The organism is Halomonas cupida, assembly GCF_900142755.1.
GTDB classification, from domain to species: domain Bacteria; phylum Pseudomonadota; class Gammaproteobacteria; order Pseudomonadales; family Halomonadaceae; genus Halomonas; species Halomonas cupida.
This window is the reverse complement of the sequence record NZ_FRCA01000002.1, coordinates 1-227,093: the sequence shown is the minus strand read 5'-3', so window position 1 is coordinate 227,093 and position 227,093 is coordinate 1. Positions and strand designations below refer to the sequence as shown.

Genomic DNA, 227,093 nt, shown 5'->3' with positions numbered 1-227,093 from the left:
GGCCAGTGTCGGAAGTTCTGTACCAGGGCTGCCATGCCGCAGGTATTGGCGGTGAGGTAGGGGGTGTCGATCTGGCCGACATTGCCCAGACACACGATCTTGGTATTGCGTCCGGCACGAGTGACCAGACTCTTCAGCTGTTTGGGTGTGAAGTTCTGTGCCTCGTCAATGATCAGGAAGGTGTCATTGAGGGTACGCCCCCGCATGAAGCCGGGAGCACGGATCTGCACTCTTGATCCCAGCAACTGACGAGTGGCGTCCTGGTTCCAGGTCGAGCTGCCGTCATGCTCGTCACGCAGCAGGTTGTCCATGTTGTCGTGGAAGGCGCCCATCCAGGGAGACATCTTCTCCTCTTCGGTGCCCGGCAGAAAACCGATATCCTCACTCATCGAGATGGGTGCCCGGGTGAACACGATCCGCTCGAAGCGCTTGCTGTCGAGGGTCTGCTGGAAAGCGGCGGCAAGGGTCATGAAGGTCTTGCCGGTACCCGCACTGCCGGCCACGGTGACCAGATCGATATCATCATCCATCAATAGGTTGAGGGTGAAGTTCTGGCGGCTGTCATGGGCATGTACGCCCCACACACTGGCGCCGTGACGGTAGTTGGTCAACAGTTCGAGAGTGGCCTGGTTCGGTGACATCTCGCGTACGATGGCCTCGAAACTGGCTTCCTGCGGATGGTCTGCGACCAGCATGCCCAGATGCCAGTCCTGCGGAATGTCGCCCTTGAGACGATAGATGACCCGGTCATCCTCGCGCTCGACCTTGACTTCCATGGCCAGCTCATCCCACAGGTCATGGCCGGCATCCGGGTAGACCTTGACACCATCGGTCATTACATCGGTGTCGTCGAAGGCTCGGTCGGTCAGGTAGTCCTCAACCGGAACGCCGAGAGCGGCCGCCTTGACCCTCAGGTTGATGTCCTTGGTGACCAGAATCACCGAGGCATCGGGGCGTTCGTCACGCAGGCGACAGGTTTCGCCGAGCAGACGGTTGTCGGGTGAGTCATCAAGGTTGTCGGGAGCCGCCAGATCGCTGTAGCACAGCAGGCGGAGACGTCCTTCGGGGCCAGCGGCACGCTGGATGGGGATGCCCTGACGAATCTGGGCGATGTCCACGTTGGCAGTGAGGTCAGAGAGGGTCCGGCTGACTTGCCGGGCGGTACGAGCGATTTCGCGAATTCCGTTCTTGTGCTTGTCGAGCTCCTCGAGCACGGTCATGGGGATGACCACTTCGTGCTCATCGAACTGATAGAGCGCAGCGGGGTCGTGGATCAGGACATTGGTGTCCAGCACGTACAGTCGGGTGGCCTTCTTGTCGATGCGTACCATCGGCACAGCTCTCCTGATTGTCACCTTGGGCGTCAACATGACGCCTCGATGTCGACACTGTCAGCGCAAGATGTCAGGGATGTGACAGCCTGCAGGTGTCGTCGTGCGTAAGAGAGGTTCTCCTTGTGTTGGTGGGAAGGGAATCAAGGGCATATCCCTTTGACTCTGTTTGGGGGAGTCAGTGCCCTTGTTTGTCTACAGCATGGACCATCATGCCGATGCTGCAAGGGCGAACTCAACAACTTTAGCGTTTCTGCATGTTTTTTCGTGTCGAGTATGGTGACCCATGATCCAGCCATGGGGCGAGAACGAACAGCATGAGGGGAGCCGTGGGCGCCGGCTCCCTCCGTCCTGCTAGACTGCGACCCTGACAGCGTTTCCATCGAAGGCCACCGGCCAGCTGCGCAGCATGACCCGCGGCTCTTCCAGACATTGTCCATCGGCCAGTCGGTAGTGTTGCTTGTAGAGGGGAGAGGCGACCACCGGCTCACCCTGGACATCGCCGACGATGCCGCGGGCAATGACATTGGCACCCGCCAGCGGATCATGGTGATCGATGGCATACAGTTCCGGCGAACGTCCGGGCAGGTAGAACAGCGCCACCTGGCAGGGGCCATCGGCGGTCTCCAGCCAGGCTGCGATGCCGGAATTGGCGACCAGATCATCGTGTTGACAGAGAAGCTGCCAGGTCTGGACGCTGGGGGCGGTAGAGGATGTGGTCATGGGAAGACTCCTGAAGTTGGGCCAACGTATTGTTGAGGTTGAGACGAGGTGTCATGCAGTTCCGGCGCATCATGCCGATGCTGAGCGATGCGCAGGTCTGGGCTGGCCACGCTCTTCGGTAACGATGATGTCCGGGTCGGGGCGTCGATCATTGACGAAGCTGCGGAAACGCTTGAGTTTCTCGGGATCAGAGAGCGCATTGGCCCACTCGCACTCGTAGTTGTCGATCACCGTCTGCATCTGGCGGTCGAGCTCCTCGCCGAGGCCGAGGCTGTCGTCGAGAATCACTTCCTTGAGGTAGTCGAGACCTCCCTCGAGGTTCTCGCGCCATACCGAGGTGCGTTGCAGACGGTCGGCGGTGCGGATGTAGAACATCAGTATCCGGTCGATGGTACGGATCAATGTCACATCGTCGAGATCGGTGGCAAACAGTTCGGCATGGCGTGGGCGCATGCCGCCGTTGCCGCAGACATAGAGGTTCCAACCGTGCTCGGTGGCGATCACTCCGATGTCCTTGCTCTGCGCCTCGGCGCACTCACGAGTGCACCCGGAGACCGCGAACTTGAGCTTGTGTGGTGAGCGTAAGCCCTTGTAGCGATTCTCCAGGCGAATCGCCATGCCGACACTGTCCTGGACACCGTAGCGGCACCAGGCGCTGCCGACGCAGGACTTCACGGTGCGTGTGGACTTGCCGTAGGCATGTCCGGTCTCGAAGCCGGCGGCGATCAACTCTCCCCAGATGGCGGGGAGGTCCTCCAGGCGTGCGCCGAACAGGTCGATGCGCTGGCCGCCGGTCACCTTGGTGTAGAGGTTGTACTTGCGACCCACCTCGCCCAGCGCGATGAGTTTGTCGGGAGTGATCTCGCCGCCGGGAATCCTTGGTACCACCGAATAGGTACCGTTCTTCTGCATATTGGCCATGAAGGTATCGTTGGTGTCCTGCAACGAAATATGCGTGGCATCGGTGATCGGTTCGTTGAAGCAGGAGGCCAGAATCGAGGCCACTGCGGGCTTGCAGATATCGCAGCCGAGACTGGGCATGCCATCGTCGAGATGTTTGCCGTGCTTTTCCATCAGTTCGCTGAAGGTCTTGATGCCTTCAACACGAACGATGTCGTACAACTCCTGGCGGGTATGCGTGAAGTGCTCGCAGAGCGCGGTATCGACTTCCATGCCACGCGCGGACAGCTCATGATCGAAGACATTCTTCAGCAGGGCGGCACATCCGCCACAGCCAGTGCTGGCTTTCGTCGTGCCCTTGAGCGTGCCGAGGTCAGTGCAGCCATTGTCGATGGCTGCACTGATCGCGCCCTTGGTGACATTGTGGCAGGAGCAGATGGTGGCGCTGTCCGGCAACGCATCCGGACCCAGAGCCGGGGCTCCCTCGCTGCTGGGCAGGATCAGCGCGGCGGGGTCATCGGGAAGCGTCAGGCCGTTGGCAAAATACTGCATCAGGGTGTCATAGCCGGCGTTGTCGCCGACCAGCATGGCACCGTGCAGTCTGCGACCATCGCTGGACACCACCAGTTTGCGATAGACCTGCTTGAGTTGGTCGAAATAGCGGAACTGCCTGGCGCCGGGAGTGCGGTCGCCGTGGGCATCGCCGATGGCGCCGACATCGACCCCCAGCAGCTTGAGTCTGGTGCTCATGTCGGCACCGGTGAAGGCACTGCCGCCGCCGGTCAGAGTGTCAGCGGCTACCTTGGCCATTTGATAGCCCGGCGCTACCAGCCCGAAGATGCTGTGGTTCCATAGTGCCACTTCGCCCACGGCAAGGATCGCCGGATCGCTGGTCAGACAGTGATCGTCGATCACCACACCACCGCGCTCACCGATTTCCAGACCACAATCCCGGGCCAGTTGGTCGCGAGGGCGGATGCCGGCCGAGAACACGATCAGGTCGGTCTCCAGCACCTTGTCGTCCTGGAACACCATGCGCAGGCGGCTGGTCTCACCGGGTTCGATGCGCTGGGTGGCACGCTCGGTGAGTACCTGGACGCCGAGTCCCTCGATCTTCTCGCGTAACAGCTCACCTCCCTGGGCGTCGACCTGCATCGGCATCAGCCGCGGTGCAAACTCCACCACGGCGGTATCCAGCTCGAGCCCACGTAGGGCATTGGCAGCCTCCAGTCCCAGCAGGCCACCGCCGACAACCACGCCGGTGGTGGCCTGGACAGCAGCCTCGCGGATGGCATCGAGGTCCTCCAGCGTGCGGTAGACCAGACAGCCATCGGCGTCGTTGCCGGGAATCGGTGGCACGAAAGGCCAGGAGCCGGTGGCCAGCACCAGACGGTCGAAGGCATGGCGTTCGTTGTCGGTGACGACCTCGCGAGTGCTGCGGTCGATGGCAGTCACCGCTTCATGAAGGTGCAACTCGATATCGTGCTCGGCGTAATACGACCTGGTCGACAGGGACAGTGACTCGGCATCGCGACCACTGAAGTACTCGGACAGATGCACGCGGTCATAGGCCAGGTGACGCTCCTCACCGAACACCAGAATGCGGTATTGCTGGTGGGCCTCGCGCTCGACCAGTTGTTCGACCAGATGGTGGCCAACCATGCCATTGCCGATCACGATCAGTGTCGGGCGCGCATTGTCATTATGATTGTCATTGTGAGGAATCGAGGGGGTAGGACTGGTCATCATGCGGCCTCCCTGGAGAGCTTCTGGTGGTCTGGAGAGTTGTCTGTCGCGGACTGTTCGGCCATCAATGCCTCGGTATCGGCCTGGCCAAGCAGTAGTGAATGACGCACGGATACCAGCGATAGGCGTTGCTGAGCGAGCTCGAAGAGCCATGGGCCCATTCGGGTGTCGCCGTACAGCACGGCGCCAACCAGACGGCCGTTGGTGAGCAGGAGGCGTCGATATTCCGCCTGTTCGCTGTCCCGGTAGGTCAATACTTCATGTTCGGGCCGGGCCTTGGTGGGTCCGAAGGCAAACAGCGAGATACCGGATATCTTCAGGCGAGTGGCGCAACTGGCTTCGTGGTAGGGATTGCCTGGTGTGCCACACAGGCGCAGAGCCAGCACCTCGACCTGGTGCCAGATCGGCTCGACCAGGCCATAGGTATGCTGCTCGAACTGGCAGCACTCGCCCAGGGCAGAGATATGTGGATCCGAAGTCAGTAGTTGGTCGTTGACCAGTAAGGCGCGATCGCAGGCGAGTCCAGCACTGCGTCCGGGTTCAACATTGGCAGTGATGCCGGTGGTGATCACCACAACCTGCGCAGGCAGGGGAGTCTGCTGGCCCTGAAGGTGTACGCCGCAGGCTTTGCCATGCTCATCGCCGATGATCTCGGCGATCTGTGCTCCGGTATGCAGGCGGATGCCGCGCCCCATCAGTTCCTCGGCAAGCATGCCTGCCGCGGTGTCATCCAGTTGTCGGTTCATCAAGCGCGGGCTGCGCTGCAACACGGTGACCTGCATGCCGCGCTTGCGAAGTCCCTCGGCGGCTTCCAGACCCAGCAGGCCGCCGCCGACCACAACCGCCTGACCGCCCTGATCGGCGTCGGTGGCTAGTGCCTCGGCATCTGCCAGGTCACGAAAGCCATAGACCCCTTTGAGATCAATACCGGGGACCTCGGGCATTGCCGGGCGTGAGCCTGTCGCCAATACCAGATGGTCGTAGTGGATGATCTCGCCGTTATCACATTCCAGCCATTGCTGCTGACGGTGGATGGCCACTACCGTCTGGCCACAGCGACGGATGAGCAGTGGACCGTCGCTGTGTTCGGCATGAGCCAGAGTGAGCCCGGCGGTGTCGATCTCGCCAGCAAGCCAGGGAGACAGCATGATGCGGTTGTAGGCTGCCTGGGGCTCCTCGCCGATCACGGTGATCCGCTGGGGAGCGCCGGGCATGCGGCGCAATGTCTCGATCAGCCGGTGAGCAGCCATGCCATAGCCGACGATGACCAGATGCGGGTGTGGTGATCGCTGATGTGGCGATCTCTGATGTGGTGCGTGTCGATGAGATATGTGCTTGGGATGGGTCACGGTCAGTCTCCATAAACGAAAAAGACGTCCGGCATGACGCTCCACCGCTGGAGGCATGCCAGGACGTCTTTGTCCGGGGAATTGCGATCGCCGTTGACCGCTCGGCTGTGATGGCCGTTACTGCTCAAGTACCAGTCAAGTTACGGGCCATAATTCATAAAGTTGATGAATATCATGATGTTGAATTCGTTCTGTAGGCGAGTCATGGAAGCGGAAAGAGCGTTTGGCACTTCATTGGTGCGTTGCGGCATCAAAGTGCACAGCGCTGTAGCACTGTTCCACTGTGGGCGAGTCGATCTGACGCCCTTGTTGTCCCAGCAGGTCCTGCATCTGACCGGCCAGTGTGGTGAAGTCAGGTAGATTCGGACGTAGCGCATCTCCCAGGCGCAGGTCGGCGATGTCACTGCTGAGCGTCTGCTGGTCGAGATGTTGGATGCTGTGGTCAAGGTATGGAGGCAATGCCAGCCACTCGAGGGTGCGTTGAGGGGCATCGACTTCGCAGTTGAGCCAGTTGGCTGCTGCCCGTAATGCACGGATCAGGGCCGCCAGTGTCGCCGGGTAGCGCCTTGCCCAGGAGGCCGTGACACCCAACACTTTCTCGGGGTGACCCGGCATCAGGTCGGCGCCACGCGCGACAATGCGACCGAGACCGCGGTGCTGGGCAAGACTCCCCCAGGGCTCTCCCACACAGAACCCATCGATTTGACCTTCGCGCAGGGCATCGACCATGCGTGGTGGTGGAAGTGCCACCAGTTCCACTCCGGACTGGGGATCGATATCGCCGAGTGTCAGCCATTGGCGTAGCAAAAGGTGCTGACAGCTCCAGGGATAGACCATGGCCAGGCGTGCCGGAACTCGTGCACCAGTCTGCCGACGCTGGTCGAGATACTGGCGCAATCGGTGGGCGTTGTCGGTGGGAGAAGTCTGGCCTGGTGAAGGCATGCCCTCAGCGTAGCGCTCGGAGAGTACCAGGGTGTTGCCATGACGGCTGAGTACGACTGGTGCCAGGGTTTCGCAGGGGGCACGTGCCAGACCCAGACTCATTGCCAGCGGCATGGGCGCCAGCATATGAGCGCCATCCAGCATTCCCGCTGCCACCTTGTCACGTAGTGTCGACCAGGCGTTTTCACGTGACAGACTGACATCGACACCCTCGGCCATGAAGAAACCCCCTTCGCGGGCAACCACCAGCAACGCAGCATCCAATAGCGGGATGAAGCCCAGACTCAGGGATGACAACTCCGGTATGGGGATTATCGGCGCAGCCGTTGCCATGGTGGACAGGTTGGTGTCGCTCATTTTCCTTTCTCCTGTTGGCCGGGGGACAGCTGCTCGAGGATATCGATGACATTGCCGGCGACTTCGCCGATACGCTGACCGCGATCCATGGCCAGCTTGCGCAGCATGCGGTAGGCCTGCTCTTCATCGCAGCTCTGGTGTTTCATCAACAGTCCCTTGGCGCGCTCGATGCGCTTGCGGTCGGCTAGCTGATTACGGGCGCGGTCGAGTTCGAGGCGCATGGACTGGAAGGATTCGAAACGGGCAATCGCCACATCCATCACCGACTTCACGCGGCTCGGTACCAGACCATCGACGACATAGGCGCTGACACCGGCCTTGACGGCGGATTGCAGTGCATCGGAATCATGCTGATCGGCGAAGAACACCACCGGGCGAGGGTTCTCGCGATGCAGTAACGCCATGCTGTCGAGGGTGTCACGGTCCGGGGATTCCATATCAATGATCACCACGTCGGGTTGGTGACGGGCGACCATGTCATTGAGGCTGGTCGGGTTGGCCAGTCGGCAGACCACTGCATGGCCTTCGCTGGCCAGTGCTTCCTCGACCATGGCGGCGCGCACGATCTCATCGTCGACCAGCAGAACTTTCAGGGGCTGGGGCATGGGGGTAGATCGCCTTGTTCGAACATATACCGCTTGCGTTGCAAGATATGTTCCAGGGTTGGATGAGCTACGAGCTACGAGCTACGAGCTACGAGCTACGAGCTACGAGCTACGAGTCAGGAGTCAGGAGTCAGGAGTCAGGAGCGGAAGGCCCCCTGTCTATAGGTGGAAAGTCGCACCCTTGTGGTGCGTCTGGATGATGAGATGCTGGCTGATGGTGCGGTGCAGCGAAGGCGCTATGGGGCCTGGAGGGCTGAAGTCTGCTGAGATGCTGCATTGACCATTACCTGGCACAAGGTTTGCTTCAACAATGTTGACCAGGTGAGGCCATTGTCGGCTTCCCTATCCGGCAACGACGCCCATCCTCGACAGACCGATACAGGCTCTGATGAGGGTGGGCGTCGTGTTTCCGGCTTCTGTTGGCAGTGATGGAGGTACCTATGGCACAGCCCCGGCAGCAACCCGATGACCACCTGAAGGAGCGGACCACTTGCCCGTACTGTGGCGTGGGGTGTGGCGTCAAGGCGCGCCTTGAGCAGGGCCGCATGGTGGATGTGGAAGGCGATAGTGATCACCCGGCCAACTTCGGGCGGTTGTGCGTCAAGGGCTCGGCTCTGGCGGAAACCCTGGGTGATCATGGCCGTCTGCTCGAGCCGAGGGTCGATGGTCGGCCTGTTGACTGGGAGGTTGCGCTGTCCGAGACGGCATCTCGTCTTCAGGCGATACGTGCTGAGCATGGTGATACGGCTGTGGCGGGATATCTCTCGGGCCAATTGTTGACCGAGGACTATTACGTTGCCAACAAGCTGTTCAAGGGCTTCCTGGGCACGCCGCATCTGGATACCAACTCAAGGCTGTGCATGGCGTCGGCGGTGGCGGCCTATAAACGCTCCTTCGGTACCGATGCGGTGCCGTGCAACTATGAGGATCTGGAAGAGGCCGAACTGGTCGTGTTGGTGGGCTCCAATCTGGCCTGGAACCATCCGGTTCTATTCCAGCGGTTACGTGTCGCCAAGGCTCGCAACCCGCTGATGCGAGTGGTAGTCATCGATCCCCGCGTGACTGACAGCTGCGAGTTGGCAGACCTGTATCTCGGTATTCGCCCCGGCTCCGATGCGCGTCTGTTCAATGGTTTGCTCACCTGGATGGCAGACAGAGGACGGCTTGACCCGGTCTATCTGCAACGCCATACCAATGGCTTCGATGAGACTCTGGCAGCGGCGCGGGAGGCGGTGTCGGATATCGAGTCGTTGGCGGCGGATTGTGATGTCGATGCCGAGCGCCTCGAAACCTTCTATTACTGGTTTTCCAGCCAGCTGCATGTGGTCACGCTGTACTCCCAGGGGATCAACCAGTCGACCAGCGGCACCGACAAGTGCCAGTCGATCATCAACTGCCATCTGGCCGGGGGCAAGATCGGGCTGCCCGGTGCCGGGCCCTTTTCGATCACCGGCCAGCCCAATGCCATGGGCGGTCGTGAAGTGGGGGGGCTGGCCAATCAACTGGCGGCCCACATGGATTACGATAGCCCCGGAGCCATCGATCGCGTGACTCGCTTCTGGTCGACGCCTGAACTGACGCCGACTCTGCCCGAAGCGCCTGGTTACAAGGCCGTTGAGCTGTTCGAAGCTATCGAGCGCGGTGAGATCAGAGCGTTGTGGATCATGGCCACCAACCCTCTGGTCAGCCTGCCGGATGCCAATCGTGTGCGCGCCGCCATTGAGCGCTGTCCATTGGTGATCGTCTCCGAGTGCATGACGGATACAGCCCTGGTCGAAATGGCCGATATCGTCCTGCCTGCCAGTGGGTGGTCGGAAAAGGACGGTACTGTCACCAACTCCGAACGGCGGATCTCGCGCCAGCGTGGAATGCTGCCACCTCCGGGGGAGGCGCGGCACGACTGGTGGATCATCAGCGAGGTCGCCAGGCGTCTCGGCTTTGGCGAGGCCTTCGATTACTCGCATCCGTATCAGATATTCACCGAGCATGCGCAGCTCTCGGGTTTCGAGAACGACGCAGAGCATCAGCGTCGGCTGTTCAACATCTCGGCGCTGGCGGAGCTGGACCGTGCTGCCTATGACGCCCTGAGCCCCATCCAGTGGCCGGTTACCGCGAAGGCGCCACTGGGGACCGCTCGATTGTTCGAGGATGGTCGTTTCATCACCGCGGACGGCCGCGCCCGCCTGTGGCCGGTGCAGCCCAGAGGGCCTGAACAGTCACTGTGCAATGACTACCCCTTGAGGCTCAATTCGGGACGGATCCGTGATCAGTGGCACACCATGACTCGTACCGGTCGGTCGGCGCGCTTGATGAACCATCGCACGGAGCCATTCGTCGAAGTACACGAGGAGGATGCGCGTGAGCATGGGCTGGTGGATCGGGGGCTGGCGCGTATTGTCTCGGCCACCGGCGAGATGCGGGCCCGGGTAAGAGTCTCGCCCGCCCAGCGGCGTGGAGAGTTGTTTGTCCCCATCCACTGGACGGATCGCTTCAGCGGTGCTGCGCTCAGCGGCAGCCTGTTTCGAGGGCTGACCGACCCCCTGTCCGGTCAGCCTGAGTCCAAGCACGGAGCCGTCAGAATCACCTCTCTACCGATCACCTGGGAGGCCAGTCTGGTACTGGATCACCAGTTGGATGCCCAACTCGGCGCGGCAGTACGTGATGACAGCAGCTACTGGACGCGTATTCCTCTCGAGCAAGGCGTGTGTTGGCAGATGGCCGGAGAACCCCGAGCCGAGCAGCGTGACTGGCGAGAGTGGTTGGCGAAGATGCTGCCGGTACCGGCAGGGCCACTGGCGGATGACCCCAGCGCCGAGCGTTTGCGTGCCGCGGGGATCGAGGAGGGGCGCCTGCGCTGGTGGCTGATGGTGGGTCCCGTCACGGAGCTTCCGGGCCTGGGCTGGATCGGCCAGCGTCTGGGTGACGCTATCTCCGGGCAACCATTGACCGATGAACAGCGCCGTCGAGTGCTGGCGGCCTGCAATGATGGGACTGCCCACCAGGGCCCGATAGTGTGCAGCTGCCACCAGATTGGCCGTGCCTCGATTGTCGGGGCCATTCGCCAGGGAGACGACAGTATCGAGGCGCTGGGCGCACGCCTGGCCTGCGGCACACAGTGCGGTAGTTGTATCCCTGAACTCAAATCACTGCTTGAAGAGGAAAAGAGCCATGCGAACGCTGCTATCGGTGATACAACGCAAGCCCTCGCCGTTTGAGCCTCAGGCGTCCGTAGAGCGCCCGCCGTGGTCTGGGGGAGTGTTCATGCAGCGTCGCCTGATGAAGCTGGCGGCCAGTGTCGCACGCCAGGCTCTGCGACTGGAGAAGCGCTTCGAGGGACATCTGCACCGGGGCTTGTCGGGCAGTACCAGCGGAGAGGCCGACGGTGCATCCAGGCCGGTGCAGGGCAGGGTGTACCTGGTCGGTGCCGGTAGTGGAGCAGGAGATCTACTTACCTTGAAAGCATGGCGTTGCCTGCAACGGGCCGATGCGGTGGTCTACGATCGACTGGTTGGCGACGAGGTACTGGCGATGATTCCGGCTCACGTCGAACGCCATTATGTGGGCAAGGCCCGCGGCCACCATAGCGTGGCCCAGGAGGAAATCGGCCAGCGTCTGGTCAGCCTGGCACGGCAGGGCAGGAGGGTGGTGCGTCTCAAGGGCGGTGACCCTGGGGTGTTCGGCCGAATGGGCGAGGAACTGGCGGCACTCGATGATGCCGGCGTGTCCAGTGAGATCGTACCTGGTATCACGGCAGCCTCGAGCGCCTGTGCAGCCATGGGGATACCGTTGACCGATCGCTCTCACGCCCAGACGTTGCGCTTGATTACGGCCCAGCAATGTCGGGAAGGTGGTGAGCCGGACTGGACGGCATTGGCACGTGAGGACGAGACGCTGGTGTTCTATATGGGGCTCAACAAACTGGAGGCGATCTGTCGAGGACTACGCGGTGCCGGGCTGGCTGACGAATGGCCGGTGATGCTGGTGGCCAACGCCAGCCTTGCCGAACAGCAGAGTCTGGTGGGGACGCTCGCCGATATGCCGGAGCAGTTGCGAGACAATCCCTTGCCATCACCTTGTCTGATCATCGTCGGCAGTATCGTCTCGATGGCACACCAGCGCCGCGCCATGGATCTCCGTGTGGTGGATATCGATACTGAGGATCATGATCTGTTCAAGGCGAAGAGCGCTTGAGAGTCGCCGTGGCAATGCCCATGACCACCAGAGCACTGCCACTGAAGCGGGACAGGGCTGCCATTACCGCTGGCCGGGCGATACGGCGACGCAGCTTGTCAGCGAGTAGCGCGTAGGCCAGGGCGTTGATGGCAGCCAGGCCGACAAAGGTACCGGTCAGTACCATGAACTGGGGCAACAGAGCATTCCCCGGCGTGATGAACTGGGGCACGAAGGCAATGAAGAAGGCAATGGACTTGGGATTCAGCGCGGTCACGATGGTGGCATGGGTAAACACCTTGCGTGCCGAAGCTCCGCTCGTCTGGGTCAGGTCGTTGGGGCTGGCTGTGGAAGCACTGCGAAACAGCTTGATACCCAGGTAGACCAGATAGACGGCGCCCAGCCATTTCAGTGCCGTGAATACGGTGGCTGATGTCATGACCACCGCCCCCAGCCCAGCAAGGGAGGCACACATCGCCAGCAGGTCTCCCAGCGATACTCCCGCCACAGTGGCCAGCGCCACGGTTCGACCCTGACTCAGGGCATAGCTCAACACCAGCAGCACCGTGGGGCCGGGAATCAACAACAAGGCGGTGGAGGCGGCGACAAACGCCAGCCAGAGTTGAACGTCCATGAAGTCACTCCCGAAAGGGCAAGGCTGAGGATGAAGATGAATATGGAGCTAGCCATATCCCGGTGACCAATGGAAGGGGCGAATGTATTCCATCGCCGGAGCTCCCGGCCATCGGTTGATGGCCGGGAGAAGAGTGGTTACTGATAAAGCTGGAACATCAGCCAGGCTCCGCTCAAGGCACAGGCCCATCCCAGCAGGCGCAGGATGTGACTTCCACTGGAGAGCTTGAGCAACAGCAGGGCGGTCATGGCCCCCACCACATGTAGGGTGACGGTGGTGGCGACGAAGCCGAGGGTATAGGTCAGCTTGTTGTCCATGACCGGCATTTCATAGCCGTGGGCGTATCCATGAAAAAGGCCGAAGATACCCACTGCCAGAGCGGCGATGACAACCGGAAAGGTTCTTTCCAGGCCGATGGCCAGGCCGAGCAGTACAACGGAAAGCGTTATTCCCAGTTCCACTCCGGGGAGATTGATCTGCTGGAACCCCAGCAGTCCGCCGAGAATCATACTGCCTACAAAGGCGCTGGGCACGATCCAGATGGCCCGTCCGCCCATCTGACAGCTCCACGCACCTATGGCAAGCATGGCCAGCAGGTGGTCGAGTCCCGAGAGCGGGTGTAGCCAGCCTCCACCCAGGCCGGTGTGAGCTTCGGCGTAACTGCTTATCAGCAGCAGAGCGAGCCACATCAGGGGCTGAAACATCGTAATGGAACGGAAAGGCGTCTTCATGGGGTGCGGGTTCCCAGGTTGGTCAAGGTAAATGAGTTGCTCAAGGTGAATCAGTTGGCCTGGTCAAATTGATCGGTCAGGTCGATGGTCAGAGAGCTCCACAGGCTCTCCCAGTCGGCGCTGTCGTCGCCGCTTGGTTCCATGTGCACGGCGTTGAACAGCCATAGCCCGGGCTCCATCAGATCAAATGACACCATGCCCTGAGCATTCGATCTGGCGGTCAGCTCGACGACAGGGTCTGCCTTGAGTTGGGCCTTGACCAGCGCGCCTGCCAGTGGCTGTCCGTGGAACAGCAGCTGCAGATCAAGAGGCACCTGTGTGCTGGCATGCAGCGGATCGGTGCGCGGGACAAGTTCCAGCGGAAGATCCATCTGTTGGTCGTAGCCCTGACTCTGCTCATCAACGAGGATGATGCTCTTGGCACAGCGCGAGAATATCTCGCGTCCCGGAGCGTCCATCAGTCCAAACTTCTCACGCAGTGCAAGGACGTTATTCAGGCCTTCTTCCTCGAGATATTGATTGAACTCGTCGCCAGGCAACTCGGTTGAGGCGGAGTTGGTGCGCATGGCGACCACCAGCGAACCGGGGGCTCGAGCGGTGATGTTGCCCACCGCGAGAGCGCCTTCTCGACCATCAACCTCGCGCGTACCCTCGACATCCCTGGCCTGAAACCAGCTGACAAGATCGGGGATACGGGGTGTCTGCACTCCAGGCCAGGTCGGGCCGATTCGCAGTTCGAAGACGACTCGCTTGCCCTCGTGGGTAATACCGTCGTGTGGTACCAGCCAGAATTCATGGGCATATGCCGCTGGAGCCAGAAGTAGGGCAACACAGCAGCCCGTCAGGCAGCCTGGTCGAATGGATGATGTGATGACGCGGGCCGTTGATGTGATGAAGCTCTGGCGCAACAGGCGAAAGGAAGGTGGGGAACGAAGGAGTGTTGGGAATGACGCGACTGAGAACAAGGCTGCTCCCTCGGGTAACAAGAAATCTGGAAGGGGCGGCAGTGGGGACCCCACCACCGCCAGATCATCATGACTCGCGTTGTGTCGCGATCATTCCACGGACACCGGTATCACATAGGGGAAGGACTCGGTGTACAGCTTCGGATTCTCGATCTTCTGGTCCGTTGGCGTGCCCAGCAGCATGGTCAGCACTTCGCTCATGGCATCATCATCCAGTGGGCGGCCGTTGCGCTCGGCGGCGCTGTATGTTGCAGGCGTTCCTGTTTCATAGGTCAGCACGTCCGGTACCAGCATATCGGCAACCTCATTGCCGTACTTGATGGGGTCTTCCTGTGAGTCGGCCAGAGTGGCGGCGCGAGAGACACGCGCTGCGACGATGGGCTTGATGGCATTCTGCATGTTCGGACGACTACGATCATGGCTCACTTTCAGAGCCTCGTTCTCGAACAGCATGATATGTGAGAACAGTGGGTTGGCTGAGTATTGCACCTGACGCCAGCCATCGCCCTGTGGGATCGACGTGGTCATGAAGGTGCGGGTGGTGGAGCCGAGCATTGAATTCGGCACATCGAGGACGATGGAACCGGCCTTGCGACCTACGAAGATACTGGTGCCTTCGGCCTGTGCCCAGATATCGGGGTTGTAGGGCTGGCCAGCATTGAGTTGAGCACGCAACAGGCCCAGGCTGGGAGAGTTCCCGTAGAAGGGGTCCTGGATGGCGCCGGCCCAGACCTTGATACCACCGGACAATTCGCTGGCTTCGCCGATAGTGCCTTCGCCGATTTCGTCACCGACAGTACCGACATCTCCGTTGGGAGTCTCTGACTGATAGACGGTGAACTGGTTATCTTCATTGAAGTCGAGGGTAAAGGTATGCCCTGTCTCGAAGGTCTCGTCACTGGAGACGTGGATGTTGTAGAGGGCGTCGGTTGAGAAGATGCCTCCCTCTCCAGCCTCGGGCGTTACGCTGACATCCATGACGAACACCGTGTGGTCGGGGCGTTCGGAAGCAAAGACGTAGTTGTCCGACTGATTCAAGGTCGGATTCTTCTGGACGAAGGTCGTTTCGAAGTGATGACTGGCGAGGGCCTGGCTGCTGACCAGACAGGCCCCGCTGATGATGGCTGCCGTGACAGCGATGACACCTTTGTTCTTGAAATGCATCTTCTTGAAATTCATCTTCTTGAAACTCATTGAGATCTCCAGAAACGCAAGAGCGCGTCGATCAGGTTGATACCACTGTCGAGCGTTGAGCTCCCTGCGTAAGCAGAGCTCATGGACAACTGGTGGCTCCCTGCTCTGAACAATCCCGCATCAACAGCGGGAAGTAGGCAGGCAAGGAGACACAGGCTGTGCGGACTATTCTTCCCGTTCGGCATACTTTTCGATGATGTCGGCTCTGGCAGGTGTCCAGCAGGTCAGAATCTCGCCTGTTGGTGTCAGGCACTCCAGATTGTGCGGGTCTTCCGAGTGCACCAGAACGGAGTCGCCAGCGGTCAGAAGGACCTTCTGGTCACCGTTGGTCGCTTCGAACTTTCCGGAGATGACAATGTTGGCTTCCTGATTGAAATGGTGATGTGTGCCCTCGAACCCCTTCCCGGTAAACCACAGTCTGGCGACCATCATTTCTTCGGTGTAGGACACCATCTGAAGGGTGACGTCATCGTTGAGCTTGTACTTCTTGAATGGTTTGGTCATTGCGGCGGTCCTTTTGTATTTCCTGCTCACTCGGAGAGTCCGTTCCGGTGGCTGGTGTTGTTGTGTAAAGATTGTTGACAGAAACCGTGCATGTAATTGATTGTGTTAAGTTTTCATGCAAGACATCTGTGTAATTTATTGTTTCTTTTGGCATGGCTAAAGCCTAGGGGGCTCCGGGATAGGTGTCCATGTCCCGGGCCTTATTCGGCTGTGGGAAAGGTCGTATGTGCACAGTGCTTTTAGTAGGGAGCCTGGATTCAGGCTCGTTGCCGATGAGATACCCGCAACTCCCTGGTTGGAGGCGAGCTGACTCGGTAATGATGTCGACAGGGAAGCAGCTGATTTGCGGAGAAGCGTCGGGTAGCCAGTAGCTCAGGTAGAGGGGGGGATGATTTCTCGAGTGGATCCAGTGGCGATCTCTTCCATGTCGGAAGCCGCACTGCGCAGCATTGCCAGCAGGGCGACAGCGGCAGAAGAAAGGGCTGCATGGCGCCGGGTGATGATACCGAGATGGCGAGGCAAGCGAGGCTCGACCAGTGGTCGATAATCAAGCCCGTCCAGAGATATCTGGCGGAAACTCAATGATGGCAACACGCTGATGCCGAGGCCCGCCGCGACCATACGCCCGACGGTGGCAATCTGGCTGGCGTCACAGAGGATATCCAGGCGACAGCCGATATCTTCCATCAACTGGTCGATCTGTTGGCGAGAGCTGGATTGGCGGTGGATACCGATGAAGGGGTAATCCGCCAGCAATCGCCAGGCCACTTCCCGGTGCTCCAGCAGCGGATGACCCTGTGCGCAGACCACGACGTTCTGGTCATCGATGATTGGAGTGAAATCGAGGTCCTCGGCATCTCGAGGGGGCACCGATAGTCCGAAGTCTGCACGCTCATCGCGCACCATGCCGGTGACTTCATCGGCGAGCACGTCGTGCAGGCTCAGATTGATGCGTGGGTAGTGGCGGTGAAACTCGGCGATGACACCGGGCACCAGGCCCGCAGCCAGGGTCGGCAGAGCGGCGATGGTGACCTTGCCGCGTTGTTTGGAGAACAGCGCACCGAGATCATCGAAGGCCTCTTGCCAATCCTGCAGCAGGCGCTGGGCAGTGGGGAGAAAGTCGCGTCCTTCCGGGGTCAGGCTGAGCTGCCGCCCGTCGCGGCTGAACAGCTTGCCGCCGACCTGTTCCTCGAGGTTCTTCAGCGCAATCGAGATGGCTGGCTGTGACAGGTGCAGTCGTTCGCTGGCTTGCGCCAGACTGCGAGAGCGAGAAACGATGACAAAGGCCTGAAGCTGCTTGATGCTGGGATTCATAAATTTATTAAAACGTTTTTTAAAAACTATTCAATAGTCAAAACGTAGTCTGCCGACCATGCTGGAGTCGTTCATCTTGTGGGAGGGCAGGACTCGAATCCCACGACTTCTCTTGTGGCACAACAACAAGCCCTCGAGGGCAGGAGTACGCCATGAAATTTCGTATTGCCACTGTAGCGGCAAGTATTGCCATGCTGGCCGGCGTGTCATCGGTCGAGGCGCAACAACGTCTGCTGATCGGCTCTACTTCCAGCTCTTCCAGTCATTACGGTTACTTTGTCGCTGTCAATCAGTTGATCAACGAGCACGTCGAGAGCGTTGATGCCTCCGTAGCGGAGACAGGGGCTACGGTCGACAATCTGCGCCGCCTGAGCCGTGATCAGATCGACATGGGGCTGGTGACCACCAATACCGGCTATCAAGCGTATGCCGGTGAGGGAGACTATGCCTCACGTCCAGTGGATACGCGCCTACTGTGGGTCTATACCGTAGCACCACAGAATGTAGTGCTGCGTCAGGATGCGGGTGTTTCCCGCCTGGCGGAGCTTGATGGCGTACGGCTCAACCCCGGGATCACCGGATCATCCACCGAGACAACCACCGAGGCGGTGCTGGAGACCCTGGGCATTACACCGGAATACGTGCGCGGTTCGACCACGGATGTGGTGGATTCGATCAAGGACGGTCGCATTGCCGGTTACGTCAAGTCTGGAGTTGGCAAGCGTCTTGATGGCTCGACCATGGATATCGCCACCTTCACTGATGTCGCGGTACTGTCACTGGATCAACAGCAGGCAGAAACATTGCGTAGCGAGATGCCGGACCTCGCGGTGGTCGATATCCCGGAAGGTGCTGCCGAAGGTATTCCTGCCTACACCACCTGGGCCTTTGGTGTGGCCATGCACGCCTCTCCCTCGCTGGATGAGGAAACCGCCTATCGGATCGTCAAGGCGGTGATGGAGCATCCTGAACCTCAGGTCAATGCCTTTGCGGCACTGGAAGGTGAGGACATGGCCGAAATGACACTGTCGGTCGGAAGCGTTCCTTTGCATCCCGGTGCGGCGCGCTACTTCGAGGAGCAGGGTTACGAGATTCCTGATGCCTTGATGCCGGTCGAACAGCCCTGAGTCTGGTGGAAGAACAGCCCTGAGCCCGGTTGAAACAGCCCTGAGCCCGGTTGAAACAGCCTTGAGCTCGGTTGATGACCAGCGTCACCGCATAGCGAGACATTTCCATGCTGACTCTGATATCCCGTTGCCTGGCGTTGCTGCTGGGCTCGATGATCCTCTATACCTCGGCATTCGGCTCCTTCGAGAGCCTGGTGCAGCGCAGCCTGTTCCTGAGCCTGGTGATTCTGCTGGGTCTGACGCTCTATCCGCTGGGGAAGAACAAGGTGTGGCGCCCCGTAGGGGGGGCTGTGGATCTGGTGCTGGCCGTGGGGAGTGTTGTTGCCTGCGGCTATGTTGCGACGCACCACCAACAGATCCTCACCGAACTGCCCTGGGCGAGCACGCGAGACCTGGCGCTGTGTGCGGTGCTGGTGGTGACTATTCTCGAGCTGTCGCGTCGCGCCATCGGCCTGATCTTTCCGCTGTTGGTGGTAGTGGGGCTGGCCTATGCCTGGCTGGGTGAATGGATTCCCGGTCCACTTGGCCACCGAGGTTTCGATATCTTCTACATCACCGAAACCCTGTATCTGGGAGACCTCGGCATCTGGGGCATGCTGGTCGGAGTGGCAGCGACCACCATTGCTGCCTTCGTGATGTTCGGAGGCATACTGCTGCACACCGGAGGCGGCAACACCTTCATGGATCTGGCGCTGCGCATCAGTGGCCGTTCACCAGGCGGTGCCGCCAAGGTTGCCACAGTGGCCTCGGGGCTGTTCGGCATGGTCAGTGGCAGCGCAGTGGCCAACGTGGCGACCACCGGCAACTTCACCATACCCATGATGAAGCGACTCGGTTATCCGGCCCCTTTCGCCGCGGGTGTTGAAGCAGTGGCCTCGACCGGTGGCCAGGTGGCGCCGCCCATACTGGGCGCGGCAGCCTTCATCATGGCGGAGATCCTCGGAGAGAGTTACGTCCGCATTGCGCTGGCGGCGTTGATTCCAGCAGTGTTGTTCTATCTCGGTGTCTTCCTCACCATCCATCTGGTGGCGCGTCGTCGCGGGCTGTGCGTGGTACCGGCGGAAGAGCTCCCGTCCTGGCAGACGATTCTCAAGGCGTCGCGGCTGGTACCGATTCTGGCGGCTCTGGGAGGGCTGTTTGCTGGAGTACTGAGCGGCAAGTCGATTCAGACCGCCGCCTTCTATGGCATCGCCCTGACGGCGATCAGCTATGTCCTGTTTGGACTGCGTGCAGGCACGTCGCTGCGTGAGTTGGTCGTGACGCTGCTCCAGGGATTGCAGGACGCCGGGCGCGGAATGGTCATCATCGGCGTGTTGCTGGCCGGCGCGCAGATTCTGGTGGCGATGATTGGCATGACAGGAATCGGCGTTACCCTGACCAGTCTGATCGTGGATGTTGGTCAGTCGACGCTGGTCGTAGCGGTGATCGTGGCGGCGGTCTGCCTGATTCTGGGGATGGGAATTCCGACCACGGCGGCCTATGTGCTGGTGGCTTCGGTGCTGGCACCTGCCTTGACCGGCATCGGTGTCGACCCACTGATCGCTCATCTGTTCGTGTTCTACTTCGCGACGCTGTCGGTGATCACGCCGCCGGTCTGTGTCGCTGTCTTCGTCGCAGCGGGTATTGCCGAGACCACCTGGCTGACTTCGGCCTTCGAGGCCGTGCGACTGGCGGCTGCCATCTATGTAATTCCGTTTCTGTTGTTGATCTATCCCGCTCTGGCTGGGTTCGGCAGTGGTATCGATATCGTGCTGGCGCTGTGTCAGGGCGTGGTGTTTGTCACGGCATTCGCAGCGTTGATGTCGCGCTGCGAATTCAGTGGCCGTGGTTGGCTGGATCTGCTGGCACTGATTGTCATCATTGCACTGGCGCTTACTCCGGGTTGGCTGACCACAGCAGCTGCTCTGGCGATGACGGTGTTGATCTTCATTCTTCGCCGACGTCGTCTGGCACGGTTGCCGGAGAGCGCTTCAGCGCGCCAGACAGTAGCGAGTCATTCCAGGAGGACTGGGGCATGAGTTTCCTGCTGGGTAGTGGTGCGGGCTTCTCCGGCGATCGCACCGATGCGGCGATTGCCGTGGTCGATGAGCTGATTCGACGTGGTGAACCCTGTGCGCTGATATTCGAGACCCTCGGCGAGCGTACCCTGGCGGCTGCGCATCGACGCATGCGCGAGGATCCGCAAGGCGGCTATGAGCCGCTGATCGACGAACTGATCGAGCCAATACTGGAAAAGTGTCTATCCCGAGGTATTCGCATTCTCGGCAACTTCGGTGCGGCAGACCCTGATGGTGCCTGCCGTCGGATCGAAGCATTGGCGAAGCGTCTCGGGTTGCCCGACGTTGCGCTGGTGGAAGTCTATGGCGATGACATTCGGCAGCGTTTAAGTCATCTGGACCTGGTGCCCTGGGAGGCCGAGGTCGGTGACTTGCCGGATGAGACAGCACTGGTGTCGGCGAACGTGTACCTGGGAGCACAGCCATTGGTGGAGGCTTTGCAGCTTGGTGCTGAGGTGGTGGTGGCCGGAAGAGTGGCGGATCCCGCGCTTTTTCTGGCGCCGTTGATCGATCACTTCGGCTGGGCCCGGGACGACTGGGATCGGCTGGCGGCGGGCATGATGGCGGGGCACCTGGGGGAGTGTGGCGCCCAGGTCAGCGGAGGCTATTTCGCCGATCCGGGGTTCAAGGATGTGCCGGGTATGGCGCACCTCGGGTACCCGATCATTGACGTCGAGGCAGACGGGGTACTGGTGGTGACCAAGCCCGCCGGGACCGGTGGGCTGGTCACCGAGCGCACCGTCAAGGAGCAACTACTTTATGAGGTCCATGACCCGGCCAATTATCTGACGCCGGATGTGATAGTGGATCTCACCGAGGTTGAAGTTCGTCAGCTCGCCACGGATCGGGTCGAGGTGCGTGGTATTCGCGGCAAGCCCGCGCCGGAGAGGCTCAAGACCACGATCTGCTACGACGCCGGCTGGCAGGGCGAGGCGGAGATCTCCTACGCCGGGCCCAACGCTCTGGCGCGGGCCCGGCTGGCGGCGGACGTGCTGCGTGAACGCCTCGGCTTCCGTACGCCCGTCGATCTGCGTGCGCGTTTCGACATCATCGGTCACCTCAGCGTATTCAATGATGATGATGGTGGAATGGCCAATCAGGGCGATGAGCAGCCGGACGGTGATTATCGGCTCAGGCTGGCTGTCGAGCACTCTGAGCGACGCTGGGTGGAGCGTGCTACTCAGGAGTTGATGGCCCTCTACTGTGCGGGCCCAGCAGGTGGTGGTGGCGTCCGACGTCACTTTCAACGACGCCTGTTGAGCGCCTCCTGGCTGGTCAGACGTGAAGATATCGTTGCTGGCGCCAGGTGGTACAGGGGCGATACCGACGCTCCGGAGTCATTGGGGGAAAAGAGGGCCGCATCATGACTATACCGCTCCAGACCCGTCGCGCGCGGTGTCTGCACGACATTGCCCATGCTCGCGCTGGTGACAAGGGAAATCGCCTCAACCTCGCCGTTTTCGTCTATGACCCTCACGACTTCCCATTGTTGATGGAAGTCGTCACCGAGGAGCGAGTGCTGGCGCTGTTTGCACATCGTGGAGCCTCTGAAGTGAAGCGTTATTCGATGCCTGGGCTGCATGGCATGAACCTCGTCATTGACGATGTGCTGCAGGGGGGAGTCAACGGCGCTCTGAATCTGGACGGGCATGGCAAGACACTCTCCTTCCTGTTGCTGTCGATGCCATTGAGTGCTGAGTGATCCGCAAGGTATTGGCGCAGGACTCCTGTGACCATTGCTGAGGCACTTCCGCAGAAAGCATGCGTCCACCAGCTCCGTAAAACAGGGTATTGGCCCAGCCTCGTTCATGGAGCGCGGGGCCTGCAGTGGCAGGATCCACGATAGGACTGGAGAGAAGACAGGTGCACAATACGTCAATGGACAAGTGATATACCTGAATTCGGAAATCGGCCCTTGAACAACGTGATTCGATTCGTTGCTGCTCGCTGCGTGCCGGTGACGGCCTTGATGCTGATGGGCGCACTGACGGCCTGCAGCACTCTGCCTCCCCCGGAAGGGCGCAGTGTGACCCATGCCATACCGGTAGAGCTGACTCGGGATACCTCGCTCGGTCGGCTCATCGCGCCAGCGATGGAGGCACATCCGGGCGAGAGCGGTATCTACCAGTTGCGCCAGCCACTGGATGCCTTTTCCGCCCGCTGGTTACTGGCGGCAGCGGCGGAGCATACGCTGGATATCCAGTACTACATCTGGAACGACGATGTGACCGGCACCATGCTCTACAAGGCGATGCTGGATGCGGCCGACCGTGACGTGCGAGTGCGTCTGCTGCTGGACGATATCAATACGGCCGGTCGTGATGAGAAGATTGCCGCGCTGGATGCCCATCCCTATATCGAAGTTCGGCTGTTCAACCCCTTTCTGGTGCGCTCACCGCGATTGGTGGGGTATATCACCGACTTCCACCGAGCCAACCGCCGCATGCACAACAAGTCGTTCACCGTGGATAATCAGGCCACCGTGATCGGAGGGCGTAACATCGCCGATGAATACTTCGGTGCCAGCGAGGCAGTGTCCTTTGCAGACCTTGATGTGGTGGCGGTGGGGCCTGTGGTGCAGGATGTTTCCGCTGATTTTGATCGCTACTGGGCCAGTGCCTCGTCCTGGCCGGCATCAAGGGTACTGGCCTCGGTTGGGCCGCAGGGGCTGGAACGTTTCCAGCAGGAGGTCAATGCGGCGGTCGACTCGCCCGAGACGCTGAAATATCGTCAGTCGATCACCGAAAGCCCGCTCGGTCAGGCGCTGGAGCAGAGTGAGGTCGACCTGATCTGGGCACCGACGACACTGGTCAGCGATGATCCGGCCAAGGGCCTGGGGCTTGCCAAGGATGACGGTCTGCTTACCGATGGTCTGCAGCGAGTGATTGGCTATCCACAGCAAAGCGTATACCTGGTCTCGCCGTACTTCGTGCCGGTGGAAAGGGGCACCCGGTTGTTCTCGGAGATGGAACAGCGAGGGGTCGAGGTGACGATTCTGACCAATGCGCTGGAGGCGACTGATGTGGCTGCGGTGCATGTCGGTTATGCCAAGCGACGTCGCGAACTACTCGAGGCCGGGGTGCAGCTGTTCGAACTCAAGCGTCGTGGTCCAGGGATGGAAGGTATCCGCGATGCGGCAGGCCCTCTGGGCAGTTCCGGCGTCAGTCTGCATGCCAAGACTTTCGCCGTGGACGGCGAAAAGCTGTTCGTGGGGTCTTTCAATTTCGACCCACGCTCCACAGAGCTCAATACCGAGCTGGGATTCGTGATCGATAGCCCGGAACTGGCCGAGATGCTGGCGGAAGTCTTCAATACCGACGTGATCGAGCATGCCTATGAGGTCAAGCTTGACGACAACGGCGATATGTACTGGCTCGAGCGCACCCCACAAGGGGTTCTGCGTTACGACCAGGAACCCAACTCAAGCCTGTTCAGGCGCGGTGCGGTGTCGTTCATCTCGCTGCTGCCGATAGAGTGGCTACTGTAAGGTCACCATGGGAAAGTACAGACGCCAGGGAATCGGCCGTGTCATGGTCGGTTCCGTGGGGTTGAGCCAGCGTTTTCGCTATTGACATGGCAATCAAATAGCTCATCCTGATCGATTTGATTGTCGTCCGCACCACACTGGCGCAGATGCGCGGATCTGCTGGTGTGGTGCGGTCTCGCGTCGGCCTGATGGCCGACGGCGGCACGTCCATGTGCCGCCATTAACCCAACATGAAAGCATGCCGGGTTAATAGTCTCCCTGACTGGCGTTGAAGGCTTCGAAGACTTGCTGTCCGGTGAGGTTCTGGGTCTCGTTGCCGAAGTGATACCAGCCCGGTTTCTCATCAATGAAGATCTGGCTGTCGAGCGTCCAGGCTTCACCGTGATCGACCAGCCCCACCGGCACGGCATAGTGCTTGTCGTCCTTCAGGCGATAGAACAGGTGTGTACCGCATTGGCTGCAGAAGGCACGTTCTGCCCAGTCGGATGACGAGAAGTAGCTCACCTGGTCCTCGCCGTCGACCTTGACCTGGCGTACTGACTCGAGTGCCAGCAGGGGACCTCCGCCCCAGGTACGGCACATATTGCAGTGGCAGGCACCGACATTCTGTTTCTCCAGTTCCACCGCGAGGTGGACGGCGCCACACAGGCAGGCGCCATTCAGCGTCATGGCTGGGGTCTTTTCCGGCTCATCCATCACAGTCATCTCCAGGCTGGTTGGTGGGGTGTCCGGCTGGCGGACATCAGAGCCCTTCCAGAGTATTAACCCGGCATGCTTTCATGTTGGGTTAATGGCGGCACAGGGACGTGCCGCCGTCGGCCATCAGGCCAACGCGAGACCGCATCACACCAGCAGATCCGAGTATCTGCGCCAGTGTGGTGCGGACGACAATCAAATCGATCAGGATGAGCTATTTGATTGCCATGTTAATAGTAGTCCAGAGTGAGATGGCCTACCTGCAGACTACAGACGAGACATTACGGTGTCGGCGCTGGAAGCCTCGATCACGCCACGCTCGGTGTCGACACCGAGATATTCGACGATGCCGTCATTGACGATCATCGCATAGCGAAGGCTGCGGACGCCCATGCCGCCAGCGCTGGCATCCTTGTCCATGCCGATGGCGCGGGTGAAATCAGCGTTGCCGTCGGCCAGCATGGTGATCGCCTCGGCGTTCTGATCCTTCTGCCAGGCGCCCATGACAAAGGCATCATTGACCGCCACACAGGCCACAGTATCGACCTTATCGAGCAGCTTGTCGGCGTTGACCACGAAACCGGGCATATGCGTATTGGAGCAGCCGGGAGTGAAGGCGCCAGGGACGGCAAACAGCACAACCTTGCGACCGGAGAAGATCTCGCTGGTGGTTACCGGGCCGGGACCATCGGCAGTGTTGGTGAACAGTGTGACATCAGGCAGGCGCTCGCCTGTGGTAATGGTCATCAGAGGACTCCTTGGACGAATGTTGTATGAGTGTCCTCTGCACTGTATCAGTTCTCGACATGAAAGGAGGGGGGGATCAGTATCCTGCTGACGTCGGCATGGAGGGGTTGGGCGAGGGCATGGGACACAGCGTTGGCGATATCCCGGTCCTGCAGAGTGCCATCCAGTGAGGCATCGAGAACGGAATCACCCGCCGCCCCCGGCTCGATCATGGTGACGCGCACGCCGCTGTGCTCGAGTTCTCTGCGCAGATTGTAGCCGATGCCGGTTATCGCCCAGCGGGTGATGTTGTACATCGAACCGGGGGCGACAGGGCATCCGGTGGCGAATCCGGTCAACAGGATATGGCCCTGGGTCTTGCGTAGAGAGGGGAGTGCGGCCTGGATGGCAATGCCGACACTGTAGACATGGGTCATCAGCATGTCTTGCCAGGTGTCGGTGTCGGCGCTGCCAAGGCCGCGGGCATCACTTTCCCTGATCGGGCTGGCGAAGATGGCGTCGATGTGGCCGAAATACTCCAGCGCCTGTTCGATCATGATCGCCTGATCCTGGACACTGGTGGCATCGACCTCCACCGCCACGACATTCTCCGGGCCGAGTTCCTGGGTGATGGCTTCCAGGCCGCTGCGGGAATCGGCGGCCAGAACCAGCCTGTAGCCTTCACGACTTGCCGCACGGGCGGTGGCCATGGCAACGCCAGTGGTGGCGTTTGTGATCAGCAATACCTTGTCTTGCATTGCACAGTCCTGTCCGACTCCATTTTCGTGACCCGCACATCTGCCGGGCTCTGCTCCAGAATGAATACTTCATGAACTTATCGCAATATTCATAAGAGGTAGCGTGGATCTGCATCAGGAAATAGGCGAGCCCGGCAGAGAGCCGGGCTCGGGGAGGACTGGGCTGTGGCGCCATGTGCTTTGGAGAAATGTCCTGTTGCGAAATGTACGGTTGCGAAATGTACTGTTGCCACCGGATGCAACCTGTCAGCGCAGTGACAGTGCGGAATCGCCATTATCTCCTGCGGCCTCACTATAGGCTTGAGCCTGTTGTTCCTCGACCTCGGGAGAGAAGCGCACCAGTAATGTGCAGAGTGAAGCCACCACCACGGCGATGCCGAGGTAGAACAGGCCCTGCTGCCAGGACAGGGCTTCGGAACGGAACAGAAAGCCAGCGGCCACTGCTCCGGCATTCCCACCGGCACCGACGATCCCGGCCACGGCACCGAGGGCTCGCTGATTGATGAAGGGGACCACACCGAAGGTGGCACCTTCGGCCATCTGCACGAACAGGCTGAAGACCAGCATGATACCGATGGCCAGTGCCAGCGCCTGCATCTGCGAGAAGAACATCAGTGCCACACCTTCGCAGAGTAGCGCGATGAACAGCCAACGCACCCGGCCCCTGAGTCCACTGCGGCGTGCAAAGAGGTCGGAAAGAACACCTCCCATGGTACGAGCAAAGATGTTCATCAAGCCGAACAGCCCGGCGATCAGTCCCGCCGTAGCCAGACTCAGGTCGAAGTTGTCGAAGAAGTAGATCGCCGCGATGTTGTTGATCGTCAGTTCCACTCCAAAGCAGGCGGCATAGACCACGAACAGTGCCCAGACCCGGATGTCGCGAGCGGCGGCACCGAAGGTACTGGACATGCTGTTGCTGCCGCTGGATGGCTCCAGTTCGCCGCGCTGACGCAGCTCGCTGAAATTGCCGTCCGGCGCATCCTGGGTAAAGAGGTAGTAGCAGATCCCTGTGATGAACAGCACGATCCCCGGGACCACCATGGCCAGTCGCCAGCCCAGCGTTTCACTGACCCCCAGCATCAACAGGCCAGAGAGGATCAGCGGCATCAGTATCTGCGTGGTGCCGCCCCCGAGATTACCCCAGCCTGCCGAGGTGGCATTGGCGGTGCCGACCACGTTGGGCGCAAACATGATCGAGGTGTGGTACTGAGTGATGACGAAGGACGCACCAATGGCACCGATGGCCAGGCGTGCGAGGAAGAATGACTCGAAACTGTCGGCAAGACCGATGCTCATGACCGGTAGCGAGCCGAGACACAGCAACCAGGTGTAGGCCAATCGAGGGCCGATGCGATCGCACAGTACACCGATTGCCAGGCGCACGATCACGGTAATGGCGACGGAGGCGATGATGGTGTTGCCGATCTGGGTTCGGGTCAGTCCCAGGTCATCGCGTACCACGGCCATCAATGGTGCGATTCCGAACCAGCCGAAAAAGCACAGATGAAAGGCGAGCCAGGAGAAGTGGAAAGCTCTCATCTGGGGAGTCTTGAAAGTCAACAGGCGAATCCTGTTGGCCTTGTGGCGAATCTGCATGGAGTAGCCCCTTGCCCTTGGTGGTGGACGAGTGAATGACGAACACACGATCTCTGCTGGCCTTCGCCGTTGAAGGTCGGGTTCGACGCACTCGTGCCTGGGGCCTGGTCCACGTCGATTCTCGGAGAAGAGTCTCCTCCGTCACACGCGCAGCTTAGCGCATACCAAACCTAAGCATGAGCGATGCCATTGTCGTGGTTTTTGAATTAATTCAATCGGATGGAATATGTTGAAGGGTGTTGGGTGCGCCAGACGTCGATAATGCGCTGCAACAGAGTGCATGCCATGCCGGCTGATGCATGTTTATGGTGCTGAGGGAGAGTGCTGCACTCTTGCAGGGCTCTTGTGGGAATGCAGGCGAGCATGCTGACGGGAAACATTCTGGTTCGGTCAATGCGGAGCGAGGCACCAGTCGGGGCGAGATTCTGCGACCTCCTCCCCGAGCCGTGGACCCGTTGAGTCAGTTCTGCATCGCCAGTTGATGTGCTGAAGTCGGACAGCGAAGGAAGGCAGAGCTGCGTAACCAGTTCTGGTCTGGATAATAGGTGAAGAGATACTGATTGTCCTTGATGCTGTTGATCAACGGAATGGCGACTTCAGAACGAACGGCAGGGCAGCCGTGACTGCGGCCAATACGTCCGGTCTTCTCGATGAACTCCTCGCTGACATAGTCGGCACCGTGGATCACGATGGCTCGGTCGAAGGCATTGTCATTGACGCCGGGCTCCAGGCCCTGAAGTCTCAGAGAATAACCGTTGCTGCCATCGTAGCTGTTCAGGGTACGAAACAGGCCGATGCTCGACTGGTGGCTCTCGGGAATGTTGGAGAAAGTGCTGGCAACTGCGTCGCCGGAACCGGCGCCATGGGATACCAGTTCGCGAAACAGCAGCTGTTGTTGCCGCAGGTCGAAGACCCACATGCGCGGTTGCGTTGAGGGCAGTGAATAGTCGATGACCGCCAATCGCTCGGCACCGGGGTCCGCGCAATGGATCGCCCGAGCCGCCAGGGTCAGAACGCCCGGGTTGGCTCGGGGAGCAAGACGGCTCAGAGTCTGGGCCAGTGGTGGCCAGGTGTCTGGTTGAGGAGTCAGTGCCTGTTGCATGAAATTCTGTGCACTGGCGGGCGCAGCCAGTGCAGCCATGAGCGATAATAATGAAACAGTCTTGAACGGCAGGAATAAAACAGCCCTGAGCGATTGAGATGAAACAGTCCTGAGCGATTGAGATGAAACAGTCCTGAACGGTTGAACTGAAACAGTCTTGAACGGTTGAGATGAAACGGCCCTGAACGGTAATGATGAAACAGCTTTGACCGATAATGATGAAAGAGAACGCAGACACTGGGACATATATGAAAAAGGCGTTTGACGTGACATCTCTCGGGCATCCTGTTGGTGATGTCGCAATGCGAACTGGATGTTTGTTGTTGGCCGGGTCCAGGTGGACCAGGTTGAAGCTCAACTGTCAGGCATTATAGCGCCATATCTCTGGGATCAATTATGACAATAAGGCGCAGGATGGCCAGTTTTCAATAGAACCAGCGTGGGGGAATTTATCATGTTCAGTACTTGTTCACTGGTCGAGCAGTGTCGAAGAGTATCGCATAAAGGGGCATTGTTGCTGTTGCTGACGACTTTACCGTGTTCGGCTTTGGCCGTCTCTACCGACGCTGCTACTGGCCCGCCGGCGGTGGGTATTGATGGGAGCATCAACGTAGAGCACAGCCTTGCCGACCAGCCTGCCACTGTCGGCGGCGTATCTGACTCGGCGCTGGGTAACCTCGACGAGCTGCAGCGCTTCTACGCGCTACGTGGCCAGCGCCCGGTATGGACCAACATGGCGCGCGTCGACGCCCTGGTGGCAGCACTGGAAAGTCTTTCGGGTGATGGTTTGATGCCCTCCGACTATCACCCTCGGCAACTGGCTATCGAAGGTCAGCAGGCGTTGGCGTCGAGGCAAGGGAGTACGGCCCTCCGCGCCTTCGAAAGCAAGGCTACCAGTACTCTTCTGACTGCCATGGCTCACCTGCAACGTGGCAAGGTCGACCCGCACCAGATCGATAATGGGTGGGAAGTGGATATCGCTCCTCCCTCCTTCGACCTGGTCACCATGTCGCTAGAGCTGGATGAGGGGGATGTCGAGGCGGTGATCGAGCTGGCACGTCCCGATTTCGAACCCTATCGTCAACTGCGGTCGGCGTTGGCCGAGTACCAGAGCATTGAACAGCAGGGCGGTTGGCCATTGCTGTCCGCGCGCGATGAGCCGCTGCGTCCCGGGGATCGCGATCACGATGTGGCCATGCTGCGACAGCGCCTTGGCATGGAGGGAGGTGATGGAGTCATCGCCGCCGATACCGGCTATTATCCACAGGTCTCACTGGATGCCCCGGACGCCGAAATCTACGATCCACAACTGGTTGAGGCCGTGCGGCGCTTCCAGCGCCATCACCTGCTGGCTGATGATGGCGTGGTGGGACCGGACACCCGTCTGGCGCTGAACGTGTCGGTGTCCCAGCGTATCGATCAGATTCGGGTCAACATGGAGCGCGTGCGCTGGTTGCTGCACGGGCTGCCGGACTCCTTTGTGCTGGTCGATATTGCCGGTTATCAGTTGACCTACTTCCGCCCTGATGGGCAGGTCTGGCGCAGCCGCATCGTTGTCGGCCAGCCTTATCGACGTACGCCGACACTGCGCTCGGAGATTACCTACCTGACCCTCAACCCGACCTGGACGGTACCACCGACCATCTATCGGGAAGATATCCTGCCGAAGGTCCGCAACAATCCAGGTTATCTGGCCAGTCGTGGCCTCTATCCGCTGACACCATCGGGTCAGCGTCTGGATCCGCATGCCGTGGACTGGTCCAATCCAGGAGGCGTGATGCTGCGACAGGGAGCCGGTCCCGGCAACCCTCTGGGGCGGCTGGTGATTCGCTTTCCCAATGATCATCTCGTGTATCTCCACGATACTCCGTCGAGGCATCTGTTCGATCGCGCCCAACGCGCCTTGAGTTCGGGCTGTATCCGTGTCGAGGGGGTCACGCAACTGGCGCAGATGCTGTTCGATGACTCGGGGACATCGGCGAGCGTCAGCCGTCTGCTGGCGGATGGCAAGACCCGCAATATCTCGCTGGAGCGCCATATTCCGGTGGTGCTCAATTACTGGACCGTTCAGCCGGAAACTGACGGCAGTCTGGCATTCCGTCCGGATATCTACCATCGCGACACCGATGTGGTGGCGGCGCTGGACCGCCCTCTGGTGCTCTGAGTAGAACCTCTGATGACGAAAGGAACAGCGATATGAAGAAGAACCAACAGGGACGGGCGTTACACGCGCGGGTTGCTCATTCAGGGGGGAGAGATAGCGTTTGGCGATGGCTGCAAGGCCTGCTTGCCGGGGCCGTGGCGTTGTGGTCAGGATCGGTAATGGCCGCCAGTTGCACCGGCACCGACCTGATGGCGGCCATGCCCGGTGACGAACAGACCAGGCTCGAAGCCGCTGTTGGCAAGGTGCCCTATCACCAGGGCGTACTGTGGCGAGCCACCAGAGGTGATGCAGAGATCACGCTGGTCGGCACCCTGCACCTCGACGACCCTCGTCACCACCAGACCCTGGATCGCCTATCCGAGACACTGGACAGTGCGGCGGCGTTGTATGTCGAGGCTGGGCCGGAAGAAATGGCGAAGTTGAATCAGGCTCTGGCGGAGGGGACGCTGTTGCTGGTCGATGAGGGCACCCCAGCATTATCGCAGCGGCTGAACCCGGATGAGTGGGAGGCCGTTTCCAGTGCCATGGCCGAACGCGGGATTCCCCCTCAGGCTACTGCAGTGCTTCGGCCCTGGTTCGTGATGCTGATGCTTGGAATGCCTCCCTGCCTGGTGCGATCAGCAGACGGCAGCGGGGAGCTCGAGGGATTGGACGGGCTGTTGATCGAAAGGGCGCAGCAGAGCGGGTTGCCGATTCATGCCCTGGAGCCGTGGGAGACACTCTTCACGATGTTCTCCGATCTGACGGCGGAACAGGAACTGGACATGATCCGTGCTTCCATCCTGGCGGGTACCTATGCCGATGACTATGCGGTCACCTTGACTGAAGCTTACTTTGCCGGTGATGTCTGGTCAGTATGGGAATTTATGCGTCTGGAAGAATACAGGAGTGCGCGGTTCACCCGAGATGAAGTGGATGAGCAGTTCGCACTGGCGCAGAGTTCGCTCATGGATCAGCGCAACCAGCAATGGCTTGGTCCCTTGACGGCTGGTGCCGAGGCAGCCGCAGCTGAAGAAAAGGGAATCGTGGCGGGATTTGGCGCCCTTCATCTACCGGGGGAGCAGGGCGTACTCAAGTTGCTTGAGCGGGATGGCTGGGCCATCGAGCGGCTGGATTGAGGCGCCTGTCCATGGATGACATCGCGTTCATGGAGCTGGCGGTGTTGCGATTCCCTCGTCCTGTAACGAGTCCAACAACCAGCGTTTGACGTGGCATGTCGCTGCTGTGATCGGTGCGCTACGGCGATGCACCAGGTATAGGTTACGTCGAGCGGCCATGTGTAGATTCAGTGGCTTGACCAGCCGTCCGGAGCTGAGAGCATCGCCTGCCATGACACGGTCGCTCAAGGCCAGTCCCAGCCCCTGTTCTGCAGCCTGTAGAGCCAACTGTGATTGATCACAGTGCAGGCCCATGGTGTTTTCAGCCGAAAGCGCTCCACAATGAATCAGTCGGTGCCAGTCCTGATGAAGGATATCGTGGATCAGCGTTACACCATCCAGGCGCCCGTTGGTCAGGGCGGCGTGGGTATCCAGGTAGTCGGGACTGCATACCGGAAACACATCGAGTTCATACAGTAGCGTGCAATCCAGTGCCGGGTCGGGATGGGGCAGATAGCGCACGGCCAGGTCGGCGCCACTATCCTCGACAGAATGCAGGACAGCGGAGGCCTGTATACGCAGCTCGATATGTGGGTGCTGCTGGCGCAACGCTGGTAGATGTCGGCCGATGCACATCATGGCAAAGGACGGAGGCATGCCGAGCCTCACCACCTGAGTTCGGTTCACCTGCTTGACTGAGCGGCTGATATTGATCAGATCACCCATCAGCGGCGCCATGCTCCGGTAATAGGCGTGTCCTGCGTCAGTCAATTCGATGGAGCGTGTTCGCCTGTGGAACAGCGCAAATCCCAGCCAGTTTTCCAATAGACGTACCTGCTGACTGACAGCACCCGAGGTGACGGCCAGGTCCTGTGCTGCCTGCTTGAAGCTGAGATGTTGGGCGGCAATGCAGAAACACTGTATGGCCTTCAATGGCGGCTGGCTCATGAGAGAGAATTTCTCCTTCATGGGAGAGAAAGAATTGATTTGTCTGTATGCCAGCACTTTCCTGATCATGAGGCAACTATCGATTGATGCAAGGAGTCTGCTTCATGCAGCCAGCCACCATGAAAAATCGAATTTCTCCTGCCAACCTACTGCTTATCGTCAGTGGTTGTGTGCTGCTGATGATGTCCTTCGGTCTGCGTTCCAGCTTCGGACTGTTTGTCTCTCCGATCAGCGAGGCCAACGGCTGGGGGAGGGATATCATCGGCCTCGCGTTGGCCATCCAGAATCTCGCCTGGGGAACCATTGCCATTCTCGCAGGAGGACTGGCAGACCGCTTCGGCAATGCCCGTGTGCTGGTCGTGGGCAGTGTGCTTTATGCGCTGGGAATGTGGATGACTGGGGGTGTCAGCGAAATATGGGCTCTGCACAGCGGTGCTGGTCTGCTGGTGGGAGCCGGAGTCGCTGGTACGGCGTTTGGCATCGTATTACCGGCCATGGCCAGAGCGGTAGCGCCCGAGCAACGTCAATTGGTGCTGGGCGTAGGAACCGCTGCGGGCTCCATGGGGCAGTTTCTGCTGGTACCGGTGGCCCAGCGCTTGATGGAGGCCTTTGGTTGGGCTGGTGCCTTGCATGTAATGGCCTTGATGGCCTTGCTCATGGCGTTACTGGCCATGCCTCTAGCGGCGCGCCAGATAGAGGCCGGGGCTGGCAAGGCTGGGGAACGTGGCTTCAGTGAGACTTTGACACTGGCTCGTGGGCATCTTTCCTATTGGCTGTTGACGCTGGGCTTCTTTGTCTGTGGCTACCATGTCGCTTTCATCACCGTGCACATGCCGGCTTTCCTTGGGGATGCGGGCTTCGACCCGGCGGTCGGAGCCTGGTCGATCAGCCTGATTGGGCTATGCAATGTGGTGGGCTCTCTGGCGTCAGGAGCAATTTCCGGTCGAGTTTCGATGCGCCTGGTGTTGATCATGATCTATGCCGGTCGCGCGGTAGCGATAGTTGCGTTCATGCTGTTACCCCTCAGTCTGGCTTCCGTGCTGGTATTCAGTTGCGTAATGGGGCTGTTGTGGCTGGCTACGGTGCCGCCAACTACTGGCCTGGTCGCTGCCATGTTTGGTACACGCTACATGGCAACGCTCTATGGCGTCGTGTTCTTCGGTCACCAGGTAGGCAGTTTCACCGGCGTATGGCTGGGCGGTTGGTTGTACGAAAACACGGGAAGCTATGCCGGGCTGTGGTGGAGCGGGGTGGCGATGAGTCTGGTAGCCATGGCGTTGCATTGGCCAATTCGGGAGACTGAAGCGACGCCACGTGCAGTAGCTGCATAGGCTTGCTCCGCGTCATCGAAGCAGGTGGATGGCGGTATCGAATTTCTTGCGGTCGCGGGAAATCAGCGTGCGGAACTTCCTGACATTGTCGTCGGCGTAGAGCAGTTCGTCGCAGAAACGATCATAGGCATCCATGTCGGGGACTTCGACGATCAGCACGAAGTCGATTTCCCCGGTGACCTGATAGCACTGCTTGACCTCCTGGATCGCCGTCGCCCGTTTCAGAAAGCGGGCATAGAGATCCTTGCGGTCCCTCTCCATGGTGACCTCAACCACCATATGCATACAGAGCCCCACCGCAGCGGGATTGACCAGCACCACCTGGCGCTCGATGATGCCGCTGCTCCACAGTCGCTTGACGCGCTTGAGACAGGCGGAAGGGGATAGTCCCACGGTATCTGCCAATGCCTGATTGGTGAGGCTGGCGTCCTGCTGCAATTGGGTCAGTAGGCGTTGGTCGATCGCATCCATGACGGCATCCTCAAGTGATGAGCTATGAGCTATGAGCTATGAGCTACGAGCTACGAGCTACGAGCTGGCCCATGTTCGTTCCCGACGAACATGGGCACTTCCCACGTCCATGTGGGTCGCGAGCTACGAGTGTTGCTCTGGTGTGCTCCTGGCTTCTGCTGGTATCTCAATGCCTGCTTTCGTCGCTGAAATCAATAATCTGCACTTTCATGGCATCACAACGATACAAGATATGTCGTAAATAAGGTATTTGACAGAAGATTTTGCAGCCTCATTGGTACCATTGGTTATCGTTGATTATTGGAGATCGGGGCGGTATGTCATCCAATGTTGTGGGTTCTGCACGCCGGTTCTTGATAGATGTATTGCGAGTCTATACCGCCTTGCTGAAGGTGCTGGTACCGGCGCTGATTGTGGTGAAGATTCTCGATGAGCTTGGGGCGACGGTCTGGTTGGGCCACCTGTTGGCGCCATTGATGCAACTGTTGGGATTGCCGCCGGAGTTGGGTATCGCCTGGGCCGCGACCTTGTTGACCAATATCTTCACCGGGCTGGTGGTGTTCTTCGAGATAGCGGGTGGCATGTCACTCAGCGTGGAACAGATCACCGTGTTCAGCGCACTACTGCTGATCGGACACTCGATACCGGTGGAAGGCGCTGTGGCCAGGCGGGCAGGGGTACCATGGTGGGCGACTATTGTCCTGCGTCTGGGAGGCGCGCTGCTGTTTGCCTTACTGCTGGGTGCTTGCTATCGCCTGGTGGGCGATGATCCACGGCCGACCGAACTGGTATGGCGACCAGAGCCGGCTGCCCCGGGGTTGGCTGGTTGGCTGGTCAATCAACTCGAGGCCCTGGTAATGATCTTCCTGATCATCCTCGCCTTGATGGCGTTGCTCGCCGTGCTCCGGCGGATGGGCGTCGAGCGTGTCATCCACATAGCGCTGTCCCCCTTGCTGAGAATGCTCGGTATCGGACGAGCGGCGGCCAATGTGACGGTGATCGGGGCAACTCTGGGGCTGACGTACGGCGCCGGACTACTGATCCGTGATGTGGATAGCGGGGTGATGGGCAAGCGCGACAGCGTCCTGGCGCTGTGCTTTCTAGGCCTCTGCCATAGTGTGATAGAGGATACCTTGCTGATATTACTGCTGGGCGCGGATCTGTGGGCGGTACTGTGGGGACGTCTGCTATTCGCGGTGGTGGTCATTGCCATCATGGCTCGCTGGCCGAGTCACTGGCTACCCACTCGTCTCGGCAATAGCAGCATCGGGTCCTGATCTCGGCCAGCAAACTCGGCCATCACCCTGATGGAGATGGCCGAGTTGCAGGGTTACTGAGTATTCTGTGCAGCGTTGGCTGCACGTGCCCGGAAACTCACCGCAAACAACACCAGTACCGCAATGGCGAAGATCGCCGGGAACTGCCAGATACCGGACCAGTCATGACCCTCCGCCGTGGCATAGTGATCGGTGATCATGCCGGCAATCCAGAAACCGATCAGCATACCGACGCCATAGGTAGCGAGCGTGATCATGCCCTGGGCGGAGCTCTTGAAACGCTCTCCGGCACGAGCATCGGTATAGATCTGTCCCGAGACGAAGAAGAAGTCGTAACAGACGCCATGCAGGGCAATACCAATCAGCAGTAGGGCAATCCCTGAGTCGGCATCACCGATGGCGAACAGCGCGTACCGAACGGCCCAGGCCAGCATCCCCACGATCAGCGTAATCTTGATACCGAAGCGGTGGATGAAGACCGGCAGCAGCAGCATGAACAGAACTTCCGAGATCTGCCCGAGGGTCATCTTGCCGGTGGGATTGGCAACGCCGATTTCCGCCAGGAAGGGGTTGGCGTTCTGGTAGTAGAACGCCAGCGGAATGCAGATCAGGATCGAGGCGACAAAGAAGATCGCATAGTTACGGTCCTTGAGCAGTGCCAACGCATCCAGTCCCAGCCACTCACGCCAGCCGGACTGCCCCGTATTGGCCTTCGGCGGTGTGGCCGGCAGGGTAAAACTGTAGAGCCCGAGCAGCAGGGACGCCAGTGAGCACATCAGGAAAGTGTTGCGTAGCGCACCGGCGGTAATCGCTTCGCCGCTGTCCCAGGCAAACAGATAGCTGATGGCCAGTCCGGCGACGATCCAGCCGATGGTGCCCCACACCCGTATGCGGGCGAACTCCCTGGACGGATCGTCCATCTGACGGAAGGACACCGAGTTCACCAATGCCAGGGTCGGCATGTAGAGGATCATGTAGGCCAGTACCAGCGGGTAGAAGGCGGTGAAGGACTCTGCCTGGTACAGGCAGAACATCAAGCCTGCACCGACCAGATGCAGGACACCGAGAATACGTTCCGCCCGAAAGTAGCGGTCGGCGATCAAGCCGATAATGAAGGGCGCGATGATCGCGCCCCAGGATTGTGTCGAGAACGCCATGCCGATCTGACCGCCAGTGGCACTCAGATTCTGGGCCAGAAAGGTTCCCAGGGTGACGAACCAGCCCCCCCAGATGAAGAACTCGAGAAACATCATCAAACCGAGCCGGGCGCGTATCATTGTTGGTGCCTCCTGATGGATCGATGTTCTGGTGGTTGAGATCAGGGCGTCAGGCCGAGGATGCGTCGATTGCGCTCAGGACTCGCGTCGACGGCGACAAAGTCGTCGAAGCTATGCGTGGCTCGTTCAATCAAGTGGTGCTCGATGAAGGGAGCGCCTTCTGCAGCCCCCTGGGCTGAGTCCTTGAGGCAGCACTCCCATTCGAGTACTGCCCAGCCATCGAAGCCATACTGGGTCAGCTTCGAGAAGATCGCGCTGAAGTCGACCTGACCGTCGCCCAGTGAGCGGAAGCGACCGGGACGATCCTGCCAGTCCTGGTAACCCCCGTAGACCCCGCTGCTGGCGGAGTATTGATACTCGGCATCCTTGACGTGGAACATCCGGATCCGCTCGTGATAGCGGTCGATGAAGCCCAGGTAGTCGAGCTGCTGCAGAATGAAATGACTGGGGTCATAGAGCAGATTGGCGCGGGGATGATGATCCACCGCCTCGAGGAAACGCTCGAAGCTGGCGCCATCGTGAAGGTCTTCACCCGCGTGTACCTCGAAGCACAGGTCGATGCCTTCTTCATCGAAGACCTCGAGTATTGGCTGCCAACGTCGGGCCAGTTCCTTGAAGCCTTCTTCGATCAGCCCCGCCGGACGCTGTGGCCAGGGATAGAAGTAGGGCCACATCAAGGCGCCGGAGAAAGTGGCGTGGGCATTGAGCCCAAGGCGGCGGCTGGCGCGTGCCGCAAGTTTCAGTTGCTCCACGGCCCAGGCCTGGCGCTGCTGTGGTTTGCCACGCAACTCGGGGGGGGCGAAGTCATCGAACAGGTCGTCAAAAGCCGGATGAACTGCCACCAACTGGCCCTGGAGGTGGGTGGACAGTTCGCTGATGGTCACGCCGGCCTGTTCGTAGCGAGCCTTGAGTTCGTCGCAGTAATCCTGGCTATTGGCGGCCCGTTCGAGATCAATGAAGCGGGCGTCCAGGGTCGGTAACTGAACGGCTCGATAGCCTTGAGATGCGGCCCACTGAGCGATGCTCTCGAGGTTGTTGAAAGGGGCCTCATCGCCGATGAACTGAGCAAGGAAGATGGCCGGTCCCTTGATCTGGCTGTTGTGCATGGAAGTGGTCATTGTGCGGGCTCCCGATCGACAAAGGTGGTCCATTTGCTGTCACTGGCATGGCTCTTGAGTACTGTCTCGATGAACGCCAGACCGCGCAGTCCGTCAGCCAGACCGGGGACACCAGTGGCGGCTCCGGCCTGCTCGGCGCGTATGGCACGAGCCATGTCTCGGTAGAGATTGGCCATGGCCTCGATATAACCCTCCGGATGTCCGCCGGGAATACGCAGGCGTTCCAGGGCCACCTCGTCGAGACCGGGCTGGTCGATACCGGCACGCAATGTCTGTGGGGGGCTGTTGAGCAAGGTAAGGTGCAGACGATTGGGGTCACGCTGCAGCCACTCCAGGGCACCATGCTCACCATACAGACGCAGCTTCAGGCCATTCTCTTCGCCGGTACAGACCTGGCTGGCAATCAGCGTGCCACTGGCGCCTTCGGCGGTCTGGAACAGGATGTCACCATCGTCGTCGAGCTGACGTCCCGGTGCATGGATCGACAGTGAAGCACAGAGGCGCTCGATATGGTGACCCGAGGTAAACTCGGCGAGTCCAAAGGCATGCGTGCCGATATCGCCCATGGCGCCGCTGCTGCCGGACAGTGCCGGATCAGTACGCCAGGCCGCCTGGCGGTGGCCATCGGCTTCCAGTTGGGTGCCGAGCCATCCCTGGGGATACTCGACATGGATCTTGCGTAGCGCACCGAGACGGCCCTGGCGAACCAGCTCTCGTGCTTGCCACACTAGAGGGTAGCCCAGGTAGGTATGGGCGAGACCGAAGACGCGGTGACTGGCAGAAAGAGCTGCCTGCAGACCGCTGGCTTCGTCGAGATCGCGGGCCAGCGGCTTCTCGCAGAAGACATGAAAGCCAGCTTCGAGTGCCGCCAGACTGACAGGAACATGGAGGTGGTTGGGGGTGACTACGGCGACCATTTCCATGCGCTGGTCGGCGGGCAGGGCAGATTCAGCTTCGAACATCTGCTGCCAACTGGCGTAGACTCGGCTATTGTCGATGGCACAACGAATGCCACTGCGGCTATTGTTGTCGGCATCACGACTGAAGCTGCCACAGACCAGCTCGAACTCACCATCCAGGGCTGCGGCCATGCGATGGACCTGGCCGATGAAGGCGCCTTCTCCGCCGCCGACCATTCCGTACCGGATGCGGCGAAAGGGAGCATCACTCATGGGACCTCCGGGTATGTACAAGAGTATTCAATTGACCATGGAAATTGGTCGATGTAACCGGTTACATTGGTTCGTGCCCAAATCATGTAACGGATACTGGTGCGGAACAATGCGACCTAAGTCGTGACCTGATGTCAGAGGATTGATTTCACGTCTCTTTCGGGCCGGCCATTCAGGCTTGAGGAGGAGAGGGCCTCCAACGGTTGGAGGTTGCCGTTATCTGAAGAGAAGGTTCAACGCATTGAAAACTGTTGCAAAGTCTGACTTGAATTAGACTGTATGTCTTGGGCAACCCAATATTCGAGCGCAAGTGAGGAAAAGAGACTGCGAGTATGACCAATATACGCAAGGTGGCGGAGATGGCTGGCGTGTCGGTCGCGACAGTCTCTCGAGCATTGAAGTCGCCGGATGTCGTGTCCCCCGAGACCCGGGAGCGTGTTCTGGCCGCTGTCGAGCGTAGTGGGTACCGTCCCAACATGACCGCTGTCCAGTTCCGCTCCCAGCGGACCCGTAATCTCGTCGTGCTGGTGCCAACGGTTGCCAATACCTTCTTTGCACGGGTGATCAGTGGCATTCAGGAAGCGGCCAGTCGGCAGGGGTATGCCGTGTTGTTGTGCAATACCATGGCCGATGAGCAGGCCGAGCGCGATTATGCCGCCATGGTCACCAACCGCCAGGCAGATGGCATCATCCAGCTGCGGGCCTTCTATCCGTTTGATGATCAGCAGAGCCTCGACCCCCTCCCCATGGTCAATGCCTGTGAGGTCATGGACGACGCGCTCTGCCCCCGCGTACACCTGGACAATCGCGCTGCAGCCCGCGTAATGACTGAGCACCTGGTTCAACTGGGGCATCGCCGTATCGGCATGATCAAGGGGCCGCGCCTGAGCCCCTTGACCCGTGACCGACTACGCGGCTATCAGGAAGCGTTGGAGGATGCAGGGATTCCGCCGGATGAGAAGCTGATCTGCCCCGGGGATTTCTCGTTGGCTTCCGGGTATCGCGCAGTAGCGTCGCTGCTGGAGCAGCGCCAACGCCCAACAGCGATCTTCTGTGAGAATGACGAAATGGCCATTGGCGCCATCAAGCGTCTCAAGGAGGCCGGCCTGCGTGTTCCCGAGGATATCTCGGTGGCGGGCTTCGATGACATCTCCTTTGCACGCTACAGCGACCCGCCAATTACCACCATTGCCCAGCCCGCCGAGGATTTTGGTCGTGAGGCCGTGTCCCTGTTGGTCAGTATGATCGAGGGCACTGACGTCAAGCGGGATGCTCGTCGCACCATGCCTTTCGAACTGGTGGTAAGAAATAGTACCGGACCGGCTCCTCTCTGAGCGGATCAGCGCTCGCTGACCGCCAGTCTTGCTCCCAGCAGGACAAAGACCCCGGCAAGGCTGCGCCGCATCCAGGCTTGTACCGACGGGCGGTCGACCACATGGCGACGAAGCCAGGCTGCGCCACAGCCGTAGCCGATGAATATCACCAGAGTCACCAGCATGAAGACCGCGCCCAGCATGAGCATTTCGATCACGGCGGCAGGCCCACTTGCGCTGACGAACTGTGGCAGAAAGGCGAGAAAGAACAGTGACAGCTTGGGGTTCAGGACGTTCAGCAGAGTACCTTTGGCAGCGGTGCGCATCATTGAATGGCGGGGTGACGCGGAAGTTTCAACGGCCAGGGGAGTGGTGTCACGCAGCGTTCTCCATGCCATGTACAACAGATACAGGACACCGAGGACCTTGATGATCTGAAAGGCCAGGGCACTGGTATGCAATATGGCAGCCAATCCCGTGACGGCGGCGATCAGCGAGGGCAGGATGCCCAGAGTACAACCTGCGGCTGCGGCAATACTGGCGCGAGCACCATCTGTCAGGCCAATGGAGAGGGTGTACAGCACACCGGCGCCGGGAGCGAGTACTACGACCAGCGTCGTCAGTAGATATTCGGGGGACATCGGCTAGTCCTGTTGGTGGGAGCACTCAACAGGTATAGCACAGCAATCACTCGCTGATAGAGTATGTTGGCGACAAACCGCACGCCACAGCGTTGAGGGAGTGATGAGTTGCAGGAATGGTGGGTCGTGAGTCCGGCGGTAGGATGGAGGTCACCGGTGGCCGACTGACCACCGGTGAGCGGGGGTCCGATCAATTCTGGTCGATGCGCTGCTTGGCGTCGCTGAAGCCCATCAGCGAGACGTTCAGGTTAACGCGTTGCCCATTCGGGTCGATCATGCTGACAGTGGCGGAGCTGCCACCTCGCAGTTGAGTGAGCAGTTCCGGCCGGATCGGCAGGTCGGCACGACAGCCCTGGGGTACGCACATCTGATAGGGCATACCGATAGGTTCATTGCTGCCAACCTGGAGCTGCAGCCCCGGAGCCAGGCGCACACCCAGTGGAGTCAGGAAGGTAATGGCGGAGCTGTCGAGCTGCGGTGGATTACCGACAACGACACGCAGCACCGGCTCGCCATTGGAACCGTCGACCAGTTGGGTCATGGAGCAGTCGCCATCGGCAGCGTTCACTGGGCAATTCACCTCCCAGTCCTGAAACTGCTCGGTGTCGACTGCCGGGCCTGAATCCTGAGCGAACGCCGCGGGCGACAGGGCCATCAAACCAAGCAGGCCTGCAGTGCGTAGGCGGGACGCTAGTTGATCAAACATGAAGAGACTTCTCCTTTCCTTTCCGTTGGAGAGACGTGATTCTGAACACGTGATTCCAAACACATGGTTCTAGATGCATGGTTCTATATACATGCTTCCAGGTACATGGCTTCAAGCACATGGTTCAACACAGAACGTCCCACCCAGGCGAATGCTTGTGGGCTGGTATCCTGCAAGCAAGGGTGCTGAGGCATGGAATACACAGTAATCCTGCCATGCAAGAATGCCGGAGCCGGTCAGGTGGATGCAAGCACCACCTCACCTGAATGCTGGCCTGGAACAAGGGATACGAGGCTTCTGCGTGACGAGAGGGCCGAATATGCCTGAAGGCCACCGGGGCTCGAGCCAGGGCTCTGAGTGTCTCCGGATGACGTCGTTGTGCCAGCCCGACGGAGCACAGAAGTATAGTCGCGCTGGATTACGTCACCGACGCAAGGCCGCTCGAGCTCAGGTCCTCGGACCAACGTCCAGGGGGCAATGTCCAGGGGGGGGGCAATATCAGAGTAAGACTGCATCGTCGCGATCCATCAGGGGGGAGCGTAAAGGTGCTTTATGGGTAGGGGAGGTATGGCTGGCCTCCTGATGGAGGCCAGCGGAGGGTCGTTAGCTGTTACTGTTCGGACTGAGTTTCCATCTGCTGCTTCTTGAGTTCTTCGACTTCGGCTTCCAGTGCGTCAATACGATCCTGCATCGCTTCCTGGGCCTCCATATAGCTCTCGTCCAGGGCTTCGCGAGACTCGTTGAGTGCTTCGGAGTCCATGGCGGATGCAGCACCGGCTACCAGCATGAGGGACAGCAGGGCACCACCAAGCATTGAGGTTTTCATGTGACTCTCCTTGAAAGAAGTCCTTGAAAGAAGTGTGTCTACAGCATTGAGGCTTGATATCAAGTGCAAGGGCCGGGGAAAAGCGCAAGGGTAGCTTCTTTATCTCTGCCTTATCTCCACCTCCGTTTTCCCTGCCATAACTAAGCCATCTCTTGATGAGCTTTTTGCACAAGTTCAGGTATATCTTGAAGCGAGCTATAGGGGTAGGGGGGATGCATGGTTTGGCATAGGCAACATGTCTTGGTGACGATTCGGCACAATGCTGGGTTTTCTTCAGCGCGTGGATTGTCACGAAAAATACTGGTCGATCATCGATGACGGAGCCACGTTGCAGACAGAGAAATCAGGGTCTGGAGGTTTTCTGATAGAGATGAAAGGCTCTTTTCATGGAAAACCATTTTTGCTGCTGCAAGAAGTTTCCCGAGAAATGCCATGAGGCGGCATGGCATGGATATGGGCCATGCACCTGAATCTCATCGTGTGGTTTGAGGAAAGCTCTGCTGGTCTCCACCGGAGAACCGGAGACCAGCAGAGAGCGGCCCGTTCTGTTATTTCTCGGACTGGGCTTCCATCAGCTGTTGCTTGAGTTCCTCGACTTCAGCTTCAAGCGTGTCAATACGATTCTCCATGGCTTCCTGGGTTTCCATGTAGCTCTGGTCCAGGGCTTCACGGGATTCATTTAGTGCTTCGGAATCCATGGCGGATGCGCCACCGGAAACCAGCATGAGGGACAACAGGGCACCGCCAATCATTGAGGCTTTCATGTAACTCTCCTTGAACAACACGCGCTCTTCAGCGACGTGCAGTTTAGCTGTTATGGGAAACCTGAGACGTGGAGGTCTTTTTCCGCACGTCCCACCATTAGGTCACCTCTGGACCGATTTCCTTACATCAGGGATACACGTTTTTCTGGATCCCTGAAGAAAGTCTACCCATCCTGAACAGGCGCGGGAGGAATGATGTGTGTAGGAAATTGCTTATTCTGGATGTATGGACAGTTTGCCTGGCTCATGTCCAACCATGAACTAGTGATGAGAGTGGACAATCTCTGAGCCACTTCGAGAAATGATCCAGAGTGATACGCCGAGAAGCACTACATCCTTGAGAAGAAACCCGCCGAATAGTGAGGGAAACGCTAGAGTGTTTCCACTGATACTGCTGGTGTGAAGAACACCTGGTGTGGTCAGCAGAAAGCTCATGGTTGCCAGAAAAATACAGGAGGCGATAGTCCCGCCAGCTACTGCGGCTTTCCGTGATACTGGGTAGAGCGCAAGAAGAATGCCGGCGATGATTTCCACTACACCTATCAATATGGACGCTTGGTTGATATCGAGAATGTAGTACAGCCACGACATCAGCGGTGATGCAAGAATGATGTCTGAGATGGCTTCTGCTTCGTCGGGGTGGAACTTGAAGGCTCCAATCCAGATAAGAATCAGGGATACGCCATATAGTGCAACGAAAAAACCGATTCTATCGACATTGATATAAGGAGTTCTTGCAGAATGCTTTTCACTGAGGTCGGTTTTTTCCATGGTTATTCTCGCCAGGTGTTGATGTCGCGCGTGAATGTCGTGTTGTCCTTGCTGTCATGAAGCCTGCACAGGCTCATTACATGTCATCCGTTAGCCCTCCTGTAGTCGAAGACATTTGCTCAGCCTTACAGGCTTCGGGCACATTTTCGTGAAACGGGCAGGCAGTGGCCTGCATGTGAGCAGCCAGTGGATTTTCCCGATATTGCACGTGCCGTGACCACTCGGGTGACCTCAGGATAGGCGGATCGTGGTCTGTGGCACCGGTGTCGGTGCCTCGATTGCCGCCAACAAGGCCAAGGGCATCGGTGCTCGAATCGTTGGCGCCTGGTTGACCAATGATCTGGTCAAGGCCTGGCTCGAGGCCGAATTCTCCACCGATGAGGATTTCCGTCGCCGTGTCGCCAAGTTGTATGCCATGGAATCCGGGCTGGCTGATGGCACCATCTGAGGTGAGAGGTTGACAGCACAGTCTCGGGCAGGGAACTTGAAGCATCTCGAAGATCACAAGGAAGACAAGCCATGAATCGAGTTTCACTGGGAGCCGGAAGCCTCGGGCTTCGCCGCCTGGGCTGGATTGCTGCAGGTCTACTTATCAGCGGTGTCGTCCTGGCGGCGGATCGGCAGGCCTCTGATGAGGCCCGGGAGACGGTGGATGGACTGCTTGGCCAGGTGGAGCAACGCCTGGCCGTTGCGCCTGATGTGGCCATGGCCAAATGGAACTCCGGAGCACCCATCAACGCGCCGGAGCGTGAGGCGCAGATTCTCGAGCGGGTGGTGGTAGAGGCGCAGCAGCAGGGGGTTGATCAGCAACTGGCTCGCGCCTTCTTCCAGGACCAGTTCGATGCCAGCAAGGCAGTCCAGCAGCAGCTGCATCAGCAGTGGCAGCAGGCATCGCAACCGCCTTTCGATAACCCGCCGGATCTGGCCAGTGATGTTCGGCCCCAACTGGATACCTTGACCCCTCAGTTGATCCAGTCGCTGCACGAATACCAGTCGCTCGAAGACGAACCGGCAGCACTGCAGTATTTCGAGGATAATGCGGCCAGAGCCGTGGCGGATCATGAGTATGCCGAGGCGCTGGAGATGGCGCTGTCGTCACTGCGCGAGGAGTGATCCTCGTCGATCTGGCGTCTCGGAGAATCGCCCCGCTGAAGCGGGGCGATCTCGTTGATGACGAGTCTTGGAGATCAAGAGGCTTCGAGCTGAAGAGGCTCAGACTTCCTTGAGCTCCAGATCCGGTACGTCCTGCTTGAACATGCGAGTCAGATAGAGCAGGTAGAGGAAGCCAGCAGCGACCCAGCTCAAGCCGACCTGGAAGGTATAGCCGGAGAGACTGGTCCACAGCCAGATGGTCAGCAGGAAGCCGATGCCGGGCATGACGCCATAACGCACCAGGTTCCGAGGCTGCAGTAGATGTTCATCCAGCAGGTAGTGCTTGATCACTGAAAGGTTGACGAAGGAGAAGGCCACCAGAGCGCCGAAGCTGATCATGGTCGCTGCCAGCTCGAGGCTGATGACCAGTGCCAGCAGCGAGATGGCACCGACAATCAATGTCGATCCCAGTGGTGTGCCATAGCGCTTGCTGACCTTGCCGAAGACCCCCGGCAGGACATGATCGCGACCCATGGCGTAGAGAATGCGGGCGACGCTGGCCTGGGAGGCCATGGCCGACGCGAAACATCCGGCTACGTAGGCGGCGGTGAAGAAGGTGACGAGGAAGGCGCCGCCGGTATGGCGCATCACGTCCACGGCTGCCGAGTCGACGCTACCGAACCGGCTGTAGTCAGGGAACACCATATGCCCCACCCAGGACGCAAGGATGAACAGCAGGCCTCCGACCAGGGTGCAGAGCATGATGGCGCGTGGGATATCACGCTTCGGATTGCGGGTCTCCTCGCTCAGGGTCGATACCGCGTCGAAGCCGAGAAACGACAGGCATAGAATCGCGGCGCCTCCGACAATCGAGGCCCATTGCAGGGATTCGCTATGGAAGGGCGCCAGAAGGGATGGGGCGCTACCGCTGGCCATGACGCTGAAGGCCATGGCGATGAAAACGGCAAGGAACACGAACTGGAAGGCGATGATGATCAGATTCATGCGTGCGACCAGCTTGATACCGAGCACGTTCAGTAGCGTGACGGCGGCAGTGGCGCCGAGTATCCATATGCCTTGATCAACGGCCGGAAAATACTCCTTCATGTAGATGCCGATCACCAGGTAGTTGATCATCGGCAGAAAGATGTAGTCGAGCAGTAGCGCCCAACCGACCATGAAGCCGATGCGCCCACCAAAGGCACGTCGGGTATAGGTGTAGGCGGAGCCGGCGACCGGATAATGCTCGACCATGCGCCCGTAGCTCCAGGCGGTGAAGAACATCGCCGCCAGAGTAATGATATAGGCCATGGGGACATGGCCATTGGTGGTTTCGGTGACCACGCCGTAGGTGGTGAAGACGGTCAAGGGCACCATATAGGCGAGGCCGAAGAACACCAGCGCCGGTAATCCGAGGATGCGTTTCAGGTCACTCCCCTGGCCGTCATGGGCTGGGGGCAGGGTCGAGGGCTTGTGCTGTGTCATTGTTCGGCACCTCCCGGTCTTGTTGTGGTTGTCGGTGACTGTCGCTATCGGTGACGGTTGCTATTGGTGGTTGTCGTCAGGTGATGCACTTCGTGGTTGAGTCCTGGGAGCGAGGTTGTTGGGGTGACCGGCGGATGTTCCACCGGTCGGTCTGCTGCGATCTGGCGTCATCTGTGGTGACTGAACCCCTTCAGTACATTGACGGCATTGATACCGATTTCCTCCACGGCATAGCCACCTTCCATGACAAACAGGGTTGGCAGGCCCAGCTCCGCAATGCGGCGTCCCATGTCCAGATAGTCTTCGCTCTTGAGCTTGAAGGAACTGATCGGATCGTTCTCGAAGGTATCCACACCCAGCGCGATGATCAGCAACTCGGGTTGGTACTCGCCGATGCGTGCCTTGGCCTGTTCGAGATGTTCGGTCCAGATGGCGTAATCGGTGCCGCTGGGAAGGGGGTAGTTGATGTTGAAGCCTTCCCCGGGGCCTTCGCCGGTTTCTTCGGCGAAGCCCAGATAGTAGGGGAATTCGTCCATGGGATTGCCGTGCAGCGACAGGGTCAGCACGTCATTGCGACGGTAGAAGATATCCTGGGTGCCGTTGCCGTGGTGGAAGTCGACATCCAGAATGGCGACACGCTCGCGCCCCTTGTCCCTGGCGCGTTGAGCGGCGACAGCGACATTATTGATGAAGCAGTAGCCACCGAACTGATCGACGGCAGCGTGGTGACCGGGGGGCCGACACAGAGCGAAGGCGCTGGTGCTGCTGTCCAGCACGTGATCCAGCGCCGTCAGCGCAATGTCCTTGCTGAGCAGGGCGGAAGCAAAGGAATCGGCAGTGAGTGATGTTTCGCCAGCGAGGGCATAGTAGCCCAGTCGGCCTTCAATATTGCGCGGTATGTGGCGACCCGGCATGCGGCGTGTCGGCCAGATGTTGGGAATGGCTTCACCGGGGTGACCGTCGGCTTGCCAGTCCTGCCATGCCGTACTCAGGAAGTCGATGTAGTCTCGATCGTGAATGGCCAGTACCGGCTCGAGGCCATAGTCCGAGGGTTCACGAATCTCACCCAACGGCGCTTTTCGGGCGCATTGGATGATGTAGTCCACGCGCTCGGGACACTCGAAGGGGCTGACCAGTTCACCGCCGGACAGTTCGGTCCGGGTGCGGCGTTGACGTGTCCTGTCGCTATGGATGATCAACATGTCGCTGTCTCCGTATGGGGTTGACGTTGTCTTTTCACGATATCGTTGTCAGCGCTACCACTCGATAACCGGGGCAAAGGCTACTCGATGACCGAGGCAAAGGCATTGTTCAGCCAGCCGAGGCCGGGACTGATCAATGGCAGGTGGCGTTCCTCACGCATCAGGGCTTCCTCGGCTGCATAGCTGGTCAGTATCGTCTGTGCCGCCAGCCAACGCAGCGGCTCCGGCTCCCAGCGCCTGACCACTTCCTCCAGCGACTTTCCCTGAACGGCCCAGGGGGCGCGAGTGCGGAGGCTATCCTCACCCAGAATCATCTCGGCCAGAGTTCGCCCCATCAGATGCGAAGCGGCAACTCCTTCTCCTGCATATCCTCCGGCGGTGGCAAGTCCTTGCTCACTGGCCAGCACGGCATGGGGGCGGAAGCTGCGCGACAGTCCGAGGGAGCCCCCCCAACCGTGAGAGACCTCGACATCCTCAAGAGCCGGAAACAGGTCAACCAGCAGGCGCTGGCGCATGGCAATATCGCTGTCACTGATCGACGCTGAATGGCGAGACCGTGCGCCCAGTCGATAGTTGCCGCGGGCACCGAACACCAGTCGGCCGTCGCGGGTGCGATGACCGTAGTTGATCAGTCGGCTGGCGTCGGCGAAGGTGGGGCGTGACGCCAGACCCACCGCGTCCCACGTGGCGTCGCTCAGTGGCTCGGTCGCGATCACCAGACTCTCGACAGGAATCACGTGGCGGCGAATGTTGGCGAGCTGCTCACTGTAACCTTCGGTGGCGATCACCACTGTTCGTGCTTCGATACTGCCCTCGTGAGTACTCACTATCCGCTCGGCTGTACTGATGACGCGGCTCTGCTCATGCAGATGTACACCAGCGGCGGCGAGCTTCCGGACCAGTCCATTGATCAACTTGCGCGGGTGCAGGGTCGCCACCTGGTGCTGGAACGCTGCGCCGAAGGGGCGGTGAAAGCGAGCCATGTCGGTCAGTTCATCAGCACTCAGCCACTGACAGTGCTGTTCGCTGAAACCCAGTTCATGCAGGTGCGCGAGATAGCGGCGCTGAATGGCCTCCTGGGCCGGGTAACGCGCGGCGACGTTGAGCGCACCGCCCTTGTGGAAATCGGCATCGATACCGGCTGCTGCCAGGGCGCTGCCGAGGTCATCCACGTTGTCGCCCAGCAGTCGACAGAGATCCTGTCGGGTGCCGATATCCAGGCCTTCGAGATGACGCTCGAGTCCGGCGATATTGCCGATTACCCATCCCCCGTTGCGGCCCGAGGCTCCATGGCCGAAGTGCTCGGCTTCGAGTACCCGAATGTCCTGGTGAGGGGCCAGCTGTTTGAGATACCAGGCGGTCCAGAGTCCGGTGAAACCACCACCGACGATGACCACATCGGCCTGTTGATGACCCTCCAGCGGAGCGCAGCATTGGGGCAAATCCTGCTGGCTGGCACTCCAGTACACGGGACTGTCGAATGCGTCGATTGCGGTGGTCATGAGGTCAACGAGTCCTCTAGAGAGTGAAACCGAGAATCAGGTAGAGCAGGGCTGCCACACTGCCGGCCAGCACGGCGTAGGGCAACTGCGTCAGAGCGTGCTGGAACGGCGTACAGCCGCTGGCCTGAGCGGTCAGTACGGTGGCATCCGAGTAGAAGCAGGCATGGCTGCCGAAGGTACTCGCCGAGAGTGTGGCACCGATCACCAGCGTCATGTCCGCGCCGAGGTTGTGCCCCAGAGTCGTGACAATCGGCAGGATGATCACGAACACGCCCCAGTTGGAACCCGTAGCGAAGGACACGAAGCCCATCAGCGAGAAGATGATGAATGGCAGGAACTCGGCGCTGATCAACGGTTGCACGGCATTGATGATGTATTCATTGAGGCCCAGTGCGGTGTTGACCTCATTGAACAGAAAGGCCGCGACCAATACTGCCAGGGCGTCGAGCATCGACTTGAAGCCTTCGAGAATGTTGTCGAAGGTTTCCATGGGAGTCAGCTTCTTCAGTGCGATGAAGCCCACAATCATGCCGGCGAGGGTAACGGATATCCCCATGAGGAAGTCGAGGTCGAACCACCAGGTGAAGAACGCCAGTGATGCCATCGGGATCAGGAAGGTCCAGATACTGCTGGTGGTGGTATCCGACGCCTGCAGGTGGGCGATCTCGTCGTCAATGTGTTCAGCGCCTGGCGGTACGCACTTGCCCTCGTTCTCGGCGCGTAGTTCGGCACGCTTCATGGGGCCGAACAGCGGGATCTTGCCATAGGCCACCAGCGGTACCAGAGCGACGGCCAGCCAGGGGTAGAACATGAATGGAATCGCCTGGATATAGGTCAGTACGCCTTCGCCGTCGGGGGCCAGACCGTTCTTCTCGATCAGCGCGCCGAAGAACACCGCCCAGGTGGAGATCGGAATCAGCACACTGATCGGTGCTGCCGTGGAGTCGATCACGTAGGCCAGCATTTCCCGTGAGGTCTTGAAGCGGTCCGTCACCTGACGCATGGAAGTGCCCACGGCCAGTGAGTTCAGGTAGTCATCGACAAACAGTACGATACCCATGAACCAGCAGCCGAGCAGGGCCCGGGGCTTGCTGGTGATGAATCGCAGCAGGCTTACGGCGAAAGCACGGGAGGCGCCGGACTTGAGCAGCAGAGCAATGATACTGCCCATCAGGCCACAGACCATGATGACCCAGGCAACGTCCTCGTCGGTCATTACCGTCATCAGGCTGTCCGACAGTGTCGAAAGGGCATTGCCGGGGTCGATCATCAGGGTACCGACAAAGGCACCTGCCACCAGTGGCTCAAGGGCGCGCCTTGTCCACAGGGCCAGTATGAGTACCACTGCCGTGGGAACCAGAACCAGTGGGCCGCTCAGCGGGAATATGTCTTCCATGTAATCTCTCCAAAGGTTGTTGTTGTGGAAGGAGATGGTTGGACATCGTTGATGGGAAAGCGAAGGTTGGATGGCGTTGTTGTCAGAGTTGTCAGAGCACGATATTTCGGGTCAGCGGAGCTTCTCGCGTAGCTGGTAGTACCACATGCCGGCGGACAGCAGTGCATTGCCCAGTTGGTCACCCAGCGGCAGCCGCCAGTGGCGCATACCGGCAAAGAGGTCGAATTCCTCGAGCTGACCACTGACGGCGTTGGCCATGATTTCACTGACGATATGTGAAGTGGCAATACCGTGGCCGGAGTAGCCCTGGGCATAGAACACGCCGGGCGACAGCTGGCCAAGCTGGGGAATCCGGTTGATGACGATGCCTGCCATGCCCTGCCACTGATAACCGAGGCGGACGCCCTTGAGCTGGGGAAAGGTATGCTCCAGTCGCGGTCGCAGTTCGCCGCCGACATCAGCGGTGGCCTTGCCGGAATAGTTGGCACCGCCACCAAACAGCAGGCGCCCATCGGCGGTCAGCCGGTAGTAGTCGAGGACGAAACGGGTGTCATAGACGGCAAGGTCGTCCGGGTTGATGGCCTTGCGTTGTTCAAGGCTCAGCGGTTCGGTGGTCACGATACCCAGTGATGCCGGGAACAGCTTGCCGCTCAGTGTCCTGCGCTCGAGTCGGTGATAGGCGTTGCCTGCCAGTACCACCGCATTGGCGATCAGCCGCCCCTTGTCGGTTTCGACACAGGGCTTGTCGCCATGCACGATGTTGCGCACCGGGGAGTGCTCGAACAGCTTTACGCCCAGCGATGCTGCCGCACGGGCCTCGCCGAGGCACAGGTTCAAGGGGTGCAGGTGCATGTTGTAGTTGTTGCGGATGGCACCGTGATACTGCCTGGTGCCGATCACCTCCGCAGTGGCTTCAGCATCCAGCCACTCCAGATGTTGAGCGATGGCATGGCCCTGGGAAGCCTCGTAATCGCGCTTCAGCTCATTGATATGACTGGGCTGCCAGGCGGCCTGCAGATGACCGTACTTGAGGTCACAGGGAATGCCGTACCTGTCGACGCGTTCGCGGATGATACGGTGGCCACGCCAGCGCAGATTCCATACGAAGTCCTCGGCATCATCGCCCAGCGGCCCCCGCAACTGCTTGAGCATGGCATCCTGGCCCGAGAGGCTGCCGGTGACCTGACCACCATTGCGCCCGCTGGCTCCCCATCCCACCTTGTTGGCCTCGACCAGGCCCACGGAATACCCACGCTCAGCCAGCTCCAGCGCCGTGTTGATGCCGGTGAAGCCGCCACCAATCACGGCCACGTCGACATGGTGGTCGCCTTCCAGCGCCGGGTATTCCGACTCCTGGTGGACAGTAGCGGAGTAATAGGATGCGCAGCGCGGTTCGGTCATGGGCTCTCCTCGTGGGGGGATCGGCTCTCGGGTGTTATGGTGTGATCACATGTTGTGATCACACTAGCAAGAGCCTATCGTGGTCACAAGGGTTTCCAGCCATCGGTTCCCAACTCGGCCGTTCCGCAACAGTCCGTGCGACAGTTGAGTGAAGACCTGTCCAGAGGTATACAGGACTGGCTCAAGCGGCCATCGACCATTGATCGAGGAGCATCATGACGCAACAAGGCATGGATTCATTCGCGGCGGCGCTGCCGCCCACTTCCAAGGCCAGGGTTGAGGGGGGGGGCGAGGCACCCTATATGCCGGATACCGCCTCGACGCGGTTGCATCGTTCGCTGAAGCTGCGTCTCTGCGAAGGTGACTTTGCCCCTGGAGAGGTGATCTCGATTCGTTCGATGGCGGCGCAGTACGGCACCAGTGCCATGCCGGCGCGGGAAGCGTTGCGCTGGCTAGTCACCGAAGGGGCACTGGTGTTCTCGGACAGCCGCAGGATCATCGTGCCGCGACTCTCGCGTGAGCGTTTCCATGAAGTGCTGTTTGCACGCCGCAATCTGGAGACGGAAGTCTCTCGTCAGGCATTTGATGCCCTCGACGAGCGCGATGTACAGATTCTTGAAACCTTCGATGAACGCATCAACACCGCGATTGCCGAAGAGGATCTCCCCAGCTACATGCGCGGTAATCACCGTTTTCACTTCCATATCTACCGACGCAGTGGCTCCACGGTGCTGTTGCCGTTGATCGAGATCCTGTGGCTGCAGTACGGACCGAGCATGCGCCAGATCTGCACCCGCTGGGGGGCATCCAGTATTGCCGACGACTATCACCGTCAGATCACCCAGGCATTGCGCAAGGGTGACCGAGAAGCCTTCTGTCGTGCCATCGAAGCCGATATTGAACAGGGCATGATGCTGCTGGATTGAGATGTCATTGCTCAATGGGTAGTGATCGGAAATGCCGTCAGTTTGCAGGATTTTCGGTGTTCTCGGCTCGACTTTTTTGATGGTTTTTTTCCTTCATGATTCTGTTTTAAAAAGATATTTAATGGTCTTCTGCGGGTGGTGGCCAAGTGTTTTTCTTGAAATTACCGATAATAATTGCAGCGTTTGACAGTTATTGAAAGCAGCTACCATAGTGAGTAGGCCGCTAACACAAGAACAAGACTCACTGGAAAAGGCGAGATGATCATGAAAGGCATGACAACGAGACTGCTTTGCTCCGCAACCCTTGCTGCTGCGACCCTTGCCGGGACTGGCCTTGCCACTTCCGCCCATGCGCAGGACCCCTACACCGTCGGCGTTGAGGCGTCCTTCCCACCCTGGGCCTATGTCGAGAGTGGCGAGTTCAAGGGCATTGCCATCGATGCCATGACTGCTATTGCCGAAGAGATGGGCGTCGAGATCGAGTTCCAGGATATGCCGTTTCCTTCATTGATTCCGGCCCTGGCTGCGGAGAAGATCGATATCCTGGCGACTGGGCTGACGGTCACCGAAGAGCGCAGCCAGGCCATCGATTTCACCATTCCCTGGTGGGAAACCAATGATGTCGTGTTGGTACCCGAGGACTCCGATGCCAATGTGTTCACCGCAGTCTGCTGCGGGGCGCGTATCGGTGTGCAGGGCGGTTCTTCTCAGCAGGCATGGATGCAGGAGAACGTCGTCGACAATGACATCGATGTCGAGCTCGCCAGGTACGACAGCTATGTCACTGCGGTGGACGACATGGCCATCGGGCGGATCTCGTCGGTGATCGTGGACGATACTTCTGCACAGGAATACATCAACGCCGGTAAGCCGGTGAGAATGGCCGGCAAGATCTATATTCGCGCGCCCCTGGCGCTGGCGGTATCCAAGGGGGACCCTCAGGAGATTCTGGGGTCGTTGAACCAGGGCATCATGGCGATCCATGAATCCGGCCAATGGCAGCAGATTGTCGACCAGTACATTCCCGGCGTTGTCCCGCCGCCCATCCCGGGCCACATGCCGGACTTCGTTGATACCTATGACAAGCCGGTTGCCGGTATTCCCACGCTTGGCAACGAATGACGTGATGTGATGAAGAGTGCCTTCTCCGCTGGGGAGGAGGCACTCCTTGTGTCGGGAGCCTGATTTGGATATCTACGACGTATTACTGCGCGACTTTCCTTTCCTGCTGAAAGGGTTGGGAGTGGCAGTGGTGTTGCTGGTGGCACTGTTGCTCATCGGCTTTGTATTGGGAATGGCGATTTGCCTGCTGCAGCTCTACGGCCCGCGAACGCTTCTGGTCCAGTGGCCGCTCAAGGTGTACGAGCGGGTGTTCCGGGGAGTGCCGATCATCATCATGTTGTTCATCTTCTACTACGGCGTATCGGGGATATACGACATTTCCGCCTTTGCGGCGGCGGTGCTTGCCATGGGGCTGCGTTCGGCTGCCTATCAGTCACAGATATTCCGCAGTGCCTTCCAGTCCGTACCCGCCGGCCAGATGATGGCCGCCAGGGCGATGGGGATGTCGAAGATCAAGGCGATTCGCCACATTGTATTTCCTCAGTCTGCCCGCCATGCCATCGGTCCCTGGACCAATGAATTCTCCTCGGAGATCAAGGAAACCTCGCTGGCCTATGTGATCGGTGTGGTGGAGCTGACCCGCCAGGCGCATTACATCATCACCAGCACTCAGGGCAATGTACTGATGGTCTTTGCGGTGGTGGCACTGCTCTATTTCGTACTGAATCGAGCAGGCAACAGTCTGCTCTACGCCTTCGAGCGCAAGCTCGCGGTCCCGGGTTTTGAAAAGTGACTGGTTTGAAAAGTTACGGGGCTTGAAAATTGATGTCCATGAGGGTGCTGCTCAATGACTGACGACCTTGTGCTGGATGTGCGAGACGTAAAGAAGAGCTACGAGGGGCTGGAAGTGCTCAAGGGGATCGGCTTTGGTCTGCGTAGGGGCGAGACCAAGGTGCTGGTAGGCCCCTCTGGCTCCGGCAAGAGCACTCTGCTCCGTTGCATCAATCATCTGACGCCACCCGACGAGGGGCGCATCTTTCTTTCCGGAGAAGAAGTGCTCGAGAAGAATATCGATGCCATGCGTGCGCGAATCGGTTTCGTGTTTCAGGACTTCAATCTGTTCTCTCATCTGACCGTGCTCGACAATGTTCGAATCTGTCAGGTCAAGGTCAAGGGGGTCGCTGCCGATGTTGCCACCGAGCGTGCGCAACAGGAGCTCGAGCGGGTCGGGCTGGGCGACAAGGCCAGCGCTTATCCAGCCGAATTGTCGGGTGGACAGCAGCAGCGCGTGTCCATTGCACGAGCTCTGGCCATGGACCCGGACGTGTTGCTGTTTGACGAGCCGACATCGGCGCTGGATCCCGAGCTGACCGGGGAGGTGGTGCGGGTGATGCAGAAGCTGGCCAGTGATGGCATGACAATGGTGGTCGTCACTCATGAAATGAGCTTTGCCAGGCAGGCTGCCGATGAGCTGATCTTCATGGAGAATGGTTACATCATCGAGCAGGGGCCCCCACAACAGTTGTTCAGCTCGGCCGCCAACGATCGTACCCGGGCCTTTCTCAACGTCATTGCCGAGCACGGGTGAACGCCATGCTGGATTTCCTGCGTTTCGGTATTGAATGGCTTCCCGCGCTGCTCAAGGGTGTGCCTCTGACGCTGGCACTATGGGTGATTGCGATTACGCTGGGCTGTCTCCTCGGCCTGATCCTGTGCTGGGCCAGGGTTTATGGAAACCGCCTGTGCTATTGGATCAGCACGGTCTATATCGAGCTGTTTCGCGGCACTCCGATGCTGGTTCAGATGTTCTTCATCTATCTTGGCTTGCCCCATGTGGGGATCGTGTTCGATGCCTTCACCGCAGCAGTCATTGCCATCACGCTCAATAGTGCGGCTTACCAGGCCGAGTATTTCCGCGGTTCGGTGCTGTCGGTCCCCCGGGGCCAGATGGTGGCGGCCCGGGCCTGTGGCATGAGCAAGTGGCAGGCCATTCGCCATATCATGCTGCCTCAGGCGCTGAGGCGTGTGATTCCCCAGTGGTCCAATGAGGCCATCATTGAGCTCAAGTTTACCTCCATCGCCTATACCATCGGGGTTGTCGAGATCACGGCGATTGCCCAGGACATCGGCTCGCGCACCCTGGATTTCTTTCAGGTGTTCCTGTGGGCAGGATTGATCTACCTGGTGCTGACATCAACGGTGGCCAGCCTGTTGAGCTGGGTCGAGCGCCGGACCCATGTGCCGGGCGTGACCACGAACTGATCCCCCTGTGGGGAGGCCATACCTCTCTGCGTTCCAGGCCCTGTTGCCTACCAACGGCAGAAAATTTTCTCGCCGCTGTCGATTCATTGATTCTCCCTTCGTCTTCCCTGTGTAGCTGGATGAACTACACCCGTGAAGGAGGAAATGAATCATGAAGTACCTGTGTCTGGTCTATGGTGATGAAACGCTGATGCACTCGCTGCCGGAAAGCCCGGTGGATGATGAGTGCCATGCCTATGGCAACAGTGTCGCCGACAGTGGACGGCTGGTGGCTGCGGAGGCGCTGGAATCGGTCGCAACGGCGCTGACGGTGCGCGTCAGACAGGGTAGCCATACGGTAACCGAGGGGCCCTTCGCCGAGACCCACGAGCAGTTGCTGGGTTTCTATCTGGTCGAGGCGCGTGATCTCAACGAGGCGGTGACCATCGCCAGTGGCATTCCTGCTGCTCGGGTCGGGTCGGTAGAGGTACGCCCGGTGAGAGAGCTGCAGTTGAGCGAGTCGCCGGAATCCGCTGATGCGGTGACAGCGAATTCCTGAACACTGGCTCGGCGCATGTTGCTGCCGATAAATGATCGATCACGGAGTCAACACCATGAAACTGAATGTGAGTCCCTACCTGTTTTTCGATGGCTGTTGTGAGGAAGCATTGCGTTTCTATGCCGAGCTGATGGGAGGCGAGATGGGGGCCGTCATGCGCTTCGCCGATGCGCCGGATGAAGAAGGCTGCATGCCGGAAGGGTTTGACCCGTCGCCGGATGCCGTGATGCATGCCGAGGTCAATATGCCCTGGGGGTTGATGATGGGCTCGGATTGTCCCTTCTACGAGAAGCCCCAGGGATTTGCCTTGACGTTGGGGGCGACCAGCATCGAGGATGCCGAGCGCCTGTATGAAGCACTCAAGCAGGGTGGTGAGGTGAAGATGCCGCTCGAGCAGACCTTCTTCGCACTGCGGTTTGCGGTGGTGGTGGACCGCTTCGGCACTCCCTGGCAGATCTACCACGGAGAGGAGATGGCCTCATGAGTCGCAAGGTCTTCATCAATCTGCCGGTGACCGATCTGCCGGCAGCCAAGTCGTTCTACGTAAAGCTGGGCTTTACTATCAATGAGCAGTTCACCGACGACAACGCATCCTGTGTGGTCATCAGTGAGCATATTCATGTCATGTTGCTGACCCATGAGTTCTTTGCTGGCTTTACACCCCATGCCATCAGTGATGCCCACAAGGCCACGGAAGTGCTGGTGGCGCTGTCGGTGGATAGTCGCGAGGCGGTGGACGAGATCGTAGGTCGAGCCCGGGAGGCTGGAGGTCAGGCCAACGGAGAGCCTCAGGACCATGGATTCATGTACGCCCACAGTTTCATGGATCTGGATGGCCATATCTGGGAGCCGGTCTACATGGAAGAAGGTGCAGTGGAGTAGCCGTCGTCTGTTCGGGTGACGCAAGTGAGGTAACGAGAATCTCATGCCACAACAATTGAGCATTGATATGGAGGTGCTCTATCGCCAGCACTCGCGCCGAGTGCTGGCGAGTCTGGTGCGCCGGTTGCGTGATTTTGACCTCGCCGAGGAGGCCATGCACGAGGCCTTTGCCATTGCGCTGGTGAAATGGCCACAGCAGGGGCTACCCGATCATCCCACCGCCTGGTTGGTTACCACCGGGTATCGACGCGCCATCGATCGACTGCGCCGCCAGGCAAGGTTCGATCACTCACCTGATCCTCTGGAAGATGGTCTGGAAGCCGAATTGGTCGATGCGGATCGAGCCATCGAGGATGATGAATTGCGGCTGATCTTCACCTGTTGCCATCCTGAGCTGGCCTTTGCCTCACGTCTGGCGCTGACCCTGCGCGAGGTCTGTAGCCTGACCACCGAGGAGATTGCTCGTGCCTTTCTGCTCAAGCCGACCGCCGTGGCTCAGCGTATCGTGCGAGCCAAGGCACGCCTGCGTGACCGACAGGTGGCCTTCGAGGCGCCCGAGGCCAGTGAGCTGGCCGAGCGTCTGGAGGCAGTGCTGCACGTGATATACCTGATGTTTACTGAGGGCTACTCAGCCACCAGTGGAGAAACGGCGACTCGAGCTGAACTGTCGAGTGAGGCCATTCGCCTGGGCCGACGAGTCTGTGAGCTGATTGCCGACGCCGAATGCCTCGGCCTGCTGGCACTGATGCTGTTGCAGGAATCCCGTCGTGGGGCACGAACCGCCGGTGATGGCCAATTGGTCCTGTTGGTGGACCAGGATCGTCAGCAGTGGGACCTGCCATTGATTCGGGAAGGGCAGCGTTGTCTCTCCCGAGCGCTCGAGATGGGCGAGGTGGGGGCCTTTACCCTGCAGGCGGCGATTGCCTCGGAGCATGCCAGAGCCGTCAGCGCTGAGCAGACCCGCTGGGATCGAATTGCGTCACTCTATGACGTGCTGGTGGATGTCAGCCCGACACCGGTGGTCAAACTCAATCGTGCGGTAGCAATTTCCATGCACCAGGGGGCAGAGGCAGGGATGATGCTGATCGACGAACTGCTCGAAAGTGGCAGTCTGGATAACTATCATCGACTGCATGTCGCACGTGCCGAGATGCATCATCGCCTGGGCCAGCGTCAGTTGGCGGCGGATGCCTGGCACAGGGCCCTGGCGCTGGCATCGCAGCCACGTGAGCGAGAGCTCCTTCAGCGGCGCATTGACGAAATATCGCAGGGCTGATGAGAGGATCAGTCGTAGACAGGGAGGTAGTATTAACCCGGCATGCTTTCATGTTGGGTTAATTGCGGCACAGGGACGTGCCGCCGTCGGCCATCAGGCCGACGCGAGACCGCACCACACCAGCAGATCCGCGCATCTGCGCCAGTGGGGTGCGGACGAAAATCGAATCGATCAGGATGAGCTATTTGATTGCCATGTTAATAATGTCCACGGAGTCGGCACCCACGCAAGCCATCGTCACGGAACCGGTCGTATCGGAAATCCACGGGCCCTTTGTCAGTCAGCCGCAGGTATTGCCGGGGTTCGGCGAGGAAAGCGGTATCTACAAGGTAGCCGCTGATGAGCCTGAGTGGCTCGGTCGGATGGGGCTGACATCCGACAGCCAGGCCAATATGGTTCAGCATGGTGGTGTTGATCGGGCGCTGTGTCAGTACTGTGCCGACCATTATCGGGACTGGAGTCGGCGCTATCCGCAGACGACTGCGCCATTCGTGTCGGGCGAGAATATATCCACCTATGGTGTCAGTGAGAGTGACGTACGTATCGGTGATGTGTTGCGTATCGGCGAGGCCCTGGTACAGGTGACCCAGCCACGCAAACCCTGCACGAAGATCGATGCGCGGATTGGCGTGCCCGGCATGGCTCGAACTCTGATGCTCGAGGCCAGGATGGGCTGGTTGCTGCGGGTGCTTGAGGAAGGCTGGGTGCCGCCACGACCGACCATCGAGTGGGTGGAGCGAGGCCCTGAACAATGGAGTGTCACAAGTGTGGTGTCTCACAAGTTGGCATGATTTCAGCGCGTCATACCGGGTCGATGGCCAGACGCCGCTTGCAGGGAATGGCCGATCCCCTTTCCAAAAGCGGCAACACCGCCAGCGGCCCGGTATGGCGCGCCCTTTGGGAGCCATCAGGTGCCGCTGGTGCTGTGTTGTGTCCCTGGTCCATATAGACGATATGAACGGCGGAACACATCTTGCCCCAACGGCACCTGATGGCTCTGAAACACGATGAACATGTGAAACACCACACTAGTGCCTGGCGTGTGTTGGAGAACAAGCGTGCGGAGGTCATGATCATGAGAGAATTACGTGGTGTCGAGGCGTTGGCACAGATCTGGAAGGATGAACTGACCCGGCGCATCGACTATTGGCAGCGCCGCTCGTGACACTTGCCTACAACTGACATATGGCTGCAGCTGGCCTATACCTCCAACTGGCCCATATCTCCAACGGAATACGACAATGCCCCGCAAAGCGGGGCATTGTCATTCGGGAGCGTTGCCGTAAGGCAGTGCCTGCGATAGAGGAGAGACTAGCTGTCCTCGTCCGCATTGCCTTCTGCCGGAGCACTGGCCACTGCCACGACGCTGCCAGGCTCTCCAGACATCAGCGCGGCCATGGCGGGAGCGGTTTCCTCCTGGAAAGAGGCGAGGGCAGTGCCCTGCAGGCTGCGGTTCTCGGGGAGAGCCACACGCATGGCATCGACCTGGTTGTTGTTGACCATGATCTCGTAATGGAGATGGGGGCCGGTGCTGCGCCCGGTGTTGCCGGAGCGTGCAATCTGCTCGCCCATAGTCACGCGCTCACCGGTGGAGACCAGAGGCTGTGACAGGTGCAGGTAGCGGGTCTTGTAGCCATTGTCGTGGCGAATGACGATATAGCGCCCTGCCAGCGGATGGTTGCCGACCATCTCCACGGTGCCATTGGCGGGAGCGACCACTGAAGTGCCGATGGGCATGGCGAAATCGGTGCCCTTGTGCGGACTGGTGCGACCGGTAATCGGGTGGCGGCGATTGAGGTTGAAGTTGGAACTGATTCGGTAGTGTCCGCTGAAGGGGTAGCGGTCAAATGCCGGGTCCAGGCTCTCGCCATCGGGTGAATAGAAGTGGTTGTCCTCGGGGTTGCGCACCAGCGTCAGGTCCATGCGCTCGCCTTCATAGGATACCGCCAGCACACGGGGATCGAGCCGCTGACCATCAATGATGTCGGACTCGACCAGCACCCGGAACTCATCTCCACGACGTGTATCGCGACGGAAGTCGAGCTTCTTCTCGAGTACCCGGGCCATCTCGGAGACTTCGGCGCTGCTCAGGCCTGCAGCCTGGGCAGAGCGGGTAAAGCTACCACTGACGGTACCGGCATACAGGCGTTGTGAGGCTTCACCTGCGCGTTCGATGCTGGCGACGTCAAAGTCACTGTCGATACTGTCACGCTCGATCAGATAGCCGTCACGAACATTCTCCATCAGACGCAGAGCCAGCAGATGGCCATCCTCGTCGAGCTGGTACTCGAAGGTGTCACCGATGCGCCAGCGAGTCAGGATGTTCTTGTCGGGTACCTGGTCCAGCAGAGCCATGGCTTCACGGTAGCCCAGCCCCAGTGAGTGTTCTGCCAGCGCGGCGAAGGTATCGCCCTGCTGTACGCGATAGGTCTGCCAGGTCGGAACATAGGGAGTGTCGGCGGCAATTTCCTCGGTGAGGACAATGGGGCCCTCATCGAACAGCTCCAGTTCGTCATCGCTGACATCCTCGTAAGAGGTGGCTTCCGCGACCTGGTTGGCAGTGCTCTCGAGCATGCCTCCGGCAACGGTACCGATAACGATCGCCACATGCCGAGCACCATCGTCCAGATCAAGGCTACCATCGGAAATCGGCGCCGCCTCGGTTGACGAAGCGACGCCGGTCTTCAGGATCAGCGGCTGAGAATTCCCCGTCGACGAGCGCATGTTGGCTTCGAAGCTGGCGTACTCCGCGGCGCTGTCGATGAAGTCGACATCGACGAATTCCTGTGCCTGGAGCTGCGAGATCGGCACATGGTTGCGGGTGGCGTCGAGGGCTCGGTCGATAGCACTGGCAACCGGGGAACGGGGTAGTTCCAGGGATGGCAGGCCGGGGGTGGCGTTGTCTTCCAGGGGTACCAGGACGGTGTCCAGCGGCTGATTATCGCGCTGCATGTCCTCATACGTTGTGGCAATCTTGTGAGCGCCCAGCACTGTGACCATGGTAGCAACGGGTAACAGAAGTAACTTGTGCGTGCGGGGCAGCGAATGAAGGATTCGCATCATGGGTAACGGGCCATAACTTTAAAGTGAATAAATAGAATATAAATAGGCTGCCTCACCATAACCCATGACGTATGGTGTGCATAGACTGTATGGACATACAGTTTACCGGATGGCGCCCAGCGTTCATGCCACTTGCAGGGCCATCCTGGAGAAGAACAGCATTGCCGGAAACTGCAGTGAACACTGTTCATTAACTGCCGCTCATTTGACACCATTTACATGCCGATTGCAAGTATTGTCGCCAAGTGGCTAATATCTGTAGGAGTTTTCTGACGCTGTAGGGATTGGCAAACTCCTCCTCGGTGGCGTCGGAGTCAGTTGCGCGCATTCAGCCCCGGAGTCGTTGAACGTCATTGCCCTCCGTTTGTAAAGAGTGGAAAGCGGAGGAGATTACCTGTTTTTTGGCATTTTGTTGCGTGAGTTCTTCCATCTACTCGGGAAAATCGATGATGTCTCGTGTCACCCTTGCACAATGGCAGATGTTGGCCGCCGTGGTGGATCACGGCGGCTTTGCTCGCGCTGCTCAGGCGATTCACAAGAGCCCCTCCACGCTGAACCATGCCGTACACAAGCTGGAAGAACAATTGGGCGTCACGGTGCTCGAACCGGTGGGGCGACAGGTGCGGCTGACCGAGGAAGGTGAGTTGCTGTTGCGCCGAGCGCGGCAGTTGCTCGAGGGAGCCGATGCGCTGGAGGACATTGCCGGGCGACTGAGGGAAGGGCTGGAGACGGAAGTGGTGCTGAGTGTCGACCAGATATTTCCGGCTGACACTCTGGCCTGCGCCATGGAGGCCTTTTCCGCGGACTTTCCTCATGTGCGTGTGCAACTGCACGAGGCGGTACTCAATGGCGGCATCGAGATGCTGGATGATGGTCGTGCGGATCTGGTGGTCTCGGGGCTTGCTGCTCGTGGCTATATGGGCGATCCGTTGGTCACGGTGACCTTCATTGCGGTGGCGCACCCGGACCATGTCCTGCATACGCTGGGTCGGCCGTTGGATTTGCGTGACCTCGAGCAGCATCGCCAACTGGTGATTCGCGACTCCTCCTCCCGCAATGCCCGAGATGCGGGCTGGCTCAAGGCCGAACAGCGTTGGACCGTCGACCATATAAGTACGTCGGTGGATATGGTCGAGCGCAACCTGGGGTTCGCCTGGTTGCCTGAGACGCGTATACGGCGGCAACTGGACGAAGGGCGGCTGGTACCGTTGCCGCTGCAGGCAGAAGGTCAGCGCTTCGTCCCCATGTTGTTGATCCATCGCGACCTCGACCGTGCAGGCCCGGCAACCCGAGCCATGGCGGAGAAGCTTCGCGAAGCGATCCGCGTTTCCTGCGCTACCTCGGACCACGAACTGCCCGAGTTGTAGGTGCCGTCGCGGGCTACGCCTGCCAGATCCCCTTGCCCTCCAGTCGGGTGCGATCATGGGGGCGGTCCAGAGCAAGGCGTGGCCCGAGGGGCACAATGCGGTTCGGATTGATGGTGGCGTGGCTCATATAATAGTGGCGCTGTATGTGGTCCATGTTCACCGTCTCTGCGATTCCCGGCCATTGATACAGTTCGCGGAGATAGTGGGACAACTGGGGGAAGTCCTCGATGCGTTGCAGGTTGCACTTGAAGTGACCATGGTAGACCGCGTCGAAGCGCACCAGAGTGGTAAACAGACGAATATCGGCCTCGGTCAGCCATGCCCCTGCCAGATAACGCTGCTGCTCGAGACGTTGCTCGATATTTTCCAGTGCCTCGAACAGTGCCACTACATGCTTTTCGTAGACATCCTGATGAGTCGCAAAACCGGCCTTGTATACGCCATTGTTGATGTGGTCGTAGACCTCGGCGTTGATCTCGTCGATGACATCCCGCAGCGGTTGCGGGTAAAGGTCGCATCGGTTGCCGGTCAGCTCATCGAAGGCGCTGTTGAAGATACGCACCAGCTCCGCGGACTCGTTGTTGACGATGCGCTGCTGTTGGCGATCCCACAGCACCGGTACCGTAACACGACCACTGTAGTGGGGGTCGGTCATGGTGTAGAGCTGATGATGCAGACTGACCCCATTGATCGGGTCACCACTTGAGCCCTCATCCTTGTGATAGGTCCAGCCATCGCTGCCCATCAACGGGCTGACATGGGAGACCCCGATGATGTCCTCCAGTCCCTTGAGGCGGCGCATGATCAGGGTGCGATGTGCCCAGGGGCAGGCCAGCGATACATAGAGATGGTAACGCCCCGGTTCGGCCGGCAGGCCAGGTTGACCAGAGGGCCCCGGGCTGCCATCGGCGGTGACCCAGTCACGCAGGCGAGCGCTTTCACGTACGAACTCGCCGCCACTTGCTTCGGTGTCATACCATTCGTCGCGCCAGATACCCTGTACCAACAGACCCATCATCGTCTCCTCTTCACTGATTGAGACAGAATAAGGAGGTGGAATCGAACAACAAGCGCAGTATTTAGCGCCATTGGTTCGATAATCTTGAACGATGTCGAGTTCGCGTCGGTACAGGGCAAGCTATTGGTCGGGGCCGACTGGTGACGGACTACGTTCTGCTCTGCCTGGCCAGCCAGCGGTCGAGGGCATTGGCGAACTCGCGGCGGTCGGCGTCGGAGTAGCCCTTTGGTCCACCCGTGTGTTCGCCGCTGGCGCGCAGCGTTTCCATGAAGTCACGCATCTGCACGCGAGCACGAATATTGTTGGGTGTCAGTGCCTCACCACGATTGGTCATCACCTGAGCGCCCTTGTCGATGGCTTCCATGGCCAGCGGCAGGTCGGCGGTAATCAGCAGGTCGCCTTTCTTGATACGGCTAACGATTTCATTGTCGGCGGCGTCGAAGCCGTGACTGACGGCCATGACCTTGACCCACTTCGAGGGTGGCAACGGGATCTGGTGGTTGGCAACGAACCAGGCCTGTGTGGCGGTGCGCTCGGCGGCACGCACGATGATGTCTCGCGCGACTCGAGGGCAGGCGTCGGCGTCGACCCAAAGGGTTGGCATGCGGATCTCCGTAATGCAGGAAGGGAAAAGGACTAGCCACAGGCATTCGCCAATGGTAGCATGCGCGCTCCTCGCATGTGTTGACCCCCCATCATGACGCAGCGACCTCCTCCGGCGAGCCATTCGCGGAGTGGGGCACCACGCTGTAACGCTTCGAGCGTTGAATTGTGAAGATGGAACGCCAATGATCTCCCACCCTTGATGTGGGACTGGCGCAGACGGTCGCCACAGTGGTTCAGGGACTATCGCCCCTTGAATCGATGCCAGGTGCGACCGGCGTCCCCGACTCCGATGTTGACTTGCTCTGCATGATGCAGGGCCCTGACGTATTGATAGCGCACTCTGTGGCCGCGTCAGGGACGCCATACATATATAGATTGCCGGTGATCCCGGCCTACCAAGGTGTGATTCATGACCTCTACGACTGTCGCCTCACCGTCTTTCGGTGATCTGGCCCTGCTGCCTGCTGTTCTCTCCGCCATCGAGACTCTGGGCTATGAAACCCCATCGCCCATTCAGGCACAGACCATTCCAGCGCTGCTGGAAGGCCGCGACATGCTGGGCCAGGCTCAAACTGGTACCGGCAAGACAGCCGCATTCGCTCTGCCTCTGCTGTCACGTCTGGAAATCAGCCGTCGTGAGCCCCAGGTTCTGGTGCTGGCTCCGACTCGTGAACTGGCGCAACAGGTTGCGGTTTCCTTTTCTCGTTATGGCCAGAACCTTTCCGGTCTGGAAGTCGCTACCCTGTGCGGCGGCCAGGAATATCGTGAGCAGCTGAGTGCGCTGCGTCGTGGTGCTCAGGTCGTGGTTGGTACGCCGGGCCGTGTGATCGATCACCTCGATCGCGGCAGCCTCAAGCTCAATGGTCTCCGCTCGTTGGTGCTGGACGAGGCTGACGAGATGTTGCGCATGGGCTTCATCGATGACGTCAAGCGCGTGGTCGCCGATACTCCTGACGACACTCAGCGCGTGTTCTTCTCGGCGACTCTGCCGACGGAAATCGAGCGCATCGTCAACAAGTACCTGCTTGATCCGGTCAAAGTGGCCATCGAAGCACGCACTACTACCGCTGAAGGCATTGAACAGCGCCTGGTGCGCGTTGACGGTGGCGCCAAGCTGGAAGCGCTGGCGCGTATCATCGAAGTCGAGCCGGTGGACGCCGCCATCGTCTTCGTGCGTACTCGTGCCGCCTGTACCACTCTGATGGAGCAGCTTTCCGCGCGAGGCGTCAATGTTGCCAGCCTGTCTGGTGACCTTGATCAGAGTCTGCGTGAGCGCACCATTACCCGCCTCAAGCGTGGCAAGATCGATGTGCTGATCGCCACCGACGTTGCTGCCCGTGGTCTGGACGTTCCGCGTATCACCCACGTCATCAACTACGACCTGCCGCAGGATGCCGAGGCCTATACCCACCGCATCGGCCGTACTGGCCGTGCCGGTCGTACCGGTATCGCCATCACCTTTGCCGGCTTCCGCGAAGGCCGCAAGGTCGGTTGGTTGGAGCAGGCGACTGGCCAGAAGATGGCCGTCATGGAACTGCCGGACGAGGCAGCGATCCGTGGCCATCGTGACGAGGTCTTCCATCACCGCGTGGTGGCATCCCTGACTCGTGGTGCCGAAGAGCAGCGTGCGCTGGTCGAGCGCCTGGTTGAGGAAGGTCACGATCCGGTTGAACTGGCTTGTGCTTTCGCTTCCATGGCACGTGCCGACGAGCCGCCCATCGGGCGTCTGCAGGCTCCGCGTCGTGAGCGTAATGACCGTAACGAGCGTGGCGGCAGCCGTGATCGTGATGGCCGTGCGCCGCGTCGTCGTGACGACCGTACCCCCAGCGTCGGCATGACCCGTTATCGCGTGTCGGTCGGCCACAAGGATGGCGTCAAGCCGGGCCAACTGGTCGGTGCTCTGGCCAATGAAGGTGGCATCGAGGGTTCGCGTATCGGTCGTATCGATATCCGCAATGCCTTCTCGGTGGTCGAGCTGCCCAACGGTCTGCCGGAAAGCATCATCGCCAAGATGTCCCGGGCCCGCGTTGCCGGTCGTCCTCTCGACATCAGCGAGGATCGTGGTGGTGATCGTGGCAGCAGTGATCGCGCTCCGCGTCGTCGTCGTGATGAGGATGGTGCCGCTCCGGTACGTCGTCAGTCACGCGCCTGATGTGAGGCAGTAGGGGATTGCGATTCCCTGACATGAACAAGGCCGATGGGGGAAACCTCATCGGCCTTGTTCGTTCATGGGTGACCTGGTCGCTCATGGATGGCTTGTGGGGATAGCGGGCCTTGAGACCGAGCCTCACTCATGAAGGTGGTGTGGTATTCGCCAGACGATGATTCAACTGGCCGATTTCATAGAGGTCATGCATATACAGGTCGAAGCGGGCGACAAGGTGGGTGATCCCCATCAACAGGTAGATCAGCACCATCAGGATCCAGGCCTGGTTGGCCCAGGCCAGCGCCGGTAGCTGCATCTGGTAGCCCAGGGTATAGATGCTCAGCCCGCCGAGAAACAGGGTCAGCAGACAGTTGGCGCTGATCACCATCAACAGGAAACCACGCATGTCGACGGATGGGGGGCGGATGATCCAGCCCGGCAGAGGCTTGATGCGAATGCTGCCGTCGAAGTGAATCTGGGCCTGACGGCGCAGTAGAGGTTCCGGTCGAATGGCGGCCGGGTCGCCGCAGAAGGCGGCCTCTGCGAGGCGGCGATCGAGGCTGTCACCGAAAACCTGCTGGAGGGACTGCTCGAAGGCATCGGCTTTACCGGTGCGTGAGTAGTCTCTGGCGCTGGCGAGCAGCCTGCGCAGAGGCGCCTTGTCCTCGTCGTCGCGCCGCTCGTCATCGCCGAAGTTCTGGTAATCGTAAATGGCGTAGAACTGATACAGGGCCAGGGTGACGCCGAGAAAGATGAGCAGGTAGATCACAAGGCTGGCCATGCAGGGCTCCCGAGAAGTTGGATTCCCGACACTATGCCGGTGCACGGAGATGGGCAACAGGGGCAGTTGTGGGCAAAAACAGCATAGCAGTTGCGATATGACAGTGATCCACGGCCGGCATGGCGATGCGTTATGCTGGCCACTCGGCATGACGGTTTGTCGGGTAAATGAGCCGGGTAGAATAGTGAGCTGCTTGAGTCGGTGATGACGGGCGAGTGGGTGGTACAGATCGAATGAAACGCTATGAACAATTTGCCGAGCAGATCGCCACCTTGATTCGTCAGGGCGTGCTGGCAGCGGGGGAGAGGATTCCTTCGGTGCGACAGGCCAGCCGCCACTACGGGATCAGTCAGTCGACGGTATTTCAGGCCTATTATCTGCTGGAGAATCGTGGCTTGATCGCGGCCCGGGAGCGATCGGGGTACTTTGTTCTTGAAAATGCCCGGGTTCTTGAACACGCTCGGGTTCTCGAAAATGCTCGGGCTCTTGAACATGCTCGGGGACCGGAGCACGCCCAGCGCCAGGAAAATGAGCCACAGGACGGTGCTGCCCATACCGTTCCCACCCAGGTCGCCGTCAGTGAGTTGGTATTTTCGGTGCTGGAGTCGTTGCAGGACACCAGCACCGTTCCCTTCGGCTCGGCGTTCCCCAGCGCTGAACTGTTTCCGCTGTCGCGGCTCGCCGCCAGCATGACTCGGGCTCTGCGTGCGATGTCGCCGCAGTCGATAGGCGCGGACATGACCTCCGGCCATCCAGACCTGCGTCGTCAGATTGCACTGCGTTATCGTCTTGGCGGTATGCAGCCCGAGCTCAATGAGCTGGTCATCACCAATGGCGCCATGGAGGCGCTGAGTCTTGCCCTGCAGTGTGTCACCGAGCCGGGCGACCTGGTCGCCATCGAGGCTCCGACCTTCTATGCCAGTCTTCAACTCCTTGAGCGCCTGAACCTGCGAGCGGTGGAGATTCCCGTCGACCCTGACCGGGGGCTGGATATCGATGTTCTCGCCGAGCGTCTGGCGCGCTTGCCGATCAAGGCCTGCTGGTTGATGAGCCACCTGCACAATCCCGTGGGCGTCAGCCTGGACGAAACGCGCAAGCAGCAACTCTACCGCTTGTTGAAACAGCACCAGGTGGCGCTACTTGAGGATGATGCCTATGCCGAGCTGTACTTCGGGGATACGCCGCCACGCCCGATCAAGGCCTTCGATGATGATGGACTGGTGATGCACTGCGGATCCTTTTCCAAATGTCTGGCGCCGGGCTATCGCGTCGGTTGGGTGTCGGGTGGCCGCTTTGCCGCCGCCATCGAGCGGCTCAAACTGATGACCAGTATCTCACCGTCGCTACCCGCTCAGGCGGCGATTGCCGACTATCTACAGCATGGTGGACTTGACCGTCATCTACGCCGACTGCGCCAACGGCTGGAGCAGCAGCAGGGGCTGATGCTGGCAGCGGCGCAGCAGTACTTTCCTGCCGAGACTCGGGTAACGCGCCCCGAGGGTGGCTATTTTCTGTGGTTCGAGTTTCCCGCTCGGGTGGATTCGTTGAGTCTGTTCAGGCAGGCGATGAGTGCCGGGGTGAGCCTGGCCCCGGGACCGATATTCTCGGCCACGGGGGACTTCCGGCACTGCGCTCGCCTCAATTATGGGCACTTGTGGACGGAGCGCAGTGAGAGGGCGATGAAGACCCTGGGACAGTTGATGACGGCTAACTCAGGCGGCGTTTGACGACTCACCCAGCAGACGAGCAAAGCGCGATAGCAGTGAACTGGCCTGTGGTGTCGGGCAGATGCCTGCGTAAAGCGCCTCGGGATCCGCCCCCTGTTGCTGGAGTGGCTCTCGCTGATGGTCGAGGTAGCGCAGCATGACGTTGACATCGAACTCCGGGTGGAACTGCACACTCCATTGGCGTGGACCATAGCGCAGCGCCTGATGCGGGTCATGGGCATTGCGTGCCAGAACCGTGGCACCGGCCGGAGCCTTGAGCACAGTCTGGGAGTGGGTCAGATGGGCCGGGAAGATCGGTGGCAACTCGGCAAACAGCGGGTCATCGGACGCCGCTGCATCCAACTGAATCGCGAAGCTGCCGCATTCTCTACCCGCGGGATGGTAGCCGGCTTGTCCGCCCAGCGCATCGGCCATCAGTTGATGGCCATAGCACACACCCAGCAGTGGTAGATCAACCGCCAGCGCCTGACGCAGCCAGGGCTTGAGCGCCTCACTCCAGACTTCGCGATCGGTGACCATGGCATGGGAGCCGGTAATCACCGCGCCGCCCAATGAACCAGGGTCGGGCAGGGCGTCAACGTCACGCGCATCGACCACGTCAATGGGCAGAGTGGCGGGGGCATTGAGCGCCGCCGCGAACAACTGCTCGAAGTTGCCCCGATGCTCGATGACATCATCGAAGCTATCGCCGGTCTTGAGAATGATCAGGGGTTTCATCATCGTTCAGGCCGTCCTCAAGCGTTCGCCCAGAGCCTGCATGAAGCGGCTGCCGGCCTCGAGTTGGCTGATGTCGATATATTCGTCCGGCTGGTGGGCCTGGCCGATGCTGCCCGGGCCACAGATGACTGTCGGCAGTCCGGCAAGCTGGAACTGGCCAGCCTCGGTGGCGTAGGCAACGGCACCTGCGCCCTGGCTGTCGAGCAACTCGTGGCACAGTGTCAGCGCTTCGCGGTTGTCGCGGTCGGCCAGTGCCGGAACGGTGGTGTTGAGGGCCTCGGTGACAACGGAGGCTTCCGGCGCCCGAGTCCGCATATCGGCTTCCAGGCGTTTCGCGTTGGCTTCAACGCGGGCCAGTAGTTCCCTGGCATCGTCGGTGGGCAGGTGGCGGATTTCCCACTCGAAGGTACAGCGTCGCGCCATTATATTGATCGCGGTACCGCCTTCGATCCTGCCGACATGCAGGCTCGAGTGAATCACGCTGAACGACTCATCAACGCGACCTTCCTCCTTGAGCTCTGCCATCACATCCTCGATGCGAGTCACCAGACGCGCCGCCACATGGATCGCTGAAACGCCCTGGTAGACCTGACTGGAATGCGACTCACGGCCGGTCACGGTGGTGCGGAAGTTGGTTGCGCCCTTGTGGGCGACAATGGGCTCCATAAGGGTTGGTTCGCCGACAATAACCGCCGCTGGGCGGGGGTGTGAGGCCATCAGCCGCTTGATCATGCGCGGTGCGCCCACGCAGCCGACTTCCTCGTCATAGGACAGTGCGAGCCACACCGGCACCTTCAGATCGCTGGCCAGCCAGCGTGGAACCTCGGCCAGTGCGCAGGCGATAAAGCCTTTCATGTCGCAGGTACCGCGGCCATAGAGGCGGCCTTCATTGTCGCCAGTCCCTTGGGTGAGCGTGAAAGGATCCGTGGTCCAGGGCTGGCCATCCACCGGCACCACATCGGTATGGCCGGAGAGCACTACGCCGCCCTCGACATTGGGGCCGATACGAGCCAGAAGGTTGGCCTTGGTGCCGTCGTCACTCTCGATTCGCCAGTGTTCGACACCAAGCTGGTCGAGGTAGTCCTCGACGAAGGCAATCAGCTCGAGGTTGGAGTCACGTGATACGGTGGCAAAGCCCACCAGCGTGTCGAGCAGTTCCTCTGCGTTCATCTATGGCCTCCTGAAGGATGGGAGCGCGATTGGCTGGAAGCCTATCATGCGAACCGGGGCGCATCGTAGTTAACGGGGTCTAATGGCGTTTCAGGCCGAAACGTCACCAGACCTTGGGTTCGTCACTGTAGACACAGACATTGGCATCCTCGATATCGCCATCGGGAGACTCGACCTGAGCGGCAAAGAACTCCTTGATTTCACGGCGATTGCAGTGGGCCTCAAAGGCTTCCCGGCTGGCCCATATCTCGTGGAAGACGATAGGGTAGCTGGTGCCCTGGGCGTTGGGGTGGTCGATGTGTCGGGTCACGGTGTACTGCAGGCAGCCGTCTTCACGGTGACTGTTGGGCTCCAGGGCCTGAAGCGCTTGGAACACAGCGTCTTCCTTGCCGGGCCTGGGCTTGAAGTTGGCGATGCAGTAGATCTTGCGGGACATGTTGTTGCCTCCTGATGTTGCGTATTGGATGGGGTGGTCTGGTCTATTACCTGTCTGTCACCAGCACATGACTCTCGCCGTTGCCGGTGGGCAGAACACGAATCTGTACCGGGATACGTTCGTGCATCTCCTGTACATGGGAAATGACACCCACTCGCCGTCCCTGAGCCTGGAGGCCGTCCAGAGCGTCCATGGCCATGGCCAGCGATTGCGGGTCGAGGCTGCCGAAGCCTTCGTCGATGAACAGTGACTCTATCCTCAACTCGCCTGAGGCCATCGAGGCCAGGCCCAACGCCATGGCCAGTGAGACCAGAAAGCTCTCACCGCCGGACAGGGAGTGCACCGAGCGGCGCTCGTCGGCGAGATCCCGGTCGATGATCTGCAGTCCCAGAGCGCTACCTCCACGTACCAGACGATAGCGGCGGCTGAGCCCGGCGAGGTGCTCGTTGGCCTCGTCGATCAGCCGCTCGAGGTTCCAGGCCTGGGCAATGCGCCGAAACACCTTGCCATCGGAGGAACCGATCAGGTCGTTGATGCGCGCCCAGCGCTGATGCTGCTCGCGGGCAGCGTCCAGAAGCTCACGGCCCTCGGCCATACGCTGTCTTCGGCGATCATCGTCACGTACCGCATGCCAGGCACTGTCACGCCGTGACTGGGCCGCCTCGAGGTCCGGCTTGAGTCGCACCCGGCGTTCGGCCAGCGAGGTTCTCAGTTGCTCGATCTGCTGTTGATGTTCGTCGCTCAACAGTTGCTCGGTCGGTGTGTCGGGGGAGCGTGAGGCTCGTGCGCGTTGCCATTGCTGGCGGCGTTCATCGAGACTGACCTCTGCCGACTGCAGACGGGTACGGGCATCGGTGATGCTTTGCTGCAGGGCGCGATGGGCCGCGTCATCCAACTGCAGCAGGCGTGTCAGGGTGACATCATCCAGCTCGGGATGCTGAGTTCGCCACTGCTCGACACGATGGGACAGTTGCTGCAGTTCCTGCTCCAGTGCCTCGAGACGTTGCTGGTCGTGTTCGCACTGCTGGTTCAGGCGTTGTTGATGCTGGCGAGCGCCGCCGAGGTTCTGGCGGGCCTGGTCACGAGCCTGCAGCGCCTGGTCGCGGCTCTTTTCGAGTTGCTGTTGCCACGCGTCGACACTGGTGTGGTCGCCCAACTGGGCGGTCAACTGTTGCTGCAGCTCGCTGACCTGTTGCTGCAGGGGAGCTGATTGCTGTGCCAGACGTTGCAGCTCTTCACTCAGGCTCTGTTCGCGGGTGGCGAACCTTTCCAGCTCGCGCTCGTCCCTGGCGAGTGCCTCGGCCAGTGGTGTCAGTGCCTGTTGTGCGCGATCCAGAGCCTTGTGGCGTTCGTCAGCCTGCTGACGCTGTTGCTCGCTGGCCTCGCGTTGTTGCTGCAGCCAGGCGCTGCGCTCGGCATCGACAATGGCCCGCAGTTCAGGGTACAGCTCGTGGGCATCGAGATGCTGTGACGCTTTATCGCGCTGCTGTGCCAGTTCTTCCAGTGAGGACTGGATCTCCTTGAGCTGGGCATCGAGGGCCTGATAACGCCCCAGCAGGCTGTCACGCTGCTCTCGAGCCTTGTCGACGGCCTGTTGTGCTTCCTTGAGTTGGCGGTCTTCCTCCGCCTGACTGGCTGCCAGTTGAGCGGCTTCCGGGGTGGCGGGGGGCGATTCTCGCCATGGATGGTCAAGGCTGCCGCAGACCGGGCAGGGAGTTTCCTCGTCAAGAGCGGCGCGCAGCTCCATGATGCTCTCGCTGCGCGCGGCCTGTTGGCGTTGCACGAATTGGGTGACATGGCGCAGCGACACAGTGGCATCGTCGAGGCGTTGCCGCGCTTCCTTGCCTCGCGTCAGGCACTGGTCCCGCTCGGCGGTGTCGCGGCTCTGGCGTTCCAGCAGCTGTACATGACGACTGCTGGCCTCGCTGACGTTGTGCCAGTGCTGGGCCAGTTCGGCGAGTGCCAGTCCTCTGCGCGACGAGGCCTCGAGTTGTTGTTGAGCCTGCTGGCGAGCGCTATCAACGTCCTGATGATCGCCCAGCCAGGTCGTCAGCTCCGCCTGGCGGGCCTCGCGCTCGGCCAGATGTTGTTGGTGACGGGCCTGGCATTGCTGGTGCTGCTCGCCGAGAGCAGTGAGCTGCTGTTGACGCTGATTGTGCTCATCCTGCAGTGCCGCCAGACGATGCTGTTGTGCGGTCAGGGTCGTGGCCAGTTCGCGCGCCTGGGCAATGGCAGGCCGGGCCTGGGCAATGGCCTGCTGGTGGCTGTCCAGTTGTTGCTGCGCCTGCTGATCAAGGGTTTCTGCCTGCTGCAGGGCGGTATCGGCCTGCCTGCTCTGCTGGTGACTGCCTGCCAACTGGTCGCGCTGTTCGGGACAGCGTTGCTTGAGTTCCTCAAGGCGGGTCAGCCGATCGCGTTGAGGTGCGAGCAGCGTCAACCATTCCGCGTCATGCCTCTCGCCCGCCAGGGCTTGCCAGTCGTTGTGTGCCTGATGCTGAAGCTGGATGGCTTCGTCGACGGCCTCGCGGAGTTGCTGGTCCTGCTCCAGCCAGCGTTGCTCGGCATCGAGCTGCTGCGCCAGGCGGTGGTGTTCGGCGAGTGTCTGCTCGGCCTGCTCAAGCTCGCTGTCGAGCTGCTGGCGTGTCTGGGCATCGGCGGGGAGGTCGTCGGCGAGTTGGGTCTCGAGATGCTTGACCTCATCGCGCGCAGCACTGGTGCGCTTCCAGGCCGCTGCGGAAATCCGCGAGTACTCGTGGGTATCGGTGAGTTTTTCCAGCAGGTCGGCGCGTTCGTTGTCATCGGCCTTGAGGAAGGCCGCGAACTCACTTTGGGCGAGCAGCACGGCGCGAGTGAACTGGTCAAAGGTCAGCCCCAGGTGCTGTGGCAGCAGGTCGGCGAACTCGCGCTTCTGAGCGGTCAGCAGACGGTCCTCGTCGAGATTGGTCAAGGACTGTGCGACGGCCTGGAGTTTGCCGTCGGCGCGATTGCGTGCACGTCGGACTTCCCAGCGAGCTCGGTAGCGTTGTCCGTTGCGACCGATGAAGTCCACCTCGGCATGGCCACTGCTGGCGCCGCGTCTCAGCAGGGTTCGGGGGTCGGCGGTCTGTAATTCACTGCCGTCCACATCGACAATCGGTGATTCCCTTCCCGGAGCATGGCGCAGTCGTGGGGTATTACCGAACAGCGCCAGACACAGGGCATCGAGCAGGGTGCTCTTGCCGGCACCGGTTGGCCCGGTGATGGCGAAGAGTCCGGCGTCACCCAGCGGTGAGGCGCGGAAATCCACTTCAACAGGGCCGGGCAGAGAGGCGAGCTGCGACAGACGCAAGGCGAGTATCTTCATGCGTCCGCTCCTGTTCTCATGAGTTCATTTCTCATCAACTCGTTTCCTCGCCGTCCTGCTCCAGTACGTCCTGACACAGCCGGTCGAAGTCGTTCAGCACATCCGGTTCTGCCGGCGCTCCCCACTGCTCCTGCCAGACACGTTCAAACAGGCGACGGGGGCCGATATCCTCCAGGCGTTCACCATGGCGTGGTTGCTCTCTGCCAGTACCGGGCAGTTCGCGGCGCAGACGTAACAGCCGCGCGGCGCGATCGGCCAGTGCTTCATCGATGCGTGCGCGCAGGTCGGCCATGGGCGCGTCGAGGCGGATACTGATTTCCAGCCAGGCCCAGTACTTATGATCAGAGCACTGATGATCAGAGCATTGTGGATCAGCATTGTCGCTACGCAGGGGAAGCTGAGCGATCTGCTCAAGTGCCTCGTCCAGGGTGCCGGGGCCGATACGTTGCATGGCGACGGCTCGGGGAATGGGAAGTGCCGTCACCTCGCCGAGTCGTTCGCCATCCAGCTCCAGCATCAGTACCTGGTGGTGGTAGCCGGCTTCACTGAAGTCAAGGGGCAGCGGGCTGCCGCTGTAGCGGATCCGCTCCTCGCCGACACGTTGGGCGCGGTGGAGATGACCGAGGGCAACATAGCTGATGTCTTCGGGGAAGATGGCGGCAGAAATCGACTCCTCGCCGCCGATGACGATGGGGCGCTCGCTGGCCTCGGAAACGGCGGCACCATGCAGATGCGCATGGCTCATGGCGATCAGCGCCTGACCTGGCTGGCGTTGTTGGCGTGCGGCATCCATAAGTTGCTGATGAACACGCTCCGCGCTGCGCACGTAACTCTGGGTCTCGTCCTGCAGCAGGTCGCCCTGGGGGCCGGAGCTCTGTCCACGTCCGGTGATTTCCGAGGGACGCAGAAAGGGCAGCGCCAGACACCAGGCTCGGGTTTCCCCCGTGCTGTCGGTAAGGGGGACCAGTAGGCGCTGACTATCGAGGTTACCGTCATCGAGCCAGCTCACCCGGCCTACTGCGTGGGCGTGCAGGCGCTGCATCAGTGGCGCAGGAAGCTCGATGCGGGCGCCGCTGTCGTGGTTCCCGGCGATCAGCACCATCTGCAGCTCGGGACAGCGCTGGTGCGCATCGACGATGAAGTCATACAGCAGCTGTTGAGCTCGCAGCGATGGATTGACCACGTCGAAGATATCACCGGCGACCAGCAGCGCATCAGCCTGTTGCTGTTCGAGGGTATCGAGTAGCCAGGCGAGGAAGGCCCGGTGCTCCGTAGTGCGCTCCTGGCCGTGGAAGCTCTGGCCGAGGTGCCAGTCAGCAGTGTGGATGACTCGTAGCATGCATTCCCCGATAAGGCTGATCGCTGTGTGCTTGAGCAGTTGGAAGCGTGGCCGTAGTCTACCCTGATGTGCCTCCATTATTAATGATGATTCGATGCCATCACTTTTCCCTCATCCTCTACATGACTGGAACCTGACTCCGACACAGGCCGTGGCCCTGCAACGAGAATTGGCCTGCCGGATTGAACGCCGCGATCGTATCGGCGAAGTCAGGCGCATCGCTGGCGTCGATATCGGCTTCGAACAGGGTGGGGAGGTGACTCGTGCCGCAGTGGTGGTACTCGACTACTCGAGTCTCGAGATGATCGATCAGGTGGTCAGTCGGGTGGCGACATGCATGCCCTATATTCCTGGACTGTTGTCGTTTCGAGAGGTACCGGCTGCTTTGCAGGCCTTTGCTGAACTGCCTTCCGAGCTGCGGAGTGAGGTCGACCTGCTGATGGTCGATGGACATGGCATTGCTCACCCTCGGCGGATGGGCGTGGCAGCACACCTGGGCCTGTGGCTGGATCTGCCCTCGCTAGGGGTTGCCAAGAAACGCTTGACCGGCCGTCATGGTGACGTGGCCGATGAGCGAGGTGCCTGGACGCCACTGATGGATGGCGAGGAAACTCTGGGCGTAGTGATGCGCTCGCGTCAGGGCGTCAAGCCGATATTCGTCTCGCCGGGGCATCGCCTCTCGGTGGATACCGCAACCCAGTGGGCGCTGGCCTGCCTGGGCCGCTACAAGCTTCCCGAGCCCACCCGACTGGCGGATCGGTTGGCGTCGAGGCGAGGACAGAAATCATGAGCGATGGTGGCGTATACTGGGCGCTTTCCTTCAGCCGTGATCTGCCATGCCTGCCCTGACTCCCGAGAATTGCCTGAATGCGACCCGCCAATGGGTCGAGGACTTTGTCGTTGCTCACAATGTCTGCCCCTTCGCCGGGCGTGAGGTGGCGCGAAACAGCATCGAGTACCGGCAGCTCGATGGTAATGATCTTGAGGGAGCCTTGCTGGGATTGGTCGAAGTCTGCCGTTATCTGGATGAAACACCGGAGGTCGAGACAGCGTTGCTGGTGATGCCGGACGGGCTGGATGATTTCGACGACTATCTGGATGCACTGGCGCTGGGCGAGGCACTGCTGATTGATCAAGGCTACGAAGGCATCTATCAGCTGGCCAGCTTTCATCCCGACTATGTTTTTGAAGGGAGTGTGTCTGACGGCACTGACGAGGACGATCCCGCCAATTATACCAACCGTGCCCCCTGGCCCACCTGGCATGTGATCCGCGAGGCAGGATTGGAGCGGGCCCTGGTCCACTACACCAACCCTGAACAGATTCCCGAGCGCAATATGCAGCGCATGCGCGAGCTGGGCACCGAGCAACTCGCGCAGCAGTTGGCCGGTCTGCGGCAGCTGGCTGCTGCAGGACAACAACCCAACTGACGAGGTTTCTCGTCAAGCCACTTCGCTCTGCGCGATACAGACGCTGAAGGTCTGCTCGAGCGCCTCTCGGTCGAAGCCTCCGCGTGTGCCGATGAACACCAGGCGGGTAGTGCGGGGGCCATTTCGCCAAGGCTCTCCGGGATGGATATCATGACGGCTACCGACGAGATGCAGGACGGCGCAGTGGTCGGGAAGTTCGGCCAACTGACAGAAGCCCTTGGCTCGATAGATCGTGGTGGGAAGGGTGGCCAGTGCACTTCTCAGCAGTGACAGTGACAACGGCTGCTCGCACTCCCAGTACCAGGTCTCGAACAGTTGGTCATGTGCCTCATGATGGTATCCAACATGGCAGTGCTCATCACAGTGGTGATGGCCATCGTGGTGAAGGACACAGGGTTGTTGACGTTGTTCAAGACTGTTTTCTTCAAGATCGTGGGCATCGAAGTGACCGGTACCCAGCACCAGCGACAGGGGCACGTCACAGTGATTGGTCTCATACAGACGAATGCCAGGATAGCCCCAGCGTGTTCTGAAGGCTGCAATCTGTTCGGGACTGGCGATATCGGTCTTGTTGAGCAGCACGATATCGGCCACATCCAGTTGCTCCATGGCCAGTTGGGCCATATCGCCCTCGAGGTCGGCAAACTGATCGGCGTCAACCACGGTGATGGTGCTGTCGATGGACAGTCGGTTGGCGAATTGCGGATAGCGCAGGGTGCTGACGATCTTCGCCGGGTTGGATACGCCACTGGCCTCGATGATCAGATACTCAGGGCGGTTGGGCGAGTTGATCAGGCGCGAGAGCTGTTCGATCAGATCGCTCTCCACGGTGCAGCAGATGCAGCCGTTGGCAAGGTTGATCATGGCGTCGGTCTGGCCGACGATCAGCTCGCTGTCGATATTGATGGCGCCGAAGTCATTGACCATGACGGCCACGCGCATACCGGTATCACTGTTGAGAATCCGGTTGAGCAGAGTGGTTTTCCCTGAACCGAGAAAGCCGGAGACGATGGTGACGGGAATGGGGGTTGCCATGGGAACCTCACTACCTGTTGTTGTATGTCGGCTGTTGTATGTCGGCGGGGATTCGCAGGTATCTGACCGAATCCCCGGAGCAGGGATGTTTCAGAAGTCGGGCATCTCGCGTGACCAGATAGCCTCATGCTCGGTGCCATCGAATTCCCCATGGGCATCCCACACGAGTTGGCCTTCCAACAGCGTCATTTCGACCCGCGTATTGTGGATATTGCCCCTGGGCTTGGCCTCGAACAGGTTGCGATCGAGTACGATCATGTCGGCGAACTTGCCGAGCTCGATGGAGCCTGCGCGATCCTCGATCTCCATCGCTTTCGCTCCGTTGATGGTCATCACGCGTATGGCCTGTTCGAGACTGATCGGCTCACCATAGAAGCGGCCGTCCTCGTCCCCCCAGGGATTCTCGCGGGTGATCATGGCCTCGAAGCCCACCCAGGGATCGAAGCCGGAGACCGGCCAGTCGGTACCCATGACCGCGGTGCCACCGTTGTCCAGGATGCCCTTGAAGTTGTAGGCACGCTGCATGCGATCCTCGCCGAACACGGCACGGGCATAGCTGAACGAGGACGGATACCAGCCCACGGGCGAGAACTCGGCGATGACATTGAGATCCTTGAACCGAGGCAGATTCTCGTCGAGCAGCGTGGTGCAATGAGCACACTGGTGGCGAACCCCGTTGGGCCCGTTGCGGCGCCGTGCCTCGGCCACCGCATCGAGGAACAGGTCCGAGGCGCCGTCACCGGTGCAGTGGGCGATGACGCGAATGCCCTTGCGATCCATGTCGGCAACCATGTCGGTGATATGTTCCGGCGTCAGGTTGAGGTGGCCACGCCAGCTGCTTTCTCCCGGCCAGGCGCTGGACAGGAAGGAGGATCGGGACTCATGGGTGCCGTCGAAGTGAAACTTGACGGCATTGGCGTTGAGTCGAGAGCTGCGATAGAAGTGGCGTTCTCCGGCCATCAACTCCCAGCGGCGTTTGACCGGGAAGATGTCGTCCTGCCAGCTGATGGCCGCTTCGACGCGCACGCTCAATTTGCCGCGCTGGTCGATGGCCTTGAGTGCATCGAGGCGGTGCTCGCAGACATGCACGAACTTGGTGCCGACCACGCCACGACCACTCTGGAAGTTCACAGCTTCGCCATAGGCGCGCTGCAGGGCGTGAGCCGGTGTCGGTGGCATGGCGGCATGAATCAGGGCATAGGCGCCGTCGACGAGGATACCGGTGGGCTCGCCGGTAATGCTGTCGCGTTCGATATAGCCGTGTCGCGGGTCGGGGGTGTCGGCATTGATACCGGCCAGTTCCAGTGCCTTCGAGTTGACCAGCATGCAGCCCCATGAGCGATCGAGAATGGCCGCGGGACGGTCGGGCAGAAAGCTGTCCAGCCACTCTCGGTTGGCGACAATGCCGGCCTGCTTGAAGGTGTAACGCACGAAATAGGCGCCATATACCCAGCCTTCGGCATCCGCCGGCGCATTGGCAGCGTAGTCAAGCATGGCCTGCTTGACCTGCTCGGGAGTGGGGTCTTCGATACCCACATCCAGATACCCGGCGTAACCCGGGGCCAGTGCCAGATCCGGGTGGGTGTGCATATCGTAGATGCCGGGCATGGCAAAACGGCCATCCAGGTCGATGACTCGGGTGTGCTCTCCCACCCGCTCGCTGATGTCCTCGCTGGTGCCGACGGCGATAAAGCGGCCACCCTTGATGGCGACGGCTTCGATCCATGGCTGCTGTTCGTCAACGGTGTAGATGCGCCCATTGGTCAGAACCATATCCGCGCTGGGCAGGTTGGTAGGGGCCTGGTCGGCATGACGAGTGATGCCGTGGGAAGTCTCGGTGTTGTCGGTACGGGATGTTGTCATTGCACGTATCTCGAAGAGTGGACGAGAGAAGAGTGGGACGAGAATGGGGGCAAGCCAGTCATGGGGGCGTGGTGACGCCCCCTGGCAACGTCAGTTGTCGAGCAACAGGTGGCCAAGCAGCGACAGGATGGGCAGAGAGATCAGGACTCGCAGCACATAGACGGCCAGCAGGTCGCGCAGCTTGAGTCCGATGCCGGCGCGCACCAGAACGATCGCTGCCTCGGTGAAGAAGATGATCTGGTTGACCGCGACTCCCGCAAGGACGAACCGCGTGACTTCGCTCTCGATGCCAGCGCCGAGGATCGGCGGCATGATGCTGTCGACGATGCCGGCCATCAGAGCCGGGGCAGCCTGTTCGGCCTCCGGGAGCTGCAGTAGTTGGAACAGCGGTACCAGCGGAGCGGACAGGATGTCGAACACCGGGGTATAGGCAATCAGCGCCAGACCGACACAGCCGATTATCATCATTGCCGGGTAGACGGAAATGGCGATATCCATGCTGATGTGGATGGCACGCTTGAACAGTTCCACTGGGCTGGCGGCGGTTTCGGCGCGGTGGACGGCTCGGCGCAAACCCAGAGCGAACAGGCTTTCACCTTCCAGGCGGTCTTCCTTGAGCTGTTTACCCTCTGGCGGGAAGTAGCTGTCCTTCTTGAAGCGCAGCGGAGGCAGTTTAGGGACGATGATCGCGCAGATGATGCCGGTTATGGCGACCGAGGCATACCACTGCAGGAAGACATGCTCCATGCCGATGATGCTGAGCAACAGGTAGGAGTAGGCAATCGAGACAATCGAGAAGTTGGTGGCGATTACGCAGGCCTCGCGGCTGCTGTAGAAGCCTTCGCGATACTGCTTGGTGGTCAGAATGATTCCGACGGCGGAGGCCGACAGCCAGGAGGCCAGACTATCGATGGCCGCACGACCGGGCAGTCCGAAGAGCTTCTCGAACACGCGGCTGATGATGCTGCCGGCGAATTCCATCAAACCGTAGTCGGTCAGCAACGGTAGCAGTATCGCCGACAGGAAGTAGATCGCCAGCACCACCGGGCCGACGTCATAGAGCATGACGCCGCCGGTGTTGCGGTCCCAGACCCATTCCGGGCCGACCTCGAAATAGACCATCAGCATCAGCACGGCACCGATGGCGCGAATGATGGTCCAGCCGGTGCCGGGATTGAACAGTTGCATGAAGCGGTTCTGGTTGTGCTTCAGCGATGTGCAGCTCACCACCACGGTGAAGATGCTCGGCACCACGGCAACGAACACCACAACCGGCACCATATAGGGTTTGATGACGTTGTTGATGAGATCGATGATGAGGGCAATCATCACCGTCAGCTTGCCATCCGCCATGATGGGGGTCAGGAACAGCAGAATACCGAACAGGGTCGGGATGATGAACCTTGCCAGCTGTTTTCCGCTGTAATGGCCGGTGATGCCGGTCTTCTCTCGGGAAGCAGACCTGGAGCGATGTTGCTCAATCATGAGAACGCCCTTTGTGTAGTTGTTGTTGAATTTACGGCTGTTGCAGAAGTCGTAGATGGTTGAAAAAGATGGTTGAAAAAAAGAGTGTTGAGAAAGGCTGATGAAGATGTGCTGTCAGCGGTGGTAGCTGTCATCGATGCGATCGAGCTTGCGGCGTAGCGCATTCCACACCAGCTCGACGCTTTCGTTGTGATATTCCGGGTTGTCGAATTGTTGGGCGGTGAACTCGCAATCACTCGGCGACGGCGTGATCAATTTGCGCCCGGTTTTCATGGCCTCAATCTGTATTTCACAGGCCTTGTTCAGGTAGTACATATAGAAGAAGGCTTCCGCGACGCTGCGGCCCACAGTCAGAAGACCGTGATTACGGAGAATCATGCATTTGTGATCACCCAGTGCGGCCACCAGGCGCTCACGAACACTGAGGTCCAGTGGAATTCCTTCGTAGTCGTAATAAGCCACACGGTTGTAGAAGGCCATGTTGGTCTGATTCAACGGCTGCAGACCTTCCTCGAGAGCAGCGACTGCCATGCCGGCCAGGGTGTGAGTGTGCATGACACAGACCGCATCATGGCGGGCAGCATGGATGGCACTGTGAATGGTGAATCCAGCGGGGTTGACGTCGATGTCGCTGTTGTCGACCTTGTTGCCTTCAGTGTCGATCGTCACCAGGTTGGAGGCGGTGATCTCCTCCGGCATCAGACCGTAGGCATTGATCAGAAAGGTTGGGGTCTCGCTGGGGAGGCGTGTGGAAATATGGGTAAAGACCTGATCACTCCAGCCATAATGATCCAACAGTCGATAGGCCGCCGCCAGGTCGGTTCGCAGGGTAAGTTCGTCACCCGATGATTGCATTGTAATATCCTCCAGCAGAATGCTCTTCCGGCAACTCATGCAGGCGCTTTATGCCAGGCTCTGCCGGTAGAAGTAGGGTCTGCCTGGAGCATAGGGGACTTGCTGGTCATCGGATAACGACTTAGCCTGAACACATCATTACAAAAAGGAATGACCTGAATGCTGAAACGCTTGCCGTCGACCATCGCGTTGAGCTGTTTTGAAGCGGCTGCACGGCATCTCAGTGTGACCCAGGCTGCCGAGGAACTGAGCTTGACTCAGGGGGCCGTGAGTCGCCAGATCCGTAATCTCGAGGCATTCCTCGGCTGCCAGTTGTTTCGCCGGGTCAAGCAGCGTCTGGTACTCACGGAAAGCGGGACTCGCTATGCTCGCGATATCGGTCCGCTGCTGGAGCGTCTGGCGGTGGTGACTCGCGATGTACGGCGGGATCATGCCCAGCCATTGCTGGTCGGGGCCGAGCCATCCTTTACCACACGCTGGCTGTTGCCGCGTATAGAGGCATTCGCCGCCAGTCTCCAGGGTGTCGAGGTGGAGTTCGCCAATGACCTTCATCAGCTCTATATCACCCAGGAAGGCTTCGATGTCGGGATTCTGTACGGCGGTGGCACCTGGGCGGGATTCGACAGCCGGCTGTTGATGCATTGTGATCTGGTGGCGGTGTGCACTCCGACCCTGCGCGAGCGTTATGGCCTGGTCGAGGATCACCGCGAGCTGGTGCGCTATCCGCTGCTGTGCCATGCACCAAAGGCATCGTTGATGGGGCTGTCGTCCACCTGGCTATGGTTCCATGAAGTGGGCATGTCCGACGAGGAGATTGCCGCCTTGACTGGCCAGCGCTTCGAGCACTTCCAGTTCGTCCTCGATGCCGCACTGCATGGCATTGGCGCGGCGATCCTGCCGCGCTACTTCGTCAATCAGGAGCTGGCTCAGGGACGTCTGGTCGAGGCCGCCAGTACGCCCCTGTCATGCGGTGCCTACTACATTGCCGTGCGCCAGTCCCGGGTCGGCGACAGCCGTGTCGAGGCGCTGGTCAACTGGTTGGTGCGCATTGCCGAGGAGCCGCTGCCGGGCGCTTGAGCAGGGACACCCTCGAAGCCCCCTCGCCGCGGCAATCTCGGTGCCTTCTGTTTCCTGTTCGGTTTGTTTCCTGTTCGGTGTTGAGAAAAATTGTTGAGCAAATTGTTGGGAAAGTCGTTCAGGAACTTGCCTGAAGAACTGTTCAGCAAACTGCTCAGACAATATCCAGTGGTACCTTGCGCGTCGGTGCGGGATACAGGGCATCCAGCCGCGTCAGGGTTGCATCGCTCAGTTGCACGTCAAGGGCAGCGGCGTTGTCGCTGACATGGCGTTCGCTGGAGGCCTTGGGAATGGCGATGACATCTCGCTGTTCGGCACCCGAGCGTATGCACCAGGCAAGCAGCAACTGGGCAGGGGGGATGCCGTGCTCTTCGGCCAGCTCGATAATGGCGGGGGAGGCAAGAGGGTCGGTGCCCCAGGCGCCAGCCTGGGCGAGGGGACAGTAGGCCATCATCGGCATGCTATGCTGCCGCATCCAGGGCTGCAGTTGCACTTCGGTGCCACGTGACGCCAGGTGATACAGCACCTGGTTGACGGCGCAGTGCAGACCTCCGTCGAGGTCATGCAGTGTCTGCAATTCGTCAAGGTCGAAGTTGGACACCCCGAAGTGGCGAATCTTGCCGGTTTCCTGCAGACGCTCGAAGGCCTCGAGTGTCTCCTCCAGACCGATGCTGCCTGGCCAGTGCAGTAGATACAGGTCGATGGTGTCGATGCCCAGTCGCTGCAGGCTGGCCTCGCAGGCGTCAATGGCACTGTCGCGGCCTGCGTTCCAGGGGTAGCACTTGGACACCACAAAGGCTGAGTCGCGTCGCCCCCTGAGTGCTTCGCCAACCACTTGCTCGGCACCACCCTCGGCGTACATCTCGGCGGTATCGATCACCGTCAGGCCCAGATCCAGACCCTGCTGCAGTGCTCTGACCTCATGCTGGCGGGGTACCTGTCCCTCACCCATATGCCAGGTACCCTGGCCGATGGCGGGCAGGCGTTGTTGACCGATAGTGACATAGGGTACTGTCATGCAGGCCTCCTTTTCGGAAAAAGTTTCCATTTTTCTTTGCGTCACTATGGCAGGGAGGGCATGCTGAAGCAAACCACGGCTCGACAGTCTGGTTGATATTAACCCGGCATGCTTTCATGTTGGGTTAATAGCGGCACAGGGACGTGCCGCCGTCGGCCATCAGGCTGACGCGAGAGCGCACCACACCAGCAGATCCGCGCATCTGCGCCAGTGGGGTGCGGACGACAATCAAATCGATCAGGATGAGCTATTTGATTGCCATGTTAATAAATTGCATGCTGAATACCGCTGTCATGGTGTCCTTCCATGACACACTACCCATCTGGAGGAGTCGACGATGAGCATCACCAACACCGCAAGCGCGCAGTGGAAGGGAAGTCTCAAGACAGGCAAGGGCGTGGTTTCCACTGCCAGCGATGCACTCGATAACGTTCCCTACGATTTCAAGCAGCGCTTCGAGGGCCAGGCGGGCACCAATCCTGAAGAACTGATCGGCGCGGCCCATGCCAGCTGTTTCTCCATGGCGCTGTCGATGATTCTGGGCGAAGCGAACCTGGAAGCCGAGTCGATCGACACCGAGGCGCAGGTGACACTGGATCAGGTGGAGGGCGGTTTTGCCATCACCCGGATTCAGCTAACCACGCGTGCCAGCATTCCCGGCGCCGATGATGCGGCCTTCCAGGAGGCGGCAGAGAAGGCCAAGGCCGGTTGCCCGATCTCGAAGTTGTTCAATGCCGAGATCAGCCTGGACGCCAGCCTGGTGTGATCGACTGAGACCGATAACGCCCGGTCCGTCATAGGATTCAGACCGTCAACGCCCGCCTCTATGGTGGGCGTTGCTCTTGTGAGCCGAGCTGCTGGAAGTGGAGCTGCGTTCGAGGACCGTTGTCTGCTTGGCATGCTGGTGAGCGGCATTGATCAAGGCGCGGATCAGACGTTGTTGGGGGCGATTGAAGATCAGAAATTCGGGGTGCCATTGTACGCCGACCATGAAATCGTGGTGTCTGGACTCGATGGCCTGAACGAGCCCATCACGGTCTCGAGCCACGACTTCGATGCCGTCTCCCGTCTCCTGTACGGCCTGGTGGTGGAGGCTGTTGATACGACACCAACTGACTCGAAGGATATCGTGCAGACGACTGCCGATATGGATATCCACCGTCTTGCGCGGTAGAACCGTTCGCCGCCGCTTGAGACCCTCGTTGCTGGTATAGATATCACTGTCCAGGGTGCCGCCGAGGTAGACGTTGATCAATTGGGCACCGCGGCAGATGCCAAGCACGGGTGTACCGCGCGGGATTTCCTGACGCAGCAGCGACAACTCCAGCTCGTCACGTTGTGGGTCGACGCGGACATCAAGCTGCACCTCACCGCCGTAGAGGTGAGCCTGGATATCGTCACCACCACCGACAATCATCCCATCCAGGCGTTCCGGCACCGGGCGCGAAGGCGACAGACGCAGGGGGCGACCACCGTGACGCCACACCGCGAGCCAGTCGAAAAACCAGGCAATCAGGCTCTTGTGGTCGGAGGTCGAGATGCCGATCAGTGGGCGTCGAGACATCAGTAGCGCCCTCCCGGCAACAGACTACGCAGTTTCTGCCACCAGCCGGAGCGAGCGTGGCGAGCGCGGTATTCTGCCATGCGCTCGGCGAGGGTATCGGGAGTACAGGCAAGGGTCTCGACTTCCAGCCAGCGGTTCCATTCTCTGACGACACCCCACTCCGGGTCCGAGAGTTGCGCATTGGGCAGACGGTAGTGAAAGGTCGGGCGTGCCTGTACCAGGCCCTTGCGCAGGAGTGGGTGGGAGTGGTTCGGGCACAGGTGCGCAAACAGTGGTAACAGGTCCAGGTCGCGGTTACGGGTATCGTTGTCGCTCAGATAGTCGTTGACCAGGGTTTCCAGATCAGGACGGTAAGCCTGGTCGAGTACTTTCAGACAGTACTTCTGGGGAAAGGGGTTGGCGTGAGGCAGAACCTCACGGGTGATATCCACCCGAATCTGCTCACGTATCCCGTTTGCGCACAGCAACCAGGCGCGTAGATAGCGCAGAATGGTGGCCGAATCCAGTGCCGGTAGTTCGGGGTTGAGGTGCAGGCCAAAGCCGTAGAGCAGACTAGCGTCGGTACCCTTGGCGCCGTAGCGCCGGAGTTCGTTGAACAGGATATCGAGTTCGTCGAGGCGTTCCCAGTCGATGGGAGGGCAGACAATTTCCGTTGGTACGACCCCGGTCACGACATCGCCGAGCAATTCCCGGTAGCGTCGATCAAGCTTGAGCCTGAGGCGTTGCCATTCGCTGTCGTTGGGCACATCGGGTTGGCTTTCCGGGTGCACATATCGAGAGTCGAGTTCGATGCTGAAATCGCCCCATCGTGTATCGCGAAGCTTGATTCGATGGGCGCTGAGAGGCTCAATGGTGCCGCCAAACAAGGATTGTGCGATTACAGCGGTTTCCTCGGGCAGCAGCCCGGCGAATTCCAGTTCGACGCCCACCCTGCGGGGTTTACCATCGGTATTCAAGGGTTCGGGGGGCGACTGGATTGGCATGAACACCTCCTGGTGAGCGACATGCCGACAGCCTATCATGGGAAACCTCGATTCAGTGGCAGTGATGCCTGAACAACCAGAGGGTCGGAAGTGCGATTGATTCAAGAGCGCATTCGAATTAGTGCAATTATTCAGCACGTTATTGTGGTCATGCTGCTGGCTGTCGCTTATATGCCGTCTCAGGCATTGGCTCAGGCCGGGGCGCTGGGTGTGCTCAATGGCGGGGCACAATCCGAACCTGCCGCTTCCAATGATGAAATCCAGCGATCCCTGGATACGTTGATCCAGACGCTCGAGAACGAGGCCACTCGCCAGGCGCTGGTAAATGATCTCAAGGTATTGCGCGATGGAGAGCAGGCCGCGACAGAGACATCGGAGAGTTCCCAGGGGTTGTTGGGAGCGCTGGCCGATACCTTTACCGAGTTGGGGGAGCAGACCGAGGGCGCTCGCTCGCCGATCGCACGTTGGAAAGTCAGGTTCCTGCAGGGCTGGCATGATGTCACCGCGATGCTGGGTGACACCGGTTACCGTCAGTTGGGCCAGTTTGCCGTGGAGTTTTCCGTCCAGTTGGTGATCTGGGGTGGGTTGGTGTTTATCCTGGTGGCGCTGGGCCGCTTGATCGCCAGGCGTCGCGGCTGGCCGATGGATCTGCCGCGTGAACCGCGGGCCTGGTTGCTGGCAGCGCATTTTCTGCGTCGCATGCTACCCTGGGTGGTGGCTTTCCTTGCAGTACTGGGGATTGCTGAGGTCGTGCCGGACAGCGCGGGGCGTACCGTTGTCACCATCATTGCCTATATCGCACTCTGCGGTCGAACGCTGTCGGTGGTGGTGGAAATGGTCATCTCGGTGTTCACCAGTGGCCATCGCTATACAGCCGTACGCATAATGCAGCATCAGGCGCTGCGACCGTTGTTCGTGATCGGTGCGCTGGTGGCGCTGGGTGATGCCTTTCGTACCGAACGGCTGATCGACATGTTGGGCTTCGACCTGGCAACCCTGGCATCGGTGTTGGCCAACATGCTGGCGGCGCTCTGCGCCATGCGATTCATTCTCCGTTTCCAGCGGCCGATCAAACAGCTGATTCGCAACCGCCCCTACGCCATGCGCCAGGACTGTTCGAGCCCTACAGAGGTCTTCCGCGTAATAGGGCGGTTGTGGCATATTCCTGCGCTGTTGATGGTCTGCGGCTCACTGCTGGCGATTTTCATCACCGGTGGTGATGTCGGCGCGGCCCTTGCGCGATCGATCATCAATGCGGGTCTGCTTGTCTTGACGCTGGTGGTGACGGCGCTGTTGCGCCGCCAGAAAGAGCGCCACAACCACATGCGCGGCCGTTTTCGGCATCATAGCGAGTATCGTCGTCGCCTGGAGCGCTTTGGCTATACCCTGGCGCACGTGCTGGCATGGCTGGTGTTCGCCGAACTTTCCGTTCAGGTGTGGGGAGCGTCGCTGGTCGGCCTGGGGCAGGAGGGCGTTGCCAGTGTCCGCATAGGTCAGGCGGTGCTCGGTATAGCCTTTACCGTATTGCTGGCGTGGTTGGCGTGGATCTTCGCCGATACGGCGATCCAGCGCGCCCTGGTATCCTCGGCACGCTCACGTGGCCGGCGGGTCAATCAGGCCCGAGCGCAGACCATTACGCCCATGATCCGCAATGTGATGTTTGCCACCATCGTCATCATTGCCGCCATCGTTGGTCTGGCCAACCTCGGCGTCAACGTCACTCCACTGCTGGCGGGTGCCGGTGTCATTGGTCTGGCCATCGGCTTCGGGGCCCAGACGCTGGTGCAGGATTTGATCACCGGGATCTTCATCCTGATCGAGGACTCGCTGGCGGTGGATGACTTCGTGAAGATCAACGGCCACATGGGCACGGTCGAAGGTCTGACACTGCGCACTGTACGTCTGCGTGACCTCGATGGCATCGTGCATATCCTGACGTTCTCGCGCATCGAGTCCATTCACAACATGTCACGGCAATTCGGCATTGCCCTGATGAAGATCCGTATTCCCTGGGAAATGAAGGTCGACGATGCGGTGAGCCTGATGCAGGAGACAGCGCGCGAGTTGCGTCAGGACCCGATGATGCGTCACCACATCTGGTCGCCGCTGGAAATGCAGGGTATCGATCGCTTCGAGGATGGTTGCGCCATCCTGCGCATGCGCTTCCGGACCTCGCCGGAAATGCAGTGGGATGTATCGCGCTCCTTCAACATGCTGCTCAAGCAGCGCATGGAAGACATGGGCGTTCATCTGGGGGCGCCGCGCTTGAGTGTCAGTATGGAGGGCACGGGCGGCGGACGTCTCGATGGTACCACTGGCCCGGGGCAGGCCGATCACCAGCGCACTGCTGGAGTGGTTGATCCACCATCACATCCCGACATGCATCGGTCTTCTCCTGATCCCATGTAAGGCTTCCGATGATGAAAAGCGGTCGATGATAAAAAGGCCGGCTGCTGCCGGCCTTGAAGATGTGTTGATCGTGCTGGGGGGAGAGGTCAGGAGGCTTGCCATCAACGCCCCATCGCGGAGTCTCGACCGAGGTTCTCTGGACCGAAGGAGTCGGGCAGCAGCTCGTCCATGGTGTAGCGCTTGAGTAGCTGCCCCTGGGCGTCGACCACACGAATCACGGTGTCCGGGGTGGCGAACTCGCGCAGACGCTGACGACAGTCGCCGCAGGGTGTACACAGGTGCTCGCCCGGGCCGATCACATAGACCTCTCGCAGGCGCTGCTCCCCGGCACTGATCATGGCAGCAATCGCTGATGCTTCGGCACAGAGCCCCTTGTAATGGGCCACCTCGACATTGGCGCCGACGAATTGCTGGCCGGACTCGCAGATCAGTAGTGCGCCGACCGGGTGGTCGGAGTAGGGAACATAGGCGCGCCCACGGACTTTGATCAACGCCTCGACAATCTGTGTCGGGATGGTGTCAGTCATGCATTGTCTCCGTTGGTACTGCCTCCGTTGGCCTCGTCATCACGCAACACCGCTTCCAGCGCGACCTTCATCATTTCGTCAAAGGTGGTGGCGCGATCATCGCTGGACAGGGAGTCGCCATTGACGATGTGGTCGGAGACGGTGCAGATGGTCATCGCCCGAGCGCCGAACTCGGCAGCAACGCCATACAGACCGGCGGCTTCCATTTCGACACCGACAATGCCGTATTGCCGCAGGGTCTCCACCAGCGCCGGGTCCGGGTGATAGAACAGGTCGGCGGAGAAGATGTTGCCGACCTTGACCGGCACACCCTGTTGCGCGGCGGCGTCGACCGTGTGACGGGTCAACTCGAAGTCAGCGATGGCGGCGAAATCGAGGCCACGGAAGCGTGAACGATTGACCCCGGAGTCGGTGCTGGCGCCAAGGCCGATGATCACATCGCGCACCTTGATGTCGTCGCGTACGGCACCGCAGGAGCCGACACGGATCAGGCTTCTGGCGCCGAACTCGGTAATCAATTCCTTCGCATAAATGGATACCGAAGGAATTCCCATGCCGTGGCCCATCACCGAAATCTCACGGCCCTTGTAGGTGCCGGTATAGCCGTACATGTTGCGGACGTCGTTGACCAGGCGTGCTTCGTCGAGAAAGGTTTCGGCGATATAGCGGGCGCGCAGGGGATCACCCGGCATCAGCACGGTATCCGCAAAGTCGCCACGTTCTGCCTTGATATGGGGCGTTGCCATGAGCGTCTCCTGTCAGGGGCTGGGTGGCATGAAGCTCACGCCATCATCCATGGGATCGAGGTGGAAGTAACTGGCCAGTGACTGACCGATATCGGCAAAACTGCTGCGCTCGCCAAGGGCCTGTGCGCCGAGTCCGGCACCGTGCGCGAGTACGGGAATATATTCGCGAGTATGGTCGGTGCCATGCCAGGTAGGATCGCAGCCGTGATCTGCAGTGATCACCAGCAGGTCATCGGGGCGCAGACGCTGCAGTAATTCCGGCAGACGCGCATCGAAGGCTTCGAGCGCAGCGGCATAGCCCGGCATATCACGGCGGTGGCCGTAGGTCATGTCGAAATCGACGAAGTTGGTCATGATCAACTGATGCGTGCCGTCTTCGTCCATGGCCGCGAGGGTGGCATCCATCAGCGCATCGTGCCCGGAAGCCTTGATCAACCGGGAAATCCCGCAGTGAGCGTAGATATCGGCGATCTTGCCGATGGCCACGACCTCTCCATCCGCCTCGGTCAGCTTTTGCAGCACGGTGGCAGAGGGCGGCTCGACGCTGTAGTCGCGACGGTTTCCGGTGCGCTGGAAGTCGCTGGCGTCATTGCCGACGAAGGGGCGGGCGATGACTCGGCCGATGTTGTATGGTTCGAGCAACTCACGAGCCGTCTCGCACAGCGTCAGCAGACGTTCGAGGCCGAAGGTCTGCTCATGGGCGGCGATCTGGAAGACGCTGTCCGCCGAGGTGTAGACGATCGGCTTGCCGGTACGGCAGTGTTCCTCACCGAGTCGTGCAATGATCTCGGTGCCGGAGGCGTGGCAGTTGCCGATGACGCCGGGCAGTTCGGCGTCACGGATCAGAGCGTCGAGCAGCTCAGTGGGAAAGCTGTTGTTCCGGGACTCGAAATAGCCCCAATCGAAGCGCACCGGAACACCGGCGATCTCCCAGTGGCCGGACGGCGTGTCCTTGCCGGAGGACACTTCGCGGGCATGTCCCCATGCGCTGTCGGTGTCGCCGAGTTCGATTCCGGCGGCGGTGCTGCCGGTCGCTGCCCGATGGGCATGGAACAGTCCCAGGCGCGCCAGGTTGGGCAGTTGTAGCGGCCCCTGGCGGCCACGCTCGTCCGCCTCACCATTGGCACAGGCCGCTGCGATATGTCCCAGGGTGTCGGAGCCGGCATCGCCGAAGCGGTCGGCATCCGGCGCGGCGCCGATGCCGAAGGAGTCCATGACCAGCACGATGGCGCGTGTTGCTGGTCGTGTTGTTGGATTAGCGGCAGTCATTGGTGTCCTCCTGCCATGCCGGGCTCAGATGAACCAGAGGCGTCACGAGCGCCGAGAATATCGTGAACCAGCGGCGGAGCCTCGGCGGATTCCGCAATGCTGAAGCAAGTGCTCAGTTGGTCTGCGATACGTGCGGCATCATCGTCGCTGGCGGCATGTATGCGTGCCAGGGGTGTCTGCTGATCGACACGACTGCCGATGGCGGCGATCTGATCCAGGCCGACGCGATGATCAATGCGATCGGCGGCGCGACGGCGACCGCCGCCCAGGGACACCACGCTCATGCCGAGTGCCTTGACATCCTGGCTGGCCACCACACCGGCTTCAGCCGCATAGAGCTCACGGATCACCGGTGCCTCGGCCAGATAGCGGTCGCGATGCTCAAGCAGATCAGCGGGACCGCCGAGGCCGGCCACCATGGCGGCAAAACGCTCTGCTACCTGTCCTGAAGTCAGCACCTGGTCGAGCTTGCGTGCGGCGGTCTCGGCGTTGTCGGTCAGCTTGCCCGCTACCAGCGCCTCGATGGCAAGGGTACGAGTCAGTTCCAGCAGACGGCCGCCGCGTCGCTGCCCGGTCATGATGTCCAGGCATTCACGCACTTCCACCGCATTGCCGGCACTACTGGCCAGACTCTGGTTCATGTCGGTCAGCAGGGCAGTGGTTGGTGTGCCGGAGCGGGTGGCCACTTCAGCGATCGTAGTGGCCAGCTCACGGGTCTCGGCATCACTGGCCAGGAAGGCGCCATTGCCGATCTTGACGTCCATGACCAGCGCATCGAGATTCTCGGCCAGCTTCTTGCCGAGAATCGAGGCGACGATCAGCGGCAGGGAAGCGACCGTGGCGGTTACGTCACGCACGGCATAGAGCCGTTTGTCGGCGGGGGCGAGGTTACCGCTCTGGCCGACAATGGCTACTCCGGGCTCTCGCAGCAGGCGCTCGAAGGTTGAGTGGTCGGGTGTGACGTTGTAGCCGGGGATCGCTTCGAGCTTGTCCAGCGTGCCGCCGGTATGGCCCAGACCGCGGCCGGAAATCATGGGAATGTGGGCGCCGCAGGCCGCCAGCCAGGGGCCGAGAATCAGCGACACCGGGTCGCCGACGCCGCCGGTCGAGTGCTTGTCGAGAACCGGCCCCGGCAGGTCGAGTCCTCGATAGTCGAGAACATGCCCGGAATCCCGGGTCGCTTCGGTCAGGGCGACGGTCTCATCGAGACTCATGCCGCGCAGATAGACGGCCATGGCGAAGGCACCGATCTGCTCGTCACCGACCTTGTCGTCGGCGATGGCACCGATGAACTCGCGGATCTCGGCGGCGTTGAGTGGATGGCCGTCACGCTTGGCGGCGAGGATATCCTGAATCAGCATCAGTAGCCCTCCGTGTTGCCCCCTGCGTCGACACCGACACCCAGCGTCATCAGCAGGTTGTCCAGCAATCCAGAGGCGCCGAAACGGAAGGTCTCGGGGGAGACCCAGCCGGGGCCCATGATGTCGTTGGCCAGTTGCAGGTAGATCGCGGCATCTTCTGCAGAACGTACGCCACCGGCAGCCTTGAAGCCGACCGGCTGCTTGCTGTCGCGGATAACCTCGAGCATGACGCGCGCGGCTTCCGGTGTGGCATTGACGGCCACCTTGCCGGTAGATGTCTTGATGAAATCGGCGCCGCCGGCGATAGCCAGCTCCGAGGCGCGACGGATCAGCTGTGGATCCTTGAGCTCGCCGCTTTCGATGATCACCTTGAGCAGGCGGCCACCACTGGCGGCTTTCGACATTTCGACCAGCTCGAGCCCGGTGCTCTCATCACCGGCCATCAAGGCACGCCAGGGGAAGACCACATCGACTTCATCGGCGCCTGCGGCGACTGCGTCGCGGGTCTCGCGTGCCGCCGTCATGACATCCTCATTGCCTGCCGGGAAGTTGGTAACAGTCGCAACCCGAACCTTCTTGTCGAGCTGGTGAGCGGTCAAGGCGCGACGAGCGGTTACGATGAACTGGGGATAGATGCACACGGCGGCAGGTGAACCGGCCGGTGTTCCAGCGCGCTGGCACAGGCTCTCGATGACAGCATCATTGTCATCGGCGTTGAGGCTGGTGAGATCCATCAGGGGCAGTGCCTGGCGGGCGATGCGGGTCAGGTCAGTCATTATCGGGGCTCCAGCTTGAGTCATGGTCGGGACTCTCAAACGTAAGTCGTGTTCGGGACTCTCAAATGTACGTCGTCTTCGGGACTCTATAATTGATAGGTCATGTTCAGGACTCGAAGTTCAACGAGCCGGGATCGAGACTCGGGAGGTGAATGGTCCAGAGCTGAACGTCACGGGATTCAGACAGTCGGGCCGCCCGGGGCGGCCCGATGGAAAGGGCTGGATGGTGATCAAGCCCCCAGGGCGATGAAGAAGCCGGCGATGCAGGCGGACATCAGGTTGGAGAGGGTGCCGGCCAGTACCGCGCGGATGCCGAAACGGGCAATGTCATGACGACGGCTCGGTGCAATGCCGCCGAGCCCGCCGAGCAGGATGGCGATGGATGAAAGGTTGGCAAAGCCACAGAGTGCGAAGGATAGAATGGCCGCTGTATGGGCACTCATGACCTCGCCGGTAGCCTCGACGACCTGGCTGCCATCGATATATGGCGCCAGATTGATGAAGGCGACGAACTCGTTGACGACCAGCTTCTGGCCAATGAAGGAACCGGCGATGTTGGCTTCTGCCCACGGAACTCCGAGCAGGAAGGCCAGGGGCGAGAATACCCAACCAAGGATCATCTCCAGGCTCAGGTTCTCGACGCCGAACCAGCCGCCGATGCCACCGAGGATGCCATTGAGCATGGCGATCAAGGCAATGAAGGCCAGCAGCATGGCACCGACGTTGGCGGCTAGCTGCAGGCCTGAGGATGCGCCGGAGCAGGCCGCATCGATCACGTTGACGGGTTTGTCATCCTCGTCGGTGTTGTCCTCGGTACGCTCGGCACTGTCGGGGTCTTCGCTGGTCTCGGGCATGATCAGCTTGGCGAACAACAGTCCGCCAGGAGCGGCCATGAAGGAGGCGGCAACCAGGTATTCCATGGGAATACCCAGCGAGGCATAGCCGGCCAGCACCGAGCCGGCCACCGACGCCAGGCCACCACACATGACGGCGAACAGCTGAGAGTCGGTCATGCGCGCGATATAGGGTCGCACCACCAGCGGGGCTTCCGTCTGGCCGACAAAGATGTTGGCGGTTGCGGACAGTGATTCTGTGCGCGAGGTACCCAGCACCTTCTGCAGAGCGCCGCCCAGCAGGCGCACGACCCACTGCATGATGCCCAGGTAGTAGAGCACGGCGGTCAGCGACGAGAAGAAGATAATGATCGGCAGTACCTTGATGGCAAACACGAAGCCAATATTGTCGACGTTGGCCAGGTTGCCGAACAGGAAGTCGATGCCGTCGTTGCCGTAGACCAGCACCTGACTGACGGCATCGGAGACCGTCTTCAGCAGATCCTGGCCGAAGGGCACGTAGAGGACGAAGGCTCCTAGACCTGCCTGAATGAGGAAGGCGCCGACAACAGTGCGCAGACGAATGGATTTGCGGTTATAGGAGAACAGGATGGCAATGGCGACCAGCGTCGCCATGCCTACCAGGCTCATGAGAAGTGTCATGGTCCATTCGCCTCTACAGGAAGTTGAACTTGATGGAGTAGATCATGGCGTTCTGGTACTGATTCGGCGTGCCGAGCTTGTTGTCGGAGTAACGGTACTGCACACCGGTAGTGATCGCCGGATGCGGATGCCACCACAGGGCCACGGCGCCGTTGGTGCCGACACTGTCTGCCTTATCGCCGACATAGTTCTGCTCGAGGTACTCGTCATCACGCTCGAACGTCTGCTCGTGCCAGTTGGTCAGGCTGAATGACTGGTCGAAGGCCTTGAAATCGTAGCCCAGTACCCAGCCCAGCATGCCGCCATTCATGCCAGTGTAGCCGTCACTCTGGACGCGCGCGGCGCCGAGGAAGGGTTTCACCCACAGGCCGTTGTCGAAGGTATGACGATAGCCGAAGCCGAGAATCTGATCCTGTTCGCGGCCATTGAACCCGTAGTCTCGGAAATCGTAGACATGCAGGTACAGCGAGAAGGGACTCTCGCCGAGATACAGGTGAGAAGTCACCTTGGCAGCGGTGCGAAAGTTGTCCTGGCCGTTGCTGTCCTCGTCGAAATGATCGTGTCCCGGGTTCTCGATATCGAAGAAACCATAGAACTCACCCCAGGAGTAGCCGAGGCCACCTTCCAATTCGAGGTAGTAGAAGTCGCTCTTGGCGGCGTTGTCAGCGGTGCGTGATTCGGTACCACTGGACCAGTCCAGATAGTTGATCGAGGCGTTGGCAAAGGACCACTGCGGGCCTTCTGCCTGAGCAGCGGAAGAAAAGGTGGCAATTGCCAGAGTGGCAGCTGCGACAGTCGAGGATGCATAGCGCGACATGATGAGTACTCGTAGTGATGCCTGGTTGTTGTTGGGTGTGGCAATGGTTCCCTCTGGAAACGCGGACACCAGGCGGTGCCTATACTAGCGGTCGGTACCGGGCCGTGGCGTGACCTACCTCATATGCCGATCAGCAATTCTCCCCATTGCCTGGCGGCAGCCAGCACGGAAAACCTCGTGGCGTCTGCATTTCCTCGTGTGAGAGGATGGTAACATATAATGTTATTTTTTTAACATTGTGCTGGGTCGTGTCTTCCATGCCAGTAACGTTGGCTGGCTGCGATTGTTCAGGGCATGCTTAATTAACCTATCACCTTGGGTACGAGAACCTGGTGCCTGGAACTGGAGAGCTCCTGGGCCAGCGAATGAGGAGAGTACTTCGACGATGAATCGACGCAGTGTCGAGCGACAGGAGCGCCTGCTGCAGGCTCTTTCCGGAGGCGGGAGTCTGCGACTGGCCGATGCGGCCATGCTGTGTGGGGTCTCGGAGATGACCCTGCGGCGTGACCTGTCGTCCAGCGAGAGTCCATTGATGTTGATGGGCGGACATCTGGTGCGTCGCGATGATCCGCAATTCCAGCCACTCTATGACCTCCAGCGTCAGCAGGGACGGCGCATCGAGCTCAAGACCGAGCTGTGTCGTAGTGCAGCGAGCTTCATCGAGGATGGCGATACTCTGTTCATCGATTGCGGTACGACGCTGTTACCGATGGTCCCGGAGTTATCGGGATGGCGCGAGCTGACAGTGGTGACTTACGCGCTCAATGTCGCTCAGGCCGTCAGCAAGCTCGATGGTGTGCGACTGATATTGTTGGGTGGTCTGTATCAGGCAGTATCGCAATCCTTCGAGGGCGAAGACATCGCCAGGCAGGTACGCGCACTGGGGATCAACCGTGCGTTCATCACCGCAGCCGGCGTGCATCCCGAGCGAGGCCTGAGTTGCTATCACTTCCATGAGGTGGCGCCCAAGCAGGCTGCGTTGGAAACGGCGGCTCAACGTATTCTGGTGTTCGATGACAGCAAGTGGGAAACACTGCGCCCGGCCTTCTATGGTGATCTGGAAGACGTTGATGTAGTGGTCACCCATGGGCGTGCCTGGAAGGAACTGAAGACTCGCAGTATGGAGTGGCTGCGGCTGGTGCAGGTCCATACCTGACCTGGCCAGAGTGGCTCGGTAGCTCCAACTGTACGCTGCCGGTCACCAGGTACTGGACAGAACGATTGTGACCCGTTGAGACTTTCTTCGTTCCCGGCATGTGAATTTGGCTACACTGCGCATAAGTAAATCACCTTCTCAGGCGAAGCTCCTACCCCTTGTGGATTGGCCGAATACCCCGTCAGGCGGTGGTTTGCGCCGGTTCCTGAAAGCAGATCAAGGGTGGGTGCGACACCCCTGCGGCAAATCGTCGCTTCTCAAGACCCCGGTGCCTGTCGACAATACCGCCAGTCTCATTCCATAGCGCGTGTTTCTGCCATCGACATTCCTGTCGAGGGCAGTGTGCTTGTTGTGGCATGGGATCTTGCCATGGGTGCAATGGCGTTGGCGGGACCATCTCATACGAAGTGCTGAATGACGTAAGATATGTTCCCGGCGCCGGGCCGCCTCCGGCACGACACGAGAGCCGTTGCTCGTGAGCTCTGATATTCCGCCTCCTAGCCCGGACGAGGTTGTTACATGAGAAGAAATCCCTACCTGCGCGCGCTCGGCCTTGTGCTGATGCTGGCGCTACCCCTGGTGCTGGCGGGCTGTAGTTCAGCCCTGCTGGATCCGAAGGGGGAAATCGGTCAGGAGCAGCGCACCCTGATCCTCACCGCCTTCGGTCTGATGCAGATCGTGGTGGTGCCGGTTATTGTGCTGACCCTCGCGTTTGCCTGGCGCTATCGCAAGGGCAACAAGGACGCTACCTATGCCCCGGATTGGCATCACTCGACCAAGATCGAGGCCGTCGTCTGGTTCATTCCCTGCGTCATTATCGTGTTCCTTGCGCTGTTGACCTGGTATACCTCCCATAGCCTTGACCCTCACAAGCCGCTCGAGGCTGAAGAAGGTCAGAACGAACCCATGGTCATCGAGGCCGTTTCGCTCGACTGGAAGTGGCTGTTCATCTATCCCGAGCAGGGCATTGCCACTGTCAATGAGCTGGCATTCCCCGAAGACACTCCGGTGCGTTTCCGCGTGACTTCCGGCTCGGTCATGAACTCCTTCTTCATTCCGCAGCTGGGTAGCCAGATCTATGCCATGGCTGGCATGGATAACGATGTTCACCTGATCGCGGAAGAGCAGGGCGTGTATCGTGGTCGCTCCACCAACTACAGTGGCGCAGGCTTTGCCGACATGTACTTCGATGCCCACGTCGGGTCGCAGGAAGACTTCGACAACTGGGTGGCGCAGGTACGTGAAGCGCCCGATACGCTGACTTTCCCCGAGGAGTACTACGAGCTGGCCAAGCCTACCGAAGGTCATTTCATCAAGTACTTCTCCGACATTTCCTCGTCTCTCTACGAGAACATCATCAAGAGCTTCCACGCCGGTGGCCAGCACTCTGAGCAGATGGCGCAGTATGCAGACGCCTACGCGGAAGGGTTCGGTAATGGCGAAAGCGCCAAGGGTGACGAGCCACAGACCTATGGCGAGTCCATGAGCGCGGAGGCAGCGGAGTAAAATCATGTTCGGAAAACTCAGTCTGGATGACATCCCGATTCACGAACCCATCCTGGTGGTGACCTTCCTGGCCATCGCTCTGGGGGGACTCGTGGTGGTGGGCGCCATCACCTACTTCAAGAAGTGGGGCTATCTGTGGCGTGAGTGGTTGACCTCCATCGACCACAAGAAGCTTGGCATCATGTACTTCATCGTGGCGCTGGTCATGCTGTTGCGCGGCTTTGCCGATGCCTTCATGATGCGTAGCCAGTTGGCCATGGCCTCGGCTGGCTCCGAAGGCTTCCTGCCGCCACATCACTATGATCAGATCTTCACCGCTCACGGTGTGATCATGATCTTCTTTGTTGCCATGCCCATGGTCATCGGTTTGATGAACCTGGTCGTGCCGCTGCAGATCGGCGCGCGTGATGTGGCCTTCCCGTTCCTCAACAACCTGAGTTTCTGGTTGTTCGCGGCCGGTGTGATTCTGGTCAACGTCTCACTGTTCGTAGGTGAGTTCGCCACCACTGGCTGGCTGGCCTATGTGCCACTATCGGGCATAGATTACAGTCCCGGGGTCGGGGTGGATTACTGGATATGGGCGTTGCAGATATCGGGCATCGGTACGACCCTGACCGGTATCAACTTCTTCGTTACCATCATCAAGATGCGCACCAAGGGCATGAAGATGTTCCACATGCCGATCTTCACCTGGACGTCTCTGTGCGCCAACGTGTTGATCATCGCATCCTTCCCGATCCTGACGGCCACCATCGCGTTCCTGACGCTGGATCGCTATCTGGGAACACACTTCTTCACCACCGATATGGGTGGCAACATGATGATGTACGTCAACCTCATCTGGGCCTGGGGCCATCCTGAGGTGTACATCCTTATTCTGCCGGCATTCGGTGTGTTCTCCGAGGTCATTGCGACCTTTGCACGCAAGCGCCTGTTCGGTTACGGCACCATGGTGTGGGCGACAGTGGCGATTACCATCCTGTCATTCATCGTCTGGTTGCACCACTTCTTCACCATGGGCGCCGGTGCCAACGTCAATGCCTTCTTCGGCATCATGACCATGATCATCGCGATCCCCACCGGGGTGAAGGTGTTCAACTGGCTGTTCACCATGTATCGCGGGCGTCTGGAGTTCACCTCTCCGGTACTGTGGACCATCGGCTTCATCATCACCTTTACCCTCGGCGGTATGACCGGTGTGATGCTGTCCGTGCCGGCGGCCAACTTCGTGCTGCACAACAGCCTGTTCGTTATCGCCCACTTCCACAACGTCATCATCGGCGGCGTGGTGTTCGGGATGATGGCGGGCCTGACCTACTGGTTCCCCAAGGCCTTCGGCTTCACGCTGAACGAGAAGTGGGGCAAGCGTTCCTTCTGGTGCTGGCTGGTCGGCTTCTATCTGGCCTTCATGCCGCTGTACGTGCTGAGCTTCTACGGTGCGGTGCGTCGTATGCAGTCCTACGAGGACGGTAGCTGGCAGCCGCTGATGCTCATCGCCTGGTTGGGCGCTGTGACTATCCTGTGCGGTATTGTCTGCACGCTGATTCAGGTGTTTGTCAGTATCCGTGATCGCAAGCAGAACCAGGATCTCACCGGTGATCCGTGGGATGCTCGCACCCTGGAGTGGGCTACTGCGTCTCCGCCCCAGTTCTACAACTTTGCTCACCTGCCCGAGGTCAACAGTGTTGATGCCTTCTGGGAGATGAAGCAGAAGAACGGAGGCACGGCGCCGAAGCCCAAGGCTCCGTACAAGGACATCCATATGCCCAAGAACACCTGGGAAGCGCCGGTCATGGGGGCATTCTCCACCGTGTTGGGCTTCGCTCTGGTGTGGCATATCTGGTGGCTGGCCATTGTCAGTGGTATCGCGATCTTTGCCACTTTCATGGCGCGTATTTTCAACAACGATGTTGATTACTACGTGCCGGCAGCCGAGGTCGAGCGTATTGAGCGCGAAGTCCAGAAACGTGCGGAGATGCAGGCGTAATCATGGCTACCGATACTCTGAAAACTGAAGGTCATGCCCACGGGCATGACCACGATCACGACCATCACGACGCGGCTGGAACCAAGCTCTTCGGTTTCTGGGTCTATCTGATGAGCGATCTGGTGATCTTCGGGTCACTGTTCGCTACCTACGCTGTGCTCCTGAGGGGCACAGCCGATGGCCCCACTCCGGGAGAAATCTTCCAGCTCCCGTTCATTCTGGTCGAGACCTTCCTGCTGCTGTTCTCGAGCTTTACCTACGGCATGGCCGTACTGGCGATGAATGCCGGCTCTGTGGCGAAAGTGCGTCAGTGGTTGTTGATCACCTTCGTACTGGGTGCAGCGTTCGTCGGGATGGAAGTCTATGAGTTCCAGCACCTGATCCATGAAGGCTTCGGTCCTGACAAGAGTGGTTTCCTGTCGGCGTTCTTCACTCTGGTGGGAACCCACGGTCTGCACGTGACCTTCGGCCTGATCTGGATTCTGGTGATGATCATCCAGGTGTCGAAGCAGGGGCTGACCGACGTGACACGTCCGCGCATCCTGTGCCTGAGTCTGTTCTGGCACTTCCTGGATATCGTCTGGATCTGCGTCTTCTCCTTCGTCTACCTGATGGGAGCCCTGTGACATGAGTGGACATTCTCACCAAGAGCACAGCCACGGCAGCGTCAAGTCCTACATCGTGGGTCTGATCCTGTCTATTGTGCTGACCATCATTCCCTTCGGTGTCGTCATGACCGGCAGCTTCGGAACCGGGGCTACGCTGTTGATCATCGTGATCACGGCGGTGGCCCAGGTGCTGGTTCAGCTGGTGATGTTCATGCACATGAACACCAAGGCCGATGAAGGCTGGAACTTCATGTCGTTCGTCTTCACCGTGGCGATTCTGGTTCTGGTCATCGGAGGCTCTCTGTGGATCATGTACCATCTGCATCTCAACATGATGATCGGCTGACGCCGAGAAACATGATGATCAGAGACTACATCACGATCACCAAGCCGGGCATTATCGGCGGTAATGTGATCTCGGTACTGGGCGGCTATTTTCTGGCCGCCCAGGGCCAGTTCGAGGCGCTGGTGTTCTTGTCGGCGCTGATCGGACTGGCCCTGGTGATTGCTTCGGGCTGTGCTTTCAACAATGTCATCGATAAAGACATCGATGCCCTGATGGAGCGCACCCGTAACCGTCCGCTGGTGCAGGGCAGGGTGAGCGAGGCGGCAACGTTGCGCTTTGCCAGTCTGCTGGGCATTGCAGGACTGACGGTGCTGGCTCTGGGCACCAATTGGCTGACGGTCGGTCTTGCCGCTTTCGGGTTCGTGATCTATGTTGGGGCTTATAGCCTCTACATGAAGCGTCGCTCCGAATTCGGTACTCTGGTCGGTAGCCTGTCTGGAGCGGTGCCTCCAGTGGTCGGCTACTGTGCCGCCAGCGGCACCTTCGACGCCGGAGCCCTGACACTGCTGGTGATCTTCTGCCTGTGGCAGATGCCGCATTCCTATGCCATCGCCATCTTCCGCATGGAAGACTATCGTGCCGCCAACATTCCGGTACTGCCGGTTGTGCGCGGTATCGGTACCGCCAAGCATCACATTCTCGGCTATATCCTCGCCTTCATCGGCGCGGCGCTGTCGCTGAGTCTGGCAGGCTATGCGGGACCTGGTTACTTCGTTGTAGCGCTGGTATTGGGTGTCTATTGGCTGTACATCGCGGCCAAGGGCTACCGTACCGACGACAACGTTCGCTGGGCTCGTCAGGTGTTCGGCATCTCGATCCTGACCATCACCGCACTCAGTGTAATGATGTCTCTGGACGCCACGCTGATGCCCAGCACGCCTATGTGGACATCGATGTACTGAGTGATCCCCTGACCGATCTCTCCTGCGGGCCACCTTGTGTGGCCCGCTTCTGTATCAGGGCGTTATTCATGCAGGACATGGCCACGCTCCACGCCCAGGTCCTCACCGAGCCTTGCCTCCGGACAGAGCGAGCTGTGCCCTGCGAGTTGTGCGAGAGGTCCTTCCAGACTGTTGAAGATGTCTCGAAATCTGTGCTTGAACCATGGTGCAACCAGCAAAGCCTGAATTCGGTTCTATACTCCAGTTAGAGGGGGCCTACGACAACAAACCCTCTATCTGATCACTGCGGTAGCAGGAGGAAGTCGCGATGCTGGCACATGTCTGGGGATTGATGGCCCGTCCCAATCGAGAATGGAAGGCAATCAAGGAAGAACGTGAGACGCTAACCCACCTCTATGCCCATCACGTTTTGTTGTTGGCCGCCATTCCGGTGGTCGCTTCCTATATTGGCACAACACAAGTGGGGTGGAGCCTTGGTGGCGGGACGCAGATCAAGCTGGGCTATCTGGATGCATTGGGGGCGGGAATCGTTTTCTACTTGACGATACTCGCGGCGGTCTATGTCGTCGGCAAGGTCATACGCTACATGGCCAAGCGTTATCCCAAACCGCCCAGCCAGAGTCAGTGCATCATCTTCGCGGGCTATATCGCTACTCCCATGTTTCTCAGTGGAATCGTCGCGATATACCCTCTGGTATGGTTATGCCTCCTGGCAGGTGTTATCGGCCTTTGCTATACGGCCTTCCTGCTGTATATCGGCATACCCTCCTTCCTGAATATCAGTGAAAAGGAAGGCTTCATTGTTTCCATCACGACCCTTGGGGTCGGTGTTCTGGTGCTCGAGGCACTGCTGGGAATGACCGTATTGCTGTGGGGCTATGGTGAGAGAATCATCCTGTCGATCCTGTCGTGACATCGAACCGTCCGGCAAGCACAACGCCGCATAATGCAATGGGCGCCATGAAGGCGCCCATTGTCATTTCTTCCCGCGACATTTCTTCCCGCGAATAGGGTTTCGGGAACACGAGTCAGGCATTGAGTACCTGGTCGAGTGCCTTCTGGAAGCTGTCGATACTGCGTGCTGGGTGATGCAGCTTATCGAGCCCGAACAGACCAATGCGGAAGCTCTGGAAGTCATCGCCTTCATCACACATCAGCGGGACACCAGCCGCTACCTGTAGGCCGGCTGCCGCGAATCGCGCGACGATTCCATCATCACGGCTATAGCAGACCACCACGCCCGGCGCCTCGAAGCCCGGGGCGGCGACGCTGGTCAGTCCGCGGTCACTAAGTAGCTGGCGAATGCCCTGACCCAGTGCCCATTGCTCGTCCTTGACCTTGTCGAAGCCATACTCGGCGGTTTCCTGCATGATGTCGCGCAAGCGGCGCAGGCCATCGGTGGGCAGAGTGGCATGATAGGCATGGCCGCCAGCTTCGTAGGTTTCCATGATCGACAGCCATTTGCGCAGGTCGGCAGAGAAACTGCTGCTGGTGGTTTCCTCGATCACTTCTCGGGCCAGCGCCGACATCATCACCATGGCGCAACAGGGCGAACCGCTCCAGCCCTTTTGTGGCGCGCTGACCAATAGATCGACACCAGTGGCCTGCATGTCCACCCAGACAGTGCCGGAAGCGATGCAGTCCAGTACCACCAGCCCGCCATGGGCATGCACGGCATCGGCGACACGCTTGATGTAGTCATCCGGCAGGATCATGCCTGACGACGTCTCGACATGAGGGGCAAAAACGATATCGGGGCGCATGCGCTCGATGAGTTTCTCGACTTCCTCGATCGGTGCCGGAGCAAAGGGCGAGGTCGGGTCACCCTCATTGAGGCGACGTGCCTTGGCAACATTGAGCTCGGCGGGAATCCGGCCCATCTCGAGGATCTGGTGCCAGCGATAGCTGAACCAGCCATTGCGGATGACCAGGGCGCTGCGATTGTGGGCAAACTGTCGCGCGACCGCCTCCATGCCGAACGTACCACTGCCCGGTACGATGGCTACCGCATCGGCGTTGTAGACCTGTTTGAGTGTCGCCGAGATGTCGCGCATGACGCCCTGAAAACTCTGCGACATATGATTCAGGGCGCGGTCGGTATAGACCACGGAGTATTCCAGGAGCCCCTCGGGGTCCACATCATGGAGCAAACCGGGCATGGCGATCCTTCCTTATTGGTTATTGGTGGTCATGGGGAGCGGTCACCTCCCTTTATGCTGACAGGATAAGGTGAATGACAGCCATCGGCCAGCAAAGTGATATGGACGCTGACTCTCTGTGGTTGGCAGCTATCCACCGACCTCAGCATCCTGCTGCGGAGAGGGTTCGGGAAGTGCGCCTTGATTGATGCGTGCGATGGCCGCAGCGGCACGCTCAAGCACCGGTAGGCAGGCCAGAGCACGTTCACGATCCATACGCATCACCGGTGCCTGAATAGCCAGTCCCGTATTCGAGATTCCTGCTGAACTGGGGGCGAGAACAGCAATACACAGCAAACCCGGCAGGAACTCCTCGTTATCGAAGGCAAAACCCTGCTCCTTGACCTGAGCGATCTCGTCTTCCAGTGCCTCGATGTCGGTAATGGTGTTGCGGGTGAATTTTTCCAGAGGCATCTCGGCCAGCAGACGGCGACGCTGGGTGGCGCCCATCTGGGCGAGGAACAATTTGCCACTGGCAGAGCAATGTGCGGGGACACGGGAACCGGGATGCAGGTAGAAGCGCAGTGGAGCCGATGTTTCGACCCGGTCGAGATAGAGCACCTCGGAACCTGAAAGCGCGGTGATATTGCAGCTTTCCCCCACCTCTCGCACCAGGTCTGCGAGCACCGCATGACGAGCACCCTGAACGGTGTCGTTGAGCAGCAGGTTCTCGGCGAGACGGCGCAGGCGAGCGCCCTTGCTGTAGTGGCGGTTGTCGGCTTCACGCTGCAGCATGCCGGAGTTCTCCAACTGCTGCAGCATGCGGTGCAGGGTCGGCTTGGGCAGGCCGGTCTCATCCACCAGAGTTTGCAGTGTGAAGTATTGATCCTTCTCGGCAATGACCTCCAGCAACGCCAGCAGCCGCTGTGCTGGTGTATCTCCCTCGATGCTTCTCGTATCCAGACGCGGTGTGGTCATGGTGTCTCTCCCTTTGACCTGAATTCTATCTATTCCTGAAAAGAAATCAATTTGTACCGTTTTTTGAAATTAGTTCTTTAAATCTTGTTGACGAAGCTCTCCTGCGTCGCTACCTTTTTCATCAAGTTTCGCAAAACGGAACTTATGGTATCGAAAAAAGTAGAAACAGCATCAAAGCACACCAAGCTTTTGAGGTCATACGTCCCAGGGCTGGTGAGGTGATACGTCCTTGGGCTGGATAAGCATTCCAGACCAGGTGAATGGCCAACAGCGCAGGTGGAAGGTTGGTAAGAGGCGCAGAGCGCCAATTACCGGCGCTGCGCAAGGTGCACAAGGCCAGAGCCGTCCAACGCGCCTGTTTACGTTCCGTGGAGGAGCCAATGAGTTACAACGACAACACCGATAATCGTCAGGTCGTCCAGGGCAAGCAGAAGATGACGCCATCCGAAGCGTTCGTCGAAACCCTGGTGGCCAATGGTGTCACTGATATGTTCGGCATCATGGGATCGGCCTTCATGGATGCCATGGATATCTTCGCTCCGGCGGGGATACGCCTGGTCCCTGTGGTGCATGAGCAGGGCGCTGCACACATGGCGGATGGCTATGCCCGAGTCTCTGGCCGCCATGGCGTGGTCATCGGGCAGAACGGTCCGGGGATTTCCAACTGTGTTACCGGGATTGCCGCGGCGTACTGGGCGCATAGTCCAGTGGTGATGATCACTCCGGAAACGGGGACCACCGGCATCGGCCTGGGCGGCTTCCAGGAATGCAATCAATTGCCGATGTTCCAGGAGTTCACCAAGTACCAGGGGCATGTTACCAACCCCGCGCGTATGGCGGAGTTCACCGGTCGCTGCTTTGATCGTGCCATGTCGGAAATCGGCCCGACGCAACTCAACATTCCCCGCGATTATTTCTACGGTGAAATCGAAGCCGAGATTCCCGAGCCAAGGCGCATCGACCGCGGTCCAGGTGGTGCACAGTCGCTGGACGATGCTGCGGCACTGCTGGCCGAAGCCAGGTTCCCGGTGATTGTCTCCGGCGGTGGCGTGGTGATGGCGGATGCGGTGGAGGAATGCAAGGCGTTGGCCGAGCGTCTCGGTGCGCCGGTGGTCAACAGCTACCAGCATAATGACTCATTCCCCGCAAGCCATCCGCAGTGGTGTGGCCCGCTTGGCTACCAGGGCTCGAAGGCGGGCATGAAGCTGATTTCTCAGGCGGACGTGGTGCTGGCTCTGGGCACTCGGCTGGGGCCATTTGGTACCTTGCCCCAGCATGGCATGGACTACTGGCCGAAGGACGCGAAGATCATCCAGGTCGATGCCGACCACAAGATGCTGGGTCTGGTGAAGAAGATCTCCGTCGGCATCTGTGGTGATGCCAGGGCCGCTGCCATCGAGCTCAGCAAGCGTCTGGAAGGCCGTAGTCTGGTCTGTGATGCCAGCAAGGATGAGCGACTGGCGAGAATCAAATCGGAGAAGGATGCCTGGGAGAGCGAACTGGACGAATGGACCCATGAGCGCGATCCCTTCAGCCTCGACTCCATCGAGGAAGCCAGGGATGAGAAGCCGTTTTCCGGTGGCGAGTATCTGCACCCACGTCAGGTGCTGAGAGAATTGGAAAAGGCCATGCCGGACGATGTCATGGTGTCCACTGATATCGGCAACATCAACTCCGTCGCCCACAGTTATCTGCGCTTCGAGAAGCCGCGCAGCTTCTTTGCACCGATGAGTTTCGGCAATTGTGGCTATGCGCTGCCGACCATCATCGGCGCCAAGGCAGCGGCGCCGCATCGCCCGGCCATTGCCTATGCAGGGGATGGAGCCTGGGGCATGAGCATGATGGAAACCATGACGGCGGTACGCCACAACATCCCGGTCACGGCGGTGGTGTTCCATAACCGCCAGTGGGGGGCGGAGAAGAAGAATCAGGTCGACTTCTACAACCGCCGCTTCGTTGCCGGTGAACTCGACAACCAGAGCTTCGCCGAGATCGGGCGGGCCATGGGAGCAGAAGGGATCACTGTGGACCGTCTGGAAGATGTGGGCCCGGCACTGAAGAAGGCAGTGGATATGCAGATGAACGAGGGCAAGACCACGATCATCGAAGTCATGTGTACTCGCGAACTGGGTGACCCCTTCCGCCGTGACGCACTGCGCAAGCCGGTACGGATGCTGGAGAAGTATCAGGACTATGTGTAGGTCGACAGCGAGGGTATAGGTCGACAGAGCAGAAACCATGCCGGCGCGTAACGGACTTTCCCTGTCCAGTACCACGCATGCTCTCTCGTCCGGCATGTCCCATTGCCCCGACCTCTTGGTCGGGGTTTTTTCTGGACCACCAGGTTCCACACGCCAGTGGTTGCGGCACCTGGCTGGTCCCGATAAGGAGTCTGTACGGCGATGAAGGCACTCAACCTTATACGTGAGCGGGCACGTCAGGCACCCAAACGCATTGTGCTTTGTGAAGGTGATGACGAGCGGGTTCTGAAGGCGGCAACGTTGGCGGTGAAGCGAGGTTATGCTGAGATCCTGATGGTAGGAGATATCCCGGCCATTCAGCGAACCGCCGAGGATGCCGGCGTTGATCTGACTTCCATGACACTGATTGATCCACGTTCCTCGCCTTGTACCCAGAGACTCGTGGAGAGACTGGTGGCATTACGTGCCCACAAGGGGATGAGCGAGAGCGAAGCGGCCCGGGCCGTGCTGGATCCACTGGTGTTCGCCAACCTGATGGTAAGTGAAGGACTTGCCGATGGCAGCGTGGCCGGTGCGACCCATACCACCGCTGATGTGGTGCGTTGTGCACTGCAGTTGATCGGCAAGGCGCCAGGCGTCAGCCTGGTGTCGAGTTTTTTCCTGATGATGTTGTGCAAGCCGTTCCATGAGTTCTCGGGAGGGATGATCTTCTCCGATTGTGGGCTGGTTGTTGAGCCGAGTGACATGGAATTGGCCGACATTGCCCTCGCGGCTGCCGGGAGTGCCGAGGTGCTGCTGGATGAACCTGCGCGGGTGGCCATGTTGTCGTTCTCGACCGGAGGTAGCGCCTGCCATGCAGCGGTCGACAAGGTGGTGCGTGCGGCACGCCGGGTCAAGGCCGAGCGTCCCGAGCTGGCGATTGATGAGGACGTGCAACTGGATGCGGCGATCGTAGCCGAGGTGTCCGCGCGCAAGGTTCCCGAGTCGCGCGTCAAGGGCCGTGCCAACGTGCTGATCTTTCCCGACCTCGAGGCCGGCAATATCGGCTACAAGCTGGCCGAACGTCTCGGTGGTGCCGAGGCCATAGGTCCTCTGCTACAGGGACTGGCCCGGCCAGCCAATGACCTCTCCCGGGGCTGCAGTATCGAGGATATCGTCAACGTCATTACGGTCACCACGGTGCAGGCGCAGCATCAGTCTGCTGATAACCACGATTGAAGGGCAGCCATGATGGAACTGTCGGCGTTGCTGGGCGTGTTGGCCATCATGGCTGTGGCAGGGTACCTGCACACGGTTTCCGGCTTTGGGCTGGGCATGATCGTCATGGGGGCCGCAGGTGGTCTGGGCGTCGCCTCGGTGCCTGTGCTGGCGGCTGTTGTCAGCCTGGTGACGCTGGTCAACAGTGCGGTGGCGTTGCCGGGGGGATGGCGCGGTCTGGGGCGTAGCCGAGTCGTGGCGTTGGGAGTGGGCATCTTGCCTTCCATTGCCCTCGGGGTATGGCTGCTGGAGTGGCTGAATACCGAGTGGAAGTCGGTCATGACGCTGCTGCTGGGCATTCTGGTGTTCTACGGTGGCTTGAGCATTGCGCTGAAGCCACGCCCTCGACAGCAGGTGTCACCGACCTGGACCTTTGCCTTCAGTGGTGTTCTGACAGGACTTTGCGGTGGGCTGTTCGGCGTCCCCGGGCCACCTGTCATCTACCATTGCTATCGTCAGCCCCTGTCCCTGGAAACCATCCGTCTGCTGTTGATCCTGTGCTTTGCCATGACCTCCGGCGTGCGCACCTTCTTCGTCGCCCTTCAGGGAGGTCTCACCACCGAGGTATGGAGCCTGGCACTATGGGCGATGCCAGCGGTGGGGTTGGCCACCTGGCTGGGACGTCGCTATCCACCACCCTGTAGCGCGGCGACGATGCGGGCTGTGGCCATGCTGACGTTGATGGGGTTGGGGATCAGTATTGTCATCGGGGTGGTGGCGGGCTGAGCGTAATGGCCCTGGCCTGGCTCAGCGCCGCCGTGGTGTTACCAGCAATTGGGCGATCTCATCGGCGAGGCGATTGTCCAGTGTCTGTGACAGATCGATGATGCGGTGATGACGGTACCAGGGGCTGAGGTCGAGCCCTACCCCCAGACCGGTGATCTCGACCTGCCCGGGGCGATCATGGCGGGCGACGACTTCCTTCAGGTGGTTGTCCAGGTAATGGCGGTCATTGGCCAGGTTGGTGGCGGTATCGGAGGGACTGCCATCGGAAAACACCACCAGTAGACGGCGGTTGACGTCTGCGCTGAGCAGGCGTTGGCAGGCCCAGTCCACCGCTTCGCCATCAATGCCTTCCTTGTAGAGGTCGGCCTTGAGCATGGCGGCGAAGGTACGTCGGGCGCGCCGCCAGGGGCGCCCCGCATCCTTGAAGATCAGATGTCGACTTTCGTTGAGTCGCCCAGGCTCTGGTGGGCGTCCGGCCTTGAGCCAGTCCTGATGTGCCCGCCCTCCGTTCCAGGCGGCGGTGGTGAACCCCAGCACTTCGGTGGCAACACCTGCCATATCCAGCGCGCGGGTCAGCAGCTCCACCAGAGTAGCGATAGCCTCCGCGTGGGCCTTCATCGATCCAGAACAATCAATGAGCATGCAGACCTGAGCGTCACTCGTCGGCGCATAGCGCTGGCGCTGGAAGACACGACGCTCCAGCGGAGAGGACACTATCTGGGCCAGCCTTCGCCCATCAATGACACCGCTTTCCTCGCCATGCTGCCAGCCATCACGGTCGGGCCGGGACAACGTACGGCGAAAGATGTTTGCCAGCCTGCGTACATTGATGCGCTGATCGGCGATGCGTCGATCCAGGCGTCGACGATACTCATCGAGCAGAACACTGCGGATCAGGGACCCGGCGTCGCGTTCGGTATCATAGGCGGTGGTAAAGGCATGGTAGTGATGGCCCTGGTCATGAAAGATACGGCTATATCCGCTGGGTGCCAGCGGTATGTCGCTGTCGATCTCGTCCTCGCTGTCCAGCAGCAGAGCCAGTTGCCGCCTCGGATTCTGGCTTTCATCGTCGCGTTCGGTATTGGCTTCGAGGCCCTCCAATTGAGTGGCGATCCAGTCGGCAATGCCGCGCGCATGATGTTGGTAGCGGGCCTGGTCATGGCGTTCGCGGCGCAACCCGGCGAGATCGTGGCCGAGGCTGGGAACGATGTTCGCGCGGGTGGCTTCCAGCAGATCTTCCAGCTCTTCAAACACGGGGCGCGCCATGAGCCGCGACCAGCAGATCATGATGACACAGAGCAGCAACAGGCCGAGTGCGGTGTCGCTCAACTGACTGTGATGGTAATCCAGCGCCCAGCGCCGAAACCGGCGCGCCAGATTGTGGGCCATACCTGGCGTGCCGACTTCCACCAGTGACTCCGCGCGGAGTTGCTCGAGCAGGTCGTAGATCAGGCGCGCTTCGGGCAACTCGGGGCGATGTCGGGCATGCAGGTCATTGTCGCTGTGCCGCCAGCGCAGGGCGACGGCGTCGCTGACCGCCCGGTAGTCCTCGAGTGACGTGTTGTCATCACCCAGTCTCAGGTGAGGCGCCCGTAGCGCCACTATTGTGATGCCATGGTGCAGGCGGCGTGCACGGTAGTGCCAATGTTCATCGGCCGTTGCTGCGCGCAGCGTGGCGGCCTCGAGTTCCTCGAGATACTGCTGGCGACGCAGGCGTACTGGCAGGGAAGGTGCCTCGGCCATTACGGCTCGCCCTCGTCGTTGATCATCGATTCGCTCAGTTCCTGATCGAAGCAACGTTGATAGAACTCTGCCACCAACGGGCGCTCGTGTTCATCACACTTGTTGAGAAAGGACAGGCGGAAGGCCAGTGCCGGATCACGAAATATCTCGCAGTTCTCGGCCCAGGTGATGACCGTGCGTGGTGACATCAGCGTCGACAGATCGCCATTGGCGAAGCCACGACGGGTCAGTTCCGCCACGGCAACCATGGCGTTCACATGCTGTCGACCACGCTCGTTGTCCTTGCTCGGCACACGGGCCAGCACGATGTTGACCTCTTCATCTCGTGGTAGGTAGTTGAGTCTGGCGACAATGTTCCAGCGGTCGACCTGAGCATGATTGAGCACCTGAGTGCCGTGATAGAGGCCATCCTGGTTGCCCAGCCCCACGGTGTTGGCGGTGGCGAACAGTCGGAACTGCGGATGGGGGTCGATCACCCGGTTCTGGTCGAGCAGTGTGAACTGCCCATCGCGCTCGAGAATACGCTGGATAACAAACATGACATCGGGGCGTCCCGCGTCATATTCATCGAAGATCAGAGCCACCGGGCGCTGCAGTGACCAGGGCACGATGCCTTCCTGAAAGGCGGTGACCTGAACGCCATCGCGCAGCACGATAGCGTCTTTGCCCACCAGGTCCAGGCGACTGATATGGCCGTCCAGGTTGACCCTCACGCATGGCCAGTTGAGGCGTGCTGCCACCTGCTCGATATGAGTGGACTTACCGGTACCGTGGAGGCCTTGAACCATCACCCGTCGGTTGCGGGTGAAGCCAGCAAGGATAGCCAGCGTTACGTCGGGGTTGAATCGGTAGGCCTCGTCAATGGCCGGGACATGATCCTCTCGCTCATCGAAGACCGGCACCTGCAGATCCGAGTCGATGCCGAACAGCTCGCGCGCGCTGCACCAGTGCTGGTTGAGCAAGGTATCGTCGAGAGTGGGACGAGGATGGGGCATGGTCATGCTCCTGTGAAGCCGGTCCCCGTGGGCCACAAGCGACGGAGCAGGGACGGTGAGTCTATGAATGTGCCGAGCATGGCGGACGCCGGTGACGTCCATGAGCCCAACTCTCCGGTGGGGGATGGATGAACTATAGACTTGTTTCTGAAAATAACGCAAATTGTATCGAAAAATGAGATTTGTTGGTTTGTGGCATTCTGTGCGTTAGCGATGACTGTGCGTTAGCGATGAACCGGGAGAACAATATGACCACTCTGATTGTCGGTGGCGGTGTAATCGGGCTGATGAGTGCATACCAGTTGGCTGAGGCCGGGCAGAACGTCACCCTGGTCGAGCGCAGGCGATGCGCCAGAGAAGCTTCCTGGGCCGGTGGTGGTATCGTCTCGCCACTTTATCCGTGGCGATACAGTGAAGCGGTATCGGCACTCTCACGCTGGTCGGAGGGGGTCTATCCCGAGTTGGCCGAGCGGCTTCGTGAGACCACCGGTATTGATCCCCAATATCGTCGCAATGGGCTGCTGTACCTGGCGGTGAATGATGCCGATCAGGCGCTACGCTGGGCATCCGAGCAGGGCAAGCCCATGCGTCGGGTCGATGCTGAAGACGTTGCGCGGATAGAGCCGGCTGTGGTCGGTGGACCGCATGCCAACGGTGGGCTCTGGATGCCGACTCTGGGCAGCGTTCGTAATCCAAGGCTGGGAAGCGCGCTGCGCGCCTGGTTGCAGCGGCACCCGAGGGTGACGTTGCGTGAGGATCTGACCGTGGAACAACTCTGTATCGAGAGTGGGCGGGTCACCGGCCTGAACACGACCCGGGGACGCCTGGCGGCCGAGCGCGTACTGGTATGCGCAGGAGCCTGGAGTGGTGAGCTGCTGGCACGCTCCGGGATCTGTCTGCCGGTGACGCCGGTAAAGGGGCAGATGATGGTATTCCGGCCTGGCAAGGGGACCGGTCCGCCGCTGTCGAGGGTCGTACTCGCTGATGGACGCTATCTGATTCCGCGTCGCGATGGGCGGATTCTGGTGGGCTCGACACTGGAGCATCAGGGGTTCGACAAGACGGTCACCTGTTCCGCTCGGGTGTCTCTGCAGCGAAGCGCCCGACAACTGTTGCCGGCTCTGGCCGAGGCAACCATCGAGCATCATTGGGCAGGACTGCGTCCCGGCTCGCCTGGCGGAATCCCCTTCATCGGCGAAGTGCCCAATGTGGCGGGACTGTTCGTCAATGCCGGGCATTTTCGCAATGGGCTGGTGTTGGCTCCGGCAGCCACTCGTCTGGTGGCGGATCTAATGCTGGGGCGGACTCCGGTTGTTGACCCGCAGCCCTACTGTCCTCCCGCCGCAGATGTGGGGCTGGTCCAACCGATGGCCGCCAACTGGTGCTAAGTGCGGCAGGCGGCACAGTCGTAGGCTCGTGGCAGAGAGGAAGCGGGGCACAACAAGCACCATGCCCCGACCCTTTCGGGTAGTCAGCGTATGGTGCTGCCTGCCACCCACCAGCGGGGAGTAGTTCTGCGCCGGTTACAACAAATCACCAGGAGCATGTCCATGAGCCAGCCCGATATCCAATTCCTGCAGGATTTCAGCGATGCCCTCAATCGACACGATATTGACGCCGTCATGTCGATGATGACCGATGACTGCGAATTTCATGCCGTAGGAGGACCGGACCTGCTGGGCAAGAGCTTCATTGGCAGGGAAGCGGTTCGAGCAGGGCTCAGTGCGGCCTGGCAGAACGCCACGGATGCCCAGTGGGTGGATGCCGTTCACTCGGTCATTGGGGATCGTGGTTACACCGAAAGCACCTACTGTGGCACAACCGCTGATGGTATGCGCTCTGAAGCCCGCATGATCGATGCCTTCACCTTCAGAGACGGCAAGATCGCCGTCAAGAATGCATTTCGCAAGCAACGGCCAGCGGTTCCGGTCAAGGGCGCCTGAGACTCGTTTGTTCAGGGTCCGTTGTGTACGCAAAGCATCAGGAGCATCGCCATGTTGGATGTGCAAAGCCCTGTCGGGACGCAGGAAGCAATGGGCGAAGATCGTCACACTCCCGCTCGGAACCCCTACGATCCGGCTTATGATCCCCTGACGGCACCGCATGTAGGTACCGGCTGTGAGTATGCCCCCACCTACTGGATAGGTACGGCGGGTGAGCCTCCCGCCGACGATGGTCCCATCGTCAGTGACACCGATGCCGATGTGGTCATCATTGGTTCCGGTTTCACCGGACTGACAGCGGCTATCTTTCTGGCGGAGCAGTACGGCATCAAGGCAACCGTGCTCGAGGCCAATCGGGTCAGCTGGGGGTGCAGTACCCGCAATGGTGGTCAGGCCCAGTGTGCCTCGGGGCGCTTGAAGCGTTCGCAGTGGATCGAGCGCTATGGCCTCGAGACTGCACTCAAGCTGCATCGTGAATGTGTCGAGGGCATGCAGACGTTCAAGTCTCTGATCGCCGATATCGACTGTGACCCGCAGCCCGGTGGTCACCTGTATATTGCCCATCGCGAGCGCATGATGCCCGGTCTGGAGAAGGAGGCCCGGCTACTGCGCGAAACCTTCGATTATGATGCTCGCATCATTGACGCTGACACGGTGCGCAAGGAGTGGGTGGGCGATGAGGAAGCCGCTGGTGCCATGCATGAACCCGAAGGCATCGGCATTCATGCTGCCAAGTTGGCCTTCGGCTATCAGCGCAAGGCTAGGGCCCTTGGCGTCAAGGTTCATCCGGCCAGTCCGGTGCTCGGTTGGGAGACGCGCGGTGACGTGCACTATCTGCGTACTCCAGGAGGCATCGTCAAGGCGCGGGCCGTTGGCATGGCAACGGGGGGCTATGTGACGGGGCAGCTGCACCACCAACTGAAGAATCGGTTGCTGCCGATCCTGTCCAACTCGATCGTGACGCGCCCCTTGAGTGAGGACGAACTCAAGGCCACCCACTTCCATACCCGGCAGGTGTTGACCGACACGCGAGTGCTGCGCCATTACTACCGGCTGTTGCCCGATAATCGGGTTCAGATCGGGAGTCGCAGTGCCGTTACCGGTCGCGATGCACCCAGGGACAGATATCGGCAACTGCTCGTCGCCGACCTTGAGCGCAAGTTCCCGGCGCTCAAGGGCATTCAGATCGATTATTCATGGTGGGGCTGGGTGGATGTCAGTCACGACATGATGCCGCGCATTCACCAACCCGATCCTCGCGAGAGCATCTACTACGCGCTGGGTTATGGCGGCAACGGCGTGATGTATTCGGCACAGGCCGGCAAACGCCTGGCACAGTGGATTGCCGGGGAAGGGCACAGCCTTGATCTACCGATCTTCACTTCCAGGCTTCCCTATCCGAATGTGCGTGAAATGATCGAGTCTGAAGCCTTTGCGCCTTTCCGGCGTCTGGGCCAGCGTTTTCTCTACAAGTGGTATTACTTCAAGGATGAAAAACCCTGAAGCGACCACTGATCGCTGAACGGCACTGACCAATGCGCCCTGGAGACAGACCTGATCGGAACTGTCTTTGGGGCGCTGTCGCCTCGTGGCCACGACGGTCCTGTGTATGGCCCTGGGCCCAGCCTCCATCCTTCGGCGTCATATATCTTCGGGAGCCGGAAGCATGACCTCGAGTCTATCGAGAAAGGCTTTCTGGACGGGGGAAAGGCTTTCATCACGCCAGACGATTTCCGTTACCAGACTGTCGTCGACGTTACTCAGCGGCAGTATCCTGACGCCTTTTCTGACGTAGTTGCTGGCGCATTCAAGGTGCACGGTGACACCGAAATTGCATGCCACGAAGCCAAAGATGGTTTCACTATTGAAGGTCTCCTGGGCCACGTATGGCTGAAAGCCTGCCTTGGCGCAGATGTCATCGAGTTTCCTGCGAAAGTGTTGCCACATCTGGGTGGTACCGACGATGAATGGTTCGTGGGCCAGTTCCTCCAGACGAATGCTGTTACGTGTTGCCAGAGGGTGCTGCTCGCTCACCGCAGCAATGAAGTGATCGCGCTGGATCGGACGCGAGGCCAGGCCCGGGGTCAAATTGGGACCGGTGAGAAAACCGAAGTCCAGGTGCCTGTTCTGTAGATGACTGATCTGCTGAGCCGTGGAGCCGAAATTCAGGTCGAAATGGATGTCCGGGTGCCAGTGGCGGAAGTCGTCGAGAATCATCGGCAGGCGCCCGGTAATGGCAAAGTCGGTGTAGCCAATGATCAGGCGCCCGACCTCACCTCGTCCGGCACGTTGCGTCTTGATCACGGCGCGCTCGAGCAGGGTGAGGATCTGATGGCTTTCCTCAAGCATTACCCGACCGGGTTCGGTCAACTGCACCTGACGATTGTTGCGCTTGAACAATGTCTCTCCAACCGCTTCTTCCAACTGAGCAATGGTGCGGCTCAGCGCAGGCTGGGCCACATTGAGGCGCTCTGCTGCACGCCGGAAGTGCAGACAGTCGGCGACCTCGATGAAGGCACGGAGGTGGCGTATCTCGATGCGCATTGATGCCTCAAAAGTATTGAATGAAATATAATTGATATTATACAGGCAACAATAGTCGGCCTAGCCTCAGAACGCGACACCGAGACGTACAACCACAACAGATCAGGTGATGCTGCTATGAACGATTCCTTCCAGGGGGTGATTGCTTTCGCCCTGTTGGCACTGATGCTATGGCTGGGCAGTGTGCTGCGCAGCCGCGTTCCCTGGCTGAGGGCTTCTCTGGTCCCGGCCAGTATCGTCGGAGGGGTGTTGGGTTTTCTGTTGCTGTCCTTCGACCTGCTGCCGGGATATTCCCCGGGAGATTTCACGACTCTGACCTTCCATTTCTTCACCCTGAGTTTCATGTCGTTGTGCTTGACCGGCAAGGCACAGAAAAGTGATGCGTTGGGTGGCGGAAGTATTGTGCGGGGAGGCATGTGGCTGACCCTGGCATGGAGCATCAGTCTTGGGTTGCAGGGGGTGATCGGTTACCTGATCGTCACCGGCTATGACATTGTCACTGGCTCCGATATCAGTGCCTGGCTGGGTGCCATCGTGACCCATGGCTTCACTCAGGGGCCGGGGCAGGCACTGACCTATGGTGGCATCTGGGAAACCGAGTACGGTGTGGCCAATGCGGCCCAGGTTGGGATGATCTATGCGTCGCTGGGATTCCTGATGGCATTCATCGTTGGCGTGCCCATTGCCCGGCGTTACCTCCGCAAGGGCTTCAATGCCAACCAGGCCTCGCGACTGGATGCCAGTTTCAGGCTGGGGTTCTTCACCTCGTCCGCTGACGATGGTGAGGCGCAGGCTCCAACGATGGGCAGAATGGTGTCGCACCCGGGAAACCTGGATTCGCTGGCCTACCACCTGGGACTGCTGGCGATCGCCTATGTCATCACTCACCTATGGCTGACCTTCATGCAGGGGGTGATCGGTGATGCGTCACCCTGGGGCATCAAGCTGGGCGTGCTGTTCAGCCATAACCTGTTCTTCCTGCATGGCCTGGGAGTCTGTGTGCTGATGCGCATGATCATCGACCGTCTCGGTCTCGGCCATCGTATCGATGACGAAACGCTCAAGCGCATTACCGGGAGTTCGGTGGACTTCATGGTGGTGGGGACGCTGATGAGCATCCAGTTTGCAGTGCTCTATGCCTTGTTGGTGCCGGTATTGCTGGTCAGCATCGCGGTGACAGTGGCCAGCCTGATTGGTTGTGTGTTGATCGGGCGCATGAGCGGAAAACTGGGCCATGAGCGAGCTCTGACCTCGTTCGGTTGCTGCTGCGGGTCGACTGGTACTGGCCTGTTGCTGCTGCGCATGATGGATGCCGACTTCTCGACATCGGTACCCAAGGAACTGGCCTTCTTCAACCTCGCCATCGTACTGGTCAACCTACCCATACTGATGATCGTTGCTCCCATTGTCCCATCGCTGACAGGGGGGACCTATCTGTTGATCTTCGGTGGCTCGGCGTTGTTCTTTACCGCCTGCCTGCCATTGATGTGGCTCTGGTCGCGTCGTCGTTCGGTCAGCCTGAACTCGTGGACGACCGCCACCAGAGTGTCGAGCGTGGCCGGCGCACCCAGGTCTGATTTAAGCAAGGGAGCTGCTTCCTGATGAGTATCACTGTCTATCCTGCACGTCGCATCCTGACCATGAATCCCTCGCAGCCCGAGGCGACCCATATCGCCGTGGACGGCGATCGTGTTCTGGCCGTTGGTGAGGTCGACACCATGCCCCGCGGAGACGGCTGTGTCTGGGATGAGCGCTTCGCCGACAAGGTCATCATGCCGGGATTCGTCGAAGGACACAGTCACGCCCTGGAAGGCGCAATGTGGGACTACCTGTATCTGGGGTATTTCCCGCGCCACGATGCCGATGGCAAGCAGTGGAGTGGACTCAAGAGTGTGGAGCAGGTGCAGGAGAGGCTGCGCGAGCACGCTGCCTGCTTGCCTGCCGGTGAGCCGCTGATTGCCTGGGGATTCGATCCGGTGTACTTCGAAGGCACACGCCTGACCCGTCGAGAGCTGGATGAAGCGGTCTGTGATCGCCCGCTGGTGGTGATGCATGCCAGCTTCCACGTCATGACCGTCAATACCCCCATGCTCGAGCGTGCCGGTATTCTCGACGGCCCGCGGGTCGAAGGAATCATGTGTGATGAGCAGGGCATTCCCAGTGGTGAGTTGCAGGAAATGGCGGCGATGTTTGTGGTCTTCGATGCTCTGGGCCACAACCTGTTCGAGAAAGTCAGTTCTCCCCATGTGCTGCGTCGTTATGGTGCCATCGCCGCTGCGGCGGGGGTGACCACGATCACTGACCTGTACAACCCCATGTCCGACGAGGCTATCGATGCCATGGTCGAGGTCACTCGCAGCGTCGATTATCCGGTGCGCCTGGTGCCGGCCATGGGGGTGCTGCAGTGGAGTGCTGAAGAGGGCATCGCGCGTCTGCAGGCGGCGCTGCCACGCAGTCATGAGCGATTGCATTTCGGCCTGGCCAAGCTGATGACCGATGGCTCGATTCAGGGGTATACCGCGCGTCTGAAGTGGCCCGGGTACCATGATGGGCATGCCAATGGGTTGTGGAATGCCGCTCCAGAGGTCTTGACCGAGCTGGTACAGGCCTATCACCAGGCGGGCCTGCAACTGCATATTCACACCAACGGCGATGAAGCTGTCGAACTGATGCTGGATGCCATTGATCAGGCACTGACGCTGTGGCCGCGTGCCGATCATCGTCATACCCTGCAGCACTGTCAGGTCATCGATCACGCGCAACTCAGGCGAGCAGCTCGGCTGGGTGTGTGCCTCAACATGTTTGCCAATCACCTCTACTACTGGGGTGATATCCATTACCAACGTACCCTGGGGCCATCGCGGTGTCAGCGTCTCGAGCCGCTGGCATCGGCACGCCGGCTGTCCATTCCGGTGGCGATTCATAGTGATGCCCCGGTAACGCCCCTCGGGCCGTTGTTCACGGCCTGGTGCGCGGTCAACCGGCGTACTGCCAGCGGTCGACAACTGGGTGAGCACGAGGCCGTCAGCGTAGGTGAGGCGCTGGAGATGATTACCCTGGGAGCGGCCTGGACGCTGGGGCTGGATGACAAGATCGGCAGCCTCGATGTCGGCAAGTATGCCGACATGGCGGTGCTGGATCAGGACCCCCTGCAGGTTGCCCCGGCCGAGCTACGCGATATCAAGGTACATGCCACGGTACTCGGAGGGCGGGTTCATGGCGGTGACTGAGCGACAGCTGCCGGTAACGGTCATTGCGGGATTTCTTGGTGCCGGTAAGACCAGCTACCTCAATCAATGTATTGCGGCCGGACAGGTCGATGACGCCCTGATCATCGTCAATGACGTGGGAGCGGTGAATGTCGACGTGGAGTCGATTGCCTGGCGCGATGACCGTGTACTGGCGCTGACCAATGGCTGCATGTGCTGCACCCTGGGCGGTTCTCTGGTGGAGCAGCTGTCGCAGGCTCTGCGGCTCAAGTCGCGGCCAGCGCAAGTGATCATCGAGGCCAGTGGCGTGGCCGATCCCGAACGAATTGCCGATATTGCGCGGCTGGCACCGGGCATGGAGTTGGCCGAAGTGGTGGTGTTGGTCGACGCCAGTCAGGCCCGTCACCTGGCCGGTGATGTTCAGGTCGGGCAACTGTGGCAGGCTCAGCTCGCGGCGGCTCACCGAGTGCTGATCAATCGTCTGCCGCCTGGGCAGGCGCAACAGGCGGTGCTGCAGTGGTTGAGCGATCAGGCTCCTGACGCTGCCATGGAGTGCCAGCCCGATATTGACAGTGCTGAGCAGCAGGAATCCGCATGGCACGAAGCGCCTGCCGCTGGGCGGGACCAGGGCCCCAGGTTCATGACCAGGGTCTCGTCGTCTTCTACACTCACGCCATCTGCGGTTCCCGGGCATGCCGGTCTGGCCCATGGACTGTGCCACCGCGCAGTACGCTTCAGTGAGCCGGTGCCTACGGAGGAGCTTGAGGCGCTACTGCTCGATTATCTGGACGTATTGCTGCGCGCCAAGGGCTTTGTACTGGGTCACTCCAATGACCATGTTGGTTGGTTCAGTCTGCAGTTGAGCGGACCGCGCCTGGTCTGGCGGGCCCATGCGGCGTCTGCCAACGGCTCGGCACTGGTATGTATCGGCCGTGGAGGAGCACGTTTCGATCAATTGATACAGCAGTTGCAGGGGCTGGTAACGTCCGAGGGAAACTCGTTCTCGACACCCGTCAGTCGGGTGTCAATGTAGCAGTCGCAAGCAATAGGCTATGCGGCAGCTTCGCCCATGAGACTTTCATACGGGATATTCAGTCCATCATGGAGTCGCTTGATCATCCGAAGGCTAAGTTTCCGCTTCCGGTTCAGCACTTCTGACACGCGGCCACTTGAACCAATATAGGGCTCCAGGTCGCGCGGCGTCAGCCCCTGCTGCTCCATACGGAACTTGATGGCCTCGATAGGATCAGACGGCCCGATAGGATAGTGCTCATCCTCATACTTCTCGATCAAAATGGACAGAACATCCAGCTCGTCGGCTTCAGGCGTTCCATCTTCTGCTGCCCACAGTTCCTCCATGCGCACAAGAGCCTGTTCAAGGTCAGCGTTGCTGCGAATGGGTCGAATATTCATCATATGGTCTCCGCGTCAACCTTGTCGTACTGGGCATGAGTGCCAACGAAGCGCACCCAGGCAATCTGTTGGGTGTATCGAATCGCCACAATGATTCGATACTTGTTGCCGCCGATGTTGAAGACGACTCGTCCGCCCTTGAGGATGCTTGCTGTACGAATGTCGGTCTTCAGTTCCTGAGGGGTGGCCCAGGACGCCTTCAGCATCATGTTGTACCACTCAGTGAGAGGTGTTTCGGCAGACTCAAAGCCTTGCTCCCAGAACTCTCGCAACGTGCGCTTCGCAATGACTCGCATGCCTTCTCCCTTTTTGGGAGAATTATGGGTTCTCCCTTTTTGGGAGTCAAGAGAGGGCGAAAGACCGAGCAGGAAAACCATCCAATCTCAGGGATCCAGACGACGACATGCTCGCATCTCAAGGCCTTGGTGTACCGTGACTGTGTCGCTATCTGCCTGGCATGCGATTCAGGAGTCGATGGGCTCGCGGTGGGCTTCGAGGGCCTGGGGTACCAGTGTCGCGAGACGTTCGATGCCAGGCTCGATGCGGGCATCGTCAATGGCCGAGAAGCCCATGCGAAAGATGTTGTGGCGTTCGTCATTGAGGAAATGCAGATCGCCAGGCTCGATGAGGATGCTGTGTTCTCGGGCCAACTGACATAGCCGAGAGGCATCCAGGGTTTCCGGTCCTTCCAGCCAGAAGCAGGACCCGCCGTAGGTCGAGCGCGTACGCAGCTCAGGAATATGCTTGTCCAGTGCCTCCCGCATGATCAACCAGCGGCGCTGGTAGGTCTGGCGCAACTGTCGCAACAGCGCATCGTGGTAGCCCCGATCGAGGAACAGGGCCACGGCACGTTGGTTGTTGGTGGCCGGATGACGCAGCATCAGGCGGCGCAGCGCTCTGGCCTCGCGGATCAGAGCAGGGGGCGCCACCATGTATCCCAGGCGAAGGCCCGGTGCCAGAGTCTTGGATAGGCTACCGACATAGATGACACGTCCTTCGTTATCCAGACTCTTCAAGGCGGGAGTAGGGTTATCGACGAAGTTGGTTTCGCTTTCGTAGTCGTCCTCGATGATCAGGAAATTGCCCTTGCTGGCCCTCTCCAGCAGCATACGGCGGCGCTCCATTGGCATGGTGACGCCGGTAGGCGATTGATGGCTCGGGGTGACATACGCCAGGTGGCAACCCTGCAGACGTTCGTCCGGCAGCAGGCCGTGGTCGTCGACATCAATGGCAGTAATGTCGTTGGTGAATGTCCGGGCAATATTGACCATGTCCACATAGCCGGGATTTTCCATGGCCAACCGGCGCCCGGGCCCCAGAATCAACATGGCAGCGATCCACAGTGCCTGTTGCGCCCCGACGGTGATCAGAATTTCCTCGGGGCGAGCCCAGACACCGCGACGAGGCAGCAGGCGCTGGTGAATCTGTTCGATAAGCAGCGGATCATCTTCGCTGAGATGATCCGATGACCAGTAGCGAATCGCGGGAACGCTCACCGAATCACGACTGCACTCCCGCCAGTGTTGAGTAGGGAACAGTGCTGGATCGAGCTGGCCATACAGAAACGGGTAGTCATAGCGCAGCCAGTCGCGAGGCTTGGTGATGGTTCGTTGGTGCGACGGCGTCATGGTCAGCAACGAGTCCCAGGCCAACTCATCGGTCGGGGGAACGGGCGGGGCCGTGGGCTCATTGTGGACCCGGCCAGCGAGGATGCCGGGGTTGACGAAGTAGCCACTGCGCTCGCGAGCCACCAGATAGCCATCATCGAGTAGCTGTTCATAGGCCAGCATGACGGTATTGCGAGCCACACCGAGCTCTCTGGCCAGGCGACGACTGGAGGGGAGGGCCTCCTCAAGCGGCAGATGCCCTTCGAGAATCGCTCGCGCGATCTGCTCGCGGAGCTGGCACTGTAGACTTTCCTGACGACTGGCGTCGAGATGGAACAGGGGAGCGCTCATTCCAGGGGTTCACTAATCAGTATTGTGGTTATTGGGCTGGCAACAGCCCGCAAGGGGCGGTCTTGGGGCGGTACGATCATCAATTCACATTTCCTTGTTCTCCTACCTTGTTACAGCTTTCACTCCATGTCGAGTACTGGCCTCGGCTGGTCCAATCGATATGGAGTCACTGGCCCTATGGACTGTTGACGCACAGGAGGAAAGTGGACTGGGAAAGCGAGCAGGGCACAGGTGTCACTGTGCGTGCTCAAGATAGCAGGATGACCCAACACAAGATCACCGCCGGTCAGGCGGTACAACAAGATGGGAGATCAGAATGCGTCCGACAACCTCCACAACAGGCCATCGCGATAACGCCGAACGTCGCCCTGACGTTACGCGTCGCGGTGGTAGCTTGTCTCGTACCATCCTGAGCAGTGCCGTTGTGATGGCGATGCTGGGTGTCAGCGCGCATGCCAGTGCCGACACCTGGAAAATGGCGCTGGGTGATGCCGCCGGCGGTACTCAGCATGAGCTGGGTAGTACCTTTGCCAGCCTGATTGAAGAGAAGACCGGTGGCGAGATCACTGTCGACCTGTTCCCCAATGGTCAGCTCGGCAGCGAGCAGGATACCGTCAACAACGCCAGCATGGGCTTGCTCGACCTCTCGGTGCTGGCCATCAACAATATTACGCCGTTCTCACCTTCGGTCGGCGTAATGACTCTGCCCTATGTGATTCGTAGCCCCGAGGATGCCCGCACTCTCACCCAGGGAGAGATCGGTCAGGAGATGGTCGACAACACCGTGCGCGATGCTGGTGTGCGTATCCTTGGATGGGCCTACTCGGGCTGCCGTCGGTTGACCAATTCGGCGCACCCGGTAGCCAGTCCGGAGGATCTCGATGGTCTGGTCATTCGTGTGCCCAAGAACGAGATCATGATCGCTGCCTATCAAGCCTGGGGCGTGAATCCCAATCCGCTGGCCTGGTCCGAGACATTTACCGCCTTGCAACAAGGCGTAGTGGATGGTCAGGACAATCCCTACATCACCATCGACGCCATGAAGTTCTACGAGGTGCAGAAGTACGTCACCGACAGCTGCTATGTGTTCTCGATGGAGCCGCTGATCATTGGTGAGGGGATGTTCCAGAGCCTGAGCGAGGAACATCAGCAGGCCGTGCTGGAAGCCGGTGCCGAGGCCTCCGAGCATAGCTATGAATACCTGCTGGCTCAGGAAGATGCGATCAAGCAACGCCTGGTCGATGAGTACGGTATGGAAATCACCGAGCCAGCCAACGACGAGAGCGAATGGGTTGAACTGGCAACCGGTATCTGGCCACAGTTCTACGACAGCATTGGCGGCAAGGAAAAGCTTGATGAAGCTCTGACTGCGCTGGGCCGCGATCCTGCGCCCTGATGACCCGGCTGCTTCGCCACTTGTTCATCACTTCGCCGCTGGGTTCCGGCGGCGAAGTGGGTGTCGAAAGGAGTGGGTGTCGAAAGATGCACGAGGCTTCGTCGACACCCTGAAGGGCCCGTCGCTCACTTAGCCTGACCCGGGAGTTCCTTGCCATGAACCGCGTCTGGAAGCTGCTCGACAATGTCGAGAATATTCTGTGCCAGTTGTTGCTGGTGACCTTCGTGTTGCTGCTGTTTGCCCAGATTGTCCTGCGCAATCTATTCAACTATTCACTGCCATGGGGTGATGAACTTGCCACCTATGCCTTTGTCTGGTTCGCCTATCTCGGGGCTGTCTACGCAGCGAAGAAGTCGGCACACAATCGGGTCACCTTTCAGTTTCGCTTCTTTCCGCGTTGGGTTGAGCTGGCTTGTGGTCTGGTAACGGACTTGATCTGGATTGGCTTCAATCTGGTCTTTATCTGGCTCAGTTATGATTTTGTTTTCAACAAGATGAATACCTTCTGGAAGTCACAGACACTCGGTGTGCCAATGAAGGTTTTCTATCTGATTCTACCTCTTGCCTTCATCGCCATGACGCTGAGGATCCTGCAGAACAATTACCTGCGTTTCGTCAAGCATCGTGAGCTTTCCGACCCTGAGTCAGAAGCCATTGAAGATGCCAAGGCGTCGGCGACAACAGATAGCAAGGGGGGCTGATATGGATACCACCATCATCTATGTACTATTTGGCGTGTTCTTTCTGTTGTTGGTGCTGGGGGCCCCGATTACGGTGTCGCTGGGTGTGGCTGCTCTGGCGACTTATCTGTCGTTGGGTGAAGACCCCATGGCTTTTGTGCAGATCGCTTTCACATCAGTCGGAGCCTTCCCGCTGATGGCGCTACCCGCCTTTATTCTTGCCGGTGCATTGATGGAGGCGGCGGGTATCTCCCGGCGTCTGGTCGATATCGCCGAAGCCTTTGCGGGCCCGGTAACGGGGGGACTGGCGGCAGCAACGGTCTTTGCCTGCATGTTCTTTGGTGCGATCTCGGGATCTGGCCCTGCCACGACAGCAGCAGTGGGAATGCTGATGATTCCGGCGATGGCCAAACGCGGTTACGACAAGGGATACGGCTCGGCGATCACGGCATCATCAGGAGGCCTCGGCGTGGTGATCCCTCCTTCGATCCCTATGGTCATCTTCGGTATCTCCGGCATGGGGCTCCAGCCACCTGCGGAGGCAGTGGCCGAATTTGGCTCCTTCCAGACCTTGTCGATCCCCAAACTGTTCATTGCCGGGGTTGTTCCGGGGATTGTGATTGCCAGCTGTCTACTCACCATGAATTACATCATCTCGAAACGCCGAGGTTATCGTGGCTTGAGTGATGTCTGGTCGATGAGCGATATCGGTGCCAGCTTGCGTCGCGGTGTATGGTCGATTCTTGCTCCCATCATCATTCTCGGTGGGATCTATTCTGGTCTTTTTACTCCGACCGAGTCCGCCATTGTGGCCATTGCCTATACCTTGGTAGTCGGGATTTTTCTGCATAAGGAATTGAAGTGGAAACCGACATTGAAAACATTGGAGACGACTACCTGGATTACCGGAAGAGTGCTACTTATCCTCTTCACTGCCACAGTATTCGGCCGCCTTCTGGTCGAGCAGAGAGTTCCAGCTATTATCGCCGAAAGCATGCTCAGCTTTACCGACAACATCTATCTGATCTGGGCCATGGTCATCGGGTTTCTGCTGTTCGTCGGTATGTTCATGGAAACCCTGGCAGCGATCATGATTCTGACGCCAGTGTTGCTGCCGATCATGTATATGCTGGGCATGGACCCAGTGCATGTCGGCATCGTGGTGGTGTGTGCATTGGCAATCGGCTTCCAGACACCTCCTCTGGGAGAAAATCTGTTCGTGGCTTCCGGCATTGGCGGGTCCTCGATCGAAGAGATATCGGTCAAGGCACTACCCTTTGCAGGGGCCTCGGTATTTGCCTTGTTCATGATTGCGTATTTCCCCGAGATTTCCCTGTGGCTACCACGGGTACTCGGATACTGACCATTGCCGATACCCGGCATCCAAAGAACCGTTCACCAGAGCCATTCACCAGAGCCATTCACAAGAGCCATTAACAAGAGCAAGGAGTCATGCCATGCCTGGTTCAATCCGTCGACTGCTGTGTTGCCTCGGACTGCGTGACGACTGCCATCAGGTGTTGTCGCACTCATTGTGTCTGGCTCAGGCGCTGGGAGCCGAATTGCACGTGCTGCATGCGGTCAAGTCACTGTCCGATGATGTGATGAACACGCTCAAGGCCAACATCCGCCAGCGCCAGACGCTTGAGGGTTTGATGGAGCAACGCCTTGACCAGGCACGTGGGCGTCTGGATGACTTTCTCGATGAGTTCTGGACCTCACCAATGAGTGAGATCCCATCAAGAGAACTGATACAGGCGCGAGCGGTGGTGGAAGGCTATCCCGCCGCTGAAATCATTCGATATGCCACACGCCACGACTGCGACATGATCGTGATGGCGGCGAACAAGCGTGGCTTCGCCGCGTCCTGGGCTGGCAAGGTGACCAAGGGGGTGGTCAAGCGCTCCAGCGTTCCGGTAGTGGTGGTTCCGCCGGTGTGATGCTGGGACGAAATGCCGGTGTCTGTCAGAGTTGACTCAAGTCCACAGGGTGTCCTGCAGGCTGCTGGAGATGTGACGCATACGTGGCACCCATTCGCGCAGACTGTCGATGGTGTGACGCAGGCGTGGAGCATGGATGGCCAATGACGCCTGAATGCGCCCGGCTTGATCATAGACAGGCACCGCGACGGACACCATTCCCTGGATGAACTCCTCGTCATCGACACTCAGTTCATCGTCGGCGATACGCTTCAGGCGTGTCTCGAGCTCCTCTACGTCTGTCGCGGTATAGGGAGTGTACGCTTCCAATGCCAGGTGCTTGAGTAGATTGCGCCGCTGTCCTGTCGGCATCAGTGCCAGGAACAGCTTGCCACTGGCGGTGCAGTGCAGCGGTAGCCGGGAGCCCGGAGGCAGTTGGATGCGTACCGGCCAGTTGGTTTCGACCCTTTCGTAGTACAGGACTTCATGGCCATCGAGCAGGGTCAGGTTGCAGGTTTCTCCGACCTCCTCAGCAAGACGCTTGAGCAACATTCTGCGCGGAGCCTTCAGGCTTTCGTTGGCCAGCACTCCCATGGCGATCTGGTGCAGTCGTTCCCCCGGCAGCAGGTTGCGTCCTTCCATATCTCGGACCACCAGCCCCTGCTCCTCGAGCTGCTTGAGCAGACGGTGGAGGGTGGGTTTGGGTATCTCGAGGTGGCGCTCAAGGTCTGCTGCACTCATGCCATGGGGAGCGGTGGCGATGGTTTCCAGCAGCATCAGCCCTCGCTGCAGGGTGGAGTTGGTGGCGTTACGGCGTGAACTGTCACGTTCTGTGGACATACGCGATCCTTTGCGTTGGCGCGAGAGGGGCAGGATATCGTCAGTGCTCATGATAACGCGGCAAGCCGAAGATGACTCACGCCAACCTCGTCGTTGGCCCGAGTCCATTGGCTTGCCACGTACGCACTGATGCTGGCTGTCGATCACCCTTGACCGATCAGTGCCAGCGACAGTTGTGGCCACAGCGATATCGCGATCCAGCAGGCCAGCAATGCGATGAAATAAGGGATGATGTATTTCACCAGGCGCAGGTAGGGAATGCCGGTAATGCTGCTGGCGACATACAGGTTGAGCCCGAACGGAGGGGTAACGAAGCCGATGGCCGCGCCGACCAGGAAAATCACCGCAAAGTGGATAGGGTCGACTCCGACGCTCTGCGCAATGGGCGCCAGGATCGGGGCCAGGATAATCGTCACCGGTAGGCTTTCCAGAATCATACCGGCAAGCAGAATCATGATCATGCAGGCGCCGAGTACCGCATAGTAGCTTCCCAGACCCAGCAACAGGTCTTCCAGTATCTGGCCTGCACCGAGCACCGACAGTAACTGCTGCATGACAACGGAAATGGCGATCAGCGGAGCCAGCATGCCGGCAATCTGTCCCGAGCGGAGCATGATGCTGGGCAGGGCAGTGACGCGAATTTCCCGCGTGATGGCCAGACCGGCGATCAAGGTGAAGCCCACGGTAATGGCAGCGGCCTCGGTGGGTGAGAACATTCCGGAATAGATCCCGTAGAGTACGACGCCGATGGTGGCGAAGCCCAGGTAGGCACGGCGGGCCAGGCGCGCACTGGAGCCGACCTTGAACGGCAGTAGAGTGCCCCAGCCATGGCGGCGTGCCACCAGATGACAGGCGATCATCATCCCCAACACCATCATGGCCCCCGGGATCATGCCGGCGATGAACAGATCGCTGATCGACAGGTTCATCATGAAGCCGTAGACGATGAAGATGATGCTCGGTGGGATGATGATGCCGACGGTGCCTCCGGATGCTGCCGTGGCGGCGGAGAAACGCTCGTCATAGCCGTTCTTGACCATTTCAGGCTGCATGATCGAGCCGATGGTCGCTGTGGTGCCGGCGTTGGAGCCGGATATGGCGGCGAACAGGCCGCAGGCACCGAGCGTGGCCATACCCAGACCACCACGCATCCAGCCCAGTAGCGAATAGGCGAAGTCGGAGAGGCGCTTGGCGATACCGGCGGCGTTGATCAGGTCGCCGGTCAGAATGAACAGCGGGAGTGCCAGCAGGCCGAAGAAGCTCAGGCCCTGGAACAGCGTGACGCCGATGTTGGCCAGGGTGAAGTCAATGATCAGGCTGGTGCCGACCACCCACAGGCCAATGACCAGAAATATCGGCACGCCCAGCAGGAAGATCAGGGTACTGCCGGCGGTTACCAGGCCGATCATGAATCCGTCTGTCATGATGAGTCTCCTAGTCCATGATCGAGGGTTGCAGATTGAATGGCTCGCGGTGGCGGAAGCGACTGATGTCCTGCCACAGGTTCTGTAACACGCGCAGGATGATCAGTGTCCATGCCAGCGGTGTGGCCAGGTAGAACCACCACTGCATGACGTTGTCGGTGCCAGGTACGATGGCGAAATTCATCCAGGCAAGTTCGACCTGGGCGCTGGTGAAATGAATGACCATGACACCGAAGCCGATCCACAGCACGGCATCAAGCACCTGACACAGGAACTGCCCGACATAGGGCAGGCGCATGCGAATTTCGTTGAGCGACAGGTGGGTGCGCTGTTTGACATTGAGCGAGGCGCCGAACCAGGTGAGCCACAGGAACAGCAGCACCGGAATGCTGGTGCTCCAGGGGGCCTGCAGATTGAAGAAGAAACGCCGGATGACCTCGACGAAGATGATGCCGGCCATGCCGCTGTAGGAGATCAGAATGACCACCTTCTCGAGGTTGTCATCCAGCCAGTACAGTGGCTTCAGCCAGGCCGGACGCTCTCGGCCTGGCTGAATCGGTCCCGTGACATCCGAGGCGCCCGAAGACGCCTCCCGTGGATGTGGTGATGACGAATCTGAAGGTTTTGACGGCATGGCGATATGCTGACTCATCAGGACCTCCACCAGCGTTTGGGCGCGACGTTGACGGCGGCGATGTCGCGGGGAATCTCCCGGGCAATGGTATGAATTTCCTGATAGATATCGACATCGCCCGCCCAGGCGTTGAGTCGCTCGCGCCACTGCTCCCAGGGCTCGGGGTTGAATTCCGGAGCACAGAGCTGTTCGGCCTGGCTGCGGACTTCGTCGGATAGTGGCGCCACGCGCACGTTGTTCTGGGCGAACACCGTGTTGGTATCCGGGTGCTCGGTGGCGCCGACGATCTGATAACGACCGGCTTCGTTCATCCCCTGAGTAAAGATCTGCGCAGCGTAGGCCGACTCCATTACCTGGTCCTGCAGCTCCGAGCCCAGGCTATCGAACTTGGGCAGGCTCATGGCGGTATGTTCTGTCCCGGCGAAGAAGCGCAGATCCACCGCCTGGGACACCACCGGTGCCATACCGGCGTAGGCCACGGCGCTCATCCAGGTTTCCGCACCATCGAGCAAACCCTGACGCAAGCCATCGAGGGTCTCTTCCCAAGCCACCGGCACCGGGTTGAGTCCCAGTTGCTCCATGGCAATGCGGCCCAGTTGGGTGCCGGTGACACGGTTCTTGGTGCCCTGTAGCTCCTCGAGGCTGGTGATCAGGGGCTTGTCTTCCCATTTCAGGCCCATCATCAGGCCGCGCAGGTCGCAGTGGGTGAACAGGAACTGCAACTGGTGACGTTGACGGAGAGGCTCACGCAGCAGGGCCTCGCTGCGTGGGTCGTAGAAGAAGTGAAACATCGACGCCACGGTGGGGAACATGTAGGCGAAGTCGAGAACATTGAGGTAGGGCGCACCGCCTGCCGAGTTCTGGGTCGACGCCGAGAAGATATCGACGATGCCCTGCTGGGTCTTGCTGACGCAGTCGAGCTGGTTGCAGACCTCGTTGCTGCCCATGAACTCGACCCTGATGGCACCGTTGGTACGCTCCTCGAGGTCACGAGCGAAGAACAGCTGGCCGGACTTCTGGATGTCCAGGTTGCGTTCGTTGAATCCGGAGGCGCCAAAGCGTAGCTGGAATTTGGGTTCCGTCTGGTAGCGGCGTTGCTGCTCACCATCGGCGGCACGCGCCAGGCTCGAGGCAGTCAACCCCACACCGAGGCCGCTGGCAGCCAGTAGCGTAGAGGTCAGGCCAAAGCGCCCCGAGATATCGAGAAAGTCGCGGCGTGATAGGCCCGAGAGGGGAGAGTGGCGTTCGTTCATGAGGTGCTCCCGAGTGTTGTGATCTTGTGGTTGGGATGCTGCATCTGCCTTGCAGACGCCAGACCCGAGAGGCGGGCCCTGCATTCAACATAGAAGGCTGTTTGGCCTAGATCAACAAAAATGATATATTTTGTCTCAATATTGATCTTTTTGAATTTGACGATCATATTAAGTGAGACAATAAAGCTCATTTTTATGGTTATTTCTATGGCAGCCACAAGACGAACAACAAGTGCTGGTTTCGATTACGTGATCGTGGGGGCAGGGTCAGCAGGCTGCGTGCTGGCCAATCGTCTGAGCGAGGATGCTGACGTCTCGGTGCTGTTGCTCGAGGCGGGAGGCGCGGATTGGAACCCCTGGATTCATGTGCCGGTCGGCTATTTCAAGACCATGCACAATCCCGCGACCGACTGGTGCTATCTCACCGATGCCGATGCGGGCATCAATGGCCGCCGACTGCAATGGCCACGCGGCAAGGTGCTGGGAGGATCCAGTTCGCTCAATGGCCTGCTCTATATTCGCGGCCAGAAGGAGGACTACGACGACTGGGCGGCAGCCGGTAACCAGGGCTGGGACTTTGCTTCAGTGTTGCCCTATTTCAGGAAGTCCGAATGCCAGGAACGGGGTGCCGATGATTACCATGGGGTTGATGGGCCACTCAAGGTGTCGGATCTGCGACTGAGGCGTGAAATTGCCGAGCGCTTCATTGCGGCGGCACGGGCCGCTGGTATACCCGAGAACCAGGACGTCAACGGCGCGCGTCAGGAAGGCGTCGGATACTTTCAGCAGACATCACACAAGGGACTTCGCTGTTCCACGGCCAGGGCCTTTCTGCGCCCGGCGCTTTCACGACCCAACCTTACGCTGATCAAGCGCGCGCATTGCCAACGCCTGTTGCTGGACGGCAAGCGTGTGACCGGTGTCGAGTACCGACAGGGCAATGAGCTGCACCAGGTTCACGCTGATCGTGAAGTGCTGCTGTCGAGCGGTGCAATCGGCTCCCCCCAGATTCTGCAGTGCTCCGGTATTGGTGAGCCCCTGCATCTGGCCAGTGTCGGGGTGGAGTGTCTGCACGAATTGCCGGGGGTTGGCCACAATCTCCAGGACCACCTGCAGATTCGGTTGGTGTTCAAGACGCGCTGTCGAACCCTCAACGATGAAGTTCGCCATCCGCTGAAAAAGCTTGCCGTGGGTGCGCAGTATGCGTTCACGCGTACGGGGCCGCTGACACTGGCGGCCAGTCAGGTGTGTGTGTTCACGCACTCTCGACAGGATCTGCAGCGTCCGGATATCCAGTTCCATATGCAGCCATTGTCGGCGGACAAGCCTGCCGACGGGGTGCATCCGTTCTCGGCCTTTACCTCATCGGTTTGCCAGTTGCGGCCTTCCAGCCGGGGGGTGATACGTATCGTCAGTCCCGATGCCTCGGTTTACCCATCGATTCAGCCCAATTATCTGAGCACCGAGGAAGACTGCCGAGTGGCGGTGGACGCCATCAAGGTGGCGCGCCGCATTGCCGCTCAGCAGCCGTTGGCTGAAGTGATCACGGAGGAGTATGTGCCGGGGGCAAACTGGCAGACCGATGAGCAATTGCTCGAGGCCGCGCGTCAGTACAGCCAGACCATCTATCACCCCGCAGGCACTTGCATGATGGGGCAGGGTGCGATGGCGGTGGTCGACGATCAGCTCTGTGTTCACGGGCTTGAAGGGTTGCGTGTGGTCGATGCTTCGATCATGCCGGTGATTGTCTCGGGCAACACCAATGCACCGACCATCATGATTGCCGAGAAGGCGGCTGACATGATCAAGCTGGCGCGTCGCGATGGTCGGCCAGCAGGAAGTGCACAGGTTGCGCTGGCCTAATGCACGACCCGCGACTGGTTCTAATTCATCGAGAGGGATTGCCACAGGATCGAAAGCGAGCCAATGCCTGGTGTGGCGTCCCACAAGTTCATCATATTTCAGAGCCATCAGGCGTCGCTGGGACAAGGCGTGGAGCGTAGTTCATATCGGCTATATGGACCAGGGACGCAACACAGTACCAGCGGCGCCTGATGACTCCCGGAGGGCGCGCCATATCGGACCGTTGGCGGTGTTGCCGCTTTTGGCAAGGGTGGCGCCATTCCCTGCAAGCGGCGCCTGGCCAACGATCCGGTATGACGCGCTGACATCATGCCAACTTGTGGGACACCACACCGAAGAGGTTTTCATCATGCCGCAACCAGAGACTCCCGCCATGAGCAAGTCCCATGCGCTTTCACTCCGAGGCTGGCGCAGGCACGGTGCATCCGCCCGCCAACGTATGCCGGGGGTACTGATCTGCATCACCATCGCCCTGGCAACGACCTTCATTGCCGACCACTATGGCGGTCCGACACTTCTGTATGCTCTGTTGTTTGGCATGTCGCTGCATTTCCTCAGCGAACAGGGCCCATGTCTGGCCGGTATCGAATTCGCTGCACGGACCATCCTGCGTCTGGGCGTGGCTCTGCTGGGGGTCAGAATCACCCTCGAGCAGGTTGCAGCGCTGGGGATAGGGCCTGTACTGACCGTAGTGGCAGGAGTGGTGCTGACCATTGCCATGGGGGCTGTGCTTGCTCGATTGTTGGGCGTGTCCCGCGACCTGGGGTTACTGACGGGCGGTTCGGTGGCGATCTGTGGTGCGTCGGCTGCCATGGCACTATCGGCGGCAATGCCCCGTAGTGAAGAATCCGAGCGTAATACCATCCTCACTGTGGTCGGTGTCACGACACTGTCGACGGCAGCGATGGTGCTTTATCCCTTGCTGGTCGGGGCCTTGGGTCTGTCGGAGACCGAAGCGGGTATCTTCCTTGGTGGCACCATCCATGACGTTGCGCAGGTGGTTGGGGCGGGCTATATGATTTCGGACCAGACCGGTGATGTCTCGACCTTCGTCAAGCTGCTGCGTGTGGCCATGCTGGTGCCGGCGGTGATGGTATTCATGTTGTTGTTCCGGCGTGCACGAGGCGAGACCGAAGGCGGTAAGGTGCCGATGTTCCCTGCCTTTCTGGTCGCCTTTGTCGTACTGGTGCTGATCAACAGCCTGGGTGTCATTCCTCAGGTGATGACAGAAGCCATGACCGATCTGTCACGCTGGTGTCTGGTCACGGCCATTGCCGCATTGGGCATCAAGACGTCGTTCCAGAAGCTTGCTGTGGTGGGGTGGAAACCGGTGATCCTGATGGCGGCGGAGACGCTGTTCCTGTTGGGTGTGGTGCTGGTGTGTCTGTATAGCGGAGTCGCGGACTGGTAGGCCTGAACGGCAAGATCATCGCCATGGCCGAGGGCCATGGCGATAGGAAGTATGGCGTCGTTCGGTGGATTGCCTGGTTTTCGATGGGTCGCCTGGTTAGAGCATGGCACCGATGACGATATAGCTGGCCAGAGCCATAACGGCTGCCAGCAGCGCGAAGGGAATCTGGGTCTTGATATGGTCGATGTGGTCCGAGGCCGCGCCAGTCGAGGCCAGTACCGAGGTGTCCGACAGGGGGGAGCAGTGGTCACCGAAGACACCACCACCGGCGACGGCGGCGAGAGTGGCATAGACCAGGTAAGTGACCTCGTTGTCGCTGAAGGTAAAGGCCACCGGTACTGACAGCGGCACCATGATGGCAAAGGTGCCCCAGGAGGTACCGGTGGAGAAGGCAATGATGGCGGCGATGAGGAAGGTCAGCGCCGGCAGCAGCGCCGGTGTCAGCCAGGCTTGGGTGGCTTCGACGATATAGTCGGCGGTGCCCATGTCCTTGGACAGCTGGTTGAGCGAATAGGCTAGAGCCAGAATGATGATGGCCGGCATCACACCCTTCATGCCCGCCGTGGCGGTCTTCATGATGTCATTGAACGGAATGCCCTGCAGGCGCATGCAGACCCCCAGGAACACCGCTGCGGCGAGGAAGGCCTCCATGGTCTTGGCTGACCCCATTACGATGAAGGTACCCACGGCAATGCTGATCACCACCAGAACGGGCATGAAGAAGTTCACCAGCAGGCTGGTCTTGACGCCGGGGTAAGGCGTGATGTCGGTCAGTTCCTCGCCCATCAGCGGCTCGGCACCGTCGCGCAACACCTTGCCTTCCTCGATGGCGCGGCGCTCGGCCTTCTTCATTGGCCCAAACAGCGGCACCACGCCAATGATGATCAAGCCGACCAGTGCCACCGATAGCCAGGCATAGATGTTGAACGGAATGGCGTGTACGAACACGGACATGGCCTGTTCGGCATTCTCGATGGGACCGATACCGATCAGCAGACCGGCGATGAATACCGCCCAGCCGGTAATCGGGACCAGCACGCTGACCGGCGCTGACGTGGAGTCGGCGATATAGGCCAGCTTCTCGCGCGAGACATGGTAGCGGTCGGTCAGTCCACGCGTTGTGGCGCCGACAAACAACGGACTGAAGTAGTCGCTGAAGAACACGAACATGCCCATGAACCAGCCGACAAGCTGGACACGCACACGCGACAGTTTGCGGCGCGCCACCCAGGCGGAGAAGTTCTGGATTGCGCCCGTTCTCTGGAAGAAGGCGATCACGGTGCCGATGAACAGCTCAAGCAACAGTATCCAGGAAAAGCTGGTGGTACCGAGCGTTTCCTTGAGCAGGGTCGGGAAGCCCATCAGGCCGTTGCCGATGGCGAGGACGCCAGCGAAGCAGGCCACAGCCAGCGAGAACACGGTATTGCGGGTGACGAAGGCGAGGATGATGGCAATGGCGGCCGGCATGATCGACATCAGGCCGAAGTGGTCTTGTGGTTCCATGAGTGGTCCTTGTTATTGTCGTGGACAGTAAGGAAGAGCTGAGTGTGGTGCGACGATTCAGGTTTCTGGCGCTGCGCGGCGTCGCTCCCAGGCGGCGATGAGGTGGAAGGCTCCGCGTCGGAACGGCTCGGGGGGCATCCAGTCGGCGCGCCCGAACAGTGAGTCGATGTCCTCGACGTCCTGATCCAGCGCCAGGCGTGCCAGTGCGTCTCCCAGGAAGGTGCCCTTGACGATGCCACCGCCGTTGCAGCCGGCGGAAACAAACAGACCGGGCTGGATCTGTCCCCACAGGGGAGCTCCGTTATGGGTCAATCCCGTACTGCCTCCCCAGCTCGCATCGAAGCCCGAGATATCGAGGTTCGGATAGCGTCGGTGCAGGCTGTCGAGCAGCTTCTGCTCGATCCGGCCGTTGTCTTCTTCCCGCTCATAGCTGTAACGCGAGCGGATCATCAGGCGACCGTCTGCTGTGGAGCGCAGGGTGCAGCCGAGCCGGTGGGCCGGCAGCAGGCCCCACTGCCGGGGCATCAGTCTGTCGCGAGTGGCCTGGTCGAGCACCTCGGTGACGGCGGCGTAGGTATAGATGGCGGTCAAGCGCGAGCGGTCGGCGCCCAGGGCGCGGGCAAAGGCATTGTTGGCCAGCAGTACACGAGGAGCCTGAACTTCACCGTCGTCAGTGGTGACGAGCCACTGCCTGCCATGGCGGACTACCGAGGTTGCCGGGCTGTTCTCGTACAGGGTGATGTCGGGGGAGAGGGCATCGACAAGACCGCGTATCAACGCCGCCGGCTGAACCAGTGAGCAGTCCGGTGAGTAGATGCCATGGCGGTAGTAGTGGGTGCCGATATGTTGATGCATCTGCTCGGCGCTCAGCCAGTGATGCGGTAGCTCGGCTGCCTGCAGAAAGGCGGCATAGCGATCGAGGGCGCGTCGTCCAATATCACTGCGTGCACCGCGGAAGGTACCGCTGTGCTCAAACTGGCAGTCGATGGCGTGCTCCTCGACCAGCCGACGCAAAAGGGTCATGGTCCTGCGGCTCAGGGTATTGAGCCGGGACATGCGCTCGAGTTGGTCCGGTGAGGCATCGTTGGCCAGGGCGACTTCCAGCATGAATCCGGAGTTGCGCCCCGGGCTGCCTTCGCCCAGGGTCTCGGCATCGAGCAGCACGATACGATCATCGGGGCGAACCTGGTGCCAGCGGCGGGCCGCGGCGACGCCGGTAAAGCCCGCGCCGATGATCACCACATCGGCTTGTGCGCCGCCATTCAAGGCGGGCGTGGCACTGCGTGGCGGTAGTTGAGCGTTCCAGCCGCAGGGGTGCTGATGTGCGGGATGAGTCGGTTGTGGCATGTGAACAGGGGCTCCGGGGGAGTTACTCCAGATACAGCAGACTGTGGGCTTCCTTGACCATGTCCCGAGCAGCGTCGCGCATGGCATCGAGAACCTCGGCGAGGTGCTCTTCGGTCGTGCGCGACTTGAGCAGAGAGCAGCTCAGGGCACCCAGTGGGTGGCCGCTATGGTCGAGTATCGGCACCGCCAGTCCCCCGTACTCGGGGAGCTGACTGCCTTCGACGCCACGGGCATAACCATGTTGATGAAGAAAGGCGATTTCATCCTCGACGTCCTGCGCCGAGATCCGGTAATCAGACTTCAACTGGGCCTGACTGTGCTGAAGGATGGTGCGTCGCTCGGCGGGTTCCAGGTACGCCATCAGGGCAATCGATGCCTGACCGACGCCCAGCGGAACGCGTCCGCCGGTGGCCCGAACGAAACTGCCGACCGGGTATTCGCCGTTCTGGACTTCCAGACACACCGCATGAATGCCATCACGGGCAAACAGGTAGAAGCTGTCGCCCAGACGCTGGGCCAGTGACAGCAAGCGGGGGCGAGCCAGGTCACGCAGGCCGGAGCCATTGCCGGCTTGAGCGCCGAGTACCAGCAATTCATAGCCGAGCAGATAGCGACCGCGGATCGGCCCATTGCGCAGGAAGCCCTGTGACCTGAGGCCCTTGAGCAAACGGTAGGCGGTAGGACGGCTGAGCCCAGTGCCATCCATGTAGTCGTCAATCCCGGCACCGCGATAACCACAGGCGGCAGTGATCTGCAGCAGTTGCATGGCACGGTGCAGCGTTGAGGGGCCGGGTTGCGGCATGACAGTGGCCTGCTGAGTCGTTGGTCAGGGAGTTGATGAGAGCTACGGCTGAGCATAGCGAGACTAAAAGGTAAATTCGTCTCACTTATTGAGAAGTTGTCGAAATGAGGGGGGAGAGACAGAGAGCCGTGCAGACAGAGGGGAGTGGTGATGCCAGGTGGAGAGCCCCCGCCAACCCGGCAGGTATGACCGGATTGGCGGAAGGCAACTGGATCAGCGCTGGTTGGCCTGGATGGCGGTCAGCGCGATGGTATAGACGATATCGTCGACCAGAGCGCCGCGGGACAGGTCGTTGACCGGTTTATTGAGGCCCTGAAGCATGGGGCCGATGCTGATCACGCGGGCACTACGCTGCACTGCCTTGTAGGTGGTGTTGCCGGTATTCAGATCGGGGAACACGAACACTGTGGCGCGACCGGCCACCGGTGAGTCCGGTGCCTTCTGCCTGCCGACGCTGGCAATGGCGGCGGCGTCGTACTGCAGAGGACCGTCGATGGCCAGATGTGGAGCGCGCTCGCGGGCAATGCGTGTCGCTTCGCGAACCTTGTCGACGTCGGCACCGGTACCCGATTCGCCGGTGGAGTAGCTGATCATCGCCACCCGAGGTTCTATGCCGAAGGCTTCGGCGGAGGCGGCGCTCTGCAGGGCAATCTCGGCCAGGGTTTCGGCATCGGGATCCGGGTTGATGGCGCAGTCACCGTAGACCACCACCTGATCCGGCAGCAGCATGAAGAAGATCGACGACACCTGGTTGTAGCCGGGAGCGGTCTTGATCAACTGAAAGGCCGGGCGCACGGTATTGGCGGTGGTATGGATGGCACCGGAGACGAGCCCGTCGACGTCGCCTTCGGCAAGCATCATGGTGCCGAGCACCACACTGTCCTGAAGTTGGGCTTCGGCGGTCAACTCGTTGAGCTTGCCACGACGACGCTCGACCATGGGCGCGATGAAGTTGCCGCGCACCTCGTCCGGGTCCACCAATGACAGATCCTCGGGTAGCTCCAGACCGCGAGCGGCGGCGACATCAAGGATTTCCTGGCGCTTGCCGAGCAGCACACAGTCGGCGATACCACGGCGCTGACAGATGACCGCAGCTTCGAGTGTACGTGGTTCGGTGCCCTCAGGAAGCACGATGCGGCGACGCTGTTGCTGGGCCAGTGAGACCAGTTGATGGCGGAAGGCCGATGGTGACAGACGACGCTGGGCATCGGTGTGCACCCATTGGGTGATCCAGTTACGGTCGAGGTGGTCATCGATGAAGCGGGCCACGGTTTCGGCACGCTCGGGGTCGTCACTAGGGATATGGTTGGGCAGTTCGGCCAGACGCTTGACCGCGGAATAACTGTCATCACTGATCGACAGTACCGGCAGACCGCAGTCGAGTGCCGGGCGGCAGAACTCAATCAGTGCACGGCTGGGGATTTCACTATGAGTGAGCAGCAAGCCGCCGAGCTTGATGCCATTCATGGTGGCCAGTGCGGCGGCCAGCAGCGTGTCATCGCGATCACCAGGTGACACGATCAACTGTCCGGGTCGCAGGGCATGGAGCTGATGTTCGGCCTTGCGAGCGCCAAGGGTGATGCCGGTGACACGACGTCGGCTGGCTTCACCTTCGTGCAGAATGTCGGCACCCAACGCCCGCGCAATATCGAGAACCCGCGGGGCGCTCAGTGCTGCGTGCCAGGGTACCGCGGCAACGACCGGCAGGTTGAGGCCGCCATCCTCGAACAGTTTCTGTTGCCATTGCCGGCCCAGCTTCTGGGCCTGATCACCGGCGGCGGCAAGCTGTGTCGGCTCATCCGTCCTGCTGCCATCAAGCGACGGTAGACGCATCAGCATCACGCCACAGACCAGGTTGGCGCCAAAGGCGTTGATGCTGCTGGTGTGCATGCTGACACGCTCGACCAGTTCGCGTGAGTTGCCGGTCTGGCCGTCCGCTACCAGTACCACTTGGGCATCCAGTGCCAGTGCCAACTGGACGTTGAGATCGAACGCATAGGAGGACTGTGAGCTGGGACAAAGACCTTCCACCAACACTACGGAGGGTGGCTCGCTCTGGCTGGGCTGCAGCACATGGGAGTGGCGTTCGACAGCCATTTCCAGCAGGGTGTCGCGATCGCCCTGGTTGAGCATCCGCTCAAGGGTGATGCGGTCCACTGGCTTGGGTGAGTTCACTCCCAGGGTGTTGGCGATCAGGGTACGCGAGCGCTCCCCCTGACAGTCTGAAATGGCCTGACAGAAAGGTTGGAGAAAAGCGCCTTTCAGTCCCATGGAGTCGACGCCGCGCATCAACCCCAGACTGCAGGAGGTCAGGGCAACGCCTTCATCCACCGGAATCAGCAGTAGCGTTCGTGGGCTGAGGGTGGTGTTCATGCCGAGGCCTCTGGGTGGAAATCCAAATAGGGTTGGAACTCAACGAGTTCAGCGGTCTCGCGTGCGATGCGACCTTCCTCATCGGTGGGGATCACCCAGATCTCGGGTGAGCCGGTGTCGCTGGCCAGATCGATACGGCCTTCTCTGCCGCGGGCAAGGTTGTCGTTGGCTATGTCGGAAAGGCGGGGACCCAGTGCCGCCATCATCGACAGTGCCCGGGAACGAATCAGAGGTGAGTTCTCGCCGATGCCTCCGGTGAAGGCAATGCCGTCGAGTTGCGGCAAGGCGCAGGACAGTGCCGCCATGGTCCGGGCCAGACGATAGCAGAATACATCCAGTGCCAGACGGGCACCGCTGTGCCCGTCTCCAGCGGCCTGCTCCAGGTCTCGCATATCGGGTGAAAGGCCGGATAGGCCCATCAAACCGCTGTGCTTGTTGAGCATCTGATCGATCTGCTCGACACTCCAGCCACACTGGTTGGCCAGATGCAGGTGCAGCCCCGGATCGACATCACCGCTGCGGGTCCCCATGACGAGACCTTCCAGCGGGGTCATACCCATGCTGGTGTCCAGGCTCCGACCTTGCCAGACGGCGGTGGCAGAGCAGCCGTTACCGAGGTGGGCAATGATCCAGCCGCCATGGCCATGTACGCTCAACTCACCAAGGCGTTCGGCGATATAGGCATGACTGGTGCCATGGAAACCGTAGCGGCGAATGCCATGCTCGCGATACAGCTCGGTGGGAATCGCATAGCGGTAGGCATGCTCGGGCATGGTCTGATGGAAGGCGGTGTCGAACACCGCGACCTGAGGCAGGTCCGGGAACAACAGGCGGGTAGCCCTGATGCCTTCGAGATTGGCGGGATTATGCAATGGCGCCAGTGAAGCGCACTGCTTGATGCTGTCGATGACTTCCTCGTTGATCAGGGTGGCACTCTTGAAGCGCTCGCCGCCATGCACCACTCGATGGCCGATGGCTCGGGGCTGACGGTCGCCGAGGTGCTCGAGGATAGCCTGCATGGCCGAAGCGTGGTCGGCTCCGGGCAGTGGGAACTGGTGCTTGTTCCCGTTTTCATCGGTGAACTTCAACCCCGGGTCCGAGGCCCCGAGTCGCTCAACCAGACCACTGAGACGAGGCTGGCCGGACTGCTGTGGAACCAGTGCAAACTTGATAGAGGACGAGCCGCAGTTGACGACGAGTATGGAACCGTTCATGCCATCTCCAGAAGGACAACAGCTGACAAGTAATGTAGTCGAGGCTGTTGAATACAGGGGGATGGCGCGGAATCTATCACCTCCACACAGAGGTCAGAATTGACCGGGAGGGGTAGTGATGGCGCTGCAGCAAGGAGAGTGCGCTGCCAATGATGTGTATCAAGTGCGAGTATTGTTTTACTAGACTTTAGTCTAAACAGGGGCTCTGGTAGAACTTCCGTGCTCCAGTAGAACTGCCGTGATCTGATAGAGCTTCCGTGAGAAGGGGGCGTCAGGTGGGCTGCAGCCGGCCCCGTCGTGAGCGCCGGGGCCGGCTTTTCAGTGTCCGCTGGACCGCTTAAACCTCACGGTACAGCTCGCCACCCTGCTCGCGGAAGGCTCTGGCCTGTTCCTCCATGCCTGCGGAGACCTCCTCCTCGCTGGCCACCTGAGTATTGGCACCAGTCCCGGGTTCTTTGGCCTCATTTTCCCTGGCATTGGCATAGTCACGCACTTCCTGACTGATCTTCATCGAGCAGAATTTGGGTCCGCACATGGAGCAGAAATGGGCGACCTTGGCCGAGTCCTTGGGTAGGGTCTCGTCGTGATATTCCCGGGCAGTGTCCGGGTCGAGGCCAAGGTTGAACTGATCCTCCCAGCGGAACTCGAAGCGCGCCTTGGACAGGGCGTTGTCGCGTCGCTGTGCTGCCGGGTGCCCCTTGCCCAGGTCGGCAGCGTGAGCGGCGATCTTGTAGGTAATGATGCCGGTCTTGACGTCATCCTTGTTGGGCAGGCCAAGGTGTTCCTTGGGGGTCACATAGCAGAGCATGGCGCAGCCGTACCAGCCGATCATGGCGGCGCCGATTCCCGAGGTGATGTGGTCATAGCCGGGGGCAATGTCGGTCACCAGCGGGCCGAGGGTGTAGAAGGGTGCTTCGTCACAGTACTCGAGCTGCTTGTCCATGTTCTCCTTGATCAACTGCATCGGCACATGGCCGGGGCCTTCGATCATTACCTGCACATCGTGTTGCCAGGCAATGCGGGTCAGCTCACCGAGGGTCTTGAGTTCGGCCATCTGGGCCTCGTCATTGGCATCGGCCACGGAGCCGGGACGCAGTCCGTCGCCCAGCGAGAAGGCTACGTCGTACTGTTTGCAGATCTCGCAGATGTCCTCGAAGTGGGTGTAGAGGAAGCTCTCCTTGTGGTGGTAGAGACACCACTTGGCCATGATCGAGCCGCCTCGCGAGACGATACCGGTGACACGTTTGGCGGTCATCGGCACATAGCGCAGCAGCACACCGGCGTGAATGGTGAAGTAGTCCACGCCCTGTTCGGCCTGCTCGATCAGGGTGTCACGGAAGACTTCCCAGGTCAGGTCCTCGGCCACGCCCTTGACCTTCTCCAGTGCCTGGTAGATCGGTACGGTGCCGATCGGGACCGGTGAGTTGCGGATGATCCACTCACGGGTTTCATGGATATTCTGCCCAGTGGACAGGTCCATGATGGTGTCGGCGCCCCAGCGAATGCCCCAGGTCATCTTGTCCACTTCCTCCTCGATGGAGGAAGTGACCGCCGAGTTGCCGAGGTTGCCGTTGATCTTCACCAGGAAGTTGCGACCGATGATCATCGGTTCGGTTTCCGGGTGGTTGATGTTGCAGGGGATGATGGCGCGACCGGCAGCCACTTCCTGGCGCACGAATTCTGGGGTGATCTCTTCAGGAACGCGTGCACCGAAGCCCTGACCGGCATGTTGATGGCCGAGAATACGCTCGACTTCGTCGGTGCCCAGCCTCTGTCGGCGCTGGTTCTCGCGAATGGCGATGAACTCCATCTCGGGCGTGATGATGCCGCGGCGGGCGTAATGTAGCTGAGTGACATTGCCGTTGCTGCCATCGGCATTCGGACGTGCGCGGCGCGGCGTACGTGTCAGGTCGAAGCGCAGCGGGGCCAGCATTGGGTCGGAGGCCCGACGGCGGCCGTACTCGGAGGTCGGGCCTTCGAGCCACTCGCAGTCATCACGCTCCTCGATCCAGGTGCGGCGCAACTCCGGTAGTCCCTTGCGCAGATCCACGCTGATGTCCGGATCGGTGTAGGGGCCGGAGGTATCGTAGACCAGCAGTGGTGGGTTCTGCTCATCCTCGCCGGAAGTCTTCGTCGGCGACAGACTGATTTCACGGAACGGTACGCGAATATCCGGGCGAGAGCCCTCGACATGCATCTTGCGTGAGCCGGGCAGAGGCTTGATGGCGGCCTCGTCAACCTGGGCAGTTTCGGCCAGAAAATGATCGGTGTGTGCCATGTAACGGTCTCCTCAGGGGTTATGGTTGTTTGAGCTACGAGCTACGAGCTACGAGCTACGAGCTACGAGCTACGAGCTACGAGCTACGAGCTACGAGCTACGAGCTACGAGCTACGAGCTACGAGCTGGCACATGTTCGTTCCCGACGAACATGCACACTTCCCACGTCCATGTGGGTCGGCTATTCGTGTTCCCGACACGAACACGCACTTCCCACGTCCATGTGGGTCGCGAGCTATAAGCTTTAAGTAACCCCGAACTCCGGCTCTTGTCTGTGCTCCATGGAGCGGCACTGGGCAGCTCGTGACTCGCAGCTCGACGCTCGTGGCTTACGGCTTACGGCTTACGGCTTACGGCTTACGGCTCACTCCGCTAGATCGAGCCCAATCTGCCAGAAATCGATTTCCAGCCGAGTAGCGTCCCGGAACAGCGTGACCAGGCGCTCGAAGCGGGCGCTGGACAGTGACTCGAGCTGGACGTCCAGCCACTGCCTTTCGCTGGCGGCGGCCTGTTGAAACTCCTCGCTCAGGTACATCTCGATCCAGGCGGTGTAGGGATTGTCGGCACCGCGTAGGGTGGCTTCCTGCTCATTCAGCCAGCGGGCAATGTCGGCGTAGCCGACCATGCAGGGAGCCAATGCCACACGAAGGTCGAGCAGGTCGCCTCGGGCACCGGCGTCGAGCACATAGCGGGTATAGGCAAGGGTGGCGCGGGCTTCCGGAAGAGACTCCAACTCGTGGCGTGGGATATCCCATTGCGCGCAGTAGTCGAGATGCAGTTGCATCTCGGTATCGAGAATGATCTTGAGGCCCTCGAAGGCATTGCGCAGCTCTTCCAGCGAATGGCTCTTGTAGGCGGCCAGCGCGTAGGCACGGGAGAACTGGATCAGGAACAGGTAGTCCTGCTTGAGGTAGTGGCGAAAACTGTCTTCGGCGAGAGTGCCACGACCCAGTTGGGAGACGAAATCATGTTCGATGTAGGCCGACCACTCCTGGTGGCAGGCATCGATCAGATCGGCAAAACGATAGCCCATATGTCCTCCGGTATCGGTGATCCGGAGAGAGCGGGCGGGAGAACGGAGAAGGAGGGCAGCGTAGAGGTAGAGAGTACGGCCAACGCCAGCCACCGCTCGATTCCCTACGCCGGTATCAACCGGATCAGGTTCCACGGGACCAGCGCTGTGTGCATCCCCTATGTGCTGTTTCTCTACATAGGCAGACGACCTGCGCCATCTCAGCCGGATTGACCGGCACCCCGTCAAGCGTGTCGAGGGCAGCATAGCACTACCTGGCCCGAATCCGAAAGGGATGGCTTGCTCGACACGGAAGTATCCTGGGCCTTACCATTTCGGCAAACTCCAGGACTGTGAGAATCGTCGCGTGTCTCAGCACCATCCAGGCGTCGCCTGCGCAAGTGGTCCGGCACTGCGTTGCCTGGCTATCAGCTCGGTATGGCGCGCTGTAATCATGCCAATGAGGTGGGCCACATCAGCGATCAGCAAGTTGAGAGAAGGATGGTTGAAATGACTTCGCGTAAACCGGGCAGCGACACCTACGGTCGAGGGGTTGATCTGGGATCCTTGTCTCACGACGAAGTCGTCATCCTTGCGCAAACCTTCCGCCTGTTGGGTGATCCTTCGCGTCTGAGGATCATGCTGTGCTGCATGCAGGGTTCATCTTCAGTTGGTGAGATCGCAGAGAGTCTTGATCTCTCTCCCTCCCTGGTGAGCCATCATTTACGACTGCTGCGGGGAGCCAGGTTGGTCAAGGGTGAGCGCATGGCCAAGCAGATCTTCTACAGGATCGATGATATGCATGTCAGCCAAGTGCTTTTGGACATGACCAATCATATCGCTGAGGAGCACAGCGACGAGCCGTAGTATATTCGCCCTTGCCGTCGACGACTGCCGCCGGACGTTTGTGAACCCACTCGATAGCTCGGCCATAAGCCCTGTCCTTGCATCCGTGATGGATACTGAAGCCTGCTAAGGTCGTTGATGGTTCAGGTGCCTGTATGGCCCACCAACCACGCATCATGGCTGAACGCCCCTGGTCTTGAGTCGCAGACTTGCTACCTTGGTCTGGAGCGCCGCTGTACAAGTGATCTGTGGCAATAGGGCAATATTTGTCGCAATATACACTTCATATGAACATGTGTTCATTTGTTTGCTTTTTTCCAGCCATCCTACTGGCCGAGGTGCACATGCCCCCATCTGACTCTCATCACGACCACGACCACGACCACGATCATTCGCACGTTCCCGCTGTGACCAGCACCAACGAGCGCAAGGTGCTGATATCCTTCTGCCTGATCTTTACTTTCATGATTGTGGAGGCGGTCGGCGGCATTCTGTCTGGCTCGCTCGCGTTGCTCGCCGATGCAGGGCACATGCTGACAGATGCCACTGCGCTGGCATTGGCCTATGCGGCATTTCGTTTCGGCCGGCGAGCCGCTGACAGCAAGCGCACATTCGGCTACCTGCGTTTCGAGGTGATTGCCGGCTTCGTCAACGCCGTTACGCTGTTCGCGATCATTGGGTGGATTGGCTACGAGGCATGGCAACGTTTTCTGGATCCAGGTGAAATTCTCGCTGGACCTATGTTGATCGTTGCGATAATCGGCTTGCTGGTGAATATCATCGTATTGTGGATCATGACTCGTGGAGAGACCGATCACGTCAATGTGAAGGGAGCTATCCTGCATGTGATGGGCGATCTTCTGGGCTCAGTTGGTGCCATTGTTGCCGCCATTGTCATCTATCTTACAGGCTGGACCCCGATCGATCCCATCCTGTCGGTGCTCGTGGCGATGTTGATCCTGCGTAGCGCCTGGAAGCTGCTCGCCAAATCGCTCCACATTCTGTTGGAGGGGGCACCTGAAAATGCCCTGCCGGACGCCTTGGAGCGTACCCTGATGCGTTCGGTTGAAGGTCTGGCTGCCGTAAGCCACATTCATGTGTGGCAACTCACTTCTGGGCAAACGCTAGCAACCCTGCATGTTCGTCCAGAGTCTGATGAAGACGCGAAGAGGGTCGTAAAATCGGTCGAGAAGGAGTTGCTTGACCAATTCAGTATTGAGCACGCCACTGTGGCAATCGACTGGAACTCGGAGTCGAGTGAGAGTTCATGCGTTCTACATCAGCATACCGATGGCCACGACCACGATCATAACCATAGCTACTGAGGATGGTTTCAGTCGTATCACCCAGGGCAAGGGGGTTGAGCCTGTGTCGCATCGCGAAATGACTGGCCTGTCATCCTTGACTTCCCCTTGATTTCATGAGGAACAGAAGGACAGCAGCAGGGATGTTTCCTGCTGCTGTATGGCGACTTGATTCACGAGTCGGCTTTGCTGGCGCGCATGCGGCGGCGCTCTTCATACCAGGCTGGGACCTGTGAGCCTTTCGGCCTCTGGAAGGATTGCTCCGGCATTTCCCGGGGCAGCTTTTCCGGCGGCGCTTCAGGTTCGGCACCCAGTGGTGGCAGCTCGGTGATGTCCATCTCGGCCACCACCGCGGGGGGGCGAGTTTCTTCCGGCACCTTCAGCAGACCCAGGCGACTCAGACGCCGCCCGATGCTGAGACTACTGCTCCAGCGCACCAGTGGGGCGGCCATCACCAGGCCCAGCCACACTGGCGTCAGCCACAGAAAGAACTCCGGCGTGTAACGCCAGGTGACCAGCGCCCAGGCGGCGCCGATCAAGGCCCAGACCCAGCTGTGACGCCAGCTTTCACGCCAGGGAAGGGCGCGCCCCTCACGGGATTGCGGGTCCCAGGCCACGGTGCGTCCAGTCAGTACCTGCAACACGAAACGACTGTGGAAGACCATCATCAGCGGGGCGATCAGCATGGCAAAGATGCTTTCCAGCAGCATGCTGATGACCAACCGCAGGCGGCCTCCATAGGCTTCGGGATCTCGGATCAGGCCGAGGATCAGGCCCAGTACCTTGGGCATCAACAGCATCGACAGGGTGCCGATCAGCAGCGGCATGATCAGGTTGGGCGGTGCGATTGGCCAGTTGGGAAACAGCTGCGAGCTGGAGGTGAAGAAGTTGGGCGGCACCAGTGCTCGAATCAACGCATCAATGGTGCTGATGGCCAGTATCGACAGCCACACCAGTGAAGACAGGTAGGCGAGGGCGCCACAGAAGAAATGCAGGCGGCTGAGGAAGTGCAGGCCATGGCCGCGCAGCAGCCGCATATGTTGCAGGTTGCCCTGTACCCAGCGGCGGTCGCGCTTGGCGTAGTCGAGCACGTGGCTGGGCATTTCCTCATAGCTACCGCGCAGGTCGGTGCGCATCCGTACCTGCCAGCCGGCACGTCGTAGCAGTGCCGCCTCGACAAAGTCATGGCTGAGGATGTCGCCACCCAGCGGTGGTTTGCCGGGGAGTTCCGGCAGCCCGCAGTGGTTGGTGAAGGCTTCCACGCGAATGATCGCATTGTGGCCGAAATAGTTGGCCGCTGTGGCATGCCAGAAGCTCAGCCCGCTGGCCAGCATCGGTGAGTAGAGCGAAGCAGCAAACTGGTTGGCACGGCCGAACAGGCTCAGCTGACGAACGGGGATCGGTACCGTCTGCAGTAGCCCGAGTCGGGGGTTGGCCATCATTTCGTCGATCAGCTCGATGATGCACTCGCCGCTCATCAAGCTGTCGGCGTCGAGTACCAGCATGAAGTCGTAGTGGGCCCCCCAGCGCTCACAGAAATCGCCGAGGTTACCGGCCTTGCGGCCCTGGTTGCTGTCACGGTGGCGGTAGTGCACCCGGCAGTGGCCGGCGAGGCGCTGCTGCAGCCTGGCAAGGGCGGCCTTTTCCTCGGCGACCGTCTCGCTGTCGGTACTGTCACTGAGCACAAAGGCTTCGATCAGCATGTCCGGGGTTTCGCTGGGCAGGTCTCGGCAGGTGGATTCCAGCCCCGCGACCACGCGGGCCACGTCTTCATTGTGAATGGGCATCACCAGGGCTGTGCGCGACTGTGAGCCGGCAGGGCGTTGTGGTCCAGCCGGTCGGCGCCGCAGTGAAAGTGGGTCCAGGCCCAATAGATTGAGCACGAACCCGATCACGGCACTCCAGAAGGCCATGGTGATCCAACTGAAGGTGATCGCGAACAGCGCGAGGATGGCCAGTTCCAGTGGTGTAATGCCCTCGACGTGGAGGATGCGGAACATGGTCCACACCCCGAGTGCGCTGGTCGCGGCGATCGCCAGGCCAACGACCAGGCGGCGCAGGCGTGGCCAGGGCACCGTTTGAGGGTTGATGTCAGCGTTCATCGGCATTCCAGATGGCGTTCCAGGTCTCGGTCAGGTGACGTCCATGCAGATTCAGCGTCAGGCGCATATCGGCAGGCTTGCCCTGTTCGGGCATCAGCTCGAAGCTGGCGCGCCAGGTCTCACCATCAGGCAGAGGCTGAATCTTCTGCTCACGGATCTCACCGCTGGTGGATGTCAGGGTCATGGTCACTGGTTGGCTGGGGTCCAGACCTTCCAGCTCACCGCCACGGAAATCGACGATGAAGTGACGCAGACTCTCGTCGGGAGGATCACTCTGCCCCGGAAAACCGCCCCAGCCCTGGCGGGAGCGCACCACACGAGCCAGCGGCTCATTGATCGGCTCGCCAAAGGTGAAGGTGCGGTAGCGGAAGGTCCGCGACTCGCCAGCTTTCATCGGCGTAGCCGGCACCCAATAGGCAGTGATGTTGTCGTTGAACTCGTTGTTGGTCGGAATCTCGACCAGCTCCACGCGGCCTTCTCCCCACTCGCCCAGTGGCTCGACCCATTGGCTGGGGCGCTTTTCATAACGAGCCTCCATATCCATGTAGGCATCGAAGTCATTGGGGCGTTGGATCAGTCCAAAGCCGGTGGGGGAGGTGTCCTGAAGGCCGGAGATCTGTAGACGTTGCGGATTCGACAGGACCCGCCATGTCCACTCACCACGACTGGTGGCCATCAGCAGGCCGCTGGAGTCATGGACACGAGGGCGATAGTCATCCTCGCTATGGCGCTGCATCTCGCCATGCATGAACATGCTGGTCAGCGGGGCAATGCCCAGCTTGCCGACATCCTGACGGGCGAACAGGCGCGCCTCGGTAGTGACCTCGGTACGCTGTCCCGGAGTGATGTCGAAACGATAGGCGCCGGTGACGGACTCACTATCGAGTAGGGCAAATATCGTCACCTGTGTGGCATCGTCCGCTGGGCGAACCAGCCAGAACTCGCGGAAGGAAGGGAATTCCTCGCCTTCCGGTGCCGCGGTGTCAATGGCCAGACCTCGTGCAGAGAGGCCGTAGCCCTGATCACGTCCAACCAGACGGAAGTAGGAGGCGCCGAGGAAGACCGCAAATTCATCGCGGTAGTCTGCCTTGTTCAGCGGGAAGTGCAGGCGAAAGCCGGCATAACCGAGGTCCGACAGGTCGAGCTCACCAAGGGGAGCGGCCTCATCGTCATAGCGAAAACGCTGCTGATCGAAGGGGACCTCGCGAACCTGTTCGTCTTCCAGCACATTGATGGCGACAGGGTGATCGTAGAGAAACCCCGGGTGGAACAGTTCCACCTGGAACAAGCCGCTGTCATTCCACAGCGCCTGGTCATCACGATAGCGAATCTGGCGATAGCGGTCATAGTCCATATCGCTCAGTTCGCTGGGCAGTTCGACAGAAGGAGCCGTCCATGACTCGTCTGCCAGGCTGCGTGCCTGTTCTGTCACCTGGTCAAACAGCGCGGCAGGGGTTATCGCCAGTACCGATGTACTGCTTCCGAGAACCATTACGGCCAACGCCAGGCGGCATAGCAATTTCATCCAGGGGCACTCCTTGCATTCACGGTCTGGGTTCACATCCTGTTGGACGTCATTGCGCAGGTGGCACTTTGCGCTATTAACATGGCAATCAAATAGCTCATCCTGATCGATTTGATTGTCGTCCGCACCCCACTGGCGCAGATGCGCGGATCTGCTGGTGGGGTGCGGTCTCGCGTCGGCCTGATGGCCGACGGCGGCACGTCCCTGTGCCGCAATCAACCCACCATGGACGTCACTCAAGTTCCAGTCTGGTCGTCGTATGGATTTATGCAATAACGAGCAGGTCAATCCTGTATTTGAGAGGTGTATTTTACCAAGGTTCCATGTCGCTTCACGGAGACAGGTGTGTGAATTTTCGTATTCAGGGGGAGGAATAGGACGAAATGAGTGGTTGAGCTTCAGTGACGTCCTACCACAGCCAGCTATCGGGCCGCGCCGGAGGAAGGTTCTGGTGCACCGCTCGCCAGCCGATGATGCAGCGGATTACCCACCAGCCAGGCAGCACCAACGCAGGAATGGCCAGGCCGATGATAGCGAAGCTGAGCACCCCCGCGGCAATGGTATAGACGATGCCGATCCAGAAGGTACGGATCAGGAAGCGGTAGTGTTCGGCCAGCCAGAGAGGCGCATCACCGCGGTAGATATAGGCCGCCACCAGGCCGATCAGAGTGGTCACGAAGCCGGTGACCAGCCCCAGCATATAAAGTGCGTAGAGCACCTGGGGGACACGGTTGCCGGAGGCGGGGCGCATGGTATTCATGGCGGCAATCCCTCGTTGGTCACAGTCAAGGCCAGTGGTGCATGAGGCTGGCCTGCGAAGTTACCGATGACGCCTTGCGAGCTTCATATTGCGCGAGCTGTAGAGTCGGTGGCGACGAAAGTTCGGGTCGCCGCATTCTTCTTCCGGCGTCTTGGAGAAGCGCTTGTATTCCCACTGGTACTGAGCCGGCTCCAGTGCGATGGCGCCTTCGACGCTGGCATTGACACCTGCGCAGGACGTGGCTTCGTCCTCGGAGTAGACACGCTCATCGGCGGCCAGGAAGTGCAGTGCATAGCCCCTGCCCGGCAGGCGCTGGGCGACACCGGTTACGACCCGTGCATTGGTGCGTGCCACCAGTTTGGGCAGTAACGTTGCCGTATAGGCCGGACGGCCGAAGAACGGCGCAAAGACACCACTGCCCCAGCCCGGTTCCTGATCGGGGAGAATTCCTACGGCCTGACCACGCTTGAGGGCCTTGAGCAGGGCGGCGACACCGCGTGAGTTGGTCGGCACCAGGCTGGCACCGCAGCGCTCGCGTCCTGCACGAATGATGGGGTCCAACGGTTCCAGTTTGGGTGGTTCATACATGGCAGTGAAGTCAAAGTTACGCGACAGCCAGAAATTGAGCACTTCCCAATTACCGAAATGCGGAGCCAGCACGATGGCACCCTGGCCCGACTGGCGTGCTTCTTCGAGCAGCCTCTCGCCGTGGACTTCGATGATGCTGGCTGCGACCTTGTCCTCGTTGCCCTGCCATGCGAAACCCAGTTCGAGCATGGTGGCGGTGGAATGGCGCAGGCTATCGCGTGCCAGCATGGCCTGGTCGTCTTCCGGCATGTCCGGATAGACGACCTCGAGGTTGAGCCGGGTAACGGCGCATTCTCGCTTGAGGAACGGCTGAAGGATGGCTGTCAGCGACTGGCTGAGGGTCCAGAGCTGCCGGGGGCTAGCATGGGACAGCAGTCGCCAGAGGCCTGCGACGGCCCGGGCCTGGATACGCTGCTGGAAAGATGTCGGCATGATCAGATCAACCAGCTGTCGATATTGTCGGGGGAGCGATGCTCCTGCAATGCCTTGAAGCCCTTGATGCAGCGCACGATCAGCCAGATGGTGAGTGCCAGCAGCAGCGGCAGGCCGATGACGACGAACACCAGCACCGAGGCGATCAGGCCATAGAGCAGACCGATCCAGAAGGTACGGATCTGATAGCGGTAGTGGTCGTCGAGCCACTCGGGCCCCTTGCCACGGTAGACGTAGGCAATCACCACGCTGATGATCGCGGTAAAGGCCGTGAATGGCTGTGCCAGCAGCAGGCCGTAGCCGACCAGTACCATAGTGGTGTCAACAGGAGCTCCGCCGGGAGGCGGCTCGCTGGGCTCAACCTGAGGTTCGTGAGGTTGCAGTGGGTTACCGCTCATGATGATTCCCTATCGTGACGGAACTGTCCTGTCCGGGCCATGATGACACCGGTGACATCGCGCGATTCGTCAGACATGCCAGCATTCGAGGCCTTGATCAGTGAATGGGTGAGGGACGGATTGAGTCGTTTCCGGGGCGCCAATGATACCTTGCCGTGCATGGGTTTCCAGTGGCTCCTGTCGGGGTCATGAGACCTTCAGAGGCCGACTGATCTCGATGAGGTTACCGTCCGGATCGCGTAGATAGAGGGATTCGATCATGCCGATGGCGCCCTGGCGAGGAACTGGCCCCAGTTCCACCGCTACCTCCAGCGCTTCCAGATGACGGCGAACCTCGTCCAAGGGTAATTGACTGCGGAAACAGATATCCAGGCTTCCGGGGGTCGGGGTTGCCGCCCTTGGTGTGATATCGGTAGCGGTCCAATGCAGCCTCAGGGCCATGTCGCCCAGCATGAGATCGACGCGCTCGCGGTCGCGGTAGCGCACGTCGAGGCCGAGGACGCGGGTATAGAAGTCCACGGCGCGAGAAATGTCGGTCACGGTAATGACCAGATGATCGAGGCCTGAAAGCATGCCACTCTCCGTAACGAGTTTTCAGCCACAGAGAATACGATGATGTTGGCCTGTCCGCTATGTTCGAGCAGCGATATGAGTTACTTCCACAATGACGGCAGACGCGATTTCTTCCGCTGCGGCCGCTGTGACCTGGTCGCTGTACCCCCACAGCAGCGTCTCGATCCGGTGGCAGAAAAGGCCATCTACGATCAGCACGACAATCGCCCGGATGATCCCGGTTACCGGGCCTTTCTCGCGCGCTTGATGGTACCGTTGAGCGAGCATCTGGCGCCGGGGGCAGAGGGACTGGACTTCGGTGCCGGCCCGGGGCCAACACTGTCACTGATGTTCGAGGAGGCGGGGTTCATGATGCAGGTGCATGATCCCTTCTTTGCCCCCAATCCCGAGGCCATGCAGCGCCAGTACGATTTCATCACGGCCACTGAAGTGGCTGAGCACCTGTTCACTCCCGGTGAGACCCTCGGCCATCTGGTGTCCTGTCTGAGGCCCGGTGGTTGGCTGGGCTTGATGACGATGCGTATACCAGAGGATTTTGCCAACTGGCACTACATCAGAGATCCCTCACATGTAGTGTTCTTCAGTGACCTGAGCCTGGCCTGGTTCGCCCGTCAGCATGGCCTGACACTGACGCTTGCGGGACGTGAGGTGGCACTCTTGCAGCGCCCCGGTTGAGTTGTGAAAAGAGGCGTTTGACTGGCATGGTTGGGCGATCTTTCTGAAGTTATGCTCACCGGTACATAAAGCGGTTGACAGAGGGCTGGGCGGGCGTATATTCGCCGCCAAAATGCGCCGTTTGTCTGCCCTGTGTTCTCTTTGCATCAGCGAGGCTCCTGATGTCCCCGCAACTCCTGGCCATGGCCATCGCTCCCTTGCTGGGGCTGTTCATCCTCGGCATCGGTAATGGTTATCTGACCAGTCTGGTGTCCATCCGTCTCGATGCGTTCGGCGAGTCCCAGGTTGTCGTGGGCTGGGTTTCGTCGGCCTACTTCATTGGGCTGGGCGTAGGGGCGATGCTCAATGACCGCCTGCTGCTGGCGATCGGCCACATCCGTGCCTATGGCAGCTTCGCGTCGCTGGTCGCCGTGACGGTGCTGCTGCAGGGCCTGGTCAATGATCCCATCGCCTGGTTCGTCCTGCGCCTCATTGGCGGCTGGGCCACTGTGGGGGTATTCCTGGTCATCGAAAGCTGGTTGCTGACATCCGGGGATTCCACGGTGAGAGGGCGGCTGCTGGCGCTGTACATGATCGCCCTCTATGCCTCTGGTGTGATTGGTCAGTTGTTGCTGGGGGTTGTTCAGGGCCTGGGGCAGACAGAACCCTTCATGGTCGTCGGCATCCTGGCGTCACTGTCGGTATTGCCGATGGCCATGATTCCCCGTGTCACGCCTCTGCTGGACAAGGCCGAGCCACTTTCGCCGCTGCGCCTGATCACCCTCACGCCTACGGGAGTGATGGGGGCCTTCGGTTCCGGCCTGCTGGTGGCGGCCATCTACACCATGTTGCCGCTGTTCCTGCAGCGCAGCGGATTCAGTGTTACCGAGGTGGGTCAGTTCATGGCCATTACCGTCCTTGGTGCCATGCTGTTGCAGTATCCCGTGGGGCGCTGGTCCGATCGCCATGATCGTCAGATCGTATTGATCATGATTGGCGCCTTCTGCGTCGTGGTGTCGGCGGTGGTGCTGTTGACGCCGTTACCGCCGATGGGGCTGGCCGTGGTGCTCTTTCTGCTCGGTGGCGGCGTCTTCTCGTTGTATCCCGTGGCTGTCAGCCACGCTGCTGACCGGACACCGGCAGGTGCCCTGGTACCCATGAGTCAGGGATTGTTGCTGATCAATGCCATCGGCTCGGCCCTGAGCCCGCCTGCGGTCAGCCCAGTGATGGCTGCCCTGGGCGATATCGCGCTGTTCGGCGCCTTCGGTGTGCTGGGGGCGGTGCTGGTGATGTTCTTCGTCTGGCGCCGTCTGGTGCGTCCGGCCCCGGTACCGGTGGCACCGTTCTCACCCTCGACACCGTTGAGTTCGGTAGGTGCAGAGTTGGCGGTGACCGAGGAGTGGTTGCACGGTGCGCGGGAGCACGAGCACATGGAAGACCTATCCGATGTGCTGCCGGATGTCGAAGTGGCGGAGCCGCTGGTCGGCCCGCCCACGGAAGAAGGGCAGTATGTCGCCTACTATGATGACGATGGCTTTCACGAAGGGGTTCGGGAAGCCATGCATGATAGCGCCACCGATGCGGCCCCTGCTCAACCCCCGGAGGTCGAGGGGACTGACGGTAGTGAGAGCGAGGAGGAGGCGCTGGACGAGCGTGCCGAGGACAAGGACTCGGATTCGCGTCACTGAATTTCGCTACAGCCTTTCTTTACCGCGAGCGCCCCTCGGCCCCTGGCCAGGGGCGTCGTGCGTTCTCGGGGATGCATTTCATATCTTCGCGGCCAGCGGGAAAGTGGGATGTGACTGCGACCTTGGGGGCATTGAGGTACTGAGCCAGGGAAACTACTATCGCAAATATTGTTTTCACGAGGCCTGCCTATGTCGTCCTATTCCGCTCCCGTTCGTGATGTTGCCTTTATCCTTGATCACCTGCATGAAAACAGTGCGCTGACACTGCCGCCATTCAGCGAGCTCAGTCCCGACCTGCTCGAGGCGGTGCTGGAAGAGGCCGCGAAACTGGCGGGTGATATCTGGGCTCCCCTCAATGCCAGCGGCGATCGCGAGGGTTGCCTGCGCCGCGAGGATGGCAGAGTGGCCCTGCCTGACGGCTTTGCCGAAGCCTATCGTGCCTATGCTGAAGGCGGCTGGAATGGCATTGGTGTTTCCGAGGCGTTGGGTGGCCAGGGGCTACCCGAGGTGGTGGCCAGTGCGGTCCAGGAAATGCTGCATGGAGCCAATATGGCGTTGGGCCTGTGTCCAATGCTGACTGCAGGAGCCATTGAGGCTCTGGCCCATCATGGCAGCGAGCAGCAGCAGGTCCTCTATCTGCCGAAACTGGTCGAGGGGCACTGGACCGGCACCATGAATCTGACCGAACCCCAGGCCGGTTCGGATCTGTCGAAGGTGCGTACCCGCGCGGTTCCGGAAGGAGACCACTTCCGCCTGTTTGGTCAGAAGATCTTCATCACCTGGGGTGAGCATGATGCCGCCGAGAACATCATTCACCTGGTTCTGGCGCGGACGCCGGATGCGCCCGATGGCAACAAGGGAATCTCGCTGTTTCTGGTACCGAAGTACCTGGTCAACGAGGACGGTTCGCTGGGGCAGCGCAACGATGTGGTATGTGCCTCCATCGAGCACAAGATGGGAATTCACGGTAGCCCGACCTGTACCCTGAGTTTCGGTGAGCAGGATGGTGCCGTCGGCTACCTTGTCGGTGAACCGGGACGTGGTCTCAACCACATGTTCACGATGATGAACGAGGCCCGCCACAAGGTGGGTATCCAGGCCATTGGGGTCGCCGAGCGAGCCTGTCAGCATGCCGCCAGTTATGCCTCAGAACGCAGTCAGGGCCGTACGCCGCCGGCTCGTGGTGGTGAGCCCTGCATGATCGACCAACACCTCGATGTACGTCGTATGCTGCTGTCGATGCGCACCCGAACCGATGCCCTGCGCGCTCTGGCCATGAACTGTGCGGCCCAGCTGGATGTGGCACGTCACCATGAGGACGCCGACTGCCGCCAGGCTGCTCAGGCGCGCGTTGATGTGCTGATTCCCGTGGTCAAGGGCTTTGCCACCGACCAGGCCATCGACATCGCCTCGCTGGGAGTACAGGTTCATGGTGGTATGGGCTATATCGAGGAGACCGGTGCCGCTCAGTTGCTGCGCGATGTGCGTATTGCCGCCATCTACGAAGGCACCAACGGTATTCAGGCGCTGGATCTGGCCGGACGCAAGTTGCAGCGTGATGGTGGGGCGGCATTCGGCAGCCTCGTCGAGGAGGTTCGTAGCGTCGCGGAACAGCTCACCGCCCAACCATCACTGGCCACGCTTGGCAAGGCGCTGAATGCCGGGGCCGAGGATCTCGAAGCCTGTCTGGCGCGGGTGCTGACAGAAGGCACCGATGCCGAGCTGGGGGCCGATGCCGTTCAGGCTTATGCGACACCTCTGCTGGCACTGGCTGGCCATGTGCTCTGTGCATGGCAGATGGGGCTCAGTGCGCTCAAGGCGCAGGCGGCGCTTGATGCCGGAGCCGATGATGACTTCCTGCGTGGCAAGCTGCAGGAGGCGGACTTTGCGCTTCGTCACTGGTTGCCGGTGGGCCGCGCTCAGCGCCAGGTCATCGAGGCCGGGTTCGAGGCGCTGCTGCCGAGCAGCGGTAGATATTAACCCGGCATGCTTTCATGTTGGGTTGATTGCGGCACAGGGACGTGCCGCCGTCGGCCATCAGGCCGACGCGAGACCGCACCACACCAGCAGATCCGTGCATCTGCGCCAGTGTCGTGCGGACGACAATCAAGTCGATCAGGATGAGCTATTTGATTGCCATGTTAATAGTCTGTATCCGGTCACGGCTTGATGGGGCTTGCTGTGGACAAACTATGCTTACAGCAAGCCTCTTGAATACAGCCGCCATTAGCCAGTATTGCCGTCACAATACACGCCGTCACAACATTGCTATCACAACAAGAAGGAGATCCGGACGCCATGAGTCAGTCGGCCTACGATCAGGGCATGCCGCGCACGCCCGCCAATCATGTTGCCCTGTCGCCCTTGACCTTCATCGAGCGCAGCGCCGGTGTCTATCCGGATTTCCCCGCCGTGGTCCATGGTGATATCCGCCGGGACTGGGCCACGACCTGGCGGCGCTGCCGTCAGTTGGCCTCGGCGCTGGAGAGGCGTGGCCTGGGCAAGGGCGATACCGTAGCCGCGATGCTGCCCAACGTGCCGGCGATGTTCGAGGCGCATTTCGGGGTGCCGCTGGCGGGTTGCGTGCTCAATACGCTCAACATTCGTCTCGATGCCTCGGCCATCGCCTATATGCTCGAGCATGGCGAGGCTCGTGCAGTCCTTGTTGACCCCGAGTTCGTCGAGGTGATCCGTGAAGCGGTGAAAGCGCTACCTGAGCCACCATTGATCATCGATGTTGCTGATGAACAGTTCCTGCCGGGTGCGGAACGCCTCGGAGAGATTGAATACGAGTCGCTGCTGGAAGAGGGGGATGCGGAGTATCCCTATCGGTTGCCGAATGATGAATGGGATGCGATCTCGCTGAACTACACCTCCGGCACCACCGGCAAGCCCAAGGGGGTGGTCTATCACCACCGTGGCGCCTACCTCAACGCCCTCAGCAATATCCTTGAATGGGACATGCCGCATCATCCGGTGTACCTGTGGACGTTGCCGATGTTCCACTGCAATGGCTGGTGCTTTCCCTGGAGTATCGCCGCCTATACCGGGGTCAACATCTGTCTGCGCAAGGTGGATCCAGTGCGCATCATGCAATTGATTGCCGACGAGAAAGTCACTCACTTCAGTGGCGCCCCCATTGTGCTCAATGGTCTGGTCAACCTCGACCCGGCGCAGCGGCGCGATATCGACCATCCCGTCAAGGCCACCACCGCAGGTGCCGCGCCTCCGGCCGCGGTGATCGCCGGTGTCGAGTCGCTGGGTATCGAAGTCACCCATGTCTACGGACTGACCGAGGTCTACGGTCCGGTGACGGTCTGCGCCTGGCGTGAGGCCTGGGATGAATTGCCGCTGGAGGAGCGGGCGCGGATCAAGGCTCGACAGGGCGTGCGTGGCCACTTGATGGAGGCATTGTGTGTCGCCGACCCTGTCACTCTTGAACCGGTGGCAAAGGATGGTGTGACCATTGGTGAAGTGCTGATGCGTGGCAACAACACCATGAAGGGTTACCTCAAGAATGAACAGGCGACCCGTGAGGCGCTGGAGGGCGGCTGGTATCACACCGGAGATCTTGCCGCCTGGCATCAGGATGGGTATATCGAGATCAAGGACCGCTCCAAGGACATCATCATTTCCGGGGGCGAGAACATCTCGACCATTGAAATCGAGGACGCACTCTATAGTCATCCCGCTGTGGAAGAGGCGGCAGTGGTGGCCCAACCCGACGAGAAATGGGGCGAGAGTCCCTGCGCCTTCGTCAAGCTCAAGGCCACGGCCGAGATCAGTGAGGAGGACATCATTGCTCACTGCCGAGAGAAGCTGGCGAGTTTCAAGGTGCCGAAGCGCGTGGTGTTCAGCGAGTTACCGAAGACCTCCACGGGTAAGATCCAGAAATTCGTGCTGCGTGAGCAGGCGCGTTCCGACTGAACGACTGACCAGGGTGGCGCGGGCTTGCGTCGGCCTGGTGGCCGACGGCGGTACGTTCTTGTGCTGCGATTCACTCAACATGAAAGCTTGCCGGGTTCATACTTCCTGTCGCTGTGTCTGTGTCATGATGCGCAGGCACTTTTTAGCCAAGTCCTGTGTCAGACAGGCCCTGGGCTCATGCATGGTCTGATGCATGAGGCCGAGATATGGAGTCGGGCACGAGGGACACAACCTGGAGGCAGTGATGAGTGAGCAGATCGGTGTGATCGGGGCGGGAACCATGGGCCAAGGCATCGCCCAGGTGCTGGCGCAGAGCGGCTTTACCGTGAGTCTGTTTGATATTGCCAGTGAGCCGCTCGAGCGAGCGCTGGAGGCCATTGACAGGAGTCTGGCGCGGCTCGTTGATAAGCAGAGGTTGAGTGAAGCCGAGAGCGAGGAGGCCAGACAACGCCTGACCACCACCACGGACCTGGAGACGCTGGCGGACTGCAGCGTGATCATCGAGGCCGCACCCGAGCAGGCCGCACTCAAGGAGAAGCTGTTCTCCGATCTCGATCGCCTGGCTCCGCACAGCATTCTGGCATCGAACACCTCATCATTATCGCTGACAGGACTGGCGGCGGTCTGTGAACGGCCGGAGCGTGTTGTCGGCATGCATTTCTTCAACCCGGTGCCGGTGCTCAAGCTGGTCGAGATCATTCGTGCCGAACAGACCTCCGATGCCACGGTGGAGAAGATCGAGCAACTGACCGAGGCCATGGGCAAGATATCGGTGCGGATCGCCGATTCCGCGGGCTTTGCCGTCAACCGTCTGCTGGTACCGATGATCAATGAAGCCGTCTTCCTGCTCCAGGAAGGTGCGGCCTCGGCGGAGGATATCGATACCGCCATGAAGCTGGGCGCGGCTCACCCCATGGGCCCACTGGCACTGGCCGACCTGATTGGTCTGGACGTCTGCCTGGCGATCATGGAAGTGCTCAATGACGGTTTTGCTGATCCCAAGTACCGCCCCTGTCCATTGCTCCGACGCATGGTGGATGCCGGCTATCTGGGCCGCAAGACCGGTCGCGGTTTCTACAGCTATTGAGCCTCGGGCTGGAGCCCGACGGATACCTGGCCGGAAGTCTGGCTTGCTGGCCTACCAAGCGTTCGTTAGGGTGAGGCTGATGAGCGATGGGGCAGTGAGCATTGCGATGATGCCCAACGTCATTGAGTGATTTTCCGTCATGAGGAGACGAGATGAGCGAGTCATTGATTGAAGTGCAGGACAACGAAGGCATCGTACGCCTGACCATCAACCGTCCCAAGGCGCTCAATGCGCTCAACAGCGCGGTGATCGATGCTCTGGAGCAGGTGCTGGTCGAGCTGGAAACACGCGCTGATCTTCGCGCGGTACTGATTACTGGTGCCGGAGAGAAATCCTTCGTGGCCGGCGCGGATATCGCCGAGATGCGCGACAAGACTCCGCAACAGGCGCGCGACTTTGCCGCTCAGGCGCTGCGTACCATCAAGCGCCTGGAAACATTGCCGGTACCGGTGGTGGCGTTGGTCAATGGCTTCTGCCTTGGTGGTGGGTGCGAGCTGGCGCTGGCCTGTGATTGGGCAGTGGCCAGCGACAATGCGGTATTCGGCCAGCCCGAGGTGCTGCTCGGTGTGATCCCCGGCTTCGGCGGTACCCAACGGCTACCACGGCGTGTCGGCCCGGCCATGGCCCTGGATCTGTGCACCACGGGACGCAAGATCGACGCCCAGGAAGCATTGCGCATCGGCTTGGTCAACCAGGTCCTGAGTCAGGATGCGCTGGAGGAATATGCCCAGACTCTGACGAAGCAACTGGGCGGCAACGGTCCCGGTGCCGTGCGTAGTGCCAAGCAGGCCATTCACGATGGCATGGATCAGGACCTCGATAGTGCCCTGGCGCTGGAGACCAGTCTGTTCGCGTTGAGCTTCGCCGGCGAGGAACAGCGTGAGGGCATGAGTGCCTTCGTCGAGAAGCGCAAGCCGGAGTTCTGAGCCAGGCAGCTACGAGCGCCCCGTCCATGTCATGTGGGTCTGCTCGCCACTCGTGGCTCGCTGCTCGTAGCTTTTTTGGTCCTCTACTCCGTAGTGCAGGGGGCGCGCCGCCCCCGTCGCCGCCAATGGGGCAGCATGCCGGTTGCCACAGCGGTGCCGCCGAGCGTGATGGCCATGCCGAGCAGAATGCGCCAGGTCAGCACTTCATCCAGCAGCAGGTAGCCCCACAACAGTGCACTGACCGGGACCAGGAATGTCACGGTGGATGCTGCCGTGGCCCCGGCACTGGCCAGCACGCTGAAGAACAGCAGGAAGGCGACAGCGGTGGACAGCGTGGCCAGCGCCAGAGCACTGGCCCACGCCATACCGCTGATAGGGGCTTCGGGCCACAGCATCAGCCCCGGTATCAACAGCACCAGCCCTGAGATACTGCAGCTCCCAGCGGCCAGCACCCTGACTGGTAGGTGGCTCAGGTGGGTCTTCGAGTAGTTGCCGGCAAGTCCGTAGAAGAAGGTGGCGCCGAGCACTGCGAGGATAAACCAGCCATCCCCCCCGATATCGAAATCCAACCGATCGCCGGACAGGACATAGATGCCGAAGAAAGCCGTGGCCAGGCCAATGTACTGACGTTTCTGGATGGATGTGGCAAACCACAGAGCACCGATCAGAGCGGTAAATATCGGTGTGGTGGCGTTGATCAGTGAGGTAAAGCCGGCTTCCAGCTGCAGAGTGGCCAATGCCAATAGCGAGAACGGAATGACATGGTTGATGAAGCCGAGCAGGGCGAGTTTGCCGATATTGTCGCGCACCAGCTGCAGGTAATTGCGAGACATCAGTAATGGCAGTAGTAGCAGGGCACCGAGCCCCATGCGAACCAGGATCAGTGGTACGACACCGAACTCCGGCGATGCCACGCGCATGAAGATGAACGACATTCCCCAGAGCGTCGACAGGAGAAAGAGTTTCAGCGTATCCCTGGTGGACATGGTAGTGATCCCTACGATGATTCAAGACTCCATGGTAGGGGGAATTACCGTTTCGGCATAGCCACATTCGGTAGTGGCTGGGGCATCTTTCCACGTGTGAGGTATGCTGGGGCCACGAGCAGCATGCGTTGGTCATGACTGCTGTGACTCACCAGGAGAGACACATGAAGACCATTGGATTGTTGGGCGGCATGAGCTGGGAATCCACGGTGAGCTATTACCAGGTCATCAACCGCGCGGTCGGTCAGGTACTCGGAGGCCATCATTCGGCGAAGATCGTGCTGGTCAGTGTCGACTTTGCCGAGGTCGAGAGCTTGCAGCATCAGGGCCGCTGGGATGATGCAGGAGAGATGCTGGCCGATGCGGCCCACAAGGCCGAAATGGCCGGCGCGGAGTTGCTGGTGCTGTGCACCAACACCATGCACAAGGTGGCACGCTGTATCGAGAAGGCCGTGGAAATTCCGCTGCTGCACATTGCCGATGCCACCGCCGATGCGTTGATTGCGGATGGAATCCGGCGCGTCGGACTGCTGGGCACTTCGTTCACCATGGAGCAGCCTTTCTATCGCGAACGGCTCGAGAGCTACGGCCTTGAAGTCCTGACTCCAGAGCGGCCGGCCCGAGAGAACGTGCACCGCATCATCTACGATGAACTGTGTCATGGGGAGATCAAGGAAGACTCCCGTGCGTTTATGCTGTCTGCCATCGACGAGCTTTCCCGCAACGATGCCCAGGCGGTTATCCTTGGTTGTACCGAGATCGCCTTGCTGGTGACCAGCGAACACACTCAGGTTCCGCTCTACGACACTGCTACCATCCATGCCCTCCGGGCGGTGGAGCTGGCACTTGGCCATGCCGGGTCGGGGACGATATAAACGACTACTCAGTTCTGGAAATCGGCCCAGTTCTGGAAATCGGCTCAGTTCTGGGAAGCGGCTCAGTTCTGGGAAGCGGTACAGGCCAGAGAATCAGAAAAAAGGAGTTCGAGACGTTTGATCATCACTGAACTGAATTGTTATCCCGTCAAGTCGTTGCAGGGCATCGCGCTGGAGCGGGCCGAGCTGACGGAGCATGGACTCGCTCACGACCGGCAGTGGATGCTGGTGAATAGCGATGGATGTTTCGTGACCCAGCGTGAAGTCCCGGCGCTGGCCACTATCGGTGTGGCGCTGGATGACTCATGTCTGACATTGAGTCACCCCGGTATGCCCGACCTTGAAGTGAGTCTCGAAGCCGGTCTGCAACCGTCCGGGGAGAGCGTGCGTGAGGTACGTGTCTGGAAGTCCGATTGCCGGGCGCTGGATGAAGGCGACGAGGCTACGGCCTGGCTGAATGACGTGCTGGGGCCTCAGGGTGTCAGTGGGTTGCGTCTGGTACGTTTCGCGCCTGATCAGCGCCGTGAGGTGGAGCATGACTATCTGCATGAAGGTGAGCCGGGCCGAGTACATACGGCATTCGCCGATGGCTACCCGGTCCTGATCACCAGCGAGATATCATTGGCAGCCCTCAACCGGCATCTGGCAGACAAGGGCGAGACAGCGGTTCCCATGACACGCTTCCGTCCCAACATTGTCGTGTCGGGAGCGGCGCAGGCCTTTGGTGAGCGCGATTGGCAGACGCTGTCCGGGCCCGGCTATCGCCTTGGTGTCCGCAAGCCCTGCAAGCGCTGCAAGATCATCACCATTGACCAAAGCAGCGGCAGGATTCCGTCGATCAAGGAGCCGCTGCGCAGTCTGGTCGAACTGAAAACCCAGCCGGGCTGGAAGGGTGCCTTCTTCGGACAGAACGCGATTATCGAAAGTGGTGTCGGTGCGACCTTGAAGCTTGGTGATGAGCTGGCCATCAGTGGGATCTGACCATCATCGGTCCTGACTGTCAGGATCCTGAATGCAGGCGGCGGTGGAGGTCCCGGATCTGTTCGGCGAGTGCCGGCGCCGGGCCTTCCACCTGAGCATTCGGGACGATAGCCGTAATCGGCAACGGCGCTACCGGCCCGTTGGCCACGCCCAGCTCCTCCAACCATTCTCCCAGTTGCCGTGACGAACTGGCATAGACGATCCTGCCCAGCCCGACCCAGCCGTGGGCCGCCGCACACATGGGACAATGTTCTCCCGAGGTATACACCGTGGCGTCAGCCCTTTCGTCGGGAGTCATGTGTTCTGCCGCCCAGCGGGCGATGGCGAACTCCGGGTGCTGGGTCGCGTCACCGCCCGCGACATGGTTGTGATCCTCGAAACATACCTTTCCCTGGGCATCGACCAGCACCGAACCAAAGGGCTCATCGCCCTTGTTCAGGGCCTGCTTGGCCAGCTCGACGCAGCGCTTCAGGTGTTCCATATCGATACTGTTCATGACAACGTCTCCTGTGGTTGAGAGATGAGACCCGCCGATTCTTGAGGCAAACCCAGCGGTGTGATGCCACGTGGCAAGGAGGGGATACAGAGCCTTCACCGGGTAAATCCAGAGCCTTCAGCGGATGAACTCAGAGCCTTCAGCGGGTGAATCTGAAGCCTTCAGCGGGTGAATCTGAAGCCTTCAGCGGGTGAATCCAGAGCCTTCAGCGGGTAAATCTAGAACCTTCAGCATGGTCAATTAGGCACAGAAACACGAATACTCCCGAACGAGCGTAGATCATGCCATTTCTCCTACGAACCTCTCTCCGATTGGCTATTGTCGCCAAGCACAATCCCGTCAAGGCTAGACCCCAGTGGCTCACGATTCGGTAGCGCTCTACGGGGGCCGTGTCGTTGGTGACAGTTGCTGCTGATGGGAGCTGCTACTGATGGAAGTTGTTGTGGGTGCGAGCTATTGACGCTCGACGACAGTATCTCTCCGCGAACAATGCACGAGTCGCACCGCGGAGCGGCGGGAGGGAGGATGCCGTAGTGAACTGGACGCTGGCTCAGTCAATGAGTGCACTGGAACAGGAAAATCGGACGCTGATGGACGAGTTGGAGGCGTCGGGCGAAATCGTTCCGGCGGATTATCACCCTCGGGTCAGGGCGCTACACCAGATCAGCGCTCGGAGCCTGGCACAGGCACTGGATGTGTATGGCTGGCCGGACGAGCGACTGGTCGGTGACGAGGCCTCACGGGCGGCCTGGCGCATCGCAATGCAGGCGGTGTTCGATGTGACCTTCATGGAGCGCTGTCGGCAGGCGCTGCGCGAGGCCGTGGGGCGAGGAGCGGCCCGGGCCTGGCAGCTGGCGTTTCTGGAGGATCGTATTCGCCTGATGACCGGGCGTCCGCAGCGCTATGGGACCCAACTGGAGATAGGTGCGGATGGCTGGCCGGTGCCGTGGATGATCGAGGATCCCGACAAGGTCGACCTGAGACGAGCTGTCATGGGACTGGAGCCTCTGGCCGCGCGCCTCGGTCGAGCGAAGGTCAGGCGAGAGATGGGGCTTGCCAAGCGCCGTGTTTGATGCCGTCCGGGCCAGGCGTCAAACGGGTCTGATCATTCAGTCCCGAGGGAGCTCGTGATCGGGCAGGATATCCACCAGCTCGAGCGCTACGCTCAGACGAATCAGGTGCGCCAGACTGGTCGCGCCCAGCGCCTTCATGATGCGCTGTCGATACACCTCCACGGTCTTGGCGCTCAGCGCCAGGTGCTCGGCAATCTCGCGACTGGTGAAGCCACAGGCCACTTCCTTGAGGATATCCTGCTCTCTGGGACGCAGAGCAGCATAACGCTGGTGCAGGCTGGCCAGACGTTGCTGGCGATCGGCGCGCTCGCGCTGTTCGGCCAGTACCTGCTGGAGGATATCGATCATTTGCTGCTGATTGAACGGCTTCTCGATGAAATCCACGGCTCCGGCCTTGAGCGCTGAAACGGCCATGGCAACATCGCCATGCCCGGTGATCATGATGACCGGAGGGCAGGCATCGAGGCCCTGTAATCGCTGCTGCACCTGGAGGCCACTCAGCCCCGGCATGCGGACATCGAGCAGGATGGCATCATGCTGTTGCGGATCGTCATCGAGAAAGGCATCGCCACTGGCGTAGGCCCTTGTATGCAGTCCCACGGAATCAAGCAGCCAGCTCAGCGATTCACGCAGATCATCGTCGTCATCGACGATCGCCACATGGGGTATTGTCGAGGTCGATGGATTACTGTCGATCAAGGCGGTCTCCGTGGCAGGTCATGGTTCGTGGCAGATCATGGTTCGTGGTAGAGCGTTGTCCGGGGTGCTGGGAAGAATGACGCGAAAGATGGCACCGGTCATGCCAGCACGTTCGACGGTCTCGTCGCCCTGGGTCTCATGGCACTGTTCTGCATCACCGCTTCGCGACCCCGCCGAAACCAGTACAAGGTTACCGCCCATGGCTTCCGCCAGTGAATGGCTGATCGAAAGGCCCAGCCCGACCTGTTGCTCAGGGGCTGGGGTGCGGGGAGAGGCGACCAGCGGTGCGAGAACCCGATCGACCTGATCGGCAGTGATACCGGGACCATTGTCCCGGACGTCGACGGCGACCTCCCAGGCCGAGAGTTGCCAGGCGCAGACCTGAATGCGCCCCTCAGTGTCTTGAGGGAGATCGTCCTGCCTGAGATCGTCCGGGTTATCTGAACAATGGTCGCGGTGATCATCATTGGCGGGGCGTCGGCAGGCCTCCTCGGCATTGAGGATCAGGTTGACCAGTATCTGCTCCATGGCGATGGCGTCGGCTTGTACCCTGGGCAGATCATCATCGACACTGATGTCGAGTACAACGCCCTGTTGTTCGCATTGCCACTGGCAGAGCTGGCGCACCGCCGCCAGAATGTCGCCGATGTCCAGCGCCTGGCAGCGCACATCGCCATTGCGCACGAACTGGCGAATGTGGCGCAGGCGTGCGGAGAGGCGTTCGATCTGGTCGTTGATCCGCTGCAGTGGTATCGCCAGTTGCGAGGCCGGCTGACCCGGCTGGCGTTTCAGCTGCATCAGCGCGCCACTGGCATAGTTGCTCATGGTGGCCAGAGGCTGGTTGCACTCATGGGCGATATTGCTGGCCAGCTCCCCGAGCATGGCGCGACGGTTGGCATGGGCGACCTGCTGCTGGAGTCGTCGAGTCTGGGCCTCGGCGTCCAGCCGGCGGCTGACATCCCGCGATACGCAGAGAATGTCGATCAGTTCCCCGTCAGTCGCTCGCCGTGTCCGGCTGGTTGTCTCGAACCACACATAGTGGCCAGAACGAGCGCGGAAACGATAGGTCTGCTGGTAGAAGCCTTCGTGGTAATAGATGCGTGGCGACTTTGCCAGCAGGGCGCGCAGATCGTCGGGGTGAAAGAGATCGTAGGCCGAGACCCCGATCAGTTCCTCCGGGTCGTAACCGAGTAGATCGCGGGCCGCCCGGGAGGCATAGAGAAAGACGCCGTTCTGGTCATGGCGAGAGATCAGATCGGTGGTGCTTTCGGCCAGCCACTGGAAATGCTGCTTTTCACTCTCCAGTTGACGCACGCGCTCTTCCAGCGCCTGGATGCGCTGGCTGTCGGTGACTGACGCTGGTGATGGCTTGTCCGGCATCCTGGTACCTCTGTGATCAGCGTGCGGGGTCGACGACCCCGCCCAGCGAGGCATTGCGGCGAAACCACCCGGCGATACTGGCCCTGGGCTGACGGGTAGGCAGTACTTCATGGGGGACCTGTTCGGCGAGGAAACACACGAAGGTGCCGGCCTCGGGGGACACCCGCGCGACTTCCCTGTCTGGATCATGCCGGTCGAAGATCACCATCTCGCCGCCGGCATCCCGGGGCCAGTCGGGATTGAAATAGCCTACCGTGGATACCACTCGGTTGGCACGTCCGCGGAAGCTGTCCAGATGGCGGCGATAGAAGGCTCCTGCTGGATAATGCGCGAAGTGTGCTTCGTACTCGAAGAGTCCCAGATAGAGGCTGGCGTTGAGTGCCAGTTGCAGCTCTGCCATGGCATCGAGGTAGCGACGCTGGGCGAGAGTCTCACGATCCAGCCAGTGAATGGCGTCACCGCGGATATCCTCGCGCAACTCGTGGTCCTTGCCTCGGCCGATACCTGCGCGATTCATCGACTGCTGTTCGGCGCGTCCCATGACCTCCTGATGAAGTGCCTGGCACAGGGCAGGGTCCAGTATCTGCGGGCCGATGAACCAGCCATGTTCGACCAGGGAATCGATCAGAGTGTTGACCTGGGTAGCGGAGAAGTGACAGGAGTCCGGGTAGCTCATGGCTGTGGTGCTCGACGAGAGGGCAGGTGGCGTAGTTTACCCTCGGGCTGGTCGAAAAGACTCAGAGGTAGATCAAATCCTTCTGCGAGCAACTCCACCAGCATCATCGCCGAGAGACCCCAGATCACGAAGTCCTCGCCCTGTGGTGACGGAATCCGGTAGCTAGGCACATAGATATTGCGGCCATCGACAGGAATCACGTCGGTATGGGTACGGCAATCGTCGAGGAAGTGCTGGAGAGGAACCTCGAAGATGGCGTCGAGTTCGTTCTCGTCGGCTACCAGTTGCAGGTCCGGCGGGATCACACCAACGAAGGGAGTGACCTTGATGCCGTGCAGGGACAGCACGTCGGACAACTGGCCGAGGATTTCGACTCGCTCGCGGGGTAGAGCGATTTCCTCGCTGGATTCGCGCAGTGCAGTATCGAGAAGGTCGCTATCCTGCGGCTCCCGCTTGCCGCCGGGAAAGGCGACCTGACCGCTGTGAGTGGAGAGGTGACCGGCACGCCGGGTGAACAGCAGTGTCGGTTCGGGACGCCTGACCAACGGGATCAATACCGCTGCCTCGGGGAGACGAAGGCGGATGCGTCTGGGGTGAAGTCCTTGCAGCTGTTCGCGAAGTTTCTCTAACATGGGGATTCCATCGGGTTTGATCTCTTGTAACCAGCACGTGGTAAAGGCGTCAAGCCCGACCAGTATCCTCACGGGAGCGACATGAACTATTGCAGCCACTGTGGACAGCCGGTCAGTTTCGCGATTCCCGAGGGAGACGACCGTCCACGTTATCTATGCCGCTCCTGTGGCACCATCCACTATCAGAACCCCCGTATCGTGGCCGGAACACTGCCGGTGCGTGGCAGCCGAGTGCTGTTGTGTCGGCGAGCCATTGAACCTCGGTTGGGGTACTGGACCCTGCCCGCCGGCTTCATGGAAAATGCCGAGACCACCCCCGAGGCGGCGGCCCGGGAAACCCGTGAGGAAGCCTGCGCCGAGGTCGAGTTACAGGGGCTTTATACGCTGATCAACCTGCCGCATATCAATCAGGTGTTCATGATCTTCCGCAGTGAGCTCAAGGGCGAGTTTGCTCCCGGAATCGAAAGCCTCGAGGTCGCGTTGTTCGAGGAACAGGAGATTCCCTGGCAGGAGCTGGCGTTTCCCACGGTGGAGCGCACTTTACGCCATTACTTCAAGGATCGTCAGCAGGAGCATTATCCGCTGCACATCAGCGATATCACCATGGAAGACCGGCGATTGTTCTTTGATCTGGATTGATTCTGCACAGGGTCTGGCTCAGAACTCCGCCAGGCGCCAGACATCGAAGGCCGGCTCTTCATAGGGGTGAGCCAGTCGGAGGGCCGCGACCGCTGCGGCGATCAGCTCATCCTCGCAGACCAGCTCCACCTTGAGTTCGTTGACGGTTTCCAGTGCGCCCACGTCACCGATATGTGGATTGGCGCCGTCGAGAGGGCGAAACTGACCTCGTCCCGGCGTCTGGAAGCAACAGGCTTCGTAGTTGCCGATGCGGCCGGCACCCGTGGCGAAGATGGCTTCCTTGACGGTTTCGGCGTCGTCTTCGGGAACGAAGAAGGCAAGCTTGTACATGGTGGCCTCCTGGGCATCACAGTCGTGGTGGGCATAACAGAAACGGACATTCGAGTGGCAGAATCCTGTTGTTGGAATCTGCGTGACAGAAAGAGATAGATAGAGCATGCAGCTTGTACAGGCCATTGAGCAACTCGGACTCGACCTGCTGTCTCCGCCACGGATGATGTCAGGAGGCGATATCGCCGAGGTTCGCCTGGTCGAGACCAGGCAGGGCCTGGTGGTCGCCAAACGGGATGATCCCGGGCGCCTTGCGGGTGAGGCGGAGGGGCTGCGGGCGCTGGCTGCCCAGGCCAGCCCGCTGGTGATTCCTGAAGTCATCGGTCTGGTGGGTCCGTGGCTGTTTCTCGAGGCTCTCGAGCCTGGCCCACCTCAACCGGTCCGGTTGGGAGAAGGGCTGCGTGCCCTGCATGCGAACGACTGGCCGGAGCATGGCTGGGTGCGGGACAACGCCTGTGGCCGTACACCGCAACCCAATACCCATTGCCGGGATGGCCGTGAGTTTCAGCGTCGCCAGCGATTGTTGCCTTTGACTGAACTGGCGACACGGCAAGGGCTGTTGAGTGAGGGCGAATGTGTGCGTCTGGTGGCCGTGGCCGATGGGCTGGAGACCTGGTTATCGGACGCCCCAGCCAGCTTGGTTCACGGTGACCTGTGGTCCGGGAACCTGCTGTATTCGAGCCGTGGACCGGCGCTGATCGACCCTGCGGTGTACTGCCACTATCCTGAAGTCGATCTCGCCATGCTGACCCTGTTCGGAGCGCCGGGTGATGACTTCTTCGACGCCTACTGGAATGGTTCCGCCCCGCACGACTGGCCGAGGCGAGAGGCACTATTCCAGCTCTATCCACTACTCAATCACCTGGTGTTGTTCGGCGCCGCTTATCGGGGGCGTCTGCTCTCGGCACTGACTCTGCTGGAAGCGTATTGATCCAGCATTGAACCGTCAGCCGAACAGCCGGCGCAACCAACTGGTGCTGGTCTGTTTCTCTGGTGCGGGTTCGAACTCACGCTGGAGGAATTCACGAACCGGCGCTACCTGGGACTCGCGGTCCAGCATCGGAGCATGGCCACAGCCGGGGACTTCAAGCGTCGTCAGTGAGGGTTTACGTTCGGCCATGCTTTCGACGCTTTCACGGGACAGCAGTGTGGAGTCCTCGCCGCGGATGACCATCAGTGGGCACTCGATGGCATCCCAGTCGGCCCAGGTGTCGCGCGGCGTGTCGTGGACGAATTGCTCACCGATGCGGGGGTCGTAATGATAGCTCCAACTGCCGTCCGGCAGACGGCGGGCACTGCTCAGTACCAGCTCGCGCCAGACATTCTCGTCGTCGATGCCGAAGCCGCTGTAATGGCTGCGGAGTTCCGCGTCGAGCTGGCTGAAGCGGCTGAAACGGTAGGGAATGGCGAAGTAGGTGGCCAGCTCGGTCAAGCCCTCGCGGCTGAGTTCCGGGCCCACGTCATTGAGCACCAGACGCCTGATGCGTCCACGTGTGTTCGGGTCGGCGGCGAGCAACATTCCCAGCAGCCCACCCATGGAGGTACCGACCCAGTCAACATTTTCCAGTTGGAAATGGTCGAGAATGGCGATGGCAATCGTCATGTAATGAGAATAGAGATAGTCATGGGCAGGATAGAGTGACCAGCTGGATAGACCCCGCCCGGGAGTATCGGGTGCAATGACCCGCCATTCGGGGCCGAGCACACGTGCCATCTGCGCGAAGTCGCCGCCGTGACGAGCGAGACCATGCCAGGCGACAACTGTGTTGGTGGCTTCGGGGTGCCAGATGCGTACAGCAACTTCCAGCTCTCTGACCTTCAGTGTCTCGAGGCGATCCATACTGTCTCCAATGGTTCAGCGTCTATAGTGCAGGACGATGTGTTGTAAGGGGCTGCTCGTTGTACGAAGTAGTGCGTTGTACGAAATTGTGTGTTGTTCGAGGCAAAGTGTTGTACGAGGCAAGGATGCGGTGACTCGATTCGCGAATATTGCTGCTATGCAGCATAGTTGATTGGTAGATGAATGGTGCGAAATCAGGAAATTTTCACCATCCTTGCATGAACGGCGGTAGAATCAAGCGATAAACATGCGACAATGTATGTAAATGGATTTCCATCAGGATCTAGACTCGAGGAACTTTCAATGACGCCATCCCGTCTCGACATGCCAGCCCGGCCTGCTCGTGTCATGTTTCGCAGGAAGCTGCTTGGTGCGATGGTGGCTGCGATGCTGGCCGGACAGGCCCAGGCGGCTGACCTGCTCGCCATCACCCGTGATGCGCTGGACAACAACTCCGAACTGGCGGCCGCCCGAGCTACAACCAACAGTGTAGAAGAAGGCCGTGACGTCGAGCGTGCGGACTTGCTGCCACAGGTAAATGCCTCCGGTGAAGTTGCCTACAACCACATCTTCGAAAGTCAGTCCCAGGCCGGCTTCAGTGGTACCGCAGGTGACGACTCCTACGCCAGCTATGGGCTCAACCTGCAGGCAACCCAGGCGCTCTATGACGCTATCAATAGCCGCGAGGTCGGTGTCGCCGAACGACAGATTGACCAGCAGACCTATGTGCAGGCTTCAACTGAGCAGCAGGTACTGATCGACACCTCTTCTGCCTATTTTGATATTCTGCGTGCCTACGACATTCTCGAGGCGCGTCTGGCGCAGGAGCGTGCCATCGGTCGTCAGTTGGAGCAGGCTCAGGAGCAGTTCGATGTAGGCCTGATCGCCATCACTGAGGTCGAGGAAGCTCGTGCCAGCTTCGACCAGTCGCGTGCGGATCGCATTGCCGCCGAGAGTGACCTTCAGGTAGCCTTCGAAGCTCTCGAGCGCCTGACCGGCAAGCAGTACGATAGTATCGAGCGTCTCCAGGACGATCTGCCGATAGCTCTGCCTGAGCCCGCCAGTCGTGAAGCCTGGATTGACCTGGCGCTGGAGAACAACCCCGCGGTGCTGGCACAGCAAGCCGGTGTGGAAGTGGCACGACAGCAGGTTGACGTCGCTCGTGCTGGCCATCTGCCCCAGGTCAATGCGTTTGCCAATTATGCCTACAGCGATAGCGACAACGACGCGGTGACCAATTACGACTCCAACGGTCAGATCGGTGTCAATGCGACACTGCCGATCTACACCGGTGGCCGTACCAGCGCTTCGATTCGTCAGTCGACCTATGCGCTCGAGTCCACTCAGTACGATTTCGAGTCCCAGCGTCGCGAAGCGATTCTGCAGGTCCGTTCGCTGTACACCCAGGTCAGCAACGACGTGTCCACTGTTGCCGCTCGTCAACAGGCTATCGTTTCCAATCAGAGTGCGCTGGACGCGACTCGGGCTGGTTACGAGGTCGGGACGCGTAACATCGTCGACGTGTTGAATGCCGAGCAGAACCTGTACAACGCCATTGCCGATTACGCGGATGCTCGTTACGACTATGTCGTGGATCTTCTGTCGCTGCGTCGTCAGTCCGGCCTGCTCGACGAAGAGGCGATTGCGCAGGTCAACCGTTTCCTCACTGGTGAAGGGCAGGTCAATTTCACTCTGCCGGAACAGGGAGATGTCTACGATACGTCCATGGATATCGGTGAGCGCCCTCAGCTCGAGCAGTAGCAGTGTCAATCGGTGATAACCAACCATTGATGTTAACCAACAACGGCACGGCAGGCCGATGAGCCTGTCGACAATGACACGGCGGGACCAGGATCTCGTCGGCGATAATGCGGTGAGTCAGAGACTGCAGCGATGCAGTCTCTGATTCGTTCCTGACGCCCATATAACGACCCCTTAAAGGAACCACAGGGATGAAAATCTTCTTCTCTCAAGGTCGCCCTCTGGTGGCCCTGGCAACGGCACTGTTGATTGCCGGCTGTGGCCAGGACGAGGCTGCGTCCCAGCAGGCAGGCGCCGGGGGCGAGCAACAGATGCCGCCCAAGGCGGTTGAGGTGGCGACACTTCAGCGACAGAACATTCCCCTCGACAAGTCCTATCCATCGAAGCTGAGAAGCGACGAGGAAGTGACGCTGGTGGCGCGTGTAACCGGCTACCTGGAAGAGCGCAAGTTCGAGCCCGGCGATATGGTCGAAGCGGGCCAGAGTCTGTATGCCATCGAGCCGGATCTTTACCAGTCCACGGTGGAACAGCGTGAGGCGGACCTGGCCAGCGCCCAGGCGGAACTGGCGCGTGCTCAGCGCGATTCCGAGCGCTTTCAGCAGTTGGCGGCCCAGAACTCGGTGAGTCGCCAGCAGGTCGATCAGGCGCTCGCCGACGCTCGCGTAGCAAGGGCCAGTGTTGCCCAGGCACAGGCAGCGTTGAACAGTGCGCGGCTTGACCTCAACTATGCCGACGTCAAGGCGCCGGTTTCCGGCCTGATCAGCTTGAGTCAGGTGAATGTCGGAAACCTCGTGAGCTCCGGTACTGAACTGGCAACCATCACGCCTCTGGATCCACTGGAAGTACGCTTCCAGTTGCCGCAGCGTGATGCCTTCGAGCTACGTCAGCAACTGCAGGGCCAGGAAATTGCCGATATCGGTGCGATGCTCGAGGTTCCCGGCATGGAAGGTCAGCCCGGTGCCGAGCTCCAGGGACATCTCGAGTTCCTGGGTGCTCGCGTCGACAGCGGCACCAGCACCGTGCAGGCCCAGGCGAGCTTTGCCAATCCTGAAGGTGCGATCCTGCCGGGGCAGTTCGTGCGCGTGCGACTGCAGGGTATGAAGCGCTTCAACGTACTGGCAGTGCCTGAACTGGCCATGACCCAGGGGCTGATGGGTCCACAGGTCTTTGTGTTGGATGAGGACAACACCGCACGTGCTCGTCCGGTGCAGTTGGGCGAGCCTGCTGGCCCCTGGCAGATTCTGGTCGGCGGCATCGAGGCCGGTGAGCGCGTGGTGGTCGGTGATCCCTCGTCCATCCAGCCGGGGATGCCCATCGAGGCGCAGCCCTTTGATGGCGATGCAGCGGCACTGATGGACCGCTTCATGCAGGAGAAGCAACAGCAGCAGGCCCAGCAACAGGCAGCGGCTGGTGGTGGCGCTCCGGCCGAGGAAGGAGCTGCGCAGCAGGGCGCTTCCGAGGAAGCGGCAGCGGGCAATGAGGCAGCCGCCCCGGAGCAGGCCGAGCCGTCTGACACCGAGTCTTCTGCCGACAATGCTGCCGAAGCCGCGCCTGCCAACAGCGCCGATGCTGCCCAGCAGGTGCCGATGAGCGGCGACGGCGAGTCCGATCCGGAGGCGCAGGAGGCGCAGGGAGCGGGTAACGAATGAATTTCGCCAACTTCTTCATCAAGCGACCGATCTTTGCCTCGGTTCTGGCGATTATCCTGACCATCATCGGTGCCATGAGCATGCGGGTACTGCCCATCGAGCAGTATCCCTCGGTGGTGCCGCCGACGGTATCGGTCTCTGCCTCCTTCCCGGGGGCAGATGCCGAAACCGTGGCGCAGACGGTGGCAGCGCCGCTGGCGGAGGCGATCAATGGTGTCGAGGACATGCTCTACATGAACTCGACCAGCTCCGACAATGGCTCCATGAGCCTGAGTGTGGCCTTCAACATCGGAACTGACGGTGATATCAACACCATCAACGTCAACAACCGAGTTCAGGGTGCACTGTCTCAGCTTCCTGAAGCCGTGCAGCAGCAGGGCGTGCAGGTCGAGTTGCGTTCGAGCCAGATCCTGATGCTGATAGCGTTGATTTCGCCGACCGGCGACTACAACGACGTCTACATGCAGAACTATGCAACACTGAACATTCTCGACGAACTGCGCCAGGTTCCTGGTGTTGGTGAGGCCGAGGTGCTCGGTGGTGGCGAGTTCGCCATGCGTATCTGGATGGATCCCAACAAGCTTGCCGAATACGACCTGACGCCGAGCGAAGTGGCAACGGCCATCAAGGCCCAGAACACCGAGATACCAGCTGGTAATCTAGCCGCGACGCCGACCGACAACCCGCGTGCCTTCACCTACACGATTACTGCAGGTGGACGACTGTCGAGTGCGGACGAGTTCCGCAACATTCTGCTGCGTACCAACCCCGATGGCTCCTCCTTGAAGCTTGAGGATGTGGCACGGATCGAGCTTGGCGCGTCCTTCTATGGTGTCGAGGCACGCCTCAACGGCGCTACCATGACGCCGATCATCATCAACCAGCAGCCCGGGGCCAATGCCCTGGAAACGGCTGAGATGATCAAGGCGAAGATGGACGAGTTGCAGGGACGCTTCCCGCCCGGCCTGGAATACGTGGTGCCCTACGACACTACGCTGTTCATCGATGCCTCGGTGGAAACCGTGCTGCACACCTTCATCGAGGCGTTCCTGATCGTTGGTGTGATCCTGTTCATCTTCCTGCAGAACTGGCGCTTCACCGTCATTGCCATGTCGGTGGTACCGGTGTCGGTGTTGGCAACTTTTGCCGGCTTCTTTGTCTTCGGCTTCTCGATCAACCTGCTGACGCTGTTCGCCATGGTACTGGCGATAGGTATCGTGGTGGACGATGCGATACTGGTGGTGGAGAACGTCGAGCGGGTGCTGTCCGAGGATGAGGACATCACGGTGCGCCAGGCGACTGTGGAAGCCATGCGTGAAGTAGGTGGGCCGGTTATCGCCACGTCACTGATCATGGCGGCGGTGTTCGTACCGGTGGCGTTCCTCGGCGGCTTCACCGGGCAGATCTATCAGCAGTTTGCTCTGACCATCGCCATTTCGGTGGCGTTCTCGGCGCTGATGGCTCTGACCTTCACACCGGCGCTGTCGGCGATCTTCATCAAGCATGACCTGCATCGCAAGGAATCGGCCTTCATGCGTGCGGTGCGTACGCCGCTGCGTCTGTTCGATCGCTTCTTTGCCGGTGTAACCGCGGTGTTCATGAAGGTGGTGAAGCTGCTGGTACGGGCCTGGGTGCTTACCCTGGCGCTGGTCGCATTGGTGCTGGTCGGCTCCTGGTGGCTGTACGAAAACACCCCCTCGACCCTGGTGCCGGAGACCGATCAGGGCATCGTGCTGGCCGCTGTGACCTTACCGGACTCGGCCTCGCTGGCACGTACCCGGGAATACATGTCGCAGCTCAGTGAGCGAATCGAGGAGGTGCCGGGTGTGCAGTACTCCTCAGCCATTGCCGGCTACGACATGTTGACCAGCTCGGTGAATACCGCCCGAGGGATCATCTTCATCAACATGGAGCCCTGGGACGAGCGCGAGACTACGGCGACGGACCTGATTGGCCGCATCATGCAGATTGGCGGTGAACTGGACGGGGGCTCGGTGATGGCCTTCAACATGCCGCCGATCATGGGCCTGTCGACCACCGGTGGTTTCACCGGCTATCTGCAGTCCTATGGCGGTGCCACACCGGAAGAGATCTACCAAGCATCTCTCAAGGTGATGGGGGCTGCCGCCCAGGACCCGATGCTGGCGCAGGTGTTCACCACCTTCAGCGTCAATGTGCCGTCCTTCCGTGCCGATATCGATCAGCAGAAGGCCCTCAGTTACGGCGTCTCCTTGACTGACCTGAACGCGACCCTGGCCAATACCTTTGGTAACGGCTTCGTCAACTTCTTCAGTTACCAGAACCGTAATTTCCAGGTCTACCTGCAGAACGAGTCGGAATACCGCGATACGCCGGAAGACATCAACCATGTCTATGTGCGCGGCGGTGATGGCGAACGGATTCCGCTCTCGGAGTTCGTGACCCTCGAGCGTCAGGCGGCGCCGGCAGCGGTAACGCGCTTTGGTGTCTACTCGGCAGCCCAGTTCCAGGGCGGCCCTGCGCCAGGGTACTCCTCGACTCAGGCGCTCCAGCGGATGGAACAGATCGTCCAGGATACGCTGGGCGGCGAATGGGGCATGGGCTGGACCGGTACCGCCTATCAGGAGAGCTCCCAGGGCAATGCCGGTACCATCGCTATTGTCTTCGGTATGGTCATGATCTTCCTGATTCTGGCGGCGCAGTACGAGAGTTGGTCGTTGCCATTGGCGGTACTCACGGCAACGCCGTTCGCGGTGCTGGGTAGTATTTCGGGTATCGCCATGCGCGGACTGGATACCAGTGTCTACGTGCAGATCGGTCTGCTGGTGGTGATCGGCCTGGCGGCGAAGAACGCCATCCTGATCGTCGAGTTTGCCGAGCTGCAGCGCAAGGAGATGGGCAAGAGCATTCGCGAGGCGGCCGTCATTGCGGCAGAGCTGCGTTTCCGTCCCATCGTCATGACCTCACTGGCGTTCATCTTCGGTACCTTGCCGTTGGCTCTGGCGACTGGTGCCAGTGACACCAGCAGCCACCACATCGGTACTACGGTGGCGGTGGGGATGGCATCGGTGGCAATTCTCGGTAGCTGCTTCGTGCCATCCTTCTACGCGATGATTGCCACTCTGTCGCACAGGATGTTCGGCAGTAAGGAACACGAGGATGACACCAGCAAGGAGCAACAGGACGACACCCGCGAGGAGCCGAATCGGGGATAACTCGATAGGTACTCTCGATAGCCACAGCCTGCTGTAACCTTGAAAACACCGCCTTCGGGCGGTGTTTTTTTGGTTTATTGAAAGATGGCGGGGTAGCCGTGATTGGCGCTTCAATACCGTATTGGGCGTACTGAATCGAATCTTGTATCGCAAAAATGCTGCGCTGCAGGGTGCTGTTGTCAAAAGAGAAAGTCAGCACATTGAGGCTGATCACAGCTATGCTGATAGATATAGGTCAAGCAGGTCAGCTTCGGCAGAAGGAGGGAGTACCATGGATATCGAGCTCATCAGGGGCGTAGCACTCAGCTTTCCTCTGATCTTCTTCACCATCCTGTTGCCTGTGGTGGGGCTCTATTGGCTGCTGGTGGCAGTACGCCTGTTGCCACTGCAGGTATTCGAGCATGACAGCCTGCGGGATGACCATCTGGCCAGCACCATGGTCTCGCTGGGCTTTGCCGGTATTCCGGTCACCATTGCCCTGAGTGTGCTCTGGCTGTATGCGGGCCTCATTACGCTCGCGGCGGAGCTGCTGGTGCTGCACTGGTTCGATCTGGCGTTGGTGGTCATTCCGTTGGGCATGGTCGTACTGTGGGCATCATTTGCACTGGCCTCACCGCTGGCGGCGCGTACCTGTCGGGCGATGGCAAGGAAATGGCGGGATCATCCAGCTCTTTGCCAGCGCTGTCTGCTGGGCGAGCGGGTGCAGGTGGTCGGCTATGCCGACGATTCAGGCTGCTGCCGTGCTGTATTGTGCAGCGATGGTACTCGGGAGGTCTGTCTGAAGGGCAAGCCGGGGTCCATGCCTCAGGGCGGCGAAACGCGCGTGCTGGTCAAGTATCTGAGTGGCGAGGACCGTTTCCGCTCCGTGGCGGAGAAGGATTTCCTCGATGCCCGGGCGCGGCTGGTGCATCTCAAGCTGATTGATCGGCATGAACGGCCCCACTATGAGGAAGAAAACGGCAATCACGCCCATTCCCACCATCACTAGGCCCATTTTTGCCTCACCATGGTATTAACCCGGCATGCTTTCATGTTGGGTTAATGACGGCACAGGGACGTGCCGCCGTCGGCCACCAGGCCGACGCGAGACCGCACCACACCAGCAGATCCGTGCATCTGCGCCAGTGGGGTGCGGACGACAATCAAATCGATCAGGATGAGCTATTTGATTGCCATGTTAATAGTGAGGCGATTCACCAGGCGCTGCGCTTGAGCGCTCTGCTGCGCGGAGATGCCCAGGGATAGTCGCTCAAGGGTAGCTCTCAGAAGGGATAGCTCTCAGAAGGGATAACTCCTGGAGATAGTCGCTCAGGCGCGGTGCATCAGGGCAATCAGGGTATCGATCAACTGCGGCCCCTCGTCGCGGAGCGAGTAATTGTCCGGTGCCCGCAACCATTCCCAGAACTGACCACTGAGCGTGAAGTGAAAGAGCTGGGTGGCCTGCTCCGGTGCCAGCCCCTCGCGCAGTTGCTCTCGTGCTTGAGCTTCGCGGAAGTGGCGCAGGAACACCTCGCGACACTCGTCGGTGATCTCGTCCTTGACCTCCAGCGGGTCGAACTCCGTGGTGCGTTCACAGTGATGCAGCAGAATGCTGTGTACACGCCGATGGTGCGGCGTATCGAGATGCAGGATGCCGGCATGACAGCCAAGGCGCAGCGCCTCGAGAGGGCGCTCTTCCAGGGAAGGATCATCAAGGGCGGCAATCAGATCCTCGAACGGCATGCGCACGCGGTCGATCATGGCGCGAAAGAGATCGCCCTTGTTGCGGAAGTGCCAGTAGAGGGCCCCCCGAGTGACGCCAGCGCGCCGCGAGATCTGGTCCAGCGATGCATTGGCAACACCACGCTCGAGGAAGACTTCTTCCGCTGCGTCGAGCAGTGCTTCTCGAGTGGCGGCAGCTTCGGCCTTGGTACGACGAGCCATGGTGGCGGGCAATCTCCTCAGGTTGATGGTGTTCATTCTACCTCATTCGACTGGTGTGCAGGAGGCAAAATTGGTACATATGTCTCAGAAAAATGGACTCGTTTTAGCGACATCGCCGGGGTATAAGGGGGCACAGGAAGCGATGCCTGGCCGAGGCATGTCCAACCCGGCCTGAGCCGTACTTCCCGCGTCCCTGTCGCTGTGTCGGCAGGCATCAATCGGTACAAGGAACTACCATGGCTCGTGCTCCCTTTGAATTGGCCGGGGTTCGTGTCGCCCCCGGCACTCGTGCGCAGATTGAAGTCCCCATTGCCAAGCTCTATACCCATGCCCCGCTGGACATCCCGGTGGAGGTGGTACACGGACGCCAGGCCGGGCCGACCCTGTTGGTCTGCAGCGCCATCCATGGCGACGAGATCAATGGTGTCGAGATCGTGCGCCGCCTGCTGCGTTCACGCCAGATCAACCGGCTGCGTGGTACCCTGATCGCGGTACCGATCGTCAATATCTTCGGCTTCGTCCAGCACTCCCGCTATCTACCGGACCGACGTGATCTCAACCGCTGCTTCCCGGGCACCGAATCCGGTTCGCTGGGCGGACGTATTGCTGCCCTGTTCCGCGAACAGATCGTCGATCACGCCACCCACATCATCGATCTGCATACTGGCGCCATTCACCGCACCAACCTGCCGCAGATTCGTGCCCAACTGGATGAGGCTGGCGAAGAGACCCGGCGCATGGCCGATGCCTTTGGCGCGCCGGTGATTCTCAATGCCGAGCTGCGAGAAGGAAGCCTGCGCCATTACGCCCAGGGCCGCGGTATTCCCGTGCTGACCTACGAGGCAGGCGAGGCGCTGCGTTTTGATGAGTGGGCAATTGCTTCCGGGGTGCGTGGTGTGCTGCGCGTAATGCGGCGCCTGGGAATGCTGGCGGGTGAGCAGCGGCATCGGGCACCGCCAGCGGCAGAAGTGGCCAATGGCTCAAGTTGGGCTCGCGCGCCGATCGACGGCATCCTGCGCCCGCGTGCACGGCTTGGCGCACGGGTGTCGCGAGGGGAGGTGTTGGGTATCGTTTCCGACCCCTTCGGCAACGAGGAGGGTGAGGTACTGGCCATGGCCGATGGCATCGTGATCGGTGCCAGCCGCCTGCCACTGGCCAATGAGGGCGAGGCACTGTTCCACATCGCTCGCTTCGACGAGATCGATGAAGCTGAGAGTGCCATCGAGACCTTCCACTCGGGGCTCGAGCCACCGCCCGACGCCCTTTACTGAGGGCATTCCGTTAGCGAAACGGCCGGTTCAGGCGATACCTGAACTGACCGCACCCTGAACCGAAACCTCCGGAACCAGGCCCAGGGCATCGTCGAACACGCTGAGCCCGGCGCCTTCACGGTGGGCGTTCTCGGACAGGTGGCGACGGAAGCGACGACCGCCGGGGCAGCCCTGGAACAGGCCCAGCAAGTGACGGGTGATATGGTTCAGCCTGGCGCCTTCCTCAAGGCGGCGAGCGATGTAGGCGCGCATGGCCTGAGCAGCCTCATGACGGCTGGCAGCCGGCCCCGGCGTGCCGTACAGGGCCTCATCGACACCGGCCAGCAGCCAGGGATTTTGATAGGCCTCGCGACCGATCATCACGCTATCGACATGCTCCAGTTGCCCACGGCACTCATCCAGCGTCTTGATACCGCCGTTGATGCCGATATGCAGCTCGGGCCGGCTGGCCTTGAGGCGATGAACGCGCGGATAGTTGAGCGGCGGAACATCACGGTTTTCCTTGGGTGACAGTCCCTGAAGCCAGGCCTTGCGTGCATGGACGATGAACACCTCGCAACCGGCATCGGCAACCTGCTGGATGAAGCGCTCCAGGTCGGCATCCTCATCCTGCTCATCGATACCGATACGGCACTTCACGGTGACCGGAATCGACACCGACTCACGCATGGCTCGCACCGCCGTGGCCACCTTGTCCGGATGACCCATCAGACAGGCCCCGATCAGGTTGTTCTGCACACGGTCACTGGGACAACCGACATTGAGATTGACCTCGTCGTAGCCCCATTCCTCGGCAATCGCCGCACATTCCGCGAGCTCACCGGGATCACTACCGCCGAGCTGCAGTGCAAGGGGATGCTCGACGGCATCGTATCCTAGGAACCGCTCACGCGGCCGCCCATGCAGAATGGCCCCGGTGGTCACCATCTCGGTATACAGCAGAGCCTGCCGAGTCAGCGTACGCGCAAAGACTCGGTAATCACGGGTAGTCCAATCCATCATCGGGGCGATGGAAAACCGACGGGCCTCGGATACATGGGGTTGTTCAGTCATTTCAACCACTTGCGTTTTTCGCGATACTGTATATTCATACCGTTAAATACCCTGATATACCGCCAGAAACCTCTCTTGGTGTACCAGCTTATGGGTTTTGACCTATTTCAGTGGATAGGTGGTACACCATGGCAACTTTCCAGAAGCGCGGCACTCGATGGCGCGCCATTGTACGCAAGAAAGGCCACCCGGCACAGAGTAAGACATTCAGTACCAGGCTCGAGCCCTGGTGTTGGCCTGACAGGTGGAAGATGATATCGAGGCTGGAGTGCTCGGACAGAGGCCGATGCCAGCTGTAGGAGACATTATCAATGGACACCTGGTACACCTCGATCGCGCATTGGATCGAGGCCGCAAGAATCGTGCTTTGCGCACTCTCTAATCCCGCCTTGAACACGAAAACCGCCAGTTGACCGTGTGTTGGATCAACTTGTGGTTTCGCCGTGGGCCAGTGGTTGGCATGGCGCTATCCAACTCTCTCCGCTAGCCGGTATTGATTTCTATGAGGAAAATTTCCAATAACGCACGTTTAAGGTCTGCCAGAGCTATCTCGTCCCGGGCTTTCCTGCGTTGGGCCTTCTGTATTCACCTGGAGTAATCCGAATCCTGTTGTGGTGACTCACCTTGAGGAGAGTAGGGGGCTCATATTTTCCATCGAGTGGTTTTCCAACAGCCTTTAGCTGCAGGCCATGAGGGTGGCTACAAATAATTACCAATATATTTTGACAAAACTATAAGCATGTCTATCTTTCGTGGCAGGCTGTTTAATTAGATTTCAAAAATATATAAACCGACTTTTCACGCGATAACTGTTGGGCGACAAAATGAAACCAATTAGCAACATCGATAGTGTTGGGGATGGCGCTGTGTCCAATATCATGGATTTGGACCTTGAGTTCATCAAGAAACGTATTACAGTTCAGCCGCCATATTTTGCATTCGATAGACTGTATCAGCATAGAGAGGATGATTGGGATATTTACGGTGAGTTCTGCCCGGAACAATGCCCCGGGGCAGAAGACGGGATAGTTTCGATAGCAGAAGCAGGACGCCATCTGGCAATATTGGGAACGTGCGCCGCATCGCTTTATGATCATGAAGACGAAGCCATATATTACCTCGCTACACGTGCAACAGGAAGTATTTACCACTACGAGATTCCCGGAGAACAGAAGTTTCAATCGGAGCGGTTAACAGCACGGGCACGTATTACTGGACGTCATCGAAAGATCTTGCAGGCTCATACTGAGCTGGTTTTTGAAAACACCGCTCTGATGTCGATAAAAGTGGAGTACTATATAATACCTTATAAGCTGTTTTCTCGTCTTTTTTCCAAAAATCATCATCCTGGATTCGGCCTGGCAGAGACAGGTCCGTCACCATACAAACGACCCATGGCGCTTGATTTTGAAGTACCTGGAGATCAAGGCTTGACGGCACACTCCGCCGATGACTCTCATGGCCAATGCCTGGGACATTTTACTGGCTATCCCATGTGGCCCGTAGCAATCATTGTGTATAGCGCTGGTCAGGTTGTGGCAGAGTTGATGAAGTATTTGATAAAAGACGATTCCATGAAGTATAGAATACATGATATCGAAGTTGATGCTTTCCAGCTTACACCGGTCAGTGTGCGGCTCTCTTTTCATGCCAAGCTGTTGAAAACCAGCGAAGATGGACTTTTTTCCGTGTCATGTAGAGTGGTAGGTGGTGGTCAGGATGTCGCCAAAATTGACATGCAATGCTTTCCAGGTGTAGAGGCGTCGTTATAAAAAACTACATGTACCGATCTTCGGCATGTGAGTGCCAGGACCTGTTCTTCTGTAGCGACGACCAGCTCGCCGGCCACCGAATCCTGCCGCAGTTGATGGGCATCATTCCTCAGAATACCGGTGGCTTTGGCGATGTCGAGAAGGCTGCCAGAGTGTTCGTCGCCACAAGATATTTCAACGGAGGGCGTATACGTGTGCCTCGACCGTGCCACCCTCAGACAGCGTCACAGTAGTTAGTGTGCGCCGATACTCCTCACCCTCGAAGTCGTCCAGGGCTTGCCAATGGAGTGACAGGTTCTCCGACATGAAGACGTGGCCCTTGATGACGTCTCCGGCCTCGTCCAGTACAAGACCGGGAAATCCCATCTCGGCTCCCCAACCCGCTTCCATGAGCCGGCCCTTGATGCTTCCAGCCTCCCACGTCCCTCCGATCTTCTGCATGACGTGCTCGTTAGGGCGACCTGGTCCGAGTGTCCCGTAGACGAAAAGGTATTCCATGACATGTCTCCTGGCTGGACAGAGAAAAGAGGAATTGTCGAGGTTATCAGTTACCCCTTAACCTGGGCATCCACTGAGAAAGCGAATTTTCACCGTCGCTGAGCTATCCAATACCAACCAATGTTTCCGGATAACCGATATCTGTCCCGTAGGGGGCGCTCGCCGGCATTCGCCGCCTCAACCTCACCAGAGTCTGGAGTGATTGATCGATTGGACCGACTGTCCGGTGGGCCGGAGAGAGGCCGTGTCTTGACCTTTCTATATCCTCACTCGCGACCACCACTTGCTCATTTTTTTTGCACGAGAGAGTCTCTACAGAGCCCTCACAACGGCCTGGGCTGGCCCGGCGGCTCAAAGCCTGTATGATGAGGGTGCAACATATTCAGATACGGAGCAGAAACCACGATCGATCATTCTTTCCAAGCCAGCACGGGAGGTTCTCATGAAGGTCTATAAACCTGAGTGGCAGTGCACGTTTAGCGTAAATGAAGGCGCGGAAGAATCGGCTAGTTGGAAATCACGTATCGCCTGGCGTATACGGGAGTTCGCCGACAAGCTGGATGGCGGCGGAAGAACGATCCAGATTGACTGCAACGTAACACCAGAAGTGAGTCGGCAGGATGTTGATACCTGCCTGGGGAAGGGCTTCGAAGTCACCCAGAGCCTGCTCACACAGCTTGCTCATCAAGCTGCCTGCGAAGATGTCATGCGTGACGCGAAGGCGGAACTGTTTGAGGAAGACTATCAGCATTGATGACCGGCTTCTCTGTCATCACCACACCCCGTTCAGCCTCTGGCTGAATGGGGTGTTTTGTTTCAACCCGGGCGGTATCTGGTGGTCGGGTAGATCATCTCAGCACATCGTGATGCTTGAGGCTTCCATACAGGAATCAACGCCCCTGGGCACCCCGGCGTAGCCAGTCATGTACGAAGGCCAGCTTTCGACGCGCATCGTCAGGCAGCACGAATGGGTAGAGGTCAGACAACCCCATGGAGCGATTGACATGATTGACTCCCATGGCGAGAGAAGCTGCGACGTGGATCAGGCGTTCTGCGTCCGGCTCCGAGTAGGGATCCCAGCCAGGACTGGGTAGCTCCGGCGAGGACAGGCCTGCGGCGACGAAGCTGTCGGTTATGTCGGTCAGATGCAGTAGGTGTGCGGCGGTTTCGGCCCAGTCCTCATGCGGATGTGCCGAGGCGTAAGAGGTCAGGAAGCGCAGCCGCCAATCGGGCGGAGGGCCGTCCTGGTAATGGTGCTGGAGTGCAGCGGGGTAATCCGCTCGTTCGTCGCCAAACATGGCACGGAAGGCATCGAGGAAGTCGTCGCGGAGGCTGAGCCGCCACCAGAGCATATGGGCGATCTCGTGGCGCATGTGGCCGATCATGGTGCGGTAGGGCTCATCCAGCGCCTGGCGGCGAGCTGTGCGCAGGACCGGATCCGCCTCCGCGACACTGATTGTCACCACTCCTTCGACATGCCCCATGAGCACGGGTGTTGGGCCTTCGGCAAGCAGGTGGAATACAGGGCGTGTGCCCGGGTCTTCCGGCCGGAACCAGTGCCAGCGGCCAAGATTGTCGATGGCCCAGCGCTTGGCCGCTTCGGTCTGTGCCCAGTTGGGGATGGCGCCAGGTATGGCAGGGTCCGGGGCCAGCGCCGTCATGGCGCAGGATCGGCAGAAGGCACCTTGGGTGGGAGCAATCCAGTTGCAGCCGATGACCTCTCTGTTGGCGCAGAAGGGGGGCATCGGCAGGAACGCCCGAGCCTGTGGGTCGTAGGCAACGGGAGTGCCGTCAGCGGTGGCCAGGTTATCGAACCAGAGCGTGCCGGAACCGACCGGGTTGGAAAAAACGCGCATACAGTATGGAACTCCGGAAGAGGGACTGAGCCCAGGGAGTGAGCGTCATGAATCCATACTTCTCTTGTCTCTGGGCCGTGTCAAAGTCTTTGCGGGTAATGGACTATCCGCTGAGGCGACAGCCTGGCTGAGTGGCCGACCCGGGGCAGGTACTGCCGGTCGGCACATGGCCGACCGGCGTGTGGCGCGACAACTATTAACATGGCAATCAAATGGCTCATCCTGATCGATTTGATTGTCGTCCGCACCACACCAGCAGATGCGCGGATCTGCTGGTGTGGTCTCGCGTCGGCCTGATGGCCGACGGCGGCACGTCCCTGTGCCGCCATTAACCCAACGTGAAAGCATGCCGGGTTAATAGCGGGGTCTGCTGAAGAGCCCGTGACGACTATCGGCCATCAGGCGGTCGAAGTCGGTACCACTCATGTGTACCAGAGTTTCGTGGTCGCCGGCCTCGAAGTAGATATCCGGCTGATGGCGCAACTGGTCATCCAGATAGACCTGCAGGCCGTAGGCCTGACCTACCGGAATGGCCGCGCCCGGATCACAGTCATTGAACTCTCTACGTACCTCGTCCTCTGTGGCGAGTTCGAGTTCCTCGTGGACCATTTGTGAGAGTACGTTGAGATCCGCGTCACAGGTGCTGGGTACCACGGCAACCCGATAACCGGCTTCGCCGTGGAGCATGATGGCCTTGGCCAACTGATCACCGCCGACATGCGATACCTCGGCGATGCGGCTGGTCGAGACCGCGCGTGGATGGGACACCTCCTCATAGTCGATATCGCAGGCGCGGAGGTATTCCCGAATCGTCATCGGCATGGCCATGACGTTGCCTCCCTCGGCCGCAGGGGCCGAACGATCGAATGCCGTGCCTCCTGGCGTGGCGAGCAAGACTCCATACTCCCAAGCATAGCGTGCCTGCTGGATGTTGGGGTGACGCACGCAGATCAATCGAAGATATCGAGATCCTCAGCCAATACGACGTCACCGCTATAGCCCTGCTTCACTTCATCCACCACGCCGTCGATCGGGGCTCCGTAGTGAAGTACATGATAGAGCACGAGCAATTCGGGTTGCGCCTGCTCTGCAAGCTCCGCCACGTCGGTCGTCAAGGTGTGTGCATACTGGTGATAGGCCTGCCACTCCTCGGAAAGGTCCTGCCAGCCCTCATGGCTGATGACCTCGTGAAAGAGAATGTCAGCGCCTTGCGCCTGCCTTGCTGTCTCGTCATTGAGCGAGGTGTCGCCCGACAGGATGATTGTCTTGTCGGGCGTGGTGATCCTGAACCCATAAGCGGCATCCCAATCCCCGTGGGTAACGGGAAATGCCTCGACGGTAACGCCGTTCTCATCGAAAACGACTCCAGCACCATCAAACTCGGTAACGTTCGCTCTGAAAGCGTCGCGATTGGTGACAGGGCTCTTGTCCGCCAGGCGTGTTTGCGTATCTTCCGTGAGCATGGCATTGGCGCCTTCGCTCATCGCCTGAGTGCCGGGAGGGCCGAATACCTGTATCTGATTCTCGCGTCGCCACCAATACGTCCCCAATAGCTCCGGGAAATCCACAATGTGGTCACTGTGCAGGTGCGTCAGAAACAGATGGTCGATCTGTGTGGGATAGAGGGCGTCGATATCGTGTTGCTCATAAGCCTGGATGGCCCGCTGGACCACGCCTGCTCCCATGTCGAACACATAGGCTTGCTGGTCATGGATAACGGCGATACTGGATCCCGCGCGCTCGCCATTGGGAACCGGGGTACCGGTACCCAGTACAACGACCTGGGTGTCGGCGCTGGCCGCCATCGAGGTGATCAAGCCAGTCGCTGCCAGGGAGGTGACGGCCAGAACGGTGCGGAATTGGGGCATGCTCGACTCCATGATGATGTTCTTGTTCGCATGACGAACCTTGATTCGTCATGCGTAGGGCAAGCCTGGCGCATAATCCGGATTGAAAGAATGCAACTTAGGTGGAGCATGAGATCGCAAGACCGCCTTCCCGGTGGCAGACGGAAGGCGGAAGCCAGTCATCTGAAGCGGCGATGAGCATACAGTATCCGGGCGACGGTCTATCTCTATAGTCCGCGAATACCCTACAGGCCGGGAATACCGATGGGGCCTGGCAGGTCGGGAATCGGGGAGCAGCCATTCAGCATGATGGCGCTTGACGCGAGTATGAGGGCCAACAGTAGTGGTTTGAATCTGGGCACGCGGGAAACCTCGAGTAGGAAGTGGCTGGGCTGGGTCATGGTTGGAATAGGACGTCGTTGGAATAGGACGTCGTTGGATGCTGTGGGTCTGGACCACCTGCCTGAGGCGTCGAGTGTCGAAGCATTCCGCATCATGACAGGGAGAAGTAGGAAACAGGCAAGCAATATGCATCATATCTAACCATGCACTATGATGCCTGGAGGTCTCAAGTGCGGTTTCGCTTGTACTTCACGGCAATCAGCTAACAGGGAGCCATCATGTCCTCGAATATCCTCGCCACTATCCCTGTCCTTCAGATCGAGAATGCGGAGCGCAGCTGTGATTTCTACTGCGGCCGGTTGGGCTTTCACAAGAATTGGGAGCATCAGTTTGAACCCGGTATGCCATGGTTCGTGTCACTCAGCAGAGGCGCGGTAACCCTGTTCCTTACCGAGCACCCCGAGAGTGCAGTGGGAGCACTCGTCTACCTGCCGGTGGAGGCAGTTGATGAGCTTGCCCAGGAGTTTCAGGGCAATGGCGTGGACCTTGAGCTGAAGCCGGTGACACAGCCATGGGGAATGCGCGAGATGCAGCTCGAGGATCCCGATGGCAACAGGCTGCGCTTCGGTCAGGACATGGAGGAAGGGGAAGGCTGAGCCGAGGGCTCCACGACATGTTGAGTCACATCACCGCAGACTTGGTGCCGCGCATAGGTGATCCCTGTTTCGTCATCGAACGCCAGTATTGTCTGATCCGGCAGCAAACGCCTCACATTTCCAGATGTGAGCTCTGGTTAAAGATAGGCAAGGAAGCTCGCCGCCGTGTGAAGTCCTACCGAATGATGCCGGAGGCTATAGATGCTGGGCCGGCTCTGCGTCGTATGCCCTGTACAGCAGGCTCATGAAGGAGTCTGGCTCAGCGATGGTGGTTGAACCAATGGACGTGACGGCGATGCCGGGTGTCCAGGAGTTCATCACCGCTGCGCCGGACAGGCTCTCGAGACGTTCCAGAGAGATCTCTTCATGGCGCTGGGGAATACCGAAATGATCCAATTGCCGCTGAACAATGCCCATCATGGTGCCGGTCAGGAGAGCAGCTTTCGGCCAGATAACCGTTTCACCATCCCAGAAGACCAGGTTCCAGATAGTGGCCTCGCTCAATCGTCCCTGCCTGTCCACGAAGGCTGCATCGTCAAAGCCCTGACGTATGGCTTGATGCAGATAGTAGGTCTTGCCGGACTCGCCAACGTGCTTGATGGTGGGTAGAGGCCTCTCATGTTCCACGGCTGCCAATCTCAGCGGACCCGTTGGGCCATTTGAGGGGGCTCCTGTCCGCACCAGAACGTCAGGCTCTACGTCCATGCTGTCTGCGGTGAACTCTCCGCCGGGAGAGAATACAGTGACGGTCAACGACTGGTCTTCCGGCCCATTGTCGATGGCAGTCTTGATGAGACGTCTCAGTTGCGCGTCAGGAAGGGCTCTGCCGAAGAATTCCATTGAGGCTGTCCGCAGGCGGGCGAGGTGCAGGTCCAGTCCCTTGATTCTACGGCCTCGAACCTGCATTGCGGTGAAGTGCGCAAACCCTGCAAAGGCCAGCGGTGTCAGCTCTGTTGCCGTGGCCGGAAGGTCATTGATCCGTGCCTGATGGGAATGGGGTTCAAGCGTCATGTCGTCGTACTCCTGAGTGTGTTGATGACGAAGAACCTGTATCCTGGACCCTGACAGCGCTGTTAGAGTCAAGGGCAGGGAAGGCGAAGGGGAAGCACGATGAAAATTGGTGAGCTATCGAAGCGCACTGGGGTGAGCATTCGCATGCTGCGCTACTACGAGACCGAGGGGCTGTTGAAGCCGCAGCGCATGGCAAGTGGCTATCGTGACTACGACGCTGGGGAAGTTCGCACCGTTGAGCGAATCAAGCTGTTGGGCTCGGCGGGCATGACGCTCGCGACAATCCGCGAGTTTCTACCCTGTGTCAGGGGCGAGGGGCCCGTGTTCGAGCCTTGTGATGAGCTGCGTAATGTACTCCATGAGCAGATCCGTCTGGCTGAGCAGAAGGCGGAAAGGCTGGCTAAAAGCCGGAGAGTTCTGGAGAGCTTTCTGGCGGAAGTAGAGCAGGGCTCGTCTGCCGTGAAGTATTAACCCGGCATGCTTTCATGTTGGGTTAATGGTGGCATAGGGACGTGCCGCCGTCGGCCATCAGGCCGACGCGAGACCGCGCCACACCAGCAGATCCGCGCATCTGCGCCAGTATGGTGCGGACGACAATCAAATCGATCAGGATGAGTTGTTTGATTGCCATGGTAATGGCGGCGCGCGGTGTACTCGATGGCTTCCGCCAGGTTCAGATTGGCACCATCAGCCTTGTGATCATTACCGCAGCGCGGGACGCGGCCGGCCGCTCTGGCCTGCTGCCAGGTGGTAAGGGGGAGGACGCGATAGAGAATTGCCATGGCCCCATCTTCCTTCTTGTCGCATTGGGAAGTCTCCTACGGCCGCATAGGAGTATGTCGACTACCGATAGGGGGGCTGATGCGGCATAGTAGCCGCGGCGTCAGGGAGAGAGGATGTCTCCATGGATGGAGTGGCTCTCTTCGTGATGCCGACCTCTGCGACCCAGGTCTGCAGTGTGCTTGAAGTGGTGATCACGACTTCGCGCATTGCTCAGGGTCATGCGATCTCATATCCCTACCATCTTTGATGGTTTCTGCCGACGGATTTCCGCCGGCTTTTTTTGTGCCACGACTTTTGTGCCACGATCACTGAAACCTGCATCAGAGACGGATGGCATCAGGGATGGGGGGTATCAGGGATGGGGGGTATCAGGGATGGATTGCATCAGGGCTGAACCATGAGATGGTGATACAGGGTGATACAACCCACACCGATCAGGATGAGGCCACCCACAATCTCGGCGCGCTGGCCGACCACGGCCCCTACTTTACGCCCGATCATGACGCCTGTGGTGGACATGATGGTGGTGGCCAGGCCGATGGCCAGGGCGGTCAGCCAGATGTTGACGTCCATGAAGGCCAGGCCGATACCCACCGCCATGGCATCCAGGCTGGTGGCGATGGCGGTGGCGACAATCAACCACCAACTGGTGCTGCTCGAGGAAGTGCCGCAGCAGCGGTCATCATCCTCAGCCTGCGGCTTCAGCCCGGCGAGAACCATTCTGCCACCGAGCAGCAGCAGCAGAGTGAATATGACCCAGTGGTCCCAGTCGCGGACCAATTGAGAAGCCCCCATCCCCAGTAGCCAGCCGATCAGCGGGCTGATCATCTCGATGACGCCGAATACCAGGCCGGTCTTGATCGCCGTGCTGAAGCGTGGCTGCTGCATGCAGGTTCCCTTGCACAGCGACGCGGCAAAGGCATCGGTGGACATCGAGAAGGCAAGCAATGTAGTGGAAACCAGGCCCATGGGTGTATCCCGCGAGGTGTGAACAATCTGCCGAACCTTCAAGGCAGGACAGAATCCGGTGTCTCTCCTGGGCGCTGTCTGGTCTTTTCGGAGCGAATTCATGTATCGCTATTCCGACAGCCAGGTGCCACTCAATCGAGCTCTTGGAAGCCATCATATATGACTGCAAAAGCGCGTCAACTCATTGCCACGGTTGGGTTTTTAAGTGTCGACAAAGTTTTATAGCCGCGGCTATGGGTCTTTTATCAGGCAATAATTCCCGCAGCATTGATGCGCTGAAAATGACTCATTCATGATCTTGTTGAAATGTCGGGAAAGCAGGTCATGTCCCGGGCATTTCAGCGGATATTGATGGAAGCGAATATTGAAAGAAGTGGATATTGATAGAAGTAAATATTGATGAAACAGAAGGACCACCTTGGACGGGCCAGGGTGGTCCTGAGAGCGTGGTCAAGTGAAGGTGGTCCGGATCCGGTCAGGAGGCGGCGGACACGGAAGTACGAATGTGGCGCTCAGTTCTGCAGTGACTGCAGGATCTGCCAGGCGGCCTCTGCACGCTCACCGTTGGGATAGTTCCTGTTGGCGAGGATCACGATGCCCTGTTCGCGAGAGGGCATGAAGGTCGCATAGGCTCCGAAGCCGCCGGTTGATCCGGTCTTGTGATACCAGCGCTGGGGCTGAGGGTCGCCGGAAGTGTCCAACAGCCGGGAAGGCTGAGGTTCCAGTGCCATCTCGGCGGTTGTCCCGGCCTTGAGGGTATCGACGGTAACCGGCAGGGCGTAGCTCTCCCAGCCGAGCCCCTGCAGCATATCGCCGACGGCGGCATAACCGTGTTGAGTCTCCAGCAGCGCTTTGGACATCAGGTTGTCCTGCCGCTGGGCATCGATATTGGCCTGCAGGAACTCGGCCATATCCAGCGCTGTGGTCTTGATGCCGTAGGCCTGGGCATCCATGGCTCCGGGGTTGACCCGTACCGGCTCGTTATCACTGTTGTAGCCCTGGGCGTAGTGACTGGCCTGATCGTCCGGTACCGTGAGCCAGGTGTGTGCAAGGCCAAGCTCCGGCAGTACCCGTTTCTGCATCAGTGCATTGAACGGTTCCCCGCTGCTGCGCGCCGCCAGCTCACCGAACAGACCGATGCTGGGATTGGAGTAGAGGCGCTGGCTGCCCGCAGCAAACTCTGGCTGCCAGGCCATGTAGTAATCCCTGGCGTTGTCGCTGGTCACCCCCTCGGGAAACTGCAGGGGAAATCCGCCGGCCGTATAGGTCGCCAGCTCGACCATGGACACTTCCCCCACCGGATGACCGGCGAAGTCCGGCTCTATGCTGGCAGCGGTGTCCTGCCATGCGAAGTCGCCTTGTTGATGCACCCAGGCGGCCAATGCCGAGGTGAAGGTCTTGCTCACCGAGCCGATCTCGAACAAGGTGTTGTCGTCCACCGTTGCGTGGGTATCACGCGAGGCCACGCCATAGTGGCTGGCACATAGTTTGCCGCGATCGACCACGGCCACGGACATCCCGGCAATGTCATGACGGCTCATCAGCGCGTTGATCTGCTGGTCCATGGTGGTGTTTCCGCAGGGGGCGGCGGCTTGAGCAGAACTGGCGGTAACGGCAAGTACGAGGGGCGCGAGAACGAAGGGCAACAGGCGAACTGACATGGCAGGGCTCCTTGGCGATATCAAATCCAATTCATGTGTCGGGCAGCATGGCGCTGCTGGAGTAGGGTAGATAGGCGAGATATGCTGCACAATCGAGCAATTCTCGCGCTAGACACAAGTTGAATTTGTAGCTGGTGGAGCGTTTGGACAACGGAAAGGGAGCCGACTTGGATCGTCATCAACTTCCCCTGAATGCACTGCGGGCCTTCGAGGCCTCGGCACGCCATGCCAGTTTCACTGGAGCGGCCAATGAGCTCTGTGTCAGCCAGGCGGCGGTCAGCCATCAGGTGCGTCACCTCGAAGCGCAGTTGGGCGTGGTCCTGTTTCGCCGTCTACCGCGTGGCCTGGCGCTCACCAGTGAAGGCGAGTTGCTGTTTCCAGTGCTGCGGGAGTCACTGGATCGCCTGTCCCAGACACTGAACCTGCTGACCGATGGCGCGCGTCGCGAGGTATTGAGTCTGGCAGTTGTCGGTACTTTCGCGGCCTGTTGGCTGCTGCCCAGGCTTGATGATTTCCGGCGGCGATTTCCCTTCGTCGACGTGCGGGTAGCGACCCACAATAACCGGGTGGAACTGGCTAGTGAAGGCTATGACATGGCGATCCGTTATGGCGGTGGGGCCTGGCATGGTGAGTCGGCGGTACACCTGATGGAAGCACCCTTGAGCGTGCTCTGTTCTCCGCGGGTGGCGCGAGAGCTGCACCGTCCTGTGGATGTCCTCGGGCAGACGCTGTTGCGTTCCTTTCGTAGTGATGAGTGGCAGACCTGGCTGGTGGCGGCGGGAGTGGATTCCCGTCTGCGTCTGCCGGACAGCGTAGTGCTCGACTCCTCATTGGCGATGATGGAAGCGGTGGTGCAGGGCACTGGAGTGGCATTGGTGCCGGTCCCGATGTTCGAGCGGCAACTGGCCAGTGGTGCCATCGTCAAACCCTTCGAGACGCAGGTGGCGCTGGGCAGCTATTGGCTGACGCGATTGCAGTCGCATGCCGAGAATGCCGCCATGGCAGCATTCCGGCGCTGGCTGATCGAACAGCTCCAGGAGCCGGCATGCACTGTACAGGAAGGTTTATTAACCACGTTGGGTTAATGGCGGCACATGGACGTGCCGCCGTCGGCCGTCAGGCCGACGCGAGACCGCACCACACCAGCAGATCCGCGCATCTGCGCCAGTGTGGTGCGGACGACAATCAAATCGATCAGGATGAGCTATTTGATTGCCATGTTAATAGTCGGTTGACTTCAGCGTGGCCGGGGCCGTGACATCGTCACTATGGGTGACCACGTCCTCGAGCTGCTGGCAGAACAGGTCGAAGGCCTCGCTGGCGTGTCCCGGACGCCGGTGCATCTCGATCTCTACCTGGCCAAGCGGGGGTAGCCCACTGGACTCATCGAGAATACGGCAGTTGTGGGGCAGGCTGCGCGGTGTCTTGACCGTGATCGCCAGTCCTGCCTGTACCGGCAGGTTGATGCCGGTAGGGGACTGGCTGGTATAACGCAGCTCCCAACGCCGTTCCTGACGGCCCAGCGCCGCCAGCGCATGAGCGCGGAAGATACAGCCCTCTGGATTCAGTGCCAGAGGCAGGGTTTGGCCACGGGTCGGATCGGCATCTTCCGCCGCGATCCACACCATGGGTTCCCATCCGAGCAGCTGACCGGATTGAGTGGGTTCATGGCGTACCGACAATACGACATCGAGCAGCCCCTGCTGGAAATCCTCGACCAGGTTGGCGCTGATATCGCAGATGACTTCGATGCGGGTGTTGGGGTAGACCTCGGCGAACCGCGGCAGCAACTCCGGCAGATAGGCATTGGCCTGCTCCTCTGAGGTACCGAAGCGGATGCGCTCTCCCATGGGGCGTTCGCCCATGGCTTCTCGGGCCTCATCCTCCAGCTTGAGCATATGGCGAGCGTAGGGCAGTAGGCGCTCACCATCGGCGGTGAGGATGACGCTGCGGCTGGTGCGCGCAAACAGCGACTTGCCCATCTGGTCTTCGAGCCGCTTGATCTGCAGGCTGATGGCGGACTGGGTTCGATGCAGCACACGTCCGGCGGCGCTGAAGCCCTGGCATTCGGCGACGGTGACAAAGGCGCGCAGCAGATCGGTATCCATAGGGAATCAATCAGTAGTTGCAATAGGTAGTATCTTAACCATTCATTTCTATTATTGAAACAGGCTCTCTATGCTGGTCACATCCATTCGACAGCAGTTGGAGTCAATCCCATGCAGGCCATTGACGCCGCAGCGAGCGCCTCTCTCGAAGGTCTGATCGACCTTTCCCGATACCCCATCAATCAGCTCGACAGCGATGCCGGAAAGGCTCTGGTGGAGCAGTGCCGTCAGCAGTTGAACGAGGACGGCTGTGTCGTGCTCAAGAACTTCGTGCCCCAGGAGGCGCTGGAGGTTCTCGAGCGGGAAACCGAGCGTCTGTCTCCGGATGCTCACTACAACCAGACCGAGACCAACCCCTACAACAATGCGGGCGACGAGACCAGGCCCGCCTCGCACCCGCTCAACCGATTCGATGACCGTACCAATGGCTTTGTTGCCGGTGATCGTATCGATCATGACACCATTCTCCGCCAGGTCTACCAGAACCCCAACTTTCAGCGCTTTGTCGCGTCGGTGGTGGGAATGGACGAGATTCATCCCTACGCCGATCCTCTGGCGGATCTGGTGGTCAATGTGCTGCGCGAGGGCTGTCAGCATCCCTGGCACTACGACACCAACCAGTTCATCGTCACCATGATGACACGTTGTTCCCATGGTGGGGGGACCTTCGAATATGTTCCCGGCATCCGCAACCCCGAGAGTGAGAACTTCGAGCAGGTGCAGCAGGTGCTGGACGGGGATCATTCACGAGTTCGCTCGCTGGATCTCCAGCCGGGAGACCTGCAGGTCTTCTTCGGCCGTTATTCCCTGCATCGTGTCACGCCGGTGCAAGGCGAGCGTGAGCGGCACACGGTGATCTTCGCTTATGCCAGCGAGCCGGGTTTCATCGGCCGCCCGGAGCGCGCCCAACGTATCTTCGGTCGCATGGCACCGATTCACGAGAGGCTGCTGGCCGAGGGCATGCAGCGCAGTGACAAGCTGGTGGACTGACATCAATAGCCCCCGCTGTCGTGACCTTCCATGCAACGGTAAGCACCCCTACAACGGAAATACGGACCTGACATGAGCATCGTTGATTTCGAGAACCTGACGGACCAGGAGCCGGACCGGATTCCGGTCGTTCCCTCGGCACCCATGGCCAATGGTGACAGCATTCCCACCGCCTTTGATCCCCTACAGTTGCGCGCTGGTCGACTACAGCGACTGCGCGCCATGATGGCGGAGCAGGGCTATGCTGCGGTGGTGCTGTTCGACCCCAACAATCAGCGTTATGCCACTGGCTCGCGCAATATGTTCGGGTACTTCCTGCGTAACTCGACGCGCTACATTTATGTGCCGATCGAGGGCCCGGTGATTCTGTTCGAATATCCGGGGAGCGCCCATGTCTCGACCTGGCTCGAGACCATCGATGAGGCACGTACTTCCAAGGTGGTGTGGTCGGCGGTCAATCAGCGCGACAACCTGTCATCCGACCCCTTTGGCGTCGAGATTGCCGAACTGGTTGAAGAGCACGGGCGTGGCAGCCGCAAGGTTGGCCTGGATCGCTGTGCCCTGAACCTGGCACGTTCGCTGGAGGCGCAGGGACTGGAGGTGTTCGACTGCATGCAGGACACCCTGCATTGTCGTCGCATCAAGACGCCTGAAGAAGTCGCTTGCCTGGCGCAGTCGATGGCCGCCAGTGAAGCTGCGGTGGCCGAGGTCGAGGCAGCCATCAAGCCGGGCATTACCGAGAACGAGCTGTTCGCCATCATGTATGGCAACGTGATCAAGCAGGGCGGCGAGTTCATCGAGACGCGTCTGCTGTCTTCCGGTCCACGCACCAACCCCTGGTTCAACGAAGCCAGTGATCGTGTGATTCGTCCTGGCGAGCTGGTGGCCCTGGACACTGATACCATCGGCTGCCATGGCTACTACTCCGACTTCTCGCGCACCTTCCATGTCGGCCCCAGCCGCCCCAGCGACTACCAACGAAGCCTGTACCGCATGGCCTGGGAGCAGGTGCATCACAACATGAATCTGCTCAAACCGGGGCTGAGTTATCGTGAGCTGGCCGAGCAGGCATGGAAGATTCCCGAGCGCTTCCTTGATCGTCGTTATCCGTCGATCATCCATGGGGTTGGCATGCATGGCGAAACCCCGTTGGTCGCCCATCACATGGATTTCGACCGGTTCTCGAAGGATGGCGTCCTCGAGCCCGGCATGGTGGTCTCGGTGGAGAGCTACATCGGTGAGGTCGGTGCCGCGGATGGCGTGAAGCTGGAAGAAGAAGTACTGATTACCGACACCGGGATCGAGAAACTGTCACGCTATCCCTTTGACGAGGCGTTGCTCGGACGCGAGTTCTGACCCGACACCTCGATACCCGCAATGGACGCAGCCCCGGCACATGCCGGGGCTGCGTCGTTGTATCTGTTGGCTGAGCTGCCTTCTCTGATGGCTTGTCGTTGGACGCTTTTCATTGAGTGCGTGGACAGGGAATGGACGGCTTCTGAAGAGCGAATTGTTGCATTTGTGTGACAGTATATGTCGTTTCTGTTGATCTGGATCAAGAACTCGCCGGGAAAAACGCGGAATGATCATTAGTCGGTGCGAAAAAGTCTCTCTGTGGTAGGATCATCGATGATAATTATTATCATTGGTGTTCGAGTATGAGACTGTCTGACTTGAAGCCGAATCAGTCTGCCATCGTCAAGGAAATGTCGAGGCTACAACCGATGGTGCGCAAGAAATTGATGATCATGGGGTTACTCCCGGATACATCAATAAGGATGATTCGTAGAGCACCACTTGGAGATCCGATCATGCTCCGCTTTCGAGGTGTTGATGTCGCCTTGCAATGTGAAGTAGCGGAGAGGATTCAGGTGGAATTGAGCAATGACATTTAGAATTCTTGTTATCGGAAATCCCAATAGCGGTAAATCAACAATATTCAATAAGTTGACGGGGGCGAGGCAAAGAGTCGGAAACTGGAGTGGTGTTACCGTCGACAAGAAAGTCGGAAGGTTCGATCACGATAGTTGCCATTTCGAAATTACTGACCTCCCCGGTGTCTACCACCTCAACGGTGACCAGAGCTTTGATACTCTGGATGAGTCCATCGCCGTCAGTGCCATTGAAAGCCTTCCTGCAGACCTGATCATCAACGTTGTCGATGCCAGTACCCTGGAACGCAGCCTGTATCTGACGCTACAGCTTCTCGAGTCGGGGCGCCCCATGTTGGTGGTGCTCAACAAGATGGATGTAGTTGCTCGCCAGCAGCAGAAGCTTGATATCACGAGGTTACAGCAGCATCTGGGTTGCCCGGTCATTGCGCTCAGCGCTCATGAGCCAGACGATGTTCGATCATTGAAGGATAGGATCAAGCAGGTTATTACTCGAAAGCAGACAGGCTACTCCTTTCAACTGGATTATGGCGAACAACTGGAACCCGCCATTGATGGCATTCAATTGCATCTCGAAGGTTATCCGACCAACTTGACCAAGCGAAGTCATGTGTTGCGGTTTATCGAGGGACAGAATTCCAGTCTTTCCGAGCTATCCATTATCGGGTACCAGCAGGCCAAACTGATTCGTGAAGAGTTGTTGAGCCAGGTCGATGTTGATGTTGTTGTTGCCGATGTCCGCTACAGCTTTATTCATGAGTTGGTGACTTCTGTTCGCCATCAGAGAGGGCGGTTGAGCCGCCGGTTAAGCGATCGTATTGATAATATCGTCATGAATCGTTGGCTTGGCCTGCCGATCTTTCTATGCGTCATGTACGTCATGTTCATGTTCGCGGTGGATTTCGGCAGTGCCTTCGTCGACTTCTTTGATATCAGTGTCGGCACACTATTGGTCGATGGCGTGCATTTCCTGTTCGATGGCATCCTGCCGTTGTGGCTCGTCACTCTACTGGCGGATGGCTTTGGTGGTGGTGTACGGACGGTGGCAACCTTCATTCCGGTGATTGCCTGTCTCTACCTGTGCATGTCGTTGCTGGAAAGCTCCGGCTACATGGCTCGGGCGGCCTTTGTACTCGACAAGCTCATGCGCAAGGTTGGCCTGCCCGGCAAGGCCTTTGTACCGCTGGTGCTTGGCTTCGGTTGCAATGTGCCGTCGGTGATGGCAACGCGCAACCTTGACCATGAGCGCGAGCGTCGCCTGTCGGCGGCGATGGTACCGTTCATGTCCTGTGGAGCACGACTGCCGGTCTATGCACTGTTTGCCGTGGCCTTCTTCCCGGAAAACGGGCAGGACGTGGTCTTTCTGCTCTATCTGGTTGGCATTCTGGTGGCGATCATGACCGGGCTTCTGTTGCGGTACACGCTGTACCCGGGTGTCAACAGCAGCTTCGTGATGGAAATTCCGGATTACGAGTTTCCCACTGTCAGTAATGTGTTGCTCAAGACCTGGCAGAAGCTCAAGCGCTTTGTGCTGGGGGCGGGCAAGACCATCGTTCTGGTGGTGGCCTGCCTGAGTATGATCAACTCCATCGGCATGGATGGCTCCTTCGCCCGGAATCAACACAGCAATTCGCTACTGGCCGAGATTGCACGAGGAATTACCCCGGTTCTGTCACCGATGGGGATCGAGCAGGACAACTGGCAGGCCACGGTGGGCCTGGTGACCGGCATCTTCGCCAAGGAAGTACTGGTGGGGACGCTCAACGAGCTCTATGGCCCACCTCAGGATGAGGCGGCAGAATACGATCCATGGACAAGACTGCAGGAGGCAGTAGCCACCATCCCGCAGAACTTCAGTGACCTGGATTATGCCGACCCCATCGGGGTCGAGGTCGGAGACGTCGATGACCCGACCCTGGCGGCCGAGGAGCAGCAGGTCGATGTCTCGATCTACGGCAATCTACAGCAGCACTTTCCCAGTGCCAGCGCAGCGATGGCCTATCTGCTGTTCGTTCTGCTCTATACCCCCTGTGTAGCTGCCATTGGCGCCTATGTTCGTGAATTCGGCCGCCGCTACGCGCTATTCATCGTGACCTGGACGCTGTTTGTCGCCTATGGCGTATCGACGCTCTACTACCAGTTCAGCATGGTGGAAGTGATGTGGCGATCTGCAGTGATCTGGGGGCTGGTGTTCGCCGCGCTGTCTGTTGCCTGGTTCCTGACGCTGAGGTGCTATGGGCGACGCCTACAGGAGCTTTCGTTGAGTGTGTGAGAGAAGACGATGATTCTGCTGGCACTCAAGGCCTATATCGAGGAGCGACAATCGGCGAGCGTCAGTGAGCTGGCACGGCACTTCGCGCTATCCGAGGATGGCGTCAGGGCGATGATGCAGGTGTGGGAAGAGCGAGGTGGCCTTTCTGTGGAGTACGACAGTGATGGTCGGGTAACGCGTTACCGCTTCGTCGGAGCAGAAGAGATTCCTGTCGCGATGCTGTCGGATCGGTGACGATATTGTCAGGCCAGAGGCGGCGCTTCGAGACTAACCCTGGTTCGGGTGTTCAGTCAGCAGGGCCATCCGTTCGGTGACGGATGGCCCGTGGCCGATCACGCTGGCACTGGGATCTGGCAGCCGGTCCTGAAAACCGGCTCCTGACAATCTAGAATCGAGTCTCCCAGCTTTCGACGACCTGAAGTTGATCATCAACCAGGTGAATCTGACGCCACTTGTCGAAGGTCATGCAGGGGTGGGAGGCGCCAAAGGCGACAATGTCGCCGACCTGGATATCATGCTCACCCGTCGGCAGTTCGATGAAGGTATGCTGGTCCATCTGTTTGACCACCTTCCAGCCGTCCACGCCCAGCACACCGTCACTGCTGCCTCCCTCTCGATAGCGTGCGAGGGCCTCCGGCGGCAGATCATAGCCGATATCTCGCTTGCCGAGGGCAACGATCGCCATACCAGGCTCCGGCAGTGACTGTACCTGGGCATAGACTTCAAGTGCCGGGCGTAGTCCCTCGTGGAGATCGGGGCGACGCGACAGTACGCCCTGCTGAGCCTCGCGATAGATGCCGTGGTCATGGACCACATAGCAACCGGGACGCAGCACCGGAGCGAAGTGCCCCTGCAGGCCGGCATCACGGAATTCCTCGGCGATCAGATCGTACCAGGCCGAGCCCGAAGCGGTGATGATCGGTTGCTCCACGCCAATCAGGCCTTCACTCGCCAGGGCTTCGGCATTGGCTACCATGCGCTGTGCATAGGCACGAATCCCGGCAATCGGGTCGTCACCGTGTACGACACCTTCATAGCCTTCCAGACCTGCCAGCACCAGCCCCGGCTGCTTGGCAATCTTCCGCGCCAGCGTCAGTGTATCTTCGTCGCTTCGGCAGCCGGTACGTCCACCGTCCACGCCGATTTCCACCAGCGTCAGCAATTCCAGGCCGGCAGCGGAGAAGAATTCACCAAGCTGGGTGGCATTCTCGACACTGTCTACGGTCACGTACAGCTCGGCACCCGCACGGATCAGGTCCGCGGCAATCGCCATGTTGGCACGCCCCACCAACTGATTGGCCAGCAACAGGCGCTCGACGCCTTCGGCGAAGGCAGCACGACACTGGGGCAGGGTGGCGAGGGTGATACCCCAGGCACCAGCTTCCAACTGACGACGGAACAGCTCCGGGGTCATGGTGGTCTTGCCGTGGGGAGCGAGATGCGCTTGGTGGTGCTCGGCGAAGTGCTGCATCCAGACAAGATTATGCGCCAGCGGTGATTGCTTGATGATCGCTGCCGGAAGACTGACGTCTGCCAGCAGGTTGCGGCCGCTTTCCAGAGTGCCCTTGTGGCCTCCCCGGGAGTCGATTCGAGCGCTGTCGTGTGCCATGGCAAGTACCTGCAGTGATGGTGATCAAGATCAGTGCTGATCAAGAGTGTAGAGAATGCCGCTTGAGGAGCGGCCCCGGCCAGCATTGTGCTGTCTGCGGTCAGGTCTGTCGCGGCTGGCGTCAGCATGGGGCGATGTCCCTGACATGGATCAGTGCTGAGCCGGGTAAGCTCGCCTAACGTGTTGTCCTTGAACTTTTGTCGAAAACTTTCATGCTTCGTTTGCGATGTGTTAGAAACTAACATAACGTGGTTATCACGATCTACCCTGTTCTGTGTGAGAACGCTCTTGTCGAGAATGGTCTTGCCGGGCACTGGAATCTGCCCCGGGAGCCGATGGGTAGCAACCAATTCGCAGGCCGCACATCCGAGCGATGAAAGGAAGGAACACGTGAGCGAGCAGATCGACATCCTGTCACGCATCACTGCCTGTGCAGGCTCGCTGAGCGAGTCGGAGCGCAAGGTGGCGGAGCTGGTGTTCGAGGACATCGACTTGATCTCCGAAGCCAGCATCACCGATATCGCCAGGCGTGCAGGGGTCAGTGAGGCGACGGTGACACGCTTTGCGCGCTCGGTCGGTTGCAGCAATGTGCGCGACTTGAAGACGCGCCTGACCCGGGCCCTCGCTGCCGGGCGTCGCTTCATTCAGGATGCCGATCCTGCCGATGGTCCCGGCGTGGTTTATGACATCGCCACCCAGACACTGGCCACCAACCGTGAGTTGCTGCTGCAGGCGGATATCGCCGGTGCGGTGGAACGGCTGGACAAGGCCCGCCAGATTCTGGTCTTCGGCAGTGGTGGTGGCTCCAGTGTGATGTGCCAGGAGTTCCAGTTCCGACTGGTGCGTCTTGGTTATGCGGTCAGTGCCTATCCGCAAAGCCTGTTGCCGCGCATGGTGGCGTCGACCCTGGATCCCGAGGATGTGGTGGTGGTGTTGTCGGTTTCAGGCTATACGCCGGAGATGGTCGAATCTGCGCGAATTGCTCGCCAGTACGGTGCCGAAGTGATCGCCATCACCGCCATTGGCTCGCCACTGGCGGCCAGCGCCGATGTGGCATTGCCCATTGTCACCCGTGAAACCGACCTGATTCACCACCCCTCGGCATCGCGCTATGCGCTGATGGCTGCCATTGACGTGCTGGCGCTGGAGCTGGCCATGCGTCACCGCGACCGTGCACGCGACAAGCTGCGGCGCTTGAAGATCACGCTGGACGCTCATCGTGGTGGCGATGATCGCCAGCCGCTTGGAGACTGAATATGCACCATGACCTGTTGATTCGCCGAGCGACGGTACTGGACGGCAAGGGCAGCGAGCCCTTGGTTGCCGATGTCGCGATACAGGGCGATCGAATTTCCGCCATCGGTGAGCTGGGAGAGCATACCGCCGATGAGCTGGTGGAGGCTCATGGTCTGGTGCTGACACCTGGCTTCATCGATGTGCATACCCACGATGACACCAATGTGATTCGTACCCCCGAAATGCTGCCCAAGCTCAGCCAGGGGGTGACCACGGTTATCGTCGGCAATTGCGGCATCAGCGCCTCGCCGGTGCAACTGCGTGATGAGGTGCCGGACCCGATGAACCTGCTGGGCGATGTCGATGACTTCGCCTATCCCAGCTTCGCTCATTATGCCGAGGCAGTGGACCAGGCCCAGCCGGCGGTCAATGTGGCCGCATTGATTGGCCATACCAGTCTGCGCAGCCAGGTGATGGATGACTTCATGCGCCCGGCGAGTGATGACGAGGTCGCCTCGATGCGCTCAGCACTGGCGCAGGCGCTTGCCGATGGTGCCCTGGGGTTGAGCACCGGGCTGGCCTACCGCAATGCCTTCCATGCTCCAGACTCCGAGGTACTGCCGCTGGCCGAGGCGGTCGCCAGTGCCGGGGGCATCTACACCACCCATCTGCGTGATGAATTTGCCGGTCAGGCAGACGCCATGGACGAGGCCTTCGCCACCGCCGGCAAGGCCGGGGCGCCGTTGGTGATTTCCCACCTCAAGTGTGCTGGTGCCGGCAATTGGGGCCAGGCTCCACGAGCACTGAAGCAGCTCGAGGAGGCTTCCCGACAGCAGCGCGTGCACTGTGACTGTTATCCCTACACCGCAGGGTCCTCAACTCTGGATCTGGGTCAGGTCACTGATGAGATCGCCATCACCATCACCTGGTCAAAGCCGCACCCCGAGCAGGCGCGACGGGCATTGAAGGCCATCGCCGCCGACTGGGGGCTGTCGCTGATGGATGCGGCACGTCGTCTGCAGCCGGCTGGCGCGGTCTACCACAACATGAGCGAAGACGACATGCGTCAGGTGCTGACGCATCCGCTGGCCATGGTCGGTTCGGATGGGTTGCCCAATGATCCGCATCCGCACCCGCGTCTATGGGGCGCGTTCCCGCGTGTGCTGGCGCACTACAGCCGTGATCTGGAGTTGATGCCGCTGCCCGAGGCAGTTCGCAAGATGACTGGACTGTCGGCGGCCACTTTTGGCCTCGAGGATCGCGGTGAAATTCGTCAGGGGGCCTTCGCCGATCTGGTGCTGTTCGACCTCGATGCGCTCGAGGACACGGCCACTTTCGACACGCCGATCTCACCTGCGGCAGGCATTGTGCGGGTGGTCGTCAACGGCGTTACGTCATACATCGATGGTGTTGCGCGTGAGGCGCGGGCAGGGCGCATGTTGCGTCGCACCCAGCGGCTCTCGGCAACGCCGCAAACCCATCCCGGAAACTCCCTCCGTAATCAAGGAAACGACTCATGAGTATTAAACGTTATGGCGCTGAAGGTGGCGTGGGCACTGGTGGACAGAAACTGCCGTTCTCCCGTGCTGTGGAAGCGGGCGGTTGGCTGAAGGTGTCCGGCCAGACCCCGATGACCGACGGTGAGGTGGTCGAGGGCGGCATCATCGAGCAGACCCGTCTGGCTTTCGAGAACTGCTTCGCCATCGCGAAGGAAGCTGGTTATGGCGTGGAAGATGTGGTGCATGTCACCGCCGTACTTACCGATGCGCGTTACTTCCAATCCTTCAACAAGGTTTTCGCGGAATTCTTCAAGGACAATCCGCCGGCACGTATCTGCAGCGTTCAGGACCTGGTAGTCGACTGCAAGGTCGAGGTGGATCTGACCTGCTATCGCGCCGATCGCGCGTAAATCGTCTCGCGCTGTCAGCAGGGAGCGTGACTGGACGGCAGGACGACAAGCAAGAGGGGGCGTCGGGTCCCGGCAAGGACCCGACGCCAGGAACAGCAAACGGCAAATGTCTACTGCCCCGGTCGCGGCAACGACCGGGACAACAAGTATAAGAGGTCTGTATGAACAGTCATCTTTTCCTCGGCACTTTCTTTGTCTATATCGTCGGAATGATCCTGTTTGGTTGGTGGATCTCGCGCAATGATCGCGGTTCCGGTGACGATTTTCTGCTCGGCGGACGTGGCGTCCCGATCTTCCTGACCATCGGTACCACTGTGGCGACCATGGTCGGTACCGGCTCCAGCATGGGAGCGGTAGGCTTTGGTTACGCCAATGGCTGGGGCGGCGCGCTCTATGGCATCGGTGGTGCCATTGGCGTGCTGCTGTTGGCGCTGTGCTTCTCTGGTGTCAGGCGCTTGCGCTTCATGACCATGAGTGAGGAGCTGTCGTACTACGTCGGTGCCAACCGTATCGTGCGCAACGTGGTCGCGCTGTTGATCTATGTCGCCTGTATCGGCTGGCTGGGGGCGCATATTCTCGGTGGTGGCCTGTATCTGGCATGGATGGCCGATATCCCGGCCTGGCAGGCCAAGCTGATCGTGGCCCTGGGCTTCGGTGTCTACTGTGTCATCGGTGGGTACATGGCGGTGGTCTGGACCGATACCGTCCAGGCAATCGTACTGTTCGTCGGCTTCTTCCTCATGGCCGGGGTGGCCGTGGTCGATGCGGGTGGCTTCTCGGCGATGACGTCGAGTATGGATCCTGCGGCGCTGAGCTTCCTCGGCGTCGACAAGATCGGTTTGATTCCGGCGATCTCGCTGTCCGCGGTCATCGCAGTCGGTGTGCTGTCAACGCCGTCCTTCCGTCAGCGGATCTATTCCGGCGCCTCGGTGGGCTCTGTACGTCGCTCCTTCCTGGTGACCGGTGTGCTGTACATGGCATTCTCCATCGTGCCGGCGATTATCGGTATGGCCACCTATGCGCTGAATCCGAATCTGGAGAACACCAACTTCGCCTTCCCGTATCTGGCTACCGAAGTCCTGCCGTTGTGGCTCGGCCTGCTGTTGCTGGTGGCTGGCCTGTCGGCGACCATGTCGAGTGCCAGTAGTGATGCGATTGCCGGTGTGACCACCTTGATTCGTGATGTCTATGTGCTGTTCAAGGGACGTGCGCCCTCGGCGGGCAATGTGGTGCGCTTTTCCCGCTTCGGGCTGGTGTTCACTATCGGTCTGGCGCTGGCCTTTGCACTGTCTTCGGACAATGTCATCAAGTACATCACCAGCATGGTCTCTACGGTACTCTCGGGATTGTTCGTCTGCGGTGTGCTGGGACGTTTCTGGCCTCGCTACAATTGGCAGGGCGCACTGGCCTCGCTGGTCGTGGCATCGATCACTTCGCTGGTCATGCTGTATGTGATGCCGGACTGGAAGACCTTCTGGGGTAACCCGGTAATTCCGTCGGTGGTGCTCTCGGCTCTGGCCGGTGTTGTGGTCAGCCTGCTGACGCCGGCTTCACGACTCAGCGCTGAGCAGGCGCTGGAGAAGATCTCCGAGGAGCGCAAGCGGATGGAAGCCGTGGAAGTTCCGCTCGGCAACAAACCTGCGAACGCCTGATTCTTCGCCATTGCAACGAACAAGCGCCCGTGATCGAAGGATCACGGGCGCTTTCGTTTCTGGCCCTGCGTTCTGTCAGCCCTGTTGACGCGCCAGAGTATCGATCAATCGCTGGCAGATAGCATCAAGGGTCTTCGCCTGCCCCTCGTCGGCCAGTTGTCCCTGGTCATCAAAGGCTTTCGACGCACCACCAATGGCCAACTGGTTGGGAAGTACGGTAACGCCGACGTTGCTGAGCAACTGGCGCACCAGCGGCAGGGCGCGTAGCCCGCCGAGGCCACCGGGAGAGGCGCCGCTGATGGCGGCAATCTTGTTCTCGTAGGGCACCAGACCACCGATATCACCGTCCGGACGCGAGACCCAGTCGATGGTGTTCTTGAGCAACGGAGTGATGAAGCCATTGTACTCAGGGGAGGCGATCGCCAGGCCCTGGTGTTCGATGAACAGCTGCTTGAGGCGGCGGGCGTTCTCGGGCAGGCCCTCACCATCCTCCAGGTCTCCGTCATAAAGAGGCATGGGATAGTCACGCAGATCGATGAAGGTCGCTTGACCTCCCAGCGCATCGATACGCGATGCCATCAGCTTTGCCAGACGCTTGTTGAAGGATGTCTCTCGGGCACTACCGGCGAAGACCAGAATACGTGGGGATTGGCTCATGCATGGCTCCTGTTGATGGGTGATACTCGATGTGAGTTCTAGCCTTGTTTCCATGGAATCGGTGGGGCTTCCAGTCGTTCGCCCTGCCAACCGGGAACACTACCGAAGCGGTCGCTGGCGGTTTCCCAGTCGTGCTGGGCGGTGATGATCTCCTCCCGGCTGTGGCCGACGAAATTCCACCACATCAGGATATTGCTCTCCAGCGGTTCGCCGCCGATCAGCAGTACTCGCGCCGGTTTGCTTCCCGATGCCTGGTCATCGGTGTTCAGGTGTAGCTCCAGTTGCTGGCGGCCCATGCCCAGGTAGGCCAGCTCGTCGGTGGCAAGGAGCTCTCCATCGAGATTGGCACTGCCCTCGAGGACCAGAATGCCGTATTCAAAGTCGTCGCGCAGAGGCAGGACGATACCACTGTTGCTGCCGACGATGTCGACCCCGACCAGTGGTGAGAAGCTCAAGGTAGGGGCCTCGTGGCCCTCGAACTCACCAATCAGCAGCGTAAAGTCTGTGCCATCGCGATGCCAGCGGGGCAACGCCGGGTAGTGGTCAAATCGTGGCTGGGTATGACGCTGCTCATGAGGTAGCGCAATCCACAACTGGGCTGCGTGCAGACGTGGCGAGTTGTCGAGGCTGACTTCGGTGTGGCTGATGCCGTAACCGGCGGTCATCAGATTGACCTGTCCCGGCCGAATTACCTGGTCGCTGCCGAGACTATCTCGATGGTGGACTTCTCCTTCGAGCATCCAGGTGAAGGTCTGCAGGCAGGTGTGCGGGTGGGGGCCCACCTTCATGCCGGGTTTCACGTCCATGCCGGGCTTCGCGTCGCAGGTTTCGCGCAGGATGCTGGGGCCGGCATGATCGAGAAAGCACCAGGCGCCGATGGTCCGTCGTTCGCGGGTGGGCATGGCGCGGTGAATGGGAAGCCCTCCCACGTCGGCTTCGCGGGAGCTGATGCGCTGGATCTGGTGCCGACCCTCGATGATTGGGCAGTCGCGGGATGCAGAGACTCGGGTAGGCGTTTCGTGAATGCTCATGGTCGTCCCTCGAGTGAATCGCCAGTTGAGGATAGCCTGATACTGTCTTGGTGTGCAGCTCAGAGACGCAGAAGCCACCCGGGAGATCCGAGTGGCTTCAGGGGTGGTCTCGTCGAAACCCTATCGAGCCTGTTGCTCATAGCTCTGCATGAGGTTCGAGTAGGCTGGCAGATGGCCGGCCAGCAGGCCGCCGAAGCCCTCAATATCATTGCGCCAGTCACGGTGCAGCTCGCCACCGACAGCAAACCATGTCATCAACTGTACACCTGCCTGACTCATGCGCTGCCAGGCGGCATCACGGGTGACCGGGTTGAAGGTGCCCGAGGCATCCGTTACCACGAAGACGTCATAACCTGCTTCGATGGCAGACAGTGCCGGGAAGGCTACGCAGACCTCGGTGACGACACCCGCAATCAGCAGTTGCTTCTTGCCGGTTGCTTTCACCGCGGCGACAAAGTCGTCGTTGTCCCAGGCATTGATCTGCCCTGGACGGGCAATGTAGGGCGCCTGTGGGAAAGTCTCCTTGAGCTCGGGGACCAATGGCCCGTTGGGGCCATCCTCGAAACTGGTGGTGAGGATCGTCGGGAGGTCGAAGAATTTCGCGATATCGGCCAGTGCCAGCACATTGTTCTTGAATGCGTCAGCTTCGAAGTCTCTGACCAGTGACAGCAGTCCTGCCTGGTGGTCGACCATCAGTACTGCGACGTCGTCCTTGTTGAGTCGAACATAGGGCTTGTTCATGATGCACCTCCAGAGGAGTCGAGGGGAGAACCCCACCGCCGGAGAGCGGTGGGGCGGGCAAGGCGCCTGTTACGCCTCGCCGGTTGCCAGCGCGCCAAAACGGCCCTGCTGGAATGCTTCAAAGGACTCACGGATCTCTGCTTCGCTGTTCATCACGAAGGGGCCATGGCCGACCACCGGCTCATCGATCGGCTCACCGCTCAGAACCATCAGGTGGACTTCGTTGTTGGCGCTGACCGTTACCTGCTGGCCGTCGCGGGACAGTTCCACCAGGTCCGATGCGCGCGCCAGAGATTCACCCTGTACCAGCACGGTACCTTCCTGTACCACGATCAGGCTGGTATGGCCTTCGGGCATCGTCAACTCGATCTCGGCACCGGGTGTCAGGCTAACCTGCCAGGCATTGACCGGAGTAAAGGTTCTGGCTGGCCCCTTGATCTGCTGGTAGTCACCCGCGACCACGCGTAGCTTGCCGACACCGTCGCCGAGGCTGACCTCGGGAATCTGCTCTTGCGTCAGGGTTTGATAGGACGGCGGTGTGTTCTTGTCACGCGCCGGTAGATTGACCCAGAGCTGGAGCATTTCCATGTCACCGCCTTCTCGAGTGAAGGCCTCGGAATGGAATTCCTCATGGATGATGCCGGCGCCTGCCGTCATCCACTGCACTTCGCCCGGCCCGATGGTGCCGCCAGCGCCGGTTGAATCGCGGTGGGCAACCTCTCCCTTGCTGACGAAGGTCACTGTCTCGAAGCCGCGATGTGGATGGCTACCGACGCCGCGAGGCTTGCTGGCGGGGGTGAAGCGCCATGGGCCGGCATGATCGAGCAGCAGGAATGGGCTGATACGCTCGGCGCCGAAGCGGTCGTAGCTGAACAGGGAGCGGACCGGGAAACCGTCACCCACCCAGTGGCCGTGAGGCGCGCCATGGACGGCGATGATCTGCTTATTGGTCATGATGTTCTCCTTTCATCTGCGGGAGAGGGACCACGCCCGTCTCCTTTGCCATCCATATTAGTCGTGCAACAATAGGGCGGGTAGATAGTGGTTTTACAACTCATTGTTCTATTTTTGGGACAATCCATTCAAGGGTAATCAGCCGAGTAGGGTCCATGCAGGATCTCAATGATCTCTATTACTTCGCGCAGGTGGTCGACCATGGCGGCTTCGCCGCTGCCGGGCGGGCTCTGGGCATGCCAAGGTCTCGCTTGAGCCGCCGTATCGCGGCGTTGGAGGCGGGTCTGGACGTGCGCTTGATTCACCGCTCGACACGTCAGTTCGTGGTGACCGAACTGGGGCAGATGTTCTACCGGCATTGCCGAGAGATGTTGTGGCAGGCGGAGGCCGCGGAGGAAGTGGTGGCGCGCCATCGGGCCGAGCCGCGTGGCCGTATTCGCTTGAGCTGCCCCCCCAGCCTACTGGAGGCGTTGTTCACGCCCCTGTTGACCCGGTTCATGCACGAATGTTCGCAGATACAGCTGGATGTAGTGGCGACCAGTCGGCGTGTGGACGTGGTTCGCGAGGGCTTCGATCTGGCGATCCGCGTGCGTTATCCGCCGCTGGAAGACTCCGATCTCATCTTGAAGGTGCTGTCACGGAGCCCTGAGCGGATACTGGCCGCCCCCTCATTGGTGGAACAACTGGGAATGCCGTCGTCGCCACAGGACCTGGCACTATGGCCCAGCCTGGATTTCGACGAACTGAACCATCGCCACCGCTGGTGTCTCGAAAACCCGGATGGTGAACGCTGTGAAGTCACCCATCAGCCACGCTTGATCACCGACGATGTGCGCTTGCTGCATCGTGCCTGCCTGGAAGGGCAGGGAGTGGCTCGTCTGCCGCTGGTCAGTGCCGGAGTCGATCTGCAGCGTCGGCAGCTGGTGGATGTAGTGCCGGGCTGGGAGCCGCGGGCCGGTATAGTGCACGCGGTATATCCCAGTCGCCGGGGACAACTACCCTCGGTCAGGGCGCTGCTGGACTTTCTCGCCGACGGTCTGGGGCAGGAGCAGGAGGACACTGTCCTGACGAATCCGTCATGAGGCGGTACTCGGTCTGGCTCTGTGGCTTGAGTTTGCGATGCCGAAAAACACCAACGCCACGACCCTGGTCGTGGCGTTGGTGTTGATGGTGTTGAGACTGATAGTGGCGTAAGCCATGGCCCCTTTCTCGAGGCTGGGGCATGGAAACTGCCTGTCAGTCTCGGGATTCCGCTCTGGGCGGTGTCGGCCAGGCGCTCGAGTCGACCTTGTTGGCCAGTTTCGGGAACTGGCTCGGGTCGAAGGTTGGCTCGACACCGGCTTTCAGCTGTCGCTCGTAGTCGCGGAAGATGGCGAAGGCCAGTGGTGACAGCAGCAGAATGGCGATCAGGTTGATCAGCGCCATCATGCCCATGGACAGGTCAGCAAAGTTCCAGATGGTCTTGAGCTGGGCGACTGCGCCGATCATGATCATGGCCAGTACAGCGAGTCGATATACCAGTACTGCCGGTCTGGATCGACGTTCCCCGGCGATATATTCGATGTTGGACTCGCCGTAGGAGTAGTTGGCGATCAATGAGGTGAAGGCAAACAGCAGAATGGCGATGGCCACGAAGCTGGCTCCCCAGGAGCCAACGTGCTCGGACAGGGCAATCTGAGTCAGCTGAATGCCATTGGGCGAATCGCCGTCCTGCAGTGCCGGCTCGGAGAGAATGATCACCGAAGCGGTGGCGGTACAGATCACCAGGGTGTCGAAGAACACACCGAGCATCTGCATGAAGCCCTGGGCCGCCGGATGATTGGGGCTGGTGGTGGCGGTGGCGGCGACGTTGGGAGCCGAGCCCATGCCGGCCTCGTTGGAGAACAGGCCGCGCTTGATGCCTTGCATCATGGCCTGGGCAACGGCATAACCGACCGCACCCCCTGCTGCTTCTTCCAGGCCGAAGGCGCTGTTGAAGACCAGCGCCAGTGCGCCAGGCAGCTCACTGATATTGGTGGCGACGACGAACAGAGCAATGGCCAGGTAGAACAGTGCCATGATCGGCACGATCAGCTCGGCAACCCTGGCAATGGAGCGCAGGCCACCGAAGATGATCGGCGTCACCACTACGACCAGCACAATGCCGACCACCCAGGTGGGGATGCCGAAGGCCTGATCCATGGCCTGGGCAATGGAGTTGGACTGCACACTGTTGAAGGCCAGACCGAAGGCAATGATCAGGCAGACCGAGAAGGCAACCGCCATCCAGCGTTGCCCGAGTCCCTGCTCGATATAGCGAGCCGGTCCACCGCGGAAGGTCTTGTCGCCGTGGTCGACCTTGTAGGCCTGAGCCAGTGTCGACTCGATGAAACTGGTGGCCATGCCGACCAGTGCGGTCATCCACATCCAGAAGATGGCGCCGGGGCCACCCAGATAGATGGCTACGGCGACACCCGCCAGATTGCCGGTACCGACACGGGCAGCAAGACTCGTGGAGAGCGCCTGAAAGGAGGAAATGCCTTCACCACCACTCCGGGAACCACGCAGCAGCGAGAACATATGGCCGAAAAATCGGAACTGGATACCGCGTGTCATGATAGTGAAGTACAGGCCCGCACCGATCAGTATGTAGATCAGCAGTTTGCCCCAGATGACGCCATTACCGGCCGACACCAGTTCGTTGAACAGGTCTATGAGAGAAGTCATATCGTTATATTCCGTCGTTTCTGGATCGGGCCATTTTTCATGAATCGACTGTGAATACAAGGGTAATGAGAATGCTGATCGGAAAAGCCGGTGTATCTCGAAGGAATTTGCTGATGGGCAGGGAGGGGGGAGGAAGGCTTATGGCTCTAGTCTCTGGTCGGCCTGTCGCCACGGTGCAGGCGTTCGTAGCGAGCCTGGGACAGGCTGGCCATTGTCATGCGCTATAGGGCTTATCCCATCAAGACACTGCGGCGCGGTGCCGAGGCCTGTTGAATCTCATTCTGCTGGTAGACCGCACAAGCCACTCGAAGCAGCGAGGCCAGGTTGGGCACTTCGCCTCGACTGGCGACCACTTCACTGTGCAGTTGGCTGATGAACTGAGCCGTGGACAGCTGCTGGCCGCTGGCGATCTGTTCGAGAATTTCCCAGAACTCGTTTTCGAGACGCACGCTGGTCACGCAGCCCTGCAGGCGCACGGACCTCGTGGTGCACTCATAGCGAGACGGGTCGGTAGAGGCATACATGTAGCACATGGCGGGCTCCTGCGCTCGGGTAGCACCAATAACTGGCACCGCTTCAGAGAAGTCATTACTGACTATCACCCGTGTGAGTCCAGAAGGCCACCCTGATTAGACCATGGTCGACGTAGTAATCCTCTGTTACCTCATTCCTCCCTCTTCAGGCCAGGATAACAACAGGGTCAGGGTAACAACAGGGCCTGGAGTTCGTTGCCGTGGCGAACTGCAGCCGTCGGATTGGTGACGATCCGCCATTGAGGAGAACAATCATGATAAGCCAACCCCTATCTCGCAAGCCCGTATCCCGCCGCGTGTTTCTGAAGGCCAGTGGTGGCGTACTGGCAGGCACGCTGGCCTTTGCTTCCGGGCCGATTGCGCTATTGGCTCCCAGTCGTAGCTGGGCGATGTCTCTCGATCATCTGACCAGTCGTCAGGGCGAAGTATTGCTGGCCATGACGCGGAAACTGTTTCCCCATGCCGATCTCGAGGATGCGGTCTACGCGCTGGTGGTCAAGAGCCTGGATGGCAAGGCCGCGGATACCGCAACAGCCGAACAGATCAGCAGTGGTGTCAGCGAACTGGACGACCAGGCTGATGGCGACTGGTTGGCGTTGGGTGACGACGAGCGTCTTGCGGTGCTGCAGAGCATGGCCGGTACTCCCTTCTTCGAACTGGTGCGCGGTGACGCGGTGGTATCGCTGTACAACAACCCTCTGGCCTTTGCCCATTTCGGTTATGAAGGCGAGAAGGGGAATCCCGGGTATCTGAGCCAGGGCTTCAATGACCTCACATGGTTGCCGGACCCGCCTCAGCCCGAGGCCGGTTATCTTCCGTTCGAGGAACCGAGTGCCTGATGGCGTGAGTCTTCGTGGCTGGCAATGGTTCGTCGCGAATGACAACGGTTGATCGTGAATAACCGTCGTGAACAGCAATCGTGAATAACCATCGTCAATATCCATCGTTAATGACGGTCGCCCATAACGATCGTCCATAACGATCGTCCATAACAACAGCGACAGATGAGGAGAGGTCATCATGACCATGACCGACGACCAGAAGACCTTTGCGCTCGATGACGACAGCGTTGTCGTGGTGATCGGCTCCGGCGCGGGCGGTGGCACCCTGGCCAATGAGTTGGCTCAGCAGGGCGTTGATGTGGTGGTGCTGGAGGCCGGTAAGCTACACACCGCAGCAGATTTCCTGGCGGATGAGTGGGGTGCCTTCAGCCAGCTTTCCTGGCTGGATCCGCGTACGACGTCCGGAAGCTGGCGGCTGGCGACGGACTTTCCGAATCTCCCCGCATGGATCGTCAAGTCGGTGGGGGGCACCACGGTCCACTGGGCGGGCGCCAGTCTGCGTTTCCAGCCTCATGAGTTCCAGGCGCTGACGCATTATGGCGAAGTGGCGGGCGCCGAGTTGCTCGATTGGCCCCTGAGCTATGACGATCTGGCACCCTGGTATGATCGTGCGGAACAGCGCATGGGAGTGACGCGCACCAATGACAACAAGGGGCTGCCGGGGAACAACAACTTCAAGGTCATGTATGCCGGGGCCCAGAATCTGGGGTACTCCTGCAACACCGGACACATGGCGATCAACAGCACGGTGCGTGATGGTCGTGCCGCCTGCCAGCAGCGTGGATTCTGCTTCCAGGGCTGCAAGATGCAGGCGAAGTGGTCGACGCTCTACACGGAACTGCCTGCCGGTATTGCCACCGGTCATATGGAATTGCGGCCGGAATCCCATGTGGCACGCATCGAGCATGATGATCAAGGTCGGGTCAATGCGGTGGTCTATTTCGATGCCGACGGCAATGAGCTGCGCCAACGAGCGAGGGTGGTGGCAGTGGCCGGCAATTCCATCGAGACTCCCAGACTATTGCTCAACTCCGCCAGTGATCGTTTCCCCGATGGCCTGGCCAATGGTGCCGGGCATGTCGGTCGACATTACATGCGCCACATGACCGGTTCGGTGTATGCCACCTTCGATGAGCCTGTCCATATGTACCGTGGGACGACCATGGCCGGTATCATCCCCGATGAATCGTACCATGATCGCGAACGGGGGTTTGTCGGTGGTTATGAGATGGAAACCCTGTCGCTGGGATTGCCGTTCATGGCTGCCTTCTTCAATCCCGGAGCCTGGGGACCGGACTTTACGCAGGCGATGGATCAATACGATCATATGGCCGGCATGTGGCTGGTGGGGGAGGATATGCCCCAGGCGACCAATCGCATCACGCTCAATAGTGACGTTGTGGATCGCTTTGGTCTGCCGGTGGCCAATGTGCACTACGACGACCACGACAACGACATCGCCATGCGTCAGCATGCCTATGCTCAGGGGCGGGCACTCTATGAGTCGGTCGGTGCACGGGACGTCTATGAGGTGCCACCCTATCCCTCGACGCACAACCTCGGCACCTGCCGCATGAGTGAGCGGCCCGAGGATGGCGTCTGCAATGGCCATGGTCAGAGCCATGAGATCGACAACCTGTTCATTTCCGATGGCAGTCAGTTCACCACCTCTGGTGCCGAGAACCCGACGCTGACCATCGTCTCTCTGGCGCTGCGCCAGGCGGAGTTCATTGGCCAGCAGATGCGCGAAGGCGTCATCTGACCCGCGCTGCCGGGGGCTGACCCGGCGAGCAACGGACTTTTCGGGCCCTGCACTGATGCACAGGCATCATCCTCGCAGGGCCCTTTCATCACAATCACAAGATCCACCCATCACACTGACATCATCCATTTACAGTACTGATATTGAGGAGTCTTTCATGAGTGATCACCTCCAGGGTGAAGCACATCCCGGTGTTGAAGCAGCTCCCGCACAGACGCGTGGCTTTCGCCTCAACCACTGCATGCTGCGGGTCAAGGATCCCGAAGCCTCGCTGCGCTTCTATTCGCGTGTCTTCGGTATGAGCGTGTTGCGGCGCCTGGACTTCGAGGAAATGAACTTCTCTCTGTATTTCCTGGGCTGCCTCGAGGCCGATGACCAGGTGCCGGAGGAGACTGCTGAGCGCACTACCTGGACGTTTTCCCAGTCGGGCCTGCTCGAATTGACCCACAACTGGGGCACCGAGCAGCAGCAGGGGCGCATCTATCACGATGGCAACGCTGAGCCTCAGGGCTTCGGCCATATCTGCTTCAGCGTCCCTGACCTGCACGCCGCCGTCGCCTGGTTCGATGCCAATGATGTGGAGTTCATCAAGCGCCCGGACCAGGGAAAGATGAAGGACGTGGTGTTCGTCAAGGACCCGGACGGCTACTGGATCGAGGTAGTACAGCCGGATCTGATGAGCCGCGTAGGCAAGTGAGATTGAGTAGTGACGTCGGCTGCCTGTCGTGCCGCCTGTCAGCGCGGCAGGCAGTTCGGCAGGCTCTCGCGCAGTGTGCGTGGGGTGATGCCGAGTTCTGCAAAACCGGCGACATCGGGACTCGCGGTGTTGTCCTCGGCGAGCAACCACAGCATATCCCGTGTCAGCGGGGCCGAAGGCAACGGTGACAGGCCGATGGCGAGGGCGTGCCATAGTGCCATGGGGATCGGTACGAGGCGTGGGTCGCGGTCCAGGTGATCTGCCACCAGCCTGACCAGTTGCCTCCAGCTCAGAACATCAGGGCCGCCCAGCTCGAATGACGCCAGGGGTATATTCGGGCGGGCGGTCAAGCGACTGATGGCATTGGCCAGGTCACTGACATGCAACGGCTGCAGTCGTACCTGACCATCGCCGAACAGCGGAACCACCGGCAGCCGTGCCAATCGGGAAAGGGTAGTCAGCAGCCCCTGGCCGGGACCATACATGACGCTCGGGCGAAGGATGATGGCGCGGGCGATCTCGGCCATGACAGCCTGTTCGCCCTCGGCACGGCTGCGCACATAGGGAGAGGGCGAGTCGAGGCGGGCGCCGATGCCGGAGATCAACAGATACTGTTCTACGCCCGCCGCCCGAGCGAGAGAGGCAAGTTGCCGGGCACCTTCGACATGGACCTGCTGGAAGCTCATGTCACGATGCTGCTGATACAGCCCCACCGCATTGATCACTGCTCGGGCGCCCTCGAGCACCGGCTTCAGGCTTTCCGTATCGGTGATATCGCAAGGACAGGCGACAACGGGGTCGCCCGGTTCGATATCCGCCGGCAGGACGGGGCGACGGCAGGCAACCCGAACCTGCTGGCCACTGTAGAAGAGTTCACGTACCAGGGTCTGGCCAACCATGCCGGTTCCGCCTAACACCACCACGGGACGAGGGTCGTGGTTCATCGGTTCGTCTCGTCTCCCTGTTGACGCAGCAGGTCGAGTAGCCGCTCCACCGCCAGCAGCAGCTGTCGACGCGGTTGGGCACCGACCAGAACACCCGCATGCTCACCATCGATCATGAAGCGCAGCGCTGGCACGCCGCGAATGTCCAGGGCCGCTGCGGCTTGCCTTTCGTTGCGCACATGCTCGGTATCCTCGCCTGCGGCGAGAGAGGCCGCCAGCGCTGTACCATCCAGCCCAAACTGATCTGCGTGGGCGGCCAGGGCCTGATGATCGGCAAGATCCAGGCTGTTCTCGAAGAAGCCGCGAAACAGCGCCAACCTGAACCGTTCAGCAGCTTGATCGCCATATTGACGTTGTGCCCAGCAGACGGCCTCCAGCGCACAGCGCGAGCGAGGCTGGTGGTTGGGTTGCAGCATGGTCAGCCCACGTTCCGCTGCCATCGGCAGTACGGCATCCTGCCATAACTGGTTGAGGTAATCGCCATGGGGGGCCAGTGCCGGTTCTGGTTCCGGGCGCAGCTCGAGAGGGCGCCAGCGAATCTTGATGTCATCACCGAAATGCGCCTTGAGCACGTCGAGCTCCGGCTCTTCGAGATAGCAGAAGGGACAGCGCAGGTCGCTGAACACTTCCAGAGTTATGCGTGCATGGTCGGGCATGAGGACTCCACTCCTGATACGTCTACGTTAGACGTATGCCGCGCGGCTGCCAATGGGGCGGGTGCGAGATCACCGTCTCTACGCTTGTCTTGCAACAATCAGCCCCGCCAGCAGGGGCTGTTGGCGGGGCTGAAGTGTCGTTCGGAGGGGCTTGTTATTAACCCGGCATGCTTTCATGTTGGGTTGATTGCGGCACAGGGGCGTGCCGCCGTCGGCCATCAGGCCGACGCGAGACCGCACCACACCAGCAGATCCGCGCATCTGTGCCAGTGTGGTGCGGACGACAATCAAATCGATCAGGATGAGCTATTTGATTACCTTGTTAATAACGGAAGTGATGCTCAGGCGCTATCCAGTCGCACCAGCATCTTGCCTTGATTGGCTCCTTCGAACAGTTCGAGGAATGCCTGGGGAGTGGCATCCAGCCCTTCACGGACGGTTTCGGTATAGCTGATCTCTCCCGCGGCCACTCTGGGGCCGATCTCGGCGATGAAGCGCGGGTACTGGTCCCAGTGCTCGAAGACGATAAAGCCCTGCATGCGTGCCCGACGAATCAGGATCATTGCCAGGTTGGCTGGTCCGGCGGCGGGCTCGGTATCGTTGTAGCGAGAGATCATGCCACACACGGCGATGCGCGCACCGACCCTGAGGCAGTTCAGAGCGGCTTCGAGGCAGACACCGCCAACGTTCTCGTAATAGATGTCGAAGCCGTCGGGACAGGCCGCTTGAAGGGCCTCGGTCAACTCTTCGGCGGTTCGGTTGCGATAGTCCACCGCCTTGATGCCCTGGGACTCCAGCCAGTCACGCTTGGCCTGGGAGCCTGCGAGTCCTACCACGGTGCCACCTCTGGCCTTGGCCAGCTGCACCGCCAGTGAGCCGACAGCACCGCTTGCTGCACTGACCAGTACGTTATCTCCGTCACGCATTTCGGCAATGGTGTTGAGTCCCGTCCAGGCCGTCATTCCCGGCATGCCCAGTACACCGAGGTATGCCTGTTCGGGAACCGCGATATCGGGCAGCGTGGTTACGGCGTCGCCGGACAACTGAGCAACGTCACGCCACCCGCCCATGTGGCTGACCTTGTCGCCGGGCTGGAAGCGAGTGTCACGTGATTCGATCACCTCTCCCACAGCGGCGCCTTCGAGCGGTGCCCCGAGGGTAAACGGTTCGATGTAGGTGGTAACGCCGCTCATGCGTCCGCGCATGTAGGGATCAACCGAAAGCCAGTTGTTGCGGATGCGGACTTCGCCATCCTGCAGCTCCGGCAGTTCCTGTTGCTGACGCTCGAATACCTCGAGGGCAGGTGTGCCCTGAGGGTATTCGCGAATGGTGTAGAAGTTCGACTGCATAGTGCTCTCCTGTGGGGCAGGTCTGGCTGACTGTTGCGTCGTGTGAAGAAGCGATAGGTGGGATGCCACGACGATGAGTCATCAGCGTAAGCCGATACTGGAAACTGTGCTTAGGCAACTAGCAATAGACCAGTCTATTACAAAATGCAGCCATGTAAAGCATGACCTCCAGCGAATCCGTGTCGACATGCGTGTCTGGCAGGACCCTGATCGCCTCTACGCGATGCATGACCAAAGTCTAAAGGCATCTGTAGGGAATTTATCTGATCCTATGTCGGACATAACAAGTATGAAGTCGGACAAGAATGATATGCATGTCTGACGAGACGAGGTCTAAAGAGGCCAAGTCTAAAGAGGCCGGATCTAAAAAACGTATCCAACCAGATTGGGCCTGCCACGACTGGGTGTACGACAACGAATGCCGCAAACAACAAAGCCAACATCTCGCACTCGACCGGATATCGCCGACGCCCTCGCCGAAGCGATCTTCTCCGGTGAGCACGCTCCGGGTGAGTTCCTGCCCCGGGAAGTCGATCTCTGTGAGGCCTTCGAGGTCAGTCGCTCCACGGTGCGTAGTGCTCTGCAAGTACTGGTGGCGGCAGGCATGATCACGCGGATCTCGGGGCAGGGGTCACGTGTCCAGCCACTTGATAAATGGCATCTGCTTGATCCACGGGTCAGCCACTGGCTGGCGCGCTTTGCCCATCCCAACCCGGTGATCCAGCGCGAGATATTTGCCTTTCGGGTCGCCGTGGAACCCTTTGTGGCGCGTCTGGCGGCGGAAAATGCCACGGCGGTGGATCTGTTGGCGATCGAGACGGCCTGGCAGGGGATGATCAAGGCGCTGGAGCACGATGATCTACGCTTCGAGGGCAAGACCCACGATGAGTATGACGTGGAATTTCACGAGGCGATCTTCAATGCCTCGCATAACCTGGTCTGGGCACAGATCAGCCATGTTCTCAAGCCGGCCATCGCCTTGCTGGTGGAGCGATCCAACCAGAGTGCGGACCGTCTGCAGGACAGCATGGATCGTCACCGTCGGGTGATGGAGGCGATTCGGCTGCGTCAGCCCGCAGAGGCTGCGCAAGCAGCGCTTGCGGTTCTCGAACGCACCGGACAGGACCTGGGTCTCGAAGGCCTGTCACGGCGGTTACCCCATATCGAGACGACCTTCGACTCCAACAATGACATTTCCTCGCATCAACAAGAAGGATGACCGAATCATGAAGGCAAGCACCAAGCTCACAGCGCTCAGCGCCGCTATCCTCGCCGCCATGGCCACCACCGCCAATGCGGCCGAGTACGAATGGACCTTCCAGACATCCGAGACGGCCGGCGAGCCGCAATTCGAGATGAAGAAGGCCTGGGCGGAAAACGTTGAACAGATGTCTCAGGGCCGCATTTCCATCGAGATTCTGCCGGTCAACGCCGTGGTTCAGGCCAACCAGACACTGCAGGCAGTACAGAGCGGTATTCTTCAGGGCCACCTGACAGACCCCAGCTATTTCACTGGTCAGGACCCGGCGTTCGGCATGATCGGTAACCTGGTGGGCGCCTGGAGCGACCCGTACGACTTTCTTGATTACATGAACAATGCCGGTGGTGAAGAGCTCTACAACAAGCTCGTCGAACCCTATGGCGTTCACCTGATCGGTGCGGCGGCCACAGGTCTCGAATCGTTGCCGTCCTCACGTCCGGTGCGCTCGATTGACGATATGAAGGGGCTCAAGATTCGTGCCCCGGAAGGTATGGTCTACAACATCTTCGAGGCTGCTGGTGCCACACCGGTCAACCTGCCGGGCTCCGAGGTCTATACCGGTCTCGAGAAGGGCGTTATCGATGCGGCCGACTACACGGTATTCGCGACCAACCAGTCCCAGGGCCTGCACGATTTTGCTCCCTACCCGCTGTATCCCGGTTTCCACTCACTGCCGATGGTTGCAGTCTCGCTCAACAAGGAGATCTGGGATGGCCTGCCGGATGATCTGAAAGCGATGCTCGAGACCTCCGTGGACGCCCTGGCCTACGAGATGGTCGCCGAGCTCAAGACCCGCGATCTGGAAGTGGTGCGTGAAGCCCGTCAGGATCCGGATATCGAGATCATCGATCTGCCGGCTGAGGAGCGCCTCAAGTTCCGTGAGATCGCCAGAACAGAATGGGAAGAGTGGGCTGGACGTAACGAGATCACCCAGGAGTTCTATGACTCCGTGGTGGCCTACCTGGAAAATCACAACCTGCTGTAACCCCAACGTAATGGTCACGACCGAGAGCCGCGCTCTGATGCGGCTTTCGGTCAGTGGCAGGAACTTTGGTTTGCTATAACGGGGTTTTCCGTAGCTGGATTTTCCGTGGCTGAGTTTTCCGTAATTGGGTTTTCCGCGACTGACTGGTGAAACAGCGACTGGAAATGGCTTACCGGAATGATCTGGGCTCGATAGGGGCCGTGGTTTGGTCCCGTTGCCGCCATGTCAGTTCCGAGGTTCATCAAGTCGGTCCGGGGTTCATCAAGCCGGTATTCATTGAGCAAGACTTTGTTGAGGATGTGTCATGAGCGACTCGACTCCTGAGCCGCGCGCAGGCTCGCCTTCCGGCGGTGGGGGCTCCGACGGCAACCCCTTGCCGGAAAAGGCTCCCGACCCGGTGCGCAGCGGCTTCGACCGCTGGGTGGTCAAGGCCGGACAAAGTGCCGCCTGGCTGGTGTGTGTGGCGATGATGATCAGTGTCTATGAGGTCATCATGCGCTATGGCTTCGATTCCCCCACCTCCTGGGTCCACGAAAGCGTGGTCATGCTGGTGGCGGTGAGCTTCTGTCTCGGCGGCCCCGCGGCACTGGCCAGCAATCGCCATATCCGCGTGCGGGTGCTCTACGATTCCGTCGGCCCCACCTTCCGTCTGTGGCTCGACCGTTTCAATGACCTGGTGACCTTCGGCTTCTGCCTCGGCATGACCTATGCCGCGTATGTGATGTTCTGGGGCGCCTCCCACAACCC

The 227,093-nt window shown here is 59.8% G+C and carries 208 protein-coding genes and 1 riboswitch (1 of these 209 running past the window's edge); of the genes, 98 read left to right on the top strand and 110 right to left on the bottom strand.

Going from position 1 to position 227,093, the window contains the following annotated elements; translation table 11 throughout:
* The 6 genes from BUE38_RS05245 to BUE38_RS05220 all read right to left on the bottom strand — a co-directional run.
* A protein-coding gene (locus tag BUE38_RS05245) for a PhoH family protein (protein WP_073433982.1) crosses the window boundary here: on the bottom strand, positions 1-1,331 show its 5' portion. Its footprint begins 73 nt before the window's first position; only the first 1,331 of its 1,404 coding nucleotides appear in the window; the start codon lies at positions 1,329-1,331; its stop codon lies off the left edge, out of view.
* Positions 1,332-1,685: 354 nt separating this feature from the next.
* Positions 1,686-2,054 (bottom strand): nitrite reductase small subunit NirD, encoded by a 369-nt coding sequence (gene nirD, locus BUE38_RS05240; protein WP_073433981.1) that lies wholly within the window; start codon positions 2,052-2,054, stop codon positions 1,686-1,688.
* Between the two features lie 69 nt (positions 2,055-2,123).
* On the bottom strand, positions 2,124-4,700 hold the full coding sequence (gene nirB, locus BUE38_RS05235) for a nitrite reductase large subunit NirB (protein ID WP_073434176.1): 2,577 nt from the start codon (positions 4,698-4,700) through the stop codon (positions 2,124-2,126).
* On the bottom strand, positions 4,700-6,049 hold the full coding sequence (locus BUE38_RS05230) for an NAD(P)/FAD-dependent oxidoreductase (RefSeq protein ID WP_234986778.1): 1,350 nt from the start codon (positions 6,047-6,049) through the stop codon (positions 4,700-4,702). Before BUE38_RS05230 ends, nirB begins: the two co-directional genes overlap by 1 nt.
* Before the next feature lie 231 nt (positions 6,050-6,280).
* Complete coding sequence (locus BUE38_RS05225; protein ID WP_234986777.1) at positions 6,281-7,348, bottom strand: CmpA/NrtA family ABC transporter substrate-binding protein; 1,068 nt, start codon at positions 7,346-7,348, stop codon at positions 6,281-6,283.
* Positions 7,345-7,953, bottom strand: a complete 609-nt coding sequence (locus tag BUE38_RS05220; RefSeq protein ID WP_073433980.1) for an ANTAR domain-containing response regulator — start codon at positions 7,951-7,953, stop codon at positions 7,345-7,347. Before BUE38_RS05220 ends, BUE38_RS05225 begins: the two co-directional genes overlap by 4 nt.
* Before the next feature lie 440 nt (positions 7,954-8,393).
* Here BUE38_RS05220 and BUE38_RS05215 point away from each other — a divergent pair, with 440 nt between their 5' ends.
* Both BUE38_RS05215 and cobA read left to right on the top strand, forming a co-directional pair.
* A complete protein-coding gene (locus tag BUE38_RS05215; RefSeq protein WP_073433979.1) occupies positions 8,394-11,168 on the top strand; it encodes a nitrate reductase in 2,775 nt (924 codons plus the stop codon).
* Positions 11,169-11,214: 46 nt separating this feature from the next.
* Entirely contained in the window at positions 11,215-12,144 is a 930-nt protein-coding gene (cobA, locus tag BUE38_RS05210; protein WP_234986776.1) for a uroporphyrinogen-III C-methyltransferase, read from the top strand.
* Here cobA and BUE38_RS05205 read toward each other — a convergent pair.
* The 6 genes from BUE38_RS05205 to BUE38_RS05180 all read right to left on the bottom strand — a co-directional run bounded on the left by BUE38_RS05205 (position 12,125) and on the right by BUE38_RS05180 (position 17,465).
* Positions 12,125-12,757 (bottom strand): LysE family translocator, encoded by a 633-nt coding sequence (locus tag BUE38_RS05205; RefSeq protein WP_073433978.1) that lies wholly within the window; start codon positions 12,755-12,757, stop codon positions 12,125-12,127. The genes cobA and BUE38_RS05205 overlap by 20 nt on opposite strands.
* 137 nt (positions 12,758-12,894) lie before the next feature.
* On the bottom strand, positions 12,895-13,488 hold the full coding sequence (locus BUE38_RS05200) for a HupE/UreJ family protein (RefSeq protein WP_200802137.1): 594 nt from the start codon (positions 13,486-13,488) through the stop codon (positions 12,895-12,897).
* Between the two features lie 50 nt (positions 13,489-13,538).
* Positions 13,539-14,507: a DUF4198 domain-containing protein gene (locus tag BUE38_RS05195; RefSeq protein WP_234986775.1), complete on the bottom strand. Its 969-nt coding sequence runs from the start codon at positions 14,505-14,507 to the stop codon at positions 13,539-13,541.
* A gap of 36 nt (positions 14,508-14,543) precedes the next feature.
* Positions 14,544-15,647, bottom strand: coding sequence for a DUF4331 family protein (locus BUE38_RS05190; RefSeq protein ID WP_073433976.1), 1,104 nt, complete (start codon positions 15,645-15,647; stop codon positions 14,544-14,546).
* A 165-nt stretch (positions 15,648-15,812) separates the two neighbouring features.
* The gene (locus BUE38_RS05185; RefSeq protein WP_073433975.1) at positions 15,813-16,151 is read right to left on the bottom strand and encodes a cupin domain-containing protein; all 339 of its coding nucleotides are present in this window, start codon (positions 16,149-16,151) and stop codon (positions 15,813-15,815) included.
* Positions 16,152-16,523: 372 nt separating this feature from the next.
* Complete coding sequence (locus tag BUE38_RS05180) at positions 16,524-17,465, bottom strand: LysR family transcriptional regulator (protein ID WP_073433974.1); 942 nt, start codon at positions 17,463-17,465, stop codon at positions 16,524-16,526.
* 152 nt (positions 17,466-17,617) lie between these two features.
* Between BUE38_RS05180 and BUE38_RS05175 the strand changes: the two genes are divergently transcribed.
* The 5 genes from BUE38_RS05175 to BUE38_RS05155 all read left to right on the top strand — a co-directional run bounded on the left by BUE38_RS05175 (position 17,618) and on the right by BUE38_RS05155 (position 24,136).
* A complete protein-coding gene (locus tag BUE38_RS05175) occupies positions 17,618-18,592 on the top strand; it encodes a TAXI family TRAP transporter solute-binding subunit (protein ID WP_073433973.1) in 975 nt (324 codons plus the stop codon).
* A 107-nt stretch (positions 18,593-18,699) separates the two neighbouring features.
* Positions 18,700-20,610, top strand: coding sequence for a TRAP transporter permease (locus BUE38_RS05170; RefSeq protein ID WP_073433972.1), 1,911 nt, complete (start codon positions 18,700-18,702; stop codon positions 20,608-20,610).
* Positions 20,607-22,016 carry an acyclic terpene utilization AtuA family protein gene (locus tag BUE38_RS05165; protein ID WP_073433971.1) on the top strand — a complete coding sequence of 470 codons (1,410 nt, stop codon included), beginning with the start codon at positions 20,607-20,609 and terminating at the stop codon, positions 22,014-22,016. The genes BUE38_RS05170 and BUE38_RS05165 overlap by 4 nt, the downstream gene beginning before the upstream one ends.
* The gene (locus BUE38_RS05160) at positions 22,013-22,351 is read left to right on the top strand and encodes an AtuA-related protein (RefSeq protein ID WP_073433970.1); all 339 of its coding nucleotides are present in this window, start codon (positions 22,013-22,015) and stop codon (positions 22,349-22,351) included. Before BUE38_RS05165 ends, BUE38_RS05160 begins: the two co-directional genes overlap by 4 nt.
* A 222-nt stretch (positions 22,352-22,573) precedes the next feature.
* Entirely contained in the window at positions 22,574-24,136 is a 1,563-nt protein-coding gene (locus BUE38_RS05155; protein ID WP_234986797.1) for a phospholipase D family protein, read from the top strand.
* 41 nt (positions 24,137-24,177) lie between these two features.
* On the opposite strand, the gene BUE38_RS22365 is transcribed toward BUE38_RS05155, so the two are convergent.
* On the bottom strand, positions 24,178-24,357 hold the full coding sequence (locus tag BUE38_RS22365; protein WP_143166203.1) for a hypothetical protein: 180 nt from the start codon (positions 24,355-24,357) through the stop codon (positions 24,178-24,180).
* A 25-nt stretch (positions 24,358-24,382) separates the two neighbouring features.
* Positions 24,383-24,832 (bottom strand): GFA family protein, encoded by a 450-nt coding sequence (locus BUE38_RS05150; protein ID WP_084541736.1) that lies wholly within the window; start codon positions 24,830-24,832, stop codon positions 24,383-24,385.
* Between the two features lie 94 nt (positions 24,833-24,926).
* On the opposite strand from BUE38_RS05150, the gene BUE38_RS22880 reads away from it, so the two are divergent.
* Positions 24,927-25,082, top strand: a complete 156-nt coding sequence (locus tag BUE38_RS22880) for a hypothetical protein (protein ID WP_159438851.1) — start codon at positions 24,927-24,929, stop codon at positions 25,080-25,082.
* 17 nt (positions 25,083-25,099) lie between these two features.
* Here BUE38_RS22880 and BUE38_RS05145 read toward each other — a convergent pair whose 3' ends face one another.
* The 4 genes from BUE38_RS05145 to BUE38_RS05130 all read right to left on the bottom strand — a co-directional run bounded on the left by BUE38_RS05145 (position 25,100) and on the right by BUE38_RS05130 (position 29,053).
* Complete coding sequence (locus tag BUE38_RS05145) at positions 25,100-25,579, bottom strand: peroxiredoxin (RefSeq protein ID WP_073433969.1); 480 nt, start codon at positions 25,577-25,579, stop codon at positions 25,100-25,102.
* A gap of 47 nt (positions 25,580-25,626) precedes the next feature.
* Positions 25,627-26,316, bottom strand: coding sequence for an SDR family oxidoreductase (locus BUE38_RS05140; protein ID WP_073433968.1), 690 nt, complete (start codon positions 26,314-26,316; stop codon positions 25,627-25,629).
* 246 nt (positions 26,317-26,562) lie between these two features.
* Positions 26,563-27,912, bottom strand: coding sequence for an MFS transporter (locus BUE38_RS05135; RefSeq protein WP_073433967.1), 1,350 nt, complete (start codon positions 27,910-27,912; stop codon positions 26,563-26,565).
* A 460-nt stretch (positions 27,913-28,372) separates the two neighbouring features.
* Positions 28,373-29,053 carry a murein L,D-transpeptidase catalytic domain family protein gene (locus BUE38_RS05130; protein ID WP_073433966.1) on the bottom strand — a complete coding sequence of 227 codons (681 nt, stop codon included), beginning with the start codon at positions 29,051-29,053 and terminating at the stop codon, positions 28,373-28,375.
* Positions 29,054-29,468: 415 nt separating this feature from the next.
* On the opposite strand from BUE38_RS05130, the gene BUE38_RS05125 reads away from it, so the two are divergent.
* Positions 29,469-31,178: a L,D-transpeptidase family protein gene (locus BUE38_RS05125; protein WP_084541735.1), complete on the top strand. Its 1,710-nt coding sequence runs from the start codon at positions 29,469-29,471 to the stop codon at positions 31,176-31,178.
* A 32-nt stretch (positions 31,179-31,210) separates the two neighbouring features.
* Entirely contained in the window at positions 31,211-32,296 is a 1,086-nt protein-coding gene (locus BUE38_RS05120; protein WP_084541734.1) for a TraB/GumN family protein, read from the top strand.
* Positions 32,297-32,323: 27 nt separating this feature from the next.
* On the opposite strand, the gene BUE38_RS05115 is transcribed toward BUE38_RS05120, so the two are convergent.
* Complete coding sequence (locus BUE38_RS05115) at positions 32,324-33,223, bottom strand: LysR substrate-binding domain-containing protein (protein WP_234986774.1); 900 nt, start codon at positions 33,221-33,223, stop codon at positions 32,324-32,326.
* Positions 33,224-33,327: 104 nt separating this feature from the next.
* Between BUE38_RS05115 and BUE38_RS05110 the strand changes: the two genes are divergently transcribed.
* A complete protein-coding gene (locus BUE38_RS05110; protein ID WP_084541733.1) occupies positions 33,328-34,554 on the top strand; it encodes an MFS transporter in 1,227 nt (408 codons plus the stop codon).
* 12 nt (positions 34,555-34,566) lie between these two features.
* Here BUE38_RS05110 and BUE38_RS05105 read toward each other — a convergent pair whose 3' ends face one another.
* Complete coding sequence (locus tag BUE38_RS05105) at positions 34,567-35,025, bottom strand: Lrp/AsnC family transcriptional regulator (RefSeq protein WP_073433962.1); 459 nt, start codon at positions 35,023-35,025, stop codon at positions 34,567-34,569.
* Between the two features lie 317 nt (positions 35,026-35,342).
* On the opposite strand from BUE38_RS05105, the gene BUE38_RS05100 reads away from it, so the two are divergent.
* Complete coding sequence (locus BUE38_RS05100; protein ID WP_073433961.1) at positions 35,343-36,302, top strand: nucleoside recognition domain-containing protein; 960 nt, start codon at positions 35,343-35,345, stop codon at positions 36,300-36,302.
* 53 nt (positions 36,303-36,355) lie between these two features.
* On the opposite strand, the gene BUE38_RS05095 is transcribed toward BUE38_RS05100, so the two are convergent.
* From BUE38_RS05095 to BUE38_RS05085, 3 genes are read right to left on the bottom strand one after another with little or no spacing between them, the layout of a single operon-like run.
* Complete coding sequence (locus BUE38_RS05095) at positions 36,356-37,579, bottom strand: nucleoside permease (protein ID WP_073433960.1); 1,224 nt, start codon at positions 37,577-37,579, stop codon at positions 36,356-36,358.
* Between the two features lie 41 nt (positions 37,580-37,620).
* The gene (locus BUE38_RS05090; RefSeq protein ID WP_073433959.1) at positions 37,621-38,697 is read right to left on the bottom strand and encodes a sugar phosphate isomerase/epimerase family protein; all 1,077 of its coding nucleotides are present in this window, start codon (positions 38,695-38,697) and stop codon (positions 37,621-37,623) included.
* Positions 38,694-39,869, bottom strand: a complete 1,176-nt coding sequence (locus BUE38_RS05085; RefSeq protein WP_073433958.1) for a Gfo/Idh/MocA family protein — start codon at positions 39,867-39,869, stop codon at positions 38,694-38,696. The genes BUE38_RS05090 and BUE38_RS05085 overlap by 4 nt, the downstream gene beginning before the upstream one ends.
* A 332-nt stretch (positions 39,870-40,201) precedes the next feature.
* Between BUE38_RS05085 and BUE38_RS05080 the strand changes: the two genes are divergently transcribed.
* The gene (locus BUE38_RS05080) at positions 40,202-41,203 is read left to right on the top strand and encodes a LacI family DNA-binding transcriptional regulator (protein ID WP_073433957.1); all 1,002 of its coding nucleotides are present in this window, start codon (positions 40,202-40,204) and stop codon (positions 41,201-41,203) included.
* A gap of 5 nt (positions 41,204-41,208) precedes the next feature.
* Here BUE38_RS05080 and BUE38_RS05075 read toward each other — a convergent pair whose 3' ends face one another.
* From BUE38_RS05075 to BUE38_RS05055, 5 genes are all read right to left on the bottom strand, one after another.
* A complete protein-coding gene (locus tag BUE38_RS05075) occupies positions 41,209-41,823 on the bottom strand; it encodes a LysE family translocator (protein ID WP_073433956.1) in 615 nt (204 codons plus the stop codon).
* A gap of 190 nt (positions 41,824-42,013) precedes the next feature.
* On the bottom strand, positions 42,014-42,529 hold the full coding sequence (locus BUE38_RS05070) for an invasion associated locus B family protein (protein ID WP_073433955.1): 516 nt from the start codon (positions 42,527-42,529) through the stop codon (positions 42,014-42,016).
* A gap of 610 nt (positions 42,530-43,139) precedes the next feature.
* Positions 43,140-43,355 (bottom strand): hypothetical protein, encoded by a 216-nt coding sequence (locus BUE38_RS05065; protein WP_073433954.1) that lies wholly within the window; start codon positions 43,353-43,355, stop codon positions 43,140-43,142.
* A gap of 548 nt (positions 43,356-43,903) precedes the next feature.
* On the bottom strand, positions 43,904-44,119 hold the full coding sequence (locus BUE38_RS05060; RefSeq protein WP_073433953.1) for a hypothetical protein: 216 nt from the start codon (positions 44,117-44,119) through the stop codon (positions 43,904-43,906).
* 261 nt (positions 44,120-44,380) lie between these two features.
* A complete protein-coding gene (locus BUE38_RS05055) occupies positions 44,381-44,890 on the bottom strand; it encodes a DUF417 family protein (RefSeq protein WP_073433952.1) in 510 nt (169 codons plus the stop codon).
* 247 nt (positions 44,891-45,137) lie between these two features.
* Between BUE38_RS05055 and BUE38_RS05050 the strand changes: the two genes are divergently transcribed.
* The gene (locus BUE38_RS05050) at positions 45,138-45,338 is read left to right on the top strand and encodes a hypothetical protein (RefSeq protein ID WP_073433951.1); all 201 of its coding nucleotides are present in this window, start codon (positions 45,138-45,140) and stop codon (positions 45,336-45,338) included.
* Between the two features lie 71 nt (positions 45,339-45,409).
* Complete coding sequence (aroQ, locus tag BUE38_RS05045) at positions 45,410-46,003, top strand: gamma subclass chorismate mutase AroQ (RefSeq protein WP_073433950.1); 594 nt, start codon at positions 45,410-45,412, stop codon at positions 46,001-46,003.
* A 99-nt stretch (positions 46,004-46,102) separates the two neighbouring features.
* Here the strand turns inward: aroQ and BUE38_RS05040 are convergent, their stop codons facing one another.
* From BUE38_RS05040 to BUE38_RS05020, 5 genes are all read right to left on the bottom strand, one after another.
* Positions 46,103-47,467: an APC family permease gene (locus BUE38_RS05040; protein ID WP_073433949.1), complete on the bottom strand. Its 1,365-nt coding sequence runs from the start codon at positions 47,465-47,467 to the stop codon at positions 46,103-46,105.
* Between the two features lie 167 nt (positions 47,468-47,634).
* Positions 47,635-48,669 (bottom strand): histone deacetylase family protein, encoded by a 1,035-nt coding sequence (locus BUE38_RS05035; RefSeq protein WP_073433948.1) that lies wholly within the window; start codon positions 48,667-48,669, stop codon positions 47,635-47,637.
* Between the two features lie 80 nt (positions 48,670-48,749).
* Positions 48,750-50,171: an NAD(P)/FAD-dependent oxidoreductase gene (locus BUE38_RS05030; RefSeq protein WP_073433947.1), complete on the bottom strand. Its 1,422-nt coding sequence runs from the start codon at positions 50,169-50,171 to the stop codon at positions 48,750-48,752.
* Between the two features lie 16 nt (positions 50,172-50,187).
* On the bottom strand, positions 50,188-51,567 hold the full coding sequence (locus BUE38_RS05025; protein ID WP_073433946.1) for a Na+/H+ antiporter NhaC family protein: 1,380 nt from the start codon (positions 51,565-51,567) through the stop codon (positions 50,188-50,190).
* A 111-nt stretch (positions 51,568-51,678) separates the two neighbouring features.
* Positions 51,679-52,968, bottom strand: coding sequence for an NAD(P)/FAD-dependent oxidoreductase (locus BUE38_RS05020; RefSeq protein WP_073433945.1), 1,290 nt, complete (start codon positions 52,966-52,968; stop codon positions 51,679-51,681).
* Positions 52,969-53,183: 215 nt separating this feature from the next.
* Between BUE38_RS05020 and BUE38_RS05015 the strand changes: the two genes are divergently transcribed.
* The 10 genes from BUE38_RS05015 (at position 53,184) to BUE38_RS04970 (ending at position 60,705) form a co-directional block, all read left to right on the top strand.
* On the top strand, positions 53,184-53,894 hold the full coding sequence (locus BUE38_RS05015) for a GntR family transcriptional regulator (protein WP_084541732.1): 711 nt from the start codon (positions 53,184-53,186) through the stop codon (positions 53,892-53,894).
* Positions 53,895-54,158: 264 nt separating this feature from the next.
* Positions 54,159-55,016 (top strand): ABC transporter substrate-binding protein, encoded by an 858-nt coding sequence (locus tag BUE38_RS05010; RefSeq protein WP_159438850.1) that lies wholly within the window; start codon positions 54,159-54,161, stop codon positions 55,014-55,016.
* 64 nt (positions 55,017-55,080) lie between these two features.
* Positions 55,081-55,749 (top strand): amino acid ABC transporter permease, encoded by a 669-nt coding sequence (locus tag BUE38_RS05005; RefSeq protein ID WP_073433943.1) that lies wholly within the window; start codon positions 55,081-55,083, stop codon positions 55,747-55,749.
* A gap of 54 nt (positions 55,750-55,803) precedes the next feature.
* On the top strand, positions 55,804-56,544 hold the full coding sequence (locus BUE38_RS05000; RefSeq protein ID WP_073433942.1) for an amino acid ABC transporter ATP-binding protein: 741 nt from the start codon (positions 55,804-55,806) through the stop codon (positions 56,542-56,544).
* A gap of 5 nt (positions 56,545-56,549) precedes the next feature.
* Positions 56,550-57,218 carry an amino acid ABC transporter permease gene (locus BUE38_RS04995; protein ID WP_073433941.1) on the top strand — a complete coding sequence of 223 codons (669 nt, stop codon included), beginning with the start codon at positions 56,550-56,552 and terminating at the stop codon, positions 57,216-57,218.
* A gap of 151 nt (positions 57,219-57,369) precedes the next feature.
* Positions 57,370-57,756, top strand: coding sequence for a YciI family protein (locus tag BUE38_RS04990; RefSeq protein WP_073433940.1), 387 nt, complete (start codon positions 57,370-57,372; stop codon positions 57,754-57,756).
* Positions 57,757-57,811: 55 nt separating this feature from the next.
* Positions 57,812-58,240: a VOC family protein gene (locus BUE38_RS04985; protein ID WP_234986773.1), complete on the top strand. Its 429-nt coding sequence runs from the start codon at positions 57,812-57,814 to the stop codon at positions 58,238-58,240.
* The gene (locus BUE38_RS04980; protein WP_073433939.1) at positions 58,237-58,638 is read left to right on the top strand and encodes a VOC family protein; all 402 of its coding nucleotides are present in this window, start codon (positions 58,237-58,239) and stop codon (positions 58,636-58,638) included. Before BUE38_RS04985 ends, BUE38_RS04980 begins: the two co-directional genes overlap by 4 nt.
* Before the next feature lie 43 nt (positions 58,639-58,681).
* Positions 58,682-59,914 carry an RNA polymerase sigma factor gene (locus BUE38_RS04975; protein WP_073433938.1) on the top strand — a complete coding sequence of 411 codons (1,233 nt, stop codon included), beginning with the start codon at positions 58,682-58,684 and terminating at the stop codon, positions 59,912-59,914.
* 176 nt (positions 59,915-60,090) lie between these two features.
* Positions 60,091-60,705 carry an MOSC domain-containing protein gene (locus BUE38_RS04970; RefSeq protein ID WP_084541730.1) on the top strand — a complete coding sequence of 205 codons (615 nt, stop codon included), beginning with the start codon at positions 60,091-60,093 and terminating at the stop codon, positions 60,703-60,705.
* A gap of 520 nt (positions 60,706-61,225) precedes the next feature.
* Here the strand turns inward: BUE38_RS04970 and BUE38_RS04965 are convergent.
* Entirely contained in the window at positions 61,226-62,977 is a 1,752-nt protein-coding gene (locus BUE38_RS04965) for a peptidoglycan DD-metalloendopeptidase family protein (protein WP_073433936.1), read from the bottom strand.
* Between the two features lie 449 nt (positions 62,978-63,426).
* Between BUE38_RS04965 and BUE38_RS04960 the strand changes: the two genes are divergently transcribed.
* Positions 63,427-64,344, top strand: coding sequence for a LysR family transcriptional regulator (locus BUE38_RS04960; protein WP_073434166.1), 918 nt, complete (start codon positions 63,427-63,429; stop codon positions 64,342-64,344).
* A gap of 13 nt (positions 64,345-64,357) precedes the next feature.
* Here the strand turns inward: BUE38_RS04960 and BUE38_RS04955 are convergent, their stop codons facing one another.
* Together BUE38_RS04955 and BUE38_RS04950 are read right to left on the bottom strand one after the other, a co-directional pair.
* Positions 64,358-65,359, bottom strand: a complete 1,002-nt coding sequence (locus BUE38_RS04955) for a glutathione S-transferase family protein (RefSeq protein ID WP_073433935.1) — start codon at positions 65,357-65,359, stop codon at positions 64,358-64,360.
* Positions 65,360-65,510: 151 nt separating this feature from the next.
* Positions 65,511-65,966, bottom strand: a complete 456-nt coding sequence (locus tag BUE38_RS04950; protein WP_073433934.1) for a YaiI/YqxD family protein — start codon at positions 65,964-65,966, stop codon at positions 65,511-65,513.
* A gap of 411 nt (positions 65,967-66,377) precedes the next feature.
* Here BUE38_RS04950 and BUE38_RS04945 point away from each other — a divergent pair, with 411 nt between their 5' ends.
* Positions 66,378-68,120, top strand: a complete 1,743-nt coding sequence (locus tag BUE38_RS04945; RefSeq protein WP_073433933.1) for a DEAD/DEAH box helicase — start codon at positions 66,378-66,380, stop codon at positions 68,118-68,120.
* 139 nt (positions 68,121-68,259) lie between these two features.
* On the opposite strand, the gene BUE38_RS04940 is transcribed toward BUE38_RS04945, so the two are convergent.
* On the bottom strand, positions 68,260-68,895 hold the full coding sequence (locus BUE38_RS04940) for a hypothetical protein (RefSeq protein WP_073433932.1): 636 nt from the start codon (positions 68,893-68,895) through the stop codon (positions 68,260-68,262).
* Between the two features lie 233 nt (positions 68,896-69,128).
* Here BUE38_RS04940 and BUE38_RS04935 point away from each other — a divergent pair, with 233 nt between their 5' ends.
* A complete protein-coding gene (locus tag BUE38_RS04935) occupies positions 69,129-70,622 on the top strand; it encodes an aminotransferase-like domain-containing protein (protein WP_073433931.1) in 1,494 nt (497 codons plus the stop codon).
* Here the strand turns inward: BUE38_RS04935 and BUE38_RS04930 are convergent.
* From BUE38_RS04930 to BUE38_RS04910, 5 genes are all read right to left on the bottom strand, one after another.
* The gene (locus tag BUE38_RS04930) at positions 70,608-71,342 is read right to left on the bottom strand and encodes a glutamine amidotransferase (RefSeq protein ID WP_307725400.1); all 735 of its coding nucleotides are present in this window, start codon (positions 71,340-71,342) and stop codon (positions 70,608-70,610) included. The genes BUE38_RS04935 and BUE38_RS04930 overlap by 15 nt on opposite strands.
* 3 nt (positions 71,343-71,345) lie before the next feature.
* Entirely contained in the window at positions 71,346-72,509 is a 1,164-nt protein-coding gene (gene argE / locus BUE38_RS04925; RefSeq protein WP_073433930.1) for an acetylornithine deacetylase, read from the bottom strand.
* A gap of 103 nt (positions 72,510-72,612) precedes the next feature.
* Complete coding sequence (locus BUE38_RS04920) at positions 72,613-72,945, bottom strand: putative quinol monooxygenase (protein ID WP_073433929.1); 333 nt, start codon at positions 72,943-72,945, stop codon at positions 72,613-72,615.
* A 46-nt stretch (positions 72,946-72,991) separates the two neighbouring features.
* The gene (locus tag BUE38_RS04915; protein WP_073433928.1) at positions 72,992-76,288 is read right to left on the bottom strand and encodes an AAA family ATPase; all 3,297 of its coding nucleotides are present in this window, start codon (positions 76,286-76,288) and stop codon (positions 72,992-72,994) included.
* Positions 76,289-76,322: 34 nt separating this feature from the next.
* Entirely contained in the window at positions 76,323-77,627 is a 1,305-nt protein-coding gene (locus BUE38_RS04910) for an exonuclease SbcCD subunit D C-terminal domain-containing protein (protein ID WP_073434164.1), read from the bottom strand.
* Between the two features lie 94 nt (positions 77,628-77,721).
* On the opposite strand from BUE38_RS04910, the gene nfi reads away from it, so the two are divergent.
* Positions 77,722-78,417: a deoxyribonuclease V gene (gene nfi, locus BUE38_RS04905; protein WP_073433927.1), complete on the top strand. Its 696-nt coding sequence runs from the start codon at positions 77,722-77,724 to the stop codon at positions 78,415-78,417.
* A gap of 46 nt (positions 78,418-78,463) precedes the next feature.
* Positions 78,464-79,057, top strand: a complete 594-nt coding sequence (locus tag BUE38_RS04900) for a DUF1415 domain-containing protein (RefSeq protein WP_073433926.1) — start codon at positions 78,464-78,466, stop codon at positions 79,055-79,057.
* Positions 79,058-79,069: 12 nt separating this feature from the next.
* On the opposite strand, the gene BUE38_RS04895 is transcribed toward BUE38_RS04900, so the two are convergent.
* From BUE38_RS04895 to BUE38_RS04880, 4 genes are all read right to left on the bottom strand, one after another.
* On the bottom strand, positions 79,070-80,092 hold the full coding sequence (locus tag BUE38_RS04895; RefSeq protein WP_073433925.1) for a CobW family GTP-binding protein: 1,023 nt from the start codon (positions 80,090-80,092) through the stop codon (positions 79,070-79,072).
* A 90-nt stretch (positions 80,093-80,182) separates the two neighbouring features.
* Positions 80,183-81,955: an amidohydrolase gene (locus BUE38_RS04890; RefSeq protein ID WP_084541729.1), complete on the bottom strand. Its 1,773-nt coding sequence runs from the start codon at positions 81,953-81,955 to the stop codon at positions 80,183-80,185.
* A 90-nt stretch (positions 81,956-82,045) separates the two neighbouring features.
* Complete coding sequence (locus BUE38_RS04885) at positions 82,046-83,440, bottom strand: YjiH family protein (protein ID WP_073433924.1); 1,395 nt, start codon at positions 83,438-83,440, stop codon at positions 82,046-82,048.
* Between the two features lie 114 nt (positions 83,441-83,554).
* On the bottom strand, positions 83,555-84,295 hold the full coding sequence (locus tag BUE38_RS04880; RefSeq protein WP_143166201.1) for a class II aldolase/adducin family protein: 741 nt from the start codon (positions 84,293-84,295) through the stop codon (positions 83,555-83,557).
* 159 nt (positions 84,296-84,454) lie between these two features.
* On the opposite strand from BUE38_RS04880, the gene BUE38_RS04875 reads away from it, so the two are divergent.
* A complete protein-coding gene (locus BUE38_RS04875; RefSeq protein WP_073433923.1) occupies positions 84,455-85,372 on the top strand; it encodes a LysR substrate-binding domain-containing protein in 918 nt (305 codons plus the stop codon).
* Between the two features lie 154 nt (positions 85,373-85,526).
* On the opposite strand, the gene BUE38_RS04870 is transcribed toward BUE38_RS04875, so the two are convergent.
* Complete coding sequence (locus tag BUE38_RS04870) at positions 85,527-86,390, bottom strand: aldo/keto reductase (RefSeq protein ID WP_073433922.1); 864 nt, start codon at positions 86,388-86,390, stop codon at positions 85,527-85,529.
* A 337-nt stretch (positions 86,391-86,727) separates the two neighbouring features.
* Here BUE38_RS04870 and BUE38_RS04865 point away from each other — a divergent pair, with 337 nt between their 5' ends.
* The gene (locus BUE38_RS04865) at positions 86,728-87,156 is read left to right on the top strand and encodes an OsmC family protein (RefSeq protein WP_073433921.1); all 429 of its coding nucleotides are present in this window, start codon (positions 86,728-86,730) and stop codon (positions 87,154-87,156) included.
* A gap of 45 nt (positions 87,157-87,201) precedes the next feature.
* On the opposite strand, the gene BUE38_RS04860 is transcribed toward BUE38_RS04865, so the two are convergent.
* Both BUE38_RS04860 and BUE38_RS04855 read right to left on the bottom strand, forming a co-directional pair.
* Positions 87,202-87,954 carry a gamma-glutamyl-gamma-aminobutyrate hydrolase family protein gene (locus BUE38_RS04860; protein WP_084541727.1) on the bottom strand — a complete coding sequence of 251 codons (753 nt, stop codon included), beginning with the start codon at positions 87,952-87,954 and terminating at the stop codon, positions 87,202-87,204.
* Positions 87,954-88,937 carry an amidoligase family protein gene (locus BUE38_RS04855; protein WP_073433920.1) on the bottom strand — a complete coding sequence of 328 codons (984 nt, stop codon included), beginning with the start codon at positions 88,935-88,937 and terminating at the stop codon, positions 87,954-87,956. Before BUE38_RS04855 ends, BUE38_RS04860 begins: the two co-directional genes overlap by 1 nt.
* A 150-nt stretch (positions 88,938-89,087) precedes the next feature.
* Between BUE38_RS04855 and BUE38_RS04850 the strand changes: the two genes are divergently transcribed.
* The gene (locus BUE38_RS04850; protein ID WP_073433919.1) at positions 89,088-91,346 is read left to right on the top strand and encodes a mechanosensitive ion channel domain-containing protein; all 2,259 of its coding nucleotides are present in this window, start codon (positions 89,088-89,090) and stop codon (positions 91,344-91,346) included.
* A 101-nt stretch (positions 91,347-91,447) separates the two neighbouring features.
* On the opposite strand, the gene cdd is transcribed toward BUE38_RS04850, so the two are convergent.
* The 7 genes from cdd to BUE38_RS04815 form a co-directional block, all read right to left on the bottom strand.
* On the bottom strand, positions 91,448-91,873 hold the full coding sequence (gene cdd, locus BUE38_RS04845; RefSeq protein ID WP_073433918.1) for a cytidine deaminase: 426 nt from the start codon (positions 91,871-91,873) through the stop codon (positions 91,448-91,450).
* Complete coding sequence (deoD, locus tag BUE38_RS04840) at positions 91,870-92,619, bottom strand: purine-nucleoside phosphorylase (protein ID WP_073433917.1); 750 nt, start codon at positions 92,617-92,619, stop codon at positions 91,870-91,872. The genes cdd and deoD overlap by 4 nt, the downstream gene beginning before the upstream one ends.
* Positions 92,620-92,631: 12 nt before the next feature.
* The gene (locus BUE38_RS04835) at positions 92,632-93,888 is read right to left on the bottom strand and encodes a phosphopentomutase (protein WP_073433916.1); all 1,257 of its coding nucleotides are present in this window, start codon (positions 93,886-93,888) and stop codon (positions 92,632-92,634) included.
* Positions 93,885-95,249, bottom strand: a complete 1,365-nt coding sequence (deoA, locus tag BUE38_RS04830) for a thymidine phosphorylase (RefSeq protein WP_073433915.1) — start codon at positions 95,247-95,249, stop codon at positions 93,885-93,887. Before deoA ends, BUE38_RS04835 begins: the two co-directional genes overlap by 4 nt.
* Entirely contained in the window at positions 95,249-96,025 is a 777-nt protein-coding gene (gene deoC, locus BUE38_RS04825; protein ID WP_143166200.1) for a deoxyribose-phosphate aldolase, read from the bottom strand. The genes deoA and deoC overlap by 1 nt, the downstream gene beginning before the upstream one ends.
* 230 nt (positions 96,026-96,255) lie before the next feature.
* Positions 96,256-97,521 (bottom strand): NupC/NupG family nucleoside CNT transporter, encoded by a 1,266-nt coding sequence (locus BUE38_RS04820; RefSeq protein ID WP_073433913.1) that lies wholly within the window; start codon positions 97,519-97,521, stop codon positions 96,256-96,258.
* A 13-nt stretch (positions 97,522-97,534) separates the two neighbouring features.
* Entirely contained in the window at positions 97,535-98,407 is an 873-nt protein-coding gene (locus BUE38_RS04815) for an outer membrane protein OmpK (protein ID WP_234986772.1), read from the bottom strand.
* A 316-nt stretch (positions 98,408-98,723) separates the two neighbouring features.
* On the opposite strand from BUE38_RS04815, the gene BUE38_RS04810 reads away from it, so the two are divergent.
* From BUE38_RS04810 to BUE38_RS04780, 7 genes are all read left to right on the top strand, one after another.
* Positions 98,724-99,494: a DeoR/GlpR family DNA-binding transcription regulator gene (locus tag BUE38_RS04810; RefSeq protein ID WP_073433912.1), complete on the top strand. Its 771-nt coding sequence runs from the start codon at positions 98,724-98,726 to the stop codon at positions 99,492-99,494.
* Positions 99,495-100,013: 519 nt separating this feature from the next.
* A complete protein-coding gene (gene cyoA / locus BUE38_RS04805; protein WP_073433911.1) occupies positions 100,014-101,000 on the top strand; it encodes a ubiquinol oxidase subunit II in 987 nt (328 codons plus the stop codon).
* 4 nt (positions 101,001-101,004) lie between these two features.
* Positions 101,005-102,987, top strand: coding sequence for a cytochrome o ubiquinol oxidase subunit I (gene cyoB, locus BUE38_RS04800; RefSeq protein WP_073433910.1), 1,983 nt, complete (start codon positions 101,005-101,007; stop codon positions 102,985-102,987).
* A gap of 2 nt (positions 102,988-102,989) precedes the next feature.
* Positions 102,990-103,613, top strand: a complete 624-nt coding sequence (cyoC, locus tag BUE38_RS04795) for a cytochrome o ubiquinol oxidase subunit III (RefSeq protein ID WP_073433909.1) — start codon at positions 102,990-102,992, stop codon at positions 103,611-103,613.
* Between the two features lies 1 nt (position 103,614).
* Entirely contained in the window at positions 103,615-103,941 is a 327-nt protein-coding gene (cyoD, locus tag BUE38_RS04790; RefSeq protein ID WP_073433908.1) for a cytochrome o ubiquinol oxidase subunit IV, read from the top strand.
* An 11-nt stretch (positions 103,942-103,952) separates the two neighbouring features.
* Complete coding sequence (gene cyoE / locus BUE38_RS04785) at positions 103,953-104,843, top strand: heme o synthase (protein WP_234986771.1); 891 nt, start codon at positions 103,953-103,955, stop codon at positions 104,841-104,843.
* A gap of 307 nt (positions 104,844-105,150) precedes the next feature.
* Entirely contained in the window at positions 105,151-105,756 is a 606-nt protein-coding gene (locus tag BUE38_RS04780; protein WP_073433906.1) for a Yip1 family protein, read from the top strand.
* Positions 105,757-105,871: 115 nt separating this feature from the next.
* Here the strand turns inward: BUE38_RS04780 and BUE38_RS04775 are convergent, their stop codons facing one another.
* The gene (locus tag BUE38_RS04775) at positions 105,872-107,002 is read right to left on the bottom strand and encodes an aminotransferase class V-fold PLP-dependent enzyme (protein WP_073433905.1); all 1,131 of its coding nucleotides are present in this window, start codon (positions 107,000-107,002) and stop codon (positions 105,872-105,874) included.
* A gap of 129 nt (positions 107,003-107,131) precedes the next feature.
* On the bottom strand, positions 107,132-107,959 hold the full coding sequence (locus BUE38_RS04770; RefSeq protein WP_073433904.1) for an IclR family transcriptional regulator: 828 nt from the start codon (positions 107,957-107,959) through the stop codon (positions 107,132-107,134).
* A gap of 380 nt (positions 107,960-108,339) precedes the next feature.
* Between BUE38_RS04770 and xsc the strand changes: the two genes are divergently transcribed.
* The 3 genes from xsc to BUE38_RS04755 all read left to right on the top strand — a co-directional run bounded on the left by xsc (position 108,340) and on the right by BUE38_RS04755 (position 112,143).
* Positions 108,340-110,160 carry a sulfoacetaldehyde acetyltransferase gene (gene xsc / locus BUE38_RS04765; RefSeq protein WP_073433903.1) on the top strand — a complete coding sequence of 607 codons (1,821 nt, stop codon included), beginning with the start codon at positions 108,340-108,342 and terminating at the stop codon, positions 110,158-110,160.
* A 201-nt stretch (positions 110,161-110,361) separates the two neighbouring features.
* Positions 110,362-111,378 (top strand): phosphate acetyltransferase, encoded by a 1,017-nt coding sequence (pta, locus tag BUE38_RS04760; protein WP_073433902.1) that lies wholly within the window; start codon positions 110,362-110,364, stop codon positions 111,376-111,378.
* A 9-nt stretch (positions 111,379-111,387) separates the two neighbouring features.
* Entirely contained in the window at positions 111,388-112,143 is a 756-nt protein-coding gene (locus tag BUE38_RS04755; RefSeq protein WP_200802136.1) for a TSUP family transporter, read from the top strand.
* A gap of 21 nt (positions 112,144-112,164) precedes the next feature.
* On the opposite strand, the gene BUE38_RS04750 is transcribed toward BUE38_RS04755, so the two are convergent.
* Both BUE38_RS04750 and BUE38_RS04745 read right to left on the bottom strand, forming a co-directional pair.
* Positions 112,165-113,886, bottom strand: coding sequence for a cobaltochelatase CobT-related protein (locus BUE38_RS04750; protein ID WP_073433901.1), 1,722 nt, complete (start codon positions 113,884-113,886; stop codon positions 112,165-112,167).
* Positions 113,886-114,881 (bottom strand): AAA family ATPase, encoded by a 996-nt coding sequence (locus BUE38_RS04745; protein WP_073433900.1) that lies wholly within the window; start codon positions 114,879-114,881, stop codon positions 113,886-113,888. Before BUE38_RS04745 ends, BUE38_RS04750 begins: the two co-directional genes overlap by 1 nt.
* Positions 114,882-115,129: 248 nt before the next feature.
* Between BUE38_RS04745 and thiO the strand changes: the two genes are divergently transcribed.
* The 3 genes from thiO (at position 115,130) to BUE38_RS04730 (ending at position 118,327) form a co-directional block, all read left to right on the top strand.
* Positions 115,130-116,269, top strand: a complete 1,140-nt coding sequence (thiO, locus tag BUE38_RS04740) for a glycine oxidase ThiO (protein ID WP_073433899.1) — start codon at positions 115,130-115,132, stop codon at positions 116,267-116,269.
* 162 nt (positions 116,270-116,431) lie between these two features.
* On the top strand, positions 116,432-116,824 hold the full coding sequence (locus BUE38_RS04735) for a nuclear transport factor 2 family protein (RefSeq protein WP_073433898.1): 393 nt from the start codon (positions 116,432-116,434) through the stop codon (positions 116,822-116,824).
* 51 nt (positions 116,825-116,875) lie between these two features.
* A complete protein-coding gene (locus BUE38_RS04730; RefSeq protein ID WP_084541726.1) occupies positions 116,876-118,327 on the top strand; it encodes an NAD(P)/FAD-dependent oxidoreductase in 1,452 nt (483 codons plus the stop codon).
* 138 nt (positions 118,328-118,465) lie between these two features.
* Here the strand turns inward: BUE38_RS04730 and BUE38_RS04725 are convergent, their stop codons facing one another.
* Positions 118,466-119,368: a LysR substrate-binding domain-containing protein gene (locus BUE38_RS04725; RefSeq protein ID WP_073433897.1), complete on the bottom strand. Its 903-nt coding sequence runs from the start codon at positions 119,366-119,368 to the stop codon at positions 118,466-118,468.
* Between the two features lie 117 nt (positions 119,369-119,485).
* On the opposite strand from BUE38_RS04725, the gene BUE38_RS04720 reads away from it, so the two are divergent.
* The 3 genes from BUE38_RS04720 to BUE38_RS04710 are packed head-to-tail and all read left to right on the top strand — an operon-like array spanning position 119,486 to position 123,610.
* Positions 119,486-120,970: a sodium/glutamate symporter gene (locus tag BUE38_RS04720; protein ID WP_084541725.1), complete on the top strand. Its 1,485-nt coding sequence runs from the start codon at positions 119,486-119,488 to the stop codon at positions 120,968-120,970.
* Positions 120,970-122,598: an amidohydrolase gene (locus BUE38_RS04715; protein WP_073433896.1), complete on the top strand. Its 1,629-nt coding sequence runs from the start codon at positions 120,970-120,972 to the stop codon at positions 122,596-122,598. The genes BUE38_RS04720 and BUE38_RS04715 overlap by 1 nt, the downstream gene beginning before the upstream one ends.
* Entirely contained in the window at positions 122,585-123,610 is a 1,026-nt protein-coding gene (locus BUE38_RS04710) for a GTP-binding protein (protein ID WP_073433895.1), read from the top strand. Before BUE38_RS04715 ends, BUE38_RS04710 begins: the two co-directional genes overlap by 14 nt.
* 17 nt (positions 123,611-123,627) lie before the next feature.
* On the opposite strand, the gene BUE38_RS04705 is transcribed toward BUE38_RS04710, so the two are convergent.
* The 3 genes from BUE38_RS04705 to pdxR all read right to left on the bottom strand — a co-directional run bounded on the left by BUE38_RS04705 (position 123,628) and on the right by pdxR (position 125,948).
* The gene (locus BUE38_RS04705) at positions 123,628-123,993 is read right to left on the bottom strand and encodes a helix-turn-helix domain-containing protein (RefSeq protein ID WP_443093376.1); all 366 of its coding nucleotides are present in this window, start codon (positions 123,991-123,993) and stop codon (positions 123,628-123,630) included.
* Positions 123,990-124,286 carry a type II toxin-antitoxin system HigB family toxin gene (locus BUE38_RS04700; RefSeq protein WP_073433893.1) on the bottom strand — a complete coding sequence of 99 codons (297 nt, stop codon included), beginning with the start codon at positions 124,284-124,286 and terminating at the stop codon, positions 123,990-123,992. Before BUE38_RS04700 ends, BUE38_RS04705 begins: the two co-directional genes overlap by 4 nt.
* 168 nt (positions 124,287-124,454) lie before the next feature.
* Complete coding sequence (gene pdxR, locus BUE38_RS04695; protein WP_073433892.1) at positions 124,455-125,948, bottom strand: MocR-like pyridoxine biosynthesis transcription factor PdxR; 1,494 nt, start codon at positions 125,946-125,948, stop codon at positions 124,455-124,457.
* Positions 125,949-126,264: 316 nt separating this feature from the next.
* On the opposite strand from pdxR, the gene BUE38_RS04690 reads away from it, so the two are divergent.
* The 4 genes from BUE38_RS04690 to BUE38_RS04675 all read left to right on the top strand — a co-directional run bounded on the left by BUE38_RS04690 (position 126,265) and on the right by BUE38_RS04675 (position 129,964).
* Positions 126,265-127,344 carry a TRAP transporter substrate-binding protein gene (locus tag BUE38_RS04690; RefSeq protein ID WP_234986770.1) on the top strand — a complete coding sequence of 360 codons (1,080 nt, stop codon included), beginning with the start codon at positions 126,265-126,267 and terminating at the stop codon, positions 127,342-127,344.
* Positions 127,345-127,499: 155 nt separating this feature from the next.
* A complete protein-coding gene (locus BUE38_RS04685) occupies positions 127,500-128,045 on the top strand; it encodes a TRAP transporter small permease (protein WP_073433891.1) in 546 nt (181 codons plus the stop codon).
* Between the two features lies 1 nt (position 128,046).
* Entirely contained in the window at positions 128,047-129,387 is a 1,341-nt protein-coding gene (locus BUE38_RS04680; RefSeq protein ID WP_073433890.1) for a TRAP transporter large permease, read from the top strand.
* 94 nt (positions 129,388-129,481) lie between these two features.
* Positions 129,482-129,964: a universal stress protein gene (locus BUE38_RS04675; RefSeq protein WP_073433889.1), complete on the top strand. Its 483-nt coding sequence runs from the start codon at positions 129,482-129,484 to the stop codon at positions 129,962-129,964.
* Positions 129,965-130,000: 36 nt separating this feature from the next.
* Here the strand turns inward: BUE38_RS04675 and BUE38_RS04670 are convergent, their stop codons facing one another.
* From BUE38_RS04670 to BUE38_RS04655, 4 genes are all read right to left on the bottom strand, one after another.
* The gene (locus BUE38_RS04670; RefSeq protein WP_073433888.1) at positions 130,001-130,783 is read right to left on the bottom strand and encodes an IclR family transcriptional regulator; all 783 of its coding nucleotides are present in this window, start codon (positions 130,781-130,783) and stop codon (positions 130,001-130,003) included.
* A gap of 143 nt (positions 130,784-130,926) precedes the next feature.
* Entirely contained in the window at positions 130,927-132,207 is a 1,281-nt protein-coding gene (locus BUE38_RS04665) for a TRAP transporter large permease (protein ID WP_073433887.1), read from the bottom strand.
* 10 nt (positions 132,208-132,217) lie between these two features.
* On the bottom strand, positions 132,218-132,859 hold the full coding sequence (locus BUE38_RS04660; protein WP_200802135.1) for a TRAP transporter small permease: 642 nt from the start codon (positions 132,857-132,859) through the stop codon (positions 132,218-132,220).
* Positions 132,859-134,094 (bottom strand): TRAP transporter substrate-binding protein, encoded by a 1,236-nt coding sequence (locus BUE38_RS04655; RefSeq protein ID WP_174788045.1) that lies wholly within the window; start codon positions 134,092-134,094, stop codon positions 132,859-132,861. Before BUE38_RS04655 ends, BUE38_RS04660 begins: the two co-directional genes overlap by 1 nt.
* Before the next feature lie 195 nt (positions 134,095-134,289).
* On the opposite strand from BUE38_RS04655, the gene BUE38_RS04650 reads away from it, so the two are divergent.
* Entirely contained in the window at positions 134,290-135,957 is a 1,668-nt protein-coding gene (locus BUE38_RS04650) for a GMC family oxidoreductase (RefSeq protein ID WP_327077511.1), read from the top strand.
* A 349-nt stretch (positions 135,958-136,306) separates the two neighbouring features.
* Positions 136,307-137,368 (top strand): YeiH family protein, encoded by a 1,062-nt coding sequence (locus BUE38_RS04645; protein WP_234986768.1) that lies wholly within the window; start codon positions 136,307-136,309, stop codon positions 137,366-137,368.
* A 96-nt stretch (positions 137,369-137,464) separates the two neighbouring features.
* On the opposite strand, the gene BUE38_RS04640 is transcribed toward BUE38_RS04645, so the two are convergent.
* The 7 genes from BUE38_RS04640 to tenA all read right to left on the bottom strand — a co-directional run bounded on the left by BUE38_RS04640 (position 137,465) and on the right by tenA (position 147,918).
* The gene (locus BUE38_RS04640; protein ID WP_073433885.1) at positions 137,465-138,871 is read right to left on the bottom strand and encodes a Na+/H+ antiporter NhaC family protein; all 1,407 of its coding nucleotides are present in this window, start codon (positions 138,869-138,871) and stop codon (positions 137,465-137,467) included.
* 57 nt (positions 138,872-138,928) lie between these two features.
* A complete protein-coding gene (locus BUE38_RS04635; RefSeq protein WP_073433884.1) occupies positions 138,929-140,218 on the bottom strand; it encodes an NAD(P)/FAD-dependent oxidoreductase in 1,290 nt (429 codons plus the stop codon).
* Positions 140,219-140,240: 22 nt separating this feature from the next.
* Positions 140,241-141,020, bottom strand: coding sequence for an IclR family transcriptional regulator (locus BUE38_RS04630; RefSeq protein WP_073433883.1), 780 nt, complete (start codon positions 141,018-141,020; stop codon positions 140,241-140,243).
* Positions 141,021-141,233: 213 nt separating this feature from the next.
* Positions 141,234-143,393, bottom strand: coding sequence for a phosphate acetyltransferase (pta, locus tag BUE38_RS04625; RefSeq protein ID WP_073433882.1), 2,160 nt, complete (start codon positions 143,391-143,393; stop codon positions 141,234-141,236).
* The gene (locus tag BUE38_RS04620; protein WP_073433881.1) at positions 143,390-144,607 is read right to left on the bottom strand and encodes an acetate/propionate family kinase; all 1,218 of its coding nucleotides are present in this window, start codon (positions 144,605-144,607) and stop codon (positions 143,390-143,392) included. Before BUE38_RS04620 ends, pta (BUE38_RS04625) begins: the two co-directional genes overlap by 4 nt.
* Positions 144,608-144,944: 337 nt before the next feature.
* Positions 144,945-146,885: a phosphomethylpyrimidine synthase ThiC gene (gene thiC, locus BUE38_RS04615; RefSeq protein WP_073433880.1), complete on the bottom strand. Its 1,941-nt coding sequence runs from the start codon at positions 146,883-146,885 to the stop codon at positions 144,945-144,947.
* A 364-nt stretch (positions 146,886-147,249) separates the two neighbouring features.
* Positions 147,250-147,918 carry a thiaminase II gene (gene tenA, locus BUE38_RS04605; RefSeq protein WP_073433878.1) on the bottom strand — a complete coding sequence of 223 codons (669 nt, stop codon included), beginning with the start codon at positions 147,916-147,918 and terminating at the stop codon, positions 147,250-147,252.
* Between the two features lie 83 nt (positions 147,919-148,001).
* A riboswitch (TPP riboswitch) is annotated at positions 148,002-148,152 on the bottom strand.
* A gap of 183 nt (positions 148,153-148,335) precedes the next feature.
* Between tenA and BUE38_RS04600 the strand changes: the two genes are divergently transcribed.
* Positions 148,336-148,764, top strand: a complete 429-nt coding sequence (locus BUE38_RS04600; protein WP_443093375.1) for an ArsR/SmtB family transcription factor — start codon at positions 148,336-148,338, stop codon at positions 148,762-148,764.
* Positions 148,765-149,087: 323 nt separating this feature from the next.
* Positions 149,088-150,068, top strand: a complete 981-nt coding sequence (locus BUE38_RS04595) for a cation diffusion facilitator family transporter (RefSeq protein ID WP_073433876.1) — start codon at positions 149,088-149,090, stop codon at positions 150,066-150,068.
* Positions 150,069-150,220: 152 nt separating this feature from the next.
* Here BUE38_RS04595 and mdoH read toward each other — a convergent pair whose 3' ends face one another.
* The 6 genes from mdoH to BUE38_RS04565 form a co-directional block, all read right to left on the bottom strand.
* Positions 150,221-152,149, bottom strand: coding sequence for a glucans biosynthesis glucosyltransferase MdoH (gene mdoH, locus BUE38_RS04590; RefSeq protein ID WP_234986767.1), 1,929 nt, complete (start codon positions 152,147-152,149; stop codon positions 150,221-150,223).
* On the bottom strand, positions 152,139-153,914 hold the full coding sequence (locus BUE38_RS04585) for an OpgD/OpgG family glucan biosynthesis protein (RefSeq protein WP_234986766.1): 1,776 nt from the start codon (positions 153,912-153,914) through the stop codon (positions 152,139-152,141). Before BUE38_RS04585 ends, mdoH begins: the two co-directional genes overlap by 11 nt.
* A gap of 169 nt (positions 153,915-154,083) precedes the next feature.
* Complete coding sequence (locus BUE38_RS04580) at positions 154,084-154,434, bottom strand: DUF4870 family protein (RefSeq protein ID WP_073433874.1); 351 nt, start codon at positions 154,432-154,434, stop codon at positions 154,084-154,086.
* A gap of 60 nt (positions 154,435-154,494) precedes the next feature.
* The gene (locus tag BUE38_RS04575) at positions 154,495-155,454 is read right to left on the bottom strand and encodes a lysophospholipid acyltransferase family protein (protein WP_073433873.1); all 960 of its coding nucleotides are present in this window, start codon (positions 155,452-155,454) and stop codon (positions 154,495-154,497) included.
* A 2-nt stretch (positions 155,455-155,456) separates the two neighbouring features.
* Entirely contained in the window at positions 155,457-155,852 is a 396-nt protein-coding gene (locus tag BUE38_RS04570) for a DUF4870 family protein (protein WP_073433872.1), read from the bottom strand.
* A gap of 186 nt (positions 155,853-156,038) precedes the next feature.
* Entirely contained in the window at positions 156,039-156,425 is a 387-nt protein-coding gene (locus tag BUE38_RS04565) for a VOC family protein (RefSeq protein WP_073433871.1), read from the bottom strand.
* A 75-nt stretch (positions 156,426-156,500) separates the two neighbouring features.
* Here BUE38_RS04565 and BUE38_RS04560 point away from each other — a divergent pair, with 75 nt between their 5' ends.
* From BUE38_RS04560 to BUE38_RS04535, 7 genes are all read left to right on the top strand, one after another.
* On the top strand, positions 156,501-157,100 hold the full coding sequence (locus tag BUE38_RS04560) for a class I SAM-dependent methyltransferase (protein ID WP_234986765.1): 600 nt from the start codon (positions 156,501-156,503) through the stop codon (positions 157,098-157,100).
* Positions 157,101-157,261: 161 nt separating this feature from the next.
* On the top strand, positions 157,262-158,767 hold the full coding sequence (locus BUE38_RS04555) for an MFS transporter (RefSeq protein WP_084541721.1): 1,506 nt from the start codon (positions 157,262-157,264) through the stop codon (positions 158,765-158,767).
* Between the two features lie 189 nt (positions 158,768-158,956).
* A complete protein-coding gene (locus tag BUE38_RS04550; RefSeq protein WP_073433869.1) occupies positions 158,957-160,747 on the top strand; it encodes an acyl-CoA dehydrogenase in 1,791 nt (596 codons plus the stop codon).
* A 22-nt stretch (positions 160,748-160,769) separates the two neighbouring features.
* The gene (locus BUE38_RS22875) at positions 160,770-160,937 is read left to right on the top strand and encodes a hypothetical protein (RefSeq protein ID WP_159438849.1); all 168 of its coding nucleotides are present in this window, start codon (positions 160,770-160,772) and stop codon (positions 160,935-160,937) included.
* Positions 160,938-161,065: 128 nt separating this feature from the next.
* Complete coding sequence (locus tag BUE38_RS04545) at positions 161,066-162,694, top strand: acyl-CoA synthetase (protein WP_073433868.1); 1,629 nt, start codon at positions 161,066-161,068, stop codon at positions 162,692-162,694.
* Between the two features lie 244 nt (positions 162,695-162,938).
* Positions 162,939-163,781, top strand: coding sequence for a 3-hydroxybutyryl-CoA dehydrogenase (locus BUE38_RS04540; RefSeq protein WP_073433867.1), 843 nt, complete (start codon positions 162,939-162,941; stop codon positions 163,779-163,781).
* A 152-nt stretch (positions 163,782-163,933) separates the two neighbouring features.
* Positions 163,934-164,707, top strand: coding sequence for an enoyl-CoA hydratase-related protein (locus tag BUE38_RS04535; protein WP_073433866.1), 774 nt, complete (start codon positions 163,934-163,936; stop codon positions 164,705-164,707).
* A gap of 83 nt (positions 164,708-164,790) precedes the next feature.
* Here the strand turns inward: BUE38_RS04535 and BUE38_RS04530 are convergent, their stop codons facing one another.
* Complete coding sequence (locus BUE38_RS04530; RefSeq protein ID WP_073433865.1) at positions 164,791-165,693, bottom strand: DMT family transporter; 903 nt, start codon at positions 165,691-165,693, stop codon at positions 164,791-164,793.
* A gap of 164 nt (positions 165,694-165,857) precedes the next feature.
* Between BUE38_RS04530 and BUE38_RS04525 the strand changes: the two genes are divergently transcribed.
* Both BUE38_RS04525 and BUE38_RS04520 read left to right on the top strand, forming a co-directional pair.
* Positions 165,858-166,568 (top strand): aspartate/glutamate racemase family protein, encoded by a 711-nt coding sequence (locus BUE38_RS04525; protein WP_073433864.1) that lies wholly within the window; start codon positions 165,858-165,860, stop codon positions 166,566-166,568.
* Between the two features lie 117 nt (positions 166,569-166,685).
* On the top strand, positions 166,686-167,549 hold the full coding sequence (locus BUE38_RS04520; RefSeq protein WP_073433863.1) for an MOSC domain-containing protein: 864 nt from the start codon (positions 166,686-166,688) through the stop codon (positions 167,547-167,549).
* Positions 167,550-167,568: 19 nt separating this feature from the next.
* On the opposite strand, the gene BUE38_RS04515 is transcribed toward BUE38_RS04520, so the two are convergent.
* Positions 167,569-168,045, bottom strand: coding sequence for a nucleoside deaminase (locus BUE38_RS04515; RefSeq protein WP_073433862.1), 477 nt, complete (start codon positions 168,043-168,045; stop codon positions 167,569-167,571).
* Positions 168,046-168,578: 533 nt separating this feature from the next.
* Here BUE38_RS04515 and BUE38_RS04510 point away from each other — a divergent pair.
* Positions 168,579-169,118, top strand: a complete 540-nt coding sequence (locus tag BUE38_RS04510; protein WP_143166198.1) for a DUF6624 domain-containing protein — start codon at positions 168,579-168,581, stop codon at positions 169,116-169,118.
* A gap of 36 nt (positions 169,119-169,154) precedes the next feature.
* Here BUE38_RS04510 and BUE38_RS04505 read toward each other — a convergent pair whose 3' ends face one another.
* Genes BUE38_RS04505 through BUE38_RS04490 form a run of 4 tightly spaced genes read right to left on the bottom strand, consistent with a single transcriptional unit; the run spans position 169,155 to position 172,505 of the window.
* Positions 169,155-169,817 carry a response regulator transcription factor gene (locus BUE38_RS04505; protein WP_234986764.1) on the bottom strand — a complete coding sequence of 221 codons (663 nt, stop codon included), beginning with the start codon at positions 169,815-169,817 and terminating at the stop codon, positions 169,155-169,157.
* 18 nt (positions 169,818-169,835) lie between these two features.
* Positions 169,836-171,197 carry a sensor histidine kinase gene (locus BUE38_RS04500; protein ID WP_073433860.1) on the bottom strand — a complete coding sequence of 454 codons (1,362 nt, stop codon included), beginning with the start codon at positions 171,195-171,197 and terminating at the stop codon, positions 169,836-169,838.
* Positions 171,198-171,213: 16 nt separating this feature from the next.
* Complete coding sequence (locus tag BUE38_RS04495; RefSeq protein WP_073433859.1) at positions 171,214-171,873, bottom strand: 2OG-Fe(II) oxygenase; 660 nt, start codon at positions 171,871-171,873, stop codon at positions 171,214-171,216.
* Positions 171,870-172,505, bottom strand: coding sequence for a CoA pyrophosphatase (locus BUE38_RS04490; protein WP_073433858.1), 636 nt, complete (start codon positions 172,503-172,505; stop codon positions 171,870-171,872). The genes BUE38_RS04495 and BUE38_RS04490 overlap by 4 nt, the downstream gene beginning before the upstream one ends.
* 81 nt (positions 172,506-172,586) lie before the next feature.
* On the opposite strand from BUE38_RS04490, the gene BUE38_RS04485 reads away from it, so the two are divergent.
* Complete coding sequence (locus tag BUE38_RS04485; RefSeq protein ID WP_073433857.1) at positions 172,587-173,144, top strand: NUDIX hydrolase; 558 nt, start codon at positions 172,587-172,589, stop codon at positions 173,142-173,144.
* Positions 173,145-173,162: 18 nt separating this feature from the next.
* On the opposite strand, the gene BUE38_RS04480 is transcribed toward BUE38_RS04485, so the two are convergent.
* The gene (locus BUE38_RS04480; RefSeq protein WP_073433856.1) at positions 173,163-173,474 is read right to left on the bottom strand and encodes a YqfO family protein; all 312 of its coding nucleotides are present in this window, start codon (positions 173,472-173,474) and stop codon (positions 173,163-173,165) included.
* A gap of 106 nt (positions 173,475-173,580) precedes the next feature.
* Between BUE38_RS04480 and BUE38_RS04475 the strand changes: the two genes are divergently transcribed.
* On the top strand, positions 173,581-174,405 hold the full coding sequence (locus BUE38_RS04475; protein WP_073433855.1) for a fructosamine kinase family protein: 825 nt from the start codon (positions 173,581-173,583) through the stop codon (positions 174,403-174,405).
* 15 nt (positions 174,406-174,420) lie between these two features.
* On the opposite strand, the gene BUE38_RS04470 is transcribed toward BUE38_RS04475, so the two are convergent.
* A complete protein-coding gene (locus tag BUE38_RS04470; protein ID WP_073433854.1) occupies positions 174,421-175,314 on the bottom strand; it encodes an alpha/beta fold hydrolase in 894 nt (297 codons plus the stop codon).
* Between the two features lie 303 nt (positions 175,315-175,617).
* On the opposite strand from BUE38_RS04470, the gene BUE38_RS04465 reads away from it, so the two are divergent.
* From BUE38_RS04465 to BUE38_RS04445, 5 genes are all read left to right on the top strand, one after another.
* Positions 175,618-177,075: a TolC family outer membrane protein gene (locus tag BUE38_RS04465; RefSeq protein WP_084541719.1), complete on the top strand. Its 1,458-nt coding sequence runs from the start codon at positions 175,618-175,620 to the stop codon at positions 177,073-177,075.
* 191 nt (positions 177,076-177,266) lie between these two features.
* The gene (locus tag BUE38_RS04460; protein ID WP_073433853.1) at positions 177,267-178,724 is read left to right on the top strand and encodes an efflux RND transporter periplasmic adaptor subunit; all 1,458 of its coding nucleotides are present in this window, start codon (positions 177,267-177,269) and stop codon (positions 178,722-178,724) included.
* The gene (locus BUE38_RS04455) at positions 178,721-181,918 is read left to right on the top strand and encodes an efflux RND transporter permease subunit (protein WP_073433852.1); all 3,198 of its coding nucleotides are present in this window, start codon (positions 178,721-178,723) and stop codon (positions 181,916-181,918) included. The genes BUE38_RS04460 and BUE38_RS04455 overlap by 4 nt, the downstream gene beginning before the upstream one ends.
* 271 nt (positions 181,919-182,189) lie before the next feature.
* Entirely contained in the window at positions 182,190-182,906 is a 717-nt protein-coding gene (locus tag BUE38_RS04450; RefSeq protein ID WP_073433851.1) for a hypothetical protein, read from the top strand.
* Positions 182,907-182,959: 53 nt separating this feature from the next.
* On the top strand, positions 182,960-183,163 hold the full coding sequence (locus tag BUE38_RS04445) for a hypothetical protein (protein ID WP_073433850.1): 204 nt from the start codon (positions 182,960-182,962) through the stop codon (positions 183,161-183,163).
* Positions 183,164-183,226: 63 nt separating this feature from the next.
* Here the strand turns inward: BUE38_RS04445 and BUE38_RS04440 are convergent, their stop codons facing one another.
* On the bottom strand, positions 183,227-183,877 hold the full coding sequence (locus BUE38_RS04440; RefSeq protein WP_307725399.1) for a TetR family transcriptional regulator: 651 nt from the start codon (positions 183,875-183,877) through the stop codon (positions 183,227-183,229).
* Positions 183,878-184,077: 200 nt separating this feature from the next.
* On the opposite strand from BUE38_RS04440, the gene BUE38_RS04435 reads away from it, so the two are divergent.
* Complete coding sequence (locus tag BUE38_RS04435; protein ID WP_073433849.1) at positions 184,078-185,112, top strand: succinylglutamate desuccinylase/aspartoacylase family protein; 1,035 nt, start codon at positions 184,078-184,080, stop codon at positions 185,110-185,112.
* A gap of 27 nt (positions 185,113-185,139) precedes the next feature.
* Here BUE38_RS04435 and dusA read toward each other — a convergent pair whose 3' ends face one another.
* Entirely contained in the window at positions 185,140-186,165 is a 1,026-nt protein-coding gene (dusA, locus tag BUE38_RS04430) for a tRNA dihydrouridine(20/20a) synthase DusA (RefSeq protein ID WP_073433848.1), read from the bottom strand.
* 824 nt (positions 186,166-186,989) lie between these two features.
* On the opposite strand from dusA, the gene BUE38_RS04420 reads away from it, so the two are divergent.
* The gene (locus tag BUE38_RS04420; RefSeq protein WP_073433846.1) at positions 186,990-187,937 is read left to right on the top strand and encodes a hypothetical protein; all 948 of its coding nucleotides are present in this window, start codon (positions 186,990-186,992) and stop codon (positions 187,935-187,937) included.
* A gap of 174 nt (positions 187,938-188,111) precedes the next feature.
* Here BUE38_RS04420 and BUE38_RS04410 read toward each other — a convergent pair whose 3' ends face one another.
* Positions 188,112-188,435, bottom strand: a complete 324-nt coding sequence (locus BUE38_RS04410; protein ID WP_073433844.1) for a gamma-glutamylcyclotransferase family protein — start codon at positions 188,433-188,435, stop codon at positions 188,112-188,114.
* A 442-nt stretch (positions 188,436-188,877) separates the two neighbouring features.
* Here BUE38_RS04410 and BUE38_RS04405 point away from each other — a divergent pair, with 442 nt between their 5' ends.
* A complete protein-coding gene (locus BUE38_RS04405) occupies positions 188,878-189,189 on the top strand; it encodes a hypothetical protein (protein ID WP_073433843.1) in 312 nt (103 codons plus the stop codon).
* A 136-nt stretch (positions 189,190-189,325) separates the two neighbouring features.
* On the opposite strand, the gene BUE38_RS04400 is transcribed toward BUE38_RS04405, so the two are convergent.
* The 3 genes from BUE38_RS04400 to BUE38_RS04390 form a co-directional block, all read right to left on the bottom strand.
* Entirely contained in the window at positions 189,326-190,291 is a 966-nt protein-coding gene (locus tag BUE38_RS04400; RefSeq protein ID WP_073433842.1) for a zinc-binding metallopeptidase family protein, read from the bottom strand.
* Positions 190,292-190,645: 354 nt separating this feature from the next.
* Positions 190,646-191,236, bottom strand: coding sequence for an aminoacyl-tRNA deacylase (locus BUE38_RS04395; protein ID WP_234986763.1), 591 nt, complete (start codon positions 191,234-191,236; stop codon positions 190,646-190,648).
* A gap of 5 nt (positions 191,237-191,241) precedes the next feature.
* Positions 191,242-192,159 (bottom strand): MBL fold metallo-hydrolase, encoded by a 918-nt coding sequence (locus BUE38_RS04390; protein ID WP_073433841.1) that lies wholly within the window; start codon positions 192,157-192,159, stop codon positions 191,242-191,244.
* Between the two features lie 599 nt (positions 192,160-192,758).
* Here BUE38_RS04390 and BUE38_RS04380 point away from each other — a divergent pair.
* Positions 192,759-193,136 carry a bleomycin resistance protein gene (locus BUE38_RS04380; protein ID WP_073433839.1) on the top strand — a complete coding sequence of 126 codons (378 nt, stop codon included), beginning with the start codon at positions 192,759-192,761 and terminating at the stop codon, positions 193,134-193,136.
* A 195-nt stretch (positions 193,137-193,331) separates the two neighbouring features.
* Here BUE38_RS04380 and BUE38_RS04375 read toward each other — a convergent pair whose 3' ends face one another.
* The gene (locus BUE38_RS04375) at positions 193,332-194,147 is read right to left on the bottom strand and encodes an aminotransferase class IV family protein (RefSeq protein WP_073433838.1); all 816 of its coding nucleotides are present in this window, start codon (positions 194,145-194,147) and stop codon (positions 193,332-193,334) included.
* Between the two features lie 99 nt (positions 194,148-194,246).
* Between BUE38_RS04375 and BUE38_RS04370 the strand changes: the two genes are divergently transcribed.
* Positions 194,247-194,618 carry a MerR family transcriptional regulator gene (locus BUE38_RS04370; protein WP_073433837.1) on the top strand — a complete coding sequence of 124 codons (372 nt, stop codon included), beginning with the start codon at positions 194,247-194,249 and terminating at the stop codon, positions 194,616-194,618.
* Here BUE38_RS04370 and BUE38_RS22350 read toward each other — a convergent pair.
* The 3 genes from BUE38_RS22350 to ampC all read right to left on the bottom strand — a co-directional run bounded on the left by BUE38_RS22350 (position 194,615) and on the right by ampC (position 197,560).
* Positions 194,615-194,929, bottom strand: a complete 315-nt coding sequence (locus tag BUE38_RS22350) for a hypothetical protein (RefSeq protein WP_143166197.1) — start codon at positions 194,927-194,929, stop codon at positions 194,615-194,617. The two genes, BUE38_RS04370 and BUE38_RS22350, sit on opposite strands and share 4 nt — an antisense overlap.
* 385 nt (positions 194,930-195,314) lie before the next feature.
* Positions 195,315-195,899 carry a manganese efflux pump MntP gene (gene mntP / locus BUE38_RS04360; protein ID WP_073433835.1) on the bottom strand — a complete coding sequence of 195 codons (585 nt, stop codon included), beginning with the start codon at positions 195,897-195,899 and terminating at the stop codon, positions 195,315-195,317.
* 512 nt (positions 195,900-196,411) lie between these two features.
* On the bottom strand, positions 196,412-197,560 hold the full coding sequence (gene ampC / locus BUE38_RS04355; RefSeq protein WP_073433834.1) for a class C beta-lactamase: 1,149 nt from the start codon (positions 197,558-197,560) through the stop codon (positions 196,412-196,414).
* Between the two features lie 167 nt (positions 197,561-197,727).
* On the opposite strand from ampC, the gene BUE38_RS04350 reads away from it, so the two are divergent.
* Both BUE38_RS04350 and BUE38_RS22870 read left to right on the top strand, forming a co-directional pair.
* Positions 197,728-198,645 carry a LysR family transcriptional regulator gene (locus BUE38_RS04350; protein ID WP_073433833.1) on the top strand — a complete coding sequence of 306 codons (918 nt, stop codon included), beginning with the start codon at positions 197,728-197,730 and terminating at the stop codon, positions 198,643-198,645.
* Entirely contained in the window at positions 198,645-198,818 is a 174-nt protein-coding gene (locus tag BUE38_RS22870) for a hypothetical protein (protein WP_159438848.1), read from the top strand. Before BUE38_RS04350 ends, BUE38_RS22870 begins: the two co-directional genes overlap by 1 nt.
* Here BUE38_RS22870 and BUE38_RS04345 read toward each other — a convergent pair.
* Positions 198,781-199,668, bottom strand: a complete 888-nt coding sequence (locus BUE38_RS04345) for a LysR family transcriptional regulator (protein WP_073433832.1) — start codon at positions 199,666-199,668, stop codon at positions 198,781-198,783. The genes BUE38_RS22870 and BUE38_RS04345 overlap by 38 nt on opposite strands.
* A gap of 111 nt (positions 199,669-199,779) precedes the next feature.
* On the opposite strand from BUE38_RS04345, the gene BUE38_RS04340 reads away from it, so the two are divergent.
* The 5 genes from BUE38_RS04340 (at position 199,780) to BUE38_RS04320 (ending at position 205,056) form a co-directional block, all read left to right on the top strand.
* The gene (locus BUE38_RS04340; protein WP_073433831.1) at positions 199,780-200,658 is read left to right on the top strand and encodes a HalD/BesD family halogenase; all 879 of its coding nucleotides are present in this window, start codon (positions 199,780-199,782) and stop codon (positions 200,656-200,658) included.
* Positions 200,659-200,730: 72 nt separating this feature from the next.
* The gene (locus BUE38_RS04335) at positions 200,731-202,014 is read left to right on the top strand and encodes a M24 family metallopeptidase (RefSeq protein ID WP_073433830.1); all 1,284 of its coding nucleotides are present in this window, start codon (positions 200,731-200,733) and stop codon (positions 202,012-202,014) included.
* A 302-nt stretch (positions 202,015-202,316) separates the two neighbouring features.
* Positions 202,317-202,553: a FeoA family protein gene (locus BUE38_RS23460; protein ID WP_073433829.1), complete on the top strand. Its 237-nt coding sequence runs from the start codon at positions 202,317-202,319 to the stop codon at positions 202,551-202,553.
* Positions 202,543-204,822: a Fe(2+) transporter permease subunit FeoB gene (gene feoB, locus BUE38_RS04325; RefSeq protein WP_073433828.1), complete on the top strand. Its 2,280-nt coding sequence runs from the start codon at positions 202,543-202,545 to the stop codon at positions 204,820-204,822. The genes BUE38_RS23460 and feoB overlap by 11 nt, the downstream gene beginning before the upstream one ends.
* A 9-nt stretch (positions 204,823-204,831) precedes the next feature.
* Positions 204,832-205,056, top strand: a complete 225-nt coding sequence (locus tag BUE38_RS04320) for a FeoC-like transcriptional regulator (protein WP_073433827.1) — start codon at positions 204,832-204,834, stop codon at positions 205,054-205,056.
* Between the two features lie 151 nt (positions 205,057-205,207).
* Here the strand turns inward: BUE38_RS04320 and BUE38_RS04315 are convergent, their stop codons facing one another.
* Entirely contained in the window at positions 205,208-206,431 is a 1,224-nt protein-coding gene (locus tag BUE38_RS04315) for an amino acid deaminase (RefSeq protein WP_073433826.1), read from the bottom strand.
* Between the two features lie 390 nt (positions 206,432-206,821).
* Here BUE38_RS04315 and BUE38_RS04310 point away from each other — a divergent pair, with 390 nt between their 5' ends.
* The 4 genes from BUE38_RS04310 (at position 206,822) to BUE38_RS04295 (ending at position 211,228) form a co-directional block, all read left to right on the top strand.
* Entirely contained in the window at positions 206,822-207,685 is an 864-nt protein-coding gene (locus BUE38_RS04310) for a MurR/RpiR family transcriptional regulator (RefSeq protein WP_073433825.1), read from the top strand.
* Between the two features lie 2 nt (positions 207,686-207,687).
* Positions 207,688-209,187 (top strand): N-acyl-D-amino-acid deacylase family protein, encoded by a 1,500-nt coding sequence (locus tag BUE38_RS04305; protein WP_073433824.1) that lies wholly within the window; start codon positions 207,688-207,690, stop codon positions 209,185-209,187.
* Positions 209,184-209,576, top strand: coding sequence for a RidA family protein (locus BUE38_RS04300; RefSeq protein WP_073433823.1), 393 nt, complete (start codon positions 209,184-209,186; stop codon positions 209,574-209,576). The genes BUE38_RS04305 and BUE38_RS04300 overlap by 4 nt, the downstream gene beginning before the upstream one ends.
* A 161-nt stretch (positions 209,577-209,737) precedes the next feature.
* Complete coding sequence (locus BUE38_RS04295) at positions 209,738-211,228, top strand: sodium:solute symporter family protein (protein WP_073433822.1); 1,491 nt, start codon at positions 209,738-209,740, stop codon at positions 211,226-211,228.
* A gap of 75 nt (positions 211,229-211,303) precedes the next feature.
* Here the strand turns inward: BUE38_RS04295 and BUE38_RS04290 are convergent, their stop codons facing one another.
* The 4 genes from BUE38_RS04290 to BUE38_RS04275 all read right to left on the bottom strand — a co-directional run bounded on the left by BUE38_RS04290 (position 211,304) and on the right by BUE38_RS04275 (position 214,611).
* On the bottom strand, positions 211,304-211,885 hold the full coding sequence (locus BUE38_RS04290) for an NADPH-dependent FMN reductase (RefSeq protein WP_073433821.1): 582 nt from the start codon (positions 211,883-211,885) through the stop codon (positions 211,304-211,306).
* A gap of 38 nt (positions 211,886-211,923) precedes the next feature.
* Entirely contained in the window at positions 211,924-212,916 is a 993-nt protein-coding gene (locus BUE38_RS04285) for a pirin family protein (RefSeq protein WP_073433820.1), read from the bottom strand.
* A 120-nt stretch (positions 212,917-213,036) separates the two neighbouring features.
* Positions 213,037-213,657, bottom strand: a complete 621-nt coding sequence (ycaC, locus tag BUE38_RS04280; protein WP_073433819.1) for an isochorismate family cysteine hydrolase YcaC — start codon at positions 213,655-213,657, stop codon at positions 213,037-213,039.
* 69 nt (positions 213,658-213,726) lie between these two features.
* Positions 213,727-214,611, bottom strand: coding sequence for a pirin family protein (locus BUE38_RS04275; protein WP_073433818.1), 885 nt, complete (start codon positions 214,609-214,611; stop codon positions 213,727-213,729).
* 155 nt (positions 214,612-214,766) lie between these two features.
* On the opposite strand from BUE38_RS04275, the gene BUE38_RS04270 reads away from it, so the two are divergent.
* A complete protein-coding gene (locus tag BUE38_RS04270) occupies positions 214,767-215,693 on the top strand; it encodes a LysR substrate-binding domain-containing protein (RefSeq protein WP_073433817.1) in 927 nt (308 codons plus the stop codon).
* A 154-nt stretch (positions 215,694-215,847) separates the two neighbouring features.
* Here BUE38_RS04270 and BUE38_RS04265 read toward each other — a convergent pair whose 3' ends face one another.
* Entirely contained in the window at positions 215,848-217,317 is a 1,470-nt protein-coding gene (locus BUE38_RS04265) for an alanine/glycine:cation symporter family protein (protein WP_073433816.1), read from the bottom strand.
* A 230-nt stretch (positions 217,318-217,547) separates the two neighbouring features.
* Positions 217,548-217,850, bottom strand: a complete 303-nt coding sequence (locus tag BUE38_RS04260) for a ribbon-helix-helix domain-containing protein (protein ID WP_073433815.1) — start codon at positions 217,848-217,850, stop codon at positions 217,548-217,550.
* Between the two features lie 254 nt (positions 217,851-218,104).
* Here BUE38_RS04260 and BUE38_RS04255 point away from each other — a divergent pair, with 254 nt between their 5' ends.
* The 3 genes from BUE38_RS04255 to gloA all read left to right on the top strand — a co-directional run bounded on the left by BUE38_RS04255 (position 218,105) and on the right by gloA (position 221,151).
* Positions 218,105-218,689 (top strand): twin-arginine translocation signal domain-containing protein, encoded by a 585-nt coding sequence (locus tag BUE38_RS04255; RefSeq protein ID WP_073433814.1) that lies wholly within the window; start codon positions 218,105-218,107, stop codon positions 218,687-218,689.
* Between the two features lie 181 nt (positions 218,690-218,870).
* Complete coding sequence (locus tag BUE38_RS04250; RefSeq protein ID WP_073433813.1) at positions 218,871-220,454, top strand: GMC family oxidoreductase; 1,584 nt, start codon at positions 218,871-218,873, stop codon at positions 220,452-220,454.
* Positions 220,455-220,611: 157 nt separating this feature from the next.
* On the top strand, positions 220,612-221,151 hold the full coding sequence (gloA, locus tag BUE38_RS04245) for a lactoylglutathione lyase (RefSeq protein WP_073433812.1): 540 nt from the start codon (positions 220,612-220,614) through the stop codon (positions 221,149-221,151).
* A gap of 38 nt (positions 221,152-221,189) precedes the next feature.
* Here the strand turns inward: gloA and BUE38_RS04240 are convergent, their stop codons facing one another.
* Together BUE38_RS04240 and BUE38_RS04235 are read right to left on the bottom strand one after the other, a co-directional pair.
* On the bottom strand, positions 221,190-222,095 hold the full coding sequence (locus BUE38_RS04240) for a complex I NDUFA9 subunit family protein (RefSeq protein WP_073433811.1): 906 nt from the start codon (positions 222,093-222,095) through the stop codon (positions 221,190-221,192).
* A complete protein-coding gene (locus BUE38_RS04235; RefSeq protein ID WP_073433810.1) occupies positions 222,092-222,751 on the bottom strand; it encodes a DsbA family oxidoreductase in 660 nt (219 codons plus the stop codon). The genes BUE38_RS04240 and BUE38_RS04235 overlap by 4 nt, the downstream gene beginning before the upstream one ends.
* 84 nt (positions 222,752-222,835) lie before the next feature.
* Here BUE38_RS04235 and BUE38_RS22345 point away from each other — a divergent pair, with 84 nt between their 5' ends.
* Positions 222,836-223,129 (top strand): hypothetical protein, encoded by a 294-nt coding sequence (locus BUE38_RS22345; RefSeq protein WP_143166196.1) that lies wholly within the window; start codon positions 222,836-222,838, stop codon positions 223,127-223,129.
* Here BUE38_RS22345 and BUE38_RS04230 read toward each other — a convergent pair.
* Positions 223,093-224,100 (bottom strand): NADP-dependent oxidoreductase, encoded by a 1,008-nt coding sequence (locus tag BUE38_RS04230; RefSeq protein WP_073433809.1) that lies wholly within the window; start codon positions 224,098-224,100, stop codon positions 223,093-223,095. The two genes, BUE38_RS22345 and BUE38_RS04230, sit on opposite strands and share 37 nt — an antisense overlap.
* 418 nt (positions 224,101-224,518) lie before the next feature.
* Here BUE38_RS04230 and BUE38_RS04225 point away from each other — a divergent pair, with 418 nt between their 5' ends.
* The 3 genes from BUE38_RS04225 to BUE38_RS04215 all read left to right on the top strand — a co-directional run.
* A complete protein-coding gene (locus tag BUE38_RS04225) occupies positions 224,519-225,319 on the top strand; it encodes a FadR/GntR family transcriptional regulator (RefSeq protein ID WP_073433808.1) in 801 nt (266 codons plus the stop codon).
* Between the two features lie 7 nt (positions 225,320-225,326).
* On the top strand, positions 225,327-226,346 hold the full coding sequence (locus tag BUE38_RS04220) for a TRAP transporter substrate-binding protein (RefSeq protein ID WP_073433807.1): 1,020 nt from the start codon (positions 225,327-225,329) through the stop codon (positions 226,344-226,346).
* A 304-nt stretch (positions 226,347-226,650) separates the two neighbouring features.
* Positions 226,651-227,093: TRAP transporter small permease subunit (locus BUE38_RS04215; protein ID WP_143166195.1), on the top strand; the 443-nt coding region annotated here is incomplete at its 3' end.

What these genes read in the sequence shown, in the direction of transcription:
- nirD (WP_073433981.1), bottom strand. Translation starts at nt 2,054, where the DNA reads ATGACCACATCCTCTACCGCCCCCAGCGTCCAGACCTGGCAGCTTCTC.
- nirB (WP_073434176.1), bottom strand. Translation starts at nt 4,700, where the DNA reads ATGACCAGTCCTACCCCCTCGATTCCTCACAATGACAATCATAATGAC.
- BUE38_RS05225 (WP_234986777.1), bottom strand. Translation starts at nt 7,348, where the DNA reads ATGAGCGACACCAACCTGTCCACCATGGCAACGGCTGCGCCGATAATC.
- BUE38_RS05220 (WP_073433980.1), bottom strand. Translation starts at nt 7,953, where the DNA reads ATGCCCCAGCCCCTGAAAGTTCTGCTGGTCGACGATGAGATCGTGCGC.
- BUE38_RS05215 (WP_073433979.1), top strand. Translation starts at nt 8,394, where the DNA reads ATGGCACAGCCCCGGCAGCAACCCGATGACCACCTGAAGGAGCGGACC.
- cobA (WP_234986776.1), top strand. Translation starts at nt 11,215, where the DNA reads ATGCAGCGTCGCCTGATGAAGCTGGCGGCCAGTGTCGCACGCCAGGCT.
- BUE38_RS05205 (WP_073433978.1), bottom strand. Translation starts at nt 12,757, where the DNA reads ATGGACGTTCAACTCTGGCTGGCGTTTGTCGCCGCCTCCACCGCCTTG.
- BUE38_RS05200 (WP_200802137.1), bottom strand. Translation starts at nt 13,488, where the DNA reads ATGAAGACGCCTTTCCGTTCCATTACGATGTTTCAGCCCCTGATGTGG.
- BUE38_RS05190 (WP_073433976.1), bottom strand. Translation starts at nt 15,647, where the DNA reads ATGAGTTTCAAGAAGATGAATTTCAAGAAGATGCATTTCAAGAACAAA.
- BUE38_RS05185 (WP_073433975.1), bottom strand. Translation starts at nt 16,151, where the DNA reads ATGACCAAACCATTCAAGAAGTACAAGCTCAACGATGACGTCACCCTT.
- BUE38_RS05180 (WP_073433974.1), bottom strand. Translation starts at nt 17,465, where the DNA reads ATGAATCCCAGCATCAAGCAGCTTCAGGCCTTTGTCATCGTTTCTCGC.
- BUE38_RS05175 (WP_073433973.1), top strand. Translation starts at nt 17,618, where the DNA reads ATGAAATTTCGTATTGCCACTGTAGCGGCAAGTATTGCCATGCTGGCC.
- BUE38_RS05170 (WP_073433972.1), top strand. Translation starts at nt 18,700, where the DNA reads ATGCTGACTCTGATATCCCGTTGCCTGGCGTTGCTGCTGGGCTCGATG.
- BUE38_RS05165 (WP_073433971.1), top strand. Translation starts at nt 20,607, where the DNA reads ATGAGTTTCCTGCTGGGTAGTGGTGCGGGCTTCTCCGGCGATCGCACC.
- BUE38_RS05160 (WP_073433970.1), top strand. Translation starts at nt 22,013, where the DNA reads ATGACTATACCGCTCCAGACCCGTCGCGCGCGGTGTCTGCACGACATT.
- BUE38_RS22365 (WP_143166203.1), bottom strand. Translation starts at nt 24,357, where the DNA reads ATGGCGGCACATGGACGTGCCGCCGTCGGCCATCAGGCCGACGCGAGA.
- BUE38_RS05150 (WP_084541736.1), bottom strand. Translation starts at nt 24,832, where the DNA reads ATGGATGAGCCGGAAAAGACCCCAGCCATGACGCTGAATGGCGCCTGC.
- BUE38_RS22880 (WP_159438851.1), top strand. Translation starts at nt 24,927, where the DNA reads ATGGCGGCACAGGGACGTGCCGCCGTCGGCCATCAGGCCAACGCGAGA.
- BUE38_RS05145 (WP_073433969.1), bottom strand. Translation starts at nt 25,579, where the DNA reads ATGACCATTACCACAGGCGAGCGCCTGCCTGATGTCACACTGTTCACC.
- BUE38_RS05140 (WP_073433968.1), bottom strand. Translation starts at nt 26,316, where the DNA reads ATGCAAGACAAGGTATTGCTGATCACAAACGCCACCACTGGCGTTGCC.
- BUE38_RS05135 (WP_073433967.1), bottom strand. Translation starts at nt 27,912, where the DNA reads ATGCAGATTCGCCACAAGGCCAACAGGATTCGCCTGTTGACTTTCAAG.
- BUE38_RS05130 (WP_073433966.1), bottom strand. Translation starts at nt 29,053, where the DNA reads ATGGCTGCACTGGCTGCGCCCGCCAGTGCACAGAATTTCATGCAACAG.
- BUE38_RS05125 (WP_084541735.1), top strand. Translation starts at nt 29,469, where the DNA reads ATGTTCAGTACTTGTTCACTGGTCGAGCAGTGTCGAAGAGTATCGCAT.
- BUE38_RS05120 (WP_084541734.1), top strand. Translation starts at nt 31,211, where the DNA reads ATGAAGAAGAACCAACAGGGACGGGCGTTACACGCGCGGGTTGCTCAT.
- BUE38_RS05115 (WP_234986774.1), bottom strand. Translation starts at nt 33,223, where the DNA reads ATGAGCCAGCCGCCATTGAAGGCCATACAGTGTTTCTGCATTGCCGCC.
- BUE38_RS05110 (WP_084541733.1), top strand. Translation starts at nt 33,328, where the DNA reads ATGCAGCCAGCCACCATGAAAAATCGAATTTCTCCTGCCAACCTACTG.
- BUE38_RS05105 (WP_073433962.1), bottom strand. Translation starts at nt 35,025, where the DNA reads ATGGATGCGATCGACCAACGCCTACTGACCCAATTGCAGCAGGACGCC.
- BUE38_RS05100 (WP_073433961.1), top strand. Translation starts at nt 35,343, where the DNA reads ATGTCATCCAATGTTGTGGGTTCTGCACGCCGGTTCTTGATAGATGTA.
- BUE38_RS05095 (WP_073433960.1), bottom strand. Translation starts at nt 37,579, where the DNA reads ATGATACGCGCCCGGCTCGGTTTGATGATGTTTCTCGAGTTCTTCATC.
- BUE38_RS05090 (WP_073433959.1), bottom strand. Translation starts at nt 38,697, where the DNA reads ATGACCACTTCCATGCACAACAGCCAGATCAAGGGACCGGCCATCTTC.
- BUE38_RS05085 (WP_073433958.1), bottom strand. Translation starts at nt 39,869, where the DNA reads ATGAGTGATGCTCCCTTTCGCCGCATCCGGTACGGAATGGTCGGCGGC.
- BUE38_RS05080 (WP_073433957.1), top strand. Translation starts at nt 40,202, where the DNA reads ATGACCAATATACGCAAGGTGGCGGAGATGGCTGGCGTGTCGGTCGCG.
- BUE38_RS05075 (WP_073433956.1), bottom strand. Translation starts at nt 41,823, where the DNA reads ATGTCCCCCGAATATCTACTGACGACGCTGGTCGTAGTACTCGCTCCC.
- BUE38_RS05070 (WP_073433955.1), bottom strand. Translation starts at nt 42,529, where the DNA reads ATGTTTGATCAACTAGCGTCCCGCCTACGCACTGCAGGCCTGCTTGGT.
- BUE38_RS05065 (WP_073433954.1), bottom strand. Translation starts at nt 43,355, where the DNA reads ATGAAAACCTCAATGCTTGGTGGTGCCCTGCTGTCCCTCATGCTGGTA.
- BUE38_RS05060 (WP_073433953.1), bottom strand. Translation starts at nt 44,119, where the DNA reads ATGAAAGCCTCAATGATTGGCGGTGCCCTGTTGTCCCTCATGCTGGTT.
- BUE38_RS05055 (WP_073433952.1), bottom strand. Translation starts at nt 44,890, where the DNA reads ATGGAAAAAACCGACCTCAGTGAAAAGCATTCTGCAAGAACTCCTTAT.
- aroQ (WP_073433950.1), top strand. Translation starts at nt 45,410, where the DNA reads ATGAATCGAGTTTCACTGGGAGCCGGAAGCCTCGGGCTTCGCCGCCTG.
- BUE38_RS05040 (WP_073433949.1), bottom strand. Translation starts at nt 47,467, where the DNA reads ATGACACAGCACAAGCCCTCGACCCTGCCCCCAGCCCATGACGGCCAG.
- BUE38_RS05035 (WP_073433948.1), bottom strand. Translation starts at nt 48,669, where the DNA reads ATGTTGATCATCCATAGCGACAGGACACGTCAACGCCGCACCCGGACC.
- BUE38_RS05030 (WP_073433947.1), bottom strand. Translation starts at nt 50,171, where the DNA reads ATGACCACCGCAATCGACGCATTCGACAGTCCCGTGTACTGGAGTGCC.
- BUE38_RS05025 (WP_073433946.1), bottom strand. Translation starts at nt 51,567, where the DNA reads ATGGAAGACATATTCCCGCTGAGCGGCCCACTGGTTCTGGTTCCCACG.
- BUE38_RS05020 (WP_073433945.1), bottom strand. Translation starts at nt 52,968, where the DNA reads ATGACCGAACCGCGCTGCGCATCCTATTACTCCGCTACTGTCCACCAG.
- BUE38_RS05015 (WP_084541732.1), top strand. Translation starts at nt 53,184, where the DNA reads ATGACGCAACAAGGCATGGATTCATTCGCGGCGGCGCTGCCGCCCACT.
- BUE38_RS05010 (WP_159438850.1), top strand. Translation starts at nt 54,159, where the DNA reads ATGAAAGGCATGACAACGAGACTGCTTTGCTCCGCAACCCTTGCTGCT.
- BUE38_RS05000 (WP_073433942.1), top strand. Translation starts at nt 55,804, where the DNA reads ATGACTGACGACCTTGTGCTGGATGTGCGAGACGTAAAGAAGAGCTAC.
- BUE38_RS04995 (WP_073433941.1), top strand. Translation starts at nt 56,550, where the DNA reads ATGCTGGATTTCCTGCGTTTCGGTATTGAATGGCTTCCCGCGCTGCTC.
- BUE38_RS04990 (WP_073433940.1), top strand. Translation starts at nt 57,370, where the DNA reads ATGAAGTACCTGTGTCTGGTCTATGGTGATGAAACGCTGATGCACTCG.
- BUE38_RS04985 (WP_234986773.1), top strand. Translation starts at nt 57,812, where the DNA reads ATGAAACTGAATGTGAGTCCCTACCTGTTTTTCGATGGCTGTTGTGAG.
- BUE38_RS04980 (WP_073433939.1), top strand. Translation starts at nt 58,237, where the DNA reads ATGAGTCGCAAGGTCTTCATCAATCTGCCGGTGACCGATCTGCCGGCA.
- BUE38_RS04975 (WP_073433938.1), top strand. Translation starts at nt 58,682, where the DNA reads ATGCCACAACAATTGAGCATTGATATGGAGGTGCTCTATCGCCAGCAC.
- BUE38_RS04970 (WP_084541730.1), top strand. Translation starts at nt 60,091, where the DNA reads ATGAGCTATTTGATTGCCATGTTAATAATGTCCACGGAGTCGGCACCC.
- BUE38_RS04965 (WP_073433936.1), bottom strand. Translation starts at nt 62,977, where the DNA reads ATGATGCGAATCCTTCATTCGCTGCCCCGCACGCACAAGTTACTTCTG.
- BUE38_RS04960 (WP_073434166.1), top strand. Translation starts at nt 63,427, where the DNA reads ATGTCTCGTGTCACCCTTGCACAATGGCAGATGTTGGCCGCCGTGGTG.
- BUE38_RS04955 (WP_073433935.1), bottom strand. Translation starts at nt 65,359, where the DNA reads ATGGGTCTGTTGGTACAGGGTATCTGGCGCGACGAATGGTATGACACC.
- BUE38_RS04950 (WP_073433934.1), bottom strand. Translation starts at nt 65,966, where the DNA reads ATGCCAACCCTTTGGGTCGACGCCGACGCCTGCCCTCGAGTCGCGCGA.
- BUE38_RS04945 (WP_073433933.1), top strand. Translation starts at nt 66,378, where the DNA reads ATGACCTCTACGACTGTCGCCTCACCGTCTTTCGGTGATCTGGCCCTG.
- BUE38_RS04940 (WP_073433932.1), bottom strand. Translation starts at nt 68,895, where the DNA reads ATGGCCAGCCTTGTGATCTACCTGCTCATCTTTCTCGGCGTCACCCTG.
- BUE38_RS04935 (WP_073433931.1), top strand. Translation starts at nt 69,129, where the DNA reads ATGAAACGCTATGAACAATTTGCCGAGCAGATCGCCACCTTGATTCGT.
- BUE38_RS04930 (WP_307725400.1), bottom strand. Translation starts at nt 71,342, where the DNA reads ATGATGAAACCCCTGATCATTCTCAAGACCGGCGATAGCTTCGATGAT.
- argE (WP_073433930.1), bottom strand. Translation starts at nt 72,509, where the DNA reads ATGAACGCAGAGGAACTGCTCGACACGCTGGTGGGCTTTGCCACCGTA.
- BUE38_RS04920 (WP_073433929.1), bottom strand. Translation starts at nt 72,945, where the DNA reads ATGTCCCGCAAGATCTACTGCATCGCCAACTTCAAGCCCAGGCCCGGC.
- BUE38_RS04915 (WP_073433928.1), bottom strand. Translation starts at nt 76,288, where the DNA reads ATGAAGATACTCGCCTTGCGTCTGTCGCAGCTCGCCTCTCTGCCCGGC.
- BUE38_RS04910 (WP_073434164.1), bottom strand. Translation starts at nt 77,627, where the DNA reads ATGCTACGAGTCATCCACACTGCTGACTGGCACCTCGGCCAGAGCTTC.
- nfi (WP_073433927.1), top strand. Translation starts at nt 77,722, where the DNA reads ATGCCATCACTTTTCCCTCATCCTCTACATGACTGGAACCTGACTCCG.
- BUE38_RS04900 (WP_073433926.1), top strand. Translation starts at nt 78,464, where the DNA reads ATGCCTGCCCTGACTCCCGAGAATTGCCTGAATGCGACCCGCCAATGG.
- BUE38_RS04895 (WP_073433925.1), bottom strand. Translation starts at nt 80,092, where the DNA reads ATGGCAACCCCCATTCCCGTCACCATCGTCTCCGGCTTTCTCGGTTCA.
- BUE38_RS04890 (WP_084541729.1), bottom strand. Translation starts at nt 81,955, where the DNA reads ATGACAACATCCCGTACCGACAACACCGAGACTTCCCACGGCATCACT.
- BUE38_RS04885 (WP_073433924.1), bottom strand. Translation starts at nt 83,440, where the DNA reads ATGATTGAGCAACATCGCTCCAGGTCTGCTTCCCGAGAGAAGACCGGC.
- BUE38_RS04880 (WP_143166201.1), bottom strand. Translation starts at nt 84,295, where the DNA reads ATGCAATCATCGGGTGACGAACTTACCCTGCGAACCGACCTGGCGGCG.
- BUE38_RS04875 (WP_073433923.1), top strand. Translation starts at nt 84,455, where the DNA reads ATGCTGAAACGCTTGCCGTCGACCATCGCGTTGAGCTGTTTTGAAGCG.
- BUE38_RS04870 (WP_073433922.1), bottom strand. Translation starts at nt 86,390, where the DNA reads ATGACAGTACCCTATGTCACTATCGGTCAACAACGCCTGCCCGCCATC.
- BUE38_RS04865 (WP_073433921.1), top strand. Translation starts at nt 86,728, where the DNA reads ATGAGCATCACCAACACCGCAAGCGCGCAGTGGAAGGGAAGTCTCAAG.
- BUE38_RS04860 (WP_084541727.1), bottom strand. Translation starts at nt 87,954, where the DNA reads ATGTCTCGACGCCCACTGATCGGCATCTCGACCTCCGACCACAAGAGC.
- BUE38_RS04855 (WP_073433920.1), bottom strand. Translation starts at nt 88,937, where the DNA reads ATGCCAATCCAGTCGCCCCCCGAACCCTTGAATACCGATGGTAAACCC.
- BUE38_RS04850 (WP_073433919.1), top strand. Translation starts at nt 89,088, where the DNA reads ATGCTGCTGGCTGTCGCTTATATGCCGTCTCAGGCATTGGCTCAGGCC.
- cdd (WP_073433918.1), bottom strand. Translation starts at nt 91,873, where the DNA reads ATGACTGACACCATCCCGACACAGATTGTCGAGGCGTTGATCAAAGTC.
- deoD (WP_073433917.1), bottom strand. Translation starts at nt 92,619, where the DNA reads ATGGCAACGCCCCATATCAAGGCAGAACGTGGCGACTTTGCGGATACC.
- BUE38_RS04835 (WP_073433916.1), bottom strand. Translation starts at nt 93,888, where the DNA reads ATGACTGCCGCTAATCCAACAACACGACCAGCAACACGCGCCATCGTG.
- deoA (WP_073433915.1), bottom strand. Translation starts at nt 95,249, where the DNA reads ATGCTGATTCAGGATATCCTCGCCGCCAAGCGTGACGGCCATCCACTC.
- deoC (WP_143166200.1), bottom strand. Translation starts at nt 96,025, where the DNA reads ATGACTGACCTGACCCGCATCGCCCGCCAGGCACTGCCCCTGATGGAT.
- BUE38_RS04820 (WP_073433913.1), bottom strand. Translation starts at nt 97,521, where the DNA reads ATGACACTTCTCATGAGCCTGGTAGGCATGGCGACGCTGGTCGCCATT.
- BUE38_RS04810 (WP_073433912.1), top strand. Translation starts at nt 98,724, where the DNA reads ATGAATCGACGCAGTGTCGAGCGACAGGAGCGCCTGCTGCAGGCTCTT.
- cyoA (WP_073433911.1), top strand. Translation starts at nt 100,014, where the DNA reads ATGAGAAGAAATCCCTACCTGCGCGCGCTCGGCCTTGTGCTGATGCTG.
- cyoB (WP_073433910.1), top strand. Translation starts at nt 101,005, where the DNA reads ATGTTCGGAAAACTCAGTCTGGATGACATCCCGATTCACGAACCCATC.
- cyoC (WP_073433909.1), top strand. Translation starts at nt 102,990, where the DNA reads ATGGCTACCGATACTCTGAAAACTGAAGGTCATGCCCACGGGCATGAC.
- cyoD (WP_073433908.1), top strand. Translation starts at nt 103,615, where the DNA reads ATGAGTGGACATTCTCACCAAGAGCACAGCCACGGCAGCGTCAAGTCC.
- cyoE (WP_234986771.1), top strand. Translation starts at nt 103,953, where the DNA reads ATGATGATCAGAGACTACATCACGATCACCAAGCCGGGCATTATCGGC.
- BUE38_RS04780 (WP_073433906.1), top strand. Translation starts at nt 105,151, where the DNA reads ATGCTGGCACATGTCTGGGGATTGATGGCCCGTCCCAATCGAGAATGG.
- BUE38_RS04775 (WP_073433905.1), bottom strand. Translation starts at nt 107,002, where the DNA reads ATGCCCGGTTTGCTCCATGATGTGGACCCCGAGGGGCTCCTGGAATAC.
- BUE38_RS04770 (WP_073433904.1), bottom strand. Translation starts at nt 107,959, where the DNA reads ATGACCACACCGCGTCTGGATACGAGAAGCATCGAGGGAGATACACCA.
- xsc (WP_073433903.1), top strand. Translation starts at nt 108,340, where the DNA reads ATGAGTTACAACGACAACACCGATAATCGTCAGGTCGTCCAGGGCAAG.
- pta (WP_073433902.1), top strand. Translation starts at nt 110,362, where the DNA reads ATGAAGGCACTCAACCTTATACGTGAGCGGGCACGTCAGGCACCCAAA.
- BUE38_RS04755 (WP_200802136.1), top strand. Translation starts at nt 111,388, where the DNA reads ATGATGGAACTGTCGGCGTTGCTGGGCGTGTTGGCCATCATGGCTGTG.
- BUE38_RS04750 (WP_073433901.1), bottom strand. Translation starts at nt 113,886, where the DNA reads ATGGCCGAGGCACCTTCCCTGCCAGTACGCCTGCGTCGCCAGCAGTAT.
- BUE38_RS04745 (WP_073433900.1), bottom strand. Translation starts at nt 114,881, where the DNA reads ATGCCCCATCCTCGTCCCACTCTCGACGATACCTTGCTCAACCAGCAC.
- thiO (WP_073433899.1), top strand. Translation starts at nt 115,130, where the DNA reads ATGACCACTCTGATTGTCGGTGGCGGTGTAATCGGGCTGATGAGTGCA.
- BUE38_RS04735 (WP_073433898.1), top strand. Translation starts at nt 116,432, where the DNA reads ATGAGCCAGCCCGATATCCAATTCCTGCAGGATTTCAGCGATGCCCTC.
- BUE38_RS04730 (WP_084541726.1), top strand. Translation starts at nt 116,876, where the DNA reads ATGTTGGATGTGCAAAGCCCTGTCGGGACGCAGGAAGCAATGGGCGAA.
- BUE38_RS04725 (WP_073433897.1), bottom strand. Translation starts at nt 119,368, where the DNA reads ATGCGCATCGAGATACGCCACCTCCGTGCCTTCATCGAGGTCGCCGAC.
- BUE38_RS04720 (WP_084541725.1), top strand. Translation starts at nt 119,486, where the DNA reads ATGAACGATTCCTTCCAGGGGGTGATTGCTTTCGCCCTGTTGGCACTG.
- BUE38_RS04715 (WP_073433896.1), top strand. Translation starts at nt 120,970, where the DNA reads ATGAGTATCACTGTCTATCCTGCACGTCGCATCCTGACCATGAATCCC.
- BUE38_RS04710 (WP_073433895.1), top strand. Translation starts at nt 122,585, where the DNA reads ATGGCGGTGACTGAGCGACAGCTGCCGGTAACGGTCATTGCGGGATTT.
- BUE38_RS04705 (WP_443093376.1), bottom strand. Translation starts at nt 123,993, where the DNA reads ATGATGAATATTCGACCCATTCGCAGCAACGCTGACCTTGAACAGGCT.
- BUE38_RS04700 (WP_073433893.1), bottom strand. Translation starts at nt 124,286, where the DNA reads ATGCGAGTCATTGCGAAGCGCACGTTGCGAGAGTTCTGGGAGCAAGGC.
- pdxR (WP_073433892.1), bottom strand. Translation starts at nt 125,948, where the DNA reads ATGAGCGCTCCCCTGTTCCATCTCGACGCCAGTCGTCAGGAAAGTCTA.
- BUE38_RS04690 (WP_234986770.1), top strand. Translation starts at nt 126,265, where the DNA reads ATGCGTCCGACAACCTCCACAACAGGCCATCGCGATAACGCCGAACGT.
- BUE38_RS04685 (WP_073433891.1), top strand. Translation starts at nt 127,500, where the DNA reads ATGAACCGCGTCTGGAAGCTGCTCGACAATGTCGAGAATATTCTGTGC.
- BUE38_RS04680 (WP_073433890.1), top strand. Translation starts at nt 128,047, where the DNA reads ATGGATACCACCATCATCTATGTACTATTTGGCGTGTTCTTTCTGTTG.
- BUE38_RS04675 (WP_073433889.1), top strand. Translation starts at nt 129,482, where the DNA reads ATGCCTGGTTCAATCCGTCGACTGCTGTGTTGCCTCGGACTGCGTGAC.
- BUE38_RS04670 (WP_073433888.1), bottom strand. Translation starts at nt 130,783, where the DNA reads ATGTCCACAGAACGTGACAGTTCACGCCGTAACGCCACCAACTCCACC.
- BUE38_RS04665 (WP_073433887.1), bottom strand. Translation starts at nt 132,207, where the DNA reads ATGACAGACGGATTCATGATCGGCCTGGTAACCGCCGGCAGTACCCTG.
- BUE38_RS04660 (WP_200802135.1), bottom strand. Translation starts at nt 132,859, where the DNA reads ATGAGTCAGCATATCGCCATGCCGTCAAAACCTTCAGATTCGTCATCA.
- BUE38_RS04655 (WP_174788045.1), bottom strand. Translation starts at nt 134,094, where the DNA reads ATGAACGAACGCCACTCTCCCCTCTCGGGCCTATCACGCCGCGACTTT.
- BUE38_RS04650 (WP_327077511.1), top strand. Translation starts at nt 134,290, where the DNA reads ATGGTTATTTCTATGGCAGCCACAAGACGAACAACAAGTGCTGGTTTC.
- BUE38_RS04645 (WP_234986768.1), top strand. Translation starts at nt 136,307, where the DNA reads ATGCCGCAACCAGAGACTCCCGCCATGAGCAAGTCCCATGCGCTTTCA.
- BUE38_RS04640 (WP_073433885.1), bottom strand. Translation starts at nt 138,871, where the DNA reads ATGGAACCACAAGACCACTTCGGCCTGATGTCGATCATGCCGGCCGCC.
- BUE38_RS04635 (WP_073433884.1), bottom strand. Translation starts at nt 140,218, where the DNA reads ATGCCACAACCGACTCATCCCGCACATCAGCACCCCTGCGGCTGGAAC.
- BUE38_RS04630 (WP_073433883.1), bottom strand. Translation starts at nt 141,020, where the DNA reads ATGCCGCAACCCGGCCCCTCAACGCTGCACCGTGCCATGCAACTGCTG.
- pta (WP_073433882.1), bottom strand. Translation starts at nt 143,393, where the DNA reads ATGAACACCACCCTCAGCCCACGAACGCTACTGCTGATTCCGGTGGAT.
- BUE38_RS04620 (WP_073433881.1), bottom strand. Translation starts at nt 144,607, where the DNA reads ATGAACGGTTCCATACTCGTCGTCAACTGCGGCTCGTCCTCTATCAAG.
- thiC (WP_073433880.1), bottom strand. Translation starts at nt 146,885, where the DNA reads ATGGCACACACCGATCATTTTCTGGCCGAAACTGCCCAGGTTGACGAG.
- tenA (WP_073433878.1), bottom strand. Translation starts at nt 147,918, where the DNA reads ATGGGCTATCGTTTTGCCGATCTGATCGATGCCTGCCACCAGGAGTGG.
- BUE38_RS04600 (WP_443093375.1), top strand. Translation starts at nt 148,336, where the DNA reads ATGGCGCGCTGTAATCATGCCAATGAGGTGGGCCACATCAGCGATCAG.
- BUE38_RS04595 (WP_073433876.1), top strand. Translation starts at nt 149,088, where the DNA reads ATGCCCCCATCTGACTCTCATCACGACCACGACCACGACCACGATCAT.
- mdoH (WP_234986767.1), bottom strand. Translation starts at nt 152,149, where the DNA reads ATGAACGCTGACATCAACCCTCAAACGGTGCCCTGGCCACGCCTGCGC.
- BUE38_RS04580 (WP_073433874.1), bottom strand. Translation starts at nt 154,434, where the DNA reads ATGAATACCATGCGCCCCGCCTCCGGCAACCGTGTCCCCCAGGTGCTC.
- BUE38_RS04575 (WP_073433873.1), bottom strand. Translation starts at nt 155,454, where the DNA reads ATGCCGACATCTTTCCAGCAGCGTATCCAGGCCCGGGCCGTCGCAGGC.
- BUE38_RS04570 (WP_073433872.1), bottom strand. Translation starts at nt 155,852, where the DNA reads ATGAGCGGTAACCCACTGCAACCTCACGAACCTCAGGTTGAGCCCAGC.
- BUE38_RS04565 (WP_073433871.1), bottom strand. Translation starts at nt 156,425, where the DNA reads ATGCTTTCAGGCCTCGATCATCTGGTCATTACCGTGACCGACATTTCT.
- BUE38_RS04560 (WP_234986765.1), top strand. Translation starts at nt 156,501, where the DNA reads ATGAGTTACTTCCACAATGACGGCAGACGCGATTTCTTCCGCTGCGGC.
- BUE38_RS04555 (WP_084541721.1), top strand. Translation starts at nt 157,262, where the DNA reads ATGTCCCCGCAACTCCTGGCCATGGCCATCGCTCCCTTGCTGGGGCTG.
- BUE38_RS04550 (WP_073433869.1), top strand. Translation starts at nt 158,957, where the DNA reads ATGTCGTCCTATTCCGCTCCCGTTCGTGATGTTGCCTTTATCCTTGAT.
- BUE38_RS04545 (WP_073433868.1), top strand. Translation starts at nt 161,066, where the DNA reads ATGAGTCAGTCGGCCTACGATCAGGGCATGCCGCGCACGCCCGCCAAT.
- BUE38_RS04540 (WP_073433867.1), top strand. Translation starts at nt 162,939, where the DNA reads ATGAGTGAGCAGATCGGTGTGATCGGGGCGGGAACCATGGGCCAAGGC.
- BUE38_RS04535 (WP_073433866.1), top strand. Translation starts at nt 163,934, where the DNA reads ATGAGCGAGTCATTGATTGAAGTGCAGGACAACGAAGGCATCGTACGC.
- BUE38_RS04530 (WP_073433865.1), bottom strand. Translation starts at nt 165,693, where the DNA reads ATGTCCACCAGGGATACGCTGAAACTCTTTCTCCTGTCGACGCTCTGG.
- BUE38_RS04525 (WP_073433864.1), top strand. Translation starts at nt 165,858, where the DNA reads ATGAAGACCATTGGATTGTTGGGCGGCATGAGCTGGGAATCCACGGTG.
- BUE38_RS04515 (WP_073433862.1), bottom strand. Translation starts at nt 168,045, where the DNA reads ATGAACAGTATCGATATGGAACACCTGAAGCGCTGCGTCGAGCTGGCC.
- BUE38_RS04500 (WP_073433860.1), bottom strand. Translation starts at nt 171,197, where the DNA reads ATGCCGGACAAGCCATCACCAGCGTCAGTCACCGACAGCCAGCGCATC.
- BUE38_RS04495 (WP_073433859.1), bottom strand. Translation starts at nt 171,873, where the DNA reads ATGAGCTACCCGGACTCCTGTCACTTCTCCGCTACCCAGGTCAACACT.
- BUE38_RS04490 (WP_073433858.1), bottom strand. Translation starts at nt 172,505, where the DNA reads ATGTTAGAGAAACTTCGCGAACAGCTGCAAGGACTTCACCCCAGACGC.
- BUE38_RS04485 (WP_073433857.1), top strand. Translation starts at nt 172,587, where the DNA reads ATGAACTATTGCAGCCACTGTGGACAGCCGGTCAGTTTCGCGATTCCC.
- BUE38_RS04480 (WP_073433856.1), bottom strand. Translation starts at nt 173,474, where the DNA reads ATGTACAAGCTTGCCTTCTTCGTTCCCGAAGACGACGCCGAAACCGTC.
- BUE38_RS04475 (WP_073433855.1), top strand. Translation starts at nt 173,581, where the DNA reads ATGCAGCTTGTACAGGCCATTGAGCAACTCGGACTCGACCTGCTGTCT.
- BUE38_RS04470 (WP_073433854.1), bottom strand. Translation starts at nt 175,314, where the DNA reads ATGGATCGCCTCGAGACACTGAAGGTCAGAGAGCTGGAAGTTGCTGTA.
- BUE38_RS04465 (WP_084541719.1), top strand. Translation starts at nt 175,618, where the DNA reads ATGACGCCATCCCGTCTCGACATGCCAGCCCGGCCTGCTCGTGTCATG.
- BUE38_RS04460 (WP_073433853.1), top strand. Translation starts at nt 177,267, where the DNA reads ATGAAAATCTTCTTCTCTCAAGGTCGCCCTCTGGTGGCCCTGGCAACG.
- BUE38_RS04455 (WP_073433852.1), top strand. Translation starts at nt 178,721, where the DNA reads ATGAATTTCGCCAACTTCTTCATCAAGCGACCGATCTTTGCCTCGGTT.
- BUE38_RS04450 (WP_073433851.1), top strand. Translation starts at nt 182,190, where the DNA reads ATGGATATCGAGCTCATCAGGGGCGTAGCACTCAGCTTTCCTCTGATC.
- BUE38_RS04445 (WP_073433850.1), top strand. Translation starts at nt 182,960, where the DNA reads ATGACGGCACAGGGACGTGCCGCCGTCGGCCACCAGGCCGACGCGAGA.
- BUE38_RS04440 (WP_307725399.1), bottom strand. Translation starts at nt 183,877, where the DNA reads ATGAACACCATCAACCTGAGGAGATTGCCCGCCACCATGGCTCGTCGT.
- BUE38_RS04435 (WP_073433849.1), top strand. Translation starts at nt 184,078, where the DNA reads ATGGCTCGTGCTCCCTTTGAATTGGCCGGGGTTCGTGTCGCCCCCGGC.
- dusA (WP_073433848.1), bottom strand. Translation starts at nt 186,165, where the DNA reads ATGACTGAACAACCCCATGTATCCGAGGCCCGTCGGTTTTCCATCGCC.
- BUE38_RS04420 (WP_073433846.1), top strand. Translation starts at nt 186,990, where the DNA reads ATGAAACCAATTAGCAACATCGATAGTGTTGGGGATGGCGCTGTGTCC.
- BUE38_RS04410 (WP_073433844.1), bottom strand. Translation starts at nt 188,435, where the DNA reads ATGGAATACCTTTTCGTCTACGGGACACTCGGACCAGGTCGCCCTAAC.
- BUE38_RS04405 (WP_073433843.1), top strand. Translation starts at nt 188,878, where the DNA reads ATGAAGGTCTATAAACCTGAGTGGCAGTGCACGTTTAGCGTAAATGAA.
- BUE38_RS04400 (WP_073433842.1), bottom strand. Translation starts at nt 190,291, where the DNA reads ATGCGCGTTTTTTCCAACCCGGTCGGTTCCGGCACGCTCTGGTTCGAT.
- BUE38_RS04390 (WP_073433841.1), bottom strand. Translation starts at nt 192,159, where the DNA reads ATGCCCCAATTCCGCACCGTTCTGGCCGTCACCTCCCTGGCAGCGACT.
- BUE38_RS04380 (WP_073433839.1), top strand. Translation starts at nt 192,759, where the DNA reads ATGTCCTCGAATATCCTCGCCACTATCCCTGTCCTTCAGATCGAGAAT.
- BUE38_RS04375 (WP_073433838.1), bottom strand. Translation starts at nt 194,147, where the DNA reads ATGACGCTTGAACCCCATTCCCATCAGGCACGGATCAATGACCTTCCG.
- BUE38_RS04370 (WP_073433837.1), top strand. Translation starts at nt 194,247, where the DNA reads ATGAAAATTGGTGAGCTATCGAAGCGCACTGGGGTGAGCATTCGCATG.
- BUE38_RS22350 (WP_143166197.1), bottom strand. Translation starts at nt 194,929, where the DNA reads ATGGCAATTCTCTATCGCGTCCTCCCCCTTACCACCTGGCAGCAGGCC.
- mntP (WP_073433835.1), bottom strand. Translation starts at nt 195,899, where the DNA reads ATGGGCCTGGTTTCCACTACATTGCTTGCCTTCTCGATGTCCACCGAT.
- ampC (WP_073433834.1), bottom strand. Translation starts at nt 197,560, where the DNA reads ATGTCAGTTCGCCTGTTGCCCTTCGTTCTCGCGCCCCTCGTACTTGCC.
- BUE38_RS22870 (WP_159438848.1), top strand. Translation starts at nt 198,645, where the DNA reads ATGGCGGCACATGGACGTGCCGCCGTCGGCCGTCAGGCCGACGCGAGA.
- BUE38_RS04345 (WP_073433832.1), bottom strand. Translation starts at nt 199,668, where the DNA reads ATGGATACCGATCTGCTGCGCGCCTTTGTCACCGTCGCCGAATGCCAG.
- BUE38_RS04340 (WP_073433831.1), top strand. Translation starts at nt 199,780, where the DNA reads ATGCAGGCCATTGACGCCGCAGCGAGCGCCTCTCTCGAAGGTCTGATC.
- BUE38_RS04335 (WP_073433830.1), top strand. Translation starts at nt 200,731, where the DNA reads ATGAGCATCGTTGATTTCGAGAACCTGACGGACCAGGAGCCGGACCGG.
- BUE38_RS23460 (WP_073433829.1), top strand. Translation starts at nt 202,317, where the DNA reads ATGAGACTGTCTGACTTGAAGCCGAATCAGTCTGCCATCGTCAAGGAA.
- feoB (WP_073433828.1), top strand. Translation starts at nt 202,543, where the DNA reads ATGACATTTAGAATTCTTGTTATCGGAAATCCCAATAGCGGTAAATCA.
- BUE38_RS04320 (WP_073433827.1), top strand. Translation starts at nt 204,832, where the DNA reads ATGATTCTGCTGGCACTCAAGGCCTATATCGAGGAGCGACAATCGGCG.
- BUE38_RS04315 (WP_073433826.1), bottom strand. Translation starts at nt 206,431, where the DNA reads ATGGCACACGACAGCGCTCGAATCGACTCCCGGGGAGGCCACAAGGGC.
- BUE38_RS04305 (WP_073433824.1), top strand. Translation starts at nt 207,688, where the DNA reads ATGCACCATGACCTGTTGATTCGCCGAGCGACGGTACTGGACGGCAAG.
- BUE38_RS04300 (WP_073433823.1), top strand. Translation starts at nt 209,184, where the DNA reads ATGAGTATTAAACGTTATGGCGCTGAAGGTGGCGTGGGCACTGGTGGA.
- BUE38_RS04295 (WP_073433822.1), top strand. Translation starts at nt 209,738, where the DNA reads ATGAACAGTCATCTTTTCCTCGGCACTTTCTTTGTCTATATCGTCGGA.
- BUE38_RS04290 (WP_073433821.1), bottom strand. Translation starts at nt 211,885, where the DNA reads ATGAGCCAATCCCCACGTATTCTGGTCTTCGCCGGTAGTGCCCGAGAG.
- BUE38_RS04285 (WP_073433820.1), bottom strand. Translation starts at nt 212,916, where the DNA reads ATGAGCATTCACGAAACGCCTACCCGAGTCTCTGCATCCCGCGACTGC.
- ycaC (WP_073433819.1), bottom strand. Translation starts at nt 213,657, where the DNA reads ATGAACAAGCCCTATGTTCGACTCAACAAGGACGACGTCGCAGTACTG.
- BUE38_RS04275 (WP_073433818.1), bottom strand. Translation starts at nt 214,611, where the DNA reads ATGACCAATAAGCAGATCATCGCCGTCCATGGCGCGCCTCACGGCCAC.
- BUE38_RS04270 (WP_073433817.1), top strand. Translation starts at nt 214,767, where the DNA reads ATGCAGGATCTCAATGATCTCTATTACTTCGCGCAGGTGGTCGACCAT.
- BUE38_RS04265 (WP_073433816.1), bottom strand. Translation starts at nt 217,317, where the DNA reads ATGACTTCTCTCATAGACCTGTTCAACGAACTGGTGTCGGCCGGTAAT.
- BUE38_RS04260 (WP_073433815.1), bottom strand. Translation starts at nt 217,850, where the DNA reads ATGTGCTACATGTATGCCTCTACCGACCCGTCTCGCTATGAGTGCACC.
- BUE38_RS04255 (WP_073433814.1), top strand. Translation starts at nt 218,105, where the DNA reads ATGATAAGCCAACCCCTATCTCGCAAGCCCGTATCCCGCCGCGTGTTT.
- BUE38_RS04250 (WP_073433813.1), top strand. Translation starts at nt 218,871, where the DNA reads ATGACCATGACCGACGACCAGAAGACCTTTGCGCTCGATGACGACAGC.
- gloA (WP_073433812.1), top strand. Translation starts at nt 220,612, where the DNA reads ATGAGTGATCACCTCCAGGGTGAAGCACATCCCGGTGTTGAAGCAGCT.
- BUE38_RS04240 (WP_073433811.1), bottom strand. Translation starts at nt 222,095, where the DNA reads ATGAACCACGACCCTCGTCCCGTGGTGGTGTTAGGCGGAACCGGCATG.
- BUE38_RS04235 (WP_073433810.1), bottom strand. Translation starts at nt 222,751, where the DNA reads ATGCCCGACCATGCACGCATAACTCTGGAAGTGTTCAGCGACCTGCGC.
- BUE38_RS04230 (WP_073433809.1), bottom strand. Translation starts at nt 224,100, where the DNA reads ATGCAGTCGAACTTCTACACCATTCGCGAATACCCTCAGGGCACACCT.
- BUE38_RS04225 (WP_073433808.1), top strand. Translation starts at nt 224,519, where the DNA reads ATGCCGCAAACAACAAAGCCAACATCTCGCACTCGACCGGATATCGCC.
- BUE38_RS04220 (WP_073433807.1), top strand. Translation starts at nt 225,327, where the DNA reads ATGAAGGCAAGCACCAAGCTCACAGCGCTCAGCGCCGCTATCCTCGCC.